This is a genomic window from Agromyces atrinae (assembly GCF_013407835.1).
Classification (GTDB): domain Bacteria; phylum Actinomycetota; class Actinomycetes; order Actinomycetales; family Microbacteriaceae; genus Agromyces; species Agromyces atrinae.
In genome coordinates this window covers 2,970,518-3,201,203 of sequence record NZ_JACCBI010000001.1, presented here as the reverse complement: position 1 = coordinate 3,201,203, position 230,686 = coordinate 2,970,518, and the positions used below count along the sequence as shown (strand labels likewise).

Below are 230,686 nucleotides of genomic sequence, written 5' to 3'. Positions count from 1 at the left end.
GGCGCGGCGGGTCGATGTCGACCGTGACCGCGTCGTCGGCGGCTGCGAGGTCGCAGGCCGCGTCCTCACCGACACCGCGGCCGATGATGCGGAGGCGCGCCTCGGGCACGTGCCGGGCGACGATCGGCCACGCGTCGAGCACGTCGACGAAGCCCTTGCGCTCCGACAGGTCGCCGAGGAACACGATGGTCGGTTCGGCGACGGCGGGCAGGGGTTCGTCGGCACGCACGGGGAGCGCGGGCACGAGGGTCGCCGTCGGTTGCGCACGGCTTCGGCCGAATCGCGCGCGGTAGAGCGAGCGGGCGAGCGACGTGCCGTAGGCGATCCGGTCGACGAACGACCAGACCGCGGGAACGAGCAGCTGGTGGAGGCGCCCCCGCCACCGTGCGCGCGCGGGGAGCACGTCGAACAGGTCGCGCGGGTCGAGGCTCGCGATCGCATAGGTGACGACGCGGGCGCGGGGCGAACGGGTCACGGCCGCCCGCAGACGAGCGCCGAGGATGACGGCGAGCGAACGCGGCGCCGCCCGCGCGATGAACGGCTCGTTGATCTCGATGACGTCGATGCGATGCCGGAGCCCGTAGACGAAGGCACCGACGACTCCCGCGCGGCGGAGGTCGACCCGCCCCGCGATCGACTCGTCGAAGTCGTAGCGTCGCGAGCGGTAGAGCACGACCGTTCCGGGCCGGTCGACGATCCTCTCGAGGTGAGCGGTGCGTACGACGTCGTACAACTGGACGAGGAGGGGTCCCCGGGGAGAGGAACCTGCCCCCTCGTCCAGTCGGTCTGATGTCGGCCCGAGGAGATACACCTACGGGGCCGCGGTCACGGTGATCGCATCGAACGACAGGGTGACGGGGGCCGCGGCTGCGCCGCTCGACGGCAGGTAGCCGAAGACGGTCGGGCTGCCGGCCGTCTGCAGGGCCGCGGCCGAGTTGGTGCCCGTCGCGAGCCAGCCGGGCTCGGCGTCGGTCGCCTTCCAGACCTTCGCCCGCATCGTCGTCGCCGACGTACCGGTCACCGATGCGCTCAGGATGTACTTCTCACCCGGCACGAGCGTGAGGCCCGGAACGACGATCGCGGGTGCGACGGCGGTGGCCGAGTTCACGAGCATGTGGAGTCGCACGGTGCCGTCGGCCGCGACGCGGAGCCTCGCGACGTACTGATCGGCTCCGACTCGACGCGGCACGACCGAGACGTAGGTGCCGTCGACGATCTTGTCGACGCTGAACTCGGCGGTCACCTGCACGTCGGTCGCGGTCACGCCGTTGAGGTCGGCGTAGAGCGTGGCGTTCGAGGGGATCTGCATTCGGCCCACGCCGTCGGCCACCGAGAAGCGGCTGTTGCCGCCGCGCAGCGTCCACGCTCCACCCTGATCGGCGGTGCCCCATCCGCTCGCGAGTGCGCGAGTGAAGGTGTCCTTCGCGAGCACCGTCGGCCCGGGCGGGGCGACGACCGAGACCGTCACCGAACTCGTGGTCGTCGCCGTCGCGCCGGCGTTATCCGTTACCGTGAGCGTCACCGTGTAGGTGCCGGCCGAGGCGTACGGGTGGGAAGCCGTCGGGCCGGTGGCCGTGGCCCCGTCACCGAAGTTCCACGCGTACGACGCGATCGTTCCGTCGGGGTCGGTCGACCCCGATCCGTCGACCGAGACCGTGAGGCCCGAGGTCGACGACTGGATGACGGCCGTCGGAGCGACGTTCGGAGTGGGAGCGACGGTCACCGACTTCGTCGTCGACGCCGCCGCCCCGTCATCGTCGGTGACCGTGAGGGTCACCGTGTAGGTGCCGCCCGTGGCGTACGGGTGGGAAGCCGTCGGGCCGGTGGCCGTGGCCCCGTCACCGAAGCTCCACGCGTACGACGCGACCGTTCCGTCGGAGTCGGTCGACCCCGATCCGTCGACCGAGACCGTGAGGCCCGAGGTCGACGACTGGATGACGGCCGTCGGAGCGACGTTCGGAGCGGTGACGACCACGGTGCCGGTCGTCGTACCCGTGGCGCCGTCGTCGTCGGTCACCGTGAGGGTGACCGTGTACGTTCCGGGTGCCGAGTAAGAGTGCGAGACCGTCTGGCCCGTGCCCGTCGCCGTGTCACCGAAGTTCCACGAGTAGGAGGCGATCGTGCCGTCGGAGTCGGTCGAGCCCGCGGCGTCGAAGCCGACCGTCAGATCGGTCACCGACGACTCGAACGACGCGGTCGGCGCCGTGTTGACGGGCGCTCCCGTGCTTCCGAGCGAGTGGTGCGCTGCGGCCTCGCTCGCGGTGAGCACTCGCGAGTACACGGCCGTCTCGTCGTAGGAACCGATGAGGAACGGCGAGGACGAACCCCACGTGGTGTCTCCACCGACTCGCCAGTACCCGGTGTAGGGCTGGGCGCCCGTCTGCGGGTTGGTGCCGATCGACGCACCGTCGAGGTAGAGGTGCATGCCGTCGGCGCCCTGCGTGGCCACGACGTGGTGCCACTGGCCGTCGTTGAACGCGCCGCTCGAGGTGATCGTGTTCGTCTGACCGGTCCAGGTGCCGAAGACCACGCGACCGTCATCCTGCATGTAGACGTGTCGGTCGTAGTTGTTCGACGTGCCGCCCTGCTGGTCTCCGAATCCGATGATCTTGCCGCCCTGGGTGCTCGACGTCTTGAACCACGTCTCGAGCGAGTACCGGCCGGGGCTCGTGAACGACGTGTTGCTGAAGACGTTGCCGCCGCCGTTCGTGAACCGGATGCTGTGACCGGTGCCGTTGTCGAGGGCGGACGCTTCGCCGCGGTCGAACGAGCCGTTCACGCCACCGCTCGTCCCCGTGATGCTCGAGTCGGCGACCGTGGAGCCGCTCGTCTCGTCGTAGCGCCAGTAGAACTCGGGGTCGGCGTTGTAGATGAGCTTGCCGTAGGCGTCGCTCGGCTCGGCCGCGCCGCTGAGGGTGCGACCCGACGCCGTGTAGTGCTCGCGCACCTGGGCTCGGGTGAGAGCCGTGCCGTAGATCGAGACCTCATCGATGGTGCCGCTGAAGTTCGTGTTCGACGGTCCGTTCGGCCATCCGCCGAGGTTGTCGCCGCCGATCCTCCAGTAGCCGCTGTAGCCCTGACCGAAGGTGACGTCGGCGCGCTGGTCGATCCGCTTGCCGTCGACGTAGAACACCATGCCCTCGGGGCTCAGCGTGCCGACAACCTGGTGCCAGTTGCCGTCGTTGTAACCGGGTGCCGACTGCAGGGTCGAGACGCGGTTGTCGTAGATGCCGTACGTCAGTCGACCGGAGTTGTCCATGTAGATGTGACGGTCGTACGAGCCGGAGTTGCCGGTCATCTGGTTGCCGAAGCCGACGATCTTGCCGCCCTGGTTCGACGTCGTGCGGAACCACGCCTCGACCGAGAACGTGTTCGGGCCGGTGACCTGGACGTTCGTGCTGCCCGTCCCGGTCGCGGTGCCGTTGAACGTCGACGCCTTGTCGGTGTCGGCGCCGATCGCGCCGGTGGCTCCGCGGGTCACTCCCGCGCCGAGCGTCTGGTCGGAGCTCCCGACCCAGTCGGCCGCGGTCGTGCCGCTCGGCTCTCCGAGGCGCCAGTAGTTGACGGCGCCGTCGTCGAGGACGTTCTCGGCGTAGGGGCTGAGCTCCTGGTCGGAGACCGTGACGGTCACCCAGTCGGACTTGGCCACGTTGCCGTAGGGGTCGGTCGCCGTCACGCGGTAGCGGTGCGTCGCGCCGGCCGTGCGGCCCGTGTCCTTGAACGTCTTCTGAACGGGGGTCCAGAACGGCGTCGCGATGTCCTCGACGACGAGCGGCGTGCTCGCCTCGCTGTCGCGGAAGATGCGGTACGTGAGGCTCAGGTCGTCACGGTCCCAGTTGGAGCGGTAGCCGATGCGCACCTCTCCGGCCGAGATCGACGTGACGCTCGGGCTCCAGTTGGTGCCCGACAGTCGCGGTCCCTGCTTGTTGGGTGCGATCGAGCGCACCGCGTAGCGGACGAGACCCTGCTGCACGGCGCCGTTCACCTTCGGGAACTCGCCGCCGTAGAGCACGTACTTGTCGTTGCCCGCGACGGTCCAGACCGCCTGCGACTTGCCGGTGAACGTTCCGACGTCGGTCTGCGGGAACCAGTTGAGGATCTGCGGCTTCGGCACACCGGGGTGGTCGGGGTAGCCGTAGATGTCGGGCTTGTTGACACCCTCGGGCGTCTTCGTCGTGACCGTCGAGTGGTAGAACGACCACGGGTCGGTCTGCGGGAAGCCGCCGCTGTTGCCGCAGTAGTGCTTGTGGCTCGCCGAGTAGACGAGGCTTCCGGCGGCGGCGATGTCGTAGGTGTCACCGTGGCAGTCCTCGATCCAGACGAGGCCGCCGTCGCTCCATCGTGCGGCGAACGATCCCTCGATGTTGCCGCCGGCTCCGTAGTGCCAGCCCGTGCCGTAGATGTTCGTGCCGTCGCTCGTGACGCTCAGGATTCCGGCGCTCGGGCCGGCGTTGCGCACCTGGCTGTTCGCGGGGAAGGGCAGGGATGCACCCGAGACCGCGTCGACGAGGGCCATGCCGTAACCGGGGTCGCTGACCCCGCCGACCGACGTGAAGCTGCCCGAGAGCACGAGCTTCGTGCCCTCGGGGTTCACCGTGAGCGACTGCACCTGGCCGTTGTCGACGAGGGGTCGGAACGGCAGCACGCGGTTGTTCGCGACGTTGATGGCGGCGATGCGCGCTCGCGACGTACCGTTGACGGCGCTGAAGTAGCCGCCGACGTAGACCGTAGAGTTCGTCGCGGCGACCGACTGGGTCACTCCGTTGATGTTGGGGATGAGCGTCGACGAGAGCTGACCGCTCGGCAGGTCGAAGACAGCGATGCGGTTGCGTGTCTCGCCGTTGACCTGGGTGAATGTGCCGACCGCGTAGAGCTTCGTGCCGTCGGGCGAGACCGCCATGTCGCTCACTCGGTTGTTGACGACGGGGTTGAACGAGTTGATGAGCTCGCCTGTCGTCAGGTTGTACGCGAGGATGTTCGATCGCGGCACCAAGTTGGTGCCCGGCGCCGCTCCGGCGGGCCGGGCATTGCTGAACTGACCGCCGACGTACACGACGTTGCCCGCGATGGCCTGCGTCCACACCACGCCGGAGTCGATCTGCACCGTCGGCAGCGCATCGGCGCTGACCGTTTCGGGGAAGCTCGCTGCGGCGAGAGGCGCTTCGGTCGGGATCTCCTCGGCGGCGGCTGCGGTGGGCAGAGCGAGAAGCCCTGCGAGCACGACGATGCTGCTGGTGAGAAGTCCGACGGCCTGACGGGAACGGTCGTTGAACGGCATGGTAAGCCCCTTGACGTTGCATGCTCGCGCTCGGGTAACGCTGAGTGACGACGGACTTTTCGGGTGACCGCCGCTTCCGCAACTTATCGCGCTAACAATACCGTCGGCGTCGAGAAGCACAGACCCCCAATGTGGGGGCAAAAAGTGAACCCGCTCGGCGAGCCGACCGATCAGCCGACGACGGGGCCCTCGAAGAGCACGATCGTCTGGTCGATGTCGACGTCGATCTCGACGCGCACCCGCTCGCGATCATCAGCCGGAACGCTGAAGACGTAGACGCCCGTCGCGCTCGCTCCGGCGGCGACCTCCTCGGGCAGCGGCGCGCCTCCGGGCTGCAGGATCGGGTTGCCCGCCGTGAGCGAATCGCCGTAGTACAGGTTCACGATCGTCTGACGGAGCGAGATCGTCTCGGCCGAGTCGTTCCGCAGGTCGACCGTGACACGGATCGCCGGACCGCTGACCTCACCGGGGATCTGGGCCTCACCCTCGACGGATTCGAGACCGGTGACGGCGATCGTGATCCCGTTCTCGATCGGCATGGGCTCCTCGAACGGCACGGGCACCGCCGTGGCGCGCCCGAACTCGTCGACGGAGGGCGTCTCCATCGGCGGCACGGCCGTCGGGGTCGCCGTCGCGGGGATCGGCGTGGGCGCGTCCGACACGGTGGTCGTCTCGCCGGCCTCCGCGCCGGGCTCGGCTACGCCGTTCGAGGCGACGAGGAACCAGACGAGTGCGCCGACGAGGATGACGGCGACGCCGCCGATCACCCAGAGCAGTGTCGTGCGCCGCGACGCAGGGGTCGCGGGTGCGGGAGTCTGTTCGTCCATGTCGATTCCGCCTCTTCGAACCGGGCCGCGGGGGTTCGGGCACCCGCGTGCTTTCTTGGATCGTAGGGGAGGATTCCTCGCCATCCCCCGTGAATCGGAGAATTACCTCCGCGCCGTCGCCGCGATCCGTCGCGCGTCGCGCACACCGCGCCATCCGGCCGACAGCGGCGCCCACGGCGACAGGAACTGGCGGCGGCCGCCGCGCAGCAGCACCGCTCGGGCCTGAGCGACGATGCCGCGCCGCCACCGACGCACGCCATCGGCGTCGAGGTGCCGCGTCGCGAAGAGCATGCGATTGCGGATGTTGTAGTAGTAATAACCGCTCGACTTCGCGCGCGACGGTGCAGCATCGGCGCGCTGCGTGCCGCCTTCGTCATGGATCGCCGTCGCCGCCTCGACGAGGGCCAGACGGCCTCCCGCATCGACGATCCTGAACGAGAAGTCGACGTCCTCCCAGTACAGGAAGTACTCCTCGTCGAATCCTCCCGACGCCTCCCACGCGACATCCGTCACGAGCACACACGCACCCGTGAGCCACTCGCGCCGAGGGGCGTCGGGGTGGAGGTCACGCCGAGATCGCCCGCGGGTCGTGCCATCGTCGAGATAGAGGTCGGCGCCCGCGAACCAGACCGCGCCGTCGGAGTCGACGATGCGCGGGGCCGCCGCGACGAGCCGACCGTCGTCGATCTCGGCTTCGAGCAGGGCGACGGATGCCGCATCGATCGTCGCATCGGGGTTCAGAAGCAGCACGGCGGTCGCGCCTGCGGCGAGCGCTTGGCGGACGCCGAGGTTCACTCCGCCGCCGAAGCCGAGGTTCGCGTCGGGCGTGAGGAGGGTCCAGGCGTGCTCGGCGCACACGGCGACGGCGCGCCGACGCTCGTCGTCGGTCGAGAAGTTGTCGACGACGACGATCGCGGCGTCCGGCAGCTCAGCGGCCGTCTGCGCGAGGTTCGTCGCGAGCAGGCCCGACGACGCGTAGTTGACGACGATCACTGCCAGTCGCTCGCTCATCGTTCTCCGAACCACCCGTCGACGTGGTCAGTAGTATAGGCCGAGCGTCGGCAGAGCCGACCGGAGGCGGACGGGGGCGTGAGCGACGTGGCTGCACGATTCCGCCGGGCCCGGAAGCCTCGCATTCTCGCGGTGCACCCGGGTGCCGAGCTCTACGGTTCCGATCGGGTGCTACTCGAGAGCGTCGCCGGCTTCGTCGCCGACGACATGGACGTGACGGTCGTCCTCCCCGCGGACGGCCCTCTCGTCGTGGCCCTGCGCGATGCCGGCGCACGCGTCGAGATCGCGCCGACCCTGGTGCTCAGGAAGAGCCTCGTGAGCCTCCGCGGCATCCCCGCGCTCATCGGCCAGAGCGTGCTCGGCGCGGTGCACGCGTGGCGCGCGATCAGCAGGTTCCGCCCCGATGCGATCTACGTCAGCACCGTCACGATCCCCCTCTGGCCCGTCATCGCCCGACTGCGGCGCACCCGGGTCATGAGCCACGTGCACGAGGCCGAATCGAGCGCGTCGGCGACGGTGCTGCGCTTGCTCTACCTGCCGCACCGCGCCGCACACGCGGTCGTCGTCAACAGCGAGTTCAGTCGCGGTGTCATCGCGAGCGTCGACCCCGACCTCGGCGAGCGGAGCGTCGTGGTCTACAACGGCGTCGCCGGCCCCGCGGCACCGTCGGCCGCGCGAGAGAGCCTCACGGGCGACATCCGCCTCGCCTATCTCGGCCGGTTGTCACCCCGCAAGGGCCCCGACCTCGTCGTCGACGCGGTCATCGCGTTGCGCGGCGACGGTCTGCCCGTCCGCGCAGACCTCATCGGCGCCGTGTTCAGCGGCTACGAGTGGTTCGAGGACGACCTGCGCGAGACGATCGCCGCCCACGGCCTGCGCGACACGGTCGCCCTCACGGGATTCCACTCCGACGTGTGGCCATTCCTCGACGCGGCCGACATCATCGTCATCCCCTCGCGCAGCGACGAGCCGTTCGGCAACACGGCCGTCGAGGGAGTGCTCGCTCGCCGGCCCGTCATCGTGAGCGACACGAGCGGTCTGCGCGAGGCGGCCGCGGGCTTCGACTCGGCCGTCACGGTGCCGGCCGACGACGCCGCCGCGATCGCGGCGGCCGTGAGGCGCATCGCCGACGAGTGGCCCGCGATGCGGGACGCCGCCGAGCGCTCGGCCGAGGATGCCGCGACGCGACTCTCACCGGAACGCTACCGACGCGAGCTCGTCGGACGGATGAACGCCCTCCTCGCCCCGCGCGGCTAGAGGCCGGAGCTCACCCGCGCCGGTACGGCGACGCCGCGTAGCCGACGACGGCCGCGAGCTCTCCGCGGCCGCGCATCGCGAAGCGTTCGCCGAAGGCGCGGTCGCGGAGGGAACCGCGGAGCCGTCCGCGCGTCGCCCGCGCGACGCCGATGACGATGCGCGCGAGGCCGCTGAGCGCGAGGCGGGCTCGCACGACGAGACGCTCGCCGAATGAATCGGCGAGCGCCAGATCGACGCGCGCACCCGCGTTCGAGAGCGAGAACACGCGGCGGAGGTTGTACGAACGGCTCATGCGATCGGCGGGGATGTGGTCGTGCACGACGGCCTCGGTGCACCACACGATGCGCCCGCCGAGCTTCACGAGTCGCCGGGTGAAGAGCGAGTCCTCGCCGCCCGTCAGGCCGAATCGCTCGTCGAAACGCAGCGCATGCCGCTCGACCCATGCGCGGTCGAGCAGCAGGTTGTTCGTCGCCGCCCGGTCGACGGCGTCGCCCGTGACGAGCCCCGCTCGATGCGTGCGCAGGTGCGACTCGCTCGCGACGACCCACGGGTCGACCGGCCCGTCGGGCGCCGCGACGACGGGGCCGGCGACGGCGGTCGCGGTGAACCGTTCGCGCGTCTCGATGAGGGCGACGAGCCAGCGCTCCTCGGGGCTCTCGTCATCGTCGATGAAGACGAGCAGGTCGGAGCCGGCCGACTCGTCGAGCGCCCGGTTCCGCACCGCCGTCACGCCCGGCGCGGCTTCGGTCGTGTAGCGCACACGATCATCGACGTGCTTGGCGACGGTCTCGCGTGCGCTCTCGTCGGGGTCGTTGTCGATGATCACGAGGCCGAGGGTCAGGTCGGGGCGCCAGGCCACGGCGGTCTCGAACTGGGCGAACAGTCGAGGGATGAGCGCGTGGAGGCGTTCGGGCCGGCGGAAGGTGGCCACGGCCACGGTCACCACACTCATTCGTCGTCCTCCGTCGGGCACCGGGTGAGGCCACCCGTACGGGGCAGTCGACGGGGGGCTCGGGGGGAGACTACACTCTCACCGAACGTCACGGCTCCCTAACCGTGGCGAACCCGATGAACGGACATACCCGAATGCCCGCCATACCGACGACCCCGAACGACCGCGCCCCGAACCGCCGTCGACGTGTCTTCCTCAGTGCCTACGCCTGCGGACCCGTCGAGGAACCTGAAGCGAGCGCCGGTTGGGCTTTCGCGACGGCCGCGGCCGAGCACGACGACGTCTGGGTGGTGACACGACGACGCTTCGAGCCCGCCGTGACGGCCGCCCTCGCGGCCGACCCCGAACTCGCGTCGCATCTCACCGTCATCCATATCGATCTCTCCGACCGCGTGCGTGCGTGGTGGAAGCACTCGTGGGATCTCTACTGGTACTACGCCCTGTGGCAGCGGAAGCTCCTCCGCACCGTCACGCGACTGCATGCCGAACTGCACTTCGACCTCGTCCACCACGTGACGTTCGCCAACGACTGGATGCCGTGCGGCCTCAGCCGACTGCCGGACGTGCCGTTCGTGTGGGGCCCGATCGGCGGGGCGACGAAGATGCCGTACTGGAAGCTGCGCCGCTGGCTCGGCACGCGGGGCCTCGTCTACGAACTCATCCGCGACCTCGTCACGCGCGTTCCCCGGCGTATCTTCGGCGACCCCGCGGCTCGTCGCGCGAGCCTCGTCATCGCGCAGAACCAGGACGTCGCCGATCGATTCCGGCGTGCCGAGCGCGTGATCGTCGAGCCGAACGCGGCGCTCGACCTCGCGGCGATGCCCGAACCCGAGCCCCGTTCGACGGGGCCGACGCCGACCAAGCGAGCCGTGTACGTCGGTCGCCTCATCCCACTCAAGGGCGTGCCGCTCGCGATCTCGGCGATCGCCCGCGAGACGAGCACCGAGTGGACTCTCGACATCTACGGATCGGGCCCGCAACGCGAACTGCTCGAGTCGCTCGCCGCCGAGCTCGGCGTCACCGCACGCATCCGGTTCCTCGGGCATCGTCCGCGCGCCGAGGTGCTGCGCGCCCTCGCCGAGGCCGACGCGATGCTCTTCCCGTCGATGCACGACCAGGCGGGGTGGGCGGCCGCCGAGGCGAGCACGCTCGGCTGCCCCGTCGTCTGCCTGCCCCTCGGCGGGCCGCCGCTGCTCGCCGAACCGAACGCCTTCGTCGCCTCGATCGACGGCGACATCGTCGGCAACCTCGCCGAGCAGTTGCGGCTCGCGGGCGAGCGCGGCGGCGTGCCCCACGACCGCTGGGGTGCGGGCCGGCTGACCCGCCTCGTCGACGAGTGGTACTCCGATGTGCTGCAGCTCGAGGTCGCGCGATGAGTGTGACCGCGCCGATCGTCGTGCTCGAGTCGTTGCGCGAGATCCGACCCACGACGAACCCCTACCTCGTGCAGCTCATCGCGGCGCTCGAGAGCGAGCCCGGCGCCGAGGTGCGCTTCTTCAGCTACCGCCGCGCGCTGTTCGGTCACTACGACGTCTTCCACGTGCACTGGCCCGAGATCATCTTCGGCGGGCATCGGCTCGCGGGCCGTGTGGTCCGCCGGCTCTTCGCCGCAGCCTTCCTCCTCCGCCTCCGGATGACGCGCACCCCCGTCATCCGCACCTGGCACAATCTCGAGCGACCCGACGGACTCGGCCGCATCGACGCACTCCTGCTCGACGGGTTCGACCGCGCGACGACCCTCCGCATCAGGCTCAACGACCTCACCGAGTTCCCCTCGGGCGAACTCGCGGCGACGATCCCGCACGGTCACTACCGCGACTGGTTCGAGCGTTTCCCGACGAGCGAGAGCGTCGCGGGGCGCGTCGCCTACGTCGGTCTGATCCGGCGGTACAAGGGTGTCGAGGGTCTCGTCGAGGCGTTCCGCTCCCTCGACGATCCGTCGCTCTCACTGCACGTCTCCGGGAAGCCGTCGACGCCCGAGCTCGCCGCGACCCTTCGTGGTCTCGCGGCGGGAGACGACAGGATCGCCCTGCACCTCGCCTTCCTCGACGAGCCCGACCTCGTGAGATCGATCGGCGAGGCCGAGCTCGTCGTGCTGCCGTACCGGCACATGCACAACTCCGGTACGGTGCTCGCCGCCCTCTCCCTCGACCGGCCCGTGCTCGTGCCCGCGAACGACGTCAACCGGCGTCTCGCGATCGAGGTGGGCGCCGGCTGGGTGCACCTCTTCGACGGCGACCTCGGCGCCGACGACATCGCGGCGGCCCTCGCCGCTCCCCGGCCCGAGACGGGCTCACCCGACCTCGGCGCACGCGAGTGGACTCTCGCCGGCGCCGCCCACGCGGATGCGTTTCGCACCGCGCTCGACGCACGAGCGGGACACCGCCGTCGCCGAGACCTGAACGTCGCACACTGAATCGCGCCCCGAACGCGCGAGAGGGGGAACCACCCATGGTCCTCAAGAGAATCGCCTTCGAAGTGAAGACCCGACTGGGAGCCCGATCGAGCCTCGCGCTCGAGCGGGAGTTCCGTCGGAACGATCACCTCGATCCCGCCGAGCTCGAGTCGCTCCGGGCGTCGCGCGCGATCGCGCACGCGCGGTTCGCGATGCAGAACAGCCCCTTCTACCGGGACTTCTACGGCGACGCCGGGTTCAGCCTCGATGACCTGCGCGACCCCGCCGCGTTCACCGCGCTCCCCCTCCTCGACAAGGAGACGGTGCGCGCGAACTTCGACACGATCCGCACACCCGAGGCGACGCCCGAGTCGAGTGCTCAGTCGGCGACGGGAGGCAGCACGGGCCAGCCGCTCCGCATCCTGCGCGACCTGCGCTTCCCCGCGCGGGCGATCGAGTGGCGGCTCTTCCGCTGGTGGGGCATCGACCCGTGGGACAACCGCGCGAACGTCTACCGGCACGTGCTCGTGGGGGACGCGCGCGTGAAGCACGACCGCCAGTGGTGGCCGTCGAAGCGCCTGCACCTCGATGCGTTCTCGATGACGGATGACGCGGTGCGCACGTTCGTCGACGAGTGGAACCGTGCTCGGCCGACCCTCCTGTTCGCCTACGTCGGGGCCGCTCTCGAACTCGCGCGCGCCCTCGGCCGTCTCGGTCTCGCGATGCACCCGCCGCGCGCGATCGCCGTGACCGCGGCGCCCCTGCCCGAGAGCCAGCGACTCGAGATCGAGGCCGGCCTCGGCGCACCCGTCTACGACCACTACCGCGCCTCGGAGATGCCGTGGCTCGCGGGCGAGTGCGCCGAGCAGCACGGCCTGCACCTCTTCAGCGACGTGCGCACCGTCGAGGTGCTCGACGACGACGGACACCCCGTCGAGGCCGGAACGACGGGCGAGGTCGTCGCGACCGACATGACGAATCGCGTCTTCCCGCTCATCCGCTACCGCATGGGCGACCGCACGACGCCCATCAACGGGAGGTGCGCGTGCGGCGTGACGCTGCCACGCATCGCACCCGTCTCGGGCCGACTCGTCGAGGCGCTCCGGCTGCCGGGCGGCGGCGTCGTCGCGGGCGAGGCGCTCGCTCAGCTCTTCAGCAAGACGCCCCGCGCCGTGCGACAGTTCCAGCTCGTGCAGGCGGCCGACTACTCGGTCATCGTGCGCGCCATCCCCGGCGACGATCCCGACGCACTCGCGATCATCGAGCGCGCGGCCCGACTCGTCCACGACAACGCCGCGGGCGCCGTTCCCGTGCGCCACGAGGTCGTCGACACGATTCCCCACGTAGGAGGCAAGACGCGATTCATCATCAGTGAAGCCCCGGTCTGACCCGATCCCCGACTCTGGCGCCCCGAACGCCTGAGCGCTACACTCTCCCCATCTCCCGACCCGAACGTCGACGCGGAACCCGAATCCCGCGGACGGCGTGAGAGAAAACCCGAGCTTACCCGCTATGACGCTTACCGAACCCGTTTCCCGACCCCGAACGACAGGCCGGATCGGCTATGCCGCCGGCGCCTACGATCTGTTCCACGTCGGCCACCTCAACATCCTCAAGCACGCGAAGAGCGCGTGCGACTACCTCATCGCGGGCGTCGTCTCCGATGAGATGCTCGAGCTCACGAAGGGCAGGGCACCGATCGTGCCGTTGTCGGAACGGCTCGAGATCGTCAGCCACATCTCCTACGTCGACGAGGCGCGGGCCGAGGTCGTGCCCGACAAGCTCGCCACGTGGAACGACGTGCACTTCGACGTCTTCTTCAAGGGCGACGACTGGCGCGGCACCGAACGGGGCATGCGTCTCGAGCGCGAGTTCGCGGCCGTCGGCGTCGAGGTCGTGTACTTCCCGTACACGATGCACACGTCGAGCACGAAGCTGCGCGCCGCCCTCGACGCCCTGCAGCGCCCCCGCGAGTTCGAGTCGGCCGCGCGCGAGTGACCGCAGCCCGAGACGGCCGGCCTGCGAAGAGTATGTGAACTCTTCTCCCCTGGCTTGCCACCGGCATCCCCGCTCACTAGCGTTTCGATCATCGACACGTTCTCAGCGACGATCATCGTCCCGACCTTTAACGAGAGCCCGAACGTCGGCGAACTCGTTCGTCGCATCGGCACCGCTCTCGTCGGTGACGAGCGCGCCGCGGGCGTCGAGATCCTCTTCGTCGACGACTCGACCGACGACACCCCCGCCGCCGTGCTCCTCGCGGCGGAGACGAGCGACATCCCCGTTCGGCTGCTGCACCGCGACGACCCCGTCGGCGGCCTCTCGGGTGCCGTGATCGCCGGCATGAATGCGTCGACGGGCACGTGGTGCGTCGTCATGGACGGCGACCTGCAGCACCCGCCCGAGATGATCCCGACGCTGCTCGATGCCGGTGAGGCGACCGAGGCCGACGTCGTCGTCGCCTCGCGTCACGTTCCCGGCGGCAGCGACGGCGGGCTGAGCGGCTGGGGCCGGCGCCTCGTCTCGACGGTCTCGATCGCCGCGACGCGTGCGATGTTCCCCAACAAGCTCCGCAACTGCACCGACCCGATGACCGGTTTCTTCGCGGTGCGCCGCGCCGCCGTCGACGTCGACGCGCTCCGCCCGCGCGGGTTCAAGATCCTCCTCGAGATCCTCGCGCGTCAGCCGCTGCGCGTCGTCGAAGAGCCGTTCGTCTTCGGCGAGCGCTTCGCCGGATCGTCGAAGGCGACGTTCACGCAGGGGCTCCGCTTCCTCACGCAGCTCTTCGCCCTGCGCTTCGGCCGCATGTCGGCGTTCGCGGTCGTCGGCGCCCTCGGCGCTGTCGCGAACCTCGCGATCATGGCCGGTCTCGTCGCGGTCGACGTGAACTACATCATCGCCGCGATCATCGCCGCCGTCGTCACGATCATCGGCAACTTCCTGCTGCTCGAGTTCTTCGTGTTCCGCGACCTGCGGAACGAGGGCAAGAGGTTCTGGACGCGCTTCGCCCAGTCGTTCGCGTTCAACGGCACCGAGGCACTCATCCGCCTGCCGCTCCTCGCGTTCCTCGTGCAGTTCCACCTCATGCCGAGCGTCGTCGCTCAGGGTCTCACCCTCGTGCTCGCGTTCATCGTGCGCTTCATCTTCCACTCGCGCGTCGTCTACCGCCCGCAGCGCACGACGCCGATCAGCCCGCTCTCGACGGGCACCGACGTCGCCCCCGCTCCCCTCGACGAGTCGGCGAAGCCCTAACCTGCGTCATCCGCACCCCTCTCCTCCCCTGCCTCCGCTCTCCTCTCCCCGCACCCGTTCACGGATGCTGCAGGATTACGTCCGTCCCGGCGTGTCACGCGCGACGCGCCGGGCGGATGACCGAACGGCAGCGTCCGTGAACGGAGATGGGGCGACGTGCTGAGGTCGCCGATCAGTGGGCGGGGCTCAGAGGAATGACGCGGCGAACGTGTCGCACGAGCCCGGGCCGCCGTCGTAGCCGGCCATGAACCAGCGCTGACGCTGCTCGCTCGTTCCGTGCGAGAACGTGTGGGGGTCAACGTAGCCCTGACTGGCCTGCTGGATGCGATCGTCGCCGACCGCTGCCGCGGCCGAGAGGGCTTCATCGATCTGCGCTTCGGTCACGGGTTCGAAGAAGGCCTGGCCCGCGTCATCCGTCGTCGTCGATGCATCGGCGACCCACGCACCCGCGAAGCAGTCGGCCTGCAGCTCGACGCGGACGGCGTTCGAGTCGGCGCCGGTCTGTCCGTCGCGCGTCGACTCGAGCGTGCCGAGGAGGTTCTGGATGTGGTGGCCCCACTCGTGCGCGACGACGTACATCTCGGCGAGCGGGCCTCCCGACGCCCCGAAGCGACTCGAGAGCTCGCCGTAGAAGTCGGTGTCGAGGTAGATCGTCTGGTCGGTCGGGCAGTAGAACGGGCCCGTCGCCGAGGTCGCATTGCCGCAGCCGGTCGCGGTGGCGTCGTCGAACATCACGAGGTCGGTCGGCGAGGTGTAGCCCTCGAGCGCGCGCGACCAGTAGTCGTCGAGCGACGCCGACGCGCCCTTCATGCGGCACTCGATGTCGGCGTTCGCGTCGGCGCCGGTCTGGCAGCGTTCGAGCGACTGCTCCTCGACCTGCTGCTGCGGCTGGCCTCCGACGAGACCCGTGAGGTCGACGCCGAGGAACTGCGAGAGCAGCACGAGGGCGAGTACGCCGAGACCGCCACCGCCGATCGCGAGGCCCGTCGTGCGGCCGCGCTTCGAGGCCTTGCCGCCGGAGATGTCCGCGTTCGGGTTGAACGTCATGCCGACACGCTACTCGCCCGCGTCGCGCGGCGTCTCGGCGAATCGGTCGGTCGCCGCGAGCAGTTCGGCGAGGATGCCGGGCTCGTCGAACGCGTGACCCGCATCGTCGACGATCGTGAGCGTCGCCTCGGGCCACGCGCGGTGCAGGTCCCACGCCGTCATGACAGGCGTGCAGATGTCGTAGCGCCCCTGGACGATCACGGCGGGGATGCCGGCGAGCTTCGACGACTCGCGGATCAGCTGCTCCTCGGTGAACCAGCCGCCGTGGCGGAAGTAGTGGTTCTCGATACGCGCGAACGCCGTCGCGTACTCGGGCTCGGTGAAGCGCGCGATCGTGTCGGCCTGCGGCAGGAGCGTGATGGTCGACGACTCCCAGCGCGACCACGCGATGGCCGCGGGGCCGTGGACGGCCGGGTCGGGGTCGTCGAGCAGGCGGCCGAACTCGGCGATGTAGCGGCCGGGCGAACCGTGCGGCGCCGCAGCGACGAACTGCTCCCACAGGTCGGGGAAGAGCACCGACGCACCTCCCTCGTAGAACCACTCGAGCTCGACGGGTCGCAGGGTGAAGATGCCGCGCAGCACGAGTTCGGTGACCCGGTCGGGGTGCGTCTCGGCGTACGCGAGCGCGAGCGTCGAACCCCACGATCCGCCGAAGACCTGCCAGCGATCGACCCGGAGGTGCTCGCGCAGCTTCTCGATGTCGCGCACGAGGTGCCACGTCGTGTTCACCGAGAGATCGGCTTCGGGAGCGCTCGCGTGCGGAATGCTGAGACCGCACCCGCGCTGGTCGAAGAGCACGATGCGGTACTTCTCGGGATCGAACAGCCGTCGGTGGGCGGGGCTCGTGCCGCCACCGGGCCCGCCATGCAGGAAGACGACGGGTTTACCCGTGAGGTTGCCCGAGATCTCCCAGTAGATGTGCTGTCCGTCGCCGACGTCGAGCATGCCCGTCTCGGACGGCTCGATCTCGGGATACATGTCTCGCATGCCTCACCGTACGTCCGGCAGCCCGGTGCAGACGGGCGCCACGCTCGCGGGTCGCGAAGCGGCGTAGGCTCTCCGCATGACGACGACCATCACGATCACCGGTGCCGGCGGACAGATCGGCTACGCCCTCCTCTTCCGCATCGCCGCGGGCGACCTGCTCGGTCCCGACGAGCGCGTCCGGTTGAAGCTGCTCGAGATCCCGCAGGGGCTCCGCGGCGCCGAGGGCGCGGCACTCGAACTGCAGGACGGCGCGTTCGGTCTGCTCGAATCGGTCGACGTGACGGATGACGCGGGCGTCGCGTTCGACGGAACCAACATCGCGTTCCTCGTCGGGTCTCGCCCTCGCACGGCGGGCATGGAACGCGGCGACCTCCTCGCCGCGAACGGCGGCATCTTCGGGCCGCAGGGTCAGGCACTCAATGCCGGAGCGGCCGATGACGTGCGCATCGTGGTCGTCGGCAACCCCGCCAACACGAACGCCTTGATCGCTGCGGCGCACGCCCCCGACATCCCCTCGGAACGCTTCACCGCGCTCACGCGCCTCGACCACAACCGTGCCGTCGGTCAGCTCTCGACTCTGCTCGGCGTGCCCGCGTCGGAGGTGCGCGACGTCACGATCTGGGGCAACCACTCGGCGACGCAGTTCCCCGATGTCGCGCACGCGACGGTCGGCGGGCGCGGTGTGCCCGAGCTGCTGGCCGAGCGTTTCGGCGGCGAGGTCGCCGCGCGGGCGTGGCTCGCCGACGAGTTCATCCCGCGCGTCGCGAAGCGCGGAGCCGAGATCATCGAGGTGCGCGGCTCGTCGTCGGTCGCCTCCGCGGCCAACGCCGCGATCGATCACGTGCGCGACTGGGTGCACGGCACGCAGAACGGCTGGACCTCGGTCGCGCTGCCGTCGGACGGCTCGTACGACGTGCCCGCGGGTCTCGTCTCGTCGTTCCCCGCGAGATCGGTCGACGGCGCGTGGCAGATCGTGCGTGACCTCGACCTCGACGACTTCGCGGCGCCCCGCATCGCGGCATCCGTCGCCGAGCTCGTCGAGGAGCGCGAGGCCGTCCGTACCCTCGGCCTCCTCTAGCCCCGCCCTCTCCCGCCCTCCCGTCGCGCCCCCTCCGTCTCGGCGTCACGAAATGTACGTTCAGGAGTCCTGAACGTACAGTTCGTGACGCCGAGACAGGGGGGGGTGTGCGGGGAGATTAGGCTGAGGGGATGGCCGATCAGCCCTCCCCCACCGCCCGTCGCAAGCAGATCATCCTCGGGATCATCATGGGTCTCGTAATGGGCGTCGTCATCGCACTGATCACCGGATTCTGGCCGTGGATCTTCGCCGGCATCGCCGTCGGTCTCGCCTCGGGCGCGATCCTCAAGCCGCCGGCATCCTGACCCGCCGCGATCGACCCGCCGCGATCGACCCGCCGCGATCGACCCGCGGCCATCGACCCGCGGCCACTGACGGGCCGCTCCCGCGACGCGGCCCGGATCAGCCCGCGAACTGCACGATCGTGGCGAGCGCGGCCGTGATGCCGTCGCGCACCTCGTCGCGCGGCATCGTCGAGACACCGTCGCCCGGCTGCGGGCCGTAGTCGCCGAAGTCGGCGTGGTTCGCGCCGTCGAGCTCGACCATGAACGCATCGGCGGGCAGCAGGGACCGCGCCGCCTCGATCTTCTCGGGCGTCGAGAGTCCGTCGTTCGGTCCCGAGATGCTCAGCACGGGGATGCCGCTCTCGGAAATGTCGTTCGCGCAGTAGCTGCCGAACAGCACGAGGCCGTCGACGGGCGGCGCCGAGACCGCATCGACGAGCTGGCACGCGCGCACGCCGCCGAGCGAGTGCCCGCCGACCATCCACGACGTGACGCTCGGCACCGGGTCGGTGAAGTCGTGCAGCGGGCGCGTATCGAAGAACGCGAGGTTGAGCGTCGGCTTCGTGATGACGACCGTGAGGCCTTCGTCGGCGACCGCGTCGCGGAAGTTCCGCATGTAGGCGTACGGGTCGACCTTCGCTCCGGGGATGAAGACGAGGCCGAGTCCCGTCGCCTCGTCGGTCGGCGTCATCACGATCGAGGCGTGGGTCGATGTGACCGTGACCGCGTCATCCCGCCACACCTCGAGCGCCGCCTCGCGATCGCCCGCGAAGACGATGTTCGCCCACACGAGGAACCCGACGGCGACGAGCGCGAGGACGGAAACGACGGCGATGACGATTCGGATGGCGCGGCGCATGCTTCTATTCTCGCTCACGGTCGCCTGGGAGATATCAGCGCGCCTTCTTCTCCGGGGTCGGCAGAGTGCCCGCCTCGCGCTGGGCCGCGTAGTGCGCCCGCGCCTCGTCCTGACGCTCCTTCTCGGCACCCGACGCGATCGACGCCCGGATGTGCCGCTCGTCGTATCCGAACGCGTCGACGAGGTCGAGCGCATAGGGGCGGAGCCGCGCGATGAGGCGGTCGATGTAGGCCGTCACGGCCTGGGCGCGCTGCGGCGAGAGCCGGCCCGAGATGAGGTACCACGCGAGGTGCTTCTCGATGAGGCCGAGCCCGAAGAGGTCGCGCAGCCACGTGAGCACCTGGCGCGTACCGGCATCGGGCGCCGCTTCGACGCCGCGCGTGAACGCCTCCCACTGCAGCAGTTCGGCGTGCGCGCGGGCCGCCTCGATGAGCTCGTTCTGGTTCTGGTTGAAGAGCGCCGCGGCATCCGCCTTCGAGAGCGACTTCGCGTCGCGGAGGCGCCCGGCGATACCCGCGATCATCGTCTCGACGCGGTCGGCGAGCAGTTCGTGCTGCGCCTCGGGCGTGCGGAGCTCGGTCACCGAACGGGCCGTCGAGCCGAGGTCGGCGACGTTCTGCGCGAGGCGGCGGAGGCCCGAGCCGTGGTAGGCCTTCTCGGCGAGGTGGGCGACGGCGAATCGCGCGAGCGTCGAGGCATCGGCACCGCGGAACTTCTTGGCGTAGTCGCCGAGCAGTCGCTTCGCGACGAGCTGCAGCAGCACGTTGTTGTCGCCCTCGAAGGTCACGTAGACGTCGAGATCCTGACGCAGGCCGACGAGGCGGTTCTCGGCGAGGAAGCCCGCGCCGCCGCACGCCTCACGCGCCTCCTGCAGAGTGTCGAGGGCGTGCCACGTCGAGAGCGACTTGAGCGCCGCGGCGAACGTCTCGAGGTCTTCGCGGTCGTCGTCGGTGTCGGCCTTGCCGCTGAACACGGCGTCGAACTTCACGAGGAACTCGTCGTGCGCGAACGTCTGCGCGTACGTCGTCGCGAGGCGCGGCAGCAGGCGGCGCTGGTGCCGCTGGTAGTCGAGCAGTACCTCTTCGTCGGTGTCGCTGCCCGCCGTGAACTGGCGACGCTGGGTGCCGTACGTGATCGCGATCTTCAGTGCGAGAGCGGATGCCGCAGTGGCGGCTCCATCGAGCGAGACGCGACCCTGCACGAGGGTGCCGAGCATCGTGAAGAAGCGTCGACCCGGGCTCGCGATGGGGCTCGAGTACGTGCCGTCCTCGGCGACGCTGCCATAGCGGTCGAGGAGGTTCGCCCGCGGTACGCGCACGTTCGAGAAGTGCAGGCGCCCGTTGTCGATTCCGTTGAGGCCGCCCTTCAGACCGTCATCCTCACCGCCGATGCCGCGCAAGAACTGGCCCTTCGCCCCGCGGATCGGCACGTAGAAGGCGTGCACGCCGTGGTTCACGCCCTTCGTGATGAGCTGCGCGAAGACGACGGCGGCCGTGCCGTGCACGGCGGCGTTGCCGAGGTAGTCCTTCCACGCTCCGCGGAACGGCGTGTTGATGACGAACTGCTTCTTCTTCTCGTCGTACGTCGCCGTCGTGCCGATCGAGGCGACGTCGGAGCCGTGCCCCGTCTCGGTCATCGCGAACGCGCCGGGAACCTCGAGGCTCATCGCGCCCGGAAGGAAGGTGTCGTGGTGGTACTCGGTGCCGAGGTGCAGAATGGCGGCGGCGAAGAGCCCCCACTGCACGCCCGACTTGATCTGCAGGCTCGGGTCGGCCGTGACGAGCTCCTCGAACGCGGCGATGTTGCCGCCGTGGTCGTCGAGACCGCCGAGTCGGCGCGGGAAGGCGCGGAGCACCTGGCCGTTCTCGACGAGGAGCTTCAGCTGACCGAAGACGCGGGCGCGGTGCTCGTTCATCGAGAGTCCGTCGATGCGCTGCATGTCGGGGTCGGCGGCGAGCTCGCGGGCACCGAGGCGCACATCGGCCCACGTGCCGAGCAGCTGTCGGCCGAGCGCCTCGACGTCGACGACGGGGTGCTCTCCCTCGTCGACGGAGGCTGCGGCGATCTCGTCGGCGGTGTTCTTGCGCTTCGCGGACTTCGTGACGGGAACGTTCGAGGCGACCTCGGCGCCGAGGTCGCTCGGGCTCTCGGTCGCGTCGTGCAGCGTCGCGTAGTCGTGCGGCATCGAGTCGTTCTGCAGGGCGGGGCGTGCGTGGGTGTCTACCATCGTCGGTCTTCCTTCGCGAGCCAATCAGGGATCTGGCTCCACGGTAGGACGACCGTCTCACACGGCGAAACAGTGCGTCGTGGCCCTACAAAAACCGGCCGAGACGGGTCGCGGCGCGTTGTGAGAACCCCACAAGGATGCCGCCGATGGGCGTGATGACTCAGACAAGCGTCATCCGTCGCCCGCGCGCTCTCGCGCGCCCTCTGCGCACCCACGCGTACTCGCTCTGCGCACCCACGCGCCCCCGCCTTCGGCCGAAAGGTCAATCCACCGGGGTGCATCGCGTGGGGAACCGCGACAGATTGACCTTTCGGCATCCAGATGGCGGGGCGAGAGGTCAATACGCCGGGGTGAGGCGGGCGGAGTACCCCCGCGGATTGACCTTTCGGCCATCGGAGAGGGAGAGAGCAGAGGGCAGAGCAGCTCGACGAGTTCGGGCAGGGCGAGGGCAGCGATGGGCGTGATGACTCAGACAAGCGTCATCCGCCCACCGCACCGCGTCAGAGGCGCAGACCGTGACCGAAACGGAAGAGCGGGTCGGCCGTGTCGAACGGCACGTCGGGGCGGCTCGCCTCGACGGCTGCGGTGCTCCGCGGGATCTCGAACGGCAGCGACCCTCGCCACGCCGACTCGCCCGTGAGCACGTCGAAGAGCGCCCGCGCGTTCGCGCCGAAGTCGGCGACGACCGCTGCGGCACTCGCGACGATCGGCTCGAGGATCGCGGGGCGGTCGAGATAGACGTCGACGACCGTGGGAACGACGGCGGCGACGGATGCCACGTGCTCGCGCACCTCGTCGGGGAAGTCGAGCGCGCCCGCGTGGAAGAAGTTCTCGAACGCCGTCGCGCGAACGTCGAAGGGAGCCGAGATTCGGAGGATCGCGACATCCGCTTCGTCCGGCGAATCGACGACGGTGCCGTACTCGGCGACGATGCTCGCGTCGAGGCCCTCGACATAGAGACGGAGGCCCCGGCGAAGCGGCAGCACGGCGTCGTCGTTCGAGAGCACCGTCATCGCCGCGCGCTGCGCGTCTTCACCAGCGGCGCGGAACTCGTCGGAGCCGACCGTCACGACGGCGTGATCGACGTCGACGAAGGGCGCATCGAAGAGTCCGAGCACGAACTTCTCGCGGAGGAGGCGCCGCAGCGAGACGTCGAGGCGCTCCTCGGGCACGTCGCCCGAGCGCACGAGGTCGATGAGGATCTCGGGGCATGCTTCGCCGCCGAACTGGTCGACACCGGCGTCGAGCGCCTTCTTCATGCGCTCACGCGGCGAGAGCTCTTCGATACCCCACGCGCGCGCCGGGTGCAGATCGCCGAGGATGACGTGGTCGGTGATGAGCCCCCAGTCGGTGCAGACGATGCCGTCGAAGCCGTAGCGCTCACGCAGGAGCCCCGTGATGACCTGCTTATTGAAGCCGAAACCGACCTCTTCGTAGTCGGTGCCGACGGGCATGCCGTAGTAGGGCATGATCTGGCTCGTGCCCGCGGCGAACGCGGCCTCGAACGGCTTGAGGTGGAGCTCGAACTGGTCGCCGGGGTAGACCTGTTCGCGGCCGTAGGAGAAGTGCGGGTCCTCGCCGTCCTTCTGCGGTCCGCCGCCGGGGAAGTGCTTCGTCATCGTCGAGACGGAGTCGGGGCCGAGTTCGGCACCCTGGAAGCCGCGGATGTACGCCGCTCCGAGTCGACCCGAGAGGTCGGCGTCTTCGCCGAACGTCGCCACCTGGCGCGACCAGCGCGGCTCGGTCGCGAGGTCGACCTGCGGGTGCAGGGCGACACGCAGGCCCACGGCCGTGTACTCACGACGAGCGATGTCGCCAAAGCGCTCGACCGTCTCTTCGTCGCCGATCGCGGCGAGACCGATCGCCTCGGGCCACTCCGAGAACGAACCGGCCTCGATCGAGGCGCCCGGGTTGTTGTTGAACGAGTGCCGCGGGTCGGTCGAGAGCGACACGGGGATGCCGAGGCGGGTCGACGCCGCGAGCTCCTGCAGCCGGTTGTGCCACTCGGCCATCGTCTTGGGGTCGGCCCCGCCGAGCACGTTGAAGTGCGTCATCCGTCGATCGAGCACGTAGTCGGCCGTCGACGGCAGGCTGAACGCCGGGTTCGCCTCGGCGAGCGCGCCGCCGTCGCCGATCGTGATCATCGTCTGGAAGAACTGGCCGGCCTTCTCGTCGAGGGTCATCTGACCGACGAGGTTCTCGACGCGGTCGGCGATGGGCAGCGACGCGTCGCGGAAGGTGGGATCGATCTCGGTCATTACTTCACTCCCTTGATGCGGTAGACGAGCACGGCGCCGGCGAGCGAGACGAGCGCGCCGAAGAGGTACCAGGTGGTGTAACCGCCGAGGGCGGTCGTCGCGCCGAGCGCGATGATGCCGGGTGCCATCGCGGGGGCGATCGACTGGGGCAGTGCGTTGGCGATGTTGAGCACGCCGAGGTCCTTCGCCGTGTCGGCGGGGTTCGGCAGCACCTGCGTCGCGAGGGCGAGGTCGACCGAGAGGAAGGCTCCGGCACCGAGGCCGATGATGCCCTGGGCGAGAACGACGAGCGGCACGGTCGGTGCGAAGGCGAGCAGCAGGAGGCCGATGACCATGATGAGGCCGGCGGCGGTCACGAACGGGCGGCGCTTGCCGAACCGGTCGGAGAGGATGCCGCCGATGGGGCTCGAGATCGCCATCATCGCGGTCGACGCGAGGTTTGCGAGCAGGATGATGCCGATGGTCTCCTGCTCGTCGAGGCCGAAGCGCTCACCGAGGTAGAACGGCAGGAACGTCGCGATGCCGGCGTAGCCGAACATGACGAGGAACTTCGTGAGCCACGTCCACCCGAAGTCGGGGTGCTTGACGGGGTTGAAGACGAACGATCCGAAGAACTGGCCGAGGGTGAAGCGCGTCGCGGGCTTCTCGGTGAGCACGCGGTCCTTCAGCACGACGACGAAGACGATGCCGAAGAGCAGCGCGACGAGGGCGGGAGCGACGAATCGCGTGACGTCGTCGCCGATGTAGTTGATGAGGAAGCTGCCGGCGAGGATCGCGAGCGGGGTCGTGATGCCCACGACGCCCGAAACCTTGCCGCGACGCGCGGGGGCGACCTGGTCGGGCAGGGTCGCGTTGGCGGCGGCGAGCACGGCGTTGAGGGATGCCTGTGCGAAGCACCATCCGATGAGCACGAGCCACACCGACGAGGCGACGCCGACGAGGGTGAGCGAGAGGAAGCCGACGATGACGCCGCCGAGGATCCACGGACGGCGGCGGCCGAAGCGCGAGGTGGTGCGGTCGGAGAGCCGGCCGACGAGCGGGTTCGCGACGAGGGCGAAGAGCGCGCCGACACCGAGCACGAGGCCAAGGGCGGCCGTCGCCTCCTCCTGCGTCTCGGTGATGCGCTGGAGCTTGAAGGCCATCGACACCATGACGGGCGTGAGCAGGGCGATCCAGACGCCGAAGTTCACGATGCCGAGAGCCGGCATGTACGAACGGGGTTCGCGCCCGCCCGGTGTGCCCTCCTGGGTGCTCTCGGCGAGGAGCGCAGCGGACTGCGCGCCGAGGCCGGCTGCCGGTGTCGACGACTCTGTCATGGGGTGTGTCCTTCCGCGGAGACCGGGGTCTATCGACCCGAGCAGCAGCATAACTCAATCCCGACCGATTGGTAACATTGCTGCGAGGCCAGCGCCGGTAGCCTCGAGTCAGAGCCGATGAGAGGAGGAGAGATGACCGATACCGCCACGCCGACGCGCTACGCGAACGGGCTCGCGCGCCGCGCACAGATCGTCGAGGCCGCTCGCGAGCTGTTCATCAGCGACGGCTTCCGAGCCGTGTCCCTCCGCGACATCGCCGCTCGGTCGGGCCTCTCCCACCCCGGGCTCCTCCGGCACTTCGCGTCGAAGGACGAGATCCTCGCCGAGATCGTGGCTGCGCTCGAGGCCCCCAACGAGGCCGAGATCGAGACCGTCGCCGACGATGCGGTGCCCCTCGAGGACATCGTGCAGGTCGCCCGTCGCAACCAGACGACGCCCGGCTACCTCGAACTGTTCATGACCCTCGCGGGCGAGGCGACGGTCGCCGGTCATCCCACCCACGCCGCGTTCCGCGACCGCTACCGGCGGCTCCTCGCCCTGTCGGCCGAGCGCATCGAGGCGGGGCGCGACGCCGGCCGGCTGCCGGGCGTCACCGACCCCCGCGGCGAGTCCATCCGCCTCGCCGCCGCGTGGGACGGCCTGCAGTTGCTGAGTCTCTACACGGGCGGTGCGATCGACCCCGCGACCCACCTCGCACGGCACGCCGCACAGTTGCGGGGCGATCGACTCCCTGCCGTCGATGCCGTCGCCACCGCTCCGCCGCTGCCCCCCGTGCCGGTCGACGCCGAGGCCGCGGGCTACCGTCCGGGCCGCGAGAACCGTCGCACGATCGTCGCGGCGGCGACGGCCCTCTTCGCGCGCGGCGGATTCCACGCGACGAGCCTCCGCGAGATCGGCGAGCAGGCGGGCGTGCCGAAGTCGACGCTGCTGCACCACTTCTCATCGAAGGACGACCTGCTCATCGCCGTGCTCGAAGCGCGCGACGCCGAGGTCAGCTCGGTGCCCCTCGACGACGGCTCCGATCCTCTCGAACGCGTGGGACTCATCATCGCCGAGGCACGGCGGAGCGCCCGCGAGTTCCCCGGACTCATCGAGTTCTACGTCGTGCTCTCGTGCGAGGCGGCGACACCGAGCCACCCGGCGCACGAGTACTTCCGGCACCGCTACGAGCTCGTGCGCGCCCACTTCGTCGGCCTCTTCCGGCAGCTCGCCGCGGCCGGCCACCTCGCGCCCGGGCGCGACCCGGAGCACGAGGGCGTCTGGCTCGTCGCCCTGTGGGACGGCCTGCAGATCCAGTGGCTCTACGACCCCGACGCCGTCGACGTCGCGGCCGAGCTGTCGGCCTACTTCGAGCAGGTGCTCGCCTGAGCCGACGGATGCCGCGAGCTCGCGTCATCCGTCAGCGTTCGACCGACGGCGGATGACCCGGGCGGGCGTCAGTTCTCGGCGACGACCCTGACGAGCGCCTCGCCGTAGACGTCGCGCTTCTTCTGGCCGATTCCCGTGATGCCGTCGAGCGCCTCGAGCGAGGCCGGTCGTTCGGCGGCGACCGCGCGAAGCGTCGCATCGCCGAAGACGATGTACGCGGGAACGCCCTGCTCCTTCGCCTCGCCGGCGCGCCACGCGCGGAGCGCCTGGAACAGCTCTTCGCCGGGCCCGTCGAGCTCGGTCTCGCCGGCCTTCGGCGCACGACGCGATGGGCGCGACGCCCGCTCGGGTTCGGTGCGGAGCTGGACGGCACGGCGGCCCGCGAGCACCTCGGCCGAGGCGTCGGTGAGCTCGAGCGTTCCGTACTCGCCGACCGAGGCGAGCAGCCCCTGCGCGAGGAGCTGGCGCACGACGCCCCGCCACTGCTGTTCGGAGAGGTCGTCGCCGATGCCCCACGTCGCGAGGGTGTCGTGACCGTACTGGTCGACGCGCGGCGTGCGCTTGCCGCGCACGATGTCGATGAGGTGACCGGCGCCGTAGCGCTGGCCGCGCTCGCGCTGCAGCCGCACGATCGTCGAGAGGAACTTCTGCGCGGGCACCGTGCCGTCCCACGCGGCGGGCGGAGTGATGCACGTGTCGCAGTTGCCGCACGGCTCGCTCGACTGCCCGAAGTAGGCGAGCAGGTTCTGGCGACGGCACTGCACCGTCTCGCAGAGCGCGAGCATCGCGTCGAGGTGCTGCTGCATGCGGCGCCGGTGGGCGAGGTCGCCCGGCGACTCGTCGATCATGCGGCGTTGCTGCACGACGTCTTGAAGGCCGTAGGCGAGCCACGTCGTCGACGGTGCGCCGTCGCGGCCGGCGCGACCGGTCTCTTGGTAGTAGCCCTCGACCGACTTCGGCAGGTCGACGTGCGCGACGAAGCGCACATCGGGCTTGTCGATGCCCATGCCGAACGCGATCGTCGCGACGACGATGATGCCCTCCTCGCGGAGGAATCGCGACTGCGTCTCGGCGCGCACGCGGGCGTCGAGTCCGGCGTGATACGGCAGCGCGCGGCATCCGTTCTGGGAGAGGAAGTCGGCGATCTTCTCGGTCGACGCGCGGGAGAGCGCGTAGACGATGCCCGCCTCGCCCGGGTGCTCGGTGCGGATGAAGTCGAGCAGTTGGCGCCGCGGATCGTTCTTCGAGACGATGCGGTACTGGATGTTCGGTCGGTCGAAGCTCGACACGAAGTGGCGGGCCTCGCAGAGGCTCAGCCGCTCGGTGAGTTCGCGGTGCGTCGCCTCGGTCGCCGTCGCCGTGAGCGCGATGCGCGGCACGTCGGGCCAGCGTTCGGCGAGCTCGGAGAGCGCGAGGTAGTCGGGGCGGAAGTCGTGACCCCACTGCGACACGCAGTGCGCCTCGTCGATGGCGAAGAGCGCGATGGTGCCGCGCTCAAGGAAGCGCTTGGTCGCCTCGTTGCTGAGACGCTCGGGGGCGACGTAGAGCAGGTCGATCTCGCCCGCGAGGTACGCGCGCTCAACCTCGGCACGCTCGTCGGCCTGCTGCGTCGAGTTGAGGAACTCGGCGCGCACACCCACGGCGCGGAGGGCCTGAACCTGGTCGTGCATGAGGGCGATGAGGGGCGATACGACGACGCCCGTGCCCTCGCGGAGGAGGGAGGGGATCTGGTAGCAGAGACTCTTACCGCCACCGGTCGGCATGAGCACGACGGCGTCGCCGCCGCCCACGACCTGCTCGATGATCTGCTGCTGCTCGCCGCGGAACGCGTCGTAGCCGAAGACGGTGTGCAGGGCCTCGCGGGCATCGGTGAAGCGCGGGGGTGCGGCAGCGCGGACCGCTGTCATGGGAGCAGCGGATGACGCGGGCGACGCCGCACGGAAGTCGGCCCCGTCATCGAACGGAGGCGCATCGTACGGCGGCGGCGGAGCGTCATACGGATCGGGCGGCGGAGCGAACTCGTCGAGGTTCCACGCGATGTCGTCGAAATCGTCGGCGCCGGGGTTCCCTGTCATCCGTCGATCCTAACGAGCACGGCTGACAGGGGGGGTTCGCGGCAGGACTTGACCCTTTCTAGGAACTGAGCAGCGCCGGAGATCATCGAATCCCGACAGCGAGCGGCTTCTTCGCCCCACTGACGTCATTGCGCAAGAATCGCCCGGGCGATCACTCGGTACGAATCGCGGCCATCGGCGAGCTCGACGGAATCCTCCCCGTACTCGCGGTAGGCAATGTCGACGAGTTCATCCGGGTCTGTGATGTCGAGGTGGCGCGCAAGAATCTTCAGGTCTGCAAGGTCTTGCTCTCGGGACGCAGCCAGCTTCATGGCGATGAGCTGCAACGGAGTGGCAATCGATATAGCTACGGCCGCATCGGCGGATGGCGGATCGACGCGCAACCAGGCTGCGCCCGAAGAGTTCAACCACCGTGGTGGCAAGCCGAACTCGGTGGCCATCTCGGCGATCAGCTCGTCGATCTCAGGTTTCGGCTCATACACGGCGTCAATGTCGCTCGTGACCCGGACCTCGGGGTCGTCCGGAAAGTTGAGCGCCATCGCAGCTCCACCCGCTACGCGAATCGTTCCGCTCACCCCTCGCGCTGTGAGCCGGCGGCTCAATTCATCGAGCAGCCAGCGCGTCTGTTCGGGATCGAGTTCGATCCTGAAGGGCTTCATGCTCGCGTCAGCGATCGCTCATCGATGAAGATATTGAGCTCGCGGAGGCGTTGGGGCGTGGACTCCTTCGCCCTCTCACGCAATGGCTCGAACTGGGATACATACCAGCGGCGATCAAGTCTCTCGGGGAGGGCCCACGTCGGCCGACGCTCCGCCGGAAGCGCATCACCGTAGAGCGCCCGGAAGAGTTGTTCCCATCGTCGGTCAGCAAGCTCGGAGGGTCGATACTCCAATTCGGCCTGCTCGAAGCTCTGCGCATTCTCCCGAACGACCGATGCCGCTCGCGTGAGCAGCCGCAGAGCGAACGCGGTGTCTCTGCTATCAAGCGCCTTGTTCAACTCTCTCGTGACGGATTCTGGTGCGTAGGCGTCGAGTGGCGACTGCGGTTTGGCGGCGAGCTGCAGTCGCTCGCCCATGGCATCGAGCGCTCGCTCGAGGGTGTGAATCTGAATGCGACCGTCGCGCTCCGACCTCTCCATCTGAGAGACGGCAGCGACGCTCACACCGAGGCGGTCAGCGAGCTCAGTGCCCGTGAGGCCAGCGCGTCGACGTGCGGAGCGGATCAGATCGGACATGCGTTGATTATAGCTGTAACTTGAATTTCTTACACATGGATTCGCGCCCATCGGGGCCGCAACGCCGGCTCGCGACCCCGACGCCACCGGCACTCGAACGGGGATGATGGCCGAACGAACACCGATCGCGGTACAGTCCGCTGTGGCAACGAATCGGTCGAAGCCCGCGCCGAAGGGAAACCCCGTGTCCAGACTTGTGAAATCGCTTGCGCTCGGGCCGGCCCTCGCCGTCGTGATCGCCCTCGTCGGAGGTTCGGCCGTCGCCGCCGAAGAGGTCGACTCCGGAGCGAGCGAGGCGAGCCTCGCCGTCTCCGGCCAGCTCCTCGTGCTGCCCGTCGAGACTCCGCACGCCGTCGTCTCAGCGGATGACGCGCTCGCCGCACTCGACACTCCCGCCGAGCACTCCTACGACTACTCGCTCGTGCTCGACGACGGCCGCGTCCTCGCGATCGAAGGCGACACCCTCGCCGACTCGAGCACGGGCGACCGCTTCGAGGGCGTCGTCGCGGTGCCCGACGAGGTCGCTGCCACCGTCGAGGGAGTCGAACTCGACGCCCTCATGACGCCCGACTCGATCGAGGGCACGACGACCATCGACACCGCCCTGCCTCTCGACGTCGCATTCGCGGTCGAGTCGGCGACTCTCGAGCCGGGCCCCGGCCTCGACGGCGCCCCGGCACCCATCGACCCGGCATCCGAGTTCGAGGCTCAGGCGCTCGTCGCGCCGCGCGCCCACCGACTCGACGTCGTCGTCGCCACGGGCGGTCAGACGGTGAGCGACTCGGACGTGAACCGCATCGTCGCGAACCTGCAGGAGTTCTGGGTCGCCGAGACCGCGGGCCAGATCTCGTCGATCTCGCGCACGACGTCGGTCAAGCGCATGGCATCGTCGTGCGACGCCCTCGACTCGTGGCAGCGCGGTGCGGCCCTCTTCGGCCGCGACTTCATGTCGTACCCGACGGGCGGATCGACGCCGACGCACCTTCTCGTGATCGACACCGGCTGCGGCGGCGGCGGAAGCGGACTCGGTTCGTTCACCCAGAACATCCACGCGGGCGGCGTCATGTGGGCGAGCGTGCAGCCCGGCATCGACCGCCAGGTGACCCTGCACGAGTTCGGCCACAACATCGGCCTCGACCACTCGAACTCGCAGGACTGCCGCACCTCGTCGGCCGTCGACGACCCCGCCGTCTGCACCCCGACCGAGTACGGCGACCTCTACGACGTCATGGGATACGGCTTCTACATCACCGATGGGGGCGGCGGCATCCTGACCTCGACCGAGGTCCCCGCGGCACTCAACGTGACGCACCGCACGACCCTCGGCACACTCGCTCCCGGGCGTGGTCTGCAGCGGATCGGCTTCCCCGCGGGAGCGACGGGCCCGGTCACGACGACCGTGAACCTCGAAGCGGCCTCGGCCACCGCGGGCACGCGAGGCCTGCAGGTGTTCGACCCGCTGACGGGAGCGGCGTACTACGTCGAGTACCGATCGGGCACCGGACGAGACGCGACGTCGTTCTACCGCACCGTGAACAACTACGTCTCCCTCCCCGAGTTCGGCACCGGCGTGCGCGTGCTGCGCATCCCCGCTGCGACGCCGTCTGGGCAGTCGAACGCCACGTCCCTCGCGCTCCGCACCCGCGGCACCGATGAGTCGAGCCGTCGGTTCTTCGTCGCCGCGGGCGAGCGCATCGTGCCCTCCCCCGGCATCCGCATCGACGTGAAGTCGACGGGCGCGACGGCCTCGGTCGCGGTCACGCTCTCGGGTCTCGTCGCGAAGACGCAGCGCCTCGCAGGTGCCGACCGGTACGCGACCGCGGTCACGATCTCGAAGCACGGCTTCCCGAGCACGGCGCCCGTCGTCTACCTCGCCACGGGCACCAACTACCCCGACGCGCTCGCGGCCGCACCCGCTGCAGCGGTCGAGGGCGGGCCCCTGCTGCTCACCGAGTCGAATCGCCTCACCCCCGTCATCCGTGCCGAGATCGAGCGCCTGAAGCCCTCGAAGGTCGTCATCGTCGGAGGTTCGGGCGCGGTCTCGGCGGCCGTCGAGAAGAGCGTGAAGCAGACTCTCGCGGCGCTCGGCGGCCCGCGCTCGGTCAAGCGCATCGCCGGCACCGACCGTTACGACACCGGCCGTCAGCTCGTGGACTACGCGTTCGGCTCCCGCGCGGTCGACAAGGCCTACGTCGCGACGGGCGCCAACTTCCCCGATGCGCTCTCCGCCGCGGCATCCGCCGGCGGTCGCGCCGCCCCCGTCGTGCTCGTGAACGGAGCCGCCGCCCTCGACGGCCCGACCCGCACCCTGCTCGCGGAGCTCGCACCGTCGAAGATCTCGATCGTCGGCGGCACGGGTGCCGTGTCGAAGCGGATCGAGACCGACCTCACGGGCCGCGGCTACGCCGTGCAGCGTCTCGAGGGCGCCGACCGGTACGCGACGAGCGCACGCATCAACGCCGTCGACTTCCCCGGCTCGGTGCCGCGCGTGTACTTCGCGACCGGCACCGGTTTCGCTGACGCCCTCGCGGGAGCCGCCGTCGCCGCAGCCTCGAAGTCGCCGCTCTACGTGGTACTGCCGACGTGCGTTCCGCAGTCGGTGCGCGGAGCGCTCGCGACGGGATCGACGCGCGACGTGTTCCTCATCGGCGGGCCGGGCGCACTCAGCCCCGCGGTGGAGAAGCTGACCCGCTGCTGACGCACGACACCCCACCCGCGAGCTGCCGAGCAACTCGCGGGTGGGGTGTCGGGTGATGCTGGTATTACGGGCGGCGGCGGACGAGCAGCCAGGTGATGAGAGCGGCGAGCGCGGCGAACAGCACCGCACCACCGATCCACAGCACACCCGAGTCGATGCCGGCGTCCGCTGCGGGCGCGTCGGTCTCGCCCTCGGCCTCGGCGGCGTCTCCGGCTTGCGGGTCGGTGCCGTCGGCGCACGTCGGCGCCGACTCGACGCCCTCGGCGAGAGTCTCGCCCTCTGCCGGCTGCCAGTCGAACGTGAACTCATCCGAGATCGGGTGTCCATCGGTCGAGACGACCTGCCACGCGACCGTGTACTCGCCGGCCGCGCCGAGCTCGGCGTCCATCGACACCGTCGGTCCGTCGATCGTCGCGCAGCCGTCACCGTAGTACAGGCCGTCGGGCCCGGTGACCTCCATGACCGTCACGCCGCCCTCGATGAGAGCGTCGTTGGTCGTGAGCGACACGAACCCCGGCTGCGTCGTGACGACCGCGCCCTGCTCGGGCGACGACCCGACGACGTAGTTGTGCGCTGATGCCGGCATCGCCGACAGGCCGATGAGCAGGGCGGATGCCGCGAACACACCGGCGACCCGGATGACGCGCATTACGCGTCCTTGCGGGAGCGGCGCGCCGTGATCGCGAGGATGATGCCGACGGCACCGACGACGAGACCACCCGCACCGAGGATGCGCGCGACGGTGTCGTCGCTCGACGCGGTCGTCGTGGCGGCGGCCTCTTCGGTCTCGGCGTGCTCGTCACCCTCGGCGTGCTCGTCGGTCGACGCGCTGTGGCCGTGGCCGTCACCCGTCGCCTCGGTCACCTCGATGATCGGGGCGGGAGCGTCGGCCGACTGGTCGGGGTCGCTCCAGTTGGTCTCGCCCGTCTCGCACGACTGCAGCACCGGGAAGGCGAGCGTCTCGCCCGCGGCATCTTCGGGCAGCTGCACCTGGATGTCGACGGTGTCGCGGAAGCCGTCGGCGATCGGCGTGACCGCGGTGTAGACGACCTGCGAGGTACGGTCGCCGTCGGCGATCTTCTCGATCGTGTAGTTCGAGTTGAGGCCCGGGGTGACACTGTTGATGCCCTCGGGGATGTCGATCGTCAGGGCCGTCGTCGGCGAGCCTTCGCAGCCGTGGCCGTAGGCGAACGTGAGCACGGCGTAGCTGCCGGCCGCCGTGCTGTTCGGCGTGACGGTGACATGAGCGCTCGCGGCGAGCGGCGCGGCGAGGGCGAGGAGGGCGCCGGCGCCGAGAGCGGAGACGGCGAGGGCGGGGGTACGGAGCTTCATATCAGGATCCTTCGGAGCAGGGGCGAGCGCCGGATTGGACTCGCCCGAATACAGGGGGAATGGCGGTGCGTTCAGACGAACGCGACAGCACCCTGCGGAGGACCCCGGCGACGGATGCCGGCGGCGACGTGAGCGGCGAGGGGAAGCGTGATCGGAGCTGCACTGACGCGAGCGGGGCGCGGAAGGATGACGGGAAGGACGAACTGCGGCCGCAGGGACCGCACGACGTGCGCGACGACCGACGAGACGGCGAGGGCCGCGCGGTCGGCGTAGCGGACGGCGAGGATCGTGACGACGGCGGCCGCGGCGTGGGCCGCGAGCATGGTCGCGTCGAGGTGCATCATCGACGATCCGCTCGCCGGAGCGATCGCGCCGACGAAGCCCGCGGAGTGGTCGTGCGCCGAGACGGTGCTCGATGCGCCGAGCCCGGCAGAGGGCGTGCCGATCGAGTAGAGCACGTGGAGCGCCGCCTGCGCGAGCACGATGGCGACGCTCGAGCGAGCGAGGGAGATACGGCGACCGACGAGCGGAATGCAGACGAAGGTCGAGAAGGCGAAGGCCAGAACGAGCGCGAGCGCGCCGGGAGCCGCGCCACCGCCGACGGTGTGCGACAGCGCGGCGACGAGAGTGGCGAACGCGGCGACGACCGCGCCCTGCGCTACCCGTCTCGCTCGTGCGTTCACGAAGACCAGACTACCCGCGGCATGTTACGACGATGAGACCGGCGGCCCGCTCACGCGGACCGCCGATCTGTTCCCGTCGGAGCGTCGGGTGGGCTACCAGGCGAGGACCGGAAGCGGGATCGACCGCGAGTCGGTGTAGGGCTCCGTGCCGACGTATCGTGCCGAGAGCAGGTGCAGGCCGCGGGAGAGTCCCGAGATCTTCACTGTCGCGCGGTTCGAGTCACCGGTGAGCTCGGCGGTGCCGACGGCCTTCGAGCCGTCGTAGACGGTGAGCGTGCCGACGGCGTTGCCCTCACCGAGTGCGATCACGTACGCCGTGTACGAGAGCGACGAACCCGACTTGACGAGGAACTTGCTCGGAGCACCGAGGGTCACCGTCGAGATGGGCTGCTGCGGCGGCTGCTCCTCGGCCACGACGATCGGCACCGAGACGGAGGTTCCCGTCGCAGCGACGGCGACCTCGAGCACCTGCGGGCCGCTGACTCCCGTCGGGATGGTGATCTCGACGCTCGCGCGACCTCCCTCATCGGTCGTCGGCACCGGAGTGCGATCGACCGGCGCCGTGCCGAGCACGGTGTCGCCGAGCGAGACCGTCACTTCGCCCGCGGCGGGTTCGGTCGTCGAGAAGTCGAGCGACGACAGGTCGAGGGTGACCGTCTCGCCTGCGGCGTACGCCTCACCGGAGGGCGGCGAGATGACGACGCCGACGGCACGCTGCGCGTAGTCGGGGCTCGCCGAGCCGTTCGCGGCGAAGTAGTCGACCATCGACTGCAGGTCGATCTTGCCCGAGTCGGCGCGGTTCGTGCCCTGGCCGAGCGTCGTGAAGTTGTCACCGCCGGCGGCGAGGAACGAGTTCGCGACGACGTCGTAGCTCGCCGCAGGGTCGAGGGGCTCGCCCGCGAGCGTGATGCTCGTGATGCGCGCTCCGGCCGCGGCCGTCGGGTCGTACGTGTACTCGAGCTCGGAGTTCACACCGAGCTTGAGGAACGGCCGCGACGCACCCGCGGGCTGCCACTGCTCTTCGAGCACCTTCTTGACCTGCTCGCCGGTGAGGGTGAGCGTGAAGAGGGTGTTGGCGAAGGGCTGCACGTTGGCCGCCTCGCGGTAGGTGACGTTGCCGTCGGGGTCATTGGCACCGCGCGACGCGAACGGCAGATCGGCGCGCAGGCCGCCCGGGTTCATGAAGGCGATGTCGACCTCGCGGTCCTGGTTCGCGGCCCACAGCTGGACGTCGGCGACGAAGTTGCCGAGCGTCGACTCCGCACCGCGGTTCTCGACGAGCGTCGGGTTGCCCTGCGAGTCGGTGCCGGGCTGCAGTGCACGGTTGAAGTCACCCGTGATGTCGCCGACCTTCTCGGCACCGAGCACGTCGGCCACGGCCTTCGCCTCGTCGACGATCGCCTGCACCTCGGGCACAGCCGGGTAGAGCGGTGTCGGCGGAGCCGGAGCCGGGTTGACCGTGACGAGCGGCTTCAGTTCGTTCGTGATGGAGAGGAGCTCCTTCGTCACGGGGTCGACCGAGAGCTTCATCTGACCGAAGTACTGACCGTACTGGCCCGCCGAGACGACGAGCGTGTCGCCGACGACGTGGTTGTAGGCCAGGTGGGTGTGCGCCGAGACGATCGCGGCGATGCCGGGGTCGACTCCCTGCACGATCTGACCGAACACCGAGTTGTCGGTGACGCTGCCGATGGCGGTCGTCGCCGCACCCTCGTGCACGAGGAGCACGAGCACGTCGGCCTCGCCGTTCGAGTCGTCACCGTCGGTGAGGTCGGCGGCGACGGCGTTGACCGAGTCGACGACGTCGCGCACCTCGAGGTCGGCGATACCCGCCGGGCTCACGAGCGACTCGAGCTCTTCGGTGACCGCACCGATGAATCCGACGGTCACGCCGTCGAGGGTCTCGGTGTAGTACGGCGCGAGGGCGTGCTCGTCACTGTCTTTCAGGAAGACGTTCGACGAGATGTACTCGAAGTCGGCGCGGTCCTGCACGCGATCGCGGAGATCGGCCCAGCCCTGGTCGAATTCGTGGTTTCCGGCGGCGCTCACGTCGAGGCCGGCGGCGTTGAGCGCGTCGATCGTGGGGTTGTCGTCTTGGATGAAGGACGTGAACGTCGAGGCTCCGATGAGGTCGCCCGCTGCGGCGAAGATCGTGTTCGGGTTCTCGGCGCGCACCTGCTGCACGGCACCGGCGAGCACGGCTGCTCCGGCCGATGCGCCGTCGGGTTCGATACGACCGTGGAAGTCGTTGATCGTGACGATGTCGATGTCGACGGGCACGACCTCGGAGGAGACGCCGACGAGCACGGGATCGTGGTCGCTCGAGCGGAACGGGTCACCCGGGTTGGTCGCACCGTAGGCGTAGCCCCGGTCGCTCCACTCGGGCGAGTTGATGTTCCAGACACCGACACCGGTCACGGTCGCCGCGGCCGAGGGGCTCGCGATGACGTGGTCGAGCGAACCGAGCTCGCCGTCGAACGTGTAGGTGTACTGGCCGGGAGCCTTCGCCGGCACGAGGTCGGTCCAGCCGGCCTCGGTGAAGACGTCGATCGGGTCTTCCTGGGCGTACGAGTTGAAGTCGCCGATGAGGTACACGTCGTCGCTGCCGGCGGCCGCGGTGACCTCGTCGGTGAAGGCGAGGAGGGCCTGCGCCTGCTCGACGCGCTCGGCGGTGAAGTGGCCCTGGCCGTCGGCCGGCTCACCGGGGTTCGGCGAGGGCGGGCTCTTCGACTTGAAGTGGTTGGCGACGACGCTCAGCACCTTGCCGGTCGACAGTTCGAAGGCCTGCGCGATGGGCTCGCGAGCGATGTCCCACACGGTCTCGTCGACCGTCGTCAGGCTGTCGCCGACGGGGGTCACGACGTCGTTGCGGTAGATGATGGCGTTCGTGATGAAGTCGGTGATCGCGGCGTCGTGGAGTGCGGCCGGGGTCGCGACGTAGCTCCAGACATCGGCGCCGGCGGCCTCGTTGAGACCCGCGACGAGGTCGGCGAGCGCGGTGTCGGGTGCGAGCCCGAGCTTCACCGAGTTCTCGATCTCCTGCAGTGCGACGATGTCGGCGTCGAGGCCCGTGATGGCGGCGACGATCTTCGACTTCTGGATCGCGAACTGCTCGGGCGTCGCTGCACCGCGCGCCTGCGAGTTGTCCTGCGTCAGGGTCGTGAAGTAGTTGAAGACGTTGAATGCGCCGATCTGCACGTCGCCGCCGACCTCGGGGGCCGTCTCGGGGCGCGGGTTCGTCGACTCGAACGTCGGCTTCAGTTCGGCGGGGCTCTCGCTGTCGATGGGCTCGGTGGGCTGGAGGCGCCACTCGTTGAAGCCCCAGCCGAGCACGTACGGCGTCTCGGGGAACACGACGGTGTCACCGTTCCGAACGACGGTGTCGGCCGTGAAGTACGGCTGGTCGTTGGGGTGTGCGGCGTTGTCGACGCGCGTCGACCAGCCGTCGTCGAGCAGGAGTCGCGCGGCGCGGTTGGCTGCGGCGATCGCCTGAGCCTCCTCGCCCGGCTGCACCTGCTCGGTGTTCTTCACGGGCAGGGTCTCGCCGGCGGTGAGCCACAGCTCGCCGAAGCTGAAGAGGGTGTGGCTCGAGACCACACGGTAGGTGCCCTCGGGCGAGACGAGCATCGACTCGAACTGCTCGCGGTCGGCACCGATGACCGAGTCGGGCAGCGGCGTCGCCTCGGGAAGACCGACGGCGGCCGTGATGAGTTCGACCGTGCCGCCCGTCGCACCGACGTTGATCTGGGTCTGGCCGTTGAACTCCTCGGCGCGACCGGTGACCCGCACGAGGTCACCCGTCTCACCGGGAGCCGCAGCGTTGCCGAGGAAGACGAAGACGCCGTCGGAAGCGCCGTCACCGGCATCCACCCCGCCCGATCCCTCGGTCTGGATCGTGATGCCGCGGTACCCGCCCGTTCGGTAGTCGCCCGTGAGCACGCCGTCGACGGTGACGGTCTGCCCGGCGAGCGGGGTCGCGGCGCCGGTGCCCTGCACTTCGGCGATCGTGTGCGTCACATCGGCGGCGTACGCCGGAACTGTGGCGAACAGCCCTCCGGCGAGCGCTCCCGCTGTGGCGAGGGCCATGAGTCTGAACGTCGTGCGACGGCGCATTCGTGTCTCCATCAGTCGAAAGTGCCCCCTCGATGAGGGGCACTCGATCGGGGGGTGCGTTCCGTAGCCTATGTATCCGCTCCGACACGCGGTACCCCCCGCACCGCTCTTTTACACAGCGTTCACCTGGTTCGCTCACATGAGCAGAAACGCTCGTCGAGGCCTCTCGATTGCGCGTCGAGCGGTGTCAGAGCCGCCCGGCACCCGTGATGCGCACGACCGCGGCGCCCTCATCGGTCGACGCGTCGAGGTCGATCTCGGCGTGGATGCGCCAGTCGAGATCACCCTCGGGGTCGCTGATGATCTGCGTCGCACGCCAGAGCCCGGGCCCCGCGTTCTCGTCGATCTCGATCATGCGCGGCGAGCGCGCGGCGGGCCCGGTGAGGATCTCGTCGTGCTCGCCGTAGTACGCGTCGAGCACCGCCGGCCAACCCACATCGGGGTCGAGTTCGGCGAGCTCCTCATCGCGCTCGAGGGCGGCGAGCTGCACGCGACGGAAGAGCTCGTTCCGCACGAGGACGGTGAAGGCGCGGCGGTTCGCGACGACGCTCGGCGGGGCAGGAGGCACGACGATCTCGCCCTCCGCCGTGGGGTTCACGAGTTCCGACCACTCGTCGACGAGGCTCGAGTCGACCTGGCGCACGACCTCACCGAGCCACTCGATGACATCTTTGAGTTCTTCGGTCTTCGCGTCATCCGGAACCGTCTGCCGAATCGCGCGGAAGGCGTCGCTCAGGTAGCGCAGCACGAGTCCTTCGCTGCGCGCCAGCTGGTAGAAGGAGACGTACTCACCGAACGACATCGCCCGCTCGAACATGTCGCGCACGACCGACTTCGGCGATAGCTCGAAGTCGCGCACCCACGGCTGCGACGACGCGAAGACCTCGAACGTCTGCCGCAGCAGGTCGTCGAGCGGCTTCGGGTGCGTGACGCCCTCGAGCGCCTCCATGCGCTCCTCGTACTCGACGCCGTCGCGCTTCATCGCCGCGACGGCCTCGCCGCGGGCCCGGTACTGCTGCTGCGAGAGGATCGGGCGCGGGTCGTCGAGGGTGGATTCGATGACGCTCACGACGTCGAGCGCGTAATGGCCGGTGGCGATGCCCGCGTCATCCGGCGTCGCCCCTCGGGGCGTCTCGTCGTCGGGGTCGAGGATCTCGATCGCCGCGAGCGCGAAGGGCGACAGGGGCTGGTTGAGCGCGAAGTTCGGCTGCAGGTCGACCGTGAGGCGGATCGTGGTGTCTGCCGAGAATCGCCATTCGCGTCGAGAATCGCCGTCAGAACGGTCGATCTCGACAGAATCGGCGACATTCGACGTCCAGATCTCGACGACGCCCGCGGCGACGAGCGTGCGGAAGATGCCGAGCGCACGACGCGCGAGCTCGTACTGACGCGCGCGGCTCTCGTGGTTGTCGAAGACGAGGGAGCGTACGTTGCCGAACACGTCTCCGCCGCGACCGATGACGTTGATCATCATCGCCGCGGTCAGCTGCATGCGCGGCTGCAGCGGCTCGGGCTCGGCCGCGATGAGCTTCTCGAACGACGCCGCGCTCCAGTTCACGAAGCCGTCGGGCGCCTTCTTGCGCACCACCTTCTTGAGCTTCTTCGGGTCGTCGCCGGCCTTCCGGACGGATGCCGCGTTCTCGATCTCGTGCTCGGGGGCGAGGGCCACGACCGTGCCGGCGGTGTCGTACCCTGCACGCCCCGCGCGACCCGCGATCTGGTGGAACTCGCGCGCCGAGAGCTGCCGCTGACGCTGACCGTCGTACTTCGAGAGCTGCGCGAGCAGCACCGAGCGGATCGGCACGTTGATGCCGACGCCGAGCGTGTCGGTGCCGCAGATGACGCGCAGGAGCCCGCGCTGCGCGAGCGTCTCGACGAGGCGCCGGTAGCGCGGCAGCATGCCCGCGTGGTGCACGCCGATGCCGGAGCGCACGAGCCGCGAGAGGGTCTTGCCGAAGGCCGTCGTGAAGCGGAAGCCCCCGATCGCCTCGGCGATCTCGTCGCGCTGCTCACGGCTGACGATGCGGATCGACGAGAGCGCCTGCGCCCGCTCCATCGCCTGAGCCTGCGAGAAGTGCACGACGTAGATGGGCGACTGCTTCGTCTCGAGCAGCTCCTCGACGGTCTCGTGCACGGGCGTCGTCGCGTACGAGAAGTGCAGGGGCACAGGGCGGTCGACTCCCGTGACGCGCGCGGTGTCGCGGCCCGTGCGACGCGTGAGGTCGTCGGCGATCGCTGTGACGTCGCCGAGCGTCGCCGACATGAGGATGAACTGCGCGCGGTTCAGCAGCAGGAGGGGGACCTGCCACGCCCACCCGCGATCCGGGTCGGCGTAGTAGTGGAACTCGTCCATGACGACCTGGTCAACATCCGCATCGGCGCCGTGTCGGAGGGCGAGATTCGCGAGGATCTCGGCCGTGCAGCAGATGATCGGGGCGTCGGGGTTGACCGACGAATCGCCCGTCACCATACCGACGGCTTCGGCGCCGAAGATGTCGGCGAGCGCGAAGAACTTCTCGCTCACGAGCGCCTTGATGGGGGCCGTGTAGTAGGTGCGGCCTCCCGAGCGGGCGACGGATGCCGCGTGCGCCGCGATCGCGACGAGCGACTTACCCGTTCCGGTGGGGGTCGAGAGGATGACGTTGTTGCCCGAGACGATCTCGATGATCGCTTCGTCCTGCGCGGGATAGAGGGTGAGACCGCGCGATGCGCTCCACTCGACGAAAGCGTCGTATGCGGCATCCGGGTCGTACGGGCGCGGCATCCGCTCGGTCAGGTTCACCCTCTCGAGTCTGCCCTACCCGCTCCCCCTCCCTCGCACCCGCCCCTCCCCCTCACGTCTCGGCGTCACGAATGTGCTGTTCGAGCCCCGCGAGCAGCACATTCGTGACGCCGAGACGGAAGAAAGAGGGGCGCAGGATGACGCGGGCGGGGGTCAGGCGAGGAGGAGGGAGACGACGAGGAGCACGGGGATCGAGCCGAGCGTCGTGAGGAAGACCGTGTCGCGCGCGAGGATCTCGGAGCGCTCGTACCGCTGCGCGTAGTTGAAGACGTTCTGCGCGGTCGGCAGCGCCGCGAGCACCGTGACGGCATAGAGCGCGTGCCCCTCGACGCCGAAGACGAAGCGGCCGATGAGCCACGCCGCGACGGGCATCACGAGGAGCTTGAGCGCCGAGGCGAGCAGCACGTCGCGTCGACCCGACCCCGCCTCGAGCATCTTCTGGCCGTGCAGCGACATCCCGAAGCTGATGAGCATGAGCGGGATCGCCGCGTGGCCGACGACGCTGAGCGGTTCGAGCACGATCTCGGGCAGCGTCGTTCCGGTCGCCGATGTGATGAGTGCCGTCGCGAGGCCCGCGAGCGACCCGAGGATGATCGGGTTCGTGAACGTCTGACCGACGATGCGCCCGACGGATGCCCGCCCCTGGGCTTCGGCGTCGAGGATCGCGAGCGCGACGGGCGTGAAGACGAGCAGCTGCAGCAGCACGACAGGGGCGGCGAGCGCCGCATCGCCGAGCATGTAGAGCGCGATCGGCAGGCCGATGTTGTTGGCGTTGACGTATCCCGAGGCGAGCGAGCCGACGACGACACTTCCCGCTCGACGACGCCACACGACGAGTGCGATGACCGCGAAGATCACGAACATCGAGACCGCCGCGAGCGCCGAGACCGGCAGCAAGGCCGAGAACAAGATGCGCACGTCGGCCGTCGCCAGCACGGTGAAGAGGAGGAACGGCGAGAGCACGAAGAAGACGAGTCGGCTGAGCACGTACCGGGCGTGCGGTCCGAGCACACCCGTGCGACCGGCGACGTACCCCGCGATGATCGCGACGGCGATGACGGCGAAGCCGGTCAGTGCGCCGATCACGCGTCGGTGCGCTGAGCGAGGGCTCGCTCAGCGCCCTCACGGTCAGCGCTCTCACGGCCAGCGCTCTCACGATCGGCGGCGGCCGAATCGACGACCCCGCGCTCGAGGATCGCGCGATCGACGACGGCCTGCGCGGCGAGGGTCACGGCTTCGACGATCGCGGCGCGACGTTCGGCGACCCGGTTCGAGGCGTCGCCCGCGAGCAGGGCGTCGAGTTGCGGCAACACGACCCAGGCGTCGCAGAGGCTCACGATCGTGAGCAGCAGATCGGCGGCCTCGCGTCGCGACGCGCACGGGAGCACCCGCGTGACGAGCGTCACCTTGAGCTCGTGGCGCTCGCGTCGTTCGGGCGACGAGTGAGCGTCTTCGCCGCGTTCGAGCCCCTCCCAGAACAGCAAGCGGGGAACGGTGCGATCGCGCACGTGGTGGTCGAAGAGTCGCCCGGCGTAGTCGCCCATCGCGGCGGCGCCCCGGCCCTCGATGGGCACCTCGTCCATGAGGCGGCGGAGCGCCGTCGCGACGACGGTGTCGAAGAGGTCGGTCTTCTTGCCGAAGTACTGGTAGATGCGTTCCTTGTTGACGCCCGCCGTCGCGGCGATGCGATCGACGCGTGCGCCGGCGAGCCCGTGGTCGCAGAACTCGCGGGTCGCGGCATCGAGCAGCAGTTGCTGCGTGCGCTCGATGTCCCAGGCCATGAGCCCATCCTACAGATTCCAACCAGATAGTTGCGGATGATGGCGAAGACGCACTACATTCACAACCGAACAGTTGGAGATTGGACGAGAACATGACCGCCACCACCCCCGAAGCATCGACCGCCGCGCCCGCAACCCTCGACTCGCCCGCGGTCGGCACGCCCGCGTCATCCGCCCCGCGACCGCCGTCGGTGCACGTGCGCGCCCTGCTCACCTGGCTCGCGATCTTCCCGCTCGTGACGATCGGCATGCTGTTGCTCGCCGACGTCTGGGCCGGGTGGCACCCCGTGCTGCGTTCGTTCGCGCTCACGCTCGTGGTCGTTCCGCTCGCCGTCTACCTCGTCGTGCCGAACCTCATGAAGGGATACGGTGCGCTCATTCGGCGCCGCGCGCGGTGATCTGATACACGAGGGGATGACGGCCGTACACCCCCTTCCGGATAACCGGTCGACCGATTAGGGTCGTGAGCGATGCCGCCGAGGGAGGCGGCCGAACGGGAGCTTCGATGAAGACGCGACGGATCGGTGACCGCACGGTGAGCGCGATCGGACTCGGCGGGATGCCGATGTCGATCGAAGGCCGCCCCGACGAGGAACGGTCGATCCGCACGATCCACGCCGCGCTCGACGCGGGCATCACCCTCATCGACACCGCGGACGCGTACCACCGCGACGCGGGCGAGGTCGGGCACAACGAGTCGCTCATCCGGAAGGCGCTCGATTCGTGGGGTGGCGATCGCGACGACATCCTCGTCGCGACGAAGGGCGGTCTCGAGCGCCCGGGCGACGGACGCTGGGTGCGCCACGGCGACCCCGAGTACCTGAAGCGCGCGGCGAAGGCCTCGCTCGAACGACTCGGCGGCGACGCACTCGACCTCTACCAGTTCCACCGCCACGACTCGACGGTGCTCTACGCCGACTCGATCGGCGCACTCCGCGAACTGGTCGACGAGGGCGTCGTGCGACAGGCCGGCATCTCGAACGCCGATGCGCAGCAGATCGACATCGCTCGCGGCATCCTCGGCGAGCACCTCGTCTCGGTGCAGAACCAGTTCTCGCCCTCGTACCGCTCGAGCCAGGGCGAACTCGACATCACGACGCGGCTCGGGCTCGCGTTCCTGCCGTGGAGCCCGCTCGGCGGCATCGCCGGCGCCGCACGCCTTGGCGCTCGCTTCGCCCCCTTCGCCGAGGTCGCCGCACGGCACGGCGTGAGCCCGCAGCGCGTGTGCCTCGCGTGGGAGCTCGCGCTCGCGCCGAACCTCATCCCGATTCCCGGCGCGTCGCGCCCCGAGAGCGTCATCGACTCAGCGCAGGCCCCCGACCTCGAACTCACCCCCGACGACATCGCCGCGCTCACCGCGGCCTGAAAGGCGACCATGACGAACGAGACCCCTCACCCCACGAACCCGCTCGGCACGACGGGCATGGACATCACGCGCGTCGGCTTCGGCGCATGGGCGATCGGCGGCAGCGACTGGGCATTCGGCTGGGGCGCGCAGGATGACGCCGACTCGGTCGCCGCCATTCGGCACGCCGTCGAGGCCGGTGTGAACTGGATCGACACGGCCGCCGTGTACGGCCTCGGCCACTCGGAAGAAGTCGTCGCGCGAGCCCTCGCCGACCTGCCCGAAGCAGACCGGCCGTACGTCTTCACGAAGGGCGGCATGGTCTGGGACCTGGAGAACCGTCGCGAGCGGGCGAAGCGCGTCGGCGACCCCGCGTCGATCCGGCGCGAGGCGGAGGCATCACTCCGCCGCCTCGGTGTCGAGCGCATCGACCTCTACCAGATGCACTGGCCCGCCGAAGATGGAACGCCGCTCGAGGAGTACTGGCAGACCTTCGTCGACCTGCGCGACGAGGGCAAGGTGCGTGCGATCGGACTCTCGAACCACTCGGTCGAACAGCTCGAGGCCGCCGAGGCGATCGGGCACGTCGACACGCTGCAGCCGCCGTTCTCGGCGATCCGCCGGGGCGTCGCCGACGAGATCCTGCCGTGGTGCGCCGCGAACGACACGGGCGTCATCGTCTACAGCCCCATGGGGTCGGGCCTCCTGACCGGCGCATTCTCGGCCGAGCGGGTCGCGAACCTACCGGATGACGATTGGCGACGCAACAGCGCCGACTTCACGACCAACCTCGACGCGAACCTGCGGATCGGCGACGCGCTCGCCCGCGTGGCCGCACGTCACAGGGTCTCGCAGGCGGCCGCGGCTGCCGCGTGGACGCTCGGCTTCGACGGCGTGACGGCTGCGATCGTGGGCGCGCGCTCCCCCGAGCAGATCGACGGCTGGATCGCCGCGGCCGACCTCGAACTCACCCCCGAGGACTACGCCGAGGTCGCCGCCGCCTTCTGACCGCCCCTCACCCGCGAGCTGCGCCCTCGGGCCGGCCCCGCTCAATCCGTCTCGGCGTCACGACACGCTGGCCACACTCGTTGTAGCCAGCGTGTCGTGACGCCGAGACTGTTTTTCGGTCGAGGTGAGTTAACGGGTTGACATTGAGGGTGTTAACGGGTTTACTCGGGGCATGCACCTCACCCCCGACGCCGACTCGCCGCTCGGCGACCGCATCACCGTCACGCTGCACGCCCTCGTCGAACGCATCGACGCGTTCGCCGACGGCATGCTGCGCGCTCAGTTCGGAATCACGTACAGCCAGTTCTTCTTCCTCGCCGTACTGTCGTCGATCGAGCGGCCCGGCCACCCCGACGTCACCGAGATGGCCGAGTGCCTCGGCGTCTCGAAGGCCGCGGTCTCGAAGCGCCTGACCTCGTTCGTCGACGCGGGCTGGATCACGCTGCCCGGCGACCCCGCCAACGCGCGCCGCGTCGTGCTCGCGCTCACACGCGCTGCTCGGGACCTCGTCGCGAACGCGGCCGCCGCACTCGACGCGAGCTTCACCGAGCACTTCAGTCGCGTCACGTCCGTCGACCTCGGCGCCCTGCACGACGACCTCAAGACCGTCATCCAGGTCCTTGATGAGCAGGGTCGTGATGAGCAGAGCCCCGAATCCCCCCTCCCCACCGAAAGGCCACAGTCATGAACACCCTCGTCATCGTCGGCCACCCGCTGACCGGCACGTTCACCCGCGCCCTCGCCGACTCGTACGCCGACGCCGCGCGCGACGGCGGAGCGGATGTCCGCGTCCTCGATCTCGCCGCGACACCCTTCCCGCACGACCCCGAGACGCGCGACGAGTTGCGTGCACGGGATTCTCGCGATCACCTCCCCGCCGTCATCCGTGAGCTCATCGCCGAGGTCGAGTGGGCCGATCACCTGGTCGTCGTCTACCCGCAGTGGTGGGGCACCTACCCGGCCGTGCTCAAGGCGTTCATCGACCGCGTCTTCCTCTCGGGGGTGTCGTTCCGGTACGGAAAGGGTCCGATCTCGGAGCGTCTGTGGGCCGGCAAGACCGCGCGCATCGTCATGGTCATGGACTCGCCGCGCTTCTGGAACCGTCTCGTGTACCGCAACGCGAGCGAGACGGCGCTCTCGCGCGCGACGTTCGGGTACTGCGGCGTGAAGACCGTCGGCATCACCCGGTTCACGCCCGTGCGCTTCTCGACGCTCGAGAAGCGGCAGGGGTGGTTGCGCACGGCCGCGGCGCTCGGACGAACGGATGCCGCGCGCGGCCGCTCTCGCACATCCCCCGCGCTCGTCGACGCCTGACCCGTTCGCAATTCAGGCCGCCGACCGTGTCGAGGTCGCGCGTGCCCTGTGGCGACCGCGACACACCGTGCGCGCACCTGAATTGCGAACAGGGAGAGCGCTGAGTGCGTCATCCCCTCGTCTCGGCGTCACGAATGTGCTGCTCGCGCTCGGCGGAGAGCACATTCGTGACGCCGAGACTGTGGGGAGGGATGTCAGTCGAAGAGTTCGCTCAACCAGTTGTCGCGCTTCTTCTTCTTGCCGTAGCCGTTGTTGTAACCGGAGTTGTTGTAACCGGAGTTGTTGTAGCCGGAGTCGTAGCGGTCATCGCGGTCGCGGTCTCGTGAACGGGAATCGCGGTAGCGGTCATCCTGCTGGCCGTAGGCGGGCGCGGGCGGTGCCATCGGCGGCGCCATCGGGGCCGCCTGGGGCAGGGTCGCGGCGGCCGGCCGGAACTCCTGCGCCGCACGGTCGAGGATCTTGTCGAGCTCGCCACGGTCGAGCCAGACTCCGCGGCACGTCGGGCAGTAGTCGATCTCGACTCCGCTGCGCTCGCTCATGACCAACACGGTTCCGTCACTGGGGCACTGCATGCTTCCTCCTGGGGTCTGGGAGAACTGAGCATAGAGCCACCAACTGAGGCGAAGCTGCGCGTGGCATCATGAGCCATGCCCTTCGGATTGCGGCGCGATGTTAGGCGCCCCGACGACTCTCCACGCACCGATCGTGTGAGCTTCATCGAGCTCTTCTTCGACCTCGTGTTCGTCTTCGCGCTGACGCAGTTGTCGGCGTACCTCTATGAGAATCAGACGCCTCTCGGCGCCTTCGAGGGCGCGATCATGGTGCTCGCACTCTGGTGGGCCTGGGTGTCGACGACGTGGGTGACGAACTATCTCGATCCGGTGAAGCTGCCCGTGCGCGGCGCCGTGATCGGTCTCGCGCTCATCGCACTGATGCTGAGCGTCTCGATCGCCGATTCGTTCGGTGAGCGCGCCTGGATCTTCGCGATCGCGTACGTCGCGCTGCAGCTCGGCCGGGTGGTCTTCGTCATCCTCGCCACGTGGCGGCACGACCGCACACTCGCTCGGCGATTCGTGCGCATCCTCGTGTGGACGATCGTCGCGAGCACGTTCTGGATCGGCGGCGCGCTCCTGCCGCTCGAGTGGCAACTGCCGTTCTGGGGCGTGGCGCTCACCGTCGAGTACCTGGGATCGAGCCTCGGCTTCCCCGTTCCCGGCGTCGCGAGCGACCGCGCCGACGACGAGTTGTCGGGCGCCCACATCGCCGAGCGCGCCGCGCTCTTCGTGCTCATCGCCATCGGCGAGGGGCTGCTCGTCACCGGTTTCACCTTCGTCGAGCTCGAGATCTCGGTCGAGGCGGTGCTCGCACTCTTCGGCGCCTTCGTCGCGGCGGCCGCGATGTGGTGGATCTACTTCGATCGCGGCGAACGCCTCGGCTCGGAGATCATCGAGAAGTCCGACTCCCCCGGCCGCCTCGCCCGACTCGCCTACACCTACGTGCACCTCCCGGTCATCGCGGGCATCGTGCTCACGAGCGTCGCCGACAAGGAACTGCTCTCGCACCCTCTCGAGCAGAGCCCCTCGACGGTCGTCGCGGTGCTCGGAGGGCCGGCGCTGTTCCTCATCGGCACCCTGCTCTTCCGCCGCGTGTTGCAGCACCGCTGGCTCGTGACGTACCTCGCCGGCATCCTGGCGCTCGGGATACTCGCCGCCGCCTCGCCCACGATGACGCCGATCGCGCTGGGGCTCTCGGCGACGGCCGTGCTCGTCGCGGTGGCTGCGGCCGAGACGATCGTGCGGGTGCGGTCGGGGCATCGATCGGGCGGATGACGCGGGCGGGGGTCTCTCCTCGCGCGGGCGGTTGCTCGAACGCGACTGGCGGCCGTGGGTGCTCGTTCTCCCAGCGCAGATGGTCTCTCGACCGCGTCTCCCGGCGCAGGTACTCCTCTTACCAGCGCGGGTGGATGGCCGCCCGGAAGTCGCGGTCGTAGAGATCGCGCACGGCGTCATCGATGCCGTCGGCGAGCTCGATCGAGCCGGCGGCTGCGTTGGCGGTCGCCTGATCGACGCTGCGGGCACCAGGGATGACGGTCGACACACCGGGCTGGCGCGCGATCCAGGCGAGGGCGACCTGCGACGTCGTTGCGCCGTCGGGGCCGAACTCTCGAGCGATCTCGGCGAACTGCTGCGCGGCGCGCACGCCGGTCTCGAAGTCGACGCCCGAGAACGTCTCGCCGACGTCGAACGCCTCGCCCGATCGGTTGTACGTGCGGTGGTCGTTGGCTGCGAAGGTCGTGTCGACCGAGTAGCGGCCGGAGAGCAGTCCGCTCGCGAGAGGCACACGCGCGATGATGCCGACACCCGCGTCGATCGCGGCGGGCAGCACGGCGTCGAGCGGCTTCAGCCGGAAGGCGTTGAGGATGATCTGCACGCTCGCGACTCCCGGACGAGCGATCGCCGTCAGGGCCTCGTCGACTGTCTCGACGCTCACGCCGTAGGCCGCGATCGACCCGTCGTCGACGAGGGCATCGAGGTCGTCGAAGACACGGTCGTTCGAGTAGACGGAGGTCGGCGGGCAGTGCAACTGCACGAGGTCGACGGTGTCGACGCCGAGGTTCGCGCGCGAGCGATCGATCCAGGCACGGAAGTTCGCCGCCGAGTAGTTCTCGGGAACCTGGTCGAGGCGGCGACCCAGTTTGGTCGCCACGGTCACGCCGGCACCGGGGTTCGACGCCAGCCAGCGACCGATCGTGGTCTCGCTGCGGCCGTCGCCATAGACATCCGCCGTGTCGAAGAAGGTGACGCCCGCTGCAGCGGCCGCGTCGAGCACCGCGAGTGCGTCGGAATCGGCGACGACGCCCCAATCGGCGCCGAGCTGCCACGTGCCGAGACCGATGACGGATACCGAGCGGCCGGTGCGGCCGAGAGTGCGTGTCTGCATGGGATGCAGCCTACGGGGAGCGTCTGACACGGTGCCTGATCGCGTCGCCTCTAAGCCCCGCTCCTGTTCTTCGCTGACGACGTTCGACGACTCACTTCTCCGCGGGTCCTCATACGACGTCGGCTTCGTCTCCCGCCGCGACCCTTTCTCCGACTCCTCTCTTCTGGCTCCTCTCTCCTCCTCCCCATCGTGTCGTTCGGGGGTGTTCTCCTCAGCGCTTTCGCTGGTGTCGGTGGTGTCGGGGTGAGTGTCGGTGGTCACTTCTATGTTGGGTGTTGTGGATGATGTACTCGATCTGACGGACTCGATCGCCGATGCGGTGACCGGGCTGCTGCGTGGGGTCGATTCGTCTGCGGCGATGGTGTCGGATGACGCCCTGCTCGGGTTGCTCGGTCGTGCCGAGACTCTCGGGCGCGCGGTCGATGCGTTGCGGGTGTTGGTGGCGGCCGAGGTCGGTGACCGGGCACGCCCTGAACTGGGCACGGAATCGCTCGCGCATCGCCGGGGGTGTGGGAGTGCGGCGGAGTTGGTCGAGCGGGTGACGCGGGTGTCGTCGGTGACGGCGCGGGCCCGGTTGCGGCTCGGAGCCCGGGTGCACCGCTGCACCGGGTTCACGGGGGCGCCGTTGCCGGCCGCGTTCGACGCGGTTCGTGAGGGACTGGTGTCGGGCCGGTTGGGGTGGGATGCGGCGCAGACGATCACGACCGCGTTGACGGTCGCGGGTCGGGGCACGCCGACGGACATGCTCGGCGGGTTGCGGGCGGCCGAGCACGAACTCGTCTGCGCGGCGACCGGAACGGCGCCCGCCCCGGATGTGGCGGCGTTGCCCCCGGTGATGCATGCGGAGACGAAACTGCAGGCCGCGACGTGGGTCGAGGTGTTGAACCCTGACGGGGCCGAACCGTCCGAGCGGGACTTCGAAGCCCGCCACGTCCGCCTGCTGCCGGCACGGGGCGGGTGGGTGCCGATCGCCGGGCTCCTCGCCCCCGAAGTCGCCGGACAGGTACAACGCGTGTTCGACGCACTCTGCAACCCCCGCCAAGCCGGAAACCTCCCCGAAGCCCTGCCCGGACGTGGCTCGGCGGACGCGGACGCGAACTCAGACGGTGGTGTTCACGCGGGCGGCGGTGCCGGTGCGAGTGCGGGTGATTCGGCGAGTGCGGGTGCGGGTGCAGACATGGATGCACGGTTCGGTGTCAGCGTCGATACCGACGGTATCCGTGACCCGCGTACCCGGGCGCAACGCCAACACGACGCCCTCGCCACCGTGTTCGACATCGCCGGGCGTGCCGACGAACTCCCCACGCTGGGCGGGGCGTCCGCGACGATCCTCGTCACAACCCTCACCGACGACTTCCTCACCGGTACCGGGGTCGGACACATCGACGGTGTGGACGTGCCGATCCCGATGTCTGCGATCCGGCAACACGCCTGCGCCAACGGTGCCCACACCCTGGAACTCACCCCGGCCGGCGGCATTCACCGGCTCGGCACCGAGCAACGCACCTTCACCCGTGCGCAACGCCGCGCCCTCGCCGCACGCGACGGCGGATGCATCATCCCCGGCTGCCCCATCCCCGCCGCCGCAACCGAAGCCCACCACGTCACCCCCTGGTGGGCCGGCGGCCCCACCCACGTCGACAACGGGGTGCTCCTGTGTTGGTTCCACCACCGCACCATCGACACCTCCGGATGGGAGATCCGCATGATCAGCGGAGCACCCCACGTGAAACCCCCACCCTGGCTCGGCGACCCCGTCTGGCGGGCCACCACACACTCACCCACCCGACGCACCGCACAACTCCGCCGACAACACGAATAACCCCGCGCCCTCTGAGACATCCGTCTCGGCGTCACGAAAGTGCCCTCCGCACCCGCCGAACAGCACATTCGTGACGCCGAAACGAGGTGGGCGCGACGGCGGCGGGGAAAAGCGGGCGTGAGATGGCAGATGCGAGAAGGCGGGGATTCCGCGAGGCATGTCAGTCGTGGGCGGCACACTGGGGCGCATGCAGATCGGAATCGTCTCCGCCCCGACGAACCTCGGGTTGCGTCCGCCCGCGCCCGGCACGGTTCCGGGCACCTCGAAGGCTCCCGAGGCACTCCGCGAGGTGGGTCTCCACAGCGTGCTCGCGTCGCGCGGCGCTCGCGAGTTCGGCGTCGTGCTGCCGGGCCGCTACGAACCCGACGTCCTGCCGAACGATGTGCTGCGCAACGAGGCGGCGATCCTGCGGCACACGCGTGCCCTTGCCGAACGCGTCGACCTCGTGCTCGACGCCGGCCACGCACCGCTCGTGCTCGGCGGCGACTGCTCGCTGCTCGTCGGTGCGGCACTCGCTCTCCGCCGCCACGGGCGATTCGGCCTCGTCTACCTCGACGGGCACGGCGACTTCCGTCACGCGGGCAACGACCCCGAGCCGACGACGCTCGGCGGCGAAGCGCTGGCCGCCGTCACCGGCCACCACGATCCGGTGATCAGCGACGTCGACGGGCTCGCGCCGCTCGTCGCGCCCGCCGATGCCGTTCAGGTGGGATGCCGCGACGACGACGTCTTCCTCGACGAGATGCGTCGCGAGATCGCCGCTGTCGTGCCCGCGAGCGACGTGATCTCCGGCGGCGCGGCGACCGTCGCCGAGCGCATCACCGCGATCGTCGACCGCGAGGAGCTCGACGGCTACTGGCTGCACCTCGACATCGACATCCTCGACGCTCGGTGGATGCCGGCCGTCGACAGTCCCGACCCGGGCGGACTCTCACCCGACCAGCTGATCGAACTCCTTGCACTGCTCGCGCCGTGCGCCATCGGGGCCGACGTGACGATCTTCGATCCCGACCTCGACCCCGACGGCGAGCACGCGCGCACCGTCGCGCGCGTCATCGCCGAGGGGTTCGCCCGTCTCGGTGCCGAACGGTGAGTCCCGCCGTGTCGCGTGCCGTGACCGGATGACTCGGCGGAGCGGCACCTGATCAGCGCACGAGTTCTTCGAGGCGGTCGTATCCCTCCGACATCCCGGTCTCCATGCCGGACTGCACCATGCCGTCGCGTGCCTCCTGCGTGGGGTAGACGGCGTGGCCGTGCAGGCGCGTACGACCATCGCCGAGGTCTTCGAAGGTCATCGATTCGATGCTGACGACGTCGGCGAAGCCCGCGTACTCGAAGGTCTGGATGATGAGGTCGTTCTCGCGCACGGAGTGGAAGACGCCGCGGAACGCGTAGGCCTCGTCGCCGACGCGGTGCACGTAGGAGTACCCCCCGCCGTCGACGAGGTTCCACTCCGCGATCTCCATCTCGTATCCGTTCGGCCCGAGCCACTTCTTCACGAGCTCGGGGTCGGCGTGTGCCTGGAAGACGGCGGCGACAGGTGCATCGAAGTCGCGCACGTAGTCGATGAACGGCACGCCTTCCGGTGCCGTGATGGTCAGTGCGTTGCTCATTTCTCTTCTTCTCTCGTGTCGTGATCGGCGCGGGGCCGGTCGGTGTCGTGACCGGCGAGGAGCCGATCGAGTGAGCGGAATTGCCGCTCGTGGATGAGGCGGTAGCGGTCGATCCATTCCGTGAGTCGCTCGAGCGCGACGGCGTCGAGGTGAACGGGGCGGCGTTGGGCGTCGCGCGTGCGAGTGACGAGACCGGCGAGCTCGAGCACCTGGATGTGCTTCGACACCGCCTGCTTGCTCATCTCGAAGGGCTCGGCGAGTTCGTTGACCGTCGCTTCGCCACGACTGAGACGTGCGACGATCGCGCGGCGCGTCGGGTCGGCCAGGGCGAGGAACGCCCGGTCGAGGTGCGCCTCGAGTTCGTCGCTCACCGCGTCACGTCCTTAATCAACCGACTGGTTGATTACAAGCTACGCCCGCCCGCGTCATCCGTCAAGGGTGCGCCCCGCCGCCCGCGGGAGTGCCGCTCGTGCGCCCGAGTGCCGCGCGAGACGCACTCCACCGCACGAACGGCACTCCCCCGGATGGAGCTGGTAAGTCAGCGACCCGACACCAGGCGGTGCACGTACTCGAGCTTCTCGACGACGGGGTCGGCGATCGTGAAGGGGTACAGGTCGCCCTTGCCGAGCGAGCGGTTCACGAGATTGAGCGCGAGGGCGAGGGGCTGCCATTCGGCGAGGATGTCGCGTACCGATGCCGCGCTCTGCGGCGTGAGCGTCGGGTGCGAGGTGAGCGAGCCGCGTGCTCCGAGCTCCTCGCCTGGCCCCGCCATCGACAGGCCGAAGGCCCCGGCCGACTGCAGCGTTCCGCAGATGTGCAGGTAGTGCGCGAAGGTCTCGGCGAAGTCCTCCCACGGGTGAGTCGTCGCATACTGCGAGATGTGGTCGTGCTGCCACGCCGCGACGCCGCCCGAGTAGTGGGCGGTGAGTGCCTGACCGTAGTCCTGCCGCTCGTCGCCGAACCGCTCGCGGAAAGCCTCGAGTCGCGCGGGATCGGAGGCGACGAGCGTCATCCAGTAGTAGTGACCGATCTCGTGGCGGAAGTGCCCGAGCATCGTGCGGTACGCCTCGCCGAGCAGCACGCGAAGCGCCTCGCGATGGGAGTCCTGCGCCTCCGAGAGGTCGATCGTGATGACCCCGTTCATGTGGCCGATCATGACGCGGTGGTCGTCGGTCGTCGCATCGAGGTCGAAGGCCAGGCCGCCGTTCGGCTTGTCGCGATGACTCACGATCGGAAGCCCCAGCTCGTCGAGCTGGAAGATGAGCCAGCGCTTGGCGTGCGATGTCTCCGCGAGCCAGTCGAAGATATTCTGCTCGCCCTCGACGGGGCGCGAGCGGGTGAGCAGGCACGAGAAGCACTCGGATGCCTCGTCGTCGGCGGTCAGCCAATTGCAACCGGCGATCGTGTTCATGCAGCGGCGCCGCACTCCGCCCGCCGCGCGGTAGCGCTCGCCCACGACGGCGACGAGTGCGACGTTCTCGCGGTCGTAGGCGAGTTCGGTTCCGCACGCGAGGCACGAGAGGTTGTCGTAGTAGACGACACGGGAACAGCCGGGACAAGCGAAGATGCGCACGCCTCAGGCTAGTGCGTGGGTCGCGTGTTTCAGCCGATCACGGCAAGATCGCGAGGATCGTCTCCGGGGAGTGCGTCGACCACGGCTCCGACCGAGATGCCGTCGAGCGTGAGCGCGCCGTGGAAGCTCGACAGGAACGCCGTGTCGGCGGCGTCGCGACCCGTCGAGATACGGAGCAGAGACGCACGCGGTGCGAGCAGCGTCGCATCGACGACGTGCCACGCGCCCTCGACGTACGCCTCGGCGACCGCGTGGAAGTCCATGGGGTCGAGCCCCGGCGCGTAGACCGCGACGAGTCGCGCGGGCACGTCGAGCGCACGCAGCAGCGCGATGACGAGGTGGGCGTAATCGCGGCACACGCCCTGTCGGGAGAGCAGCGTGCGCACCGCGCCATCCGTCGGCAGCGACGACCCGGGAACGTAGGCGAGCTTCTGACCGACCCAGGAACTCACGGCGGCGAGGACGTCGGCACCCTTCAGCCCGCCGAACTCGGCGCGCGCGGTCGGCGCGAGGGCGTCCGACTCGCAGTAACGGCTCGGGCGGAGGTACCGCAGCAACTCGACCTCGTCGACGACGGGAGCGGGCGCGCGGCCGGCGAACTCCGCCGAGTAGTCGAGGATGACGCGCCCCGCGGGTACGTCGAGGGTGTGCAGACGGTTGCCCGCGTCATCCCGCTCGATCGACTCGATCGGTGTGCCGTCGAACGTGATCAGCATCGACTCGCGCGCACCCGCCGGCGCGACGGCGACCGAGAACGCGAGGTGAGCGGGCTCGAAGACGGTGAGTTCGAGGTGGGCCGAGACGGTACGCAGCATGAAGTGACCTTCGTCCGGGTGACGTTCGCGAGCGGGGGATGCTCGGAACCTAGCACGCGGGTTCCCCGACCGACGACCGCCGCCCGCGTCATCCGCCCGCTCGCCCGTTCGTCGCGCCGCCGCGACCGCTCACCGCACGACGACTGCCGCGCTCGGCGGCCCGACCCTAGGCTCGGCCGCGCAACGATGCGAACCGGGAGTAGCCATGAGCTCATCACACACAGCGACCAGCCGACCAGGAGCGGGAGGCGACCTCCCACCGGTCGCCGTTCCCGAGGCCGAACTCGAACGCGAGAGGCGCTGGACGCCGCTCAAGGTCGTCATCTGGGTCGCGATCGCGCTGCTCGGCGGCGTCGCGTGGACGATGCTCGCGATCGTCCGCGGTGAGACCATCAACGCGATCTGGTTCGTGTTCGCCGCGGTCTGCACCTACCTCATCGGCTACCGCTTCTACTCGAAGTACATCGAGAAGCACCTCATCCGCCCCGACGACAAGCGGGCGACCCCCGCCGAGTCGAAGTCCGACGGCACCGACTTCGTGCCGACCGACCGTCGCGTCGCCTACGGCCACCACTTCGCCGCGATCGCCGGCGCCGGTCCGCTCGTCGGGCCCGTGCTCGCCGCCCAGATGGGCTACCTGCCGGGCACGATCTGGATCATCGTCGGCGTCATCTTCGCCGGAGCCGTGCAGGACTACCTCGTCCTGTTCTTCTCGATGCGCCGCGGCGGCCGCTCGATCGGCCAGATGGCGCGCGACGAGCTCGGGCGCATCGGCGGGACGGCGGCGATCATCGCGGCCCTCCTCATCATGATCATCATCGTCGCGATCCTCGCGCTCGTCGTGGTCAACGCCCTCGGCGAGAGCCCGTGGGGCGTCTTCAGCGTCTCGATGACGATCCCCATCGCGCTCTTCATGGGTGCGTACCTCCGCTGGATCCGGCCGGGCAAGATCACCGAGATCTCGATCATCGGGTTCATCCTGCTCATCGCGGCGATCGTCGGCGGCGGCATGGTCGCCGACACCGAGTGGGGCTACGCGGCCTTCCACCTCGACCGCACGACGATCGCGTGGGGCATCATCATCTACGGCTTCGTCGCCGCGGTGCTCCCCGTCTGGGTGCTGCTCGCCCCGCGCGACTACCTGTCGACGTTCATGAAGATCGGCGTCATCGCGATGCTCGCCGGTGCGATCGTCATCGTGCAGCCGCAGATCACGGTTCCCGCCTTCAGCGAGTTCGCCGGCGGTGAACTGGGGCCGGTGTTCTCGGGGCCGATCTTCCCCTTCCTCTTCGTCACGATCGCGTGCGGCGCCCTCTCGGGGTTCCATGCGCTCATCGCGTCAGGGACGACACCGAAGATGGTCATGAAGGAGCGCCAGACACGCTTCATCGGCTACGGCGGCATGCTCATGGAGTCGTTCGTCGCGATCATGGCACTCGTCGCCGCGATCTCGCTCGACCGCGGCATCTACTTCGCCATGAACTCGTCGGCCGCCGCGACCGGGGGCACGATCGAGGGCGCCGTCGCCTTCGTCAACGGGCTCGGCCTCGCGGGAGTGAACCTCACGCCCGACATGCTGTCGTCGACCGCGGCCGCCGTCGGCGAGGAGAGCATCATCTCGCGCACGGGCGGCGCGCCGACCCTGGCTCTCGGCCTCGCGAACATCATGCAGGGGCTCTTCGGCGGGGCCGCGATGATGGGCTTCTGGTACCACTTCGCGATCATGTTCGAGGCGCTCTTCATCCTCACCGCCGTCGACGCCGGAACGCGCGTCGCGCGCTTCATGCTGCAGGACTCGATCGGCAACATCGCCCCGAAGTTCAAGGACACGAGCTGGAAGCCCGGAGTGTGGATCTGCACGGCCGTGATGGTCGCGGGCTGGGGCGCGATCCTCATCCTCGGCGTCACCGATCCACTCGGCGGCATCAACACGTTCTTCCCGCTGTTCGGCATCGCGAACCAGCTGCTCGCGGCCATCGCCCTGTCGGTGTGTCTCGCGATCGTCGCGAAGAAGGGCTACTTCCGCTACATCTGGGTCGTCGCCCTGCCGCTCGGCTTCGCCGCCGTCGTCACGATCACCGCGTCGATGTACAAGATCCTCTCGCCGGTACCCGCCGTCGGCTACTGGGCCAACCACGTCGCCTTCCGCGATGCGCTCGCCGCGGGCGAGACGACGTTCGGCACAGCGACATCCGTCGAGGCGATGGAGGCGGTCGTCCGCAACACGATGGTGCAGGGCACTCTGTCGATCATCTTCGTGACGCTCTCGATCGTCGTCATCGTCATGGCCGTCGTCACGACGATCCAGGCGTACCGCGCGGGCGGCGGGAAGGATGCCGAGGAGGCGGCCGTCCCCTCGCGCATCTTCGCACCGTCGGGCATGTTCGCGACGCGCGCCGAGAAGGCGATCGAGAAGCAGTGGGCCGCCGTCCCCGCCGACCGGAAGCCCGCGGAGAGCGCGCTCGACTGATGACGAGGACCCCGATGACGGATGCCGGTGGTGGCGCGATTCGACGCGCCATCGCCGGCATCCGGTGGTACGTCACGAACCTCATGGGCGACACGGCGTACGCGACGTACGTCGCCCACCTCGCCTCGCGGCATCCCGATCGGGAGCCGCTCGGCGAGCGCGAGTTCTGGCGTGAGCGGTACGCGGCGGAGGATCGGAACCCGGGCTCGCGCTGCTGCTGAGCGGTGCCGTAGGCGACCGCGAATCGACTCTTGCGGAGGGCCTCCGACAGGGCACGTTGCCGGTCGAGAGGGCGATTCGTGGGGGTCGCGAGCGCGCCACACCGTGGTGGATTGACCTCTCGGCGAGAGAAGTGTGCGCGAGCGTGAGTGTGCGAGAGCATCTCCGTCGTCGAGCGAGCGATTCGCGGGGGTTGCGGGCGCCTCACACCCGGGTGGATTGACCTCTCGGCGGGAGCGCGAGCGCGCGACGGCTCAGCCCGCGCGAGCGCGGCGGGTCAGCCAGCGAGGGCCGTCGAGCCGCGCGTGACGAGGCGCGTCGCGACGCTGTGCGTGCCGACGCGGTAGTCGCCGTCGATCGCGGTGAAGAGGAGTTCGGCCGCGAGACGCCCGACCTCTTCGAGTCGCATGTCGATCGTCGAGAGCGGCGGGCGCGATTGCGCGGCGATCTGCTCCCAGTTGTCGTGGCCCATGACGGCGATGTCGCCCGGAACGTCGCGGCCCGCCTCGCGGAGCGCGTCGAGTGCGCCGCGAGCGATCTGGTCGCTTCCGCAGAGGATGCCATCGAGGTCGGGGTTCCGCGAGAGGAGCGTGCGCACGGCGCCGCGACCCCATCCCTCGGTCCATGCGCCGTAGAGGGCCTCGCCGCCGACGAGGTTCAGCCCGCGAGCGGCGAGCGCCGCCGTGGCCCCTTCGACGCGGTCGCGAGCGGCGTGATAGCTCACATCGCCCGAGATGTAGGCGATGCGGCTGCGTCCGCAGTCCAGCATGTGGTCGGCGGCGATGCGCCCCGCTCCCACGTTGTCGCTCACGACCGAGATGTCTTCGGGGTCGGTCGAGGGCGCGTACGCGTAGACGACGGGCACGGGCATGTCGCGGCCGAGCGTCTCGCGCGGGTTCGTCGTGTCGCCGACGACGATGAGACCGTCGATACGCCGGCTGAGCAGAGCTCGCAGGTGGTGCTGCTCACGGATGGAGTCGCCGCGCGCGTCGCACAGGAACACCGACGTGCTGCCCGCGCCGAACGCGTCTTCGGCGCCCATCATGACGGGGATCGAGAAACGACCGTCGAGGTCGCTCGCGAGAAGGCCCACGGTTCCCGTGCGCCCGGCGAGGAGCCCCTTGGCGAGCACGTTCGGCTGAAAGCTCAGCTTCTCGGCCGCGGCCTGCACGCGCGCCCGTGTCTCTGCACGCACGTGCTCGCGCCCGTTGAGCGCTTTCGAGACGGTGGCGATCGAGACGCCGGCGAGGGAGGCGACGTCTTTGAGGGTCGCGGGCCTCGCCCGTTCCGCTCCGTGTGAATCTCGCATTCCGCCTCCTGTCCCCCTCGGCATCACTTCGATAACTCGTCACCGATTTGGGCTTGACCCCGAGTGTACGACGGTTCTATGGTTTGTGAAAACCTTTTCGGAAAGTTTCGGCAACACGGACAAACAGCACCGGTTGCTGACCGAAAAGGTTGCAGTGCAGCATCCCGCCATGATACCCATGCGCGGTCGGAAGGGCGGAGAAACCGCCCGCGTCCCACACGTGGGGCGGCTCAAGGAAGAGCAGGAGGACATCCCAGTCATGTTCGCAAACACACAGCGCCGCGGGCGGATCGTCGGCGGACTCGCGATCGCCGCAGTTGCAGCCCTCGCACTCTCGGCATGCAGCGGCGGCGGCGACACCGGTGACGGAGGGGACTCCGGCGACGGAGCCTCGACGCTCACCATGTGGTCGCGTGCGGCCACCCAGATCCAGAGCCAGGCCTTCGTCGACACGTACAACGCCAAGGGCGGAGACCAGATCGAACTCACGATCATCCCGACCGACGACTACCAGGCCAAGGTGGGAGCGGCCGCGGGCTCGAAGAGCCTGCCCGACCTGTTCGCCTCCGACGTCGTCTTCGTCCCGAACTACACGTCGCAGGGCCTCTACCTCGACATCACCGACCGCATCGATGCTCTGCCCTTCGCGGCCGACCTCGCGCAGTCCCACATCGAGACCGGCACGTGGGAAGGCGCGAAGTACGTCGTGCCGCACACCATGGACCTCTCGGTGCTCTTCTACAACAAGGACCTCTACACCCAGGCGGGCCTCGACCCCGAGAAGCCGCCGACAACCCTCGCCGAGTTCGACGAACAGGCCCGCGCGGTCGACGCCCTCGGCGGCGACATCAGCGGCACCTACTTCGGCGGCAACTGCGGTGGATGCATGGTGTTCACCGGATTCCCCTGGATCTGGGGCGCCGGCGGAGAGGTCATGAACGACGAGGGCACCGAGTCGCTCCTCGCGAGCGACGACGCCAAGGAGTTCTACTCGGTCTACCGCGGCCTCGCGGCCGACGGCATCGCCGGCCCCGGCACGCCCGACGAGACCGGTGCGACGTGGGTCGCCCCGTTCCCCGAGGGCACCATCGGCGTCATGCCGATGCCGTCGACGATGCTCGGCTCCATGCCCGAGAACACCGGCGTCGCGCCCATCCCCGGAATCGACGGAGGCGAGTCGACGTTCGTCGGCGGTGACGCCATCGGCATCTCGGCGACGAGCAAGAACGCCGACGCCGCGTGGAAGTTCCTCGAGTGGACGCTCGGCGACGAGGCCCAGATCGACGTGCTCGCGAAGAACAACGACGTCGTCGCTCGTACCGACCTCGCCGTCAACGAGTACTCCGAGAAGGACCCCCGCGTCGTGACCATCAACGAAGTCGCCGGCAAGGGCAAGACGCCCTACTCGCTGAACTTCGGAGCCGCCTTCAACGACCCCAACGGGCCGTGGCTCGTGCTGTTCCGCAACGCCGTGCTCGGTGACGGATCGTCGATCGACGCCGACAACGAGGCACTCACCGCCGTCCTCGGCGGCTAGCACCTCCGGTCGGGCACGGGTCATCGCGACCCGTGCCCGACCACACCCCCTCCGCTGAACCGGCGCACGCCGCCACACCTCGAACTGCGAGCAGAACAATGACAACCGCTCCCGCGATCGACCGCGAGGTCGCCCGCACCCGGCAACGCCGAGCACCGAGCGCCTTCCAACGGCGTCGGAAGCTCGCCGGCTGGGCCTACGCCGCCCCGACCGCGATCTTCGCGCTCCTCCTCTTCGTCATCCCGCTCTTCACGGTCGGCCAGATGTCGCTCAGCGAGTGGAGCCTGCTCGGCGGCGACAAGGGCTTCAACGCCCCCGAGAACTACGTCGGCCTCGCCGACAACCCGCTCCTCTGGCCGAGCATCGTCTTCACCGTGAAGTACACGGTGATCGTGACGGTCATCATGCTCGCCCTCGCGCTCGGCATCGCCCTCATCGTGCAGGAGCAGTCGCGCTGGAACAGCATCGTGCGCACGGCCATCCTCGTTCCGAGTGCGCTCGGACTGGCATCCGCCTCTCTGCTCTTCTGGGGTCTGTACAGCCCCAACATCGGGCCGATCAGCCCCATCCTCGAATGGCTCGGCATCATCGACGAGCCGATCTCGTTCCTCGGCACCCCCGACGCCGCGCTCTGGTCGACGGTGTTCCTCATCATCTGGCGGTACACCGGCTTCTACATGCTCGTGCTCATGGTGGGCCTGCAGGGCATCCCGGGCGACGTCTACGAAGCGGCCCGCATCGACGGTGCGTCGCGGTGGCAGACGTTCCGGTCGATCACCCTGCCGCTCCTCCGCCCGAGCATCGCGCTCACGCTCATCCTCTGCGTCACCGGCTCGCTCCTCGCCTTCGACCAGTTCTTCATCCTCACGAAGGGTGGCCCCGACAACTCGACGATCACCATCGTGCAGCTCATCTACCGCGAGGCCTTCCAGCGCTTCGACCTCGGCGCGGCTGCGGCCCTCTCGGTCGTCGTGCTCCTCGCCCTCGTCGTCATCAACCTCGTGCAGTTCCGCGCTCTGCGAGACAAGGAATAGTCATGCTGAAGTCTCTCTCGCGGACTCCCCGCAACGTCATGCTCGGCGGACTGTCGATCATCTTCCTCTTCCCGCTCGTCTGGGCGGCCGTCGCCTCCGTCTCGCCGCAGGGCGGGACGAACCAGACCGACGGGTTCGGATTCGGCAACTACCTGACGCTCCTCAACTACGGTGCGGGCCTCGGGCAGTTCTTCCTCAACAGCCTCATCGTCTCGACGATCACGGTGCTCCTCACGCTCGTGCTCTCGCTCACCGCCGGATATGCGTTCGCGCGCTTCGACTTCCCGGGCAAGAACGTGCTGTTCCTCACCGTGCTCGCGATCCTCATGGTGCCGTTCGCGAGCGTGCTCGTACCGCTCTACGTGCTGCTCGGCAACCTCGGCCTGACGAACTCGCTCTTCGGCCTCGCTCTCGTGCTCACGATGTACCAGCTGCCGTTCTCGGTGTTCATGATGCGCATCTCGTTCGAGTCGATCCCCGCCGAGCTCGAGGAGTCGGCGCTCGTCGACGGCTGCAACTCGTTCACGGCGCTCCTGCGCATCCTGCTGCCCGGCGTCGTGCCCGGCCTCGTGACGGTCGGCCTCTACGCCTTCCTCGCCGCGTGGAACGACTTCATCGCACCGCTCATCCTCATCAACGACGCCAACCTCGCGCCGCTACCGCTCGCCGTCGCGAACCTCAGGCAGCAGGCCATGGGCGCCGTCGACTACGGCGTCACCGAGGCGGGCGTCGTCGTGCTCGCGGTGCCGTGCATCTTCCTGTTCCTCGTGCTGCAGCGGTACTACATCAAGGGGTTCATGTCGGGAGCGCTGAAGGGATGACGCTCGCACCGGCGCCGCGCGCGCGCACCTCGACCCACCTCTCGACCGACCACGATTTCCCGGGGGACTCCGTGCCGAACACCATCACCGCCGCGCGCGACATCCGCCCGGCCGCACCGAGCGCGGGAGTGCTCACTCCGCTCGGCCTCACCGAATCACGCCTCGCCGACACCGGCTTCTGGGGGCTGCGCGCCCGTGTCAACGCCGACGCGACCCTCACCCACTGCCTCGACTGGCAGGAGCGCGCGGGCTGGCTCGCGAACTTCGACGCCGTCGCCGCGGGCGAGGACGGCGCGACGCGGAACGGCCGCGAGTTCTCCGACTCCGAGGCGTACAAGCTGCTCGAGGCGTACTGCTGGGAGAACGCGACGCACCCGAGCGATGAGCTCGAGGCCGTCATCCGTTCTCTCACCGCCCGCATCGCGGCGGCGCAGGCGAGCGACGGCTACCTCAACACGAACTTCGACCGCCCCGGCGGCGCGGCGCGCTACACCGACCTCGAGTGGGGCCACGAGCTCTACAACTACGGGCACCTCCTGCAGGCGGCGGTCGCGCGCATCCGTACCCACGGGGATGACGATGAGCTCGTCACCCTCGCGCGCCGCGTCGCCGATCACGTGTGCGACACGTTCGGCGACGACGGCATCCGTTCGGTGTGCGGGCACCCCGAGATCGAGGTCGGACTCATGGAGTTCGCCCGCGCGACGGGTGAGGAGCGTTACCGCGAGCAGGCCCGCCTCTTCATCGAGCGGCGCGGGCACGGTGTGCTCGCCGACATCGAGTGGGGCCGTTCCTACTACCAGGACGACATCCCCGTGCGTGAGGCGACCGTGCTGCGCGGGCATGCCGTGCGGGCTCTCTACCTCGCGGCATCCGTCGTCGATCTCGCGGTCGAGACGGATGACGCCGAACTGCTCGCTATCGCCGAGACGCAGTGGGAGAACACCGTCGCACGCCGCACCTACGTCACGGGCGGCATGGGCTCGCACCACCAGGACGAGGCCTTCGGCGACGACTTCGTGCTGCCGAGCGACCGCGCCTACTGCGAGAGCTGCGCGGGCATCGCCTCGGTCATGTTCAGCTGGCGGCTGCTGCTCGCGACGGGCAAGGCTCGCTACGCCGACCTCATCGAGCGCACCCTCTTCAACATCGTCGCGACGGCGCCGTCGGAGGACGGCCGTTCCTTCTTCTACTCGAACACCCTGCACCGGCGCTCGCCGGGCGCCGCGACCGACCCCGACGTGCAGTCGAAGCGCGCCGACTCGAGCCAGCGCGCCGCGTGGTTCGACGTGTCGTGCTGCCCGAACAACCTCGCCCGCACGTTCGCGTCCCTCGGCGGGTACCTCGCCACGGCCGACGCGTCGGGTGTGCAGATCCATCAGTTCGCGGATGCCGTGATCGACGTTCCCCTCGAGGCCGGTCGTCTCGTGGTCGAGCTCGCGACGCGGTACCCGGATGACGGTGAGATCGCTCTCACGGTGCGCTCGGCGCCCGGAGCTGCCGCGACGATCGCCGTGCGCGTGCCCGAGTGGGCCGCCGGGGCGACGCTCGAGGTCGACGGTGTCGCCTCGCCCGTCGAACCGGGATACGCGAGTGTCACGCGCGACTTCGCCGAGGGCGACGTGATCGTGCTGCGCCTGCCCCTCGACGTGCGCATCGTGCGGGCCGACGCACGCATCGACGCCGTCAACGGTCAGGTCGCCGTCGAACGCGGACCCCTCGTCTACGCCCTCGAGTCGGTCGACCTTCCGGCCGGCGCGCACGTCGACGACGTCGTGGTCGACCCGAGCTCGGTGCCCCGGATCGAAGGCGACGTCATCGTGCTCGACGGAGCGCTCGAGACCGCGGCCGACGGCCACTGGCCCTACGGCTCCGACGTCGGCGCCGCCGAACGCGTACCGCTCGCCGTGCCGCTCGTGCCGTATCACCGCTGGGCGGAGCGCGGCCCCGCGACGATGCGCATCTGGTTGCGCACCGCGTAACCGCCGCACGCGTCATCCTGACCCCTCACCGCTCCCCTCCCGGGCAGCTGGTGAGGGGTCAGTTGTGTGGTGAATGGGGCACTCTTTCCCCCATCTACTGCCCCCTCACCGAACGCGGGAACCGTCGACGAGGGGGGATACTCACCCGAACTCGATTCATCCTGTTGACCGCGTGTTTCACGCACTGCTCTGCTCCCTCGAGAGGTCGATATATGGTCGGCTAAGTGCGCCGATGCGACCGGGGAATCCACGATCGATGCGGCACGTGAGTCGCGTGAGAGTGCGTTCTGGCTCTCACTACGGAAGGGAGCGCGATGACCATAGCCACGCTGATCGATCGGAGCATGCCCCATGTCACGTTCAGTGCCACGACGGGCGAATCCACGATCGACCTAGCCTCGAGAGAGCTTGGCGACTACGTGCTGTTCATCTACCCGCGCACGGGCCGGCCCGATCGCCCCGAACCAGCCGAGTGGAGCGCTGTACCTGGAGCAAAGGGATGCACCGCGGAGTCGTGTGAGTTCCGGGATCTCATCGGCGGGTTCCGCGCACTCAACTTTTCAGTCTTCGGCCTATCGAGCCAAGACACGGAGTACCAACGCGAAGCGGCTGCGCGTCTTCATCTGCCGTACCCCCTCCTCTCTGACCCTGATTTCACGCTGGCGGACGAGTTGGGGCTCGGTACGTTCGTCTTCCACGGCGTCAGGCTCTACTCACGAACCACACTCGTCGTACGCGGCGGTCGGATCGCTCAGGCTCATCTCGACATCGCAGATCCGAAGGAGCACCCGCACCAGCTGCTCGACCACCTGAAGCACGGCGCAGAGCACACAGTGGAGCGGTGACACAGTGAAGCGGTGACACAGAGAGGGCCGGTGCGTGTGCACCGGCCCTTCCGCGTTCACCCCCTCCAGGGGAACTACTCGTCGCGCGTGGCGGACTCCTGTCGTGTCGAGACCGTGGCGAGTGCGCGAATGCGGCGCTGCGCGAGCACGAGGCCCGCACCGAGCAGCAGGAGCATCAACGCCGCTCCGCCGAAGCCGGCGTCGAAGCCCGTTCCCGCGAGGCCCGGGGAACCCGGCGCACCCGGCGCACCCGGAGCGGCCGGCGAACCCGGCTGACCCGGTGCGACGGGCGGGGCCACCGCCGTGACGACGATCTCTCCGCGCACGCTCGTCTCGCTCGAGACTCCCGCGAGCTCGATGTGGTGCACGCCGGCGGCCGTGTCGGCGGGGATCCGCACGACCGTCTCGAATGCGCCCGCGCCGTCGGCCGTGACGGTCGCGAGCAGCACGGGCTCCGAGAAGAGCGTGACCGTGACCGACTCGCCGGGCGTGAAGCCCGAGCCGACGACCGCGAGCGAACCGCCCGCCGAGACGGTGCCCGAGCCGAGCACGACCGTCGGAACGGGGTCCACGGGATCGACGGGGTCTACAGGCTTCGCGACGACCGTCACCGTGACCTCGCCCGCCTGTTCGACGTTGCCCGCGACATCCGTCGACCGGAACCCGACAACCGTGTCGCCGACCGTCGACACGGTCAGAGCGCCGTCGACCGGCGTCCACGAGCCGTCGCCCACCCGATACTCGGTCGACGCGACGCCGGAGTGCGCATCGGTCGCGGAGAGTCCGACCGAGACGGGCCCGTACGCGACATCGGCGACCGTCGCCGTCGTCACGGGAGCCACGGTGTCGATCTTCACCGTCACGCTCTCGCGCGTCGACACGTTGCCCGCGGCATCCGTCGCCTCGACCTCGACGAGCGACTCGCCCGACTCCGCGAGCGTGACGGGGCCGGTGAGCGGCGTCCACTCGCCCGCGCCGATGCGGAAGCGCGCGGTCGGGGCCGGGTCGGTCTCGTCGGCGACCGTCGCGGTGACGCGTGCCTCGGCGACGTGCCATCCGCTCGTCGGAGCGACAGGATCGACCGAGAGCGCCACCGTCGGAGCCGTCGTGTCGGGCTCGGGGTCGACGATCGTCTCCGCCGCCCACGCCTCGAACTCAAGGATGCCGCTCGATCCGCCCGCCGACGCGGTGCCCCACGCCTGCATGACGGCGCGGATCTTCGTCGTCGTGATCGCCTCGAACGCGACCTCGTTGAGCACGTCGCGCTCACGCTCGAACGCGTCATCCGTCGATACCGCACGCCACTCCGAGCTCGCGAGGTCGAAGTACTCGAGAGCCCAGGTGCGCGGAGGGATCATGCCGGCGTTCGCCGAGTCGGGCGAGTCGGCGAAGAACTGCACGCCGACCTTCTCGAGCGGCACGCTGCGATCCCATTCGAGCTGCACCCACTGCTCTCCGACCTGCGGCCAGGTACCCCACGAGGCGCCCGTGACCGATCCGTCGTTGACGGCCGTGACCGAGTTCCACCCCGACGTGAACGACGCGGTCGGCGTCGCGATCGGCGCGATGTTGCCCTCGAGCGGGGCGTTCGACGAGCGCGGCACGGTGACCGACGCGAGCGCCGACACGTTGCCGGCGACGTCGAACGAGCGGAGGTACACGACGTGACGCTCGTCGTCGACGACGACCGGCTCGGTGTACTCGGCCCAGCCCGTCGCCGCGTTGATCGCGTACTCGACCCGCGCGACTCCCGAGAGAGCATCGGCGGCCTCGGCCGACACGGCGCGCGCGTCGACGTCGAGCGTTCCCGTCACCGTCGGCTTCGTCGCATCGATGCGCACCTCGATCGAGGATTCGGCGCCGACATTGCCCGCGGCATCCGTCGCCCGAGCGCGCACCGCGTGCGTTCCGTCGCCCGTCACCGTCGTCTCGGCGAAGCGCACGTTGGGGTGCGCCGCCCACTCGCCGTCGCCGACGGCGAGTTCGACGAGAGAACGGATGTCGCGGTCGTCGGCCGCGGTCGCCCGTACCGTCACCGGTGAGAGGAACCAGCCCTCGGCGCCGTCGACTCCGCTCGTGCTGAGCTCGACGGTCGGAGCGATTGTGTCGGGCGTCTCGCCGAACACCTCGAGCTCGCTGAGGCCCACGGCCGCGAACGTCGTGCCGTCGGTCTGGGCGGCCAGCACGGCTCGGATACCCGTCGCGAGCACGGGCTCGAACGAGACGCGGTTGGGCGCGAGGCGCTCGGTCGGGTAGGCGTCGGCACCGGTCACGGCGACCCACTCGCCGTCGACCTTCGCCTCGACGACCCACGACGACGGTACGGCCACGCCGTTGCCCGCTGCGGTGCTCGACTGATCGCTCCAGAAGTGCGCCCCGACGCCGTCGACCCGCACGGGCTCGGTCCACTCGTAGCCGACCCACTGGCTCGCGGGTCGGTCGCCCGACCACGTCGCCCAGACCTCGGTGTTCGCACCTCCCTCATAGAGGCGGGTGCCGTTGTTGATCGCGGCGAGCGAGTTCCACCCGGCCGTGAAGGATGCCGCGGGCGTGCCGCTCAGCGCGAGGTTCGCGCGCCACGGGTTCTCGCCGAGCACCGTCACGGTCGCGTCGACGCGGGCCGCGGCGTAGCCCTCGGCCATGCCGCTCACGGTGAACGTGCCCGCCGCAGCGAGATCGGCGGCGTCGACGGCATCCCAGTGCACGGGGGCCGCGACGATCTCGTCGCCGTACTCGAGAGCCACGGTCTCGGGCAGCTCGGGGTTCACGCCGATGAGGGTCGAGACCTCGACGGGGGTGTACCCCGACGCCTCGGCCTGATGCACTTCGAACTCCTCGACGGCGAGCGCCGAGTACTGGGGCGGGGTGGCCGAGTTCGGCGACGCCTGCAGCACAGCACGCAGGCGCGTCGTCGTCACGGCGTCGAACGACACGGTGTGCACGGCCGTGGTCGAGGTCGGGTATCCGCTCGCACCGCTCACGTCGACCCATGCGCCGTTGCTCCAGTACTGCAGCACCCACGACGCCGGGTCGGAGACACCGTTGCCGGTGCCGGGCGCGACGTCGCGCCAGAACTTGATGCGTGCCTCGTCGACGCGGACGGGCGTCTGCCAGTCGTACTGGAGCCACTGCTCGGCGGGGCGGGTGCCCGTCCAGCTGCCCCACATGTCCGGCGGAAGCGGGTTGGGGCGGATGATCTCGTCGTTGAGCGACTTCATCCAGTACTGCGTCGGGATGGGCTCGTTCGACGCCGAGGCCGTCGCCCACGGCGCGACGTTCGAGCGCGGCGTCAGGTCGAGGCCTCGCTCGGGAGTCGTCTGGACGGGCAGGATGCGCGCGGGGCTCACCGAGTCATCCCATTCGAGCGGGTCGATCGCGACCGAGCGCCGGAAGTGGTTGCCGCCCACGGCGTCGGCCGTGTGGTACGCCATGAACCACTCGCCGTCGAACTCGGTGATGGCGGGATGGCTCGTCGTCGACGAGACGGGAGCGAGGATGCGACCCTGGTACGTCCACGGCCCAAGGGGGCTGGATGCCGTCGAGTACGCGATGCACGCGTGGTAGTTCGCCGGGGTGCACGTACTCGTCGGGCCGGCGTTGTTCGCGGCGTACGCGAGGTAGTAGGTCTCATTGCGCTTGAAGAGCCACGCGGCCTCGAAGAAGCCGGTGACCCCGCTCGAGATCGTCGTCGGCGTGCCGAGGAGCGTCTTCATGTCGGCGTCGATCTCGGTCGCGAGGAGTCGGCTGAAGCTGCCCCAGTACATCCAGACGCGAGCGTCGTCGTCGACGTAGACGGTCGGATCGATGTTGTGGGCGTCGTTGCCGAGGATCGCCTGCGAGATGATCGGGCCGCCCGCGTGATCGGTCCACGGTCCGAGGGGCGAGTCGGAGACGGCGACGCCGATGCCGAACTTGTCGGGCGAGGTCGATGCGGCCTCGTGCACGGGCACGTACCAGTAGAACCGGCCGTCGCCGCCCTCGACGACCTGACCGGCGTACGCGCGGCCCGGCGTCGCCCAGTCGAACACGGCCTCGGGGCGCATGAGCGCGGGGTGGTGCTCCCACGATCCGCCGTCGACGTCGGTCGTCGAGAACGCCTGCCACTCGTTCATGATGAAGTCGTTCGTCGTCGCGCCCGCTTCGTCGCGCCCGGCGAAGATGTAGAGCGTGTCGTCGACGACGAGCGTCGCGGGGTCGGCCGAGTAGACCGAACCGTCGCCGAGGATGGGGTTCTGCGTCTGCGCGATCGCCGCGGTCTGCGCGCCTGCTGTCGCGGTGAAGCCCGTGAGGAGCAGGGCGAACGCGGCGGTGGCGGCGACGAGCGCGGCGGGTCTGCGCCGGGATGAAGCGATCAACGTGTCTCCTTCGACAGGGTGCTGATGCGGTGGTGTGTTGCCACTCGTGGTGGGTGCGAGGCGGGTAGCACCCACCACGGATGGCAACACGGCGGAGGGATGACGGGTGGGGCGGATGACGGGGGCCGGGGTGAGGGGCGGAGCCGTGAGGCCCCGCCCCCTCAGACGTCAGCCGAGGCGGCGACGTCGGGCGCGGTACGCCAGGAGTGACAGCGCCAGCCCGAGGAGCACGGCGAGCGCCGCAGCCCCCATGATCGGGCCGGTGAGCTCAGAGACTCCGGTCTTCGCCATCGAACCGGGGTTCGACGGGTCGGGCGTCGACGCTCCGGGCGTGACGACCGTCACCTGCGCGGTCACCTCGCCGTCGGGCACCACGAGTGCCACGGTGTGCACACCGGCGGTCGCCCAGGCGGGAACCGTGAAGGTGCCCGAGGCGTTTCCATCGGCATCCACCGTCAGGGTTCCGAGCGTCGTCGGCTCGGAGCGGAACTCCACCCGGAACACCGTTCCCGGAGCACCGCCCGTGAGCGACACCGGAAGGCTGCCGCCCGGCGCGACCTGCGTCACACCGATCGTGAGCACCTCGTCACCCGTGATCGAACCCGTGGGCTCGGGGTCGACGGGGTCCACCGGGTCGACGGGGCCCGTAGGCTTCGCCGGCACGGCGACCGATGCGAGCGCCGAGAGGTTGCCCGCGACATCCGTCACTCGAGCCTCCACCGTCGTCGCGGCGTCTCCCGCCGCGACCGCGGTCGCGTAGGCGGTCCAGGCGCCCGATCCGATGCGGTACTCGACGAGCGCGACACCGGATGTCGCGTCAGCCGAGCCGACCGAGACGGTGCGCGTGTCGGCGTCGAAGGCGACCGACGCGGTGGGCGGCGTCGCGTCGCGCTTGACCTCGACGCTCGTCACCTCCGAGACGTTGCCCGCGTCATCCGTGGCGCGCAGTTCGATCGTCGTGATGCCGTCGACCGCGACCTCGATGGGCGCCGTGTAGGCCGTCCACTCGCCGCCGGAGCGGTACTCGAGCGCCGGTTCGGCGTCGAGGTTGTCGAGCGCGGTCGCCGTGACGGTGACCGTTCCGAGGTGCCAGCCGCTCGCGGGCGTCGCCGGGGCGACGGTGTGCGCGACGACGGGTGCGTCGGTGTCGGGCGTCGGCGTCTCGGGAGCCTCGAAGACCTGCCACTCCTTGATGCCGAGGCTTCCGGCACCCGATTCGGTGCCCTGGGCCTCGAGCGCGAGACGCAGCTTCGTCGTCGTGACCTTCTCGAAGTCGACGACGTTGAAGGTGTCGACCTCGACGCCGTACTCGCCGACGGGGGTCACGGCGACCCACTCGCCCGCGTCGCCGGCCTCGGCGTCCCAGTACTCGGCCTTCCACTCCTTCGGCACCGCGATGCCGACACCGGCACCGTCGAGGTTCGAGACGAAGTAGACCCCGAGCTGACCGATCGTGACCGGTTCGCTCCAGTCGTACTGCACCCACTGCGAACCGATCTCGGGCCAGGCGCCCCACACATTGGCGTTGTCGTTCGGCGTGACGTCGCCCGACGAGGTCGGACGGACGTCGTCGTTCAGACCGTCGACCGAGTTCCAGCCGGCGGTGACCGATGCCGTGGGCGTCGCGAGGAGCGCGACGTTCCGACGCTGGTTGCCGTCGCTCGCCGGCACGACCTCACGAGTGATCTCGCTCGTGTTGCCCGCCTTGTCGCGTGCACGCACCTCGACGGTGACCTCCTCGAGCCCGACGAGGATCGAGCCCGTGTAGGCCGTCCACTCCGCGGCGTCGCCCAGGCGGTACTCGATCGCGTCGAGCCCCGAACCCTGGTCGGTCACGGTGAGCTGCACCGTGCGCGACACGGCGTCGGCGACGACGGTCACGGCGGGTGCGGTCGAGTCGATCGAGAAGGATGCCTCGGGGATGCTCGAGACGTTGCCCGCGTCATCCGTCGCCCGCGCCTGCACGGTGTGCACGCCCTCGGTGTCGACGACGACGGGCTCGGTGTACGCCGCCCACGCTCCGCTTCCGACGCGGATCTCGAGGGCGGGGCTCTCGTCACGGTTGTCCGTCGCGGTCGCGGTGACCGTCACGGCGCCCGTGTACCACCCCGATGCCGGAGCCTCGGGAGCGAGCGCGATGCGTGCGACCGGTGCCTGCGTGTCGGGCCCGCTGCCGTCGCCCGTGCCGACGGTGACGGTCGCCTGCGCGTCCTTCACGCCCGGGAGGGCGGACTGCACGAGACCGTCGACCGTGAAGACTCCGTCGGCCGCGTAGTCGGCGGCGTCGACCGCGTCCCACTCGACCGCGAGGTCTTCGCGGGAACCGTCGTTGTAGAGCACGCCGAGGGTCTGCGGCAGCGCCGGAGCGACACCGACCGTCGTCGTGACCGCGACCGGGTCGACCGCGTTGATCTGGCCGGGGGCCGTGGCGCGCACCCACACCGTCGCCTGAGCGGAGACGGGCGAGCCGGGCACGATGCCGGTCACGGTGAAGCTGCCCTCACCGGCGACCTGATCGGGCGAGACGGGTGCCCAGCTGACCGCCATGTCGGCGTGGCTGCCGTCGGCGAAGGTCGCGTCGACCGTCGCGGGGAGCGTCGGCAGCTCGCCGACCGTCGTGCGCACGTCGATCGGTTCGATCGAGGTGGGTGCGACGGCGAAGACCTTCCACTCGCTCACGGCGACGGCGGCGTGGTTCGTGCCACCGGTTCCGACGGCGCTCAGCACGAGGCGGAGGCGCGTCGTCGTCACGGCGTCGAACGTCGCCGTGTTGGGGGCGTTGCGCTCGACCGTGTAATCGCTCGCGCCGGTCACGTCGACCCACGCGGCGCCGTCCCAGTACTGCGCCTTCCAGCCCTTCGGGATGTTGACACCCGCGGTCGACGTCGGCGAGGTCTGGTCGGCCCAGAAACTCACCTCGGTGCTCGCGACACGAACCGGCTCGGCCCACGTGTACTGCAGCCAGCGTGTTGCCGGGTGCGAACCCGACCACGTGCCCCAGATCTCGGTCTGGGCGCCGCCGGAGTGCAGGATCGTGCCGTTGTTGACGGCGTTGACGTTGTTCCAGCCCGCCGTGAACTCGGCGGTCGGCGTGGCCGTCGGGGCAACGTTGACGCCACCCGTCGCGACCTCGCCCGTGACCGTGAGCTCGGCGGAGCTCTCCTCCTCGCCGTCGGACGCGGTGAGGCGCAGCACGTACTCGCCCTCGGCCGAGAAGCGTGCCGTCGTCGATGCCGCAGCGGCGTCGTCGAAGATCACGAGGCCGCCCTCGGGGGCGCTCACGACCGACCACGTCGACGTGATGTCACCACCGGGCAGACCGTCATCCTTCACCGTGCCGACGAGCTTCGCGAGCCCGGCGACCGAACCGGCGGCGTCGTGCCACGCGGTCACGAGCGGTGCCTGGTTGGTGCTCGGCGGTGCCTCGACTCCCGTCTGGAAGACCTGCACCTCCTTGATGCCCGTCTTGACACCGGCCGCGTGCGTCACCGAGACGCGCACGGCGTCGCCGCTCACCTCGGGGAACTGCACGTGGTTCTGGTTGCCGCGCGGGTAGACCGGCGTGCGCGCCTGACCCGGAACGGGCTGCCACTCGCCGCCCGAGCGGTACTCGACGCGGTAGACGGCGGGCTCGGAGTAGCCGGGCACCGTGGCGCTCGACGACGTGTTGTAGAAGAACACGCGCACATCGTCGAAGGCCTTCTCGCCGCCGAGTTCGACAGTGATCGCGTCGCTCGCGTTCGGCGAACCCGCGGTTCCCCAGAAGGGCTCGTTGATCGTCGTGCCGTTGACGGCGCCGGCGGGAGCACGGCCGGTGGCCGAGAACGTCGCGTCGACGGTCGCGCCGACCGCGAGGTTGGCGGAGCCGCCCGAGCTGTCGGAGACATCCGCTCCGGCCTTCGCGAACAGGTCGACGACGCGCGCGTCGTCGCCGAAGCGCACCTCCTCGGGGGCCTGCACCGACGAGGCGACGGATGACGTGACGGTCGCGTCACCCTCGACCTCGACCTCACCCGTGGCGGGGTCGTAGACGACCTTCGTGAGCTCGTCGACCGAGAAGGCGAGTTCGCCGTCGAGGAAGACCGAGTAGCCGTCGGGAACGCTCGGACCGTAGTGGTCGTCGCCGCCCGGCTTGTCCCACGTGACCGTGAGGTCGCGGTCGCGGTAGCGGATGTTGTTGGCGGTGAAGTGGTCCCACCCGATGTCGATCGGGTCGAGCTCGATCTTCGCGTCGTCGCGCGGGCGGAGGCCCATCGCGTCTTCGATCATCGTGAAGTTCGTCGTGCCGAGGATCGTGTGGTGGATCCACGAGCGGTAGCCGATCGACTGCGGGTCGGCCGAGCCGTTCGACCAGAACTCGTTCTGATCGGGCAGACGGTTGTCGCCGCCGTTCTGGTAGTGCGACCAGGCGTTCCAGTAGAGGAGCTTCTTGTACCACTCGTTGTCGATCGCGTCGGTCGGGTAGTCGCGCAGCACCTTCGAGAGCATGCGGAACGTCACGGTCGAGTTGATGATCGAGAAGTTGTTCGACCCCGGTCCGCCGTACTCGGCCTGGTCGGCCTGGTTCGCGGTGTAGAAGGGGAAGATCGGGTATTCCTTGTCGTCGGCGAACAGACGCAGGGCCTCGACGTAGTCGTCGTCGTAGTCGGCGTCGCCCGGCTTCGGCACGAGGCCGACCGAGAACGGGTAGTAGTTGTTGATCTCCTTCCACGGAACGTGCTCGCCACCCGTGTGGAGGTGCTCGAGCAGCTTGCGGTCGGGGTTCCAGAGCAGGTCCATGACCTGCTTCTTGATGTTCTCGGCGAACGCGTCCATCTCGTCGGCCTTCGCGTCCTCGCCCGCGACGCGGTAGGCGGATGCCGCGGCCTTCGCGTTCGAGTAGAGGTAGGCGTTCTCGGTGCGGTCCATGTTGCCGGGCTTCCAGTGGAACGACACCGCGTCGGCGTCGTTACCCGTCATCGCGCCCCAGCTGTACTCGATGAGGCCGTTGTCGTTGAAGTCGTAGGCGTCGACGAGGCCCTTGACGTCGTACTCGGCGTAGGTCGCGAGGTTCTTCGCGATCTCGGTCGGTCCGCCGTGCAGCTGGTAGGAGCGCCAGGCGGCCTCCGAGATGTACTGCGTGTAGCTGTTCGACCAGTTGGCCGGGTCGCCGGGGTTGTCGACGAACTTGTAGCTCTTCGACGTCTCGCCCGCCGACACCCAGGGGCCGTACGAGTAGATCGGGTCGCGGAAGTACTTGAGGTCGTCGATGAACATGCCGGTCGTCAGCACGATCGCGTTGTTGTACCCGAGCACGCCCTCCATGGAGGTGGGGAACTGGTAGTCGTTGCCGGGGATGTCGGCGTCGAGGAAGTTGTACCGCATGAGCCACCAGCGGTAGTACAACGTCTTGTCGATGTTGTCCTCGGGGGTGTCGAGGTAGGGGATGTTGTCGGCCCACCACTGGTTGTAGGCGGTCACGTGACCGCGGTACGCGTCGGCGGGGCCCTCGGCGCGGATGGCGTCGTAGTCGGTGCGCGACTCGGCGATCTCGTCGGTCACGAGGCCGAGCTGCACCTTCGTCGAGACGGTGCCGCCCGCGGGTACGGAGAGGTTCGCGACGAGGGCGCCGTCGGCGGGCGCGAAGCCGTCGCCCGAGAGGCGCGGGTGGATCGTCGTGAGGTTGTTGAGAGCGGTGACGGTTCCCGTGAGCTCGTCGCCGACGGGGGTGGGGGCGTACGGCGAGACGGCCCGGAGCGCGACGTCGAGCGCTCCGCCCGTCGAGCGCACGTCGAGGTTCGTCACGAGCACGTTCGCGTCGGTGATGAACTTCGTCTGCACGATCTCGAGACCGGCGCCCGCGTTGCGGTGCACGCTCCGCCAGTAGCTCGGGGTCTGCTTGCGCTCGCTCGTCGCCTCGGTGAGGGCGACGTCGGCGCCGCCGATGCGCGCGGTGATCGTGTAGCCGCCGCGGTTGTCGATCGACTCCCAGTAGGCGAGCTGGCCGCCGAAGCCGAGGGTGCCGGGCGTGTGCTCCTTCATGAAGGCCGCGCGGCCGCGGGTGAAGAGCCACTGGTTGTTGTCGCCGTGGCTGCCCGTCGTGCCGTAGCGCGCGAGCATCTCGTCGACCCAGAAGTCGTTCGTCGCCGTGCCGGCGCCCGCAGCGACATCCGCGTCGAAGATCGCCTGCAGTTGGTTGCCGGGGGTATACGTGACACCGGTCGCGGGGACCGGCTCACTGCTGCCCGTGAATGTCGGATATCCGATGTCGTCGTTGGCCGCGAATGCGGGGGTCGCCATGAGGGCGCTTCCCACCACGGCGACTGTTGCGACGGATGCTGCGATGCGTCGCGCTCGGCGACCGCTCCTTCTCGTTGCCCAGACCACTCTGTCCATTCCTCTTCCTCGACCCGCTCGACGTCGAACGGGACATGTTCTCGGCACGCTATCGAGGCGACAGAGCAGTCCGCAAGGCTTTTCGGAAAGTTTCGGAAAGTCTCCTCATTTTCGGCTGCGTGGCCATCGTGACTTGAATTTCCGGCCCTGGTGGGGTGCAAGCGTTTCCTCACCACTTTCCTGGCGCGCCTGGTGCCACCCTCGGATGAGTGACAGGATGTGTTCATGCGAATCGCGGTCACCGGCGGCAACGGAAAACTCGGAAGAACGGTCGTGCGCGAGCTCACGGCCGCAGGGCACTCGGTCGTGAACCTCGACCGCGACGGGCCCCGCGAGGCGCTCACGCGGGTCGACCTCACCGACTACGGGCAGGTCATCGACGCCCTCGGCGGCATCGACGACCGACACGACGGCGTCGACGCTCTCGTGCACCTCGCCGCGATCCCCGCACCCGGCATCATGAGCGACGTCGCGACGTTCCAGAACAACATCCTGTCGACGTTCAACGCCTTCCATGCCGCGATCCGCCTCGGCATCGACCGCATCGTCTACGCGTCGAGCGAGACCGTGCTGGGGCTGCCGTTCGACACCCCTCCTCCCTACATCCCCGTCGACGAGGAGTACGCGGCGCGCCCCGAGAGCGTCTACTCCCTCGTCAAGCACCTCGAGGAGCAGCTCGCGATCGAGCTCGTGCGCTGGCACCCCGAGCTCTCGATCACGGCGCTCCGCTTCTCGAACGTCATGAACCCCGAGGACTACGCGGAGTTCCCCTCGTTCGACGCCGACGCGACGGCCCGCAAGTGGAACCTGTGGGGCTACATCGACGGTCGCGACGGTGCCCAGGCGATCGAGCGCGCGCTCGAGCACGCCTCCCCCGGCTTCGACCGCTTCATCATCGCCGCGGCCGACACCGTCATGACGCGCCCGAACGCCGAACTCGTCGCGGAAGTCTTCCCCGGCGTTCCCGTGAACGGAGACCTCGGCGTCAACGACACCCTGCTCTCGATCGACAAGGCCCGCCGCGTGCTCGGCTTCGACCCGCAGCACTCCTGGCGCGACGCGTAGGCCCGCCCCCGGCATCCTCTAACCACCCTCGACTCTTCACTCGAAAGGTCAATCCCCCGGGGTGTTCGCGCGAGCACACCCCCACGAATCGACCTCTCGGCGCGAAAGCGGGCGTGTCGCGCGGGTAGAGCAACGCCCCCGGACACAGCGAATGCCGCGGACCTCTCGGTCCGCGGCATCCGCCGTTCTTCTCGGTGCGCCGTTTCGGGTACTAGCGTCCGAGGATTCCGCCCAGGCCGAGGCCCGAGGTCACGTCGTCGACGAGGTCGATGGTCGAGTCGACGACATCGTTCACGTCGGAGCTGACGTCGCCGCCGATGTCGGTGCCCACGTCGGTGCCGTTGCCGACATCACCCGTGCCCACGTCGTTGCCGTTGCCGCTGCCGTTACCCACGGGGGCTTCGACGGGCACGTCGATGCCCAGGTCGTTGCCGCTGCCGACGGGGGCGTCGATGTCGTTGCCCGATCCGACCTCGTTGCCGTTGCCGAGCTCGGTGCCGTTGCCGACCTCGTTGCCGGATCCGATGTCGCCGGTCTGGTTGCCCGATCCGATGTCACCGACGAGCGGTCCGTTGACGACGCCGCCGTTCAGGACGCCGCCCGCGAGCACGCCCTCGCCCACGCCGATCGGGATGTTGTTCTCGAGGTAGTCGAGGAAGTTGAAGGTGGTGGTGTCGGCCGACACCGAGTCGATGCTGCGGTCGTCCGTCGCCGCGCTCGCCGGCATGGCGATTCCTGCGACTGCGAGAGCTGCTGCTGCAACTCCGGCCGATCCGATGATTCCTGCTCGCTTCGTGAACGTGTTCATGAGCCGAAGCTCCTTCCGTCATTTCTGCATGCTCGGGTCGTTCCCTGCACGAGGGGTGGTTCGGGAGCACTCCGGAATCGGTTTGGACGGAATCCCCGAACACCCCCCGATCGAGGGCGGATGACGCGTGCGAATGCCGACGCGCCCCCGCGTTTCCGGGGCGGTTCGCCGAGACTGAGAGAAGTCTGGCAATGAGCCATCCAGCTCTCTCGACCGGTGTCGGTCGGCCGGAGTAGCGTGCGTGCATGCGCTTCGAATTCACGGCACCGCTCTGGGAATGGCCGTCGCGTGCCAGCTGGTACTTCGTGACCGTGCCTGACGAGGCCTCGGCCGATATCCGCGAGGTTCCGCGTCCGCCGCGTGGGTTCGGGTCGGCCCGGGTGCGCGTCACGGTCGGCGGGTCGCGGTGGACGACGTCGATCTTCCCCGACTCCAACGTCGGGTGCTACGTGCTGCCGATCAAGAAGAGCGTGCGCGACGCCGAGGGGCTCGGCGACGAGGGCGACGTGCGAGTCGCGCTCGAACTGCTCGACGTGTGACCGGCGGGTGCGGCCGATGACACGTGCGCGGGTGGGCAGCGTGCGCGTGGTGCGGCACGATGGAACGATGACCGACGAGCTCTCCCTGCCTCTCGACGACGGCGCCGTGACGGCGACCCTCACCCACGCGACCGACCCCGTCGCCTTCGTGATCGTCGCGCACGGCGCGGGTGCGGGCAAGGACCACCCGTTCCTCGTCGGGTTCACCGAGGCGCTCGCGACCGAGGGCATCTCGAGCCTCCGCTTCAACTTCCCCTACATGGATGCCGGCCGGAAGTTCCCCGACCGGGCACCGGCCGCCGTCGCGGTGTGGCACGCGGTGACCCGCGCGGGGCGCGAACTCGCCGATGGTCTGCCCGTCTGGGCGGCGGGCAAGTCGTTCGGCGGGCGCATGGCGTCGATGGCCGTCGCCGAGGGCATGGATGTCGCGGGCCTCGTCTTCCTCGGGTACCCGCTGCACGCTCCGGGCAAGCCCGAGAAGCTGCGCGACGAGCACCTCTACGGCATCGACGTGCCCATGCTCTTCGTCGAGGGAACGAACGACCCCTTCGCCGAGCGCCCGCTGCTCGAGGGCGTGCTCGCGAAGCTCCCGACCGCGACCGTCGACTGGATCGAAGGCGGCGGGCACTCGTTCGAGGTGAAGGGCAACAAGCGCACACCCGACGTGATCGGCGCCTCGCTCGCGTCATCCGTCGCCGCCGTCATCCGCCCCTGAGCCCTGCCCGCCCCCGCTCACCCCGCCCGGCGGGGACGCATGTTGCCGGTTTCGGCCGGTGCGGGGCGCCCCACACCGGCCGAAAGTGGCAACACACGAAGCCCTGCCCCAGTCAGTCGCCCTTGACGTTCACGATCTGGCGCAGCGTGTGCCGGATCGTGACGAGCTCGGCCGCGTCATCCATCACGCGATCGATCGGCTTGTACGCCTGCGGGATCTCGTCGATGAAGGCATCCGTGTCGCGGTACTCGATGCCCGCCATCGCCTCCCGCAACTGCTCGTGCGTGAACGTGCGCCGCGCGGCCGACCGCGAGTACTCGCGCCCCGCGCCGTGCGGCGAGGAGTTGAGCGAGACCGGGTTGCCCCGGCCCTCGACGACGTACGACGCGGTTCCCATCGAGCCCGGGATGAGGCCGAGTCGGCCGGCATCCGCCTGGATCGCACCCTTTCTCGACACCCACACCCGCTTGCCGAAGTGCATCTCGCTCTCGGTGAAGTTGTGATGGCAGTTGATCCGCTCGACCTCGTCGACCGGCTCGCCCACCCACTCGCTCACCTGACGGATGACGCGGTCCATCATCTCCTCGCGGTTGAGGAGGGCGAAGTGCTGGGCCCACCGCAACTCGGCGATGTACCGCGTGAACTCCGGCGTTCCCTCGACGAGGTAGGCGAGGTCGGGGTCGGGCAGCGCGATCCACCACTGCTTCGCGAGCCGCTGCGCGACACCGATGTGGTGCCCCGCGATGCGGTTGCCGACGCCGCGGCTGCCCGAGTGCAGGAACAGCCATACCGCGTCATCCTCGTCGAGCGAGATCTCGATGAAGTGGTTGCCGCTGCCGAGCGTGCCGAGCTGCTCGCGCCAGTTGCCCGCGTAGGTCGCCGGGTCGAAGCCCTTCTGCTCGGCGAGCTCCTCGAGCTCGGCGATGCGCGGCTCGGCCGTCTGCACGACCTTCCGGTTGTAGCGGCCGGCCGAGAGCGGGATGGCGCGCTCGATCTGCTCGCGGACGGCGCGGCGATCGCTCGGCAGGTCGGTCGCGGTGAACGCCGTCTTCACGGCGATCATGCCGCAGCCGATGTCGACGCCGACGGCCGCCGGGATGATTGCCCCGAGCGTCGGGATGACCGAGCCGACCGTCGCGCCCCGACCGAGGTGTGCGTCGGGCATGAGCGCGAGGTGCGGGTAGATGAACGGCATCGTCGATGCGGTGCGGGCCTGCTCGACGGTCTTCTCGTCGAGGATGCTCGCCCACGAGACGAGTCGTGAGGAGAGTTTCTCCATGATCCTTTCCTGTCTGGTGCGGTGATGACCGGCGGCCCGAGGGTCCGGTCTCGCGAAGACAGGAAGAACCCCGAGCCTCGACGGCACGGGGTGACGGATGTCAGTGTGCGGAGTCGAGTGGCGGAAGACGATTGAGCTGTTCACGCTCGATCAGGAACGACGGATCGGTCTGCAGATACATCACGTCGTCCTTCCTTCACTCCGGGGTGCCGCGCGGAAGTGCGCAGCCTGGCCACACTAGGGGCGGTCGCGTCGGGCCGTCAAGTACCGGTGTCGGCGCGAGCACATAGTCTCGACGAGGAGCGGAAGGGGCGGAATGTTCATCCTCGAGAACGGCGATGGGTCGGGCGATCGGGTCATCCTGAGTGCGAGCGACCTCACGAACGCCTCGAAGTGCGAGTTCGCGTTCCTGCGGAAGCTCGATGCGAGGCGTCGCCGCGGCGAGGCCGTTCCCGACCCCGTCGACGACATGCTCGCGCGCACCGCCGCCCTCGGCGACGAGCACGAGGCACGCGTCCTCGACCAGTACCGACGCGAGGCGAACGTCGTCGAGTTCGAGCGCGCGACGCTCACCGACGAGGGGCTGCGCGCGGCGGCCGAGACGACGCGTGAGGCGTTCGAGGCGCGCACGCCCGTCGTGTTCCAGGCGACGTTCTTCGACGGCGGCTTCCTCGGCTACGCCGACTTCATCGTGCTCGGCGACGACGGCCGCTACCTCGTGCAAGACACGAAGCTCGCCCGTCGCGCGCGCGTCACCGCGCTGCTGCAGCTCGCCGCGTACGTCGATCAGCTCGAGAAGCTCGGCATCCCCGTGGCCGACGAGGTCGAGCTGCTGCTCGGCGACGGCAGCGTGAGCCGGCACGCGGTGGATGACATCATGCCCGTCTTCCGCAAGCGGTGGCGTCGCTTGCGGGCGATCGTCGACGAGCGCGACGGCGAGGGTGGTGTGAGCGGCGCGGCGGTCGCGTGGGGTGACGATCGCTACACCGTGTGCGGCCAGTGTGCGACGTGCTCGAGCGAGATCGAAACGCACCGCGACGTGCTGCTCGTCGCCGGAATGCGTGTGCTGCAGCGCGAGCGACTGATCGCCGCCGGCATCCGTTCGATCGACGATCTCGCCGAGCTCGACGGCAGCGTCTCGGTCGCCGGAATCGGCGGCTCGACGCTCGCCGGTCTCGCGGCACAGGCGCGCCTGCAGGTCGAGGCCAGCGCGCTGCCCGCGGGTTCTCCCCCGCCCGTCGAGGTGTTCTCGCCGAGCGCCCTCGCCGTGCTTCCACAGCCCGACCCGGGCGACGTCTTCTTCGATTTCGAGGGCGATCCGCTCTACACCGAGGGCGACGGAATGCGGTGGGGTCTCGATTACCTCTTCGGCCTCATCGAATCCGATGGAACCTTCCGTGCGTGGTGGGCGCACGACTTCGCCGAGGAGCGCGTCGCGCTCGAGCAGTTCCTCGCTTACATCGCCGCGCGCCGGGCCATATTCCCCGGAATGCATATCTACCACTACGCGAGCTACGAACGCACTCACCTGCTGTCGATCGCCGCGCGTCATGGCGTCGGCGAGCACGAGGTCGATGAGCTCCTGCGCGAGCATGCACTCGTCGACCTCTACCCCCTCGTGCGTAAGGCGCTGCGCGTCGGCAGCGCCTCGTACTCGATCAAGAAGCTCGAGCCGCTCTACATGCCCGCCGCTCGCGCGGGCGAGGTGACGAACGCCGGCGACTCGATCACGGAGTACGTGCTCGCACGGTCGCTCACCGCGAGCGGCGACGCGGTCGGCGGCCAGCGCGTGCTCGACGAGATCGCCGACTACAACCGCTACGACTGCGAGTCGACGCTCGGCCTCCGCGACTGGTTGCTCGAGCAGGCGTCGTCGCGCGGAGTCGCTCTACGTGGGGCGCCCGACGACGATCCGCGTGACCCTGTCGAGCCGTCGCCGCTCGCCCGCGAACTCGCGCGCTACGCGGGCGACCCGCTCGACCCGGAGCGCACCGACGACCAGACGGCCGCAGCCCTCGCCGCCGCCGCGATCGACTACCACCAGCGCGAGCACAAGTCGTTCTGGTGGGGTCACTTCTCGCGACTCGTCGAACCCCTCGACGAGTGGACCGACACCCGTGACGTCTTCCGCGTCGAGTCGGCCCGGGTCATGCGCGATTGGTACCGCGAGGGCCGGCAGCGCACCGATCGCCGCGAGCTCCTCCTGACGGGTGAGTGGGCTCCCGGGTCGAAGCCTGCTCCGTCCGACCGCACCGGGCCGTTCCTCGTCTACGAGTTCCCCGGGCCGTACGCCGATCTCCGCGCTGACGCGGGCTCGCGATCGGCACGGGCCATCCGCATCGTGAGTGTCGGCGATGACGGCTCGGTCATCGTCGAAGAGACTCTGCCTTCCGATGCCGCGCCGCACCGGCTCGTTCCGAGTGCCATCACGCCGTCACCGCCTCCCCCGCCGGGCGAGCAGAAGCCCGCCATCGAGGCCTGGGCGCGCGCGATCGTCGACGGCTGGGTGGGCGAGGAGTTGCTTCTGCCCGATTCCGAGGGGCGACCCGCGCCGCGCTCGTGGCCCGCCGACCCGATGGTCGATCTGCTGCGGCGCCGACCGCCGCGCGGCACCGGTCTCGTGCCCGCTGTCGACGGCGACGTGCAGGCTGCTGTCGTCGAGAGCCTGCGCGGCCTCGACGGTTCGTACCTCGCCGTGCAAGGGCCTCCCGGCACCGGCAAGACCTATCTCGGATCGCATGTCATCGCGCGTCTCGTCACCGAATTCGGCTGGCGCATCGGCGTCGTCGCGCAGTCGCACGCCGTCGTCGAGAACCTGCTCTCCGCCGTCGTCTCCGCGGGTCTTCCCGCACGCCTCGTCGGCAAGGTGCCGAAAGACGCGGCAGCCGTCGAGACGCCGTTCACCCCGCTGCCGCGCAACGGTCACTTGGCCTTCGCGGCCGAGAATCCGTCGGGTTTCGTCATCGGCGGCACCGCGTGGGACTTCGCGAACCCCGCTCGCGTGCGACGGCGTTCGCTCGACCTGCTCGTGATCGATGAGGCGGGGCAGTTCTCGCTCGCGTCGACGATCGCCGCGAGCGTTTCGGCCCGCAATCTGCTCCTCCTCGGCGATCCGCAGCAGCTTCCGCAGGTCAGCCAGGGCACGCACCCCGAGCCCGTCGACACCTCGGCTCTCGGCTGGATCGCGCACGGCCACGACGTGCTGCCGCCCGAGCTCGGCTACTTCCTCGCCGAGAGCCGTCGCATGCACCCCGCCGTCGCGCAGGCCGTGTCGAAGCTGTCGTACGAGGGGCAGCTGCACTCGCACGCCACAGCGTCGGGTCGCTCACTCGACGGTGTCGCCGCGGGCGTGTACGCCGTGCCCGTCGAGCACGCCGGCAACGCGACCGAGTCGCCCGAGGAGGCGCACGCCGTGCTCGGGCTCGTCGAGTCGCTGCTCGGCCGAGAGTGGGTGAGCGCCGAAGGCGAAGCGCCGCGCCCGCTCGAAGCGAGCGACATCATCGTCGTCACGCCGTACAACGCGCAGCTCGCACTCGTGCGCGACGTCGTCGACTCGGCCGGCCACGACGGAGTACGCGTCGGCACGGTCGACAAGTTCCAGGGCCAGGAAGCGGCGATCGCGATCGTCTCGCTCGCGGCATCCTCGTCGTCCGACGTGCCCCGCGGCATGGAGTTCCTGCTCATGAAGAACCGCCTCAACGTCGCCGTCTCCCGCGCCAAGTGGGCGGCCTACCTCGTCTACTCGCCCGCTCTCACCGAGTACCTCCCGGCCACACCGCGCGGCGTCGCCGAACTGAGCGCCTTCATCCACCTCGTCGAGCGCGACTGACTCCGTCGCGCTCGACGCGTGTGCAGGATCAGTCGCAGGCGATCCCGTCGCCATCGCGGTCGAGGTCGTACTCGTCGTAGCCGACGACCCGCAGCGGGCCCGATACATACGACGGACCATTGCCGCTGCCGCCGGCGCAATCGACATCAGAGTCGATGGGCACGCAGACGTCGGCGTAGCTCGAGTGGCAGCCGGAGTCGGCGGGCGCGGCTTCGACAGGGGGCGGCGGGGGCGGCGGTACCCGCGAACCGTGAGCGATGACCTCGGCGACCGGCTGGACGGTGACCGTCGTCGTGACGATCTCCCGGGAGATCTCGGCACCGGCGCGGGTCGTGATCTTGTAGCGGTGCGTCTGCGATCCCGCAGCTCCGGCCGTGTGCACGAAGACGACTCCGACGTCGGAGTTCGGATCCTCGATCGTCGATGACGTGAACGGCAGGGCCTCGACGACGTCTTCGTAGGTGACCACATCGCGCGGCGTCGGACTCGGCTTCGGCGTCTTCGACGGCGTCGGCTTGGCTGAGCTCGTCGCCCGGGGTGACGAACTCGACCCGGCATCCACGAAGCCGACCACACCCGACGCCGCGTCGACGGGTGGCGGCGAGGGGATCACAGCCCCGACCGAGAAGACCACGACGCCGCCGGCGAGAGCCAACAGGGCGACCTTCTGAGTGACGGTTCCGATCAGCGGCATGCGCCCGCTGCGCGACAGGGCGATCGCGGAGAGAACCACAGCGGCTCCGCCGCCGAGAACGAGAAGTGACTTCCAGCTTCCCGACGCAGCAAGGATCACCGCGACGAGACCGATGACGGCGAGCACGATCGGTCGCAGGCCGGGGCGGAGCGGCCGAGCAGCCGGTGGCGCCTCGGCGGCGGTGCCGAGCGGGATCGATGCCGCTGACGGCTGACCGCTCGGCGGCTCCGGGAACGCACCGCTCGGAAGCCATTCAGAGCCGGTCCACCAGCGCCAGGCCAGAGGAACGTCGGGATCGGTGTACCAACCGGGTGGTGGCGTCGCCATGGAGTACTCCATTGTTCGGGTATGCCGATGAGATGGGCTCCCGACCGGCATCCACACGCTATGAGAGCGCTCTACCGGCCACCAGCCCGACTTCGGGGGTCGCAGACCCCGCACCGGAGTGCCGTCCGCGCGCACGAGTGCCGTTCGAGAGGCACTCCGCCACGCGAACGGCACTCCACCGGCGCGGGCCCACATGCGCACGCCGCGGTCAGGTGGGAGGCGTATGCTCGATTCGCCTCGTACCAGTGCACGAAATCATCCCGCCGATGCCGCCGGGCCTCACGATTTCGGCACGGAGTCCGCGCTCCACGCACGATCGCTGCTGTCAAGCCCCCTCGCGCGCTTGCCCCGCACCCCCGAGCGGCACACAATGAATCATCCCCTTCTCTCACCCCAGGAGCACCCGCTGAGCACAACCCCGTTCACCGCCCCCATCACCCCCGAGCTCGTCGTCGTCTCGGGAGGTCGCGCTCGGTTCGATCGCGACGACGTCGTTCTGCATGGAGGCGAGTACGCACTGCGTAGCGGGCATCTCATGCCGCAGGAGTCGATGGTCGCCGACCTGCTGGCGATTCGCGCGGTGCTCGATGCGGCGGAGATCGGTTACATCCTGGTTCGCTCGATGGACGACCGCCCGGTGCTCGCGGTCGATCGCGCAGATCGTAAGCGCCTCGCCGCGGCGTTCGCCGAAGCGTTCGCCGATGAGCCCTTCTACTCCGTGCCGATCGAGCCGACGAAGGCTCGTGCGACCGCTCCCGTGCTCCTCGCCGACGGCGAGCTCTCGGCTCACCGCAAGGCCACCGTCTTCCGTCTCTACCGTCCGCGACTCGAGCCGCTCGGGCGTCTGCGCTACGGCAAGCGCACGGGTGTGCAGCTCGAACTGTGGCGTTTCGGCGAGGAGAACATCACGACTCCGCTGCCGAATGCGCTCATGCGCACGACGCTGCCGCGGCACGAGGCCGTCGAAGACGAGATCGAGCTCTTCGGCACGACGTGGCGCACCCTCGTGCACATGTTCGAGCCGCACGCGAGCGACGTCGACTTCGACATCGACCTCGTCTTCTCGTGGGTCGACGGCTCGAGCGACGACTTCGTGCGCGAGCGCGCGAAGCGCATGCAGAGCTACGTCGTCGGCGACGGCGACGACTCCGAGGCGCGCTACCGCCAGATCGACGAGCTCAAGTACGCGCTGCGCAGCGTGTACCTCTTCGCCCCGTGGATCCGTCGCGTCTTCATCGCGACCGACTCGCCCGCACCGCACTGGCTCGCCGACCACCCGCGCGTCACGATCGTGAGGAGCGAGGAGTTCTTCGCCGACACGAGCACGCTGCCGACCCACAACTCGCACGCCGTCGAGAGCCAGCTGCACAACATCGAGGGCCTCAGCGAGCACTTCCTCTACTCGAACGACGACATGTTCTTCGGTCGTCCGGTGCGCCCCGAGCTGTTCTTCTCACCGGGCGGCATCACGCGCTTCATCGAGTCGCACACGCGCATCGGCCTCGGCGACTCGCACCCGGGCCGCAGCGGATTCGAGAACGCCGCTCGCGTCAACCGTGCACTGCTGCGCGAGCGCTTCGGCAAGGTGACGACGCGCAACCTCGAGCACTGCGCGACGCCGCTCCGCCGGTCGGTCATGAAGAAGCTCGAAGCCGAGTTCCCCGAGGAGTTCCGCCGCACGGCGGCGAGCCCGTTCCGCTCGGCGACCGACATCTCGGTGACGAACTCGCTGTACCACTACTACGGCCTCATGACCGGCTCGGCCGTCACCCAGACGGATGCCCGCGTGCAGTACGTCGAGACGACCCTGCGCCGCGCGCTCCCCGCGATGGACAAGCTCCTCAGCCGCCGCGACTACGACATGTTCTGTTTGAACGACGGCTCGGTTCCCGAGATCTCGGTCGAGCGGCGCACCGCCGCGGTCACCGACTTCCTCGAGCAGTACTTCCCCTTCCCCGCTCCGTGGGAGAAGGGGGCGGATGTCGGTGTCGACGCTCCCTCGACGGGCGAGGCGCAACCGGCCTCCTGAGTTCCGAGCCGGCCGCGAGCGAATGTCTCGGGAGGCGCGGTTCACGTCACGGGCGTGAGAAACGACCCGACGTACACCGCACCGACGCCGTAGGTCTCGTCGAGCCGCTGCTGCAGCTCACCACCCTCGTCGTAGACCACGCCCACGGTGACGTAGCCGTCACCCTGACCAGACATCGGCGGAGAGACGTCGACGGTGATCTCCTGCTGGATTCGCGCCAACTCAGCAGGCTCGAGCGGCCCCGCCGGGTACTCGACCACGTCGGCCGACGTGTACTCGGCGGGCGCCCCCGGCTGCTCGGTGAGCGAAATCCGCTCGCCGTCGAACGTACCCACCAGGGTGACCTCAGCCCAGCGCACGACTCCGCCCTCGGCGAGCGAGACTTCAGCGTCATCGACCTCGTCCCAGTGGAGGCCTGCAACTTCGACGCCACTGCCGCATTGAGGCGGGTAGGACTGCATAACGAACCAGCAGATCCGTGCCCCTGCAGGTCGATCGTCGAGCCCCGTCGCCGTTCGCGGATCGTCGATCAGGGTGCCGCTGACGGTGAAGAGCTGTTCGGCGGGAGCCGGGTCCGTCGGAGCAGGAGGTTGAGGAGACGGCCCGGCCGAGCACCCCGCAAGCACGAGTGACGCGGCGGCGACGGCGATGACGAGAGCTCGCTTCATCCCCTCATCGTCGCGGAGCCAGCGCACGCACTCAAGCCCCGCTTCGAGGCTCGCGCCCGACGATCGCCGGGCCGCGCCTCAGACGCTCGCGCCGGTGAGCGGTGCGAGCAGAGGCGTTTCGGGCACGCGAGGCCGGCGCGCGGCATCCGTGATGGTGAATCCGGCGTTCGCGAGGCGGCGGGCGCTCTCGGACGGGTCGATGTACTCGAGCGCGGGGAACTCGCCGAGCGGCACGACCGAGTGCAGCACCGTCGACGGGTACACGTGGATGAGGTTGAAGGCGCGGGCTCCGTCGCGACCACGCGTGCCTCCGACCGGCACGTTGAGGTCTTGCGTGTAGCACGTGGCGCTAGCGACCGACACGGGCACGCCCGCGAACGTCGCGGTCGACGAGTAGTGCAGGTGACCGGCGATGATCGAGCGGATGTCGCTGCCTTCGACGACCTCGGCGAGGCCGGCCTGGTCGCGCAGTTCGACGCTCACCGCGAGGTCGAGCACGCTCGGCACGGGTGGGTGGTGCATCGCGAGGATCGTGCCGTGCTCGGCATCCGTCGACAGCTCTTCGGCGAGCCAGTCGAGCTGGTCGCTCGAGATCTCGCCGTAGTGGTGGCCGGGAACGGTCGAGTCGAGGGTGATGACGCGGAGACCGGCGACGTCGTAGACGCGATCGACGGAGCGATCCGACGGAACGACCTCACCGAAGAGCTCGGTGCGGAACGACCGGCGGTCGTCGTGATTGCCCATGACCCAGATGACCTGCGCGCCGAGGTTCTCGGCGACGGGTTCGACGATGCGGCGGATTCGCGCGTAGGCGTCGGCCTCACCCTTGTCGGCGAGATCGCCCGTGAAGACGATCGCGTCGGGGCGAGCGCCCGAGGCCTCGAACTCATCGAAAAGCGTGCGCAGGTGGGTCTCGCTCGAGACCCGGTCGTAGAGTCCGCGGCCGCCGGCGAGCAGGTGGGTGTCACTGATGTGGAGCAGGAAGTGGCCGGGTCGCGGGTACTCGGCCGTGCGGCTGTTCACGATTCATCCCATCGTCATGGATGACGCGCTTCGTTGGGCGTCGCGGTGAATCTATCGCAGCACGCGTGTCTGAACGGTCGGTGAATACGGCGCTTCGCCAATGGATATCGAGCCGTGATCCACCCCTCCCCGAACGGGTGACACGGCGCCGGGGATCAGTAGTTGTACGACGGATTGGTCGCGGCGACGCCGAGGAGCACCGCGAAGATGCTTCCGCCGATGATGACGAAGAGGATGACGACGAAGAGCCAGCTGACGAGTGCGACGGCGTTCACGACGATGCCCGTGATGGAGAAGGCCTTGGCGGCCGGCTCTTTCTTCAGGCCGACGATCGAGAAGATGAGGCCGGCGATCGGCATCAGGAACGTGAATCCGAAGAAGAGCGACACGATGCCGAGCACGAAGCCCGTGATGCTGAGGCCCTTGGGCTCGACGGGCGGGGCCGGCTGAGCGTAGTAGTAGGGCTGTGGGTTGGTCATGGCGAGGCTCCCCCGTCTCGCGCGGGCCGGCGCACCGCGATCGATCGTTACGCTAGCAGCCGCTCCCAGCAAACCCACAGCCCCGAGGCGTTGTCTCACGGAACAGGCCGCCGCGCCGGGGCGTTCTCTCTCCTGTAGCCGCGAAACCCCCTCGAGAGGTTTCGGGCTCGGGCGTCGAAGCCGTCGGCGTCCGGAAGGAGGATCATCGTGGAGAAGCTCTACCGCACGACCCCCGAGGCGCTCAGCCGCCTCACCCCTCTGCAGCGCAAGGTCACGCAAGACGACGCGACCGAACCGGCGTTCCGTAACGCCTACTGGGACAACAAGGAGCCCGGCCTCTACGTCGACGTCGTCTCGGGCCAGCCGCTCTTCGCCTCGGTGCACAAGTACGACAGCCGCTCGGGCTGGCCGAGCTTCACGCGCCCCGTCGACGACGCGGCCGTGACGGAAAAGGTCGATCGCACCCTCTGGATGAAGCGCGTCGAGGTACGGTCGGCGGGAGCCGACAGCCACCTGGGTCACGTCTTCGACGACGGGCCGACGGATACCGGAGGCCTCCGCTACTGCATCAATTCCGCCGCCCTGCGGTTCGTACCCCTCGCCGACCTCGAAGATGCGGGTTACGGCGACTATCGTTCATTGTTCGAGAAGGAGACATCATGACGAATCAGACCGAGACCGCCATCCTCGCGGGCGGATGCTTCTGGGGCATGCAGGACCTGATCCGCAAGCGCCCGGGAGTGTTGTCGACCCGCGTGGGCTACACGGGCGGCGACGTGCCGAACGCGACGTACCGCAACCACGGCTCGCACGCCGAGGCGATCGAGATCGTCTTCGACCCGAGCCAGACGAGATACCGCGACGTGCTGGAGTTCTTCTTCCAGGTGCACGACCCGTCGACGAAGAACCGTCAGGGGAACGACATCGGCACGAGCTACCGCTCGGCGATCTTCCCGCAGTCGCCCGAGCAGGAGTCGATCGCACGCGACACCATCGCCGACGTCGACGCGTCGGGCATCTGGCCCGGCCCGGTCGCCACCGAGATCGAGCCCGCCGGTCCGTTCTGGGAGGCCGAGCCCGAGCACCAGGACTACCTCGAGAAGTACCCGAACGGCTACACGTGCCACTTCGTGCGTCCCGGCTGGGTGCTGCCGAAGCGCGCGGCGGCAACCGCCTAGTCTCACCCACGAACGCCCGGTCGATCCGTCGGCCGGGCGTTCGTCGTGCGGCGGGCACGGTGACGGATGACACCCGATCGCGTGTCGTGACATGCAAACGCTTACAGTTATGATCGTGCGCATGCCCCTGTTGCGCGATGACGTCGTCGAGCCACCGCCGCGCGTCGACGACCGCGGTCTCCGCCGCCGCGCGCTCCTCACCAACATCGTCGTGCGCACCGTGCCCGTCACGCTGCTCGGAGTCCTGGTCGGGCTGCTCCTCTTCGCCGTCGCTTCGCGATAGACGGGCATGAGCCGAGTGCCAGCCGCCCCGGCTAGCGTGGGATGAGCCGCGCACGAGCCGGCGGAGATGGGGAGATCATGACCGAGCGATTCACCTGGGACACCGCGAACGACGTCCACGCGCGTTCACTCGCACGCCTCGAGAGCGAGCAGATCATCTGGATCACGACGATCGGGCGCAACGGATTTCCGCACGCCGTGCCCGTCTGGTTCCTGTGGCACGACGGCGCCGTCGTGATCTTCTCCGAGCCGGCGACCGCGAAGGTCAAGAACCTGCGCGAGAACGAGCACGCGCTCGCCCACCTCGAGGCCGGCGACGACCACGAGCAGCTGACGGTGCTGCAGGGTGTGGCCCGCATCTCAGAGCGCTCGGCGAGCGAGTGGCTCGCCGAGATCGGCGACCGGTACGGCGCGAAGTACGAGCACGGTCTCGCCGAACTGAAGCTCACCGCCGAGACCATGTCGGAGAAGTACTCGAGCGTCATCGTGCTCGAGCCGACGCACCTCATCGCCTGGTGACTCCCCTGGTGAGTCGCCCGTGACCCGGCCGGTCGTGCTCGGTCGCACGGTCGACGACGAGACGCGGTGCGCCCACTACGCGACACCGCTCGACGTCGTCGCGATCAAGTTCGTGTGCTGCGACACGTACTACCCGTGCTTCGAGTGCCACGACGAGAGCGCCGGCCATGCCGTCATCGTGCGGCCGCGCGATCGCCGCGACGAGCCGGGCATCCTCTGCGGAGCGTGCGGTTCAGAGCTCAGCACCGACGTCTACCAGCGCGCCCTCGCCGACGACGCGGCCTGCCCGCGGTGCGGCGCGGGCTGGAATCCCGCGTGCTCCCTGCACGCGCACCTCTACTTCGCTGACTGACCCGACTGGCTAGACTCGCCACGAGTGACACGGGGTGCCGCACTGCGCGGCTGAGATCACACCCGTCGAACCTGATCTAGTTCGGACTAGCGAAGGGATGTCGCGTGCGCGCACGTCTATCGATCGACCCTGCCCACCATGCCGATGCACAGACGGATGCATCGCCGACAGCACCACCACCCGCCCGAGAACCCCGACGGGCGCTCGCCGCGGCGACGCTCGGCACGATGCTCGAGTGGTACGACTTCTTCCTCTACGGACTCGCCGCGGCGCTCGTCTTCCCGACGCTGTTCTTCCCCGGCGACGATCCGGTCGCGGGCATGCTCCTGTCGTTCGCAGTCTTCGCAACGGGCTTCATCGCGCGCCCGATCGGCGGACTGATCTGCGCCTACGTCGGCGATCGGTACGGTCGACAGCGCACCCTCGTGGCGACGCTCATCGTCATGGGTGGCGCGACAGCCCTCATCGGTCTGCTGCCGACGCACGATCAGGTCGGCCCCGTCGCCCCGGTCCTCCTCGTCATCCTCCGCCTCGCCCAGGGTGCGGCGACGGGCGGCGAGTGGAGCGGCGCGGTGATCCTGACGCTCGAGCATTCGCCCGACCGCCGCGGCTTCCGCGGCGCGTTCATCTCGAGTTCGGTCTACATCGGCCTGCTGCTCGGCAACCTCGCCTTCGTCGTACTCGCGGCGACGCTCGACGATGATGCGCTCCTCTCGTGGGGGTGGCGACTGCCGTTCCTCGCGAGCATCGCCCTCGTCGCCGTCGGGCTCTACCTCCGACGTCGGGTGAGCGAGTCGCCCGAGTTCCTCGCGGTGCGCGACCGCGACGAACGCGCACGGCAACCACTCACGACCGTGCTGCGTCGGCCGCGCAACGTCATCGCGGTCTTCCTCGTGCGCGTCGGCCAGAACACGAGCTTTTACGTCATCTCGGTGTTCTGCCTGAGCTACGCGGTCACGACGGTCGGTCTCGACTCGGGAGTCACGCTCACCGCACTCCTCGTCGGGTCGACGGTCGCCGCGGTGCTCTGCCCGGTGTGGGGTGCGATCGGCGACCGCATCGGTGCAATCCGGCTCGTCGTCGGCGGCCTCCTCGCTCTCGGTCTGCTCGCGGCCCCGCTCTTCCTCGTGCTCGACTCGGGCGACGCGGCGCTCATCGTCGGAGTCGTCGTGCTCGCGATCGGCGTCGCCAACACGGCCGCCGACGGCATCCAGCCGAGCTGGTTCGCCTCGCTCTTCCCGGCGCGCGTGCGCTACTCGGGCATCACGATCGGTCGCGAGGCCGGCGCGATCGTCGGCGGCGGACTCGCACCTCTTGCCGCGACGGCGCTGCTCGCGGCGACCGGGCACTGGTGGCCCATCGCCGCGCTCATGATCGTCGGGGCGGGGGCGGGCATCGTCGGTGCATTCCTCGCACGACCCGTCGGCGAGACCGCCGCCGATGAAACGCGCACCGGCGAGACGCCCGTCAGAGAGTCGAGGCCGGCCACCACCGCGGCATGAGTGCGCCGATGCGTTCGCTCGCGACATCCGTCTCGGTCTCGTCGCCGAGCGCCCACGCCTCGAGCGCGCCGACGAGCCCGCCCGCGATGAAGGCCGCCGCTTCCTCGCGGTCGGCGGATGACGCGGGCGCACCGGTCACGCCGAGTTCGTGCCACACCTCGAGCGCGAGTCGGGCGCGGTGGCGGAGGCGCTCGTCGAGAGCGAGCCGGAAGACGCCGCGGCTCGTCGAGGTGAACAGCGCCCGATAGCCCGCCCGCTCGGCGACGACGAGTTCGAGCAGGTCGACGAGCGACGCGGCGTAGCGGGAGGCGACACCCTCGACCGACTCGGCCGAGAGCTCGACGTCGACCGTGCTGGCCGCGTCGAGCTGTCGGCTGAACGTCGCGAGGGCGAACGCGTGCACTCCGCCCGCGTGGGCGTAGAACGTCGTGCGGTGCACGCCGGCTTCTCGGCAGAGCTCGGCGACCGAGATGGTGTCGAGCGGATGCCGCTCGAGGAGCGTCGCGAGGGCGGCCTCGAGAGCGTCGCGCGTACGGCGCACCCGCGGGTCGTCGCGACGCAGGATCCCGTCGGGCGCGGGGCGAGCGGCATCCGTCACCATCGGTCTCCTAGCTGTCGTAGTGCGAGAGTCCCGCGGTCTCGCCTCCGTCGGCGACGAACTCGGCGCCGGTCGAGAAGCTCGATTCGTCGCTCGCGAGGAAGAGGATGAGGTTCGACAGCTCGATCGGCTCACCCACGCGGTGCAGGGCGACGTGGTTCTGCGGGGTCTCGAGGCTATCGGTCATCGGGGTGCGGATGACACCCGGGTGCACGGAGTTGACGCGGATGTTGTACTTGCCGAGGTCGAGGGCCGCGTTCTTCGAGAGTCCGCGCACGCCGAACTTGGCCGCGTTGTAGCCGGGCAGCGCCTCATAGCCCTGGAGTCCCGCGGTCGACGAGATGTTGATGATCGAGCCGGCGCCCGACTCCTTGAGCGCGGGAACGGCCGACTTGATGCCGTAGAAGACGCCCGTGAGGTTGATCGCGATGATCTGGTCCCACGCCTCGAGCGTGTAGTCCTCGATCGGGGCGAAGTTCGCGATGCCCGCGTTGTTCACGACGATGTCGAGGCGACCGAAGGCGTCGACAGCCGTGGCGACCGCGGCCTCCCACTGCGCGTAGTCGGTCACGTCGAGGTGCACGTAACGCACGGCGTCGCCGAGTTCGGCGGCGAGCGCTTCACCGTCGGCGTCGAGGATGTCGCCGATGACGACCTTCGCGCCTTCCTCGACGAGGAGGCGTGCGTGCGAGGCGCCCATTCCGCGGGCTCCTCCGCTGATGAGAGCAACTTTTCCGCTGACTCGTGCCATGATTTCGACCCTTCCGTAGACGATTCCCGAAGGGGATGCGCTTCGGGGACGCGGAGGTCGGCATCTGATGAGGTGTCGACCCCGTCGTCGTTCTAAATCTACACCTGTCGATTAGTTCCGTGGGGGCTTTCTGAGGCGTTGCTCAGCTACCCGGAGCGACCGCCGCGCACGCGAGTAGCCTGGAGGACGTGCGCATCCCCCGCCGCCTTCCCACGATCGACCGCATCCAGGCCGCGCAGCGCGTGCCCCTCGTGCAGGTCGCCAAGACCGCCGTCGCGACCGTCGGCGCGTGGCTCGTCGCGGGCTGGCTGATCCCGGGCCCTCTCCCCGTCTTCGCGGCCATCGCCGCGCTCCTCGTCGTGCAGCCGAGCGTCAACCAGTCGTTCGGCAAGGCACTCGAGCGCAGCTTCGGCGTGACGATCGGCGTCATCATCGCGTCGATCATCGCGATCGTGTTCGGCGACTTCGCGTGGGTCATCCTCGTGACGATCGTCATCGCGATCTTCGCCGCGTGGGCGCTCAAGATGACGGCGACGACGAGCAACCAGGTCGCGATCAGCGCGATGCTCGTGCTCGCGCTCGGCGCCTCGTCACCCGAGTACGCCGTCGACCGCGTGCTCGAGACGCTCATCGGCGCCGCGATCGGCCTCATCATCAACGCCGCGATCGTTCCGCCCGTGCTCGTGAAGCCCGCCCGGCGCGACGTCGGGCTCCTCGGCGAAGAGATCGCGGCGTGCCTCGACCGGCTCGCCGACGCGCTCGTCACACCGCAGTCCGCGGCCGACCTCAACGCCCTCCTCATCGAGGCCCGGCTGCTACGGCCGATGGCGGATGCCGCGGGCCGATCGATCGACGAGGGCTACGACTCGCTCACGTTCAACCCGCGCCGGTCGGCGCACCGCTCCGAGCTCGACTCGTACCGCGCGTTGCTCGCCCGCTTCTACCCGATGCTCACGCAGATCGCCGGCATGACCCGAGCGGTCACCGACCACTGGAACGACTCGCTCATCGTCGAGCCCCAGGTGCACGCGATCGGCGAGCAGTTGCGGCGCGCGGCGCACGATACGCGCCTCCTCATCCGCCCGGCGGTCGACGAGCCCGAGCCGATGACGTCCGAGATCCCCGCGCTCACCTCGCCGCTCGTCGTGAGCGCACCGAAGGGCGGCAACTGGGTCGTCATCGGCGCGCTCATCGAAGACCTCCGCCGCATCCACGAGAACCTCACCGACGATCCGGCCATGTGACGACGGTTCACTCGGGTGACGCTCGCACCGTCATCCGCTCGCCGCCCTCGCACGCGCGGCTGGCAGACTGAGCGGATGACCGGCACCACCGCCATCCGTCGCCTCGGCGCACTCGCCGTGCTGCTCGCGCTCGGCCTCGCCGCATGCTCGACGCCGACCGAGCCCGCACCGGCGCCGATCGCGACGCCGACCGCCGATACCGACGGACCGAATGCGCCGTTCGTCGACGCGGGCGCGACAGGGGTGAACGTCGCCCCCGGCGACGACTGGACCCTGCCCGCGAGCGCACGCCCCGCCGCGAACTCGGGCTTCTTCTCCGAAGAGGCCGACCCCGACGAACGGGTGTTCACGCGCTCGATCGACCTGAGCTGGCGGCAGATCCAGCCGCAGCCGGGCGCCCTCGATCGCACGTCGACCGGAGCGGCTCAGGGCCTCGAGTTCGAGAGCCTCGACGACCAGCTCGCCGATCCCAGCCCCTACTGGGTGCGCCTGTTCGCGAGCGGTGAGACGTGGGCTCCCGAGTGGGTCGCCGACGACTGCGGCGTCGATTCGTACGGCCCCGACTACGACGGCGAGCGCCACCTGCCGATCTGGAACGACTGCGTCTGGGGCCACCTGCTCGACACCTACCGCGCCCTGCTCGTCGACTCCGGTCTGCTCGACGATCCGCGGCTGAGACTCGTCTTCGTCCCGGGCGCCTTCACGTGGGCCGAGTTCGACTACGACATCGTGAACGACGCGGTCGAGGCCGGCGACCTCACCGAGAGCGAGTACCTCGCGTGGTACTCGCACTCGTGGAGCGACCTCGCCGAGCTCGCGGGCGACCGGGCCGGGCTCCTCGTCTTCACGGGAGAGGACTACCCGTTCGGACCCTTCGGCGCGGCCGACGACCTGCTCGCGCAGGGCGCCGTCGATGCGGGGCTCGGCATCCGCAACGGCGTCACCGAGCTCTCGAACTTCCATCTGAGCGAGGCGCCCGCCTACGGCTCGTCGATCACGGATGACGGACACCTCGTCGTCGACGAGAGCCTGCCGATCCACGACGGATCGCGCATCGTCGCGGCCGAGAACGAGTGCTACACCGACTGCGGGTACGACACCGACGACCCGTACTACGCCGTGCGGCAGTCGAACCTCAAGGTGCTGCAGCTGCGCGTGAACTGGCTCTACGTCGTGCCCGAGCCCTCGTACATGACCGAGTACCCCGAGCACTGGGACTGGGTGCGCCTCTCGATCGGTCAGACCGCGGCGACGTCGCCCGACGCGTGGGCCGCACTGCGCGACGCGTCCGACGAGTTCTGGCGCGACACCCCTCCCCCGTCTCTCGCGAGCGATGCCTGGCCGACGCGGCCGTTCGTGCGCAACCTCGAGCGCTGGCTCGTGCAGGTCGACCGGCCCGGATCGGTCGCGCACCGGAGCGACGCCGACGTGCACGAAGCTCCGATCGAGCCCGACAACGGCACCGCCTACGAGGGACTGTCGACGGATGTCACGGGCGGCGACACCGGCTTCGTCTTCAGCGTCGACCCGGCGTGGGCGGCAGCGGCCGGTGACGAGTCGCTCGTCGTGAAGGTCACGTATCTCGACGAGGGTCAGGGCGCGTTCCACATCGACACGGCCGCGGGGCCGTCGGCGAGCGTCGAGCGCTCGGGCTCGGGCTCGGGCTCGGGCTCGGGCTCGGGCTCGGGCGAGTGGATGACGGCGACGATCGCTCTGCCCGTCGGCGCTCTCGGGTCTGACCTCAAGGCCGCGGAGTTCCGGCTCTCACTCGCCGAGGGCGCCTCCGACCTCGATGTGCGTTTCGTCCGCGTCATCCGTCTCGCCGACTGACATCCCTAGCCCCACCTGCCCGCCCGTCGGTGAGTGGTCAGTAGATGGCACTAACCCGACCCCATAAGCCGTACTGCTGCCCTCTCACGGCCAGTGGGAGGCGATGATTCAGGCGCCGGGCTGGGCGAGGTCGTCGTCGGCGGGGGTGCGACCGTCGTGACGGCGGGCGCCGAGGTCGAGCACCGCGACGAGGAGGGCGATGGCGACCATGCCCGCGACGGCGAGCATGCCGAAGCCGTAGGCGTGGTGGTACACCGTGAGGTTGTCGCCGCCCTTCTCGTTGTAGAGCGTCGAGTAGAAGAGCGAGAGCGCGATGGCCGTGCCGATCGCGGTGCCGATGCGCTGGCCGAGTTGGCCCACGGAGCCCGCGACGCCGCCGTCGCGCACGGGGATGTCGGCGAGCGTGAGCGTCTGGTTCGGCGAGATGACGATGCCGCCGCCGAACCCGGCGAACACCATCGCGGCGGCCATGGCCCACGGGGTCAGTTCGGGCGGAGTCAGCACGGCCGCGGCGACGAGCAGCCCGGCGCCCGCGAGCACGATCACGAGGCCGACGACGACGAGCGAGCGGCCGTACTTCGCCACGAGGATGCCGCCGCGCCACGAGGCCACGGCGCTCACGAGGGCGAACCCGATGCCCACCATGCCGGCGAACACGGGCTCGAGCCCGAGGCCCTGCTGTAGGTACAGGGTCGTCAGCAGGAACGTCGACGGCAGGGCCGCGAAGTAGACGGCGGCGAGCACGGTGCCGTTGCGGAACGACGAGATGCGGAACAGTTCGAGGGGCACGAGCGCTTGACGACCGGATGCCGCGTAGCGCCTCTCCCACAGGATGAAGCCCGCGACGCCGATGACGAACACGCCGAGGAGCCACCAGCGCGTGGGGTCGTCGGTCGGGGCGCCCGTCGTGAAGAGGAACGGCCACATGAGCGCGAGCACCGTCACACCGAAGATGAGCACGCCGACGCCGTCGAGGCTGACCTTCGCGGTCGAGCGCGTGCTCGTCTGCGGGAGCAGCCAGATGGCGAGGGCCAGGGCGATGAGCCCGAGCGGGATGTTGATCCAGAAGATGCCCCGCCACCCGTCATCCGGCCCGCCGATCGCGATGAGGAGACCGCCGAGGGTCGGGCCGAAGGCCGTCGAGATGCCGATCATCGCGCCGAAGAGACCGAACGCCTTGCCGCGCTCGGCACCCTGGAACAGCTGCTGGATGAGGCCGATGACCTGCGGCATCTGGATGCCGGCGGCGATGCCCTGCACGAGGCGGGCGATCAAGAGGAACGTGCCGCTCGGCGCGAGAGCACACGCGATGCTCGCGAGGGTGAAGAGGCTGAGGCCGACGATGAAGAACGTCTTGCGCGAGCGCTGGTCGCCGAGGCGGCCCGCCGGGACGAGGGTGAGCCCGAAGGTGAGCACGTAGCCCGACACGATGAGCTGGAGCTCGGTCGAACTCGCGCCGAACGCGGCCTCGATCGAGGGGAGCGCGACGTTGACCTTCGAGAGGTCGAGGATCGTGAGCGAGGCGACGGCGACGCAGACCCAGTACGCGCGCCACTTCTTCTGCGACGTGAGGGGAATGCTGCGTGTCGCCGGGGGCGGTGTGGTCGCGTCACTCATCGACGTCAGCATATGCCCGAACACCGACGCCGACCCCCGTCCGGGTTACGCTGGACGGGCAGCGCGCGACGAGGGGAGCACAGCATGGCAACGTCGAGAGGGTCCGACACGGCCCGCCAGATCACGGTCGCGGTCAGCGCCGTCCTCGCGATCATCGGATCGTTCATCGGTTCCGGTGCGGCAGGCGGTGAAGCCGTGCAGAACGCCTCGAACGGCGCACTCGCGGCCGATGCCACACTCATCGCCCCCGGCGGACCCGCGTTCTCGATCTGGTCGGTCATCTACCTGGGGCTCGTCGCGTACGCGGTCTGGCAGTTCTTCCCCGCGCAGCGGAGCGCGGAGCGACACCGGGCGCTCGGCTACTGGGTCGCGGCCTCGCTGCTGCTGAACGCGGCGTGGATCCTCAGCATCCAGGCCGATCTCCTGTGGCTCAGCGTGCCCATCATCGCCGTGCTGCTCTTCGTGCTCGTGCGCGCGTTCATGATCGCGCGCGCCAACCCGCCCTCGGGCATCGTCGACACGGTCATCACCGACGGCACGATCGGCCTCTACCTCGGGTGGGTCACCATCGCGACCGCCGCCAACATCACGGCCGTGCTCGTCGCCGCGGGCTTCGACGGCTTCGGCATCGCTCCCGAGGTGTGGTCGGTCATCGTCATCGCGGTCGCCGGACTCGTGGGCGTGCTGCTCGCGATCCGCTTCGGCGGGCGCATCGCCCCCACGCTGTCGCTCTGCTGGGGTCTCGCCTGGGTCGCGGTCGCCCGACTGACCGATGCGCCCGAGTCGATCGCGACCGCCGTCGCGGCCATCGTCGCCGTCGCCGCGATCGTCATCGTGACCATCGCCGCTCGCGTCGTCGCGGAGAAGCGCTCGGCGTGAGCCTCTACTCGGCCGGGCTCTCGGGGCTCGACTTCTCGAAGTAGCTGTCGAGCCGCCAGATGCCGTCGTAGTCCGCCGCTGCACCGTAGACGGCGACCACGGTTCCGAAGCCCTCATAGTCCTCTTCGACGGTGATCTCCGGCCACGGTCCGGTGCCGACGGCGATGATCGTCGCCCTGAACCCGGGGTCGGAGATGGCCCCGCCCGTCTGTTCGAGCAGGTCGTCGCACGTCTCGATCCAGCCGCCGCGGAACGCATCGCTCGACGCATCGAAGAGCGCGTCGCATTCGGCACCGTAGAGCGCCGAGTTGAAGCGGTCGTAGGCGTCGGCGACGAGGAGCGCGTCACCCGTGAGCTCGACCTCGCTCGCGTATCCGATGCGGGAGGAGGGCTGGACGGGATCCCCGGGCGACGTGATCGGCTCGCCCGTCGCGCTCGGCGCCGGATCGGCCGTCGCACTGGAGATCGGAGCGTCGCTCGGCAGCCCCAGCCCGTCGGCGACGACGGTGCCGCGCTCGACCACGGTCATGGCGACGACGACCGCGCCCACCATTCCGCCGCCGATGACGAGGACCGCGGCGACTCCGCCGACGACCCACGGCCAGACCCGTCGACGACGCGGTGCGGGCGGGGTGAGTCTCGTTGCGGCGTCGGGAGCCGGGTACACCGGCGTGGCGGGCGCGAGCGCGGGAGCGGGCGCGACGGGTTCGGAGATCGGAGCCCACCCCGACTCCGCCGGGGTCGTGGATGTCTCGGCGGCAACAGTCGCCTCGGCGGCCACGGTCGCCTCGGCGGGGCCGACGGATGTCTCGTCGGGCGCCACCTCGGGCGCGACAGGCTGCTCGGGAGCGACGTGCTCGGTCCAGGCATCCCCGTTCCAGTAGCGGACCGCCCCGTGTCCGTCGTCGTACCAGCCCGCGGCAATCCCGCTCATCACGCCCCCTGAGATCTCGGCGCCTGCTGCAACACCGTCGGTTCATTGTGCCGCACCGTCGAGCGGCCGATTCCGCGGTGGTGGCGGATGTCGGTGGCCGGTCGTACCCTCTCGGCATGGACATCATCCTCATTCCCGGCTTCTGGCTCGATGCGTCCTCGTGGAGCGCCGTCACTCCCCCTCTCGTCGCCGCCGGTCACCGTGTTCACCCGCTGACGCTTCCCGGGCTCGAATCGGTGGATGCCGATCGCTCGGGCATCACCCTGCGCGATCACATCGATGCGGTCGTCGCACTCATCGATACGTTCGACGAGCCCGTCGTACTCGTCGGCCACAGCGGCGGCGGCGCGATCGCGCACGGTGCCGTCGACGCTCGCCCCGACAGCGTCGCGCGGGTCGTCTACGTCGACAGCGGACCGCTCGCCGATGGCGGAGTCATCAACGACGAACTGCCCGTCGTCGACGGCGAGATCCCGCTGCCCGAGTGGTCGATCTTCCCCGATGAAGATCTCGTCGATCTCACCGACGAGCTGCGAGCCGAGCTGCGAGCCGCGTCGATCCCGCAGCCTGCCCGCGTCGCCTCCGACGCGCAGGCCCTCTCCGACGAGCGACGATTCGACGTTCCGGTCACGGTGATCGCGTGCGAGTTCCCGAGTTCCCTGCTCACCGAATGGATGGCGGGCGGACACCCGTACGTCGCCGAGCTCGCGCGCATCAGCGACGTCGAGTTGCTCGACCTGCCGACGGGCCACTGGCCGCAGTTCACCCGGCCGGCCGAGCTCGGCGACCTCATCCTGAGCATCGTCAGCCGCGACTGAGCACCGCTCACGGTCAGCGCGCGTACGCTGTGCGCATGGTCCGCCCCCGAACACGCAGCAGCCTGTGGGCAATGCTCGCCGGCATCGCCGCCGTCGCCTTCGCTGCGGGCGTCGGTGAGCTGGCTGCGGCGATCGTCGCACCGGGGTCGAGTCCGTTCGTCGTCGTCGGTTCCGCGCTCATCGATCTCGCCCCCGCCTGGGCGAAAGAGACCGCGATCGCCCTGTTCGGCACGGCCGACAAGATCGCCCTGCTCGTCGGAATCGGGCTCGTCCTGCTTCTCATCGCCGGGCTCGCCGGTGTGCTCGAGGTACGTCGCCCTCCCCTCGGCCGCGTCGTCATCGCCGTCATCGGTCTCGCGGGTGTCGCCGCGGCGATGACGCGGGCGAACGCCGGCACGCTGTCGCTCGTGCCCTCCGGGCTCGCGGCGATCGCCGGAATCACGGCGCTCCTGCTGCTCGTGCGGCGTCTTCCCGTCGAGCTTGCCCCGGAGCCGAGCGCGCCCGCGCGGGTCGAGGAGCCCGCGCTTCCGGCAGTGCCCGCGTCCGCGCCTGCGCAGGCCGCTCCCGCACCCGCAGCGAATGCCCCTGCCCCCACCTCTCCCGCCGCAGCGGGCCAACTCGACCGCCGCCGCTTCCTCGGGTGGGCCGGAGCCGCTACCGCGATCGGCGTGCTCGCCGCGCTCGGCGGGTCGGCCATGCAGGCCGGAGCCCGCGCCGCGACGGCGGTGCGCGATGCCCTGAAGCTCCCCGCTCCGCGATCGCGCGCCGTCGTTCCCGCCGGTGCCGACTTCGGCATCGACGGTGTCGCTCCCGTCATCACACCGAACGCCGACTTCTACCGCATCGACACGGCGCTCGCCGTTCCCGCGATCGACCCCGCCGACTGGAGCCTCCGCATCCACGGACTCGTCGAGCGCGAGGTCACGATCACGTGGGACGAGCTACTCGCCCTCCCCCTCGACGAGAGCATCACGACGCTCACGTGCGTGTCGAACGAGGTCGGCGGCAGTCTCATCGGCAACGCGGTGTGGCTCGGCTATCCGATCCGCGAACTGCTCGCTCGGGCAGCGCCGACGGCGGGAGCCGACATGGTGCTCTCGACGAGCATCGACGGATTCACGGCGAGCACGCCGATCGAAGCCCTCACCGACGATCGCAACTCCATCCTCGCGGTCGGCATGAACGGCGAGCCGCTGCCCGCCGAGCACGGCTTCCCCGTGCGGATGGTCGTTCCCGGTCTCTACGGCTACGTCTCGGCCACGAAGTGGGTCGTCGACCTCGAGGTCACCCGGTTCAGCGACACAACCGCGTACTGGACCGATCGCGGCTGGGGCGAGCTCGGCCCGGTGAAGATCTCGTCGCGCATCGACGTGCCGCGACGCGGTCAACCCGTCACCGCGGGCACCGTGACCGTCGCGGGCGTCGCGTGGCACCAGCACGTCGGCATCGCGGCGGTCGACGTACAGGTCGACGACGGCGAGTGGCAGCCCGCCGAGCTCGCGAACCCGATCTCGGCCGACACGTGGGTGCAGTGGCGCTTCGACTGGGCCGCCGACGCCGGCGAGCATCGCCTCCGGGTGCGGGCGACGGGCACCGATGGCGAGGTGCAGACCTCGAAGCGAGCGGCGGTCGTTCCCGACGGGGCGACCGGACTCGACGAGCGCTCGATCACCGTCGGATGACGCGAGCTCGCGACATCCGGCCATCACCCAGCGATACCCGCCTAGGGTATTCGTATGAGCACTGAGACCTCCTTCGACCGCATCACGATGTTCGGCGCCGACTGGTGCGGCGACTGCCGCCGCTCGAAGGCGCTGCTCGACGCCCGCGGCGTCGACTACGACTACATCGACCTCATCGAGGTCGAAGACGGAGCCGACCGTGCCAAGGCGATCAGCGGCCGCACGAACATCCCCGTCGTCGTGTTCCCCGATGGCACGCACTTCACCGAGCCCTCGAACGCCGAACTCACGGCGAAGCTCGACGCCGTCGGCGCCTGATCCGCGCCACCTGCTTCCCGCCGACCGGCGTCGCCTAGGCTGACCAGATGCTGGTCACGTCCGTACTGACGACGCTCGTCATCGTGTTCGCCGTCGTGCCCGCGATCGCACTCCTCGCGGGTGCGATCGCCGCCCGCCGGGCCTCGCACCAGCGCGTGCGCTCGCTCGTCGTGCAGTACCTGCCCGAGCGCGGAGCGACCGTGCTGCACGACGCACTCCTCGCCGACCGCCGTGCCGCCGCGATCCCCGCGGTGATCATCTCGCTCGCGGTGTCGCGCCGCATCCGCATCCTCGCCGAGCCGTCGAAGTCATCACCCGTCGCCGTCGAGGTCGAACCGGGCGCGACCTTCTCGGCCGCCGAGCTCGCCGTGCTCGAGGCGCTCTTCGGCCCGGATCACACTCCGAGCCGGGTGCGCCGCTTCTCAAGCGACCGCCGTGCGCTCGGCCGTCGCGTGCGTCACGTGCTCGACATCACCGACGACATCCTCGTCGACGACGGTTTCCTGGCGCGGCGTCCGACGGCGTGGCCCGTGCGACTCGTGGGCACCTTGGGCGTGCTCGGCATCATCGCGTGCGTGGTGTTCGCCATCATCAGTTGGGGCTCCTGGCTGGCTTTCGGCCTCTCGCTGGCATCCCTCGCGCTCGTCGTCGCGGCGCTCATCGTCAATCCGAAGCCGTGGCGGCGGTTCACCGAGGCCGCGAAACCCCACCGCGAGCACCTCGACGGTCTGCGTCAGTACATGACCCTCGCCGAGGCCGACCGTCTGAAGATGCTGCAGAGCCCGAGCGGAGCCGAACGGATCGCGCCGTCGACGGCGTCGACCACGTCGACCGGGTCGACCGCGGGGGATGCCGCCCTCGAACGCCTCGTGCTCACCGAGCGTTTACTGCCCTATGCCCTCATCTTCGGGCTGAGCGCCGAGTGGATGGCCGAACTGCGCGTGCGCCACGACGAGCTCGCCTCGCTCGATCTCGACATCCCTCTCGCCGCGCTCGACATCGCGGGCGATCTGATCGTGCTCACCGCCGCGGTGTCGAACCTCGCCGACCTCGCGGGCGCGCTCGGCGACCTCGTGGATGTCGGCGGAGGAGTCATCGAGGTCGTCGGCGACGCGCTCGGCGGCATCGGCGACCTGCTGCCCTGATCTCTTCCCCCGAGCCCGCTCCCTGTTCGCAATTCAGGTGCGCACACGGCGCGTCGCTCTCGCCATAGGGCGCGGGGCACCTCGACACGGTCGCCGACCTGAATTGCGAACAGGGTGGAGGGTCGCTGCGCAGCCCGACAGCGTCGAGATCAGGTGCGCTGGCGATCGACCTGCAGCCACAGCAGGTCGACCATGCGCACCTGACGCATGCGCTCGTCACGCTCGGCCTCGTAGTCGGGGTCACGGCGCGAGGCCGCGACCTCACGGTCGAGGGTCGATTCGATCTCGACGGCGACGTCGGCCCACGCCGCCGCGCGAGCGCGCTCGATGAGTTCGTCAAGCGCCTCGTCATCGCTGCACTTCTCTTCGAGTCGGCTCGCGACGAGGCGGCCGATCTCCTCACGCAGCTCGAGGTTCGTCGCGTCACCCGATCGGTAGTCGTGCTGGTGCGTGCCGCGACCGTGGAGCATCATCGCGGCTTCGCGCTCGGCGACGAGCCGGTCGGACGCACGACGTGATTCGTCGGCGAGCGCACGCAGCACCTCGCGCGCGTCCTCGCGGTGGGCATCGGGCGAGAAGTCGCCTCCCGCACCCAGGGTCGCGACGATGATGCGGTTCTTGAGCCTCATGACCCCGGCGTACTCGGCGAGCATCACACCCTCCGCGGCCGACTCGAGCGGGTCGATCTCCGGCTGTTTCAGGGCGCGGAGGAAGGCGGGGATACGCGGCGGACGCGACGCAGCGCGTCGGCGAAACCATGCCATCCGTGCTCCTTCATCGACCCCTGTACGAGCCTAACCGAGTGCTCGCGGGCGTTGCCCAGTCTCAGCCGAGATGCCTCAGAGGAATCGCATAGCGACCGCATAGCGGGCCTCGGCTGAATGGGGAACGTCATCATTCGGCCAGGAGGTCACCATGGATATCGCGCTCATCATCGGCGCCGATCTGCTCGCCATCGGCGTGCTCGTTTTCGGCATCTACTTTCCCCGTCACCGCCGACGAGACCTCGTCGTCGCGTTCCTCGGGGTCAACGTAGGCGTCCTCGCCGTGGCCCTCGTGCTCGGCTCCACCGCGGTCGGCGCGGGCCTCGGCCTCGGCCTCTTCGGCGTGCTCTCGATCATCCGTCTCCGGTCGCGCGAGATCGAGCAGGGCGAGGTCGCGTACTACTTCGCGGCCCTCGCGCTCGGGCTCATCGGCGGGCTCGGCGGCTTCACTTGGCTCGGTGCCGGACTCATGGCGCTCATCGTGGCGGTGCTCTTCGTCGCCGACCACCCCTCGCTCTTCCGCCGCTACCGCCAGCAGACGATCGTCGTCGATCACGCGGTGCTCGACGAAGAGGAGCTGCGCGGCCAGGTCGAGCGGCTCCTCGGCGCCCGCGTGCACGCCCTCACCGTCGTCTCGCTCGACCTCGTCAACGACACTACGACGGTCGATGCACGTTTCGAACTGACTCGCCCGGGCCGGCCCGGTGCGCGCGCGGCCGGCATCCGTTCGGCCCACACCGCCCCCGTGACCCTGGAGCCGGCGCGATGAGCGCGGCCGCGATGGAGAAGCGGATGACGGCGCCGGCCGCTCTTCTCGACCGGTTCGACGGTCTCTCGCTCGACGAGCTGAACGCCCGCGCCGAACTGCAGACCCGCGTCGACCGGAAGTACATCCTGCCGGCGGGCGATCTCGCGGCGGTGCTCGCGGAGCTCGGCGACGATGCCCTCGTGCTCGAGATCGACGGTGTGCGCGGAACCCCCTACGAGTCGGTGTACTTCGACACCCCCGAGCTCGCGAGCTACCACCTCGCGGCGCGCGGGCGTCGGCGCCGCTTCAAGATCCGCACGCGCCATTACCTCGACTCGGGAGCGAGCTTCCTCGAGGTGAAGACGCGCGGCGGGCGGAGCCTCACCGTCAAGGATCGCCTCCCTTACACGGTGGATGCCGCGGGCGAGGCGCTCCGGCCCGAGGGCGTCGCGTACGCCGACGACCTGCTGCGCGACTGCGGGGTGCTGCGAGACGGCGGGGCGCTCGATCCGGCCGTGACCGGACGGCTGTACCCGACGCTCATCACCCGCTACCGGCGCACGACGCTCCTGCTTCCCGCCGAGTCGGGTCGGGACGAGTCGCGCGCGACGATCGACGACCGGCTCGAATGGGTCGACGTCGGGGCGCAGGACTTCGCCCGCGACCTGCACCTGCCGCGCTCGGTCATCGTCGAGACGAAGTCGGGCAGTTCGGCCGGTGCCCTCGACCGGGCCCTGTGGCGCCACGGTCACCGACCGGCCACCCTCTCGAAGTTCGGCACGGGCCTCGCGGCGCTGCGCCCCGGACTTCCCTCGAACAAATGGCGTCGTGTCCTCGACCGCCACTTCAGCACCCGATAGGAGAACCACCATGAAGACACCCCGCCCCCTCTGGCTACTGCCGCTCGTGCTCGCCCTCGCGGGCTGCAGCACCACGGCCGCCGTCGCCGGCACGGCCACCACCACGACCGACACGAGCGCGACCGCCGAGGCCGCCGCGGTCGCCGCCGACCCGAGTGCGAGCGCCGCCGAGGTGCTCGCCGAGAACCAGGAGCCCCACACGACCGAGTCGACGTGGGACGACGCCGACGTGATCGACGTCGACCTCTCCGACCCCGCGGCATCGGGGCTCACGGTCGACGGCGACACCGTCACGATCACCGAGGCGGGCACCTACCGCCTGACCGGCGAGCTCGACGGCGGCGTCGTCGTCTCGAGCTCGGGCTTCGTGCGGCTCATCCTCGACGGCGCGACGATCTCGAACACCGACGGTGCGGCGATCGACATCGCGGAGGCCGACACGGCCGCCGTCGTGCTCGCCGACGGTTCGGAGAACGCCCTCTCGGATGCCTCGTCATATGCGGATGACGCGACGGCGAACGCCGCGCTCTACAGCGCCACCGACCTCACGATCCTCGGTTCGGGCTCGCTCACCGTGACGGGCAACGGCAACGACGGCATCGCGTCGAGCGACGGCCTCGTGATCGCCGCGGGCGACATCTCGGTGACGGCGGTCGACGACGGCATTCGTGGCAAGGACTACGTGTGGATCGCGGGCGGAGCCGTCGCGGTGACCGCGGGCGGCGACGGCATCAAGTCCGACAACGCCGAGGAGGCGGAGCGCGGCTACGTCGCGATCGAGGGCGGCGACGTCACAATCGAGGCGGGCGGCGACGGCATCGATGCGGCGACGGATGTCGTCGTCTTCGGCGGCACCCTCGACGTGACGACCGAGGCGGCGAGCGCCGACGCCTCGGCGAAGGGCATCAAGGGCGGAGTGATCGTCGTGGTCGACGGCGGCGACACGAACGTCGCGTCGAGCGATGACGCCCTGCATTCGAACGGCGTCGTGCACGTGGCATCCGGTGCACTCGAGCTCTCCTCGGGAGACGACGCCATCCACGCCGACAGCGCCCTCTCGATCTCGGGCGGAACCGTCGACATCACGGCGTCGTACGAGGGCCTCGAGTCGATGGCGATCGACATCTCGGGCGGCGAGACGACTCTCGTGTCGAGCGACGACGGCGTCAACGCGTCGGACGGCTCGGGCGAGACGATGGGCGGCGGAGGCGGCGGTGATTCCGCGACGGCCGGCGTGACGTTCACGATGTCGGGCGGAACCCTCGTGATGGATGCCGGCGGCGACGGCCTCGACTCGAACGGAACGGCGACCGTGACGGGCGGAACGATGGTCGTCAACGGTCCGACCAACGACGGCAACGGCGCGCTCGACGTCAACGGCGAGTTCACCGTCGACGGCGGAGTGGTGCTCGCCGCGGGCAGCGCGGGCATGGCCGTGGCCCCGTCGACCGGCTCGGCGCAGGGATTCGTCGCCTTCTCGGGCTCGGTCGCCGCGGGCGAGAGCGTGCAGATCGTGGCCTCCGACGGCACGGTGCTCGCGTCGTTCACCGCCGAGAAGGCGTTCGCGTCGCTCGTCTACTCGTCGGCGGACATCGCGAACGGGTCGACGTACACGCTCGTCTCGGGCGGGAGCGCCGGCGAGACGCTCGCAGGAACGCTCTCGACGGGCGGCACGGCGGGCTCGACGACGGTCGCGACGGCGACGGCGGGCGAAGCGCCGGCCGGCGGAATGGGCGGCATGGGCGGCGGCCCCGGCGGCGGTCGCTGACGTCGCACCTCGCTCACCTCGCAGGAGTGCCGTTTCCGCGCTGGAGTTCACCGATATCGGTACTCCCCCGCAGCAACGGCACTCCTGCGCGGGGTGAAGCGTGAGTGTGTACGCGGGGTGAGGGCGTGAGGTGCGTGCGGGGGGGGGGATGACGCGGGCGGGCGATCAGGGCGCGGGCGGCGCCGCGAGGTACGCCCACGCGAGGCGGCCCGAGGCGCGGATGACGCGCTCGCGGGCGTAGTCGTCGACCTCGTACGAGTCGGCGGCGAGGAGTTCGGCCTCGGTGAGTTCGAGCACTCCACCGGCGACGTGGTCGGCCGGGTCATCCGTTCGCTCGAGCATCGGGTGCTCGTCGGAACCGCTCAGGGCGATGACGTGCGGGTCGAGGATGCGCACGGTCGTCAGCCGGAAACCGGGCAGCGCGTCATCCGTCGTCTCGATGCGCCGACCGAACGTGCCGTGCTGCACGTCGGGCAGACGCAGCGTGCCGTAGGAGAAGAGCAGCTCGCTCACGACAGCTTCGCGATGATGCCCTCGACGCGTCGGGCTCGGGTCGCGGCGGGCGAGGCGGCGAGGGCCTCCGCGAGGTCGGCGGGCACCTCGATACCGGTGTTGTTGCCCTGCTGGAAGAGGGTCGTGGAGAAGCGCATGAGCACATTCTGCACCCGGCCGGTCGCGCGCGACCAGAGCGGGGTGCATCGCTAGCAGGGAACGGATGACGGCCGCCCGCCGAGCGGAATAGCCCGATCGCGGTCGACGTTGGCGCAAGGGATGTCCGACTCACTGCACCTCTCCGTCCTCGATCTCATTCCCGTGCGCACGAACCAGTCGAGCGCCGACGCCGTCGCCGGTGCTCTCGCGCTCGCGCAGCTCGCCGATCGACTGGGATACGAGCGCTACTGGTTCGCCGAGCACCACAACATGGCCTCGGTCGCATCGACGACGCCGCCGGTGCTCATCGCCGCCGTCGCCGCGACGACCGAGCGCATCCGGGTCGGATCGGGCGGCGTCATGCTGCCGAACCACTCGCCCCTCGTCGTCGCCGAGCAGTTCGCCGCACTCGAGGCGATCGCCCCGGGGCGCATCGACCTCGGCATCGGGCGCGCGCCGGGAAGCGACCCCGTCATCACCCAGCTCCTGCGGCTCTCGGGCACGACGAGCGACGTCGACCGGTTCCCCGACAACATCGCCGACATCCTGTCGCTCCTCAGCACCGACGGCGCGACGCTGCGCCTCACGAGCGGACGCGAGTACGACATCCGCGCGACGCCCGCCGCCGCGGCCGTGCCGACCCTCTGGCTGCTCGGATCGAGCGACTACTCGGCGAAGCTCGCGGCATCGCTCGGCCTTCCCTACGTCTTCGCGAACCACTTCTCGGGCGACGGCATCGAGGCGGCACTGCACCATTACCGCACGGGCTACCAGCCGAGCGAGGCGCACCCCGAACCGCGCACGTTCCTCACGGTCAACGCCTCCGTCGCGCCGACGAAGGAGGAGGCGTACGACCGCGCCCTCCCGCAGCTGCGCACGATGGCACGTCTGCGCCTCGGTCGCCCGATGCACGCTCTCGAAACGGTCGACGAAGCCCTCGCGGCCGAGCCCGACGCGATGAGCGACGAGGTCATCGCCGCCATGGCCGGCCGCTGGATCATCGGCGATGCCGCCCAGGCGATCGACGCAGTGCGCCGCCTCTCGAGCCAGTACGGCGTCGACGAGGTCATGATCTCCCCGATCGCCGGCGCCCGCACGGCCGAGCCCGCCGGAGCCGGTCGCACCCAGACGCTCGAGCTGTTGGCCGGCGCGCTGTAACGCTCCCCGCGGGGATGCCGCCCGCCCGCGTCATCCCCACCCCGCGCGGCGGCCGCGCCCCCGCGCGCCCGCCGCGCACGGCCCCGAGTTGCCGCAAATGGCCGGTGTGAATCGCTTCACACCGGCCATTAGTGGCAATTCATCGTCATCGGCGGGCGCTCGGCGGCGCGGCGGATGACGGTCGCTGCGTTCTACGCGGCGAGGTCGTGGGCGCGTCGGCCCGTGCCGAGCCCCGAGTCGACGATTCCGCCGGGCGGCACCGTGACGTCCTGTTCGACGCGAGCGCCGGGCGCGATGCGTGCGTCGACTCCGATCGCGGCGCGGATGCCGATGCGTGCGCCGCGCGAGACGATGGCTCCGCGGCCGACGTGCGCGTTGGCGTCGATGATCGCACCCTCGCCGATGATGGCGTCGCGGTCGATCCACGCTCCCGACTCGATGCGGGCTCCGCGGCCGACCTCCGCCCCCGGATCGACGTACGCCGAAGCGTGAACGAATGCGGTCGCATCGGCCTTGGCCTTCGCCGAGACCAGGCCGCGGCCGTTCGCGTGGCGACGATAGCGCTGCAGAACGCCGGCGTCGTCTTCGAACTCCACGTAACTGACTCCCATGGCTGGGTCCTCCTCTGTCGGGCTCGTAAACCCCGACATCGATACAACACACAGGGCCGCTGTCGCATTCCCCCGCTCAAGGTTAGGCTGTCCTAAGCCACTTCGTCGAAACGAACCCATGACCTCCCCCTCTCTCCTGCAGCTCGATCGCGTGAGCATTCGCCACGACGGCGCTGTTCGAGCGACCCCGAACGAGGTCTCGTTCGACGTCGCAGCGGGCGAGGTCGTGCTGCTCCTCGGGCCGAGCGGCTGCGGCAAGTCGACCCTGGCCCTCTCGATCAACGGGCTCGTGCCGCACGACGTGCCCGCCGAGCTCGACGGAACGGTGATCCTCGCCGGGCTCGACACGGCGAACGCGCGGGTCGGCGAGCTGAGCGCCCACGCCTCGATGGTCTTCCAAGACCCCGACGCCCAGATCGTCACCGGAACCCTCTTCGACGAGGTGTGCTTCGCCCCCGAGAACCAGCTGCAGCCGAAGGCCGTCGTGCTCGAGCGCGCCGAGCAGGCCCTCCGCGACGTCGGCCTCTGGGAGCGCCGCAGCGAGAACCCCGACAAGCTCTCGGGCGGTGGGCGTCAGCGCCTGGCGATCGCCTGCGCCCTCGCGATGAACGCCCCCTTGCTCGTCCTCGACGAACCGACCGCGAACCTCGACCCCGCCGGAATCGAGGAGGTCTACGCGGTGCTGCGTTCGCTCGCGGCCGAGGGCGGTCACGCGATCGTGCTCGTCGAGCACAACCTCGATGCGGCGATCGACATCGTCGACCGCGTCGTCGTGCTGGGTGCCGACGGGCGCCTCGTGCTCGACGGCCCGACCGACGAGATCATGCGCGGGCACGCGCGCGAGCTGCTCGCGCTCGGCGTCTGGCTCCCGGTCTCGACGCTCGCGGCCCTCGCACTGGCGGATGCCGGCATCGACCTCGACCCGCTGCCGCTGACCCCGCACGAGCTCGCGGTCGCCCTCGACGCCGTGGCCGAACTGCCCGAACCCACGGCACGCGTCGCTGCAGCGACCGAGGCCCGCCCCCCGATCGTGCGAGTCCGCGACCTCGCCGTGCGGCGCGGCGGCAAGCGCGGGCCGATCGTCGTCGACGGCGTCTCGCTCGACATCGCCGCGGGTGACTTCGTCGCGATCGTCGGCACGAACGGCGCGGGTAAGACCACGCTGCTGCAGGCGATCGCGGGTGTCATCCCCCCGCCCGTCGGCGCCGTCGAGATCGACGGCCTCGACCCGTCACGCACCGACCCGCGCACCCTCGCCCGCCACGTCGGCTTCGTCTTCCAGAACCCTGAGCACCAGTTCATCACCCACTCGGTCGCCGACGAGCTCGAGCACGGACTCCGCATCCAGGGGGTGGATGACGCCGAGCGCGCGCACCGGGTCGACGAGATGCTTCGCCGGTTCGGGCTCGACGAGCTGCGCGAGCAGCACCCCTTCCTGCTGTCGGGCGGGCAGAAGCGACGACTCTCGGTCGGCACGGCGCTCATCGCCGGGGCGCCCGTCCTCGCCCTCGACGAACCGACGTTCGGTCAGGATCGCGAGCGCGCGGCCGAACTGCTCGACATGCTCTCGACACTCAACCGATCGGGCACGACGGTGCTCGTCGTCACCCACGACCTGCAGCTCGTCGCCGAGCACGCGAGTCACATCGTCGTCATGCAGGACGGCGGGGTCGTCGCCGCGGGCGAGACCGAGGCGGTTCTCGCCGGCCCCGCGATCGAGGCCGCCGGGCTGCGGGTACCGCCCCTCGCTCGCGCGATGCGTTCGCTCGTGCGTCATCCGTCGTGGAACTCGCTGTCGCGACTCACGGACCTGCCCGTTCCCGTGCCGGTGCCGGTCGTCCCTGCTCCTGCTCCTGTCGAGGACGTCGCATGACGACCGCCGCCGTGCAGTCGCCCGCGGCCGCCCTCGACCCCTACGCGACGACCGCTCCGCGCAGTCGCGCCGCGTTCCTCTACGGCCTCAACCCGCTCGCCAAGGTGCTCGCGCCCGTGCCGATCATGGTGCTGCTCGTCTTCTCACGCGGCATCCCGATCCCCCTGGCGTTCTCGCTGTTCTCGCTGCTGCTCCTGCTCGTCGGCGCACGCCTGCGGCCGCGTACCCTCGCCATCCTGCTCCTCGGGCTGCCCCTCGCGGTCGCCGTGCTCGGCGTGAGCTTCGGCGTCTGGATCGATCCGTCGCGCCTCGACGCCGCCGCCGGGTCGGACACGGTTCTCCTCGCGATCGGCGACTGGCGCTTCACCGTCGCGGCCTACCTCGCGGGCCTCGCGACGGCGCTCCGCATCACGAGCCTGCTGCTGCTCTCGCTGCTCGCCGGCGCGACCTCGACCGGCCCCGACCTCGTGCGCGCGCTCGTGCAGAACCTGCGCGTGCCGTATCGCATCGGCTACACCGCCCTCGCCGCGTACCGCTTCGTGCCGCGTTTCGGCCACGAGCTCGAGGTGATCCGCGCGGCGCACCGCGTGCGCGGCACCGACTCCGGGCGCGGGCCGATCAACGCCGTGCGCCGCATCCTGGGGTATGCGATCCCGCTGCTCGCGAGCGCCATCCGCCACGCCGAGCGCGTCGCCCTCGCGATGGATGCCCGCGCGTTCGGCGCCCACGCCACCCGCACCGAGCGTCACCTCGTGCCGTGGCGCACGCGTGACACCGTGTTCGTCGTGCTCTTCTGGGCCGCGAGCGCGGGCCTCTACGTGTGGGCGCTCAGCGCGGGGCTCACAGCACTCACCCCCGACCGCACCGACATCGGAGCCTGAGCCTCGCGCTCGGCCGACCAAGGAGACGACATGGCGAAGACCCACAGCATGGCGAAGAAGGCCGAGCGCACGGCGCCCCTCGAGCTCGAAGTGCTGCGCACCGAGCGCGTGAGCCCCGGCTTCGCCCGCGTGACGCTCGGCGGCGGAGAGATCGCGGCGTTCGCGCACCGCGGCTTCGACCAGTGGTTCCGCCTCTTCCTTCCGCCCGAGGGGGTGGATGACGTGCGCCTGCCCCGCACGGATGGCTTGGCCGGATACGCGCAACTGCTCCGCACCCCCAAGGATGTGCGCCCGACGATGCGCAACTACACGGTGCGCGCGTTCCGCCCCGCGACGGCCGAACACGGTGCCGAGCTCGACATCGACTTCGTGCTGCACGAGGGCGCGAGCGGTGAACTCGAGGGCGTCGCGGCGCAGTGGTCGCTCTCGTGCACGCCCGGCGACCGTGTCGGCGTGCTCGACGAGGGCATCGGCTACGACCCCGCCGTCGGCACCGACTGGCATCTGCTCGTCGCCGACGAGACCGGGCTTCCCGCCGTCGCGGGCATCTGCGGCTCGCTCCCCTCGTACGCGCGCGGCCTCGCGATCGTCGAGATCACGGATGCCGCGGACGCCCAGGAGTTCGCGAGACCCGACGGAGTCGAGATCCGCTGGATCGTGCGCGGCCACGAGGAACGTGTCGGCTCGCTCGCCTACGCCGCGGCGCGTGAGGCGCTGCCGGCCGGCCCCGAGCGCGCGCACGCCTTCGCCGTCGGCGAGAGCGGCCTCGCCACAGGCATCCGTCGTCTGCTCGTGACCGAGAACGGATGGCCGAAGACGGCCGTCAGCTTCTGCGGATACTGGCGCCTGCCGAAGGGCGCACCCGCGATCGACGCGGCGCTCACGAGCGCCTGAGTTCTCGCCGCGCCGCAGCACCCGCACGACCGACCCCGCACGACCCTGCACGACCTCGCACGACCGACCCTCGGAGACGACATGAAGACCACGACACGGATGCTGCTCACGTGCGCCGCGATCGGCGCCGCCGGTGGCGTGCTGCTCATTCCGGCGAACAACATCGCCGCGGCGATCTCGGTCGTCATGCCGCTCGCGTACGCGGCGATGACCGGCATCTGGCTCATCCCGTTCGTGTTCGTGCTCGCGCTGCTGCGCCGCCCCGGCGTCGCGATCCTCGCCGCGCTCTTCGCGAGCGTCATCACGTCGTTCACGACCGTGTACGGGGCGAGCTCGCTGCTCACGAACCTCATGATCGCGATCGCGCTCGAGATTCCGTTTGCGATCAGCCTGTACCGGTACTGGCGCGCGTGGGTCTTCTACGTCGGCGCCGCGGTCTTCGGACTGCTCTACTCGTTCACCGCGATGGCAGCCCTCGGAGTCGACGCGTGGTCGGTGCCGATGCAGGCCACGTTCGTGCTCGTCATCATCGCGAGCGAGATCGCCGCGACGTGGCTCGGCCTGCTGCTCGCCCGCCGCGTCGAACGCACGGGCGTCGTGCGCGGCCTCGCGCGGCCGCGGGCGGCTCGACCCGCTCGGCCCGCGAAGGTTCCCGCGGCGTAGGGGCTGCTGCCGGTTCGCCGGAACTCCGCGGATGCGCCGGAACCATCCAGCGAACTGCACCGCCACATCGCAGAACCTCCGGCACACGCGATCCGCTCGCCGCGTCATCCGCTCGCCCGCGCCATCCGCCCGCACCCGCTCGCTTCGTAGGGGATCCGGCGCAACGTAGGGCCGGATCGCGCGCCCGCACCTACACACCGCGCGATCCCCTACATTCCGGGCGGCGAAGGGGTCGGCAGGAGCCGGGACCCGGGCCGGGGCCGGGGCCGGGGCCGGGGCCTGCAGGATGACGGTGCGCGACGCACCCCGGATACGACGAATCCCGCCCGCGCCAGCCGAAGCCGGTCGCGAGCGGGATTCAGGTCGATCAGCCGGCTGCGGGAGCCGTTTCGAGGATCTCGATGTAGAAGACGAGCGTCTGGCCGCCGAGGGCGTGACCGGATGCCTCGTCGCCGTAGGCCTCAGCGGGCGGCATCGTCGCGATGAGCTTCGAGCCGACCTTCTGGCCGACGAGCGCCTTGCCGAAGCCCGTGATGACCTGGTCGGTCGCGAAGGTCGCCGGCTGGCCCGACTTGAAGCTCGAGTCGAAGACGAGGCCCGAGTCCCAGCTGACGCCGAGGTAGTTGAGCGTGACCGAGTCACCCTCGGCGACGGCGGTGCCGGTGCCCTCTTCGAGCACGTCGAGAACGAACTCGGTCGGTGCGTCGGCGTCGGGGAGCGTCATCGTGGGCACGTCGCCCTCGAAGGTCACGGCCGGGGCGTCACCCGTGCGCTCGACGGGCTCGGCGACCGAGACGACGTCGGTGATGACGACGACCGCGTCATCCGCGCCGACCTTGTAGTCGGGGTTGCCCTCGGTGCCGAAGAGCTCGCCCGCGGGGCTGAGGGTCACGACGCGCGAGCCGACGGGCACGCACGAGAAGCCGCCGGCGAGAGCCTCGGGCAGCGTGGCGTCACCGACGGTGAGCTCGTTCGGCTGCGTGAGGATCTGCTCGCCGGTCGTGGCGTTGTAGAGGGTCCAGGAGACGGTGACCTGGTCGCCGTCGACGGTCTCGCGGCCATCGCCCTCGTCGACGATGGTGCGCTCGGGGCCGTCGATGTCGGCGAGCGGAGCGTCGAACGTCGCGGTGACCGCTTCGCCGAAGGTTCCGTCGGTCTTCACGGCGTCGCTCGCGGCGCCCGACTCGAGAGCGACGCACGCGTCACCCGAGGTTCCGGTGGCGTCGGTTGCTTCGGGCTCGGGGCTGCTGCCGGCGCATCCGGCGAGGAGGAGCGCGCTCGCGGCGAGCAGCGCGGCGGGCGCGAAACGGCGCACGGAGGAAGAGCGGTTCATCGTGTGGATTCTCGATTCGATCGGATCGGTGACGTCTCAGTCTGCCGCAGATCGCTATCAATCGCCTGAACGTCAACCGTCAGGCAGAGTTGACCCATGGCGATCGAACTCGAACGACGGCGATTCGCGGGGCCGGCGGAGTTTCGCACGTGGCTCGTCGAGCACCAGCATGACTCCCCCGGTCTCATCCTCGTGCTCGCGAAGAAGGGGTCGCCGGGGCTGACCTATGCCGAGGCGCTCGACGTCGCGCTCGCGTTCGGCTGGATCGACGGGCAGGTGTCGCGTCTCGACGACGAGGCGTTCCTGCAGCGGTTCACCCCGCGCCGCCCGAAGAGCCTGTGGTCGGCCCGCAACGTGCGCTTCGCCGAAGAGATGATCGCCGCCGGACGCATGGAGCCGCGCGGACTCGCCGAGGTCGAGAAGGCTCGGGCCGACGGTCGCTGGGAACGCGCCTACGAGGGATCGAAGAACGCCGAACCGCACCCCGACTTCCTCGCGGCCCTCGCCGCGAACGACCGGGCGCGCGCGTTCTACGACACCCTCACGAGTCAGAACCGGTACGCGATCTACTTCCGCATCCACGAAGCGAAGCGCGACGAGACCCGTGCGCGCCGCATCGCGCAGTTCATCGAGATGCTCGAGCGCGGCGAGAAGTTGTACTGATCGGGCGCGCCGGCCCGCCGGATGCCGCTCGAAAGGTCAATACATCGGGGTGTGGGGCATCCAACACCGGGGTGGATTGACCTCTCGGGGAGGGGCTGATTCGCGCGTGGGCGGGGCGACCCGCGCGGGCGGGGCAACGCACCGGATGACGGTCGAAAGGTCAATACATCGGGGTGCGGGCCACCGCACACCGGGGTGGATTGACCTCTCGGGGAGGGGGAATCGCGCGCGCGGGCGGGGCGACCCGCGCGGGCGGGGCAACGCGCCGGATGACGGTCGAAAGGTCAATACATCGGGGTGTGGGGCATCCAACACCGGGGTGGATTGACCTCTCGGGGAGGGTGAATCGCGCACGCGGGCGGAGCAACGCGCCGGATGACGGTCGAAAGGTCAATACACCGGGGTACGGGCCACCGCACACCGGGGTGGATTGACCTTTCGGCGTGAGGTTGCATCTCGAGAGGTCGATCGCTCGGGGTGCGGGGTGCCGTGCACCGGGGTGGATTGACCTCTCGCGGGAAGCGGGACGTGCGGGCGAAAAGTGAGAAGCGGGACGCGGGAAGCGGGAAGCGGGCCGTGGGAAGCGGGCCGTGCGCAACCCTCAGCGCCCGACAAAACGCGGCGGGCGCTTCTCTTGGAATGCGGCGAAACCGTCGCGATAGTCATCCGTCGCGGCGAGCGCGGCCTGCGCGCGGCTCTCGTGCTGCATCGAATCCCAGAGCCCGAGGCGGGCGTCGCGCAGCTCGGCGACGAGACGCTTCGACGCGAGGAACGCCTGCGTGGGTCCGGTCGCTGCGACCCGGGCGGCGTCGCGCGCGGCATCCGTCACCTCGTCGGCCGGGAACGCGCGGGAGAAGAGCCCCGCACGCACGGCCTCGGCTCCCGTGAGCATGCGCCCCGTGTAGATGAGGTCGAGGGTCGCGTGCGCGCCGAGTCGCTCGACGAAGAGCGCGTGACCGCCCGAGTCGAGGGTCGCGCCGAGAGCGCCGAACGGCGATCCGATGCGGGCGTCATCGGCGACGTAGACGACGTCGGTCGCGATGAGCAGGCCGAGCCCGACACCGAGGCACGCGCCGTGCGCGACGGCGAACGTCGGGGCCGGGAACGCGCTCATGCGTTCGAGCAGCGGCCTGACGCCCCCGTCGAGGTACCCGAGCACGTCATCGGTGCGCGGGTCGACGCCCGAGATGTCGCGTCCCGCGCAGAACGCCCGTCCCGAGCCGCGCAGCAGCAGCGCACGCACCCCGGCACGTTCGGCCTCTGCATAGGCGGCGTCGAGTTCGGCGAGGTCGGCGAGGCCCAGTGCGTTCCGCCGCTCGGGGGCGTCGAGCACGATCTCGGCGAGACCGTCGTCGATGGCGAGCTGGATCATCGCTCCTCCGTCATCCGTCGTAGTCGATCGTGACGACATCGCTCGTCGGTCGGCTCTGACACGTGAGCACGTAGCCGCGTTCGAGCTCGTCGGGTTCGAGGGCGTAGTTCTGGCTCATCTGCACGCTTCCCGCGACGACGCGTGCGCGGCACGTTCCGCACACGCCGCCCGCGCACGCGAACGGCACGTCGGGGCGCACGCGGAGCGCCGCGTTGAGGATCGATTCGTGTGCGGTGACGGGGCTCTCGATGACGGATGACTGCCCGTCGAGCGTGATCTCGATGCGTCGCACCTCGTCGCCCGCGCGCACGACGACCGGTCGCCCGGCGTCACCCGTCGCCGACCGCGGCTCGCCCGTCGTGAAGAGCTCGAAGCGCACGCGATCGGCCGGAACCCCGGCGTCGGCGAGCGCCGCGCGGCACAGTTCGACGAGGTCGAACGGTCCGCAGAGGAACCATTCGTCGACCCCGGCGGGCGCGATGAGCGAGTCGAAGATGCGACCGAGGCGTTCGGCGTCGAGCCGACCCGACAAGAGCGGCGCGGCACGCTGTTCGCGCGAGAGCACGTGGTGCAGCGCGAGCCGGGCGGGGTAGCGGTCCTTCAGCTCGGCGAGCTCCTCGAGGAACATCACGTCGGTCGTCGACCGGTTCGTATAGAGCAGGGTGAAGCGGGATGTCGGCGACGACGCCAGCACGGAGTGCGCGAGCGCCATGACGGGAGTGATGCCCGAGCCCGCGGCGATCGCGCACACGTGGGCGTGATCGAGGTCGGCGAGCGCGCTCGTGAACGAGCCCTGCGGCACCATGACGTCGATGCGGTCGCCGACGCGCAGGTCGCTGTGGGCCCACGTCGAGAACCGCCCGCCGAGGTCGCGCTTGATCGCGACGCTGATGCTGCCCGGCTGCGGGGCCCGGCAGAGCGAGTAGCTGCGGCGGTACTCGCGCCCGTCGAGGTGCGCCCGCATCGCGACGTGCTGACCGGGAACGTAGTCGTACTCGCCCGCGAGCTCGTCGGGCACCGCGAACGACACCTCGACGCTCTCGGGGGTCAGCGGCCGGATGCCCGACACCTCGAGCTCGTGGAATCGCGCGCGCCGCGTGCGCACCGGGGCCGTCATCACAGCACCTTGAAGTAGTCGAAGGGCTCGAGGCACGCGCGGCACTCGTAGAGGGCCTTGCACGACGTCGATCCGAAGCGCGTGACCTCGCGGGTGTCGAGCGAGTCGCAGCGCGGGCACTTGACGCCGAGCGACACCGAGACGGGGCCGGCCGCGCGACGCCCGCTCGGCGGTGCGATGCCGTACTCCGCGAGCTTCTCCCGCCCCGCGTCGCTCATCCAGTCGGTCGTCCACGCGGGCGAGAGCGTCACGCGCACGTCGACGGGCGCATACCCCGCTGCGGCGAGCGCGGTCGTCACGTCGGCGCGGATCGCATCGACGGCCGGGCATCCGCTGTAGGTCGGCGTGAGGATGACGCGCACTCCGCCATCCGGCAGGGCGGCGACACCGCGCAGCACGCCGAGATCCTCGATCGTCAGCACGGGAACCTCGGGATCGACGACCGTCGCCGCGACATCCCAGGCACGTCGGCTCGCGGCATCCGTCGGCATGGGGCGGGCGAGCGTCGCGGTCACCACGATGCCCCCGGGTGCGCGCGGGCGAGCACCTGCATCTCGGCGAGCAGCGGGCCGAGGGTGGGGAAGTGCCGGCCCTGGCGCCCGCCGCCCGCGGCGATCGGTCCGTTCGGAACCTCGAGCCCGGCCTCGCCGAGCGTCGCCGTGAGCTCGGCCATCGTCGCGGCGTAGAGCGTCGACGGCCGCACGGCGATGCCGTCGAGCCGGTCGATGAGCGGGTGATCGACGAACAGTTCGTCGAGGTACGGCCAGAGGTCCGTGACGGCCGTGACCGTACGCCGCCGCGACTCCTCGGTGCCGCCCGCGAGCCTCAGCACCCACTGGGTCGCGTGGTCGACGTGGTACTCGATCTCGCGTCGGCTCTTCTCCGCGATCGCCGCGAGGGTGGGGTCGGATGACTGACGGAGGCGGTCGTAGAGGTGGGCGAAGTAGACGGATGCCAGCAGCTGACGCACGATCGTGACCGCGAAGTCACCGTTCGGCTGCTCGACGAGCCAGACGGAACGAAACTCGGATTCGTCGCGGAAGTAGGCGAGGTCGTCCTCCGACCGGCCGGACGCCGTGCCCGCGTAGTGCAGCAGCGAGCGGGCGTGACCGAGCAGGTCGAGAGCGATGTTGCCGAGAGCGACGTCCTCTTCGAGTTCGGGGGCGCGGGAGATCCACCAGCCGAGCTGCTGCGCGAGGATGAGCGCGTCGTCGCCGAGGCCGAGGGCGTACTCCGCGACATCCGGGGTCGCGACGGCGTCGGCCGCCCCGCTCAGTTCGGCGGCGAGACGCAGTTCGTCGACGCTGACGCTGCCGTGCGACTCGGTCACAGGTGCTTCACCCCCTCCGATTGCGTGTAGTAGACGGCGTGCCGGTAGTTCTTGCCGACGGGGCTCTCGAAGTAGGCGCCCTTGGCGTCGGGATCGCTCGTCGTGATCGCCGCGGCGGGCACGACCCAGATCGAGACGCCTTCGCCGCGACGCGTGTAGAGGTCGCGGGCGTTGCGGACGGCCATCGGCGCATCGGGGGCATGCAGCGAGCCGACGTGCACGTGGCTGAGGCCACGCCCGGCTCGCACGAAGACCTCCCACAGGGGCCAGGTCTCGTTCGGGGACTCTCCGGGCGTCGACATCACGCGGCCTCCCGCGTCGCCGTCGCCTGCTTCGCGGCGTAGGCCGTGGCAGCCTCCCGCACCCACGCGCCGTTCTCGTGCGCCTCGCGGCGTCGACGCAGCCGTTCGGCGTTCATCGGGCCGCGGCCGGCGAGCACCTCGTGGAACTCGGTCCAGTCGATGGGGCTCATCGCGTAGCATCCGTTCGCCTCGTCGTATCGGAGCTCGGGGTCGGGCAGAGTGACGCCGAGCGCCTCGGCCTGCGGCACGAGCATGCCGACGAAGCGCTGTCGGAGTTCGTCGTTCGAGAAGCGCTTGATGTTCCAGGCCATCGACTGCGCCGAGTTCGGCGACTCGTCGTCGGGCGGCCCGAACATCTGGAGCGCGGGCCAGTACCAGCGGTCGACGGCGTCCTGCGCCATCCGTTGCTGGGCAGGGGTGCCGCGCATGAGCTCGAGCAGGATCTCGAAGCCCTGGCGCTGGTGGAACGACTCCTCCTTGCAGATGCGCACCATCGCGCGGGCGTATGGACCGTACGAGGCGCGGCAGAGCGGCACCTGGTTGCAGATCGCGGCGCCGTCGACGAGCCAGCCGATGGCCCCCATGTCGGCCCACGTCGGAGTCGGGTAGTTGAAGATCGACGAGTAGCGGGCACGCCCGGCGATGAGCGCCTCGGTCATGTCGTCGCGCGTCGCGCCGAGGGTCTGCGCGGCGCTGTAGAGGTAGAGGCCGTGGCCGGCTTCGTCCTGCACCTTGGCCATGAGGATCGCCTTGCGCTTGAGGCTCGGAGCACGCGTGATCCAGTTCGCCTCGGGCTGCATGCCGATGATCTCGGAGTGTGCGTGCTGCGAGATCTGGCGCACGAGGGTGCGGCGGTAGGCGTCGGGCATCCAGTCGCGCGGCTCGATGCGCTCGTCGCGGGCGATGAGGTCGTCGAACTGGGCCTCGTCGGGGGTGGTCTCGTTGTGCGCCACGCTGCGCCTCCTCTTTACTGACCGCTCGTTCAGTTATTCTATGACGATCGCGGGGTGGGCTCAACCCGGCAGGGGCGCGGGCTGGCGTGCCGACCCCACGTGTTCGGTATGTAGGGGATGTGCGCCTGTGTAGGCGGGGCGGGCCGCACGGCGCCTACGAAGAGCCCGATCCCCTACAAACCCGGCACGGCGCGGGGGCGGGGCGGCGCGGGTGCAAGGATGTGAGGGATGTCAGAGAGCGACGTACGACGCGGCCGACCGGGCTACGACCGGGGCGGCGTACTCGCTGTCGCCGTGGCCGCGTTCAACGAGTTCGGCTACGACGCGACATCCATGGGGGTCATCGCCGAGCGCCTCGGACTCGCGAAGTCGGCGGTCTACCACCACTTCGGGTCGAAGTCCGAGATCCTCGAGAGCGCGCTCCACGACGCCCTCAGCGGCCTCGAGGGCGTGCTCGCCACGGCGCCCGACGCTCCTGCGGCCGATCGGCTCGAGTTCGTCGTGCGCGGGGCCGTGCACGTGCTCGTCGAGCGCCTGCCCTCGGTCACGCTGCTGCTGCGCGTGCGCGGCAACACCGAGGTCGAACGGTCCGCGCTCGCCCGGCGTCGCGAGTTCGATCGCGCCGTCACCGAGCTCGTCGCCGAGGCCCAGACCTCCGGCACCCTGCGCGCCGACGTCGAGGCGCGGGTCGCCGAGCGACTCGTGTTCGGCATGATCAACTCCCTCGTCGAGTGGTACCGCCCGGGCGGCCCCGAAGACGCCGATCGGCTCGCCGACGACGTCGTCCGACTGACGCTCGACGGGCTCCGTACGCGACCCCGCGCCTAGGCGACCCCGAGCGGATGTCGGCGGCACGCACCAGACTGGTCGAATGACCTCCACACGAGCCGACGCCCTCACGATCCTGCGCCGACTCGTCGGCCGCGACGACGCCGACTTCCACGACGGGCAGTTCGAGGCGATCGAGACGCTCGTCGACGACCACCGCCGGGCCCTCGTCGTGCAGCGCACCGGGTGGGGCAAGTCGGCCGTCTACTTCGTCGCGACGCTGCTGCTGCGCGCTCGCGGCGCGGGCCCGACCGTGCTCGTCTCGCCGCTGCTCGCGCTCATGCGCGACCAGATCGCCGCCGCCGAACGTGCGGGGGTGCGCGCCGTCGCCATCAACTCGACGAACGCCCACGAGTGGGGCGACGTTCTCGGCGCCCTCGACCGCGACGAGGTCGACGTGCTGCTCGTGTCGCCCGAGCGACTCAACAACCCGTCGTTCCGCGAGAACCAGCTGCCGTCGCTCGTGGCCCGCATCGGCCTCCTCGTCGTCGACGAGGCGCACTGCATCAGCGACTGGGGCCACGACTTCCGACCCGACTACCGACGACTGCGCGAGCTCATCGAGCGCATGCCCGAGGGTGTGCCGATCCTCGCGACGACGGCGACGGCCAACAGCCGCGTCGTGGCCGACGTCGAGGAGCAACTCACCGGGTCGGGCGCCGAGGTCGTCACGATCCGCGGGCCGCTCGCTCGCGCGTCGCTCCGCCTCGGCGTGCTGCGACTGCCCGAGTCGAAAGACCGGCTCGCGTGGTTGCTCTCGCACCTCGACGAGCTCCCGGGCTCGGGCATCATCTACACGCTCACCGTCTCGGCGGCCGCCGACACGGCGCGACTCCTCCGCGAGGCGGGCCACGAGGTGCGCGCCTACACGGGGCAGACCGACCCCGACGAACGTCTCGAATCCGAGGCGCTTCTCAAGGCCAACGGCGTGAAGGCCCTCGTGGCGACGAGCGCCCTCGGCATGGGCTTCGACAAGCCCGACCTCGGCTTCGTGCTGCACCTCGGCGCACCGTCATCCCCCGTCGCCTACTACCAGCAGGTCGGCCGCGCGGGTCGAGCGACCGACAACGCCGACGTGCTCCTGCTGCCCGGCAGCGAAGATCGCGACATCTGGCGGTACTTCGCGACGGCGTCGATGCCCGACGCCGAGCGTGCGGCACGCGTCATCGATGCGCTCGAACGCGAGCGGCCGACGTCGACGCCGGCACTCGAGGCCCTCGTCGACATCCGCCGCACTCCCCTCGAACTCCTGCTCAAGGTGCTCGACGTCGACGGCGCGGTGCGACGCGTGCAGGGTGGCTGGGTGTCGACGGGCGAACCGTGGGTCTACGACGCCGAGCGCTACGAACGCATCGCCGCCGAACGCGTCGCCGAGCAGCAGCACATGATCGACTACGAGACGACGACCGGGTGCCGCATGGAGTTCCTGCAGCAGACCCTCGACGATCCGTCGGCTGCGCCCTGCGGACGGTGCGACTCGTGCGCCGGCGTGTGGTTCCCGACCGATCTCGACAGCTCTGCCGGGGCGACCGCGACGAAGGCCCTCGACCGCGTCGGTGTGCCGATCGAGCCGCGCGCCCAGTGGCCGACCGGCGCCGACCGGCTCGGCGTTCCCGCGAAGGGCCGCATCCCCGTCGAGGCGCGCGTCGACGAAGGCCGAGCACTCGCCCGGTTGAGCGATCTCGGTTGGGGCGGCCCCGTGCGCCGCGTGCTCGAGGGCGGTGCGCCTGACGCCGCGATCCCGCGCTCGTTGCTCGACGCGTGCGTGCGCGTGCTCGCCGAGTGGAACTGGAGCGAGCGCCCCGCAGCCGTCGTCGCGATGCCGTCGCGGTCGCACCCGCTGCTCGTCGACTCGCTCGCACGCGGGCTCGCCGAGATCGGGCGACTTCCCTACATCGGTGCTCTCGACCTCGTCGACGGCGGGCCGACCGGAGGGCCGGGCGGCAATAGCGCGTTCAGGCTCGCCGGTCTGTGGGGTCGCCTCTCGGCGTCATCCCTCGACGTGCCGAGCGGCCCTGTGCTGCTCGTCGACGACCTCATCGACAGCCGCTGGACGATGACCATCGCCGGACGCGAGCTGCGGTCAGCCGGCGCGACATCCGTGCTGCCCTTCGCGCTCGGCCTGCGCGGCTGAGCGGTTCCGGCTTCCGGACCCCCGGCCCCAACTTCCGACCCCGGCCCCAATTTGCGGCCCCCGGCCCCCGGCCCCACAGTCAGCGATCACGGATGCTGCCGATCGGCACTCGCCCTGGCGTGTCTCATGCCCGCGGCGGCGTGTCGGGTGCATCCGCAGCATCCGTGAACGCCCCGCGCGCGGTGAACGCCCGCAGCTTCCCCGAACGCAGGCCAGTTAGACGACCTGGCGGAGGGTACGGCGCCACGGCTGGAGACGCTCACTCCACGAGCTCGACGTGCGCACGATCGCATCGGCCTTCTCGGGCTTCGTCGAGTCGGGGTCGGAGCCTGCACCGAGCTCCCGCGATGGCGCGAGTTCGACGCCGCCCTCGCTCGCGCGGGCAGAAGCATCCGCCGTCACCTCAGCCGACGCGCCGAGCGCGACGTGACGCCCGCGGATGGCGGCGGCCGCCGCTCGCAACCGCGGCGCGATCTCTCGAGCAGACGGTCGATCAGCGGCATCCCGGGCCGTCATCGCGATGATGATCTCGCGCACGTCGGCGGGCAGGGTCGTCGGCACCTCGGGGTCGCGCGAGAGACGCGCGAGCGCGGATTCGAGGAGGGTCCCGCGGAACTCCCGCACCCCGGTGAGCGTCTCGAGCAGCACGAGTCCGAGCGCGTAGACATCGCTCGCGGCAACGGCGCCCGTGCCCGAGACCTGTTCGGGGGCGATATACGCGGCGGTTCCCATGATCCTCGAGGTCTGCGTGACCGACTTCTCGCCGGCCGACTGTGCGACACCGAAGTCGATGAGCTTCGCGATGAGCGGTCGACTCGGCGCCGTCGAGTCGCTCACGACGATGTTCTCCGGCTTGATGTCGCGGTGCACCACTCCACGCTCGTGCACGAAAGCGAGGGCGGAGGCGATGTGCGCGGCGACGACAAGCGACTCGCGCACGCGCGGCGTCTTGCCGCGCCGCACCTCGATCCGGTCGGCGAGGTTCGTGCCGCGGGCGAGTTCCATGACGACGAACCGGTAGCGAGTAGAACCACGCTCGACCCAGCCGGCGTCGAGGACGGCGATGACATGCGGATGACTCATCGAGGCGAGCACCGCGATCTCGCGTTCCTGCCGGACCGCCTCGATCTCGTCAGTGGTCGGCGCACGGTAGATCTTGACGGCGACGGGTCGATCGAGCTTGGTGTCGCGGGCCGAGAAGACCCGCGCCATGCCACCCTCTCCGATCTGCTCTCCGAGGACGTACCGGCCATGGGCCAGCGACACGAACGGAACAGGTGAGGTGGTGGGCGCCCCGGCGCTCACGCGCGCACCGCGTCGGTATGACGCGCGGCATCGCCGGCGTCATCCGCCTGCTCGGCGAGCTCGGCCATGACCTCGGCCTCACTCGCGTCGACGGCCTTCCGCATCTCGCGGAGGAAGCCGAGGATGACCGCGGCCTCCTGCTCGCCGAGCGATTCGACGACGCTCATCATGCGGCGGTGCATCGATCCGAGCGTGGCTCGCACCTCGCCGTCGGTGTGACCTGTGGGCACGACGATGATCGAGCGGCGATCGGAGGGATTCGGCTGGCGCTCGACATGGCCCGAAGCGACGAGTCGGTCGATGAGGACCGTCGTCGATGCGCTCGAGATGTCGAGTCGCGCCGCGAGCTCTTTAGGCGTGACGTCGTTGCCGCGCTTCTGCTCCTGGAGCAGGAAGCGGATGGCGAGGAGGTCGGTCTCGCCCATCTTCATCGACGACCGAGTGCGTCGACGCATGTCGGATTCCGCGTCGCGATAGTCGCGCAGGGCGTTCAGGATCTCGACTCCGCGCTGAACACGGTCGGGGTACCAGTATCCCGTCGACGAGTGTTCAGAAGTTGTCATGTGATAAGCCTAGACTATCTAACTAGTAGATGATCTAGTTATTCACGAAGTCATCGAGCAATCACCTCAGCACCGATTGGACAACACCATGGGCCACCTCGTTTACGGACCCGATGCACACAGCTACACGATCGACGACCGCACGATCGCGCACCTGAAGGCAGCCGTGTTCTCGAAGCTGCGTCGCGGCGAGACCTTCACCCTCACCCTCGGCTCGAGCGTCACGGGCCGTGGTCGCGAGACGATCTGGATCACCCAGTCGATCCCGCTGCGCTTCGTGAGCGACGAAGACGCTCCTGTCATGCTCAACCGCCAGTGGGTCGAAGACCTCGTCGCGGCCGCCAACACCAACAGCGGCATGCGCATCGTCGCCGAACCGGTGCTCGCACTCGCGAGCTGACATCACGGTGCGGGTGGCGCGCTCCGCGTCATCCGTTCACCGTCGCCGGACCGCGCCGGGCCCGCTCAGCCGACGAGCTGCGTGTTGATCGAACCCTCGGGTTCCGGCACGAGCTGTAGGCCCTCGGTGCTGTTCGCCGCGACCATGAGCAGCTCGATCCACGCCCGGTTGAGGACGGGCGGGCGGCTGCCGTCGAAGTCGAACCGCAGAGGAATCGACTGGTGCAACCAGATCGTCGAGCGGCCGCCGCCGCGGGCCTTGCCGTGATCCCACGACAGGGTGAAGCTCTCGGAGCGTCGAAGTTTGCTGATGATCGCGACCTTGAGGTGCGCGAGCGGTCGGTCGTCGATCTCGATCTCTCGAGGCGACGCGCCATAGATAAGTCGTCCCACCCGGTCAGAATATTCGATAGTTCGGGCGAACTGCTTCAGCGAACCCCCATTCGATGAACAATCGCGGGGGGCTTGACTTTGGGTCGGATGACACGTGTCGATCATCCGGGAATGCCCGCGTCGCGCGGAGCGCTGTACCCGACGTGAAGAAGATCGGTTTCCTGTCGTTCGGCCACTGGCATCCCTCGCCGCAATCCGGCACGAGATCGGGGCGCGACGCCCTCGTGCAGTCGATCGAACTCGCCGTCGCCGGCGAGGAGATCGGGCTCGACGGCGCCTACTTCCGCGTGCACCACTTCGCCCGTCAGCTCGCCTCGCCGTTCCCGCTGCTCGCGGCGATTGGCGCGCGTACGAGTCGCATCGAGATCGGCACGGGCGTCATCGACATGCGCTACGAGAACCCCCTGTACATGGCCGAGGATGCCGCGGCTGCCGACCTCATCAGTGCGCACGCCGGCGGTGAAGGCCGACTGCAGCTCGGCCTCAGCCGCGGGTCACCCGAGACGGCGCTGAACGGCGCGCACGCCTTCGGGTTCGTGCCGCCCGAGGGTCGCACCGACGCCGATATGGCCCGTGCGAAGACGCAGCTGTTCCGCAACGCGATCGCGGGAGCGGGAGCGGCGCCCGCCGACCCGAAGATGACGGGGTCGAGCGGCCTGCTGCCGATCCAGCCGCAGGCGCCCGGCCTCGCCGACCGCATCTGGTGGGGTGCGGGCACGCGCGCGACGGCCGTGTGGGCTGCCGAGCAGGGCATGAACCTCATGAGCTCGACGCTCCTGACCGAAGACACGGGCGTTCCCTTTGACGAGCTGCAGGCCGAGCAGATCGCGCTCTATCGCGAGGCGTGGGCGAAGGCCGGCTGGGAGCGCGAACCACGCGTCTCGGTCAGCCGCAGCGTGCTGCCCATCACGACCGACGAAGACCGCGGCTACTTCGGCGAGCGCTCGGAGGAGGACCAGGTCGGCATCCTCGACGGCGCGCGCTCGCGCTTCGGGCGCAGCTACGTCGGCGAACCCGACCGGATCGCCGCCGAGCTCGCGCAGGACGCCGCCGTGCAGGCCGCCGACACGGTGCTCGTCACCGTGCCGAACCAGCTCGGCGTCGCGTTCAACACGCGCATGCTGGAGACGATCGTGCGCGACATCCGCCCGGCGCTTTCCTAGCCAGGCAGCCCGCCCCGCGCCTCGTCTCGCCGCTCGTCTCGTCTCGTCTCGGCGTCACGACACGCTGGCCATCACGCCGATGACCAGCGTGTCGTGACGCCGAAAGCGGGCTGCGCGGTATGAGCGAGGTCGATTCCGAAGGACAGTCGGCTTCGCGTCGTCGTGTCCGGCTCCCCCGCTCGACCTGTCGTAGATTGGAAGCCTGCTCGAAGTCACACCATGGGGGGGACCATGTCTACGACGCCACCGGGAGCCGGTTGGTATCCCGACGCTTCAACGCCGGGTCAGTTGCGCTATTGGGACGGTTCGCAGTGGACCGAGAACGTCCATCGTGTCGCGCCGACGCCGGAACCTGCGGGGGCTCCTGAACCCGCGGGGGCTCCTGACGGTCCGCAACGCCCGCGCCGCACCGGTCTCATCGCGACCCTGATCTCGGTCGGAGTCGTCGTCGTTCTCGGCGTCGTGACCGCTGTCGCGTGGGGCCCGGTGTCGGCTCTGCTCTTCCCGAAGTACACGCTCGCCGAGACGAGCGACTACAAGCGGTCGGTCGAGTACCTGCGCGACACCTTCTCCGACCGCGCCGAGAGCCCGCTCGACTATCCGGGGAACGACATGTCCTGGCGTCAATCGGTCGCGTACACGACTGCCGCCCTGGAGTACATCGAGGAGTACATCGACGAGTACGGCGCCGAAGAGATGGTGTTCGACTCGAAGTCGGAGGCAGACACGTACGCCTACGAGAACACGACGTGGGAGTTCATGGATCTCACCTCTCGGCTCCGCGCGGGCGGCATCGGTACGCCGCTCGCGACCCAGTCGTTCCCTCTTGCGCCTGAACTCGTCGCGATCGAAGAGCAGATCGCCGCGATGCCCATCGAGCCCGGAGCGGATGGCACGTACTGGGATGCCGGACAGGCCATCGCCGATCTCGTCGGTGCCGAGCTGACGACCGATCTCTCGCTGAAGGAGTGCTTCGGACTCGACCGAGGAGCGGCGTACTTCTGTTCCATGGAACCGAACTGGGGGCAGATCTTCATCGACACCGCCATGGAGTACGTCGACCAGCCACGCTTCGTCCAGACGGTGAAACACGAGATCGCCCACAAGCTCATGCACACCCAGTGCCAGGGCTCGTGGAACTCGCCCTACAACGGCGCAGCATGGACGGTGGAGTATGGCGAGGGCGCGACGAACTCGTACGCCGTACTGTTCCTCGGGGCCGACCGGGAGGAGCTCTCGTCACGCGGCGAGTACGCGATGAGTGAGCGCACCGACGCGAAGGCGCAGGCGATTCACGACGGCGACCTGGCGTGCTTCGACGACGAGACGCCGCCTCCGCCGATCGAGAACTGACCCACTTCCACGCGGAGGCGAGCGAATCCCGTCGTGACGTCAGGCGGGATACAGCAGTCTCAGCCGTTCGCAGACGACGGGCATGTCAGGCGCGAAGCCCTTCGGGCTGTCGGAGTGCTCGCGCCAGTACCGCTCGTGCACCGCGCGCCAGTGTGCGAGGCTCTGGTCTCCCTCACCCTCGGCGAACGCGTGAGCGGCGGAGACCTCGTCGAAGGGCACGACCTCGACATGAGTCGTCTCGAGCAGGGCCCGGGGCACGCCGGCCCCGTCGAGGATGATGTTCAACCAGCCGACCTCGGGCATCGCCTCGCCGGTGTGCTCGAAGTCCCACAGCGACGACGACGTTCCCGTCTTCGTTCCGGCGAGCACGAGGGCGAGGAGACCGTCGGCGTGAGCCGGTGTCGCGCCGAACGCCCAGGCCTCGGGTGCATCCGCGGGCAGGTCGGGCAGGGCCTTTCGACACTCAGCCCAGAACTCGTCGATCGTCGTCTCTGCGCTCACCTCCCCAGCCTACGAGCAGCCCCACCAACCCCGTCTCGGCGTCACGACACGCTGGTCATCGGCGGTATGGCCAGCGTGTCGTGACGCCGAAACTCACGGGAGGCGCGGCCAGGCCGCCCAGCGCCCCGCGGGGAGGAGCGCCCGCGCCGACTCGAGACGCTCGGCGCTGACTCCGTCGGGCCGACCTCGACCCGACCTGCCGCTGCCGTCGGGCAGAGCGATGGCGTACTCCATCCACGGGTCGGGTCCGCTCTCGATGCTCTCGCTGTAGTACCCGTTCACCACCGCGAACACGTGCATTTCGAGGTCGCCGGCTTCGGCCTCCCAGTGCGAGTCGCACGCGTCGCAGCCGCACGTGGGGAAGAAGAACTCGTGCAGCTCGCCCGCGTGGATGACGATGCCGGGGTAGGCCGTGAAGACGACGGTGAGCGCGGCAGAGGTCGGATCGTTCGGGCGGATGCGCACCGCCCGAGCGACGTCTCCCGCCTGCCGGATGACGTCGCTCGCGACATCCGCCCCCTCATCGATCTCGACGTCGTAGGTCTCGCGCAGGTGCGCGACGATCGCGTCGGCGACGGTGTGCAGCGGAGCGAACCGCTCGGGGTGCGTGTCGACCGAGTACGTGTCGTCGGGCGGCGAGCCCGGCCAGCGGTTTCCGTAGTCGATGACCTGACCGTCGGCGTCGCGAAAGACGGGCGCATCGATCACCGGTCGCACGTAAGAAGTCACCCCTCCATCCTCCCCCGCCACCCGTCTCGGCGTCACAAATGTGCTCTTAAGACGTCCTGAACAGCACATTCGTGACGCCGAGACGGAAGGGCGGCGAGAGGGGCGCGCGGGTCAGGGGGCGGATGACGCGTGCTTCGCCACGAGGGTGAGCACGTCGTAGCTCGCGACGAGGTCGTCGTGCTGGTTGCGGATGACAGCATCCCAGCGCACCTCGCCGTAGTCGTCCGTCTCGCGCGGGGTGATCTGCTTCGCCGTGAGCTCGACGCGCACCGCGTCGCCCGGCGACACGGGCGTCACGAAGCGCAGGTTCTCGAGACCCGAGTTCGCGAGCACGGGGCCCGGCGCGGGATCGACGAAGAGCCCGGCGGCCCACGACACGAGCAGGTACCCGTGCGCGACGCGACCGGGGAAGAACGGGTTGGCCTCGGCTGCGGCCTCGTCCATGTGCGCGTAGAACGTGTCGCCCGTGAACGCGGCGAACGTCTCGATGTCGTCGAGGCCGACGGTGCGGGGCGGCGAGAGCACCTGATCGCCGATGCGCAGTTCGTCGAGGCTCTTCCGGAACGGGTGCGTGCCGCCGGGCCGCGACTCCGCACCCGCGTGCCAGATGCCCGTGATCGCCGTGAGCATCTCGGGCGAGCCCTGCACGGCGGTCCGCTGCATGTGGTGCAGCACGGCGCGGATGCCGCCGAGCTCTTCGCCTCCGCCCGCGCGCCCCGGGCCGCCGTGCACGAGGTTCGGCAACGGCGAGCCGTGGCCCGTCGACGAGCGCGCATCGTCGCGATCGAGGAGCAGCACGCGGCCGTTGAACGCCGAGATGCCCGTCATGAGCTCGACCGCGACGACCGGGTCGTGCGTCGCGATGCTCGTCACGAGCGAGCCACCGCCGCGCGCGACGAGGTCGACTGCGTCCTGCAGCGAGTCGTATCCGACGATGCTCGACACGGGTCCGAAGGCCTCGATGTCGTGGAGGGCGTCGCTCGCGGCATCCGCGAAGGAGAAGAGCAGCGGCTCGATGAAGGCGCCGTCGGGCACGACCCCGCGCGAGCCGTCGGCGAGTACGACCTCGGGGTCGGCGAGCGAACCGACGACGAGGTCGCCGCCGCCCGCCGCGAGCTCGGCGCAACGTCGACGCACCTCGTCACGCTGCGCGAGCGAGGCGAGCGGCCCCATCGTCACTCCGTCGGCACGCGGGTCGCCGAGGACGACGCGTTCGACCCGATCCTGCACGGCACGGATGACGGCATCGACCGCCGCGCTCGGCACGATCGCACGGCGGATGGCCGTGCACTTCTGACCCGCCTTCGACGTCATCTCGACGACGAGCTGGCGCACGTAGGCGTCGAACTCGGGCGTGCCCTCTGCGGCATCGGGGCCGAGGATCGACGCGTTGATCGAGTCGGTCTCGCTCGTGAAGCGCACTCCGCCCGTCTGCACGGCGGCGTGCGCTCGCAGCGTCTCGGCCGTCGACGCCGATCCGGTGAACGCGACGAGGTCACCCAGGCGAAGCCCGTCGAGCAGGCCGGGCACCGACCCGGAGACGAGCTGCAGGGAGCCCTCGGGCAGGTCGCCCGACTCGACGAGCATGCGCACGAAGGCTTCGGCGAGGTAACCCGTCGGCGTCGCGGGCTTCACGAGAGTCGGCACGCCTGCGAGAAAGGCAGGCGCGAACTTCTCGAGCGCGCCCCAGACGGGGAAGTTGAAGGCGTTGATCTGAACGGCGACGCCCGGCAGTCGAGTGAACACATGCCGGCCGAGGAATGTGCCGTCCTTCGAGAGCAGCTCGACGGGGCCGTCGACGTAGACGCGGGCGTTCGGCAGCTCACGCCGACCCTTCGACGAGTACGAGAAGAGCACGCCGATGCCGCCGTCGATGTCGACCCACGAGTCGCGCTGCGTCGCACCCGTCTGCGCCGAGATCTCGTACAGCTCGCTCTTCCGCTCGGTCAGGGTGAGCGCGAATCGCTTGAGCAGCACGGCGCGCTCATGGAATGTCAGCCCCCCGAGACTCGCCTGCCCCGTCGTGCGCGCGTACTCGAGCGCCGCGCCCAGATCGAGCCCGTCCGTCGAGACCCGCGCGACGATCTCGCCCGTCGACGCGTCGCGCACGTCGGTCGCTCCGGCGTCGGACTCCGGTTCCCACCATGCGCCCACGACGTAGCTCGGCAGCACCCCGGTCATGCGTTCTCCTCGGTCCAGTCGTAGAAGCCGGCGCCGCTCTTGCGGCCCAGCCGTCCCTCCGCGACGAGCTGGCGCAACAGCGCCGGCGGCTCGAACCGCGGCCCCAGCCGTTCGGCGAGGTACTCGGCGATGTCGAGGCGCACGTCGAGACCGATGAGATCGGTGAGGCGCAGAGGCCCGACGGGATGGCGGTAGCCGAGCGTCATCGCCGCGTCGATGTCGGCCGCGCTCGCGACGCCGTCCTCGAGCAGCCGGATCGCCTCGAGCCCGAGGGCGACCCCGAGCCGCGACGAGGCGAACCCGGGCGAATCGCGCACGAGGATCGGCACCTTGCCGAGCGCGCGCACCCACCCGGCGGCGGCTGCCGACACGAACGACCCCGTCGCCGCGCCCGACACGATCTCGACGAGTTGCGACACGGGCACCGGGTTGAAGAAATGCATGCCGAGGAAGCGGTCGGGGTGCTCGAGCGCATCCGCGAGCTCGGCGACCGAGATCGACGACGTGTTGGTCGCGATCGTCGCGTCGCGGGCGACGACGCTCTCGACGCGGCTCAGCGTCTCGCGCTTCAGCTCGGAGATCTCGGGCACCGCTTCGATGACGAGCGAGCATCCCGCGAGCGCGTCCACCCCGACGACGACGCTCACGCGCTCGAACACATCGGACGATCCGTTCGCTCCGGCCGCCGGGTCGAGCGCCGACCCGAACCGTGGCGCTGCGCCACCGGCCGCCCGCCGCGCCGACTCGTCGACGATCCGGCGGAGACGCTCGCTCGCGACATCCGCCGCCCGCGCGCTCTGCTCGACGATCGTGACGCGCGCGCCGGCGGTGAGGAACGCGTGGGCGATGCCCGCGCCCATGCGACCGCCGCCGACCACGCCGACCTCGTCGGGAACCTTCTCGGTCATCGTGATCTCCTCTCGAGGAAGGCCGTCATGCGTCGGTGCTTCTCGGCGCTCTCGAAGAGCACCGCCTGCTCGCGGATGTCGATCGCCGGGTGTTCCTGCCGCGGCGCGCGCAGCACGCGCTTCGTGGCCGCCGTCGCGGCAGAGTCGTTCCGCACGATCGAATCGACGATCTGGTGGGCCGCGGCCATCAGTTCGCCGACCGGGTGGAGCGACGTGACGAGACCGATGGCGAGCGCCTCATCGGCCTCGATGATGCGGCCGGTGAGGAGCAGTTCGGAGGCTCGCCCCCGCCCGACGATCTCGCCGAGTCTCCACGAAGCGCCCGCCCCCGCGATGATGCCGAGCGCCGGTTCGGGGTTGCCGAAGCGGGCGGTCGTCGATGCGAGACGGATGTCGGCGGCGTACGCCAACTCGGCTCCGCCGCCGAGCGCGACACCGTCGATCGCCGCGATGACCGGCTGCGGAAGCGCACTCATGCGCTCGAAGGCATACACGTTGATGCCCTCCTCGGCGTCGACCGCGCGTCGGTCGCGGAGCTCTCCGATGTCGGCGCCGGCCGCGAAGACTCCGCCCGCACCCGTGATGATGAGGGGCCGCGGCTCGGCTTCGAGCTCGGCGCAGAGCGCGTGCAGCGCATCGATCGTGGCTCGGTCGATCGCATTGCGTGACGCCGGGCGATCGAGGGTCGCGACGACCCGATCAGGGAGCCGTTCGATACGCAGGGCCTCGGTCATCACACACGCTCCACGATCAGGGCGACGCCCTGGCCGACGCCGACGCACATCGTCGCGAGGCCGATCGAGCCGCCCTCACGCTCGAGGCGGCCGAGCAGCGTGACGACGATGCGGGCTCCGCTCGATCCGAGCGGGTGACCGAGCGCGATCGCTCCGCCGTCGGCGTTCACCCGTGCCGGGTCGAGCCCCAGTCGGCGGATGCTCGCGAGCGACTGCGTCGCGAAGGCCTCGTTGAGCTCGACGGCGTCGAGGTCGGCGACCCTGAGGCCCGCACGAGCGAGTGCCTTCTCGGTCGCGGGCACGGGGCCGAGCCCCATGATCTCGGGGGCGAGAGCCGCGGTCGCACCGCCGATGACGCGCGCACGTGCAGAGAGGCCGTACCGCTCGATCGCCGCTCCACTCGCGACGACGACCGCCGCGGCCCCGTCGTTCAGCCCGCTCGAGTTGCCCGCCGTGACGACGGAACCGCCCGGCACGACGGGCCGCAGGTCGCGGAGCGACGCGAGCGACGTGTCGCGTCGGGGAGCCTCGTCTGCCGAGACGTCGCCGCGGTCGGTCGCGACGGCGATGATCTCGTCGTCGAAGCGCCCCGCGTCGATCGCAGCGATCGCGCGGCGGTGACTCTCGAGGGCGAAGGCATCGGCGTCGGCGCGGGTGATGCCGTCGATGCGCGCGACCTCCTCGGCGGTCTCGGGCATCGAGTACGTGGTCTTCTCACGCGCGGCGAGGCGCGGGTTCGTGAAGCGCCAGCCGATCGTCGAGTCGAACTGCGGCGCGGGCTTCGCGAAGGCCTTCACGGGTTTGCCCTGCACCCACGGGGCTCGGCTCATCGATTCGACGCCACCCGCGACGACGACGTCGGCGTCGCCCGCACGGATCATCTGAGCGGCGATCGCGATCGCCGAGAGGCCCGACGCGCAGAGCCTGTTGACGGTGATGCCGGGCACCGTGTCGGGCAGTCCCGCGAGCAGCACGGCGAGGCGCGCGACGTTGCGGTTGTCCTCGCCTGCCTGGTTCGCGGCGCCGAGCACGACCTCGTCGATCGCTTCGGGCGGCACTCCGGACCGCCGCACGGCCTCGCCGACGACGAGTGCCGCGAGGTCGTCAGGGCGCACGCGCGAGAGCGACCCGCCGTATCGCCCGATCGGGGTGCGCACACCGCCGACGAGGTACGCCTCGGCCATGCCGCCTCCCGACGTCGTCGTCTGGTGGGTGCGCACGAGTCATCCGCCGCACCCCGATCGGAATTAGTGAACGATCGTTCAGTAAGTATGGCAAACGGATGACTCTGCGGCAACGCCGCGCACGCAGACCTTTCCCACCCCACCCGTTTGTGACTCGTTCATGCCGCTATCGGCCGCTCAGAACGACATCAACGAGTCACAAACCGGGGTGGTGGGGGGAGGGAATGGCGAGAGGGCGATCCGCAGGGGTGCCGACGGGCGGCTACCGATGCGAATCGCCCTCTCGGCGACACAGGGTGTGACTAGGCGTTCTGGAGCTTCTGCAGAACCTCGTCACCGGGGGTGACGCGCTCGAACTCGGCCTCGATCTCGGCGCGCTCGAGCAGCTCGTCCATGCGGCGCTGACGGTTGCGCGGGATGAGCGTCACGACGGTACCGAGCTTGCCCGCGCGGCCCGTGCGGCCGGCGCGGTGCAGGTACGTCTTGTATTCGTCGGGCGCATCGGCCTGGATGACGAGGTCGATGTCATCCACGTGGATTCCGCGAGCCGCGACGTCGGTCGCGACGAGCACGTTGACCTTGCCGCTCGTGAGCTGGTGGAGGTTGCGCGTGCGGCGGGCCTGGTTGAGGTCGCCGTGCAGCGAGACAGCGCGGATGCCGCGGTCTTCGAGGAAGTCCGTGAGGTCTTCGGCGAAGGCACGGGTACGCGAGAACACGAGGGTCTTGCCCTCGCGGTCGGAGAGCTGGGCGACGATCTGGCGCTTGTCGGAGTTCTCGATGAGGAGCACGCGGTGCTCGATCGTCGACGACGCCTGGTCTTCGCCGGCGACCTCGTGCACGGCCGGGTTCACGAGGAACTCGTCGACGAGCGTCGCGACGCCCTTGTCGAGGGTCGCCGAGAAGAGCAGCTTCTGGCCCTGGTCGGCGGTGTGGCGCAGGATGCGCTGCACGGGCTCGAGGAAGCCGAGGTCGCACATGTGGTCGGCCTCGTCGAGCACGGTGATGACGACCTCGCTGAGGTCGAGCTTGCCCTGGTCGATGAGGTCTTCGATGCGACCCGGCGTGCCGATGATGATGTCGACGCCGCGCTGCAGCGCGCTCACCTGACGGAACTGGGGAACACCGCCGTAGATCTGCGTCGTGAAGAGTCCCACCGAGCGAGCGATGGGCTGCACCGTGCGGTCGATCTGCAGGGCGAGCTCACGCGTCGGCGCGAGGATGAGAGCGCGGGGCTTCCGGCCCATCTTGCGGTTCTTGCCGCCGTTGTTCTCCATGAGCCGCTCGACCGTCGGAGCACCGAAGGCGATCGTCTTACCGGAGCCCGTGCGTCCACGGCCGAGCACGTCGCGGCCCTCGAGCACGACGGGGATCGTCGCGGCCTGGATGGGGAAGGGGGATGCCGCGCCGAGTTCGCCGAGCGTGCGCACGATGTTGCCACCGAGGCCGAGGTCGCCGAAGGTCACACCGTCGACGTCCTGCGCCTGGATGGCCTGCGCTTCGAGACGCTCGAGCACGACGTCATCCTGCGGGGTGAAGTTCTTCTCTTCGCGCGTCGGGTAGAACTTCGACTCGCCACGGGCGGGGGCGCCGCCGTGAGCGGCACGGGGTGCACGCTCGTCGCGACGGGGGCCGCGGTCGTCGCGGTCGAAACGGGGGCGGTCGCTGCGGTCGTCGCGGCGGGGCGCACGGTCGAAGCGCGGGCGCTCGGCGCGGTCGTCACGGCGGGGCGCGCGGTCATCGCGGTCGAACGAGCGAGGAGCACGGTCGCTCCCACGGTCGTCGCGACGCGGGGCGCGATCGTTGCGATCGAACGAACGGGGCGCACGGTCATCACGACGGGGCGCGCGGTCGTCACGGTCGAACGACCGAGGAGCACGGTCGCTCCCACGGTCGTCACGACGCGGGGCGCGATCGTTGCGATCGAACGAACGGGGCGCACGGTCATCGCGACGGGGCGCACGGTCGTCACGGTCGAACGAACGCGGGGCACGGTCGCCGCCACGGTCATCACGACGAGGCGCGCGATCGTTGCGGTCGAACGAGCGCGGTGCACGGTCGTCACGACGCGGGGCACGGTCGCTCCGGTCGTCGCGGCGCGGTGCGCGGTCATCACGGTCGAATGAACGCGGGGCGCGGTCGCCGCCACGGTCATCGCGACGCGGTGCGCGGTCGTCACGGTCGTAGCGGGGGCGCTCGCCGGAACGCTCTTCGCGGCCCGGGCGCTCGGCACGGTGCGGCGAACGGCCCTGGGCGACGCGCTCGTCGCGGCTCCAGCGCTCCTTGCGGGGCGCTTCGGTCTCTTCCTTGTAGCCGCGGTGGCCGGGGCTCCGCGAGCCCGACTTGGGCGCAGCCTTCTTCGGGGCGAACTTACGGCTGCCCTTCGCGTAGGACGGGTCGAAGTTCGGGCGGTTGTCGCTCGAGGTGTTCTTGGGCATAACAGTGTCTTCCTGGGTTCATTCGTGCACATGGCAGACGAAACTCGCGCGTATTCGCGCAGCTCTCTCTGAGAACCCGGGCACTCATCGACCGGGGCCGTTCACATACGGTGACTATCCGTCGCTGACTGCGACGAAACCGGCCCTCAGACTCACAAACCCATCCGCGCACAACTGCGCGGTGCCTAAGACCGACTCGGCTACTGTACACGTCGACCCTGAGAATCGCCCGCTGATCGGCTCGCACGCGTCATCCGCTCACCCCCGACAAGCAATGTCGGCGAAACACGCGCACCGTAAACTCGCGCCGTGCCACCCCTCACCATCGCCATCGAACCGCCTCGTCAGGCGGAGATCGAACGCCTCCTCGACGGCAGCACCGCGTACGCCGAGAGCCTCTATCCGCCCGAGTCGAACTTCCTGCTCGACATCGCGACGCTCGAGGCGCCCGCCGTCTCGTTCTACGTCGTGCGCGACGAGGGTCGCGCCGTCGGCATCGCCGCATTGGTGAAGGATGCCGGCGAGGGCGAACTCAAGCGCATGTTCGTCGACCCCGCCTCGCGCGGTCTCGGCGTCGCCTCGCTCCTCCTCGAGACCATCGAATCGGATGCCGCGATCCGAGGCATCCGTCGCATCGTGCTCGAGACCGGTGATCTGCACGATGCCGCCCAAGCGCTCTACCGCCGGCACGGCTACGTCGAGATCCCGCAGTTCGGTCAGTACGTCGGTGAGGCGCATTCGGTCTGTTTCGCGAAATCTCTCGCCGCCTCCGCGCTAGCCTGATTCTGTGCAGAGCCCCCTCGACCTCGTGGCGATCATCGCCGAGTCGTTGTCGTGGCTCGGCCTCGGCACCGGACTCGTCTGCCTCGTGATCTGGGCGTCCATGCGCACGGTCGACGGACGCTGGCTTCCGACGCAGGCCGTCATCGTCGACGGCGTCGCCCGCTGGTTCGTGGGCGGCGACTTCCACGAACGCACCCTGTCGCACCACGAACGCGCCGAGGTCACCGACCCCGACGACCAGCGCGTGTACTACAGCGACCGCGACGCGTCGCGCATGATCCTCGAACCGGGGCGCCCGTCGACGCGGGTCCTGAAACTCCTGACCGTCATCCTTTTGAGCGTCGGAGCGGTCTCGCTCGTCGTCTCGATCGCGGCTCCGCTCGCCGCGGGATGACGCGCAGAGACGCGACCTCGTGAGAGCGCTTGCTCCCTGTCATTCGGCGGGTTAGCATCACTGCACCCCTGAATCCGGAGCGCACGTGACCCCGACCCGACACCGGGGCGGCCACGGCGCCCGCAGACTGCGAGCGGCGGGAATCGCCGCCGCCGCACTCACCGCGGCCCTTGGCGTGTTCGCGCTGTCGGCGTTCCACGTTCCGGTGAACGAGATCGACCCCGAACCGGCCCTCGCCGAGAGCGAGGTCGTGTCGCCCGAGATCATCGGAATCCGCACGTTCATCCCGCCGTCGACGATCGACGTCGAGGCCGACATCCCCTACGGAACGCGTGACGACGGCACCCTCCTGACGCTGGATGTCTGCTCGCCCGCCGCGGTCGACGGAGCCGATCCGACCGCCCTGCCCGCGGTCGTCTCGATCCACGGCGGAAGCTGGGCGCGCGGCGACAAGGCGAACGACGACTGGCGACGCGTGTGCCTCTGGCTCGCGAGCGAAGGCTTCGTCGCGGCATCCGTCAACTACCGGCTCGTTCCCGACGCGACGTTCCCCGCCGCGATCGACGACGTGTCGCTCGCGGTCGACTTCCTCCGCACGAACGCCGCCGACTACGGCATCGACCCGGCCCGCATCGGCGCGTTCGGCGGCTCGGCCGGCGGCAACCTCGCGGCGCTCCTCGGCGCACGCGGCGAAGGCCCGCTCGACACCGGGTCGCGCGTCGCGGCCGTCGTCGAGCTCTCGGGTCCCATCGAGCTCACGACCGAGGCCCTCGAGGCCGACGCGAGCAGCATGTGGCTCCACGGAATCGTCGGCGCCTACCTCGGCTGCGACGGCGGCGAGTGCCCCGCGGCATCCGAGGCCTCGGCGATCAGCCACCTCGACGCGAGCGATCCGCCGTTCTTCGTCGGTCACGCCGAGGCCGAGGTCGTGCCCGTGGGCCAGGCCGAGCGCTTCGCCGCAGCCCTGCTGACCGCCGGGGTGCCGCTCGACCTCGCGATCGTTCCGGGTGACGACCACTCGATCGGCATCCTCGACGACGCCCTCCGCACGCGCGTCTCGGCGTTCCTGCACACGCACCTCGCGGCCTCCTGAAACCTGCCCGCCATGCGCGGGTGCGACGCTGGATGCATGACAGATCAGACCGTGACGGTCGCCATCGAACGCCAGGTCGATCCCCGGCGCATCGGTGAAGCGACACGTTGGGTGCAAGCGGGAGTGAACCTCGCGAACACCTATCCGGGCTTCCTCGGTTCGGGGTGGGTGCGCGACGGCGCCACCTCGACGACGTGGCACATGCTCTACCGCTTCGAGGACGAGGAGCGACTCATCGAGTGGGAGCACTCCGACGACCGCACCTCGTGGCTCGCGCAGGCGAGCGACTTCGTGCGCGAATCGCGCGTGCAACGCCGCACCGGCATCGAGGGGTGGTTCGACGACCCCACACCGACGCGCGGCATCGAGGTCGTCACGTCGCCCCCGCGATGGAAGCAGGCGATCAGCATCTGGCTCATCTTCTTCCCCGCGAACCTCGTCGTGAGCGCGCTGCTCGGGCTGCTGCCGTTCTGGAACGAGACGCATCTCGCCCTGCGGCTGCTCGTCAGCACCGTCATCCTCACGCCGATCATGACGTACTGGGGGCTGCCGTTCATCACACGCCTGCTCGCGCCCTGGTTGCATCGGGCGCGGTAGGTTTCGCCGGAGTTCTGGCGCTGTGCCGGAGGGTCGCGGCCGAATCGCTCCGGCGCATCGGCGGAGTTCCGGCGGACGGTGGGCGGATGACGCGGGCGGATGTTTCGTTCGGGGGCGCGCGGCGGCCGGATGACGCGGGCCGCGGTTCCGGGCGGGCGGGCCTCAGCGGCCGATGCCTCGGATTCGACGAGAGAGCTCGCTCGCGGCATCCGTCGTCGATGAGGTGAGGGCGGCGAGACGCTCGTCGTCGATGTCGTTCGCGAAGGTCACGGCGATCGCGGCGGCGGGCCATCCGAGGTGGTCGAGGGCGGCGACGCCGACCGAGGAGAGCCCCGTCGAGACCTCGCCGTGCTCGCGCGCGAAGCCGTCGGCGCGCACGTCGGCGAGCAGGCGCTTGAGGCGGCCGTAAGTCCAGCCGTCGTCGCCCGCGAACGCCGCGGCGTCGGGGTAGAGCGCACGAAGCTGCGCGGGAGGCAGTGCCGCGAGCATCGCGCGACCCGTCGCGGTGAGGTGAGCGGGAAGGCGCACGCCGACATCGGTGATGAGCGAGGGGCGGCGGGGGGCGCGCTCCTCGACGAGATAGAGCACGTCGCGCCCGTGCAGCACGGCGAGGTGACCGCTCTCGCCGAGCCGGTCGACGAGGCTCGCGACGAGGGGGCGGCCGAGGCGCGCGAGGGGTTGCTGCCGCGAGAATCCGCTCGAGAGCTCGAACGCGGCGACGCCGAGTCCGTAGCGACGCTCTTCGGGAAGGTGCACGACGAACCCACGATGCTGCAGCGTCGCGAGCAGGTGGTAGACGGTCGAGCGGGGCAGGTCGAGGGCCGTCGCGATCGCCGTCGCGGGCTGCGGACCGCGCTGCGCGGCGAGGTGCGACAGGATGCGCAGGGCCTGATCGGCCGCCGGAACCTTCGGTTCGACCACGTGCACCTCCGGCGCCAGTCTAGGGTTCGGGGTTCGGCTGATCCCGTCCGCGATCGCGACCGGTACCGCCACCGCGGCCGCCTGCCGCCAACATCACCGCCACGACCGCCACCGCGACACCGGCCGCCCGCCACATCGGATTGTAGGCTTTCGCGCCCTTCGTAGGCGGACGCGAGGCGCCCGGGCCTACACACGCGCGTTTCCCCTACGCACCGCACCGTCATCCCGGCCAGCCGCCGTGCCGCCACGCCGTAGGACCGCCGTGCCGCAACGCCGTAGGCGCCGTGCCGCCGTGCCGCCACCGCCCCTCGGTTTGTAGGCTTTCGCGCCCTTCGTAGGCGGACGCGAGGCGCCCGGGCCTACACACGCGCGTCTCCCCTACACACCACACCGTCATCCGACCGACTGCGACAATGAGGCGACGATCGTCAGGAGGCCCGTGTTCCGCTTCGAACTCACGACGCACTCCACGGCACCGCGCGAGGCCCTCTTCGATCTCTCCCTCGACGTCGACGCCCACGTCGCCTCGATGCACGGCACGAACGAACGCGCCGTCGCCGGAGTCACCTCGGGCGCGATCGGACTCGGCGAGTCGGTGACGTGGCGCGCACGCCACTTCGGCATCGTCTGGAACATGACGTCGTCCGTGACCGCACTCGACCGCCCGTCGCGCTTCGTCGACGAGCAGACCCGCGGACCGTTCCGGAGCTTCCGCCACGAACATCTCTTCATCGAGCGCGGCACCGGCTCGACGATGATCGATCGCATCGAGGCATCCGCCCCGCTCGGCCCCCTCGGCACGCTCGCCGAACGCCTCGCGCTCGGGGGTCACCTCCGCCGCCTCATCGCCGAGCGCAACCGAGTGCTCGTCGCCCGCGCCGAGCGCCCCGGCGCCTGAACCACGCCGGCGAGTTGCCACTTTCGGCCCGTGCGGAGGGCCCGACACGGGCCGAAAGTGGCAACTCACGGCCGCCGCGGGGCGCGGCCGCGCTTCCCCGCGCGGCGCCGCGTCATGTTGCCACTCGTGGCGGGTTGCGGCCGCCTCGCACCCACCACGAGCGGCAACACACCCCGCGATGGGCGAGGTGAGCGGATGACGCACCGCGAGCGACACGAACGGCGGGGCGCATGACGGAGCGCGTTCATAGAGTGGATGCATGAACCGCCCGACGCACATCCGTCTCATGTGGGAGCACTCGGTCGACCTGCCGCTCTGGGATCGCTCTCCCGACGGCGAACCGGGGCCGATCGCGCGCGGAGCCCTCGGCATCACGGCCGACCTCGAGCAGCGGCTCTCCGAATGGAACGCTGCGATCGAGGCGTACCTCGGCGACGACTTCGAGTGGCCGTCTCCGGAGGCATCGCTCGAGTCATCCGTCGCCGAGTTCCTCCTCGCCGCCGAACTGCAGGCCGAGCTCGGCACCGGCACCACTGTGTTCGTCGGGGATGACGAGGACCGCGATGCCGTGACGCCGACCGGAGACGCTCACTTCGAGGCGGTCGGCCCCGAGGGAAGACGTTTCACGCCCCGGCGGCCGACCGTCGTCGAGCAGATGCAGGCGATGCCCGAGAGCGAGTTCTGCGCCATGACGCGCGGAGTCGACCTCGATGCGCTCGTGTGGACGCCCGGCCGGCGGCCCGAACGCGTGCTTCTCGCACCCACCGAGAGCGGGATGCCGCTCGCCGATCGCACTCCGCTCGTCGATCGCCCCGATGAACCCCTCGCCGCCGGCACCCTCCGGTTCGACGAAACACTCGTCGCGCGCCTCCGCGACTGGAACGATCGCTGGCTCGGCGCCGAACGCACGGTCGAGTATCTCGTGAGCGGCTTCCGGTTGGCGGCCGACCTCCAGCATGCGGTGGGTCCGCACACGAGTGTGCTCTTCCCTGCGTCATCCACGTGGCGTTCGACGCCCGCGCCCGAGACTGTCGCCCTCGTCGCACGGCTGCGCTCCCTGACCTAGGGCCCCGCCCCGGGGCATGTTGCCACTCGTGGCGGGTTGCGGCGTCCGCGCACCCACCACGAATGGCAACACACCCCTGCGAGTTGCCGCGAATGCACCGTGCGGGGCGCTGCGGACGGGGCGTTTGCGGCAACTCGCGGGGGCGGGAGGCCGGGCGTCTGGCATCCCGGACTGCAGGCGCGCACAGAGCGCACCGTAGCCGCCACTCGCGCGGTGGAATCGGAGCATGCGAGAAGATCAGCACGCGTCATCCGTCATCGTCGGCAGCGGAGCCCTGTCGATCGCCGAGGTCGTCGCCGTCGCGCGGCACGACGCGCGCGTCGAGCTCGATCCCGCGGCACTCGACTCCGTCGCCGCGAGCCGCCTCGTCGTCGAGGGCCTCGCGGCCGATCCCGAGCCGCACTACGGGATCTCGACGGGCTTCGGCGCCCTCGCGACGACGTTCATCGATCCGACCCGGCGCACCCAGCTGCAGGCGAGCCTCGTGCGGTCGCACGCCGCGGGCTCGGGCGACGAGGTCGAGCGCGAGGTGATCCGGGCCCTGCAGCTGCTGCGCCTCTCTACGCTCATGACGGCACGCACGGGCGCGCGCCGCGAGGTCGCCGAGACGTACGCCGCCATGCTCAACGCCGACATCACGCCGCGCGTCTTCGAGTACGGATCGCTCGGCTGCTCGGGCGATCTCGCCCCGCTCGCGCACGTCGCCCTCGCGGCGATGGGTGAGGGAGAGGTGCGCGTCGGCGGGTCGCTGACACCGGCATCCGCGGCCCTCGACGACGCCGGCATCGCGCCCCTCGTGCTCGCCGAGAAGGAGGGCCTCGCGCTCATCAACGGCACCGACGGCATGCTCGGCATGCTCGCCCTCGCGATCGACGACCTGCACGCGCTGCTCACGACGGCCGACATCGCGGCCGCGATGAGCGTCGAAGGGCTGCTCGGAACGGATGCCGTCTTCGCCGCAGACCTGCACCGACTGCGACCTCAGGCGGGTCAGGCCGTGTCGGCCGCGAACCTCCGCGCCCTGCTCGCCGGTTCGCCCGTCGTCGCGAGCCACCGCGGCCCGGAGTGCACCCGCGTGCAGGACGCCTACTCGCTGCGGTGCGCACCGCAGGTGCACGGTGCTGCCCGCGACACGCTCGCGCACGCGTCATCCGTCGCCGATGCCGAGCTCGCGAGCGCCGTCGACAACCCCGTGCTGACCCTCGACGGGCGCGTCGAATCGAACGGCAACTTCCACGGAGCGCCCGTCGGCTACGTGCTCGACTTCCTCGCGATCGCCGTCGCCGACGTCGCGAGCATGTCGGAGCGACGCACCGACCGGTTCCTCGACCGCGCGCGCAACCAGGGGCTGCCGCCGTTCCTCGCGCACGAGGTCGGCGTCGACTCGGGCCTCATGATCGCGCAGTACACGGCCGCGGGCATCGTGTCGGAGCTGAAGCGCCTCGCGGCTCCCGCGTCCGTCGACTCGATCCCGTCGTCGGCCATGCAGGAGGACCACGTGTCGATGGGCTGGGCCGCGGCACGGAAGCTCCGCCGCGCGATCGACGGCCTCACGCGCGTGCTCGCGATCGAGGTCATGACCGCGGCGCGCGGGTTGCAGCTGCGCGCTCCGCTCGCGCCGGCCGCGGCGACGGGTGCGGTCGTCGCGCTCGTCGCGGAGACGGGCGCGGTGCCCGGGCCCGACCGGTTCCTTGCGCCCGAGATCGAGGCCGTGACGGGTCTCGTGCGCTCGCGCGCGGTGCGGGATGTCGCGGAGCAGGCCGCGGGCGCGCTGGGGTGACGTCGCCGGAACCGTCCGTTGCCGGCCGAAAGGCGTCGGATTCGTGCCGAGACCTGCGCGGATCGTCAGCCGGCAACCGTTGTGCACCCCGAGGCCGGATGGCAGACTAAACGGGTCGGCCCTGGCCGACGGAACGGTCACAGATGACGCCCAACGACGGTAGCGACACTCGACGAGGCCGAGCCCCGAGTGCTCGGCGGATGCCCTCCGCCCTGACCGCCCTCACTCTCGCGGCGCTCCTGTCGACCGGACTCGGAGCCCCCGCGCACGCCGACGAGGTCGAGCCGACGCCGACCTCGTCCCCGATGACGAGCACGCCGACGCCCGACCCGGTGACGCCGTCGCCCAGCGAGCCGGCGCCTTCGCCATCACCCTCGCCCTCGCCCTCGCCCGAGACTCCGACGCCCACGCCGACCCCCGAGCCGCCCGTCGAGTGCCCCGAGCCGACGGATGCCGCGAGCGATGCGACGACGGATGCCGCGACTCCCCCACCGACCGTACCCGCCGAGGATGCGACACCCGACCCGTGCGCCGTCCCGGAGACACCCACGCCGACGCCCACGCCCACGCCGACGGCCCCGCCCGCGCCCCCGGCCCAGGTCGCACCGCCCGCCGCCGTGCCGCAGACGATCCGCCCGACGCGACCGTCGACGGTGAACGCCGCAGCGGTCGCCGCGCGCACCCGACTCACGACGGCCCTCGCGTCTCTCGACACCGCGAAGCGCGAGTACGAGATCGCCGTCGTCACGTCGAGCCGCGCGCAGCAGCTCCTCGACACGCTCGAAGGCCAGCGCGCCCGCGCACGAGCCGACGCCGATGACGCCGCCGCGGTCTACATCACCGCTCTGCGCGGCGGATCTCAGCTCGCCGGGCTCAGCGACATCGACGTCGTGTTCCGCACGGGCGGCGACCTGCTCGGCGGCCTCGGTTCACTCGATCGCCTGACAGGTCTCGCCGAAGACATCGACGTTCTCGCGGAACGCGCCGAGCGCACGGCCGCGCGAGCCGACGAACTCGACGACCGCGCGGCGGCCGCACAACGCACGGTCGACGAGGCCGGCCTCGCTGCAGCGACCCGGGCCGTCGATGCCGCCGAGAAGGCCGTCGAAGCCGCGCGATCGAGCCTCGCGCAAGCCGCGTCGACGGCAGCGGTCGAGGTCTCCGCTCTCATCGACCTGCCCCTCGATTCGGGTCAGCTGAGCGAACTCGGCTGGACGGCCCCTGTCGTCGGTCGCGTCACCGACGGATTCGGCTGGCGCCTCGACAAGCCGCTCGCGAACGTCAACGACTTCCACGCGGGCACCGACATCGCCGCCCCCTGCGGCACCCCGATCTTCGCGGCGACCGGCGGCACCGTCGTCGAGGCCCGCAGCTTCGGAACCTACGGCAACTGGGTGCTCATCGACCACGGCGCAGGCGTCTCGACGGGGTACGCGCACATCCTCGACGGCGGAACCCTCGTGAGCGTGGGCGACCGCGTCGCCGCGGGGCAGACCATCGCCGTCGTCGGCAACACGGGCGCCTCGACCGGATGCCACCTGCACCTCGAACTCCGCCTCGACGGCATCGCGATCGACGCCCTCCCCTTCTTCGCCGCCCGCGGCGTCACCCTCGGCTGACCCCGCGCCCGCGCCGCGCGCCCGCCCGCGCCGCTCTCGCGCGCGCCAACGCTCCCGCCGAAAGGTCAATCGCTCGGGGTGCAAGGCCCTCACCACCCCGACAAATCTCCCACTCGGCCAGGACTCAACGACGGATGACACACGCCCACGTCATCCGCTCGCCCAATGCTCACTCAACGACGGATGACACGCACGAGTCATCCGCTCGCCCAAGGCCCCCCCGCACCCCGCCCCTCGGTCTCCGACGCCCTTTCCCGAAAGGTCAATCGCTCACGGTGCGGGCCACCCACCATCCCCACAAATCGCCCACTCGGTCATCGCGCGCGCCAACGCTCCCGCCGAAAGGTCAATCGCTCGGGGTGCAAGGCCCTCACCACCCCGACAAATCGCCCACTCGGCGAGGACCGAACGACGGATGACACACGCCCGCGTCATCCGCTCGCCCAATGCCTCATCCCGCACCCCGACTTCCCACTCCGCTTCTCGAGAGGTCAATCGCTCACGGTGCGGGCCACCCACCACCCCGACAAATCGCTCACTCGGCCCACACCCCGGTCTGGGATACCGGACGGCGTGCGACCGGCATCCGTTGTCGGGGCGCGGGCGCTCCGCGAGCATCGACTCATGACCGGACCCCGACCCGTGCGTGCCGCCCGCGGCACGACCCTCACCGCGAAGAACTGGCAGACCGAAGCGGCCGTGCGCATGCTCATGAACAACCTCGATGCCGAGGTCGCCGAGCGCCCCGATGAGCTCGTCGTCTACGGCGGAACCGGCCGCGCGGCCCGCAGCTGGGAGGCTTTCGACGCGATCGTGCGCACCCTCAACGACCTCGAATCCGACGAGACCCTGCTCGTGCAGTCGGGCAAGCCGGTCGGCGTCTTCCGCACGCACGAGTGGGCGCCGCGCGTGCTCATCGCCAACTCGAACCTCGTCGGCGACTGGGCGACGTGGCCGGAGTTCCGCCGCCTCGAAGCGCTCGGCCTCACGATGTACGGCCAGATGACCGCCGGTTCGTGGATCTACATCGGCACGCAGGGCATCCTGCAGGGAACCTACGAGACCTTCGCCGCCGTCGCCACCGCGCTCGGCCGCGACTCGCTCGCGGGAACACTCACCCTCACCGGCGGATGCGGCGGCATGGGCGGCGCGCAGCCCCTCGCAGTCACGATGAACGGCGGCGCTGCACTCGTCGTCGACGTCGACGAAACCCGCCTCGCACGACGCGTCGACCACGGCTACCTCGACGAGTACACGACCGACCTCGACGCCGCCGTCGCCCGCGCCCTCGCCGCGAAGGACGCCGGCGAGGCTCGCAGCATCGGCATCGTCGGCAACGCCGCGACGGTCTTCGCCGACCTGCTCGAGCGCGGCATCGCGATCGACATCGTCACCGATCAGACGAGCGCCCACGATCCGCTCTCGTACTTGCCCGAAGGCGTCTCCGTCGACGAATGGCGCGAGCTCGCGGCATCCGACCCCGACGCGTTCACTGAGCGCGCCCGGGCGAGCATGGCGAAGCAGGTGCGGGCGATGGTGGGGTTCCAGGATGTCGGTGCGGAGGTCTTCGACTACGGAAACTCGATCCGTCGCGAGGCCGAGCTCGGCGGATTCGAGAACGCCTTCGCCTTTCCGGGGTTCGTGCCGGCGTACATCCGGCCGCTCTTCGCCGAGGGCAAGGGTCCGTTCCGGTGGGCGGCGCTCTCGGGCGATCCGGCCGACATCGTGGCGACCGACCGGGCGATCGTCGAGCTGTTCCCGCACGACGCGCACCTGCGCCGGTGGATCGAGCAGGCCGGCGAGAAGGTGCACTTCGAGGGTCTGCCCGCACGCATCTGCTGGCTCGGCTACCAGGAACGTCACCTCGCCGGCCTGAAGTTCAACGAGATGGTCGCCTCGGGCGAACTCTCGGCACCGATCGTGATCGGACGCGACCACCTCGACTCGGGGTCGGTCGCGAGCCCCTACCGCGAGACCGAATCGATGAAGGACGGCTCCGACGCGATCGCCGACTGGCCCCTGCTGAACGCACTGCTCAACACGGCGTCGGGCGCGACCTGGGTGTCGATCCACCACGGCGGCGGCGTCGGAATCGGGCGCTCGATCCACGCCGGGCAGGTCATCGTCGCCGACGGCACTCCGCTCGCGGCCGAGAAGATCGCGCGCGTGCTCGTCAACGACCCCGGCACGGGAGTCATGCGCCACGTCGACGCCGGCTACGAACGCGCGATCGACGTCGCCGCCGAGCGCGGCCTCCGCGTACCCATGCATGAGGCGCCGTGACCCGCACCCTCCTCACGAACATCGGCGAGCTCGTCACGAACGACCGCGCGCCCGGCCGCGAGCGCGGCGCCCTCGGCGTCATCCGCTCGGCTGCCGTGCTCGTCGAGGACGGCCGTATCGCGTGGGTCGGGTCGAGCGCCGAGCTCCCGGCCGACCTGCTCGCCGCGGCGACCGCGCCGACCCGCCCGCATGTTGCCGACTCTGGCGGGTCCGGAGGCCTCGACACCCACCAGAAGTGGCAACACACCGGCGGCGGGGCGGGGTCGGGCGGCGGTGCGGCGACGGATGACAGCAGCGAGGCCATCACCGTCGTGGATGCCGCCGGCCGGGCCGTCCTCCCCGGATTCGTCGACTCGCACACGCATCTCGTCTTCGCGGGCGATCGTTCGGCGGAGTTCGAGGCGCGCATGGCCGGGCGCCGCTACGAGGCCGGGGGCATCCGCTCGACAGTCGCTGCGACGCGTGCCGCGAGCGATGACGAGTTGCGCGCACGCCTCGCGGGCTTCGTCGACGAGTTGCTCGCGCAGGGCACGACGACGTTCGAGGTGAAGAGCGGGTACGGGCTGACCGTCGCCGACGAGGAGCGCGCCGTGCGGCTCGCGCGCGAGGTGACGCCCGAGGTGACGTTCCTCGGAGCGCACGTCGTGCCCGCGGAGTACGCCGAGGATCCCGATGCCTACGTCGACCTCGTCGTCGGACCGATGCTCGAGGCGTGCGCGCCGCACGCGCGCTGGATCGACGTGTTCTGCGAGACGGGCGCCTTCACTCCCGAGCAGTCGCGCCGCGTGCTCGAGGCGGGCGCGGCCCGAGGTCTCGGCGTCCGCGTGCACGGCAACCAGCTCGGGCCGGGTGGCGGTGTGCGCCTCGCGGTGGCTCTCGATGCGGCATCCGTCGACCACTGCACCCACCTCGACGACGCCGACGTCGCCGCCCTCGCAGGCTCGTCGACCGTCGCGACCCTGCTCCCCGGGGTCGAGTTCTCGACGCGCGAGCCCTACCCCGACGCGCGGCGACTGCTCGATGCGGGAGTCACCGTCGCCCTCGCGAGCGACTGCAACCCGGGCTCGAGCTTCACGAGTTCGCTGCCGTTATGCATCGCGGTCGCCGTGCGCGACATGGGCATGACGGTCGACGAGGCCGTGTGGGCGGCGACCGCGGGTGGCGCGGCGGCCCTGCGGAGAACGGATGTCGGCGTCATCCGCCCCGGAGCGCGCGCCGATCTCGTGCTGCTCGACGCCCCGAGCGTCACGCACCTCGCCTACCGCCCCGGAGTTCCGCTCATCGCGGGCGTCTGGAAGGACGGCACGCGCCGAGCCTGACCGGCCCGCCTCTGCGAGTTGCCGCGAATGCCCCGTCCGAGTCGCCTCAGACGGGGCATTCGCGGCAACTCACGTCGTTGTGTTGCCACTTTCGGCCGGTGCGGAGGGCACCCGACCGGCCGAAAGTGGCAACATGGGGCGCACGACGGGCCCCGCGACGCCTACGCGGCGGCGCGCACCCAGGCGGCCGATTCAGGCGCGAGGATGCCGGCGCCCTGCGCCACACTCGAGACGAGCACGTCTCCCGTAGGGAGCTCGAACGGCTCGGCGCCGAAGTTCAGCAGCACGTGCCATCCGTTCGGGCGCACGTAGTGCAGCACGTCGGCGCGGCCGGTCTCGACCCACTCGAGCGTCTCGGCGCCCTGCAGCTCGCGGCGCAGTGCGAACGCACGGCGGTAGAGCGAGAGCGTCGAGTCGGGGTCGCCCTCCTCGGCCTCGACCGATGAGGCGCCGAACCACGACGGCTGCGGCAGGTGGGCGTCGCCCGCACCGAACCCGAACGACGAGCCGGCTCGCGTCCAGGGGATCGGCACGCGGCATCCGTCACGACCGATGTCGACGCCGGGGTTGCGGAAGAACGACGGGTCCTGGCGCTCGGAGTCGGGGATGTCGGCGACCTCGTGCAGGCCGAGTTCTTCGCCCTGGTAGATGTACGCCGAGCCCGGCAGACCGAGCATGAAGAGCGACGCGGCGCGTGCGCGGCGGAGGCCCAGCTCGCGGTCGAGCTCGGGCTCGGTGCCGCCCGAGAGAAGCCACTCGGCGCCGTGCTTGATCGTCTTCGACGAGCGACGCGGCAGTCCGTAGCGCGAGGGATGACGCACGACGTCGTGGTTCGAGAGCACCCACGTCGTCGACGATCCCGAGGCCTCGGCGAGCGCGAGGTTGTCGGCGACGATCGTGCGGAACTCGTCGGCGTCGAACTCGGCCTCGAGGAGGTCGAAGTTGAACGCCTGACCGAGACCCTCGGGGCTCGCGTAACGCGGGCGGCGGGCGGCGTCGACCCAGGCCTCGGCGACGGCCGTGCGCGGCGGGTCGTAGCTGTTGAACACGGCACGCCACTCGGCGTAGATGTCGTGCACCTCGTCGCGGTCCCACAGCGGGTGACCGCCGTCCTTCGGCAGCGCGTCGAGCTCGGCCTGGCTCGGCAGCGTGTCGCCGAACTTCTTGGCGAGGCCGTGCGCGACATCGATGCGGAAGCCGTCGACGCCCCGGTCGGACCAGAAGCGCAGCGTCTTCACGAAGTCGGCGCGCACCTCGGGGTTGTCCCAGTTGAAGTCGGGCTGCTCGGTCGCGAAGTAGTGCATGTACCACTGGCCGTCGCCGACGGCCTGCCACGCGGGGCCGCCGAACGCGCTCGTCCAGTCGGCGGGTGCGATCTCGCCGTTCTCGCCGAGTCCGTCGCGGAAGATGTAGCGGTTGCGCGCCGCCGAGCCCTTCGGCGAGGCGAGCGCCTCGACGAACCACTCGTGGCGGTCGGAGCTGTGGTTCGGAACGATGTCGACGATGATCCGGATGCCGGCGGCGTGCAGCGCGGCGGCCATCTCGTCGAAGTCCTCGAGCGTGCCGAGGCGCGGGTCGACGTTGCGGTAGTCGTCGACGTCGTAGCCGCCGTCGGCGAGCGCGGAGGGGTAGAACGGGCTGAGCCAGACGGCGTCGATGCCGAGCTCGCGGAGGTAGGGAACACGCGAGGTGATGCCGGGCAGATCGCCGAGTCCGTCACCGTTGGCGTCGGCGAAGCTGCGCGGATAGATCTGATAGACGGCGGCCTGTCGCCACCACGTCGGATCGACGCCGAGCACCTCCGCCCGCTCGTCGGTGCCAGTCGTCCTGCCCTGCAGATCGGTCACGAGTCGCCATTCCTTTCTGTGCCGAGATACTCCCGCGCACACTTTATCTAGGGTATAAATCTATTCTGTCCCCACGATCGTGGAGCACCGAGCGCGAAAGGTCAAGACCGTGTCAGAGAACTCTGCGGCAACGTCGCCCCACGTGCTGCGGCGGCTCAACGCCGAGCTCGTGCTGCGCTTCGCCTGGTCGACGACGGGCACGATCACGGCCAACGACCTCATCGCCCACACGGGCCTCACCCGCTCGACCGTCATCGGGGTGTGCGATGAGCTCGTGCGCCGCGGCTGGTTGGCCGAGACGGATGACGCGGGCGCCGACGAACCCCGTCGCGGCCGCCCTGCTCGTCGCTACGCCGTGCGTGCCGAAGCGGCCGCAGTGGTCGGCGTCGACGCCGGACGTCACCGCGTCAGCGCAGCCCTCGCCGATCTGCGCGGCACCGTCGTCGCGCGCGTCGAACGCCTCACCGACGGGGATGACTCGGGCGACGAGCGCCGCCGCACAGTACGCGCCGTCATCGACGACGTCGTCGCGGCAGCGGGCGTCGACCCGTCGACCGTGCGCGCTCTCTGCATCGGCGTGCCCGCTCCGACAGATGCCCACGGACATTCCCCTCTCGCCGACCATGGATTCTGGGCGACATCGAACCCCGGCTTCGTCGACGATCTCGCTGCGCCCGGCCGGCTCGTCGTCGTCGACAACGACGCGAACCTCGCGGCGATCGCCGAGGGTTCCGAGCCCGGCGGCAGCGGGGCGGATGCCGCGTCGTCGATCACCCTGCTCTCGGGCGAACGGCTCGGAGCCGGCCTCGTCATCGACGGGCGGCTGCTGCGCGGCGTGCGCGGCGGTGCGGGCGAGCTGCGCGCGCTCGAACACGTCGAGGGCGTCGGGTCGACCGCGGGCTTCGCGGCGCTCATCCGCGAGTGGGCTCGGGAGGCGGTGGCTGGTGCCGCTCAACCGACGTCGCCCGTCGCGGCCGGGGTACCCGGCGACACCGTCGCGCCGTCGAGCGTGCTGCACCGCGTCGACCTCGACGCCTCCGACGTGCTGCTCGCCGACCCGGCGACCGACCCCGCGGCAGCGGTACTCGTCGAGCGTCTCGCCGCGCGTCTCGCACGCATCTGCATCGTGCTCGGCGACCTGCTCGACGTCGATCGCGTGATCATCGCGGGAGCTCTCGCCGCGTCATCCGCTCGCCTCGTCGACTTGACGCGCGCGGCGATCGCCGCCTATGACGACCCGACGGCACCCGTCATCCTCGCCTCGACGCTCGGAGCCGATGTCGTGACGACGGGCGCGGTCCATCACGCCCTCGCAGCCGTGCGCGAGAGCGCCCTCGACCTCGATGCGGCTAGATCGACCGGAGCTTGAGGTAGGCACCGCCCGGGTCGGTGATGCCCGCGAGCGTGCCGTACGGCGTGACCTCGGGAGCCTCGACGACCGTCGCCCCCTTCTCGAGCGCACGCGCGACGGTCGCATCGACATCGCTCGAACCGATGTAGAGCTGCCACGCCGAGGGCGTCGACTCGGTCAGCCACGCAGAGCCGTCCATGACTCCGGCGAGGAGCTGTTCGCCGTGCTGGAAGTTGCTGTAGCGGAACTCGTCGGTGTCGCCCGCGACCGTGAAGGTCCAATCGAACGCGCGCTGGTAGAAGTCGGTCGCCGCGCGGAAGTCGGTCGTGTGGAGTTCGTTCCAGGCGACCGCGTTGGGTACCGCATAGGCATCCCACCCCTCGTGCCCGCCAGGCTGCCAGTATCCGATCGCCGCGCCGCTCGGGTCGATCGCGAAGCCCATGACGCCCATCGACGGAACATCCATCGGCTCGAACACGACCGTGCCGCCCGCCTCGGCGATCGCGGCCGTCGTCGCCGCCGCGTTGAGGGTCAGCAGGTACGTCGTCCATGCGGAGGGGGTGACGTCGTCGGGCTGTCGCTGCATGACACCCGCGACCTTCTCGCCGTCGCGGAAGAACGTCGTGTAGCCGCCGTAGGTCGCTTCGTCGCCGCGCTCGGCCGTCCAGTCGAAGACCGAGGTGTAGAAGTCGATCGCCTGATCGATGTCAGGCGTCATGAGGTCGGCCCAGCACGGGGCACCGACGACGCGGTCGTCCATCGAGATCATGTGAAGCTCCCTTCGCGCGGCGACTGCCGCTCCTCGCGCAACGCTACGCCGGGCGTCCGACACGGGCAATGGCCGGGGGTTCAGCCGCCCGTGGTGACGCGCTCGACCGGCTGCCTGAGGATCGTCGTGAGCTTCTCGGGCGCCGTGCGGCGCGGATCGCTCAGATAGATCTCGTGGTGGATGCCGGCCATCGCGAGGCCCTCCGACGGGATGAACTCGTCGTGCATCGCCGCGAGCACGGGGGCCTCGTCGTCGTACGACCCGATGTGCAGGGTCTGCACGCAGAGCCCTTCGTCGAGCGTGTCGACGCGCAGCCGCTCGATCGCCGGAGCCTTGCCCGCCCGTGCGACACCGTCGCGCGCGTCATCCACCTGCTCGGCGCTCAACCACTCGGGGACGAGCAGCATGGCCGTCCACCGCCAGCGCGATTTGTCGCGGGCGCTCGTGAAGTCGGCGTAGTCGTCCGACCACCACAGCGCCTCGAGCGGCGGCACGACGTAGTCGCGGTCGAGCTCGCGCTTGCTGAAGAACTTGAGCGCGTAGGCGACGGGGTACAGCGTCGCGAGGGCATCGGCGTACTCGACCGAGGTGTTCGGGTCGCCCGCGCCGTCGACCATGAGGTAGGTGCGCGGCGGCACCGTGATGACCTCGAAGCGGCCGCGCGGGGCGGTGTAGCTCGGGAGTTCTCGCTTCAGGTCGGTTTTCATGCGTCATCCCTGAGGGCCAGGCCCGCCGCGAACTCGAGCACGGTGAGGGCGGCGAGGCGGACGGTGCGGCCGTCGGCGGCATCCGTCGTCGCATCGATCTCGACGATGTCGGCCGAGCGCACCCGCGGGTCGCGGGCGGCGGCGCGCACGAACGCGCGCAGCTCCCACGCCGCGATGCCGCCGGGCACCGAGGCCGGGCAAGCGGGCGCGATCGAGCGGTCGCACACGTCGACGTCGACATCGAGGTGGATGGGGCCGCCCGCCGCTCCCGCGATCGCGAGCGCGTCGGCCATCACCTCGGCGGGGCGCCGATCGTGCAATTCATCGCGGTGGATGACGGTGATGCCGAGGACGGCGGCGCGACGGGCGTAGGCCGCGGAGTTCGCGAAGTCGGCGATGCCGATCTGCACGATGCGCGTCGGGTCGAGCCCGGCCTCGATGAGGCGCCGCACGGGCGACCCGTTCGAGATGCCGTCGCGCAGGTCGTAGTGCGCATCGAGCGTGATCAGGCCGGCCGTCGAAAGGTCGTCGCCCCACGCGCCGAGCGCCGTCGCGACCGTGACGGAATTGTCGCCGCCGAGGGCGAGGAGGGCGGTCGCGCTCTGCAACGCTTCATTGACGGCGGCTCGGGTGCGCGCCTCGCCTTCCTCGCCGTCAGGGTCGCGGATGTCGCCGAGATCGATGATGCTCTCGCCGATCTCGGCGATCGGGTCGATCAGCGCCGGGCTGTAACGGCGCAGCGCCTCGCGCACGGCGGCCGGCGTCTCGTCCGCGCGCGTCGGCGAGAGCGAGGTGCGGAAGGCAGGTACGCCGAGGAGGGCGAGGGCGGCGTGGCCTGATCGCGCGGTGTCGGGCCAGTCGCCGGCGCGCGGCCAGAGGGGATCCTGCGACAACGTGGTCATGCGTCGAGGGTATGACGGCGGGCAGGGTGGGCGCAGTGGGTGGGGAAGGTGCGGGTGTCTGGGATGCCGGATCAGGTCGGCGCACGATCAGTGAGGGTCACGGGATACCCGAGCTCATCGTTACTCCGAGCAGCGCCTCTCGCTATGCTGCCGCTATCCCGAGAGGAACTCGATGGCAGACATAGCAGGTCGCACACCGCTCTCGAAACGCCCCGTCTTCTGGGTCGCTCTTGTCGCGGCGATCGTACTCGTAGCGATCGCGTCGGTTGCGGTGACATTATCGGTGACGTCGGGCGGCGGTGCGAGCGCGGAGGCGCCGATCTCCGATCAAGCTACGAGTCCCGCATCCCCCGCGCCTGCCGAACCGACCGCCACAGACAGCGCCGAGCCGACGGCATCCCGGGTCGATATCCCGAGCAGTTGTGACGAGATCTACACGCGCGACCTCACCCCAGAGTTCGACGGGCTCGTTCTAAACCCCGAGTGGACGAACGATCCTGAGAAAGGGACAGGCCGGTACTTCGACGACGACATCACTGGCGTGGCCACATCGCAAACTGCTCTCACTTGCAAGTGGGGCGCGACGGGCGGAGGATCTGACCGCGGCCTGTTGACGAACGTCGTGAACATTGAATCGGATCAGATGACCGACCTACCCGCTCGACTGCAGGAGCTGGGGCAAACCTGTTACGACGAGTTGGACGGCATCCGTTGCGTGTTCGAGACGCCGAAGACGGATGACGGCAATGCTGGTGAATCCCACTTCTTCCGGGAAAACATCTGGATCGCAACTCATTGGGTCAACACTGGCCCCGACGGATACACGCACGACATCGTTGCGGCCTTGTTCGGCTGAAGTCATCGCGGACTCGAGGCACGGTTCCGACGATCGCTCGAGCTCACGATGTTGAGTGGGCTTGGGCCGTCGTCAATCAGTCCTTGGTGAAGTGAGATCGGACTGATCGGCGACTGTTAGAAGAGATCCAAGTCGGCTGTCCCGGATCTCATGGCACATCTCAGGCACAGGATGGAGCCGAATGCTAGGCGCCAGCCCAGCGATTCGGGTCGAAGAGATCAAGACGGACGTAGTGCTGCGGAGGAGGACAACGGTAAGGAATCTGCGATCAGCTTGAAAGTCTCGCTGGACGGGATGAACGGCGACGACCTAGCAGCTTACGAACAGCGGAATCACCAACGGCCTCCTTCTGACGCACAACGACCTTCCAAGTGTGGAGCTTCGAACCGGCCTCGACGATCACATCGAGACTCGTATTAGGAGGGCCCTCTCACGGCAGTCGCGGACTTGTATTCCATCTGCCGGATCGGGATGGATCGGTTGATGGCGGCGTGCTGAACCTTTTATGCCACCCGAGAAACCACATCGACCTTTGCGAGCTTGACCCAGCCGATGGGCTTTACTTCGCGTTCCAATTGATGATCGGCATCCGGGCACGCGCTTGCCTGGCCCCATCTTCCGGCTTGTGGGCCAACGAGATCGCCAGTTTCAGTCGCGTGGCGGCTTCGGATTAATCTTGTCTGCGAGGTTTCGAAGGTCGGCGAGCGAGCCGTCGGAGTGGTTCGCAAGCATGGCCGCCATCAGATAGTCCTTGCCGCGTTCGTCCAGCCAGCCGTGCTCGTAGAGTTCATCGAGGTCACCCTTGACCGTGTAGCTACCGGGCGGGCTCGTGTAACCGTTGTAGCCGGAGAAGTCGAGGTGCTCGTGAATCTCTCGAACTTCGTCTGGACGTTCATCCTCGAGATACCGACCCTCCCGCAGGTCGTAGGCGCCATGTATTTCGGCCCACCCGCGCGACGGGTTGCCCGCCCAGTCAATGACCATGAACTGCAGATCGTCAGCGAAGAAGCGAGTCATATCGCGCACATCCGGATATAGCGCGGCTACGAACCGACCATGCAGTGGGCCACCGGACCGGGTGGTGACGACGTCGATGCCTTTGAAAATGGGCTCGAGGTGATTCTTGCTCGCTCGAATCACAGTGAGTTGTCGCTCGTGACGACCTGCGAGAGATTTCGCGAGCTTCAATCCCTCGTCGTGGTTGTGCTCGCCTTCGATCCAACTGAGGTAGTAGTAGCGAGGCAACGGCGACGGAAGGTCTGGCATACGCACGAATGTACCGGTCGCCTACGACACGCGTCCTCCGACCTTCGGGCGTCGGGCTCTGCGCGAGCGCACGCGGCACGGCCCTTCGGTCAAACGTCTGAGTCCGTCCGTCTCCCGGTCGGGCGAATAGGTCGTGCGTTCGCAAACACGTGAACAGGGTCATCGCATTGAGACCCTGGGGCCTCGTGCGTAAGTTCGGGACGTAGAAACGAGTCGAGGTTCACGGTAGCGTTCCACCATGAGTCCCGAAGCGGGTAACGACATCTCCGGCCCGTCGGACTCCGGCCCGGGCGAGGCGGGCCTGCGCGCCGGCGAAGAGCCAGAAGACCTAACGGCAGAAGCCGATGACATTCCCACGGACCTTGCCGCCATTGGCAACCTGCCGGGAACCGAAGATGTACTGCGCAAGTTTGCCACTCTCGGTGCGCAGCAGGCTTTCCAGATAGATCCAGCCATCCTCAAGCAGGTTCTGGTTCCGATGCGGGGCCTTGAGGTGGGCATCAATTCTCCCGCGCAGGAGGTGTTCAAGTGGCTCAGCCCCGCGCTGCTCGAATCCCTAAGACTGGCACCACTCGAAGGTCCCGATTCATTTTGGAAGTCGATCACCCTTACGAGTCGCTTCCTGCGGGATTCTGCGTCCGTCGAGTCGCTCTATTCGGCCGCGCAACTGGCAGCTGCCGCCGGATCGGAGCCGACATCCAAGCCGAGGGCATCGCGCACACCGGAGGTCTTCTTTAGCGAGCATGTTGTTGAAATTTGCGATGTCCGCTCACTACTGAAGGCTCTCAGCGCGGTGCAGACAAAGCATCATCTGCATCGACCTGTGTGGCGAGGACAACAAGATGCAGCATGGGCCGTCCATAGTTCCCTACACCGGCAATTAGAGCAGAGCGCGAAGGTGGACGAGGACCGCCTGATTGCCGCTGAGATCGCCACGTTAGATTCCGGACGAGAGTGGGGGAAACGCGTTCGCCGACCTGTCGAGTTCTTCGCAAAGCTTCAACATCATGGGGCACCCACGCGACTTCTGGATGCGACAGTCGACCCAGAGATCGCGACGTGGTTCGCAGTTGAAGCTCATCCCACGCTCGATGAAGTCGATGGATTAGTCCTTGGCTGGGGACGGGCACCGCGCAGACAATCGGGCATCTCCGAATCCGATGCCTCTGTGCCAGACGGAGATGGCGTGCCATTTTGGCACGCCTGGACGGACAATGAGCAACGACGGCGTGTCGATTGGGGCACAGGCACGAAGACGTGGGCTTGGTTCCCTCCGGCCTTAAGTGACCGAATGCGCGCTCAACGTGCTGGATTCCTCCTCGAAGCGGGGCCGATTCTCACGAAAGATGTCGAGTCCATATTCTCAAACGCGCTCTCCCAGGACTGGCGCGCTTCAGAGATCGTCAGAGCAACATCCATCGTTGGATTGCCATCGCGTCACGATGTCCTGACGAAGCCAAACGACGCGAACCTCGTGCCGCTGTTTGCGTTCCGGATTCTCGCCCGCGCGAAACGTGATATTCGCGAGTACCTCAAGCTCAAAGGGCTCACCTACTCCTCCGTCTATCCCGACATTGGCGGACTGGTACAGCACCTCCGCGGCCCCTATGGCCCGCGATAGTTCCAGTGCAAGAATTTGTAGGTGAACCTGAGCGGTTCTCGTTCAGCTCCAATCGAAGACAGACCCGCGTGCCAACACCCGATGCAGTTATCTGGTGTTGAGGATTCACAACCGGCTCGTTCAAGCTGCGGGCGTCAGCGCCCGACATCACCCACATTCCGCCCCCGCCCACGCCCCCGAACCAACCACGGCCCACACCCCACCAGCACAACCCCAGCCCCGACAACCGTCCACACCAGCGCCACACCCGGCCCGGTGGCATCCGTCAGCGCCCCGAACACGAGCGCACCGATCGCCGCGCCGAAGTTCACGGCGGTGTTGATCCAGCTGCTCGCCTCGGTGCGCGAACGCGGGTCGGTGCGCGCGTCGGCGGCGAGGTAGCCGACGATGAGCACAGGCGCGAGGAAGAGCCCCGCGAGCGCGAAGCCGATGAGTGCGGCGAGCGGGCCTCCGATCAGACCGGTCGCAGCCGATACGACGAGTAGCACCGCGACGATCACGAGCAGCTGACGCTCGAACGTCGCGCGCACGCGCAGCCGCCCGTAGACGAGCCCGCCGATCGCGCTGGCTCCCGCGAAGAGCGCGAGCAGCACTCCGGAGAGCACGGTCGACGAGGCACCGGCGGCGATGGCGGGCGCCGCGATCTCAATGCAGCCGAGGATGATGCCGGGCGCGATCATCGCGATGACGATGAGGGGGAAGCCGCGCGAGCGCATCGGCGTCACGGCCGCGGGCCCGTCATGCGACACGCGATGCGACCCGACCTGCTGCCGAGACAACCGGCTCGTCACGAACGCCGCGGTGCCGAGAGCGACGAACGCGGCCGATGCGAGCAGCGACGCGACGGGGTCGAGCACCGCGGCGAGCACGGCAGCGAGCAACGGGCCGACGGCGAACGTCACCTCCTCCGCGACGGCGTCGAGGCTGAACCCGCGTGTGCGCGAGCCACCGGCATCCAGCGCGGTCGCCCAGACGACGCGCATCGTCGCACCGAACGGCGGCGCACTCACGCCCGCGATGACGCCGAGTACGAGAAGTGCGGGCAGTGCGGCATCCGTCAGCACCGCGAACGCGACGAGCGACGCGGCGTGGACCGCGCCGAGCAGCGAGAGCACGAGGGCTTGGCCGCGACGATCGATGAGCCGCGCGCGCCACGGCGTCGCGACGACGTTGGCGATGCCGAGCGCGGCGGTGACGGCGCCCGCGACGGCGAACGATCCGGTCGAGCGTTCGAGCAGCAGCACGAGCGCGAGGCCGGATGTCGCGAGCGAGAGTCGCCCGATGATGCTGGGCACGAAAGCGCGGGCGATACCCGGCGCGCGTAGAACAGAGGAGTAGCTGGGGGTGGTCATGTCGGTCTCCGGTGCGGACCGGGAGTCGAGGTCATGCCGACAAAGAGCACGCCGAAATCGGCGCGCCACAACCCACCCAGGGTCGGCGCGAGGAGCTGCGAGGGGCGGGTCGCAGGACCGTCAGTTGAACGCGACGATGAAACCGAAGAACATCGTCCGCGAGTTTACGTGTCGTTACCGAGGCCGCGCGAGTCAACATCGTCGATTGACATCTTTCATCATATATCTTACGTTAACGCTCGGGCTCGACATCGAGTCCGCCATGAACTCAATGAGGAGTCCACGTGCCACAGAGAAGATCCGCGCTCGTGACCGCGACATCCGTCGCCGTCGCCATGCTCGCAGCCTTCATCACCACACCCGCCGCCCATGCAGCCGAGAGCGGAGCCACGTTCTACGTAGCCCCCGACGGCGACGACTCCGCCGCAGGCACATCGAGTTCGTCGGCATTCGGCACTCTCGCACGCGCGCAGGAAGCGGTGCGCGGTGCGAATACTGACGCCGACGTCACAGTCATCCTGGGCGATGGCACCTATCGACTCGACTCGCCTCTCGTTTTCGGCGTGGCGGACGGCGGCCAGGGCGACCACACCGTCACCTGGCGAGCAGCACCCGATGCGCAACCCGAGATCTCCGGCGGCCGCACCGTCGAGAACTGGACGAACCCGGGAACCGGGATCTGGCAGGCCGAACTCGACTCCGACTTCGACTTCCGTCAGCTCTATGTCGACGGAAAGCAGGCGACGAGATCGAACGCCGTCGTCGACGCGAACAAATTCACATGGAGCCGCACCGGCTTCTCGATCGACCCCGCGTACCTCTCCTCCTCACTCGGAAGCACCTGGTCGAAGCTCTCAGCACTCTCGTCGGCGGATCAGCGCCGGGTCGAATTGCGCAGCCGGGGCTCCTTCACCGACCGGGTGTCCCCCGTGCTCTCCTTCGGGAACAACTCGGCGTCGATGCAGCAGCCCGGCTGGGACAACAACACCTGGGGCTGGGACACGATCGACAAGCCCCTACCCGACAACAGCCACCGAACGCTGCGCATCCAGAACGCACTCGCCCTCGTCGACACGGCGGGCGAATGGTTCTACGACATTCACGCCGAGACCCTGCACTACAAGCCGGCCAACGGAGTGGATCCCAACACGCTCGACATCGTCGCGCCCACTCAGCACACACTCCTGAGCGTCAGCGGCGACGGCCCTGACAGCCCCGTCACCAACCTGGCATTCGAGGGCTTGTCGTTCCAGCACGCGAGCGACATTCGACCGAACTCGAACGAGGGGCTTGCCAACCAGCAGAACGGCACCTACATCTCGGGGCGCATCTACGCGCTCGTCGACCCGCAGACCCGAGATCTCCCCACGTCCGATCAGCGCACCTTCGACGGCGCGACGCAAGCTCCCTCCGTGCGCGTCATCCGCATGAATGACGACATGAGCTACGCCTATGCCGATACAGGTGAGCCCGTGGCCGCCGCCGATGTCTCGCGTTTGATCAACGTGCGCGACTACCCCAATCTACCGCTCAACTCCTCGCAGCTGGCCGCATGGAACTCGGCGAACCCGAACGCCAGGAAGACCAACTGCGCCGTGCCCACCTACCCGTCGGACTGCATCGCGTTCGAGGCCTACCGGAGCTTCTTCGACCAGACCCCCGCTGCCGTTCAGGTATCGGCTGCGCACCACATCTCGTTCACGGGCAACACGTTCGCTCACATCGGCTCGAACGCGGTCGGAATCGGGAACGACGCGGCCGCAAACCTCAGCGGCATCGGTCTCGCCACCCAGGACATCACGATGACCGACAACACCTTCACCGATATCGCGGGAACTGCGGTGACCGCCGGCGGAGTGAACGCCGAAGCCCACCACCCCTCCATCGAGGGCAACCGCAACGCGCGACTCACGCTAAGTGACAACCGCATCAGCAACATCGGACTGGACTACTTCGACCGATCGGCGATCCTCGTCACCTATTTCGACGGGGCAGAGATCGTGCACAACGAACTCTCCAACGGTGCGTACGACGCGATCGACACCGGCTGGGGCTGGGGAATTCCGGACGCCGGCGGAAACCCGGCGTACCAGGGAAGAGGCGCCTATCTGTTCAGTACGCGCTATGGCAACGATCTCCCGACCGCGAACCGCAACATCCGCATCGCCAACAACGTCATGTGGAACTTCAAGCAGCAGGGCTCCGACGGCGGAATCCTCTACAACCTCGGCTCCACCCCGGGCAGCTCATGGGATAGCAACTACGTCATGGGCTCGCAGGGATACAAGCTCTACTTCGACGAGGGGACGCGGTACATGACCGCGAAGAACAATGTGCTCTCCGCGGGCGGTACGTGGACGTTCGCGAACGCGTTCACCGATGGCTCCCCGACGCCGGCCAACGGACAACCGAACACGACGATGGACAACACAGTCGACGGCACATGGGTACTCGGACGGGGCTTCAACCAAGGTCCGTGGTGCTATGACTCAGGCGCCTGTGACCCGAACGGTGACGGTCGGTGGAAGAACCGCATCACGACCTCGAGCCAGATCGGCATCACCGAGTATCCGCTCGATGCCCAGCGCGTCATCGCCGCTGCCGGCATCCGCCCCGAACACCGCCGCTCGGGCGACTGGGTGGGACAGCCGCGCGGACTCGACCTGGGGATCTCACGCGACACCTCGGGCGCACAGATCATCACTGCCACGATGGTCAACCTCGGCACGGTACCGCTCGCATCCCTTGCGATCACGGCGACAGCATCGAACGGGATGACGCTCAGTCCGCTGACGACCGCGCCCACCACGCTCGCGCCGGGAGCCACCGGAACGGCGACATGGCGTGTCACCGGCGGGGCTGCGATCACCGATGGGACCGTGACCGCGTCCTCGGCCAGCCGCATCGGTACCGCCGCACTCGAGACCGTCAAGCGCACCTTGCCCGTCGTGCTCGGCGGCCCCGTCGACAGCGCGCTGCGGGTCGCAGGATTCGACACGTACCTCGCACCGCAGGCTGTCCAGAGCGGCAGCACTCTCGCTCTCCAGTCATCAGGCCGCGACATCGGCAATGCAGGAGACGAGTTCACCACGGTGTACTCGCCCGACGGGCTCGGCGTCAACGGCTCGGTGACCACGAAGCTCGATGCCGTCGAAGGCTCCTACTACCGCACCGGGCTCTCAGTGCGCAACGACCTCAGTCGCTTCGCCGACGCTGCCGTCACCGAGAAATCACTCGGCTATGCCACGCTCGTCGCCGAGCCCGGATGGATCGCTTTCCGCACGGACGAGAACGGTGATGGCGTCATCGACAAGCAGGTCGATCAGGCCGGAGTGCCGAACCGACCGCTCTGGCTGCGCATCGCGCGGAGTGGCAACATCCTCACCGCGTCCTACTCGGTGAACGGGACCGCGTTCACCGCCCTCGGCGGAACGGTCGAACTCACGGGCGCGGATGCAGGCGCACTCGACGCGGGCGTCGTGCACTCGAGCGCGAGCAGGACTTCGGTCGGCGCCACAGCGGAACTGACCGCGTCGACGGCGACCTTCTCTGACATGACGTTCGTCGACGATGCGCGCACGCCCGTCATCAGCAGCGGTCGTCAGCCGGCCGGAGCCGTCGGACAGCCATACACCTTCGCCATCACAGCCACCAACGATCCGACGTTCTCGGTCATCGATGGCGCACTCCCGGATGGGCTGGCGATCGACGCTGCAGGAACCATCAGCGGAACACCGACCCGGCCCGGAACATTTTCCGCGACCGTGGAGGCGCGAGGTGCAGCCGGCACAGCCACCGCGCCGGTGCGCATTACGATCCGTGAGAGCGCTCCGACGGCTCCGGAGATCTCGATCACCGGGACGGAGCCGACGGCACCCGGATTGACTACAGGTCGCGCAGAGATTCAGGTGAAGAACACGACACCCGATGCTGCGACCTACGCGGTCGCCGTGAGGGATGCGGCCGACACCGTCGTGCATTCGAGCGACATCACCGCGGAATCGGAGGCGATCGCCCTGACGACTGCAGAGCGGCTACCGGCCGGCGACTACACGGTATCCGTGACGGGCGATGACGGCTCTCCGTCGGCGATCGAGCAGTTCACGATCACCGATGGCGCCTTCGCCGGCGTTGCCGCCCCGTGGAAGTCGACGAGCCAGGGCGGTGCCGTGGCGGAGACGATGGGAGTCGAGGGAGATCAGCTCGCCATCCTGCGCCAGCGGAGCAGCGACGTGAGCGGCGAGAACGCCGTCAAGTCCGATTCGTACAGCAGCCTCTACCAGTCCGACGTCCTGGGCGCGAACGACTCGATCCAGGTCACCGTGACGGGGCAGCAGCGAGTCGGCGACTTCACGAAGTCCGGACTGATCATCCGCGATGACCTCGCCGTCTCGACGGGCGGATCGACGGGAGCCTCCAACGGGTCGGGAAGTTCGAGCGGTGAAGCGATCCTCGTCCTCACCCCCACCCGCGGCATCCGTTTCACCGTGGAGAACCAGAACGCCAACTGGTACCCGATCGAAGTCGCGGCGACCACCCCGTGGAACGTCACCCAGACGCTCGACGCTCCCGTCACGCTGAAGCTGACGCGCGAGAACGGCACGAAGCTCATCGCCTCGTACTCGCTCGACGGGGGTGCGACGTTCCAGACCCTCGCTACGCGGACTGGCTTCTTCGGCGCCAAGCCTGGCGCGGCACTCGACGCCGGTGTCACGCACTCGGCCAACGGCGGGGTCACCGGCGGCGCCTCGACGGCGACGTTCAGGGACTTCCTCTCGGCCGATCAGGTTGCAGATCCTCTGGTGCAGGCGACCGCGTCGAAGCCCGACGTTGACAATGCGGCAACCGGCGCGGCAGAGATCGTGGTGACGAACCCGACCGACCGCCGGATGACCGTCGATATCGCAACGACCAATCTGACGACGGGAGCGACGGTCTTCCAGTCCGGAGCTGCCGTCCCGGCTGGCGACGGCACGACCGTGACGGCACCGCGTCTCGCGGCAGGAGAGCATCTCGTGACAGTGCGAGATCGGGCGACCGGCCGCACCTCGTCGGCCTCGGTCTCGATAGAGGCGGCAGCCGGATTGCGGATCGAACCGACGGTAGCATCGCGCTGCGTCGCTCGAAAGGTCACGCTCACCGTGTCGCTGACGAACCCGTCGGAGGAGCCGCTGGCCGTCTCCGTCGAGACCGCGTACGGCACGAAGGCCATCGCCGCACTCCAGCCCGGTGCAACAGGCACACTCGCCCTGTCCACCCGCTCGGCATCGATGCCCGCGGGAACGGTGTCGGTGACCGCATCGGCTCCGTCGGGCGACAGCGCGACCGTCCCGGTCGACTACCCGTCCCTGTCGTGCCGATGACCCGCGACACACACGATCGAGACTTCGCGAGTCCCGACGACCGGATCGACCGGTCGCTCGCAGTTCGGACGGCAGAGACGCCGCCGAGGAATGGAGAGTCAGAATGAAGACGAAGGAACTTCTCGCCCGCACCGCCCTCGGCGCGCTGGGCGGGGCGATGCTCGTCGGGATGGCCGGCGTGGCCGTCGCCGCCGAGCTCGAAGCGGATGACGTCGCCGTCAACGTCACGATCGATCCGGTCGCGCCGGTCGGCGCGCTGACGATGACCGTCGACGCGGCGTCGACGACGCTCACTGAGGCCGAGTCGGATGACGCGGCATATCGGGTCTTCGCGGGAGCGCTTCCCACGGTGACGGTGTCGGATGACCGCGCGGAGGTTCCCGCTAGCGTGTACTGGTACGTGACCGGCCAGTCCTCGGCGTTTACGTCGGGGTCGACGAGCGACACCATCGGGGCCGATCGTCTGGGCTGGACCCCCGCGCTCATCACTCCCGGCAATGGCGAAGTCGCCGAGGGCGACCCGACGGTGCCATCGGTCGATGAGGCCACGCAGGGCGCGGGCACTCCCGGAGCGAACAACGTCGGCCTCGCCGGCGAGGAGCTGCTCGCCCTCGCCCTGGATTCCGCCGATGCGCGCCCCACCGGGTCATGGTCGGCGAATGCGGCGCTGACCCTCAAGGCCGATGCCGATGTCTCGCCGGGCGCCTATGCGGCGACGATCACCCTCACTCTGTGGGAGGACGAGCAGTAGGTCTCGCTCGAAGGCGACCTCGTGAATCGGGTCGGGGTCGCAACTCTGCGACCCCGACCCTCGACGTTGGGATACACATGTTCTTGCTCCATAGCCGCCGCGGGCACGCGTTCGCGGCCTTCCTCGGAGGGCTCGTGCTCACGGCGGCCCTGGCTTCTCCCGCGCTGGCCGCTGGTTCGGACGAACCGGCTGGTGTCCGCTGGTCGGTCACACCCGCTGACGCCTCGGCCTCTGACGCGAGGACGACGATCGAGCACACTCTCGATCCGGGCGAGAGTAGGGACGACTACATCGCCGTGCGCAACGTGAGCGACCAGCCCGTGGTCTTCGAGCTGACGGCTGCCGATGGCTTCTCCACTCGCACGGGACGCTTCGATATCCTTCCCGCAGGCGAGGAATCCGTCGATGCGGGAACGTGGATCACTCTTCCCGATACCGTCACCGTAGAGGGCGGCGCGACGGCAATCGTGCCTTTCACGATTGCGGTGCCCCGGCTCGCGCAGCCCGGTGATCATGCCGCCGGGATCACAGCGTCAGTGTTCTCGGTTCAGTCTGCAGAGGACGGCACTGCGATCGGTGTCGATAGCCGTGTAGGCGTTCGAGTGCTGACGCGCGTGTCGGGCGAGGTGCGCCCTGAGGTCGCCATCGAGGCTCTCCGCGGGGAGTACATCACGGCGTGGAACCCCCTCCGGCCGGGCACGGTGAACGTCACATTCGACGTCGTAAATCTCGGCAACACCATCGTTCGCGCGTCAGGCGCCGTCGACGTCGGCGGACAGAGCATGACGTACCCTCAGCCGGGCAGTGATGTTCCGGAGCTTCTTCCCGGCGAAACCCGCACGATGACTGTCGCTGTGAATGACGTCTGGCCGCTGTTCGTCGTCGCTGCGCATGCGACGGTCGGTGCGACCGCCGTCACCCTCGACGGAACCCGATCCGATCTCTCTCCGGTCACGGCCGAGGCGTCCGTCGCCGCGGTGCCGTGGCCGCAGCTGATCGTCCTTCTCGGTGCCGCGCTGCTTCTCGGTGCCGTCATCAGCGCTCGTCGGCGGTCTCGACGACGCGTCGCACAGCTCGTGGAGGAGGCGCGCGAGCACGGTCGCCAAGATGCGCTTTCTCTCCCTACGAACACGCATTGAGCATTAGGTACGATGTATGATGTACTAGCTTCACACCACCATGAGGTGGACCTTTCACGACAATGACGCCGATACACAAAGGGACGCACTATGACACAGCAACGACGCTCTCGCCGTCGCCTCACCCGAACTCTCACTATCACGACATCCGCACTGGCCGCTGTCGCACTGCTCACCGCCTGCAGCGCAGGATCGGCGGGCACGAGCGACGAGTTCGGCTTCGCATCGGTCGAACAAGACCCCGCAGCTCCCCTGACGATCTGGGTCGATGCAGCACGCGAACCGATCGCGAAGGCCTTCCAGGCCGACAACCCTGACCTCACGGTCAACATCGAGACCTACGACGGCAGCGCGGGAGGTAGCGACTCGTTCAAGACCAAGGTCGCCCTCTTCGACCAGTCGGGTGAAGGATGGCCTGACGCCGTCTTCTCGACGCAGCAGAACGACACCGCGTGGGCGAGCGTCGGCCAGAACGGCGCGGAACCCTTCGCCGCAGTCCTCAACGAGGGCCTGATGTCCGACGAGTTCCTCGACGGCTTCACTCCCGGCGCCCTAGACCCCATGACGGTCGACGGCAAGGTCTACGGCGTGCGGAATGACCTGGCTCCCGTCGTCTACTGGTACAACGAGCCGCTCATGTCCGAGTTCGGCTACGAGATCCCCACGACGTGGGAGGAGTACCAGGAGCTGAGCGACAAGGTGGCTGCCGAGCACCCGGGCTACATCCTCGGATCGGTCGGCGACTCGTTCGCTGGTCCGTACACGTACTACTGGAGCGGCGAAGCGCCGATCTTCCAGGTCGAGGGCGACACGTTCTCGAGCGACTTCGATGACGAGAACTCGAAGAAGGTCACCGAACTCATCGATCACATGCTCGCGAACGGCACGCTCGTTCAGGACAGCGTCTTCGGAGCGGACTTCGTCAGCACGTACGGCGACAAGCTGCTCGGAACCCCCGGCCCGGCGTGGTTCGCCGGTGCGATCTTCCAGAACCCCGACAGTGTGAACGCTCCGGCGGGTGCCATCGGCGCTTCCGCGCCGTTGCACTGGGAGGGCCAGAACGAAGTGACCGGCAATGTCGGCGGCGGCGTCTGGTACGGCTCCAGCCACTCCAAGAACCTCGACGGTGTGGCGAAGTTTCTCGAGTACGTGAGCAGCTCCGACACGGCGGCCGAGCTCGCCACAGGACTGCCCGCTTACGCCTCGACAGCAGACACATGGCTGGCGACCCAGGAAGCCTCCGGATACTTTGCCGGCGAGTTCCAGTCTGCGATCACGAAGGCCGCCGGAAGCGTGTGGAGCGGGTGGGGCTTCCCCTCGTTCAGCCCTGAGACGGCGTATTCCTCCGTCGTCATCCCCGGACTGGCAGCAGGCAAGACTCTGAGCGAACTCGTTCCGGACCTGCAGGCGGAGTACGAGAATTCAGCACAGGTCCAGGGCTACACCGTCAAGTAGTCGTCATCCACCGCGGCAGCATTGTCCGCGTGAGCAAAGGAGCTCTCATCTCCACACCATCGAACGTGTCCGTCGTCGCTCCCTCTGCGGAGCGGCGGCGGACACGCCGACCGCATTCGCGGAGGCCCGACCGCTCGCAAGCACGCGTCGGATACATCTTCGTCTCGGGCTACGCGATCCTGCTGCTGTTCTTCGGCATCGTGCCCACGCTCTACACGGTGTACCTGGCGTTCACTGAGGACGGCTCGTTCGCCGGCGTCGCCAACTTCGCCACTGTCTTCGGCGACTACCGCTTTCTGCCCGCTGTGGGTCACGTCGCGATCTATCTCCTGATCTACCTGGCGTGCCTGCTCGTTTTCGTCGTGCTTCTCGCACTCGTCGTTCACTCCATCGGGCGGCGCTGGCTCTCGAGCAGTTTCCGATTCGTCTACTACATCCCGGGCGCCCTCGCCGGAGCATCGAGCGTGATGCTGTGGCTCTTCCTCCTCGACCCCTCGGTCAGCCCCGTGGCCTTCATCCTCCGGTCGTTCGGCTTCGAGAACTTCGTGCAGACCGTCTCGATCGACAATCTGCCGATCATCTTCACGGTCATCGCATTCTGGACCGGCGCAGGCGGATGGATCGTCATCATGTACGGAGCGCTCAACAACATCTCTGGCGAGATCATGGAAGCGGCACGTATCGATGGCGCCGGCCCTGTGCAGACGGCCTGGCAGATCCAGATCCCGCTCCTTCGCAAGTGGATCTCCTACATGGCAGTGATGTCTCTCGCGGCGGGAACTCAGTTGTTCGTCGAGCCCCGCGTCCTCTCGCAGGCTTCGAAGGGCGTTGTCCCGCCTGATTACTCCATCAACCAACTCGCCTACCTGTACGCCTTCCGCCAGGGCGACTTCAACGGCTCCGCCGCAATCTCGCTCCTGCTGCTCATCGTGGCGGCGGCCCTGTCGGCGATGTTCGTCTTCCGAGGAGGACTCTTTGAGCGCGACTGATCTCGATTCCACACGGAGCGCGCAGAAGCGCACCCCTCGCCGAGACACCCCCCATTCGATGACACCCTCACGATGGGTGAGCCGAGCGCTCGTCATCGTCGTGCTCGGCTTCTTTGTCCTGTTCTTCGCCGTTCCGATCGTCTGGCTGCTCCTTGCTCCCACGAAGACTTCAGGAGAGCTGCTGCTCAGCGCACCGTTCAGCATGGGCACCGTCGACACGCTTGCCTCGAACTGGCAGGCATTGACGGCCTTCCAGGGCGGCATCATCTGGACGTGGCTCGGCAACTCAGTGCTCTACAGCGGCGCCGCGCTCGTAATCACGCTCGCGGTGAGCATCCCGGCAGGCTACGCGCTCGCACTCACCGAGTTCCGCTTCCGCAAAGCGCTCCTCATGCTGACGCTCGTCGTCATGCTCATCCCCAATACAGCACTCGTACTTCCGATCTTCCTCGAGCTATCGGCCGTACGACTGATCGGAAACCCGCTCGCCGTCATCCTCCCCTTCTCGTTCTTCCCCTTCGGCGTGTACCTCGCGTACATCTACTTCTCGACGAGCGTGTCGAAGGATCTCCTGAACGCGGCCAGGATCGACGGGGCTGGGGAGCTCCGGGTGTTCCTGAAGATAGCCATGCCGCTCGCGACACCCGTGATCGCTCTGGTCGGGTTCTTTAACCTCGTCGGCAACTGGAACAACTACTTCCTCCCCTTCGTCACGGCTCCCGGCCGCAAGTCTCCGATCCAAGTCGGTCTCGTCGAGCTGCTCTCCAACGTTCCGCTGTTCAACCCCACGAGTTCCGCGTCCGTGACGATCAGTCTGCCCGTGCTCGCTCTTGCGACGATCGTGTCCGTCGCGCCCGTTTTGGTGATTTTCCTCTTCTCGCAGCGCTTCCTGGTGAGCGGCATGACGGCGGGCGGTACCAAGGAGTGAGCGGCGACAGCGTGCGGCGTTTCGGCATGGCGGCACGCCTCGTGCCCGAGAAGCGTGACGAGTACCTCGCGCTGCACCGTATGGTCTGGCCACAAGTCGAGAAGACGATCAGCGAAAGCGGCATCCGTAACTTCACGATCTTCTCGCTCGATGACGTGATCATCGCCTACTACGAGTATGTCGGTGACGATTTCGACGCAGACCAGCAGAGGATGGCCTCCGATCCGATCACTCAGGAGTGGTGGACTCACACCGCCCCCTGCCAGCGGCCGCTCCGCGAGGATTCGACGGCACCGAACTGGGAGATCTTCGACGAAGTCTGGCACCTCGACTGACCATGCCGGCACCTCCGCGGGGATCTTCTCGATTCCCGAATACAGCCCATGTCTACCGACACCGCACTCGCTAGGAGGCGACCATGACGCCCACGCGCCCACTTCGAGGGGCCGTCGCCACCGGACTCGGATTCGGTGCCGCGCAGATCGGAAACCTCTACCGCGCCACTTCCGACGATGAAGCACGCAGCGCAGTCGATGAGGCATGGCGGAGCGGCATACGATACTTCGACACTGCGCCGCACTATGGCCTCGGGCTGTCGGAACGACGTCTCGGCGAAGCATTGAAGGGTCGAGTTCGCGACAAATTCGTCGTGTCCACCAAGGTCGGCCGGTTGCTCACCCCCACACCTGACCTCGCCGCGGCCGGACAGCAGGACTCGGACGGGTTCGCCGTTCCGGCGACGCACCGGCGCGAGTGGGACTTCAGCCGCGACGGTATCCTTCGCTCGATCGAAGAGAGTCTGAACCGACTGCAGCTGGATCGCCTCGACATCGTGTACCTCCACGATCCCGACGAGCACTGGCATGAGGCATCCACGACCGGGGTCGACACTCTCGTCGAGCTGCGCGACGAGAGCGTGATCGGTGCGATCGGGGCCGGCATGAACCAGACAGCGATGCTCACGCGCTTCGTTCGCGAGTGCGACGTCGATGTCGTGATGGTGGCGGGTCGATTCACGCTCCTCGACCGCACTGCGCTGGATGATCTGCTTCCCGCCGCTCTCGAGCGCGGAGTCGCGGTCGTCGCCGCAGCGGTCTATAACTCGGGCCTGCTTAGTTCATCGTCGATTTCCGACGACGCGGTCTTCGACTATGAGCAGGCCTCTCCCGACGTGATCGCCGCGGCTCGTTCGCTCGCGACGACCTGCAGGAGCGTGGGCGTCGATCTCCCCGCCGCCGCCGTGCAGTTCCCGCTTCGTCACCCTGCTGTCGAGTCGGTCGTCGTCGGTATGCGCTCCGCCGCCCAGGTTCGCAGCACGGCCGCGCGCTTCCGAAGCGCCATACAGGATGACGCCTGGCGTGCTCTGGAGTCGTCAGCATGACTGCCGGTGCAGCATTCTCTCGACACCTTTCATACGATGTATGCTCAATTCACGGATACGAAGCAGGTTCAGGATAGTCATGAAGATCACCGGCTACCGCACGATCAGGACCCACCGCGATTGGGGCCGCCCCGTCGGCGACGTCAACGGATTCATCGCCTCGGGCGTCACCGAAGTCGCAGTCCTCGTCCTGGAAACCGACGCGGGTATCGAAGGCATTGGTATCGGCTCGGATCATGATGTCGCGCAGTTCTTCCCCGCTCTGGAGGGCCGCGATCCTCGGGAGATCACGAGCCTCTACGAACTTCTGCTCGCTCACGCCTTCAAGGCCGGCCATGGGGGGGCGACGTTCGGAGGGATCGCGATTCTCGACTCCGCGCTCTGGGACCTCAAGTCGAAGGCAGCCGACGAACCCTTATGGCGGTACCTCGGGGGTGGGGACCGCTTCGTCGCAGGGTATGCCTCAGGGCTCGACATCGCCCTGACCGACGAACAGTTGGTCACGTTCTACGCGTCGATGGCCGAACGCGGCTTCACCGCCGGCAAGCTGAAGGGTGGGCGCGACGTCGACACCGACCTCCGGCGCCTGCGCCTCATCCGCGACGAGTTGAGCATCAACACCCCCCGTCCGGCGCTCATGCTCGATGCGAACGAGTCATGGCACCTCAAGCAAGCCGTCCGCTACGTGTGCGAGATCGAACAGCACATCGACCTCACATGGATTGAAGAACCGCTTCGCCGGTGGGACGCAGCGGGTCACCGCAGACTGTCACGCCGAGTGCGCGCCAGCGTCGCCACCGGTGAGAACCTGACCGGTCTCGAGCAGTTCCGACCCCTCTTCGACCAGGAGGGCGTCGACATCGTGCAGACGGGGGCCGTCTGGGGTGTCACCCATTTCCTACGACTCGCCTATGCAGCTCACTCGCGCGACCTACCGATCAGCCCTGTCGGCCTGACGAGCAACCCCGCAGTGGCTCATGCCGCCGCCGCTGTGCCGAATCACCTCTCAGCGGAGGTCCAAGACCTGAGCTCACCGTTCGGGGTGACGGTCGACCAGGAGTACGCCGACGGCGGTATTGTGCTCGGCGATCTCCCCGGAGCGGGGATAGAGGTCGACGAGGCACTCATCGCAGCCGCCGGCCAGGAGGGAAACTGGCGCGAAGCCGCCGGCCCTCACGTGCGACCGGCAAGAACGGGACTCACTCTGACGCCACCCGCCCCCCTCCGGACCGCGCCCGTCGCCTATACTTCACACGATGAGTGACCCAGCGCTGCAGCCGAGTTCCCGAGGGATCTTCTCGGGAACCGCGCGCGATCCGATCGGTAGGCTCGGTGTCGCCGTCGTGCACGACCTCATTACCGCGATCGTTACCGGTGAGATCGCAGAGAAGGCGACACTGCCGATCGAGGCTGAACTGAGCGCCCACTTCGGCGTGAGCCGCACCGTCATCCGCGAATCGATGAGAAGCCTCGAGGAGAAGGGCTTGATCAGCGTCGTACGCGGAAGCGGCACGACGGTCCGCCCGAGAGACGCATGGAACGTGCTCGACCCTGTCGTGCTCGAAGTCCTGCTCGAGAACGATGCTTCGCTCGGGGTGCTCGATGATCTCGCAATCGTTCGAAGCGCACTCGAAGGAGCGATGGCAGCAGCAACTGCGAATCGTCGCACGGCCGACGAGATCGCAGAACTCGACCGCACGATCCAGAAGATGGCCGAGAGCATCAACGATGTCGATGAGTTCGGCGACGCAGATATGAAGTTCCACATCGCGGTCATGTCGTTCTCGCACATCCCGCTCGCTGAGAGCATCACGAAGACGCTCTACTCACGCGCGAGAGAGAGTGCTCGATTCACACGGAACGGAACTCGCGAAGCCTTCAGCGAGGCCTACGAGGAACACCGTCTCGTCCTCGAGTCCATTCGTCAGGGCGATGCGGCCGGTGCCGAAGCCGCCATGCGACAGCACATCATGGGCTCGTGGCAACGACGACGCCCCCCTACGACGCGCGAACCCTGATTCACATCACACGTCGAGCGCTGCGATGAGCGCCTGCTCGCGGCGACGCGAGAGGCCGGCGGGGCGAGGCCGGTCGAGACCCGCGGTGCGCTCCCACGCGAGAACGCCCTCGAGCAGTTCGCGGCGCGGACGGTGCACGAGCCCCTCGGCCTCGGCGGCGGCCGACGAGTGCGACATGAATCCGGACCACGCGGGGTCGGGAAGCCACAGCGGCAACGACTCGTCACCCATGAACGGACGCACGCCCTGTTCGAGCAGCCACTCCGAGTCGGCGCGCTCGACGCAGCCGCGGTGCTCGCCGACCGCGCGCGACTCGCTGATCCACTCGCCGAATGGCACCTGCGGGCCGAAGGCGTTGAACACGCCCTCAAGGCCGCGCTCGATCGCGTCGAGGTGCCACGCGACGAGGTCGCGCACATCGATGACCTGCGTCGGCGACGCGGCGATGTCGGGGATGAGCATCGGTGCGTGCTGGTCGCGCTCCGAGCGGGCGACGTAGTACCCCGAGCGGCCGGACGCATCGCCCGGTCCGCCGATCACGCCGGGCCGAACGATGAGGGCGCGTGACCCGCGCACGGCGGTCGTGGCGGCCTCGCACGCGACCTTCGCCTCGCCGTAGTCGGCGCCGTCGGCGACATCCGCATCGAGGGGCGCGAGCAGTTCGGCGCTCTCATCGGCCCCGGGTGACTCGTGGTCGGCGTAGACGCTTCCCGACGAGACGTAGCTCCAGTGGTGCGCCCGGTCTCCGAGCGCAGCGACCGCATCGCGCACGAAGCCCGGCTGCCACGAGACGTCGATGACGGCATCCCACTCGTGCTCAGCGGCGGTGTCGTACGCGCCCGGCAACGAGCGGTCGGCCCGCAGCAGGACCGTCCCCTCGGCGACGTCTCCGCTCTCACCGCGGGCGAGTGCACTCACCCGGTGGTCGCGCTCGAGAGCCGTGCGTGCGAGCTCGCGGCCGAGCCACGCGGTTCCGCCGAGGATGAGGATGTCCATGACACCAGCCCATCACGTGGCGGCCCCGAACGCGAGTCGGGGGGCCGGCGACCGCTTGCTCAGACCGGTGCGACCTCATAGCCGGCCTCGGCGATGGCCGCGGCGATGTCGCCCTCGGAGATCACGTCGGCACTCGCGATCGTCACGGTCGACGTGCCGCCGACGACGAGCTCGATGTCGACCCCCTCGACGCCCGCGATGCCCTCGAGCTCTTCGGTCACGTGCTTGACGCAGTTCTCGCAGGTCATGCCGGTGACGCCGACGGTCGTCGCGACGGCCGCATCGGTCGTCGTTGCCGGGGTGCTCGCCGAGTCGGTCGCGCAGCAGGCGCATCCGCCACCGGATGCCATCGGAAGTGTGGGGCGCTCAGTCATGTCATCCACGATACCCCCTCCGGGTATGGTGCGCACCCGCCGTCGATAGGGTGAAGCGCATGGACGACAGTGTCAGCGACGCCTACGACACGGTCGCCGAGAGCTACGCGGCGCTGCTTCCCGACACCTCGGCCGAGAGCGCCGCCGACCTCGCCGCGATCGCCGAGTTCGCGGAGCTAGTGCGCTCCACGGGCGGCACGACGGTGATGGATGTCGGATGCGGAACCGGCCGCATGATCCCGACGCTCCTCGATCACGGCCTCGCTGTGCGCGGCTGCGACCCCTCCCCCGGAATGCTCGCGGTCGCGCGTCGCACGCACCCCGACATCCGTTTCGATCTCGGTTCGCTCACCGAGATTCCGGCGACGGATGACGCGCTCGACGGTGTCTTCGCGTGGTACTCCGTCATCCATACCGATCCCGATTCTCTCGGCGAGGTCGCCGCCGAGCTCGGCCGCGTGCTCGTGCCGGGCGGGGTCGTCGTGCTCGCGTTCCAGGTCGGCAACGAGTCGCGCCTCATCGAGAATGCCTACGGACACTCGGGCCTCGCGCTCACGGCGTGGACGCATCGCGCCGACCGTATCGCCCGCGCGCTCGAGGCCGCCGGATTCGAGACGCTGCGCAGCACCGAGCGCGCACCCGAGGGTCGCGAGCGCCTTCCCCAGGGCATCGTCATCGCCCGCCGCGCGGCCTGACCCGCCGAAAGGTCAATCCGCGGGGGTCCGCCTCTCGCCCACATCCCCGCCCCCACCTCGAGAGGTCAATCCCTGGGGGTGCACCATCGCCGAAAGGTCAATCCGACGGGGTGCGGGGCGTTCCGCACCCCGGTGAATTGACCTTTCGAGAAGAAACGAACGCGATGCACGCACACAGCACCCCGACGTATTGACCTTTCGAGGAGAGACGAACGCGCCACCCGCGCGAGCGCGCCCGCGAAATGACCTTTCGAGAGAGACCCGCGCGAACCCGCCCCTACGCCCCCTGCTCCGCGCGCTCCGCGCGACGCAGCTTCCGCTTCTCGCGCCCGCCCTCGACGAGCGAGTAGAGCACGGGCAGCACGATGAGCGTCAGCACGGTCGATGACACGAGTCCGCCGATCACGACGAGCGCGAGCGGCTGCGAGATGAACCCACCGTGACCCGTGAGGCCGAGCGCCATGGGCAGCAGCGCGAAAATCGTCGCGAGCGCCGTCATGAGGATCGGGCGGAGCCTGCGCGACGAACCGTGCACGAGCGCATCGCGCACGTTCATGCCGCGGTCGCGGTACTGGTTCACGAGGTCGACGAGCACGATCGCGTTCGTCACGACGATTCCGATGAGCATGAGCACGCCGATCAGCGACGGAACACCGAGCGGGATGCCCGTGATGACCTGCAGCGCGATCGCACCGGTCGCCGCGAACGGCACCGACACGAGCAGCAAGAGCGGCTGCAGCAGCGAACGGAACGTCGCCACCATGACGATGTAGACGATGAGGATCGCGGCGAGCAGCGCGAGGCCGAGCTGCGAGAACGCGTCCTCCTGGTCGGCCGTCACGCCGCCGATCGAGGCGGTCGTTCCCGAGGGGATGTCGGTGTTCTCGAGCACCTCGGAGACCGCGGCGTTCGCCGTCGCGAGGTCGTCGCCGTCGGGCGTCGCCGACACGGTCGCGCTGCGGAGCCCCTTGACGGTCGTGATCGAGGCCGGTCCGTCGACCTCGCCGACGGTCGCGAGCGAGTCGAGTCGCACGAGACCTGCGGGCGTGGGGACCTCGAGGGCGGCGAGTTCCTCGATCGTCGTGGGCGGGGCGTCGCTCGCGAGATAGATCGTGAGCGTCTTCTCGTCGATGACGATCGAGCCCGCGGCCTGGGGCTGCATGGCGTTCGCGACGATCGAGCCGAGGGCGACCTCGCTGTACCCGGCATCGGCAGCCGCCTCACGGTCGACGGTGATGCCGACGTAGGTGCGCGACTCCGAGAGGTTCGACGACACCTGCGAGATACCGTCGGCATCCTTCAGGCCGTCGGCGATCGCCGTGGTGGCCGCCTCGAGGTCGTCGGCGTTCGACGCCGTGATGTCGACGTCGATGTCGCTCGACGAACCGAACCCGCTCGAGGCCGCGATCGTGATGTCGCCGACATCCGACAGGTCGTTGAGCTCCTCACGCACCTCGACCTGCAGGTCGTCGGAGTTCGCGTCTTCGCTCGTCGTGATCGAGTACGTGATGGTGCTCGACGTGCCTCCGCCGAAGGCCGCCGCGAGACCGCTGCCGCCGCCGATCGACGCCTGCACGGTCTCGACGCCCTCGGTGTCGCGGATGGTCTGTTCGACCGTCGTCGAGGCGGCATCGAGCGCGTCGAGGCTCGTCCCGACGGGAAGCTCCTGCGTGACCTGGAACGTGTTCTGACCGCTCGATCCGAGGAAGTTCGTCTTCATGAGCGGGATGAGCGCGACGGTTCCGCCGAGCACGAGCCCCGAGACGACGAGAGTTGCGACCGAGTGCTTGAGCGTCCACCCGATGACCGGGAGGTATCCCTTCTGCAGGCGCGACGGGTGCTCGAGCTCGTCGGGCTCGGTAACGGTGCCGGCCTCGGGCGAACCGGTGCCCGCGGCATCCCTCGCCTCGTCGTCGACGAACGCCGCACCCACGGCCTCCTCCGAGTGCTTGTGCACCTTGGCGGGCTTGAGCAACCAGTACGCGAGCACGGGCACGATCGTGAGCGACACGAGCAGCGAGGCGAGGAGCGCGATCGTCACCGTCAGCGCGAACGGGCGGAACAGCTCGCCCGTCACACCCTCGACGAGCGCGATCGGCAGGAACACCGCGACGGTCGTGATCGTCGCCGCGGTGATCGCCGAGGCGACCTCGCGCACGGCGCGCACGATCGTCTTCGCCTTGTCGGCTCCCTCGACGAGGTGACGCTTGATGTTCTCGATGACGACGATCGAGTCATCCACGACGCGACCGATCGAGATCGTGAGCGCGCCGAGGGTGAGGATGTTGAGCGTGTAGTCCGCGTACTGCAGACCGATGAAGGTGATGAGCACCGACGTCGGGATCGAGATCGCCGTCACGAGGGTCGCCCGGAACGAGAGCAGGAAGATGAGGATGATGATGACCGCGAACGCGAGACCGAGCACACCCTCGACGGCGAGCGCCTCGATCGACTGCTCGATGTAGGGCGCCTGGTCAAAGACGACGGTGAAGGTCGCGCCGGGGTTCGTGGAGTCGAGGGATGACTCGAGCGCGGGCAACAGCGCGCGCACGGCGTTCGACACCTCGACGGTGTTCGCGGCCGGGAGCTTCGTGACGGCGATCGTGAGGGCCGGTTCACCGTTGACGCGCGAGATACTCGTGATCGGGTTCTCGGCGAGGGCGACGGTCGCGACGTCACCGATGGTCGCGGCGGCGGGAACCGTCTGCAGCGACGGCGGGAAGGTCGACTCGTCGACGGTCGACTGGGTCGCACCGATGAGAGGGAGCGCGGCGATGTCGTCGACGCTGCCGAGGCGCGTGCCCGTCTGCACCGCATAGGTCTTGCCGTCTTCGGTGATCGAGCCGGCGGGGAGGAGCACACCGTTCTGCTGCAGGGCCGTCGTGATCGCCTGCTGCGAGAGGCCGCGAGCCGCGAGCTCTTCGGTGTTCGGCGTGATCGTCACGCGCTGACCGACGTCACCGACGATCGACGCTTCACGCACGCCGTCGACATCCTGGATCTCACCGAGCGTCGTGCGCGTGATCTCGTCGGAGAGCGAGGCCGTGTCGTCGGCGCCGGTGACGGCGACCTGGATGACGGGGAAGTCGTCGAGACTCAGCGCCACGACCTGCGGGTCGACGTCGTCGGGCAGGGTGCTCGAGATGCGGTTGATGGATGACAGCAGCTTCTGCTCGGCGAAGGCGAGGTCGGTTCCGTAGGTGAAGCTCGCAGTTACGCGCGAGACGCCCGTCGAGCTCGTCGTCGAGGTCGACTCGAGGCCCGTGATGCCCTGGATCGCCGTCTCGATGGGCGTCGACACGTCGGTGTTGACGACATCGGGCGAGGCACCGGGGTACGCCGTGACGATCGAGAGCTGCGGGAACGCGATCGACGGCGCGAGCTCCTGCTTGAGGCTCGTGAGGGCGAGGCCTCCGAAGATCGCGACGACGACCGTGACGAGGGCGATGAGGGCGCGGTTCTTCATGCTGAGCGCAGCGAGCAGGTGCATGCTCTGATTCTGTCATTGCAGTGACTGCAATTCGGTCACGGTCGCCTGTGAATCGCGCGGCGCCTCACTCTCCCTGCGAGTTGCCGCCAATGCACCGTTGGAGGGCGCGCGCACGGGCCATTCGTGGCAACTCGCAGGGGGTGGAGGCAGCGGCGGATGACGCGTGCGACGCCCGCGTGAATGGCCCGTGACCCCCAAAGGGGTGGACTCTTCGCAAAACGGAGAGTACCCTCGAGAAGATGACACACCCGGGGAGGGGTGGTGATTTCAATGGTGAACGTCGTTGGGGAACGACAGCAGACCGCTCTGCGCCGAGTTCTACTCGGTGCCGGTCTCGCAGGCGCCTGGATCACACTGTCTCTTGTCACGGGCGCTTCGAGCGCTTCGGCGAATGACGACTCTCCGGGTCTTCTCGGCGGCCTCGGCGAGGCCGTGGGCGGTGCGGTCGGCGGCGTGACCGAGGTCGTCTCCGACGTGGTCGATGTCGTCGACACGGTCACTGATCCGGTCGTCGCGATCGTCACTCCGATCACCGAGCCCGTCGTCACCGAGGTCGTCACGCCGGTCATCAGCGAGGCTCCGGTCGTCGCCGAGATCGTCGAGAGCGTGCCGGATGTCGTTCCGGGCGTCATCGGCATCGTCGACGACACGGTCGGCGCGGTCGACACGATCGTCGGCGACGTCACGGGTGGCGCGCTCGGCGAAGCACCCGTCGGGTCGATCACCGGCCCCGTCCTCGGCCTCGTGGAAGACATCACGGGTGAGGTCACGGCGCCTCTCGGCCCGGCGCCCGTCACGGGGATCACCATCCCGAACCCGATCATCCCCGGCGACCCCACCGTTCCTGAGGGCCCGACGATCCCGCAGCCCGTCGGCCCCGCCGACGGTGCACCCGCCACGGTTCTCGCCGTCGCCACGGCCGATGCGGCCACCACGTCATCCGTCACGGCCGGCCCGCCGGCCCGCACCGCTCCGATCTCCCCCGCCGTACCCTTCAACGGCGCATCCCCATCGGGCGACACCTCGGCGACGCACGCGCCGTCTGCCCCGAAGCAGGCGCCCGGCGCTCCCCCGGGAACGACCACGCTCGGCAACGGATCGGCAGCGGCCTCGGGTGGTGCGCACGCGCCGTCATCCGCCGACGTCACGCACCGTGCCCACACGAACTCCGTCGGCGCCCTCTCGGGCCTCGCGACCGACGACGACGTACCGTCTTCACCTCTCTTCGAGACCGACTCCACCCCTGACTGACGGGGATCGGCCGCGCTTCGAGCGCGGACACGATCACTGCTCCCGCCCGGGAGCGGAACCTCAATCAGTCAAGGAGTAGAACCATGTCCAGAATGCTCACGAGGGCCCTGTACGGCGTCCTCTTCACGGGGGGCCTCACGCTCCTCGGCGCCGGCGTCGCCCACGCCGCCGACACCTCCGGAGACGACGGCGTCGCCTCGGGAACGCAAGCGATCATCGACATCGCGATCCCCGTCACCATCGGCGGGAACGGCATCTCGGTGCTCGGCGACTCGTCGTCGAACGGCGCGACGACCGAGGCTCCGGCCCCGGCTCCCGCGCCGGTCGACCCGGCTTCGACGTCGGGGGATGACGGTGTCGGATCGGGCTCGCAGGCTCTGATCGACATCGAGATCCCCGTCACGATCGGCGGCAACGGCATCTCGGTCATCGGAGACTCGACGAGCGAGGGTGCGGAGACGGCACCCGTCGCCGAGGCACCTGTCGCCGAGGCGCCTGCCCCGCCGGCCGCGGTCGAGAACCCCGCAGCCGGCCTGCCCGAGTTCGAGCGCCCCATCGCGGTGATCCCGAACCCGGGGATCGAGCAGCCCGAGGTCGAGCAGCCCGAGTTCGAGACGCCCGTTGCTGTCATCCCGAACCCGAACACCTCGGGTGACGACAGCATCCTCGGCGGCACGCAGGGCGTCATCGACGTCGCGGTGCCCGTGACCGTGGGTGGCAACGCCATCTCGGTCATCGGCGACTCGAACACCGAGGGCGCGACCACCGAGACGCCCGCGGCACCCACCACCGGCGACCCCGCCGCCCCCGTCACCAGCGGTGACGACGGCATCCTCGGCGGAAGCCAGATCGTCGGCGGAATCGGAGTCCCCGTGACCGTCGGCGGCAACGCCATCTCGGTCATCGGCGACTCGACGAGTGAGGGCGCGGCGACGACCGCTCCGACCGGTTCGGGCGTGTCCCTGCCGATCACCGGCGGGGATGACGGCATCCTCGGCGGCACGCAGGCGGTCATCGACGCCGTGGTCCCCGTGACCGTCGGCGGCAACGCCATCTCGGTCATCGGCGACTCGACGACGACCACACCCACGACCGGCATCCCGACCGAACCGGGCACGCCGACCGAGCCGACGGAGCCGACCGAACCGGGCACCCCCACCGAACCGGGAACCCCCACCGAACCGACCGAGCCGGGCACCCCGACGGAGCCCGGAACGCCGAGCGAGCCGGGCACGCCCGTCGCCCCGGAGAACCCCGCAACACCGGGTTCCCCGAACGATGGCCAGACGGCCGCGTCATCCACTACGGTTGCGATCGGATCGGCTCTCGCGACGACGGGCGCCCCTGCCGGGAACCTCGGAGCACTGTCGATCGGTGTACTCCTGATCGGAGCGCTGATGCTGCTGATCGGCCGACGTCGGGCGCTCACCAGTTGACCGCCTGACGGCGAAACGGGACAGGCCCTTCACCTCTCGTCTCGCTACGCGGTCGCCCCGTGTCGTCTCCCGAACTTCGGCGGCACGAGCCCCGCACTCTGACCGTCCCCTCGCGGGGGCGGTCAGAGGCGTGCGTCAGAGGCGTGCGTCGCGGTCGCCCGTGAGCGGTGCGTCGAAGAACGCCCGCTCGTGCGCGGCCGAGGCGCGGAACGCCGTGAACATCGCGCTCCGATCGGCATCGCTCGCTCGCGCCGCGGCGTTCGCGACGAAGCCGATCGCGCGCTCGTTCGAGATCGTGAACGCGGGGTCGGCGTACGTCTCGAGCCACGACCGATACGGATGACTGTCGTGCGCGTGATCCCTCAGGCGGAGTCCCGCGTCGTGATAGAGCCAGAAGCACGGGAGGAGGGCCGCGATGAGCACCCCGTAGTCGCCGCGGAAGGCCGAGGCCGCGAGGTGGTCGAGGTACGCCGTCGTGACGCGCGACGGCTCGGCGTCGAACACCGTCTCGGTGCCGAGCCAGCCCTCGTGCAGAGCGAGCTCACCCTCGATCGAGCCCGCCGCGCTCGTCGCCCAGAACGCCTGCTCCTCGGCGGTCGGCGCGAGGCGTGAGGCTTCGGCGAGCACGCGGGCGTAGGCGCGCAGGTAGATCGCATCCTGCGCGAGGTACCAGCGGAACGCCCCGTCATCGAGATCGCCCGCCGCGAGCCCGCGCACGAACGGCGAGTCGTCGATGTCGCGGCGGATATCGGCGATGTCGTTCCACCACGACGCCGCGAGATCAGCCGCCGTCGGTCGGGCCTCGAGCCCACCGCGCGCCCACAGCCCCGCGAAATGACTCACGGGCCCGTTGCCCGAACCCACGTGCAGGTCGGCCCCGTGCCGGATGCTCTCGGCGAGCCAGCACTTCGCCTGCGCGAGGGCCTCGGCGGTGTCGCCGACGCGGGGCAGCAGGGTCGCGAGGGCGGATGACAGCGAGCAGCCGGTTCCGTGGGTGTTGGTCGAGACGATGCGGGTGCCCGGCACCTCGCGGATGCGATCGTCATCCGATTCGGAGGCGTCGACGACGGCATCCGGAACCGCGTCGCCGTCGAGGTGTCCACCCTTCGCGACGACCGCGACACCGTGCCGCTCCGAGAGCCGCTCCGCCTGAGCGAGGGCGTCGGCCCACGTGAGCGCACGAGGCTCGTCAACGAGGATCGCGAGCTCGGGGATGTTCGGGGTCACGAGCGTCGCCCGCGAGAGCAGCTGACGCAGCGCGGCCTCGGCGTTCGCGTCGAGCAGCCGGTCGCCCGATGTCGCCACCATCACGGGATCGAGCACGACGATGGGCGGCTGCACGCGTTCGAGCCACGCCTCGACGACACCGATCACACCGGTGTCGGCGAGCATGCCGATCTTCACCGCATCGATCTCGACGTCGTCGCTCACGGCGTCGAGCTGCTCAGCGAGGAAGTCGAGCGGCGGCACATGCACGCTGCGCACACCGTGCGTGTTCTGCGCGACGAGTGCCGTCACGACGGCCATCCCGTACCCGCCGTTCGCGGCGATCGACTTGAGGTCGGCCTGGATTCCGGCGCCGCCCGTCGGGTCGGTGCCCGCGATGCTCAGAACGCGAGGGATGCCGGTCATGCTCGTCCTTCCCATGCGGCGCGCAGTATTCGCGCCGCCTCTCTCGGATCACTCGCAGCGCAGATCGCCGAGACGACGGCGGCGCCCGCGGCACCCGCCGCGCGCAGGGGTGCGAGGTCGATGCTCTGGATGCCGCCGATCGCGACGGCCGGAACCGGTGACAGTTCGGCGAGGTGCGCGAAGCCGTCGATGCCGAGCGCGGGCGGGGCGTCGGCCTTCGTGAGCGTGGGGTGCACCGCCCCGATCCCGACGTAGTCGACGACGGGAGCGGCACGCACGATGTCGAGTTCGGCGACGGTCGCGGCGCTCAGCCCGACGTACGCGTGCGCCCCGACGAGAGCACGCACGGCTCCCGCCGGTAGATCGGACTGGCCGACGTGCACGCCGGCGACGCGAGCGCCGCGGTCGCGCGCCGCGAGAAACACGTCGATGCGATCGTTGACGAACACGGCGACCTCGGGCGGGGTCACTGCCGCGATGCGCTCGACCGTCTCGAGGAACGCGCGCGCCGAGGCATCCTTCTCGCGGATCTGAACGGCGGTGACGCCTCCCGCGACGGCGGCCGTCACGACATCGACGACGTCGTGGCCGGCGGAGGCGGCGCTCGCGGCATCCGTCACGAGGTAGAGGCTGAGGTCGAGGGTCACGAGATGACCGCCCGGCTCGCGATCTCGGCGGGCGTGACGTTCGCGAGCGCATCGAGGAAGGCGACCGCGAAGCTGCCCGGGCCGCGCGCTTCGGCCGCGGCGATCTCGGCAGCGATCGTGTAGACCGCGACGGCCGCGACCGTCGTGTCGAGGCGGTCGGCGTCGACCGAGGCGAAGGCCGCGATGACCGCACCGAGGGCGCAGCCGCCGCCCGTGACCTTCGTGAGCAGTGCATCGCCATTCGCGATGCGCACGACGCGGTCACCGTCGGTGATGACGTCGACGGGGCCCGAGACGGCGACGACTCCACCGGTCGCGGCGGCGACGGCTCGTGCGGCCTCGAGCGCGTCATCCACGCTGTCGGAGGAATCGACCCCGCGCCCTCCCGCGCCCACTCCGGCGAGCGCGATGATCTCCGATGCGTTGCCGCGCACGACCGTCGGTCGAGCGTCACGCAGTTCGAACGCGAGCGGAGTGCGCACCGGCAGCGCGCCGATCGCGACGGGGTCGAGCACCCACGGTGTGCCCTCCGAGTTGGCGGCGGCGACCGCCTCGCGCATGGCGTCGCGCTGCTCGGCGTGCGGGGTGCCGAGGTTCACGAGCAGACCCGATGCGATCGAGGCGAACGGGCCCGCCTCATCGGGGATGTCGACCATCGCGGGCGCGGCGCCGAGGGCGAGCAGTGCATTGGCGGTGAAGTTCACGACGACGCTGTTGGTGATGCTGTGCACGAGCGGGGAGCTCCTGCGCACCTCCTCGAGCGCTTCGGCGGCGAACGTGGGCAGGTTCGATGGCGTACGCGTCACGCGCGACATCCCTTCGCTAGTACGAGCTAGATCAGGTTCGACGGGTGTGTTCTCAGCCCTCGCGGGCACCCCGTGTCACTGCCCACCACGCTACTGCACCCGCCCCGCAACCCCGTCTCGGCGTCACGTTTGTGCTCTTCGCGTGCGCTGAAGAGCACAAACGTGACGCCGAGACTTCAGGGAACGGGCGGATGACTCTCAGACGACGTCGGCGAGGAAGGAGGGGTCGACGACGGGCGTACGCGCGAGGGAACGCCAGGCGAGCGCGAGAGCGGCGAGTGCGGCATCCGTCTCCTCGGCGCTGTACCCGATAGGCAGCCGCAGGAACCGCTCGAACGCGCCGTCGATGCCGAAGCGGGGGCCGGCCGCGATGATGAGCCCGTGCGTGCGCGCGGCGAGCGCGAGCTGCGAGCTGACGGGCGAGCCGAGGTTGATCCACGTCGAGAGGCCGCCGTCGACGTGCGGCACGTCCCACTCGGGGAACCCGTCGGCGAGCGCCGCTTCGAGGTGCTCGCGCCCGGCGCGCAGTTGTTCGCGGCGCAGCTCGAGGATCTCCGGCATCTGCGGCATGAGCGCCGTCACCACGAGCTGCTCGAGGATCGGCGTGCCGAGATCGCCGGGATGACGCGCCGCGACGAGCTTCCGGATGAGCGGGCGCGGCGCGCGGATCCAGCCGACGCGCACTCCGCCCCACACCGTCTTTCCGACCGAGCCGATGAGCACCGCGTCGCCGTGCACCGCGAAGGGCGCGTGGGCGTCGAGGCGGTCGATGTCGAGTTCGGCGGTCGTCTCGTCGGCGATGAGGAGCGTGCCCGCGCGAGCGGCCGCGTCGACGACGCGCGCCCGGTCCTCCTCCGACATCGAGCGACCGGTCGGGTTGTGGAAGTCGGGCATGAGGTATCCGACGGCCGGGCTCGTGCGCTCGATGGCCTGCACCATCGAGTCGGCCTCGCCGCCGTCATCCCCCGCCACGACGCTCGCGGGGGCGAACCGTCCGCCGGCTGCGCGCAGGGCCTCGTAGGCGTGCGGGTAACTCGGTTGCTCGACGAGAACGCGGTCGCCGCGGCCGATGAGTGTGCGAGCCAGCAGCGCGATCGCGTGCTGCGCGCCGATCGTCACCATGATCTCGTCGGGCTCGGTCGGCAGGCCGCGATCGGCGTAGCGCTCAGCGATCGCCGCACGGAGTTCGGGGATGCCGACGGGGTCGTACCCGCTGTCGCCGAGGTGTCGCGGCAGTTCGTCGGCGGCCTGGCGCACGGTCTCGGCGAGCCAGGGCAGGGCGGGTAATGAGGCCTTCGAGAAGTCGAGGATGCCGGTGTCGGTGGGCAGCGGGATGCTGCGCGGCCCCTCGGGCAGGCGCGTGAGGCTGCCCGAGCCGCGGATCGAGTGCAGGAAGTCGGCATCACGCAGCTGCGCGTAGGCGGCGCTCACGGTCGTGCGGCTGAGGCCGAGCGCCTCGGCGAGTTCGCGTTCGGCGGGAAGGCGCGTGTCGACGGGGATGCGCCCGTCGAGCACGAGCAGGCGCACACGATCGGCGAGCGCGGCGTACTGGGCTCCGGCCCCCTGCCAGTCACCGAGCAGCGTCGAGAGCGAGCGAGCCGTGATCGATGCGGATGCCATAAAGCCACTTTAGGCAGATTGGCTACTTGATGAAAGGCCAATCTCGTAATTGGATTACGTCATGCTCTCCCGCGTCCCCGCCCTCCCCCGCCGCTCCGTACAGCTCCTCGTCGGACTGTTCTTCTACGGAATCGGCATCGCGCTCATCGTGCGCGGGGAGCTCGGCGTCGCCCCGTGGGACGTGCTCACCCAGGGCCTCGTGAAGCTCACGGGCCTGAACTTCGGCCTCATCACGATCCTCACGAGCGGTGTCGTGCTGCTGTTCTGGATTCCGCTCCGCCAGAAGCCGGGCGTCGGAACGATCGCGAACGCCCTGCTCGTCGGGCCCGCCGCCGACGTCGGCCTCTGGCTCATCCCCGCCGATCAGGACCTGTGGCTCCGCATCGTGTTCCTCGCGAGCGGCATTCTCGTGCTCGCCGCCGCGACCGGCCTCTACATCGGCGCCCACTTCGGTCCCGGCCCGCGCGATGGGCTCATGACCGGCATCCATCGCGTCTCGGGGTGGCCGATCTGGGTCGGTCGCACGGGCATCGAGCTCACGGTGCTCGTCATCGGCTGGCTGCTCGGCGGCAACGTCGGCATCGGCACGGTCGCCTTCGCGGTGCTCATCGGCCCGCTGTGCGGCTTCATGATCCCGATCTTCGCGGTGAAGATTCCGCCGAAGGATGTCGCGGAGCCGGCCATCGCCCGCATCGAGGCCGATCTCGAAGGAACCGTCGCCCCGTCATCCGTCGCCGGCGACTCCCCCGCCAACTGACCCGTCCCCCTCCCCCTCCCCACACACCCCGCCTTCTTCGACGTCTCGGCGGCGCGTTTGTGCTCTTCGCGACCCGTGAACAGCACAAACGTGACGCCGAGACGGGGGTGGAACACACTCTCTGAAGGGAGCGCCCATGTTCGTGCTGCTCGGAATCCTCGGTCTTCTCGCCCTCGTCGGCGTCGTCGCGACCATCCGCGCCGTCGCGCGCGACGGCTACCGCCGCACCCCCACCCGCTGACGCGCGCGTCCCGCTGCCGCCGCACCCCAATGTCTCGACCCCCGAGTCTCGGCGTCACGACACGCTGGCTAAAACAGGTTGAGCCAGCGTGTCGTGACGCCGAGACGGGGGCGACGGGCGGGGGAAGGGGGCGGGCGGGGGTCAGCTCGCGTAGGCGGAGTCGGGGGCGTCGCCCGCCTCGAGGCCGAAGGATGCCGCGGCCGAGCGGATCGCGCGCGCCCGTGCCAACCGGGGCAGGTCGCTGCCGTCGCGGATTCCGAAGCGCGCCGTCGTCTCGAGCACGTCGAGCGCCCAGGCGATCTCGGTCGGCGAGGGGCTGAGCGCTTCGGCGACCGCGGCGACCTGTTCTTCGCGGAGGCACAGCCGACCCGTCATGCCGAGGCTCGCGGCGTGACGCGACGCATCGACCAGGACAGACGCCTCGTGCCCGACGGTCGGTCCGTCGATCGGGCCGGGCAGCCCGGCCGCGCGGCTCGTGCTGACGAGTCGCGACCGGGCGTAGAGCAGAGCCATCGGGTCGTCGGCGGCGCCCGTATCGCGGCGGAAGTCGCCCGAGCCGAACGCGAGACGCACGGTTCCGGCGGCCTCGGCGATCTCGAGCGCCGCCTCGATGCCACGCGCACTCTCGACCAGGGCGACGACGGGAACGGCTCCGCCCACGGCATCGACCGTCGCCCGCACGTGCTCGGCCGACTCGACCTTCGCGAGCACGAGACCGGCGATCACTCCGGTGCGTGCGAGTGCGACATCCGCCGCCCAATCGGTCGTCGTCGCATCGCTGATGCGGGCCCAGGGGCGCACCGTTCGATCGGCGAGCCCCGCGAGCGCGTCGCGTGCTGCTGGCCGATCCGCCGCGGCCACCCCGTCTTCGAGGTCGACGACCACGACGTCGGCCTGCGATGCGGCGATGCGTGTCTCGAGTGCGGCGGCCGATCCCGGCACGAGCAGCCACGTGCGCGCAATGCCCGGGGGCACGGTGCGGGCGCCGATCACGGCACCCGCACCGCGGAGCTCAGCGGCCACGACCCGCTCCGGCCTTCTCGCTCTCGAGCTCGCCGACGATCGCGGCGATGGATGCCGTCGACGGGCGTTCCTCGAGGGCCACTTCGGCCTTCTCGTCGCTCGAGAGGTGGTCGTCGACGCTCATCGTCGACTCGTCGAAGGGGCGTTCGCCCGAGAGCACGGCGCCGAGTTGTTCGCGGTCGAGCTCCTTCGTCCAGGTGCCGACGAGCAGGGTCGCGACGGCGTTGCCCGTGAAGTTCGTGAGCGCGCGGGCCTCCGACATGAAGCGGTCGATGCCGACGATCACGCCGACGCCGTCGACGAGGTCGGGGCGGTGGGCCTGCAGCCCGCCGGCGAGGGTCGCGAGACCCGCACCCGTGACTCCGGCCGCACCCTTGGAGGCGACCATCATGAAGATGAGCAGCGAGATCTGCTCGGGGATCGAGAGCGGCGTTCCCATCGCGCTCGCGATGAAGAGCGACGCCATCGTGAGGTAGATCGCCGTGCCGTCGAGGTTGAAGGAGTACCCCGTCGGGATCGTGATGCCGGCGACCGGCTTCGAGACGCCCGCGTGCTCCATCTTGGCGATGAGGCGGGGCAGCACGACCTCGCTCGACGACGTCGAGACGATGAGCAGGTACTCGCGGCCGAGGTACTTCATCATGCGGAAGATATTGACGCGCGTGACCATCCAGAGCAGCGAGCCGAGCACGACGACGATGAACAGCGCGCACGTGATGTAGAACGCGATCATGAGGGTTCCGAGGCCGATGATCGCGGCGACGCCCGTGCTGCCGACGACGGCGGCGATGGCACCGAACGCGCCGATCGGGGCGACCCACATGATCATCGCGAGGATGCGGAAGACGAGCGCCTGGATCTGACGGATCGCACCGAGGATCGGCGCGCCCTTCGCCCCCATCTTCTGCAGCGCGAAGCCGACGAGCAGGGCGACGAACAGCACCTGCAGGATGTTGCCCGCCGTGAGCGACGAGAGGAGGGATGTCGGGATGATGCCGAGCAGGAACTCGGTCGTCGTCTTCGCCTCGACGTTGCCGGCGTCGTACTCGGCGCCCGCGATGTTCAGGCCCTCGCCGGGGTGGATGAGGTTGCCGACGACGACGCCGATTCCGAGGGCGAACGTCGACATGATCATGAAGTAGCCGAGGGCGAGGCCGCCGACCTTGCCGACGGTCGCGGCCTTCGCGATCGATCCGACGCCGAGCACGATCGTGCAGAAGATGATCGGCGCGATCATCATCTTGATGAGGGCGACGAACGCTTCGCCGATGGGCTTGAGGCCCTGCGCGAACTCGGGGGCCGTGAGGCCGACGGTGATACCGGCCGCCACCGCGACGATGACCGCGATGTAGAGGTAGTGAGACGGGTCGATACGTCGACGGGGCTTCGCGCCGCCGGTTCGAGAGCTGTCGCCGTGAGAGTGGAGCGCCATTGCCTTCCCTCTTCCTTGTTCGGGGGCGGCGCCGCTTCTCGACGCCGAGCTGGGTGATCGAGCAAGAATGCGCTCCCGTGTCGTCCGCCGTCGCGTTGTGTTCATAGTGTTCGCGGGCACGGCGTATCGGCCCCGGCCGAGCGTGCCTAGAGTGAGTGCAGCGAGGTGAACCGATGGTGCGGATGATTCGAGGCTGGAGCATTGCGGCGAAGCTCTTCGCCCTGCAGCTCATCGTCATCGTCGGCCTCGCGACGGTCGCCGTGGTCGCGATCTGGACCGACGCGCGGGCCGACGTCGAGAGGAATGCCGCGGCCCGATCCCTCGCGGTCGCACAGACGATCGCCCTCGACCCGTTCGTCGTCGACGCCGTCGGCGAGAGCGACCCGACGGCGCTCCTGCAGCCGTATGCGGTCGCCGTGATGGATGACACGGGCATCGACTTCATCACGATCATGACTCCCGATCGCACGCGCCTCACGCACCGCGACCCCGACGAGATCGGCAAGAAGTTCCTCGGCACGATCGACCGGGCGCTCGCGGGCGAGTCGTTCACCGAGACGTACACCGGAACGCTCGGGCCGTCGGTGCGCGCGGTCGTGCCGGTCGAGGATGACGGCGAGGTCGTCGCTCTCGTCTCGGCGGGCGTCACGGTGTCGAACACCGAGGTCGCCCTCGGCGCGCGCATCGCGACGGTCGTGATCGCAGCGCTCGCGATGGTCGGCGTCGGCGCCCTCGCGGCATGGCTGCTCAGCCGGTACCTGCGCCGCGTGACGTGGGGCCGCGGGGCCGACGAGATGAGCCGCATGTTCGCCTACTACGAGGGCGTGCTGCACTCGATCGGCGAGGGCATCGTGCTCCAGAACCCCGCGAACGACGTCGTGCTCTACAACGACCGCGCCGCCGAACTGCTCGGGCTGCCGAAGCGCCGCGAACCCGACCCGTCGCCCCTCGCGACGCTCGTCGTGCCCGAGGCGATGCGACCGGTGCTCGCGCGCCACGAGTCCGTCGTCGAAGAGATCGTCATCACCGAGACGCACGTGCTCGTCGTCGATCGCGATGTCGTGGTGACACGTGACCGCGCCCAGAAGCGCAGCCGGGTCGGCACGGTCACGACGCTCCGCGACCACACCGAGCTCCTCGCCGTCACGGGCGAGCTGCAGACGATGACGACCCTCTCCGACGCCCTGCGGTCGCAGACCCACGAGTTCGCGAACCGCCTGCACACGATCGTCGCCCTCATCGAGCTCGGCCGCCCCGACGAGGCCGCGCGCCTCGCGAGCTCCGAACTCGAGCTGAGCCAGCGGCTCGCCGACCGCCTGCTCTCGGCCGTCGAGGAACCCGTGCTGCTCGCGCTCCTGCTCGGCAAGTCAGCTCAGGCGAGCGAGCGCGGCATCGAACTCGACGTCGAGCTGCCCGACTGGCTACCGGCGACCGAGATCCCCCCGCGCGACCTCATCACGATCGTCGGCAACCTCATCGACAACGCCCTCGACGCGGCCGCCGCGACCCCCGAACCGCGCGTCGCGGTCGCGGTCGACGTCGACGGCGCGGCACTCACGATCGCCGTGTCGGATTCGGGCGCCGGGCCCGCCGACCCGACCGTGATCTTCGCGTTCGGCACGACGTCGAAGAGCGACGCCGGCCACGGCATCGGGCTCGCCCTCGTGCGCCAGTCCGTCGCGCGCCTCGGCGGCACGGTCGACGTGCGCGGCTCGCTATTCGAGGTCGTGCTGCCCCTGCCGGCGCTCGTCGCCTCGGCACCGGAGGCCGACGGATGACGGATGACACGTCGACCGACATCCGCGTGCTCGTCGTCGACGACGAGGTGCTCACCGCCGAAGCGCACGCCGCGTACGTCGAGCGCGTCGACGGTTTCGCGGTCGCGGCGGTCGCCCACTCGGGTTCCGAGGCGATCCGTGCGCTGCGCGCCGATGCCGCAATCGATCTCGTCCTGCTCGACATGAACCTGCCCGACACGAACGGCATCGACCTGTGCCGCAACCTCCGCACGGCGGGCCTCGAGATCGACGTCATCGCCGTGACGGCCGTGCGCGATGCGGCCGTCGTGCGATCGGCCGTGTCGCTCGGCATCGTGCAGTACCTCATCAAGCCGTTCGGCTTCGCGGCGTTCGCCGAGAAGCTCGGGGCGTACCGCGACTTCCACGCGCGCGTGGGCTCGGCCGTCGTGACCGACCAGCACGAGGTGGATGCCTCGTTCGCCGCCCTCCGCACGTCGACCGCGGCCGATCTGCCGAAGTCTCTGAGCGCCGACACGCTCGACCGGGTGCGTGCGGCCCTGCGGGCGGCCCCGGCCGAGGGTCTCTCGGCGGGCGAGGTCGCGACGATCGCGGCCGTGTCACGCGTCACCGCGCGCCGCTACCTCGAGCACCTCGCCGACTCGGGCGTCGCCGCGCGCGCCTCGCGCTACGGCACGCCCGGCCGCCCCGAGGTGCTCTACCGTCCGCGCTGAATCCGCTCCGACCCTGTTCGCAATTCAGGCGCACGGTCGTGTCGCGCCGCGCCGTGGCCAGTGCCCGGCACGACACGCCGTGCGCACACCTGAATTGCGAACAGGGCTCAGAGGGATTGCTCGACGTAGACGCGCAGCGCGTCGCGCACGAACGTCGCACCGGCCTCGCCGCCGTAGTTCGCGGCGAAGCGCTCGTCGGCGACGTACATCTCGCCGAGGCCGAGCACGTAGGCACCGACATCCCCTCCGGGAACCGATGTCGGTGTGCCCGGCACGCCCGTGAGCCACGCGACGTGTCGCGCCGCGAGCTCCTGGGCCTCGGCACTGTCGGGCGCGACGCCCGCGGCGGCCGCTGTGCTCCAGTCGCGGGCGAGGCCGGCGGTCGTCGCCTTCCACTCCGCGCGCTCGGTGTCGCTCATGCCACGCCACCACGCGTCGCTCGAGGCATACGTGTCGGCGCCCCAGCGCTTCTCGACCTCGTCCTTGTACTGCGTGTGGTCGAAGCCGTCGAACATGTTCTCTGCCATCAGCTCGCCACCTCCCTTCATCGTTTCGATCGTCGTCTCGACCGACACGATCTGTCGTGCCAGTCGTTCTCTCTCCTGCCGCAACCACTCGAGGTGCGAGGTGAGTGCGCCCGCGGCATCCGTCTCGTTCTCGAGCACCTCGCCGATGGCGGGCAGTCCGAGGCCGAGGTCGCGCAGCAGCAGGATGCGCTGCAGCCGCACGAGCGCACCGTCGTCGTAGTGGCGGTAGCCGTTGGCGGCGATGCGGCTCGGAGGCAGCAGCCCGATGTCGTCGTAGTGCCGGAGCGTGCGGCTCGTGGTTCCCGTGAGCCGCGCGATCTCCTGGATCGACCAGTCCGTCTGCGTCATGCTCCGACTCTAAAACTTGACGCCGCGTCAACGTCAAGCCCCGTTCCTTTTCCGTCTCGGCGTCACGAATGTGCTGTTCGCGCGCCTCGAACAGCACATTCGTGACGCCGAGACGGGGGTGAGGCTGGGAGATTGCTCGGGGCGGGTTGCGCGCGGGGGAGACGCGATATATCGTGACTTTCATCAACACGCGATATATCGCGACCGCACCGTCGGCGGCATCCGGCGGATGACAGGAAGAACGTCCATGGCAATCGAGAAGTGGGTCATCGAACCCGGCCAGACGCGCACGATCGACCTCGAGCTCGTGCGCACGCTCAAGGCCAGCCTCATCGGCGGCAAGGTCAATGTCATCGCCCACGACGAGCCCGGTGCCCGCATCGAGATCTCGCGCGTGACCGGCAAGGACCTCCGCGTCGAGATCGACGGAGACCGCCTCGAGATCGACCACCCGCAGCTACGCTGGGACAACTTCATCGAGGTGTTCCGCGGCTTCACCGGCAACGCGAAGGCGGACATCTCGATCCTCGTTCCGCGTGACGTGTCGCTCAAGCTCGGAGTCGTGAGCGCCGAGACCCTCGTCGCCGGCTTCACGAGCGACGCGAAGCTCAACACCGTCAACGGCGACCTCGTCGTCGACAGCGTCACGGGCGACATCGACGTGAACGGCGTCAACGCCGAGATCTCGATCGCGAACCACCACGGCCGCGTGCGCGCCCACACCATCTCGGGCGACGTCTCGGTGAGCGGCGAGGTGTCGACGTTCTCGTCCGACAGCGTCTCGGGCAACATGATCCTCGACCTCGTCGGCACGCCGTCGAAGATCGACACGAACACCGTCTCGGGCGACCTCACGGCGCGCATCGACGGCGGCTCCGGCGAGCGCTACCGCGTCAACACCGTGAGCGGAACCGTCTACCTCGACGACACGTCGATCACCGGCACGCTCGGCAAGGGCTTCGAGCGCGTCGTCGGCGTACTCGAGGGCAACTGGCTCGAACTCAACGCGAACTCCGTGTCGGGTGACATCTCGGTCATCAAGCGAGTGAAGACGGATGACGCGAGCGAGCCGACCACCGACGGCGAGGTGTTCGCGTGACTCCCCCCGTCTTCTCCCACGGCAGCCTGCGTCTCTACCTGCTGAGCCTCCTCGCCGAGCGCCCGCGCCACGGCTACGAGCTCATCCAGGCCCTGTCCGATCGCTTCGGCGGAACGTACAGCCCGAGCGCCGGCACCATCTATCCGCGCCTCGCGAAGCTCGAAGAAGAGGGCCTCGTGACGAAGGAGAGCGACGGCCGGAAGACGGTCTACGCGATCACCGAGGCCGGCCGCGCCGAACTCGCGTCGCGACAGCCCGACCTCGACGCGATCGAGGACGAGCTCACCGACTCGGTGCGTCGCCTCGCCGACGAGGTTCGCGCGGGCGTCAACGAGGCGATGCGCTCGATGCGCGCCGACCTCGCGAGCGCCGCCCGCGACGCGAAGCGCGAGTCGAAGCGTGAGGGTCGTCGCGAGAACGCCGGCGGGCAGCCGTCGAGCGGCGAATCGACTCGTACCGCTCATGAGCTCGAACTCGTGCTCAACGAGTTCCGCCAGCAGGTGCGCACCGACCTCCGCACGCAGGCCGCGCGCGGAACGCTCTCGCCCGATGCCGTCGCCGTACTGAAGGCCCGTCTCGCCCAGGTGCGCGCCGACACGCTCGCCGACCTCGCGGGCAACTGACTCGGGGGGATGCCGCGGTTCCCCCCTCCCCGGCATCCCCTCGTCCCCTCGCCGCATGCGAGAATCGTTTGTGCACGAATGAATCGTCACGAGCGGAGGCAGCATGAGCGACGAGCCCGACCTCCTCGCCCTCGAGAACCAGGTCTGCTTCGCCCTCGCGGTCGCAGCGCGCGGCGTCATCGGCGCTTACCGCCCGCTTCTCGAACCGCTCGGACTCACGCACCCGCAGTACCTCGTGATGCTCTCCCTGTGGGGCATCGAACCGCAGAGTCAGCGCGACCTCGCTCGCGCGCTGCAGCTCGACCCCGCGACCCTGTCGCCGTTGCTCAAGCGCCTCGAGTCGCAGGGCTACGTCGACCGCTCGCGCCGCGTCGGCGATGAGCGCACCCTCGACATCCGCCTGACGCCCGAGGGGCGCGCTCTGCGGGAGCAGGCGCTCGGCATCCCGCCGGCCGTCGTCGAACGGCTCGGCATGAGCATCGACGAGCTCACCGAGCTGCGGGAATCACTCGGCCGCGTCATCGAGGCCGTGCAGCCGACGTCATGATCCGCACCCTCGTGGCCGTCGCGCTCGGTGGAGCGATCGGCACGGCGCTGCGACTCGCCCTCGACCTCGCGCTTCCGCACGGCGGGGGCGACTTCCCCGTGTCGACCCTCCTCATCAACATCGTCGGCGCCTTCACGCTCGGCGCGCTCACGGGTTCGCTCTGGAAGCGCGAGACGACCCCCGCATGGCTCAAGGCCGGGCTCGGCCCGGGCCTCCTCGGGTCGTTCACGACGCTCTCGGCAGTCGCGGTGTCGGCGGTCGCGATGACGGATGCCGGTGCGGCACCTCTCGCGGCCATTTATGTCATAGTCACGGTCGTCGCCGGTTTCGCCGCAGCACTCATCGGACTGCGACTCGGCGGTCGCTCGGGAGCGACATCGTGATGGCGGGAGTCGTTCTCGCCGTCGTCCTCGGCGGTGTCGTCGGCGCCCTCGCGCGGTTCGGGCTCTCGCAGCGATTCCCCGCGAAGGCCGGTCGCCTCGCCCCCGGCATCCTCATCGCGAACGTCGTCGGCTCGGCGATCGGCGGCGCGGTCCTCGGTCTGGCCGAGCGCGCGGCCCTCTCCGACGAGTGGTCGCTCATCATCCTCACGGGTTTCTGCGGAGGGCTCACGACGTTCAGCACGTGGAGCGTCGACACCGTCGAACTCGCCCTCGGAAAGCACTGGCGCGCCGCCCTCGCGAACCTCGTCGTGACGCTCGCGCTCGCGGTCGGAACGGCGGCCGTCGCCTACCTGCTGACGCGCTGACCCGCCACCACTTGACTTCGGCCGCACTCGGAGTAGTGTCATCCGCCGTGACCACTGAGGGGCCGACCCCCGACAACCCGCCTGCCGAGATCAAGTCCCCCAAGAACTGGATCATCGGCGACCCGCTGCCGACCGAGAAGCTCGAGGGGCAGCTGCTGCCGAAGAAGCTTGCACTGCCGATCTTCGCGAGCGACCCGCTCTCGTCGGTCGCGTACGCGCCCCAAGAGCTGCTCATGATCCTCATGATCGGCGGGCTCGCGTTCCTGAGCCTCGCGCCGTGGGTCGCGCTCGCGGTCGTCGTGCTGCTCATCACCGTCGTCGTCAGCTACCGCCAGCTCATCAAGGCGTACCCCTCGGGCGGCGGCGACTATGAGGTCGCGCACAAGAACCTCGGCGAGAAGGCCGGGCTCGTCGTCGCAGCAGCCCTCCTCGTCGACTACGTGATGACGGTCGTCGTCTCGGTCGCGTCGGGTGTCGACAACATCATCTCGGCGTTCCCCGAGCTGAACCCGTTCCGCGTCGAGCTCGCCGTCGTCTTCGTCATCCTCCTCGCCGCCGTGAACCTCCGCGGAGTGAGCGAGTCGTCGAAGGCGTTCGCGATCCCGACGTATCTCTTCATCGGCAGCGTCGCGGTCATGATCGTGACGGGTCTCCTCCGCGCGTTCGTCGGCGACGCCCCCGTCGCCGAGTCGGCGCAGTACGCGGTGCAGGCCGAGAACCTCACGCACGCGGCGATCGTGCTGCTGCTGCTCCGCTCCTTCGCGAGCGGATGCTCGGCCCTCACCGGGGTCGAGGCCATCTCGAACGGTGTTCCCGCCTTCCGCGTTCCGAAGGTCAAGAACGCGCAGCAGACCCTCGTCATCATGGGCGTCACGGCGATCCTGCTGTTCGCCGGCCTCACCGCCCTCGCCCTCATCTCGAACGTGCACTACGCCGAGAACCCGTGCCACCTCATCGGCTGGGCCGAGTGCGCGACAGAACCGCAACGCAGCCTCATCGCCCAGGTCGCCGCGGCGACGTTCGGCGACAACACGATCTTCTTCTTCGTCATCCAAGCGGCGACGGCGCTCGTGCTCCTGCTCGCGGCCAATACCGCGTTCAACGGCTTCCCGCTGCTCGGATCGGTGCTCGCCCGCGACGGCTACGCACCGAAGGCGCTCTCGACCCGCGGCGACCGCCTCATCTTCTCGAACGGCGTGCTGATCCTCGCTCTCGCCGCGTGCGTCATCCTCGTCGTCTTCCAGGCGAACCTGACCGTGCTCATCCAGCTCTACATCATCGGCGTGTTCGTCTCGTTCACGCTCGGCCAGGCGGGCATGGTGAAGCACTGGCTGCGCGAGCTCACGTCGCCGAAGAAGCGCAAGGGCGACGAACGGATGACTCGCGCGGCCATCATGCGAGCACTCGTCATCAACTTCGTGGGCGCGCTCATGACGGCCTCGGTGCTCATCGTCGTGACGATCACGAAGTTCACGCACGGCGCGTGGATCGTCTTCGTGATGATGCCCATCCTCTTCGTGCTCATGCTCGGCGTGCACCGGTACTACCGCGACGTGGAGCGTGAGATCGCGGTCGATGCGACGACGACGTTCGGCGCACAGGGCGACCACGCGATCGTGCTCGTGGGGCGCATGCAGAAGCCCGTGCTGAAGGCCCTCGACTACGCGATCGCCGCGCAGCACGCCTCCATCGAGGCCGTGCACATCTCGCTCGACGACGAGGCGACGAAGCGGCTCAAGAAGGACTGGGTGAAGCAGAACATCCACGTTCACCTGCGGATCCTCAACTCGCCGTACCGCGACATGACGTACCCGCTCATCCAGTACCTCAAGGAGCGCCGGGCCGAGCACGGCTCGGAGGTCGTCACGATCTACATGCCGCAGTACATCGTCGGGCACTGGTGGGAAGCGCTGCTGCACAATCACAAGGCTCGTCGCGTGCGCCAGAAGCTCATGCTCGTGCACGGCGTGACGGTGACCCTCGTGCCGTGGCTGCTCGACTCGTCGGATGTGCTCTACGGACGCCGCTCGCGCCCCCTGCCCGGCCAGGACCGCCGCGGCGAGCCCGTGCGCCCCGTCGCGAGGCGCCCGCACGTGAAGGCCCCCGCGAAGCCGCGTCGCTGACGCCCGCGCCTCGTACCTCCCGCACTCGCCTCCTATCCCCGCTCTCGCCTCATAACCCCCCGCTCGCTCGCCTCGCGCCCTCGCCTCGTGCCTCCCGCCGAAAGGTCAATCGCTCGGGGTGCGCGAGCACACACACCCCGAGAAATCGCCCTCTCGGCCCGGGGCTAAACACTCGAAAGGTCAATTCGTGGGGGTGTGGGGCGTGCGCACCCCGAGGAATCGCCCACTCGATTGGCCGAGCGGCGAAAGGTCAATCGCTCGGGGTGCGCGAGCACATACACCCCGAGAAATCGACCTCTCGGCCCGGGGCGAAACATTCGAGAGGGCGATCCGTGGGGGTGCGGGGGCGTGCGCACCCCGCGCGATTGACCTTTCGAGCGGACGCGGCGGGCGCGGGATGACGCGCGGGAGGGATGACGCCGGCGCGGGATGACGCGCGCGCGCGTTAGAGCATGCCGACGATCTGACGGGCGATCATGCGGCCCGCGCGATTGGCGCCGATCGTCGAGGCCTGCGGCCCGTATCCCGCGAGGAACACGCGCGGGTCGGTCCACGACTCGCCGTTCGCGACGATGAGCCCGCCGTCGGCGCTCCGCAGTCGGAGCGGAGCGAGGTGTCGCACGTCGGGGCGGAACCCCGTCGCCCAGATGATCGCGTCGGCCGGCTCGAACGTTCCGTCGGCGAAGCGCACGCCGTCGGGCTCGATGCGCTCGAACATCGGGCGGGCGACGAGGAGCCCCCGCGCGATGCCCGCGGCGAAGCGGCGCGACATCGGCACGCCCGTGCCGCTCACGATGCTCGGCAGCGCCCGCCCCGCACGCGCGGCCTCGTCCTGCATGGCGACGGCCGCCGACGCCCCTTCGACGTCGAGGTCGGCGCGGTCGAGCCAGTCGATCGGTCGGCGCGCGACCCAGGTGAGGTGGGATGCCACGCGCTCGAGTTCGAGCATGAAGCCGATGGCCGATGTGCCCCCACCGACGACGATGACGCGTTGATCGCGGAACTCCTCGGCCGTCACGTAGTCGGCGGTGTGCACCTGACGCCCGGCGAACGATGCCGCACCGGGATAGTGCGGCCGGAACGGCGCTCCCCACGTGCCCGTCGCGTTTACGAGGATGCGCGCGGTGAGCGACGGCAGCTCGGGCTCACGGGCAGGTTCGGGCTCCGCGTCATCCGCTCGTCGTCGTCCGAACCGACCGAAGAAGCCGCGCGGTGCGGGCTCGGGCTCAGGTTCGGGAGCCGGCTCGGGCACCGCCTCAGGCTCGGCGAGATCGCGGTACTCGATGCGGAGGTCGGCGCCCGCGTTCCGCACCGCGCGCACGTCGATGGGGCGTCGGACCTGCAGGTCGTAGTGCTCCTCGTAGCGGGCGTAGTACTCGGTGACGACCTCGCTCGCGGGCCGGGTGCGATCGGCGTGGTCGAACGAGAGACCGAGGGCATCGAGCCCGGGGAGGTCGTTGACGCGGTGAGCCGACCCGAGGGTGAGCGCATCCCACCGGTACTGCCAGGCGCCGCCCGCGGTCGCGCCCCGGTCGAGCACGAGGAAATCCACTCCCGGAACGAGGTCGAAACGACGCAGGTAGTAGGCGACGGAGAGTCCGGCCTGCCCGGCACCGACGACCACGACGGGGAGGGGCGTGCGGCTCGCAGTCACTCCTCCATCTCAGCACGTCGAGCCTTGATCGCGCTCCCACGCGACCGGGGGGCGTCGCCTCCCGTTTGGGTCATACAGCGGTGCTAAACTACGATTCAGGATTCATATCATTCAGAAGTGCCGGTCGACCTCGTCTTGCCCGGCCTAAGTCGTAAGGGGGTCACGCATGGGGCGCGGCCGTCAGAAAGCAAAGCACACCAAGGTAGCTCGGGAGCTGAAGTACTTCAGCCCAAACACCGACTACAGTGCCCTCGAACGCGAGCTCTCGCATCCCGATGAGCCCGACTATTCGAAGTGGATCGACGCCGACGACGACGATGACACGTTCGTCTCGGAAGACGGCCAGAAGCGCGCTTAGCGCGACCTGACCTCGATCCTCGATCGCCCGGGCGCACTCGCGTGCCCGCGCTCGTCAGCGCGCCCGCGCGCAAGCACAGTCCCGCACGTGCACACGGTCGCGCACGCGCAGGCACAGTCCCGCGCGCAGGCACGCACACTCGCGCGCACGCACACCACCGAGTGTCGCCGTTTGCGTCGAGATGACCCGGTAGACCGGCGACTATCGACACAAACGGCGATTCTCAACGTGCGGTCAGCCGGCAACCGGCCGACAGGCCGGGTGCCCGCGGTTAGGTGCGCGGCGCGTCCGCGCGGGCGACCTCCGCGTCATCCGTCTCGTCGGGGCGGCCCGACGAGAGCCGGAGCGTCGCGAGGAAGCCGAGCGCCAGGAAGCCGGCGGCCGAGAACGCGGCGTAGCGGGTGCCGTCCGAGAAGGCGAGCTTCGCGTCGTCGACGTAGGGCGCCGTCGCGGGGTTCGTGTCGAGCCCGGCGATCGCCGCGCCCGCGCTGTCGACGACCGTCGAGACGAGTTGATCGCGCTCGGCGGCGGGTACACCCCGGTCGTCGAGCGTCGACGAGAGCACGGCGCCGGTCGAGGTGAAGAGGATCGTGCCGAGGATCGCGATGCCGAGTGCCGAGCCGACCTGCCGCGCGGTGCTCTGCGTGCCCGAGCCCTGCCCGCTCTGCTCGATCGGCACGTCCTTCAGCACGACGCCCGTGAGCTGCGCGGTCGCGAGTCCGACACCGAAGCCGTAGACGAAGAGGCACGGCAGGAGCAGCGGCCACGCGGCATCCGGCGAGATGACGAAGCCGAGCGCCGCGATGCCGACGATCTCGGCGCCGAGTCCGATGCGCACCATCGCGACGGTGCTGATGCGCTTCGTGAGCACCGTCGAGACGCCGCTCGCGAGGAACGACCCGATCGCGAGGGCGAGCAGCACGAAGCCGGTCTGCAGCGCATCGAAGCCGAGCACGTTCTGCAGCCAGAGCGGCAACGAGAGGATGACGCCGAACTCGCCGAGCGACACGATCATCGCCGCGAGGTTGCCGTTGCGGAACGACGGGATCGAGAAGAGCGCGAACGAGAGCATCGCGGGTTGGCCGAGTCGTTCGCGACGACGCCCCCAGACGACGAAGAGGATGCCTCCGATGAGCGCGATCGCGAACGAGATCGGGATCGGCGAGAGATCGAACGGCCAGGTCCATCCGCCGATCGTGAATGGTGACTCCACACCCCACCAGCCGAGGGTGCGCCCCTCGATGAGACCGAAGACGAGGGTCGCACTCGTGACGACCGAGAGCACGGCGCCGACGACGTCGATGCCGGCGCGACCCCGCTCTTCGCGCGACTCCTTCACGGCCCACAGCACGCCGACGATGATGATGATGCCGAGCGGCACGTTGATGCCGAACGCCCAGCGCCACGAGAACGCGGTCGTCAGCCATCCGCCGAGCAGCGGGCCGAGGGCCGCCATACCGCCGATCGTCGAGCCCCACACCGCGAAGGCGATGCCGCGCTCACGACCGCGGAACGTCGCGTTGATGAGCGAGAGCGTCGTCGGCAGCACCATCGCTCCGCCGACGCCCTGCACGAGGCGGGCCGCGATGAGGGCGTCGCCGCTCTGCGAGAGCGCGGCGACGACCGAGGATGCCGCGAAGATCGCGACACCGATGAGCATGAGCCTCCGCCGCCCGAAGCGGTCGGCGAGGGTGCCGAACACGAGCAGCAGGGCGGCGAAGACGAGCGTGTACGACTCCTGCACCCACTGCACCTGCGTCGACGAGATGCCGAGGTCGTCGATGATCGACGGAATCGCGACGTTGACGATGGTCGAGTCGACGATGATGAGCGACACGGCGATGCTGATGAAGACGAGGCCGATCCAGCGGCGTGAAGACGACATAATCACCTAACTCGGTTAGTAGTCAGTAGGCTTACTATTCGTCAGCGTAGCACTACGATGGAGTCATGCCCACCCCCGCCGCGCATCACGATCGACCGGTCGCCGAACACGACTGGTCGACGGGTCGACTGCTGTCGACGGCCGCGCGCATGGTCGAGCAGGCGTGGTCCGAGCGCCTCGATCGCGCGGGCCTCACGCACGCCGGCCTCATCGTGCTGCACCACCTCGAGCACGGCTCGGCGAGTCAGGCCGAACTCGCCCGTCTCGCGCGCGTCGAAGCGCAGACGATGTCGCGCACCGTCGATCGCCTCGTGCGCGAGGGGCTCGTCGAGCGGGGCTCAGACCCCGCCGATCGGCGTCGCCACGTCGTGTCGCGCACGGCCGCCGGCGAGCGCGCGTGGTCGACGATCGCGACGATCGAGTCGGACGTCTTCCCCGACATCCCGAACGAAGAGGGGTTCCGCACGACGCTCCTCGCGATCATCCACGCGCTGGAGCAGACCGACTAGCTCGCGTACGACCCGATGAGGCGCACGGCGCCGCCGTCGACGCCCTTGGCGCCCTGCTCGAAGCCGGCGAGGTCGCGCGCGCCGATCGAGACGGTTCCGGTGCGCCACGCGTCGAGGCCGAGGACGGCGAGCTCGTCGATGATCGCGGTGGCCTGGTCGGCTGCGACGACGGCGAACATGCCGACGCCGAGGTTCCACGTGCCTTCCGAGCTCTCGAGCGTCGAGCCCGCGAGGTCGCTCAGCACCCGGAAGACGGGCAGCGGCGACCACGTCGAGCGGTCGAGCTCGACCCACGAGCCGACGGGCAGCACGCGCGCGAGGTTCGCGGCGATTCCGCCGCCCGTGACGTGCGAGAGCGAGTGGACGGATGGCGCGAGCCGGTCGTTCTCGAGGAGCTTGACGAGCGGCCCGGTGTAGAGGCGCGTCGGCTCGAGGAGCGCTTCGCCCCAGCTCGCGCCGAGCTCGTCGGAGTGATCGGTGAAGCCGATCTTCTTCTCGGCGAGGATGTGGCGCACGAGCGAGTAGCCGTTCGAGTGCAGGCCGCTCGAGGCGATCGCGATGACGACGTCGCCGTCGGCCACGCGATCGGCGCCGAGCAGACGGTCGGCCTCGACGATGCCGACCGCGGCACCGGCGACGTCGTAGTCGTCGACTCCGAGAAGGCCGGGGTGCTCCGCGGTCTCGCCGCCGACGAGTGCGGTGCCCGTGTCGGCGCACGCGCGCGCGATGCCCGCGACGATCGACGCGATGCGCTCGGGAACGACCTTGCCGCACGCGATGTAGTCGGTCATGAAGAGCGGCTTCGCACCGACCACGACGATGTCGTCGACGACCATGCCGACGAGGTCCTGACCGATGGTGTCGTGCTTGTCGATCGCCTGGGCGATGGCGACCTTCGTGCCGACGCCGTCGGTGGATGTCGCGAGCAGCGGCCGCGCATAGTCCTTGGCGAACGAGAGGTCGAAGAGTCCGGCGAATCCGCCGACCCCGCCGAGCACGTTCGACGTGTGCGTGCGAGCGACGGCCTCCTTCATCAGTTCGACGGCCAGATCTCCCGCCGCAGTGTCGACTCCGGCAGCGGCATAGGAAGAGTTCGCGCTCACCCGCCCAGACTACCGCCCGAGTCATCCCCACCCCTCCCCGCCGCGTCGTGTGCGCAATTCAGGTAGCCACAGGCGTGTCGCGCGGCGACAGTGGGCAGTCGGGGGCGCGACACGTGCGCCGACCTGAATTGCGAACAGGGTGTTCTGCGGTGGGGACCACGCGTATTCTGTGGGCATGCACGCCGGTGCAGGGCCATCGTGGGTAGTTCGCGAGAACGCGAGCCGCCTCGTACTGCTCGCCCTCTACCTGCGCGACAGGCTCGGGATCGCCTCGCCGACCGACCTGCCGAGGCTCCGCGGCGTCGCACCCGCCCCACCCGGAGTGCGCGAGGTCGACGTGCAGGACCTCCTCGAACGGCAGTGGCGCTCGTGGTGGATGATGACCGTCGAGCCCGAGGCGCACCCGTCACCCACTCCGCTCGCGCTCCTCGAGAGCTACGGCACTGATGTCGCCCTGCCGATCGAGGGCGCCGAACTCCTCGCCCAGGCGATCACGCCCTTCGCGGCGGAGAGCCGCGCGTGGGCCGAGCGCGCCGCGCAGGGCTACCCGCGGGCCTCGGGCGCCCGGCACGGTGACAGCTACCGCGCGTACGCCGGAACGATCGCCGAGCACGAACGCGAGGTCGGTCGACGCGCGCACTCGTTCGAGCTGAACGTCGAGGTGCTGCCCTTCACCGAGCGCGGCGTCTGGTGGATCGGATCGCTCACGATCGCCGTGACCGATGCGCTCCGCGCCGATCCCGTCGCCTTCGACGCCGCCATCCACCCGATCATCGCGGAGCTCGCCTGAGCCGAGCGCCGCTGAGCGCCGCCCGCCCGGGAGGATCGCACGCGGCATCCGCTCAGCCGGAGTGTGGAAGAATCGACCTGCCCGGATCCGGGCGATCCCCCTGACACTCCGGAGCAAACGCCCAGTATGTGCGGCATCGTCGGCATCGTCTCTACAGACCCGGTCAACCAGCAGATCTACGACAGCCTGCTGCTCCTCCAGCACCGCGGCCAGGACTCCACAGGAATCGCGACCGCCGATTCGTCGAGCATCTTCCACATCGCCAAGGCGAAGGGCCAGGTCCGCGAGGCGTTCCGCACGCGCGACATGCGCGCCCTGCTCGGCAACATGGGCCTCGGTCACGTGCGCTACGCCACGAAGGGCGCGGCCGAGCGTGAAGAAGAGGCGCAGCCGTTCTACGTGAACGCTCCGTACGGCATCATCCTCGTGCACAACGGCAACCTCACGAACACCCGTGAGCTGTCGACCGACCTGTTCTCGATCGACCGCCGTCACGTCAACAGCGCGAGCGACACCGAGATGCTCCTCAACGTCCTCGCGACCGAGCTGCAGGGCCAGATCAAGGGTCTCGAGCTCGACCCCGACCAGGTCTTCGAGGCCGTCGCCCAGGTGCACGAGCGCGTCGAGGGTTCGTACGCCGTCATCGCGATGATCGCCGGCTACGGTCTGCTCGCGTTCCGCGACCCCTTCGGCATCCGCCCGCTCATCCTCGGCCGTCGCCTCACCGAGGCCGGCAAGGAAGAGTGGATCGTCGCCTCCGAGTCGCTCGTGCTCGAGAACGGCGACTACGAGATCGTGCGCGATGTCGCCCCGGGTGAGGCGATCTTCATCACGCTCGACGGCGAGATGATCTCACGCCAGTGCGCGAAGAGCCCCGTGCTCGTGCCGTGCTCGTTCGAGTACGTTTATCTCGCCCGCCCTGACTCGATCATGAACGGCATCTCGGTCTACGAGGCCCGCCTCCGCATGGGCGACCGCCTCGCCGGCACCGTCGAGCAGCACATGCCCCTCGGAGACATCGACGTCGTCATGCCGATCCCCGACTCGTCACGCCCTGCGGCCATGCAGGTCGCGCAGAAGCTCGGCATCGAGTACCGCGAGGGCTTCTTCAAGAACCGCTACGTCGGCCGTACGTTCATCATGCCGGGGCAGGCGCAGCGTCGGAAGTCGGTGCGTCAGAAGCTCAACGCCATGGGCACCGAGTTCGCGGGCAAGAACATTCTCATCGTCGACGACTCGATCGTGCGCGGAACGACCTCGAAGGAGATCGTCGAGATGGCCCGCGCCGCCGGTGCGAACAAGGTCACGTTCTCGTCGGCCGCGCCGCCCGTGCGCTTCCCGCACGTCTACGGCATCAACATGCCGTCGCGTTCCGAGCTCATCGCGCACGGCCGCAAGATCCCCGAGATCGCCGCCGAGCTCGGCGCCGACCACATGATTTTCCAGGAGGTCGACGACCTGCAGGCCGCGATCACCGAGGGCACCTCGATCGAACGCCTCGACATGTCATGCTTCACGGGCGAATACGTCACCGGCTCGGTCACGCCCGAATACCTCGAGTGGGTCGAGCGCACACAGCTTTCCTAGGCGGATGACGGTGAGGCCGCCATCCGTTCGTCGACCGCCGCGCGCTGCGGGGCGCCGTCAGTCGGTCGAGCGGTGCGTCGCCTCGTGCTCGGCGATCGCCGAGCGGGAGCGCTTCGAGAACACGCGGTCGAGCACGAGCGCGACGAGCGAGGCGAGGGCGATGCCTGCGGCGCCGAAGCCGAGCAGGAGGAAGCCGAAGACCTGGCCCCGATCGAAGTCGGGGTTGTCGGGGAAGGCGAACGTGAGGACGAGCGCCGTGATCGCGCCGAGCACGAAGCCGATGAGCATGAACCTGCCGTAGCGCGGAGCGCGCCGCACGACCACTTCGTCTTCGGTCACCTCGGTGACGTCGACGGGCTCCTGCGGGGTTTCGGGATCACTCACCCCTCTATTGTCTCTCACGCCGATCCGTACCGTTCACCGATCTGCGCTCATGCCGACGGGGCCGCACTCCGGGTGGAGTGCGGCGCAGTCGGATGGCGCTGGGTCAGCTCGTCGCGCGGCGGCGACGGGCGATGAGCACGATGGCGCCGATGACGAGGAGTGCGAGCACTGCCGCGCCGACCCACACGAGCCACGAGAGCGAGGCCGGCTCATCGGTGTCGCCCGCGGCGGACGTCTCGGCGGCGACGGGCGCCTCCTCCTCGTCGGCCTCGGCGACGGGAGCCACCTGGCATTCACCGAGCGGCAGGTCGAACACGACGGGGTCGAGCTCTTCCCCGGCCGGGTAGGTGCCGAACGCGGCGGCGCCCTCCTCGGTCAGGGTCGCACCCGCACCGGAGGAACGGATGCCGGTCGAGTCGCGCTCGATCGCCGAGCCGTCGAGTTCGGCGAAGCGCACGCCCTGCGCCGAGACGGGCTCACCCGACTGCGTCGTGCCGACGATGTCGAGCACGATGTACGCCGAGCCGTCGGCCGAGACCTCGACGCGGGGCGCCGACACGGTCGTGTCGAGCACACCCTCGTGGCCGGTGAAACGGATGCCTCCGGCGAAGGTCGCGAGTCCGGCGTTCGTCTCGGGGTCGAAGACGCCCGTGCCGTTCGCCCACGAGAAGGTTCCGTCGGCGAAGACGGTTCCGTCCTGCACCTCGATCGCGCCCCGGGCGATGCCGCCCTGGATGTAGTCGCGGAAGCTCGCCTTGAAGCCCCAGTCGAGCGTCGCGCCGGTGATGACGCAGCCTGCGTCGACCGCAGCGGGAACCGTGAAGACGATGCCCTTCGAGATCGAGCCCTGGAAAGTGAGCGTGTGCTCACCGGGCGCGAAGCCCGCGGGAAGCGAACCCGTCCAGGTGACGACACCGTTGGCATCGGCGACGAGGTCGCGCGCCAGCACGGTCGGCGTCGAGTAGACGACGACGGTGATGCCGGTCTCGTTCGACTGGAAGCCGTCGACCGAGATCGTCACGACCTTGCCGGTGGCGAGCTGTTCGACCGTCGTGGCGTCCAGCGTGATGCCGGTCGTCGCGGGCGGCGTCGACGGGATCGTCGTCGCGCTCGCGGTCACGACAGCGGGTGCCGACGCGACGGTGCCGGAATTGCCGCCGGGTGCCGCACCGGGCGAGCCGATCGTCGCGGTGACGCGGTCGAGCGCCTCGCCGGCCGGGTAGTAGCCCTGGAAGGCGTTCGCGCCGGCGGAGGTCAACGTCGCGGGGGCTCCCGAGAAGGTGACGGCCCCGCCGTTCACCGAACGGCTCGCCGAGCCCAGGTCGACGTTCGCGAGGTCGACGCGGCTGCCGTTGACGACGACCGAGAGGGTTCCCGTCGTCGGGCTCGTCACGACGAGCGTCGGCGAGGCGAAGGTGAGGTCGAGTAGACCGTTGTGCCCCGTGAAGCGCACACTTCCGGCGTAGTCGGCCGAACCGAGACCCGTGATGGGGCTGAAGGTTCCGCCCGACTGGCCGAAGTTGAAGCTCGAGCCCGATGACGTGGCTCCCCCGGCGACCGAGATGCTGCCCTGGGCGATCCTGCCGACGATGTAGTCACGGAAGCCCGTCGAGACACCCCACGAGAGCGAGCCCGACGCGGTCGGTGCCAGCACGGGAGGGGTCGTCGGCGGCGTCGTGGGAGGCGTCGTCGGAGGAGTGGTCGGCGGCGTCGTGGGCGGAGTGACTCCACCGGTCGAGAACGACAGGGGCGTGTAGGTCTCGAAGGGGGCGTACGTCGCACCGGAACCGGCGTAGGTGTAGATGCCGTAGTTGCCGTTCGCGATGGCGCCCGCGAAGCCCTTCTTCACAGCGATCTTCACGGAGAAGGTGCCGTCGGCAGCGATCGGGATGGCACCCGCCTTCGCGCCTCCGATGAGGTCGACGTCATCGGCGTGAACGCCCCAGAACGTCTCCGCGGCGGCAGCACGCGCGCTCGACGGCGCGTTCTTCGAGGGCTTCCACGAGTCGGCGAACGTGCCGAACACGATGTAGGCGCCGCCGAACTTTCCGGCGAGCGGGGGGCGCGAGCCGTTCGTTCCGTTGCCGGGCACGAAGCCGGAACCCGTGACGGTGATCGTCTCACCGGCGGGGTCGAGGCCCGTCGACTTCGAGACGGTCACCTTCGGGGCATCCGTCGGATCAGCGGGCTCGGTCGGCTCGGTGGGTTCGGTGGGTTCACCCGCAGAGAAGCTGATCGGCGTCGCGGTCTCGAACGACGCGGCCTTGGCGCCACTGCCCGAGTAGGTGTAGATGCCGTAGTGGCCGTCGGTGAGGGCACCATCGAAGCCCTTGACGACGGAGAGCGTCGTCTGGAAGGTTCCGTCGGGCTTGATCTCGATCGCACCGCTCGAGGCGCCGCCGAGAAGGGCGACGTCTTCGGCGTGAACGCCCCACTTGGTATCGTGCGCCTTGCGAGCGTTCGACGGAGCGTTCTCCGAGGGCTTCCACGTCTCGGCGAACGTGCCGAAGACGATATACGCACCGCCGAACTTGCCGGCGAGCGGCTGGCGGGTGCCCGTCGTGTCGGCGCCGGGCAGGAATCCGCTGCCCGAGACGATGACCGTCTCTCCCTTCGGGTCAAGGCCCGTCGTCTTCGAGACGGTCACCGTGGGGACCGTCGGCTCGGGGATGACGGCGGCGAACTCGACGGGAGTGAACGTCTCGAACGGGGCGTACGACGCACCACCACCCGGGTACGTGTACACGCCGAAGTTGCCGTCGGCGAGAGCGCCGTCGAACTCGGCGGCGGTCAGCGTCGTCACGAACGTGCCGTCCGGCTTGATCTCGATCGCACCACGAGCCGAACCGCCGATCGCGGCCATGTCCTCAGCGAGAACACCCCACTTCGTATCACCAGCCTTGCGCGCGGTCGACGGAGCCGACTCGCTGGGCTTCCAGGTGTCGAGGAACGATCCGAAGACGACGTAGGCGCCGGTGAACTTGCCGGCGAGCGGCGGACGAGTGCCACTCGTCGCCGGAGCCGAGGGAAGGAAGCCCGAGCCCGTGACAGTGATCGACTCACCCTTGGGGTCGAGTCCAGTCGTCTTCGACACCGTGACGGTCGGAACCGGAGTCGCCTGCGTGAACTCAACGGGAGTGAACGTCTCGAACGGGGCGTAGCTCGCGCCGCCACCGGGGTACGTGTAGACACCGAAGTTGCCGTCGGCGAGAGCGCCGTCGAACTCGGCAGCGGTCAGGGTCGTCACGAACGTGCCGTCCGGCTTGATCTCGATCGCGCCGCGAGCCGAGCCACCGATGGCGGCCATGTCCTCAGCGTGGACGCCCCACTTGGTGTCGCCGGCCTTGCGCGCGGTCGACGGTGCAGATTCGCTGGGCTTCCACGAGTCGAGGAACGATCCGAAGACGACGTAAGCGCCGGTGAACTTGCCGGCGAGCGGCGGACGAGTGCCACTCGTCGCCGGAGCCGACGGAAGGAAGCCCGAGCCCGTGACAGTGATCGACTCACCCTTGGGGTCGAGTCCAGTCGTCTTCGACACCGTGACGGTCGGAACCGGAGTCGCCTGCGTGAACTCAACGGGAGTGAACGTCTCGAACGGGGCGTAGCTCGCGCCGCCACCGGGGTACGTGTAGACACCGAAGTTGCCGTCGGCGAGAGCGCCGTCGAACTCGGCGGCCGTCAGCGTGGTTTCGAACGTGCCATCAGCGGTGATCTCGATCGCACCGCGAGCCGAACCGCCGATCGCGGCCATGTCCTCGGCGAGTACACCCCACTTGGTGTCGCCGGCCGTGCGCGCGGTCGACGGTGCCGACTCGGACGGCTTCCAGGTGTCGAGGAACGATCCGAAGACGACGTAGGCGCCGGTGAACTTGCCGGCCAGCGGCGGACGAGTGCCACTCGTCGCGGGAGCCGAGGGAAGGAAGCCCGAACCTGTCACGGTGATCGACTCACCGGCCGGGTCGAGACCGGTCGTCTTCGACACGACGACGGTCGGAACGACGGGCTCCGGCACGACGGCCGCGTACGCGACAGGAGTCGTGGTGTTCTGGCTCGCGTCGGTGAAGCCCTGACCGTGCGCCTTAGAGGTGTACAGCGCGTAGGCGGCGCCATCGGTGTACGCCGGAACGTTGACGGTGAGCGAGAAGGAACCATCAGCCTCGAGAGGCGCGGACTTGCCCTGCGCACCGTTGCCCGCGGTGTTTCCGACGGCGATCCAGACGGTCTCCGACGCGACGAGCGACCCCGAACCGAGGTAGAAGCCGGGCAGGCCGGCCGGGCCGAGGCCCAGGTAGATGCCCGTCGAGGTCGCGGCGAAGCCCGTGCCCTTCACCGTGACCGGCCCGCCGGCGCGCGGCGCCTCGGTGACCGTGATGGTGGGAGTCGCGACCTCGGCCCGAGCGCTCAGCGAGGGGGCCGGCGCGGGGTCGACAGCCGGAGCGGCAGGTTCGATCGGAGCAGCGGGTGCCTCCGTCTCGACCGGCGCGGGCTCCACGGGTGCAGGCTCAGCCGGAGCCTCCGTCTCGACAGGCTCAGCCTCGGGCGCGGGAACCTCATCGACGACGGGCGCCGACTCCTCGACGGGTGCGACCGGAGCTTCCGTCGCCTCGACGGCGACGATCTCCTCGGCGAACGCCGGGGCCGCCGTGACGACGGGAGCGCCGAAGGCGAGGAGCGCGACAGTCGCGGCAGCGATCCATCGACGCGGATGGCGGGCAAAAGCAGACGGTGTCTTCACGACGCGGTTCTCCAGGCTCGTTCTGAACGCACTAAGGCCGGAGACGGTCGCGCGGGCAGCGGCGACGACCCGAAAACTTAGGATAGGCTTAACTAACGCTACGACGGCTTCTGAAACCTGTCAATTCGCGGAGACCCCCTCTCCGAGGGCCTCAACGCTTAGGCTAGGCTTACCTGAGACTTCCAACACTATCGGGATCCCATGCGCCTCTCTTCTCGACGTCGGTGGCTCGGTGCCACCGTCGTCATCGCCCTCGCCGCAACGCTCACCGCGTGCTCGACAGGCCCGACCACGAACGCCGGTTCGAGCGCGTGCGACAACCCCACCTCCGGCATCCCTCTCGCTGATCTCGAACTCACCGCGCACCCGCGCGAACTCACCGGGCCAGCCACCGCGTGCATCGAGGACCCCGACATCGAACCGATCACCGACGACGCCGAGTCGCAGCTGCCGGTGACCGTCGTCGACAATCAGGGCACCGAGGTCACGATCACCGACACGAGCCGCATCCTCGCGCTCGACATGTACGGCTCGCTCGCGGCGACGGTCTTCGCGCTCGGCCTCGGCGACCAGGTCGTCGGCCGCGACACCTCGACGGGCTTCCCTGCCGCCGCCGACCTCCCGCTCGTGACGCAGAACGGCCACGAGCTCTCGGGCGAAGCGATCCTCGACCTCGCTCCGACCGTCATCCTCACCGACTCGACGATCGGCCCGTGGGACGTCATCCTGCAGATGCGCGATTCCGGCATCCCCGTCGTCGTGCTCTCCCCCGAGCGCAACCTCGACAACATCGACGATCTCGTCACCGGCGTCGCCGAGGCTCTCGGCGTGCCCGACGAAGGGGGCGCGCTCAACGAGAAGCTCGCGACCGACCTGTCGACGACGATCGCCGACATCGCCGCGATCACGCCGAGCGACCCCGCCGACAAGGTGCGGATCATGTTCCTCTACGTGCGCGGCAACGCGGGCATCTACTACCTGTTCGGCGAGGGATCGGGCGCCGATTCGCTCATCTCGAGCATCAACGCGATCGACGTGGCGACCGAGATCGGCTGGAAGGGCATGCGCCCGATGACGGCCGAAGCCCTCGTGGATGCCGCGCCCGACGTTCTCGTCATGATGACGAAGGGGCTCGAATCGGTCGACGGCATCGACGGCCTGCTCGAACGCATCCCGGCCGTCGCCGAGACGCCTGCCGGCGAGAACCGCCGCATCGTCGACATGAGCGACTACGAGATCATGAGCTTCGGACCGCGCACCGCCGACGTGCTCGACGCCCTCGCACGCGCCGTCTACGCCCCCGGCGACTCGACCGACTGACCCGCATCGTGTCCGACACCCTCACCCCTGTTCCCGCGCGCCCCGGCGGCGGTCGCACGACCCTCGTCGTCGCGATCCTCGCCGTGGCCCTCGTGGCGCTCGCGGTGATCTCGGCGGGAACGGGCCAGCTGCATGTGCCGCCCATGGAGGTGCTCGGCTCGATCGCGCGGCGCTTCGGTCTCGAGATCGGCCCGGCCCCGACGCATCCGAATGGCGATGACGCGCTCTGGAACATCCGCTTCCCCCGCGTCTTCATGGCGATCGTCATCGGAGCGGCCCTCGCCGTAGCCGGCCTCCTCATGCAGGCGATCTTCGGCAACCCGCTCGCCGAACCGGGCGTCGTCGGCGTCTCGGGCGGTGCCGCGCTCGGCGCTTCGGCCACGATCGTCTTCGGCTGGAGCTTCTTCGGCGAGTGGACGATCGCCGTCACGGCGTTCATCGCCGGTCTCGCCGCGACACTGCTCGTCTACTTCATGAGTCGCGCGGCCGGCCGAACCGAGGTCGTGACCCTCGTGCTCACGGGTATCGCCGTCAACGCGTTCACCGGCGCGGGCCTCGCGTTCCTCACCTTCCTCGGCGACACCGCCGCCCGCGAGCAGATCGTGTTCTGGCAGCTCGGAAGCCTCAACGGCTCACGCTGGCAGCAACTCGCGATCATCGCGCCGGTCATCGCCGTGTCGATCGTGTTCGCGTTCTTCGTCGCGCGCACCCTCGACCTGCTCTCGCTCGGCGAGAAGAGCGCACGCCACCTCGGCGTGAACGTCGAGCGCCTCCGCATCGTCGTCATCGTCGTCGTCGCCCTCCTCGTGGCCGCGGCCGTCGCGTTCGCGGGCATCATCGCGTTCGTCGGCCTCGTGATCCCGCACCTCATGCGCATGCTCATCGGCCCCGCGCATCTCCCGCTCATGCTCGCGTCGACGCTCGGCGGAGCGACGCTGCTTCTCGCCGCCGACCTCGTCGCCCGCACGGCGATCCCCATGGCCGACCTGCCGATCGGCATGCTCACGTCGCTCGTCGGCGGACCGTTCTTCTTCTGGCTCCTGCGGCGTGCACGCAAGCGCGCGGGCGGGTGGGGCTGATGACCCCGCGTTGGGAGCTGCCCGCCCCGATCGAGGTGGGCGATGTCGCCATCGCGGCGACGGATGTCTCGGTCGAGCTCTCGGGCACGCGGATCCTCGACGGTGTCGACCTCGAGGTCCGTGCGGGCGAGGTGCTCGCACTCATCGGCCCGAACGGCGCCGGCAAGTCGACCCTGCTCGCGGCTGTCACGGGCGATCAGGAGACGGTGTCGGGCTCGATCTCGATCGCCGGGCGCCCGCTCGAGGAGTGGCACGTGCGCGAGCTCGCGCAGCGCCGCGCCGTGCTCCTGCAGCACAACGACGTCTTCTTCCCGTTCACCGTGCGTCAGGTCGTCGAGATGGGTCGTGCACCCTGGCGCCGCACACCGCGGGAAGACGATGACGAGGTCGCCGTCGACGACGCCATCCGTTCGACCGACATCGGTCGCTTCGCGGAACGGCAGATCCCCTCGCTCTCGGGCGGTGAGCGCGCACGCGCGGCACTCGCTCGAATCCTCGCCCAGCGCACCGGCATCCTTCTGCTCGACGAGCCGACCGCGGCGCTCGACCTCCGCCACCAGGAGGACGTGCTGCGACTCGCGCGCGACTCGGCGCGAGCGGGCGACGCCGTCATCGTCGTGCTGCACGACCTCAACCTCGCGGGCGCCTACGCCGACCGCATCACGCTCTTGCGACGCGGACGCCACGTCGTCACGGGCACCCCCGCCGAGGTGCTCACCGCCGAGCGCCTGACCGAGGTGTACGAGTACCCCGTCGAGGTCATCGACCACCCGGCGACCGGCCGCCCGGTCATCCTGCCCATCCGCTGACGCCGCCCCGCGCGCGCCCGCCCGCCGCCCCTCGTCGCGCCGTACGCAATTCAGGTGGGCGCACGGCGTGTCGAGATCGGCATCGGGCTGATGCCGGTGCGACACGGTCGCGCACCTGAATTACGTACAGCGCCGGAGCGTGCTGAGCAGGCTGAAAGGGTGCAGAGCAGGCCGCAGACGCGGACGAGGCCCGGTGCTGTGCCGCACCGGGCCTCGTCGTACCTGCGACGGATCAGACGATCCGGCTCCGGCGGCGGCTCACGAAGATGAACCCGCCCACGAGGAGCAGCAGGAGGGCGGCGGCCACGCCGCCGCCGAGTTCGACCCCTGTGCTCGCAAGCACGCTGCCCGGGGTGACCTCGGTGATCTCACCGTCGGCCGCGATGTCGACCGAGACCCAGCCGATGGCGTCGCCGAGAGCATCGACGAGCACCACGCTGTGGGTACCGGCGTCGAGGTTCGCCGGCAGTGTCACGGTCGCGCGAGCATCGTTCGACGAGAGCTGCCACCCGAGCCACTGCGGCGTCGAGTGCACCCACGTGCCGACGTACTGCGCGGCGTAGTCGGCCCCGAGGTCGAGCACGAGCGTGTTGCCCACGTGCGACACGACGGAGACCTCGCCGCCGTCACCGAACTCGCCGTCGACGAGCGCGTCGGGTCGGCCCTCCGGTGCGGTCAGGCTGAGCCCGGCCGCGGCCGTCGTGATCGACTCGACCGCCGCGCCGGGAAGCGCGGGGATCGTGCCCGTGACGACCGCACGGTAGCTCTGACCGTGACGCGCGTCGGCGACACCGATCTCGATCGTCGTGCCGCTCGCACCGACGACCGGGGCGAAGTCGGTCGAGCCGGGGGCCGCGACCTCCCACTGCACGGCGACGTCGTCGCCGACGACTCCGATCGTGAAGGATGCCGTCGTGCCTGCCGTGACGGTCGTGGATGCCGGTGCGGAGGTCACCGCAGCGGGAACGCCGACTGTCAGAACGGCCTCGTCACTCGTCACGGCGTCGCCGAATCCGTTGCCGACGACCGCGCGAACGCGGGTGCCGTCATCCTCGGCGCCGTAGGCGAGCTCGAGCGTCGCCGCCGTCGCGCCTTCGATGTCGGCGAAGTCGCCGCCGACGGCCGCTCGCTGCCACTGCACGGACGGCGCGGGGTCACCTGCGACGCCCACCGTGAAGCGGGCGACGGGATCGCCGCTGGCCGGCACGACCGGAGCCGAGACATCGGCGGGCTGCGCCGTGATCGACGCGGCGTGCGCGACATCGAGCGTGACCTCGGCGCTCGTGACACTGCTGCCGCCGGCGAGAGCCGCGTCGCGGATGTCGGTTCCGATCGGCCCGCTCACGACGGCGCGGTACGCCGCACCGTCATTCGCGGCCGCTGCGGCGACGACGATCTCGTTCGACGTCGCACCGGGCACGGTGACCCACGCGGAGCTGCCCGCTGCGCGGCGCTCCCAGCGGATCGACGCATCGGTACCGGTCGCCGTGATCGAGAACGTCGCCGAAGCGCCGTCGAGCACGGTGGTCGATTCGGGCTGCGCCGTGATCGCGACGGGCTGACCGACGGTCAGGGTGGCGATGTGGCTCGTCGCGGTCTCGCCGAGGGCGTTCTCGACGACGGCACGGAAGCGCGCACCGTCATCCGTCGCCGTGTAGGCGAACCCGAACGATGCGTCGGTCGCGCCGTCGATGTCGACCCACGACGACCCGGTGGCACGCTGCCACTGGATGCCGGTGATGGCGGGGGTACCCGTCGCCGCGACCTCGAAGACGACCTCGGCCGAACCGTTCGCCGGCGCGACGGGAGCGATGAAGCTCGACGGCTGCTCGGTGAACGTGATCGCCGCGTACTGAACGGTGAGGACGGCGGGCGCGCTCGTGGCGACGCTCGGCGTGTCTCCACCGACGGTGGCGGGGATCGGCGAGGTCACGACGAGACGGTAGGCCGTTCCATCGTTCGTGCGCGTCGCGTCGACCTCGAGGATCGGTCCCGTCTCTCCGGCGACGTCGACCCACTCGGATGCACCGTTCGCGCGGCTCTGCCACTGCAGGGTCGCGTCGGTTCCGACTGCGGCGGCCGTGAAGGTCGCGGTCTCACCGACGACGACGCTCGCCGCCACCGGCTCTGCCGTGATCTCGGCGCGCTCGCCGACCGTCAGGGTCGCCACCTCGCTCGTCACGGCGTCACCGATGCCGTTGTCGACGACCGCGCGGAAGCGTGCTCCGTCGTCGGTCGCGGTGTAGGCGACGTCGAGCGTCGACGCGGTCGCGCCGTCGACGGCCACCCACTCGCCACCGACCTCGCGCTCCCACGCGATGCTCGGCGCCGGGCGGCCTTCGGTCTCGACGCTGAACGTCGCGACGGCGTCACCCGAGACAGGCTTCGTCGGGGCCACGACGTCGGCCGGCTGACCGGCGATCGAGGGGGCCTCGGCGAGCGTGATCGGAATGAACACGTCGTACTGCGGCAGGCGCGGGTTGCCCTCGTTCGGCACGAAGAACATCGCGAAGCCGTACTCGGTTCCGGCCTTCAGGAGGTCGGCACCGACGTAGAGGCCCTGCTGGAAGTACGTCCAACCGCCGGGGCTGACGTTCGAGCCCGAGACGAACTCCGACACGGCGACGGGAGCGTCGCCCGGCTGCCAGACATCCTTCTCGATGATTCCCCAGCGATAGAGACCCTTCCCCTGGGCAGCGCGCTCGTCGAACTCTCCGAAGACGAAGTTGATCGTGTGGGCGATCGACGGGTCGAGGTTCTCCGACGGCCACACGTGGATCGGTGGCGTCTGTGCGGGGAGGACCGTGAGGGTCGCGCTCTCGGAGGTGATCGGGTCGCCGAGTCCGTTCGAGATCGTCGCGCGGTACTGCGCGCCCGACTGGTCGAGGGTCAGAGCACTGAAGCTCAGCACGCCGCCCTCACCGCCCGTGACGGGCTCCCAGGTGATGCCGTCGGTGCTGCGCTCCCACGATGCCGTCGGTCGCGGAGCGCCCGAGACGCCCACCGAGAAGAAGGCATTGCCCCCGACGAACGAGAACGCGTCCTTCGGGCTCGACGTCAGCTTCGCAGCCTCGACGTATACGGTGTAGGTCGCCTCGTCAGAGGTCACGCTGCCCGCGCTGTTGGTCACGACGACGCGGAAGGTGGCGCCGTTGTCGGCGGGGTACGCGGCGCGACCGGCGTTGTAGTTCGCCGTCGTGGCGCCGGCGATCGCCGACCACGAACCGTCGGACTGCTTGCGCTCCCACTGGTACGTCGGTGCCGGGTAGCCGGTCGCCGTCGCACGCAGGCTCATCGAGCTGCCCGCGCCGATCGTGGCCGAGGTGGGCTGACGCGTGATCGTCGGTGCCGTGGGCGCGGTGACCGTGACAGTCGCCGCCGACGAGTAGACCGTCTCGCCCCGCGAGGTGGCCGAGGCGCGTACGGAGGCGCCGTTCCAGTCCGCGACGCTGAGGTCGGTGACCGCGAGGGTCTCACCGGTCTCGCCCGCGACATCGGTCCAGTCGCCGCCCGCGCGCTTGACCTGCCATTGCAGTTCGACGTCGTCGACCGAGATCGCGCGCGCCGTGAAGGTCGCGTCCGCGCCCTCCTGCAGGTTGACGGATGTCGGTGCGGCGACGAACACCGGGCCGTAGGCCGGCGCCGATCCCTCGAGCGAGATCTCGACGGGCAGCGGCGGCTTGTTCGGGTCGGCCGTCAGACCGCTCGTGTGCCAGTAGCTCGAGAGTCCGGTCTCGTACTGGAAGTCGGTGAACTCCGTCGGCCAGGAGCCCCATGCGGGGTTGGCCGCCTTCGCCTCGGCGGGGATCGCCGACGTCGTCGAGCGGGTGCCGTCGGCGTTGAGCGGGAAGTAGTCGACGCCCGCGTAGACGGGCTCGATCACGAGCTTGCCGTCGACAAGCTTCGCGCCGCGGACGGTAGCGATCTCGACGTCGACGCGCGGTTTGAGCGGGTGCGTCTCGTTCGGGTTCTCCATGGAGCTGCCGAATCCACCGATGTTCGCGGTGATCGCGCCGTTGCCGTCGGCATCGAGCGTGAGCGTGGGGTTCTCGAAGTACCAGCTGACGAGTCCGCCGTAGGCGTTGGTCGCTCCGGCACCGGTCCACTGGATCGAGATCGAACCGTCTGCGGCGATCTCGCCCTGGCCGTCGACGAGGAGGTAGCGCTGCTCGATCTTGTCGGAGCCCTCGGCTGCCGAGCACCGGGTGTCGAGTCCGACGACCTGGCGGCCGCCGTCGGCGAGCTTCTTGACGACGTACGTGTTGCCCGAGACGGGTGTGTAGTCGGCGCCGAGGCCCTGGATGGCTCCGGCGACGAAGTAGTTGCACCCGCCGAAGGGCGAAGCGCCCTGGTGCACGTTGTTGAAGCCGAGTTCGATCGTCGCGCCGTCGATGGGCTCCGACGGGTTCGTCGGCGTGGGGATGACGGTGAGCACGGCAGCGTCGGAGACGACCTCACCCGCCGGGTTCGACACGATTACGCGGAAGGAGGCTCCGGTGTCGGATGCCGTGGTCGACGTGATCGCGTACTCCGCGTCATCCGCTCCGTCGATGTCTGCCCACTCGGCGCCATCGACCGAGCGCTGCCAGCGGTAGGTCAGGGGCTCGTCGCCGGTGGCCGTGACCGCGAACGTCGCGGGCTCGCCCTCAGCGACACTCGTCGACTGCGGCGGCGCCGTGATCGACGGCGCGATCACCTCGGGTGCGCTGGCGTCGTAGGCCACCGTGATGGGCGTCGGCACCTTGCGTGCATCGGCCGCGCCGCCGGAGGAGAACCAGTACGAGTTCTGACCGGTGAGCTTCTGGAAGTCGACGAACGACTGCGGGAACGAGCCGTGGTTCGGCGAGCCCGGAGCGGTCTGGCCCTCGACATCGGTGACGACACCGAGGTAGTCGGGCTGGACCGTGATGCCCGATTCGTCGACGACGACATCGCTGAGCTGCGCGATGACCGTGCCGGGCGCCTCGTCGAGCGTCACGAAGAGCTCGGGGTCCTCCATCGAGCTGCCCCAGCCGCCGAGGGTCGCGGTCACGGTGCCCGTGCCGTCCTCAGCGACCTCGAGGTGCGGGTTCTTGACCCAGAACTGCGTCATGCCGCTGTAGTAGACGACCGAGAACGAACCGGTCCAGCTGATCGATGCTGTTCCCGCGTCGGGATCGATCGTGCCGGTTCCTCCCCCGATGACGACCTCGTGGCCCGAGTTCAGGCCATTGCCGGTCGTCGTCGTGGTGCCGTTCTTGTCGGTCCTGAGGCCCAACCACGTCGCGGCGGCGAACGTGTCGTCGGCCTGACGCTTCTCGATCGAGACGGCGCCGTCGCTCTGACGCCAGTCGCTCTCGACGACGAGGTCGGCGGCCGACTCCTTCGGCACGACTCCCGCCGAGAGGAAGTTCCAGGTGCCCGGCGCGAAGGCTCGCGCGTTCGATTCGGCATTCACCCCCCATCGGAAGACTGCGTCGTCGATCGAGGTCTCGGCCGCGAAGGCCGGAGCCGCGGCGAGGCCCGAGAGGCCGAGTGAGGCTGCTAGCGCGAGGGCAACGGAAGGCAGCAGTCGCTTTCCGCGTGAAGGCAGGGACACATCAACTCCTGGGTGCAGGCGAGTGGGAAATGCCGCGGTCCGTGACACGGCGGCGAGGTTAGCTTAGCCTTAACTTAGTAAGGTAAGGCAAACCTTTAACTGCTCGTGACGTTCAGCACCCTTCGTGGCGCAGACCCCCGTCAACGCGCAGCTCCCGCCGTCACGTGAAGGAAATCCAGCATGCGATCGCCCGCACACACCCCGTCTCGTCGCCGCTCGATCGGGTCGCGCTTCGGCGCCCTCGTGGCCACCCTCGCCCTCGGTGCGGGCATCGCCATCGCCGCGCCGACGGCAGCGTGGGCGGCGCCGAGCGTATCGGTCACGGTCGAGGGGCGGGCCGACCTGCAGAACGTCGCCGACCCCGAGTACCTCACCGAGCTGCGCCTCACCGGCAGCGGGTTCCAGTCGATCCAGGGCGGACACGGCGGCATCTACGTGGGGTTCGGGTGGGTCTCGGGTGACGGCTGGCGACCGTCATCCGGCGGCATCACCGGGCAGGACTACCGGTACGTGCCCGACGACGAATCGAACCCGGTCGGGTACCTGCTCTTCGTCACGTTCCCCGGAAGCGACACCGCTTACGCCGCGAACGGCGGCGAGGTCGCGGCCGACGGGTCGTGGTCGTCGACGATCTCGGTTCCCGGCGCGCGGTTCGAGAGCTACGACCGCGAGGGCAAGCCGACGGCCGTCGACTGCCTCGAGGTGCAGTGCGGCATCATCACGTTCGGCGCGCACGGCGTGAAGAACGCGAACAACGAGACGTTCACGCCGATCGACTTCCGCGGACTCTACGGCGAGGATGACGGTGCGGCCGCTGCTCCCGTCGAGGGCACCGACGCCGGTGCCGCCACGGCACCCGATGCCGCCGCGGCACCGGCCGCCACCGCAGCACCCACCGCGACGCCGACGCCCACCCCGACGACGCTGTCGCGCACGGTCTACGAGGAGGCGTCGGGCGACACCGAAGCCGCCGCGGCGCAGCAGCATCTCGTGCAGACGATGATGTGGGTCGTGATCGGCATCGGCGTCATCGCCGTCGCCGCCCTCGCCTTCCTCGTCTGGGCCGTCGTCTCGGGTCGACGGCGAGCGCGCGCAGTCGCTGTACCCGCGGGGCCGACCCCCGAGACGGATGACGCGGCATGACGTTCCTCCCGAGATCGAATGCAGCCGTGCGGCCGCTTGCCGCACTCCTCGCCGCGACCCTCGCGATCGGGGCGCTCACCGCGGGAGCGCTCGCGTCGAGCGCGGAGACCGACGCCGGGGTCGGGCGCCCGCCCGCTCTCACGGTGACATCGGTCGAGTCGACGCGCGTCGTCGTCACGTGGCCGGCCAATGCCGAGCTCAGCGCCGACACACGCATCGTCGTGACGACGAGCGGTGACGAGTCCGCCGTCGAACTCGCACTCGCCGAGTTGCCGGTCGCCGGGGTCGCGGCCGACGACGCGTGGGCCGCAGCCGCCCCGCTCGCGCTCGAGCGCGTCGACCTCGCCGCGGGTGCCGATGCTGCGGTCGCCGACATCGCCGATCTCGTCGCCATCGCGATCACCGGGCTCGAGGCCGAGCACGACTACCGTGTGCTGCTGCGCTCGGGCACCGCCGAGCGGGCCGTCGACTCCGACACGGTGGAGTTCTACACGACCATCGCCAGGAGCGAGACGCCGGAGACCACCGAACCCGGCGCCACAGAACCTGCACCGACGGAACACGCGCCGACGGAACCCGCGCCGAGCGAGCCCGCTCCCGTCGACGCCGACGCGGCGACGCCCGCTTCGGTCGAGGCCGAAACGCCCGCGTCATCCCCGCCCGCGGCATCCCCCCTTCGCGCCCCTGTCTCGCCGACCGTGCTCGACCTGCTCGGCTCGGCGAGCACGCCGCTCGGCACCGCGGCGAGCGCGCTGCCGCGCCCCGACCGCCCGACGGCACGCCCGACGTCCTCCAGCAGCATCGAGGTCTCGTGGCCGGCGCTGTCGACGGGTCCGACCGTCACGCACTACATCGTGACGACCTACCGGGCCGGTGCGCTGGTGTCGACGAGCCCCGCGCTCGATCCGCTGCTGTTCGGCACGACGCACACGGTCTCGGGCCTTACCGCCGCGACCGACTACACCGCTCGCGTCACGGCCTACGCGGGCGAACTCGCGAGCCCCGAATCACTGCCATCCGAGGTCGTGCGGACGGCGAACGGGGCCCCGGCGGCCCCCGCCTCGATCGCGCTGACGGCTACCGAGGGTCTCGCGCTCGACGCCACGTGGACGGCGCCGGCGAGCGACGGCGGCTCCGCGATCACGGCGTATCGGGTAGAGCTCTACTCGGGCACGGGCGTCGCCACGGGCAACCTCGTCGCGTCGGTGACGCTCGGAGCAGACATCCGCTCGCATCGTTTCGCGCCGGTTCCGATCGTCTCGGCGACCGGTCGACTCTTCGCGACGGTCACGGCTGTCAACGGCCTCGGCGCGAGCCCCCGCGCCACGAGCGCGGTCACCTCGATCGCTCCGACCGACTCGCCGACGACGGGCGTCACCGTCGGGTCGATCTCGGTCGGCGACGCCACGGCCGACGGGTTCGCCGTCTCGTGGAACGCCGTCGCGGGAGCGACCGCCTCGACCGGCTACCTGCTGCGGGTCAACGTCTTCCGCCCCGACAACGCCGCAGCGACGACGAACGCGATCGCGGCGGTCGTCGACACGGGCACGGGGCTGTCGACGAGCGGTGCGCTCCGCCACGTTGTGACCGGGTTGCCCGGCGCGAGCCGCTACACCGTGACGATCACTCCGTACACCGAGGTCGACGGCACGCGTCTCTACCGCACGAGTTCGGCGGCTCGGCCCGCCGGCGGCATCGCGACGACCGGCATCCGTGCGCCGTGGGCGCCGCCCGCGCCACCCGCCCCCGTCGCCGCGGGAACCGACCGTCTGACGTGGTCGGCTCCGGCCCTCGACGAGGCGCGCGCCGGCGGCTCGGCCGTCACGGCGTACGCCCTCGAACTGCGGAACGCCGCGACCGGCGAGGTCGTCGACGCCCGCGAGATCGCCGCGACCGAAACGGGCCCGAGCACGACGTTCGAGGGCCTCGAGCGCGCGACCGGCTACACCGTCGCGATCGCCGCCCGGAATGCGGCGGGCCTCGGCGACTTCTCCGACGCGAGCCCGATCGGACGCACGCTCGACCGCGCCGAGCCGGGCACCGTGCCGCCCGCCTTCGGCACGATCGCCGAGCTCGATGCCGCTGTCGCGTCGGGCGCCGCGCGCGCCGTCACCGCAGCCGAGCTCGGGCTCGAGAGCGCGACCGTCGAACCCGGCACGACTCTCACCCCGCGCATCACGTGGAGCGGCGCGGCCGTCGACGGCGAGATCTGGTTCTACGGTGCCCCCGACTTCCTCGGAACCTTCGACATCGTCGACGGCATCGCCACCGGTTCCGTCACGATCGGGGCGCCGGATGACGGCGAGTACCGCCTCGCACTGTTCGCCGAGGGTGACCTGCCCGTCGTCACGACGATCGAGGTGCGCCGCGCGGATGCCGGCCCGCTCGAACTCGATGACGCCGTGCTGCGCTGGGGCATCAGCAACGAGGCCAACAACGGAGCGTTCTTCGGCGGTTGCAACTTCCCCACCGCGGGCAAGATCCCCGACATCGGCCGCGGCGCCGTGCTGACCGAGAATCGATACTCGGCCGAGTCGGGCGACGTGCGCATCGAGAAGCCCGACGCGTCGGGGGCGTACGTGCTCGCCGACTTCGACACGCGCTGCCTCGACCGGCGCGGGCTGCCCGTGACCTCGAACGCCAACTCGTCGTTCACCGATGCGCAGGTCGTCATCAGCGGCGGCACCGGCTCGGTCGACCCCGCGGCGGGCGACGCCGAGATCCGGTGGACCGGGAGCTTCTCGGTCGCCTTCTACGGCGGACTGACGTTCTGGTACGCGACCGACCCGGTGCTCGTCGTCGAGGACGGCGTGGGCCGGCTTACGGCGACGGTGAGCGGCTTCGGCAGCGACATGGACGACCTGTCGAAGTGGGACGAGATCGCTCCGCGCGAGGTCACCCTCGCCGAGCTGCCTTCGGTTGCGCTGCGCTCCGACGGGTTCACGGTGCTGCCGGCCTACCGCGGCGAGACGATCCGGCAGGACGACCAGCTACGTGAGGGACCGCACTGGGGAGCGTTCCCGCAGGACTTCGTCGACTTCCAGCAGATCGCCGGACAGTTCTCGTACTGGTTCTCGAGCGGCGGACAGACCGACTCGGCGAAGCCCGCCCTGCCGATCACGGTCGGCTACGAGGCGTCGAGCTTCACGCCTCCGACCCCGACCGAACCCGGCGAGGAGCAGCCCGAGACGCCGACGATCGTCATCGAGGTGAAGAAGCCGCCGGGCGAGCCGCGCCGGGCGACGACCGCCGTGGCCGCCGCACCTCCCGTCGTGAAGCGTGCGTCGATCGCGGCGCTCGCTGCTACCACACCGGCTGCCGCGGCGCTCGCGGCTGCCGTGGCCGACGCGGGCACGATCATCGAGACGACGACCGTCGTGAGGTCGTCGGCGCCGCTCGACTCGACGCCTCTCGTCATGGCGCTCGCCCTCGTCGCGGGCATGCTCGGCCTCCTCACCCTCATCGCCGGTGCGGGAGCGGGGCTCGTCGCGACGGGTCTGCTGCCGGTCGCTCCGCGCGGCCGTTCCGGCGGATGACGCGTGCGACGCGCCGCGCTGCAGCGGGTCGCCGCGGCGCGTCGGCCCGGGCATCCGCCAGAACGGTCAGGCCGGGCCGGGCAGGTGCGTGCGACGCGTCAGACGACAGGAAGCAGGTCTCCGAGTTCGGCGCGCTGACCCGACGCGCTCGCGCGACCACTGGCGCGAGCCTCGGCCCACGTGATCGTGCCCGCCGCGAGGTCGAGCCACGTCGCGGCATCCGTCTCGATGACGTTGGGCGGGGTGCCGCGCGTGTGCCGCGGCCCCTCGACGCACTGCACCGCGGCGAAGGGCGGCACCCGCACCTCGAGGGTGTTGCCGGGGGCCTTCTCGGCGAGCAGCTGCAGGCTGTAGCGCACGGCCGTCGCGAGCGTGTTGCGGTCGACCTCGCCCGCGCGAGCAGCCTGAACCGCGACCGTTCCGGCGTCGTCTGAGATGCGTGCGCGTGCCATGACGACCACGGTACCTCTCGTGTCTCACGATCGAGCGGTCGGGTAGCCTGAACCGGTGAAGATCCTGGTACTCGGCTCCGGCGCGCGTGAGCACGCCATCATCACCGCACTGCTCGCCGAGGAGGCCGGCCACGAGATCGTCGCCGCCCCCGGTAACGCCGGCATCGCGGCCGACGTCACGACGCTCGCGCTCGACGCGAACGACCCCGTGCTCGTCACCGACTACGCCGTCTCGAGCGGCGTCGAGCTCGTCGTGATCGGCCCCGAGGCACCCCTCGTCGCGGGTGTCGCCGACGCCGTCCGCTCGCGCGGCATCCCTGTCTTCGGCCCCGGCCAGGCAGCCGCCGCCCTCGAGGGTTCGAAGACCTTCGCCAAGCGCATCATGGATGCCGCGGGCGTGCCCACCGGCCGCGCAGCGCGCACCGCGACCCTCGCCGAGGTCGAGTCGACGCTCGACGAGTTCGGCGCCCCCTACGTCGTCAAGGCCGACGGTCTCGCCGCGGGCAAGGGCGTGCTCGTCACGAGCGACCGCGACGCGGCGATCGCCCACGCGACCTACTGGCTGCAGCACGGCAGCGTGCTCATCGAGGAGTTCCTCGACGGCCAGGAGGTCTCGCTCTTCTTCTTCGCCGACGGTGAGAACGTGCTGCCCCTCTCCCCCGCGCAGGACTACAAGCGCCTCGCCGACGGCGACGCCGGGCCGAACACCGGAGGCATGGGCGCCTACTCGCCGCTGCCGTGGCTCGACGAACGGTTCGGCAGCGAGCAGGCGTTCGTCGACGAGGTCATCCAGACCGTCGCGCAGCCGACCGTGCGTCAGCTCGCCGCGGAGGGCACGCCCTTCATCGGCCTGCTCTACGCGGGGCTCATCCTCACCGAGAACGGCATCCGCGTCATCGAGTTCAACGCGCGATTCGGCGACCCCGAGACGCAGGTCGTGCTGCCGCGGCTCGTCACTCCTCTGTCGGGACTTCTGCTCGCGGCATCCACCGGCGGGCTCGGCTCGCTCGCGCGCCCCGATTTCTCGAGCGACGCGGCCGTGACCGTCGTGCTCGCGAGCGAGGGCTACCCCGAGCAGCCGGTGACCGGTCGCGTGATCGCCGGT

Annotated in this window: 187 protein-coding genes and 2 riboswitches (2 of these 189 cut by a window edge); of the genes, 102 read left to right on the top strand and 85 right to left on the bottom strand. The window is 69.5% G+C overall.

Annotated features, from left to right (window positions below):
• The 4 genes from BJ972_RS14750 to BJ972_RS14735 all read right to left on the bottom strand — a co-directional run.
• Positions 1-733, bottom strand: partial view of a glycosyltransferase family 4 protein gene (locus BJ972_RS14750; RefSeq protein ID WP_164989993.1) — the 5' portion only. It extends 344 nt beyond the left edge of the window; only the first 733 of its 1,077 coding nucleotides appear in the window; the start codon lies at positions 731-733; its stop codon lies off the left edge, out of view.
• A gap of 78 nt (positions 734-811) precedes the next feature.
• Entirely contained in the window at positions 812-5,278 is a 4,467-nt protein-coding gene (locus BJ972_RS17810) for a PKD domain-containing protein (RefSeq protein ID WP_129177048.1), read from the bottom strand.
• A gap of 170 nt (positions 5,279-5,448) precedes the next feature.
• Positions 5,449-6,105 (bottom strand): DUF4352 domain-containing protein, encoded by a 657-nt coding sequence (locus BJ972_RS14740; protein ID WP_129177046.1) that lies wholly within the window; start codon positions 6,103-6,105, stop codon positions 5,449-5,451.
• Between the two features lie 102 nt (positions 6,106-6,207).
• Positions 6,208-7,116 (bottom strand): glycosyltransferase, encoded by a 909-nt coding sequence (locus tag BJ972_RS14735; protein WP_129177044.1) that lies wholly within the window; start codon positions 7,114-7,116, stop codon positions 6,208-6,210.
• Between the two features lie 78 nt (positions 7,117-7,194).
• Here BJ972_RS14735 and BJ972_RS14730 point away from each other — a divergent pair, with 78 nt between their 5' ends.
• Positions 7,195-8,373 carry a glycosyltransferase gene (locus BJ972_RS14730; RefSeq protein ID WP_241830903.1) on the top strand — a complete coding sequence of 393 codons (1,179 nt, stop codon included), beginning with the start codon at positions 7,195-7,197 and terminating at the stop codon, positions 8,371-8,373.
• Between the two features lie 10 nt (positions 8,374-8,383).
• Here BJ972_RS14730 and BJ972_RS14725 read toward each other — a convergent pair whose 3' ends face one another.
• Positions 8,384-9,310, bottom strand: coding sequence for a glycosyltransferase family 2 protein (locus BJ972_RS14725; RefSeq protein ID WP_206736552.1), 927 nt, complete (start codon positions 9,308-9,310; stop codon positions 8,384-8,386).
• Between the two features lie 149 nt (positions 9,311-9,459).
• On the opposite strand from BJ972_RS14725, the gene BJ972_RS17440 reads away from it, so the two are divergent.
• The 5 genes from BJ972_RS17440 (at position 9,460) to BJ972_RS14705 (ending at position 14,972) form a co-directional block, all read left to right on the top strand.
• Positions 9,460-10,701 carry a glycosyltransferase family 4 protein gene (locus tag BJ972_RS17440; protein ID WP_241830902.1) on the top strand — a complete coding sequence of 414 codons (1,242 nt, stop codon included), beginning with the start codon at positions 9,460-9,462 and terminating at the stop codon, positions 10,699-10,701.
• On the top strand, positions 10,698-11,741 hold the full coding sequence (locus BJ972_RS17435; protein WP_241830901.1) for a glycosyltransferase: 1,044 nt from the start codon (positions 10,698-10,700) through the stop codon (positions 11,739-11,741). Before BJ972_RS17440 ends, BJ972_RS17435 begins: the two co-directional genes overlap by 4 nt.
• A gap of 35 nt (positions 11,742-11,776) precedes the next feature.
• Positions 11,777-13,108, top strand: coding sequence for a phenylacetate--CoA ligase family protein (locus BJ972_RS14715; RefSeq protein WP_129177040.1), 1,332 nt, complete (start codon positions 11,777-11,779; stop codon positions 13,106-13,108).
• 124 nt (positions 13,109-13,232) lie between these two features.
• Positions 13,233-13,718 carry an FAD synthase family protein gene (locus BJ972_RS14710; protein WP_129177038.1) on the top strand — a complete coding sequence of 162 codons (486 nt, stop codon included), beginning with the start codon at positions 13,233-13,235 and terminating at the stop codon, positions 13,716-13,718.
• Between the two features lie 54 nt (positions 13,719-13,772).
• Positions 13,773-14,972 carry a glycosyltransferase gene (locus BJ972_RS14705; protein ID WP_218851020.1) on the top strand — a complete coding sequence of 400 codons (1,200 nt, stop codon included), beginning with the start codon at positions 13,773-13,775 and terminating at the stop codon, positions 14,970-14,972.
• 186 nt (positions 14,973-15,158) lie between these two features.
• Here the strand turns inward: BJ972_RS14705 and ypfJ are convergent, their stop codons facing one another.
• Both ypfJ and pip read right to left on the bottom strand, forming a co-directional pair.
• On the bottom strand, positions 15,159-16,019 hold the full coding sequence (ypfJ, locus tag BJ972_RS14700) for a KPN_02809 family neutral zinc metallopeptidase (protein WP_129177037.1): 861 nt from the start codon (positions 16,017-16,019) through the stop codon (positions 15,159-15,161).
• Between the two features lie 9 nt (positions 16,020-16,028).
• A complete protein-coding gene (gene pip / locus BJ972_RS14695; RefSeq protein ID WP_129177036.1) occupies positions 16,029-17,006 on the bottom strand; it encodes a prolyl aminopeptidase in 978 nt (325 codons plus the stop codon).
• Between the two features lie 76 nt (positions 17,007-17,082).
• On the opposite strand from pip, the gene BJ972_RS14690 reads away from it, so the two are divergent.
• A complete protein-coding gene (locus tag BJ972_RS14690) occupies positions 17,083-18,084 on the top strand; it encodes a malate dehydrogenase (RefSeq protein WP_129177034.1) in 1,002 nt (333 codons plus the stop codon).
• A gap of 131 nt (positions 18,085-18,215) precedes the next feature.
• Positions 18,216-18,389: an HPP family protein gene (locus BJ972_RS14685; protein ID WP_129177032.1), complete on the top strand. Its 174-nt coding sequence runs from the start codon at positions 18,216-18,218 to the stop codon at positions 18,387-18,389.
• Positions 18,390-18,486: 97 nt separating this feature from the next.
• On the opposite strand, the gene BJ972_RS14680 is transcribed toward BJ972_RS14685, so the two are convergent.
• The 4 genes from BJ972_RS14680 to BJ972_RS14665 all read right to left on the bottom strand — a co-directional run bounded on the left by BJ972_RS14680 (position 18,487) and on the right by BJ972_RS14665 (position 25,028).
• Positions 18,487-19,227, bottom strand: coding sequence for an alpha/beta hydrolase (locus BJ972_RS14680; RefSeq protein WP_129177030.1), 741 nt, complete (start codon positions 19,225-19,227; stop codon positions 18,487-18,489).
• A 34-nt stretch (positions 19,228-19,261) separates the two neighbouring features.
• Positions 19,262-21,454: an acyl-CoA dehydrogenase family protein gene (locus BJ972_RS14675; RefSeq protein WP_241830900.1), complete on the bottom strand. Its 2,193-nt coding sequence runs from the start codon at positions 21,452-21,454 to the stop codon at positions 19,262-19,264.
• A 500-nt stretch (positions 21,455-21,954) separates the two neighbouring features.
• A complete protein-coding gene (locus BJ972_RS14670; protein WP_129177028.1) occupies positions 21,955-23,712 on the bottom strand; it encodes a glycoside hydrolase family 3 protein in 1,758 nt (585 codons plus the stop codon).
• A complete protein-coding gene (locus tag BJ972_RS14665; protein WP_129177026.1) occupies positions 23,712-25,028 on the bottom strand; it encodes an MFS transporter in 1,317 nt (438 codons plus the stop codon). Before BJ972_RS14665 ends, BJ972_RS14670 begins: the two co-directional genes overlap by 1 nt.
• A gap of 132 nt (positions 25,029-25,160) precedes the next feature.
• Between BJ972_RS14665 and BJ972_RS14660 the strand changes: the two genes are divergently transcribed.
• Positions 25,161-26,396 carry a TetR/AcrR family transcriptional regulator gene (locus BJ972_RS14660; protein ID WP_129177024.1) on the top strand — a complete coding sequence of 412 codons (1,236 nt, stop codon included), beginning with the start codon at positions 25,161-25,163 and terminating at the stop codon, positions 26,394-26,396.
• A 68-nt stretch (positions 26,397-26,464) separates the two neighbouring features.
• On the opposite strand, the gene recQ is transcribed toward BJ972_RS14660, so the two are convergent.
• The 3 genes from recQ to BJ972_RS14645 form a co-directional block, all read right to left on the bottom strand.
• On the bottom strand, positions 26,465-28,471 hold the full coding sequence (gene recQ, locus BJ972_RS14655; RefSeq protein WP_129177022.1) for a DNA helicase RecQ: 2,007 nt from the start codon (positions 28,469-28,471) through the stop codon (positions 26,465-26,467).
• A 125-nt stretch (positions 28,472-28,596) separates the two neighbouring features.
• Positions 28,597-29,130: a hypothetical protein gene (locus BJ972_RS14650; RefSeq protein ID WP_129177020.1), complete on the bottom strand. Its 534-nt coding sequence runs from the start codon at positions 29,128-29,130 to the stop codon at positions 28,597-28,599.
• The gene (locus BJ972_RS14645) at positions 29,127-29,705 is read right to left on the bottom strand and encodes a helix-turn-helix domain-containing protein (RefSeq protein ID WP_164989992.1); all 579 of its coding nucleotides are present in this window, start codon (positions 29,703-29,705) and stop codon (positions 29,127-29,129) included. Before BJ972_RS14645 ends, BJ972_RS14650 begins: the two co-directional genes overlap by 4 nt.
• A 184-nt stretch (positions 29,706-29,889) precedes the next feature.
• Between BJ972_RS14645 and BJ972_RS17595 the strand changes: the two genes are divergently transcribed.
• Positions 29,890-32,403: a cell wall-binding repeat-containing protein gene (locus BJ972_RS17595; protein ID WP_129177016.1), complete on the top strand. Its 2,514-nt coding sequence runs from the start codon at positions 29,890-29,892 to the stop codon at positions 32,401-32,403.
• Positions 32,404-32,467: 64 nt separating this feature from the next.
• On the opposite strand, the gene BJ972_RS14635 is transcribed toward BJ972_RS17595, so the two are convergent.
• The 7 genes from BJ972_RS14635 to BJ972_RS14605 all read right to left on the bottom strand — a co-directional run bounded on the left by BJ972_RS14635 (position 32,468) and on the right by BJ972_RS14605 (position 43,094).
• Positions 32,468-33,052 (bottom strand): copper resistance CopC family protein, encoded by a 585-nt coding sequence (locus tag BJ972_RS14635; protein WP_129177014.1) that lies wholly within the window; start codon positions 33,050-33,052, stop codon positions 32,468-32,470.
• Complete coding sequence (locus tag BJ972_RS14630) at positions 33,052-33,735, bottom strand: YcnI family copper-binding membrane protein (protein WP_129177012.1); 684 nt, start codon at positions 33,733-33,735, stop codon at positions 33,052-33,054. The genes BJ972_RS14635 and BJ972_RS14630 overlap by 1 nt, the downstream gene beginning before the upstream one ends.
• A gap of 71 nt (positions 33,736-33,806) precedes the next feature.
• Positions 33,807-34,418, bottom strand: coding sequence for a hypothetical protein (locus BJ972_RS14625; RefSeq protein WP_129177010.1), 612 nt, complete (start codon positions 34,416-34,418; stop codon positions 33,807-33,809).
• Positions 34,419-34,511: 93 nt separating this feature from the next.
• Positions 34,512-38,504, bottom strand: a complete 3,993-nt coding sequence (locus BJ972_RS14620; protein WP_241830899.1) for an ExeM/NucH family extracellular endonuclease — start codon at positions 38,502-38,504, stop codon at positions 34,512-34,514.
• A 214-nt stretch (positions 38,505-38,718) separates the two neighbouring features.
• Positions 38,719-41,295 (bottom strand): DEAD/DEAH box helicase, encoded by a 2,577-nt coding sequence (locus tag BJ972_RS14615; protein ID WP_129177132.1) that lies wholly within the window; start codon positions 41,293-41,295, stop codon positions 38,719-38,721.
• 171 nt (positions 41,296-41,466) lie between these two features.
• The gene (locus tag BJ972_RS14610) at positions 41,467-42,399 is read right to left on the bottom strand and encodes an AEC family transporter (RefSeq protein ID WP_129177005.1); all 933 of its coding nucleotides are present in this window, start codon (positions 42,397-42,399) and stop codon (positions 41,467-41,469) included.
• Positions 42,396-43,094 carry a TetR/AcrR family transcriptional regulator gene (locus BJ972_RS14605; RefSeq protein ID WP_129177003.1) on the bottom strand — a complete coding sequence of 233 codons (699 nt, stop codon included), beginning with the start codon at positions 43,092-43,094 and terminating at the stop codon, positions 42,396-42,398. The genes BJ972_RS14610 and BJ972_RS14605 overlap by 4 nt, the downstream gene beginning before the upstream one ends.
• Positions 43,095-43,186: 92 nt before the next feature.
• On the opposite strand from BJ972_RS14605, the gene BJ972_RS14600 reads away from it, so the two are divergent.
• The 5 genes from BJ972_RS14600 (at position 43,187) to BJ972_RS14580 (ending at position 46,761) form a co-directional block, all read left to right on the top strand.
• The gene (locus tag BJ972_RS14600; RefSeq protein WP_129177001.1) at positions 43,187-43,492 is read left to right on the top strand and encodes a putative antibiotic biosynthesis monooxygenase; all 306 of its coding nucleotides are present in this window, start codon (positions 43,187-43,189) and stop codon (positions 43,490-43,492) included.
• A gap of 107 nt (positions 43,493-43,599) precedes the next feature.
• Positions 43,600-44,460 (top strand): aldo/keto reductase, encoded by an 861-nt coding sequence (locus BJ972_RS14595; RefSeq protein WP_129176999.1) that lies wholly within the window; start codon positions 43,600-43,602, stop codon positions 44,458-44,460.
• Between the two features lie 9 nt (positions 44,461-44,469).
• Positions 44,470-45,447, top strand: coding sequence for an aldo/keto reductase (locus BJ972_RS14590; protein ID WP_129176997.1), 978 nt, complete (start codon positions 44,470-44,472; stop codon positions 45,445-45,447).
• A gap of 172 nt (positions 45,448-45,619) precedes the next feature.
• The gene (locus BJ972_RS14585) at positions 45,620-46,135 is read left to right on the top strand and encodes a MarR family winged helix-turn-helix transcriptional regulator (RefSeq protein WP_129176995.1); all 516 of its coding nucleotides are present in this window, start codon (positions 45,620-45,622) and stop codon (positions 46,133-46,135) included.
• The gene (locus tag BJ972_RS14580; RefSeq protein ID WP_129176992.1) at positions 46,132-46,761 is read left to right on the top strand and encodes an NAD(P)H-dependent oxidoreductase; all 630 of its coding nucleotides are present in this window, start codon (positions 46,132-46,134) and stop codon (positions 46,759-46,761) included. The genes BJ972_RS14585 and BJ972_RS14580 overlap by 4 nt, the downstream gene beginning before the upstream one ends.
• A 194-nt stretch (positions 46,762-46,955) precedes the next feature.
• Here the strand turns inward: BJ972_RS14580 and BJ972_RS14575 are convergent, their stop codons facing one another.
• Positions 46,956-47,333 carry a TFIIB-type zinc ribbon-containing protein gene (locus BJ972_RS14575; protein ID WP_129176990.1) on the bottom strand — a complete coding sequence of 126 codons (378 nt, stop codon included), beginning with the start codon at positions 47,331-47,333 and terminating at the stop codon, positions 46,956-46,958.
• A gap of 135 nt (positions 47,334-47,468) precedes the next feature.
• Between BJ972_RS14575 and BJ972_RS14570 the strand changes: the two genes are divergently transcribed.
• Complete coding sequence (locus BJ972_RS14570; protein WP_164989991.1) at positions 47,469-48,590, top strand: low temperature requirement protein A; 1,122 nt, start codon at positions 47,469-47,471, stop codon at positions 48,588-48,590.
• A 118-nt stretch (positions 48,591-48,708) separates the two neighbouring features.
• Here BJ972_RS14570 and BJ972_RS14565 read toward each other — a convergent pair whose 3' ends face one another.
• A complete protein-coding gene (locus tag BJ972_RS14565) occupies positions 48,709-49,701 on the bottom strand; it encodes an aldo/keto reductase (protein WP_129176986.1) in 993 nt (330 codons plus the stop codon).
• Between the two features lie 247 nt (positions 49,702-49,948).
• Here BJ972_RS14565 and BJ972_RS14560 point away from each other — a divergent pair, with 247 nt between their 5' ends.
• Both BJ972_RS14560 and BJ972_RS14555 read left to right on the top strand, forming a co-directional pair.
• Entirely contained in the window at positions 49,949-51,523 is a 1,575-nt protein-coding gene (locus BJ972_RS14560; RefSeq protein ID WP_179419957.1) for an HNH endonuclease signature motif containing protein, read from the top strand.
• Between the two features lie 187 nt (positions 51,524-51,710).
• The gene (locus tag BJ972_RS14555; RefSeq protein ID WP_129176199.1) at positions 51,711-52,616 is read left to right on the top strand and encodes an arginase family protein; all 906 of its coding nucleotides are present in this window, start codon (positions 51,711-51,713) and stop codon (positions 52,614-52,616) included.
• Positions 52,617-52,668: 52 nt separating this feature from the next.
• On the opposite strand, the gene BJ972_RS14550 is transcribed toward BJ972_RS14555, so the two are convergent.
• The 4 genes from BJ972_RS14550 to BJ972_RS14535 form a co-directional block, all read right to left on the bottom strand.
• On the bottom strand, positions 52,669-53,136 hold the full coding sequence (locus BJ972_RS14550) for an SRPBCC family protein (RefSeq protein WP_129176201.1): 468 nt from the start codon (positions 53,134-53,136) through the stop codon (positions 52,669-52,671).
• On the bottom strand, positions 53,133-53,507 hold the full coding sequence (locus BJ972_RS14545) for an ArsR/SmtB family transcription factor (protein ID WP_129176203.1): 375 nt from the start codon (positions 53,505-53,507) through the stop codon (positions 53,133-53,135). The genes BJ972_RS14550 and BJ972_RS14545 overlap by 4 nt, the downstream gene beginning before the upstream one ends.
• A gap of 167 nt (positions 53,508-53,674) precedes the next feature.
• Positions 53,675-54,709, bottom strand: a complete 1,035-nt coding sequence (locus BJ972_RS14540; RefSeq protein ID WP_129176205.1) for a zinc-binding metallopeptidase family protein — start codon at positions 54,707-54,709, stop codon at positions 53,675-53,677.
• A 29-nt stretch (positions 54,710-54,738) separates the two neighbouring features.
• Positions 54,739-55,524, bottom strand: coding sequence for a transglutaminase-like domain-containing protein (locus tag BJ972_RS14535; RefSeq protein ID WP_129176207.1), 786 nt, complete (start codon positions 55,522-55,524; stop codon positions 54,739-54,741).
• Between the two features lie 205 nt (positions 55,525-55,729).
• Here BJ972_RS14535 and BJ972_RS14530 point away from each other — a divergent pair, with 205 nt between their 5' ends.
• Positions 55,730-57,994, top strand: coding sequence for a carbon starvation CstA family protein (locus tag BJ972_RS14530; protein ID WP_129176209.1), 2,265 nt, complete (start codon positions 55,730-55,732; stop codon positions 57,992-57,994).
• Positions 57,994-58,215: a YbdD/YjiX family protein gene (locus BJ972_RS14525; RefSeq protein ID WP_129176211.1), complete on the top strand. Its 222-nt coding sequence runs from the start codon at positions 57,994-57,996 to the stop codon at positions 58,213-58,215. The genes BJ972_RS14530 and BJ972_RS14525 overlap by 1 nt, the downstream gene beginning before the upstream one ends.
• Before the next feature lie 275 nt (positions 58,216-58,490).
• Here BJ972_RS14525 and BJ972_RS14520 read toward each other — a convergent pair whose 3' ends face one another.
• A complete protein-coding gene (locus BJ972_RS14520; RefSeq protein ID WP_129176213.1) occupies positions 58,491-59,522 on the bottom strand; it encodes a LacI family DNA-binding transcriptional regulator in 1,032 nt (343 codons plus the stop codon).
• Positions 59,523-59,781: 259 nt separating this feature from the next.
• On the opposite strand from BJ972_RS14520, the gene BJ972_RS14515 reads away from it, so the two are divergent.
• The 5 genes from BJ972_RS14515 (at position 59,782) to BJ972_RS14495 (ending at position 65,741) form a co-directional block, all read left to right on the top strand.
• The gene (locus tag BJ972_RS14515) at positions 59,782-61,059 is read left to right on the top strand and encodes an ABC transporter substrate-binding protein (RefSeq protein ID WP_129176215.1); all 1,278 of its coding nucleotides are present in this window, start codon (positions 59,782-59,784) and stop codon (positions 61,057-61,059) included.
• 98 nt (positions 61,060-61,157) lie between these two features.
• On the top strand, positions 61,158-62,093 hold the full coding sequence (locus BJ972_RS14510) for a carbohydrate ABC transporter permease (RefSeq protein WP_129176218.1): 936 nt from the start codon (positions 61,158-61,160) through the stop codon (positions 62,091-62,093).
• Positions 62,094-62,095: 2 nt separating this feature from the next.
• Positions 62,096-62,914, top strand: coding sequence for a carbohydrate ABC transporter permease (locus BJ972_RS14505; RefSeq protein WP_129176220.1), 819 nt, complete (start codon positions 62,096-62,098; stop codon positions 62,912-62,914).
• Complete coding sequence (locus tag BJ972_RS14500) at positions 62,911-64,896, top strand: glycoside hydrolase family 127 protein (RefSeq protein WP_129176222.1); 1,986 nt, start codon at positions 62,911-62,913, stop codon at positions 64,894-64,896. The genes BJ972_RS14505 and BJ972_RS14500 overlap by 4 nt, the downstream gene beginning before the upstream one ends.
• A gap of 314 nt (positions 64,897-65,210) precedes the next feature.
• Positions 65,211-65,741, top strand: coding sequence for a peroxiredoxin (locus BJ972_RS14495; RefSeq protein ID WP_129176224.1), 531 nt, complete (start codon positions 65,211-65,213; stop codon positions 65,739-65,741).
• Positions 65,742-65,815: 74 nt separating this feature from the next.
• Here BJ972_RS14495 and BJ972_RS17000 read toward each other — a convergent pair whose 3' ends face one another.
• Together BJ972_RS17000 and BJ972_RS14485 are read right to left on the bottom strand one after the other, a co-directional pair.
• Entirely contained in the window at positions 65,816-70,096 is a 4,281-nt protein-coding gene (locus BJ972_RS17000) for an OmpL47-type beta-barrel domain-containing protein (RefSeq protein ID WP_206736537.1), read from the bottom strand.
• A 168-nt stretch (positions 70,097-70,264) separates the two neighbouring features.
• A complete protein-coding gene (locus tag BJ972_RS14485) occupies positions 70,265-76,471 on the bottom strand; it encodes an OmpL47-type beta-barrel domain-containing protein (protein WP_129176226.1) in 6,207 nt (2,068 codons plus the stop codon).
• 225 nt (positions 76,472-76,696) lie between these two features.
• Here BJ972_RS14485 and BJ972_RS14480 point away from each other — a divergent pair, with 225 nt between their 5' ends.
• Positions 76,697-77,536, top strand: a complete 840-nt coding sequence (locus BJ972_RS14480) for an NAD-dependent epimerase/dehydratase family protein (RefSeq protein WP_129176228.1) — start codon at positions 76,697-76,699, stop codon at positions 77,534-77,536.
• 211 nt (positions 77,537-77,747) lie between these two features.
• Here the strand turns inward: BJ972_RS14480 and BJ972_RS14475 are convergent, their stop codons facing one another.
• A complete protein-coding gene (locus BJ972_RS14475; protein ID WP_129176230.1) occupies positions 77,748-78,344 on the bottom strand; it encodes a hypothetical protein in 597 nt (198 codons plus the stop codon).
• A gap of 245 nt (positions 78,345-78,589) precedes the next feature.
• On the opposite strand from BJ972_RS14475, the gene BJ972_RS14470 reads away from it, so the two are divergent.
• Together BJ972_RS14470 and BJ972_RS14465 are read left to right on the top strand one after the other, a co-directional pair.
• Positions 78,590-78,883 (top strand): DUF1905 domain-containing protein, encoded by a 294-nt coding sequence (locus BJ972_RS14470; protein ID WP_129176232.1) that lies wholly within the window; start codon positions 78,590-78,592, stop codon positions 78,881-78,883.
• Positions 78,884-78,950: 67 nt separating this feature from the next.
• Positions 78,951-79,598 carry an alpha/beta hydrolase family protein gene (locus BJ972_RS14465; protein WP_241830863.1) on the top strand — a complete coding sequence of 216 codons (648 nt, stop codon included), beginning with the start codon at positions 78,951-78,953 and terminating at the stop codon, positions 79,596-79,598.
• A gap of 112 nt (positions 79,599-79,710) precedes the next feature.
• Here the strand turns inward: BJ972_RS14465 and BJ972_RS14460 are convergent, their stop codons facing one another.
• The gene (locus BJ972_RS14460; RefSeq protein ID WP_129176236.1) at positions 79,711-80,877 is read right to left on the bottom strand and encodes an RtcB family protein; all 1,167 of its coding nucleotides are present in this window, start codon (positions 80,875-80,877) and stop codon (positions 79,711-79,713) included.
• A 316-nt stretch (positions 80,878-81,193) separates the two neighbouring features.
• On the opposite strand from BJ972_RS14460, the gene BJ972_RS14455 reads away from it, so the two are divergent.
• Entirely contained in the window at positions 81,194-84,706 is a 3,513-nt protein-coding gene (locus tag BJ972_RS14455; RefSeq protein ID WP_129176238.1) for a TM0106 family RecB-like putative nuclease, read from the top strand.
• A 28-nt stretch (positions 84,707-84,734) separates the two neighbouring features.
• Here the strand turns inward: BJ972_RS14455 and BJ972_RS14450 are convergent, their stop codons facing one another.
• Complete coding sequence (locus BJ972_RS14450) at positions 84,735-85,727, bottom strand: G5 domain-containing protein (RefSeq protein ID WP_241830864.1); 993 nt, start codon at positions 85,725-85,727, stop codon at positions 84,735-84,737.
• 370 nt (positions 85,728-86,097) lie between these two features.
• Here BJ972_RS14450 and BJ972_RS14445 point away from each other — a divergent pair, with 370 nt between their 5' ends.
• Complete coding sequence (locus tag BJ972_RS14445; protein ID WP_129176239.1) at positions 86,098-87,756, top strand: stealth family protein; 1,659 nt, start codon at positions 86,098-86,100, stop codon at positions 87,754-87,756.
• A 41-nt stretch (positions 87,757-87,797) separates the two neighbouring features.
• On the opposite strand, the gene BJ972_RS14440 is transcribed toward BJ972_RS14445, so the two are convergent.
• The 3 genes from BJ972_RS14440 to BJ972_RS14430 form a co-directional block, all read right to left on the bottom strand.
• Positions 87,798-88,424, bottom strand: a complete 627-nt coding sequence (locus tag BJ972_RS14440; RefSeq protein ID WP_129176240.1) for a hypothetical protein — start codon at positions 88,422-88,424, stop codon at positions 87,798-87,800.
• Between the two features lie 78 nt (positions 88,425-88,502).
• On the bottom strand, positions 88,503-89,447 hold the full coding sequence (locus tag BJ972_RS14435; RefSeq protein WP_129176242.1) for a phosphodiesterase: 945 nt from the start codon (positions 89,445-89,447) through the stop codon (positions 88,503-88,505).
• A 155-nt stretch (positions 89,448-89,602) separates the two neighbouring features.
• Positions 89,603-89,926 carry a DUF4190 domain-containing protein gene (locus BJ972_RS14430; protein WP_129176244.1) on the bottom strand — a complete coding sequence of 108 codons (324 nt, stop codon included), beginning with the start codon at positions 89,924-89,926 and terminating at the stop codon, positions 89,603-89,605.
• 207 nt (positions 89,927-90,133) lie between these two features.
• Between BJ972_RS14430 and msrB the strand changes: the two genes are divergently transcribed.
• The 6 genes from msrB to BJ972_RS14400 all read left to right on the top strand — a co-directional run bounded on the left by msrB (position 90,134) and on the right by BJ972_RS14400 (position 93,759).
• Entirely contained in the window at positions 90,134-90,589 is a 456-nt protein-coding gene (gene msrB, locus BJ972_RS14425; RefSeq protein WP_129176246.1) for a peptide-methionine (R)-S-oxide reductase MsrB, read from the top strand.
• The gene (gene msrA / locus BJ972_RS14420) at positions 90,586-91,104 is read left to right on the top strand and encodes a peptide-methionine (S)-S-oxide reductase MsrA (protein ID WP_129176248.1); all 519 of its coding nucleotides are present in this window, start codon (positions 90,586-90,588) and stop codon (positions 91,102-91,104) included. The genes msrB and msrA overlap by 4 nt, the downstream gene beginning before the upstream one ends.
• A gap of 121 nt (positions 91,105-91,225) precedes the next feature.
• Complete coding sequence (locus BJ972_RS14415; RefSeq protein ID WP_164989967.1) at positions 91,226-91,387, top strand: hypothetical protein; 162 nt, start codon at positions 91,226-91,228, stop codon at positions 91,385-91,387.
• Between the two features lie 77 nt (positions 91,388-91,464).
• Positions 91,465-91,905, top strand: coding sequence for a pyridoxamine 5'-phosphate oxidase family protein (locus BJ972_RS14410; RefSeq protein WP_164989968.1), 441 nt, complete (start codon positions 91,465-91,467; stop codon positions 91,903-91,905).
• Positions 91,906-91,924: 19 nt separating this feature from the next.
• Positions 91,925-92,257 (top strand): CHY zinc finger protein, encoded by a 333-nt coding sequence (locus BJ972_RS14405; protein WP_241830865.1) that lies wholly within the window; start codon positions 91,925-91,927, stop codon positions 92,255-92,257.
• 20 nt (positions 92,258-92,277) lie between these two features.
• A riboswitch (TPP riboswitch) is annotated at positions 92,278-92,372 on the top strand.
• Positions 92,362-93,759 (top strand): MFS transporter, encoded by a 1,398-nt coding sequence (locus BJ972_RS14400; RefSeq protein WP_129176252.1) that lies wholly within the window; start codon positions 92,362-92,364, stop codon positions 93,757-93,759. It overlaps the preceding riboswitch by 11 nt.
• On the opposite strand, the gene BJ972_RS14395 is transcribed toward BJ972_RS14400, so the two are convergent.
• Together BJ972_RS14395 and BJ972_RS14390 are read right to left on the bottom strand one after the other, a co-directional pair.
• Positions 93,725-94,357, bottom strand: coding sequence for a TetR/AcrR family transcriptional regulator (locus BJ972_RS14395; protein ID WP_129176254.1), 633 nt, complete (start codon positions 94,355-94,357; stop codon positions 93,725-93,727). The genes BJ972_RS14400 and BJ972_RS14395 overlap by 35 nt on opposite strands.
• A 10-nt stretch (positions 94,358-94,367) precedes the next feature.
• Entirely contained in the window at positions 94,368-95,108 is a 741-nt protein-coding gene (locus BJ972_RS14390; RefSeq protein WP_206736538.1) for a glucose 1-dehydrogenase, read from the bottom strand.
• Between the two features lie 188 nt (positions 95,109-95,296).
• Here BJ972_RS14390 and BJ972_RS14385 point away from each other — a divergent pair, with 188 nt between their 5' ends.
• Together BJ972_RS14385 and BJ972_RS14380 are read left to right on the top strand one after the other, a co-directional pair.
• Positions 95,297-96,352, top strand: a complete 1,056-nt coding sequence (locus BJ972_RS14385; RefSeq protein WP_241830866.1) for an FUSC family protein — start codon at positions 95,297-95,299, stop codon at positions 96,350-96,352.
• 75 nt (positions 96,353-96,427) lie between these two features.
• Positions 96,428-98,182 (top strand): hypothetical protein, encoded by a 1,755-nt coding sequence (locus tag BJ972_RS14380; protein WP_129176257.1) that lies wholly within the window; start codon positions 96,428-96,430, stop codon positions 98,180-98,182.
• Between the two features lie 108 nt (positions 98,183-98,290).
• Here the strand turns inward: BJ972_RS14380 and BJ972_RS14375 are convergent, their stop codons facing one another.
• A complete protein-coding gene (locus BJ972_RS14375) occupies positions 98,291-99,799 on the bottom strand; it encodes an MFS transporter (RefSeq protein WP_129176259.1) in 1,509 nt (502 codons plus the stop codon).
• 84 nt (positions 99,800-99,883) lie between these two features.
• Here BJ972_RS14375 and BJ972_RS14370 point away from each other — a divergent pair, with 84 nt between their 5' ends.
• The gene (locus BJ972_RS14370; RefSeq protein ID WP_129176261.1) at positions 99,884-100,678 is read left to right on the top strand and encodes a TspO/MBR family protein; all 795 of its coding nucleotides are present in this window, start codon (positions 99,884-99,886) and stop codon (positions 100,676-100,678) included.
• A 4-nt stretch (positions 100,679-100,682) separates the two neighbouring features.
• Here the strand turns inward: BJ972_RS14370 and BJ972_RS16995 are convergent, their stop codons facing one another.
• Complete coding sequence (locus tag BJ972_RS16995) at positions 100,683-101,612, bottom strand: DUF2510 domain-containing protein (protein ID WP_206736539.1); 930 nt, start codon at positions 101,610-101,612, stop codon at positions 100,683-100,685.
• Positions 101,613-101,728: 116 nt separating this feature from the next.
• Between BJ972_RS16995 and BJ972_RS14360 the strand changes: the two genes are divergently transcribed.
• From BJ972_RS14360 to BJ972_RS14345, 4 genes are read left to right on the top strand one after another with little or no spacing between them, the layout of a single operon-like run.
• Positions 101,729-102,430 carry an alpha/beta fold hydrolase gene (locus BJ972_RS14360; protein WP_129176263.1) on the top strand — a complete coding sequence of 234 codons (702 nt, stop codon included), beginning with the start codon at positions 101,729-101,731 and terminating at the stop codon, positions 102,428-102,430.
• A 35-nt stretch (positions 102,431-102,465) separates the two neighbouring features.
• Complete coding sequence (locus BJ972_RS14355; RefSeq protein WP_179419956.1) at positions 102,466-104,112, top strand: molybdopterin-dependent oxidoreductase; 1,647 nt, start codon at positions 102,466-102,468, stop codon at positions 104,110-104,112.
• Between the two features lie 54 nt (positions 104,113-104,166).
• On the top strand, positions 104,167-104,430 hold the full coding sequence (locus BJ972_RS14350; RefSeq protein WP_129176265.1) for a glutaredoxin family protein: 264 nt from the start codon (positions 104,167-104,169) through the stop codon (positions 104,428-104,430).
• A gap of 47 nt (positions 104,431-104,477) precedes the next feature.
• Entirely contained in the window at positions 104,478-105,575 is a 1,098-nt protein-coding gene (locus tag BJ972_RS14345) for a DUF2207 domain-containing protein (protein ID WP_129176266.1), read from the top strand.
• 149 nt (positions 105,576-105,724) lie between these two features.
• Here BJ972_RS14345 and BJ972_RS14340 read toward each other — a convergent pair whose 3' ends face one another.
• A complete protein-coding gene (locus BJ972_RS14340) occupies positions 105,725-106,339 on the bottom strand; it encodes a hypothetical protein (protein ID WP_129176268.1) in 615 nt (204 codons plus the stop codon).
• Positions 106,340-106,490: 151 nt separating this feature from the next.
• Here BJ972_RS14340 and BJ972_RS14335 point away from each other — a divergent pair, with 151 nt between their 5' ends.
• The 3 genes from BJ972_RS14335 to BJ972_RS14325 are packed head-to-tail and all read left to right on the top strand — an operon-like array spanning position 106,491 to position 109,715.
• Complete coding sequence (locus BJ972_RS14335; RefSeq protein ID WP_129176270.1) at positions 106,491-107,108, top strand: DUF4956 domain-containing protein; 618 nt, start codon at positions 106,491-106,493, stop codon at positions 107,106-107,108.
• Positions 107,105-107,947 (top strand): polyphosphate polymerase domain-containing protein, encoded by an 843-nt coding sequence (locus tag BJ972_RS14330; protein ID WP_241830867.1) that lies wholly within the window; start codon positions 107,105-107,107, stop codon positions 107,945-107,947. The genes BJ972_RS14335 and BJ972_RS14330 overlap by 4 nt, the downstream gene beginning before the upstream one ends.
• A gap of 10 nt (positions 107,948-107,957) precedes the next feature.
• Positions 107,958-109,715: a carbohydrate-binding domain-containing protein gene (locus tag BJ972_RS14325; RefSeq protein WP_129176272.1), complete on the top strand. Its 1,758-nt coding sequence runs from the start codon at positions 107,958-107,960 to the stop codon at positions 109,713-109,715.
• Between the two features lie 165 nt (positions 109,716-109,880).
• On the opposite strand, the gene BJ972_RS17420 is transcribed toward BJ972_RS14325, so the two are convergent.
• Positions 109,881-110,228: a gamma-glutamylcyclotransferase family protein gene (locus tag BJ972_RS17420; protein ID WP_241830868.1), complete on the bottom strand. Its 348-nt coding sequence runs from the start codon at positions 110,226-110,228 to the stop codon at positions 109,881-109,883.
• A complete protein-coding gene (locus tag BJ972_RS17415; protein WP_241830869.1) occupies positions 110,225-110,365 on the bottom strand; it encodes a hypothetical protein in 141 nt (46 codons plus the stop codon). Before BJ972_RS17415 ends, BJ972_RS17420 begins: the two co-directional genes overlap by 4 nt.
• 121 nt (positions 110,366-110,486) lie before the next feature.
• On the opposite strand from BJ972_RS17415, the gene BJ972_RS14315 reads away from it, so the two are divergent.
• The gene (locus tag BJ972_RS14315) at positions 110,487-111,524 is read left to right on the top strand and encodes an MsnO8 family LLM class oxidoreductase (protein ID WP_129176276.1); all 1,038 of its coding nucleotides are present in this window, start codon (positions 110,487-110,489) and stop codon (positions 111,522-111,524) included.
• 191 nt (positions 111,525-111,715) lie between these two features.
• On the opposite strand, the gene BJ972_RS14310 is transcribed toward BJ972_RS14315, so the two are convergent.
• Positions 111,716-112,135: a transferase gene (locus BJ972_RS14310; RefSeq protein ID WP_129176278.1), complete on the bottom strand. Its 420-nt coding sequence runs from the start codon at positions 112,133-112,135 to the stop codon at positions 111,716-111,718.
• A 118-nt stretch (positions 112,136-112,253) separates the two neighbouring features.
• Between BJ972_RS14310 and BJ972_RS14305 the strand changes: the two genes are divergently transcribed.
• From BJ972_RS14305 to BJ972_RS14290, 4 genes are all read left to right on the top strand, one after another.
• Positions 112,254-114,008, top strand: coding sequence for an ABC transporter ATP-binding protein (locus tag BJ972_RS14305; RefSeq protein ID WP_129176280.1), 1,755 nt, complete (start codon positions 112,254-112,256; stop codon positions 114,006-114,008).
• Positions 114,005-114,889 (top strand): energy-coupling factor transporter transmembrane component T family protein, encoded by an 885-nt coding sequence (locus tag BJ972_RS14300; protein WP_129176282.1) that lies wholly within the window; start codon positions 114,005-114,007, stop codon positions 114,887-114,889. Before BJ972_RS14305 ends, BJ972_RS14300 begins: the two co-directional genes overlap by 4 nt.
• 30 nt (positions 114,890-114,919) lie before the next feature.
• The gene (locus tag BJ972_RS14295) at positions 114,920-115,783 is read left to right on the top strand and encodes a siderophore-interacting protein (RefSeq protein WP_129176284.1); all 864 of its coding nucleotides are present in this window, start codon (positions 114,920-114,922) and stop codon (positions 115,781-115,783) included.
• Positions 115,784-115,864: 81 nt separating this feature from the next.
• Positions 115,865-116,446: an ECF transporter S component gene (locus BJ972_RS14290; protein ID WP_129176286.1), complete on the top strand. Its 582-nt coding sequence runs from the start codon at positions 115,865-115,867 to the stop codon at positions 116,444-116,446.
• A 367-nt stretch (positions 116,447-116,813) separates the two neighbouring features.
• Here BJ972_RS14290 and BJ972_RS14285 read toward each other — a convergent pair whose 3' ends face one another.
• Positions 116,814-117,779, bottom strand: coding sequence for an FKBP-type peptidyl-prolyl cis-trans isomerase (locus BJ972_RS14285; protein ID WP_129176288.1), 966 nt, complete (start codon positions 117,777-117,779; stop codon positions 116,814-116,816).
• A 96-nt stretch (positions 117,780-117,875) separates the two neighbouring features.
• Between BJ972_RS14285 and BJ972_RS14280 the strand changes: the two genes are divergently transcribed.
• Complete coding sequence (locus BJ972_RS14280) at positions 117,876-118,442, top strand: YdeI/OmpD-associated family protein (RefSeq protein ID WP_129176290.1); 567 nt, start codon at positions 117,876-117,878, stop codon at positions 118,440-118,442.
• Between the two features lie 601 nt (positions 118,443-119,043).
• On the opposite strand, the gene BJ972_RS14275 is transcribed toward BJ972_RS14280, so the two are convergent.
• From BJ972_RS14275 to paaA, 6 genes are read right to left on the bottom strand one after another with little or no spacing between them, the layout of a single operon-like run.
• Positions 119,044-119,814: an enoyl-CoA hydratase/isomerase family protein gene (locus BJ972_RS14275; protein WP_129176292.1), complete on the bottom strand. Its 771-nt coding sequence runs from the start codon at positions 119,812-119,814 to the stop codon at positions 119,044-119,046.
• Positions 119,815-119,824: 10 nt separating this feature from the next.
• Positions 119,825-120,931, bottom strand: coding sequence for a 1,2-phenylacetyl-CoA epoxidase subunit PaaE (gene paaE / locus BJ972_RS14270; RefSeq protein ID WP_129176294.1), 1,107 nt, complete (start codon positions 120,929-120,931; stop codon positions 119,825-119,827).
• Positions 120,931-121,422: a 1,2-phenylacetyl-CoA epoxidase subunit PaaD gene (gene paaD / locus BJ972_RS14265; RefSeq protein WP_129176432.1), complete on the bottom strand. Its 492-nt coding sequence runs from the start codon at positions 121,420-121,422 to the stop codon at positions 120,931-120,933. The genes paaE and paaD overlap by 1 nt, the downstream gene beginning before the upstream one ends.
• A gap of 20 nt (positions 121,423-121,442) precedes the next feature.
• Positions 121,443-122,261, bottom strand: a complete 819-nt coding sequence (paaC, locus tag BJ972_RS14260) for a 1,2-phenylacetyl-CoA epoxidase subunit PaaC (RefSeq protein WP_206736540.1) — start codon at positions 122,259-122,261, stop codon at positions 121,443-121,445.
• Positions 122,258-122,563, bottom strand: coding sequence for a 1,2-phenylacetyl-CoA epoxidase subunit PaaB (paaB, locus tag BJ972_RS14255; RefSeq protein ID WP_129176434.1), 306 nt, complete (start codon positions 122,561-122,563; stop codon positions 122,258-122,260). Before paaB ends, paaC begins: the two co-directional genes overlap by 4 nt.
• Positions 122,563-123,516 carry a 1,2-phenylacetyl-CoA epoxidase subunit PaaA gene (paaA, locus tag BJ972_RS14250; protein WP_129176296.1) on the bottom strand — a complete coding sequence of 318 codons (954 nt, stop codon included), beginning with the start codon at positions 123,514-123,516 and terminating at the stop codon, positions 122,563-122,565. The genes paaB and paaA overlap by 1 nt, the downstream gene beginning before the upstream one ends.
• 228 nt (positions 123,517-123,744) lie before the next feature.
• Between paaA and BJ972_RS14245 the strand changes: the two genes are divergently transcribed.
• Both BJ972_RS14245 and BJ972_RS14240 read left to right on the top strand, forming a co-directional pair.
• A complete protein-coding gene (locus BJ972_RS14245; protein WP_129176298.1) occupies positions 123,745-124,344 on the top strand; it encodes a TetR/AcrR family transcriptional regulator in 600 nt (199 codons plus the stop codon).
• A 43-nt stretch (positions 124,345-124,387) separates the two neighbouring features.
• Positions 124,388-126,478 (top strand): RecQ family ATP-dependent DNA helicase, encoded by a 2,091-nt coding sequence (locus tag BJ972_RS14240; protein WP_129176300.1) that lies wholly within the window; start codon positions 124,388-124,390, stop codon positions 126,476-126,478.
• A 216-nt stretch (positions 126,479-126,694) separates the two neighbouring features.
• Here the strand turns inward: BJ972_RS14240 and BJ972_RS14235 are convergent, their stop codons facing one another.
• Both BJ972_RS14235 and BJ972_RS14230 read right to left on the bottom strand, forming a co-directional pair.
• Complete coding sequence (locus BJ972_RS14235) at positions 126,695-127,744, bottom strand: serine/threonine-protein kinase (RefSeq protein ID WP_277871236.1); 1,050 nt, start codon at positions 127,742-127,744, stop codon at positions 126,695-126,697.
• A 35-nt stretch (positions 127,745-127,779) separates the two neighbouring features.
• A complete protein-coding gene (locus tag BJ972_RS14230; protein WP_129176303.1) occupies positions 127,780-128,346 on the bottom strand; it encodes a MarR family winged helix-turn-helix transcriptional regulator in 567 nt (188 codons plus the stop codon).
• Between the two features lie 88 nt (positions 128,347-128,434).
• On the opposite strand from BJ972_RS14230, the gene BJ972_RS14225 reads away from it, so the two are divergent.
• Positions 128,435-128,746 (top strand): DUF7882 family protein, encoded by a 312-nt coding sequence (locus BJ972_RS14225; protein WP_129176305.1) that lies wholly within the window; start codon positions 128,435-128,437, stop codon positions 128,744-128,746.
• A gap of 65 nt (positions 128,747-128,811) precedes the next feature.
• Here the strand turns inward: BJ972_RS14225 and BJ972_RS14220 are convergent, their stop codons facing one another.
• Positions 128,812-129,138 carry a DUF7882 family protein gene (locus BJ972_RS14220; RefSeq protein WP_129176307.1) on the bottom strand — a complete coding sequence of 109 codons (327 nt, stop codon included), beginning with the start codon at positions 129,136-129,138 and terminating at the stop codon, positions 128,812-128,814.
• A gap of 143 nt (positions 129,139-129,281) precedes the next feature.
• Between BJ972_RS14220 and BJ972_RS14215 the strand changes: the two genes are divergently transcribed.
• Positions 129,282-130,301, top strand: a complete 1,020-nt coding sequence (locus tag BJ972_RS14215; RefSeq protein ID WP_241830870.1) for an LLM class flavin-dependent oxidoreductase — start codon at positions 129,282-129,284, stop codon at positions 130,299-130,301.
• Positions 130,302-130,532: 231 nt separating this feature from the next.
• The gene (locus BJ972_RS16990; RefSeq protein ID WP_206736541.1) at positions 130,533-131,654 is read left to right on the top strand and encodes a DUF2510 domain-containing protein; all 1,122 of its coding nucleotides are present in this window, start codon (positions 130,533-130,535) and stop codon (positions 131,652-131,654) included.
• Positions 131,655-131,693: 39 nt separating this feature from the next.
• On the opposite strand, the gene BJ972_RS14205 is transcribed toward BJ972_RS16990, so the two are convergent.
• From BJ972_RS14205 to BJ972_RS14175, 7 genes are all read right to left on the bottom strand, one after another.
• On the bottom strand, positions 131,694-132,155 hold the full coding sequence (locus tag BJ972_RS14205; RefSeq protein ID WP_129176311.1) for an ASCH domain-containing protein: 462 nt from the start codon (positions 132,153-132,155) through the stop codon (positions 131,694-131,696).
• A gap of 93 nt (positions 132,156-132,248) precedes the next feature.
• Complete coding sequence (locus BJ972_RS14200; protein ID WP_129176313.1) at positions 132,249-132,884, bottom strand: DUF6226 family protein; 636 nt, start codon at positions 132,882-132,884, stop codon at positions 132,249-132,251.
• Positions 132,885-132,995: 111 nt separating this feature from the next.
• Positions 132,996-135,065: a phenylacetic acid degradation bifunctional protein PaaZ gene (paaZ, locus tag BJ972_RS14195; RefSeq protein ID WP_129176315.1), complete on the bottom strand. Its 2,070-nt coding sequence runs from the start codon at positions 135,063-135,065 to the stop codon at positions 132,996-132,998.
• Positions 135,062-135,973 (bottom strand): 3-hydroxyacyl-CoA dehydrogenase family protein, encoded by a 912-nt coding sequence (locus BJ972_RS14190; RefSeq protein WP_129176317.1) that lies wholly within the window; start codon positions 135,971-135,973, stop codon positions 135,062-135,064. Before BJ972_RS14190 ends, paaZ begins: the two co-directional genes overlap by 4 nt.
• Positions 135,970-136,707: an enoyl-CoA hydratase/isomerase family protein gene (locus tag BJ972_RS14185; protein WP_129176319.1), complete on the bottom strand. Its 738-nt coding sequence runs from the start codon at positions 136,705-136,707 to the stop codon at positions 135,970-135,972. Before BJ972_RS14185 ends, BJ972_RS14190 begins: the two co-directional genes overlap by 4 nt.
• On the bottom strand, positions 136,707-137,891 hold the full coding sequence (locus BJ972_RS14180) for a thiolase family protein (RefSeq protein ID WP_129176439.1): 1,185 nt from the start codon (positions 137,889-137,891) through the stop codon (positions 136,707-136,709). The genes BJ972_RS14185 and BJ972_RS14180 overlap by 1 nt, the downstream gene beginning before the upstream one ends.
• A 302-nt stretch (positions 137,892-138,193) precedes the next feature.
• Positions 138,194-140,326 (bottom strand): DEAD/DEAH box helicase, encoded by a 2,133-nt coding sequence (locus tag BJ972_RS14175; protein WP_129176321.1) that lies wholly within the window; start codon positions 140,324-140,326, stop codon positions 138,194-138,196.
• A gap of 309 nt (positions 140,327-140,635) precedes the next feature.
• Between BJ972_RS14175 and BJ972_RS14170 the strand changes: the two genes are divergently transcribed.
• The 4 genes from BJ972_RS14170 (at position 140,636) to BJ972_RS14155 (ending at position 143,193) form a co-directional block, all read left to right on the top strand.
• The gene (locus BJ972_RS14170; protein ID WP_129176323.1) at positions 140,636-141,109 is read left to right on the top strand and encodes a GNAT family N-acetyltransferase; all 474 of its coding nucleotides are present in this window, start codon (positions 140,636-140,638) and stop codon (positions 141,107-141,109) included.
• A 4-nt stretch (positions 141,110-141,113) separates the two neighbouring features.
• The gene (locus tag BJ972_RS14165) at positions 141,114-141,503 is read left to right on the top strand and encodes a hypothetical protein (RefSeq protein ID WP_129176325.1); all 390 of its coding nucleotides are present in this window, start codon (positions 141,114-141,116) and stop codon (positions 141,501-141,503) included.
• A gap of 85 nt (positions 141,504-141,588) precedes the next feature.
• On the top strand, positions 141,589-142,596 hold the full coding sequence (locus BJ972_RS14160) for an alpha/beta hydrolase (RefSeq protein WP_129176327.1): 1,008 nt from the start codon (positions 141,589-141,591) through the stop codon (positions 142,594-142,596).
• Between the two features lie 36 nt (positions 142,597-142,632).
• Positions 142,633-143,193 carry an antibiotic biosynthesis monooxygenase gene (locus BJ972_RS14155; RefSeq protein WP_129176329.1) on the top strand — a complete coding sequence of 187 codons (561 nt, stop codon included), beginning with the start codon at positions 142,633-142,635 and terminating at the stop codon, positions 143,191-143,193.
• Between the two features lie 162 nt (positions 143,194-143,355).
• Here the strand turns inward: BJ972_RS14155 and BJ972_RS14150 are convergent, their stop codons facing one another.
• Positions 143,356-144,114 (bottom strand): IclR family transcriptional regulator, encoded by a 759-nt coding sequence (locus BJ972_RS14150; protein WP_129176331.1) that lies wholly within the window; start codon positions 144,112-144,114, stop codon positions 143,356-143,358.
• Positions 144,115-144,553: 439 nt separating this feature from the next.
• Here BJ972_RS14150 and BJ972_RS14145 point away from each other — a divergent pair, with 439 nt between their 5' ends.
• The 6 genes from BJ972_RS14145 (at position 144,554) to hutI (ending at position 153,079) form a co-directional block, all read left to right on the top strand.
• Positions 144,554-145,012: an SRPBCC family protein gene (locus BJ972_RS14145; protein ID WP_129176333.1), complete on the top strand. Its 459-nt coding sequence runs from the start codon at positions 144,554-144,556 to the stop codon at positions 145,010-145,012.
• A gap of 259 nt (positions 145,013-145,271) precedes the next feature.
• Entirely contained in the window at positions 145,272-146,078 is an 807-nt protein-coding gene (locus BJ972_RS14140) for an immunity protein CdiI family protein (RefSeq protein WP_129176335.1), read from the top strand.
• A 226-nt stretch (positions 146,079-146,304) separates the two neighbouring features.
• Positions 146,305-147,858, top strand: a complete 1,554-nt coding sequence (hutH, locus tag BJ972_RS14135; protein WP_129176337.1) for a histidine ammonia-lyase — start codon at positions 146,305-146,307, stop codon at positions 147,856-147,858.
• 200 nt (positions 147,859-148,058) lie between these two features.
• On the top strand, positions 148,059-149,477 hold the full coding sequence (locus BJ972_RS17410) for a M23 family metallopeptidase (protein WP_241830871.1): 1,419 nt from the start codon (positions 148,059-148,061) through the stop codon (positions 149,475-149,477).
• Between the two features lie 624 nt (positions 149,478-150,101).
• A complete protein-coding gene (gene hutU / locus BJ972_RS14125; RefSeq protein ID WP_129176339.1) occupies positions 150,102-151,760 on the top strand; it encodes a urocanate hydratase in 1,659 nt (552 codons plus the stop codon).
• Positions 151,757-153,079: an imidazolonepropionase gene (hutI, locus tag BJ972_RS14120; protein ID WP_241830872.1), complete on the top strand. Its 1,323-nt coding sequence runs from the start codon at positions 151,757-151,759 to the stop codon at positions 153,077-153,079. Before hutU ends, hutI begins: the two co-directional genes overlap by 4 nt.
• Before the next feature lie 161 nt (positions 153,080-153,240).
• Here the strand turns inward: hutI and BJ972_RS14115 are convergent, their stop codons facing one another.
• Positions 153,241-154,917, bottom strand: a complete 1,677-nt coding sequence (locus tag BJ972_RS14115; protein ID WP_129176448.1) for a glycoside hydrolase family 13 protein — start codon at positions 154,915-154,917, stop codon at positions 153,241-153,243.
• 118 nt (positions 154,918-155,035) lie between these two features.
• Between BJ972_RS14115 and BJ972_RS14110 the strand changes: the two genes are divergently transcribed.
• Positions 155,036-156,295, top strand: coding sequence for an ROK family protein (locus BJ972_RS14110; protein WP_129176341.1), 1,260 nt, complete (start codon positions 155,036-155,038; stop codon positions 156,293-156,295).
• Here BJ972_RS14110 and BJ972_RS14105 read toward each other — a convergent pair.
• From BJ972_RS14105 to BJ972_RS14095, 3 genes are all read right to left on the bottom strand, one after another.
• The gene (locus tag BJ972_RS14105) at positions 156,276-157,046 is read right to left on the bottom strand and encodes a VOC family protein (RefSeq protein ID WP_129176343.1); all 771 of its coding nucleotides are present in this window, start codon (positions 157,044-157,046) and stop codon (positions 156,276-156,278) included. The genes BJ972_RS14110 and BJ972_RS14105 overlap by 20 nt on opposite strands.
• A gap of 80 nt (positions 157,047-157,126) precedes the next feature.
• A complete protein-coding gene (locus BJ972_RS14100) occupies positions 157,127-157,753 on the bottom strand; it encodes a GyrI-like domain-containing protein (RefSeq protein ID WP_129176345.1) in 627 nt (208 codons plus the stop codon).
• On the bottom strand, positions 157,750-158,655 hold the full coding sequence (locus tag BJ972_RS14095; protein WP_129176347.1) for an arginase family protein: 906 nt from the start codon (positions 158,653-158,655) through the stop codon (positions 157,750-157,752). The genes BJ972_RS14100 and BJ972_RS14095 overlap by 4 nt, the downstream gene beginning before the upstream one ends.
• A 172-nt stretch (positions 158,656-158,827) precedes the next feature.
• Here BJ972_RS14095 and BJ972_RS14090 point away from each other — a divergent pair, with 172 nt between their 5' ends.
• Positions 158,828-159,511 carry a hypothetical protein gene (locus BJ972_RS14090; RefSeq protein WP_129176349.1) on the top strand — a complete coding sequence of 228 codons (684 nt, stop codon included), beginning with the start codon at positions 158,828-158,830 and terminating at the stop codon, positions 159,509-159,511.
• A gap of 648 nt (positions 159,512-160,159) precedes the next feature.
• Here BJ972_RS14090 and BJ972_RS14085 read toward each other — a convergent pair.
• On the bottom strand, positions 160,160-160,777 hold the full coding sequence (locus BJ972_RS14085; RefSeq protein ID WP_129176351.1) for a hypothetical protein: 618 nt from the start codon (positions 160,775-160,777) through the stop codon (positions 160,160-160,162).
• A gap of 238 nt (positions 160,778-161,015) precedes the next feature.
• On the opposite strand from BJ972_RS14085, the gene BJ972_RS14080 reads away from it, so the two are divergent.
• The gene (locus BJ972_RS14080) at positions 161,016-162,398 is read left to right on the top strand and encodes an FRG domain-containing protein (protein WP_129176353.1); all 1,383 of its coding nucleotides are present in this window, start codon (positions 161,016-161,018) and stop codon (positions 162,396-162,398) included.
• A gap of 134 nt (positions 162,399-162,532) precedes the next feature.
• Here the strand turns inward: BJ972_RS14080 and BJ972_RS14075 are convergent, their stop codons facing one another.
• Positions 162,533-163,750, bottom strand: a complete 1,218-nt coding sequence (locus BJ972_RS14075) for an MFS transporter (RefSeq protein ID WP_129176355.1) — start codon at positions 163,748-163,750, stop codon at positions 162,533-162,535.
• Positions 163,751-164,034: 284 nt separating this feature from the next.
• Here BJ972_RS14075 and BJ972_RS14070 point away from each other — a divergent pair, with 284 nt between their 5' ends.
• The 10 genes from BJ972_RS14070 to BJ972_RS14025 all read left to right on the top strand — a co-directional run bounded on the left by BJ972_RS14070 (position 164,035) and on the right by BJ972_RS14025 (position 177,774).
• Entirely contained in the window at positions 164,035-169,113 is a 5,079-nt protein-coding gene (locus tag BJ972_RS14070; RefSeq protein WP_129176357.1) for a hypothetical protein, read from the top strand.
• A 103-nt stretch (positions 169,114-169,216) separates the two neighbouring features.
• On the top strand, positions 169,217-169,864 hold the full coding sequence (locus BJ972_RS14065) for a hypothetical protein (protein ID WP_129176359.1): 648 nt from the start codon (positions 169,217-169,219) through the stop codon (positions 169,862-169,864).
• A 134-nt stretch (positions 169,865-169,998) separates the two neighbouring features.
• Positions 169,999-171,003, top strand: a complete 1,005-nt coding sequence (locus tag BJ972_RS14060) for a WxL protein peptidoglycan domain-containing protein (protein WP_179419954.1) — start codon at positions 169,999-170,001, stop codon at positions 171,001-171,003.
• A 90-nt stretch (positions 171,004-171,093) separates the two neighbouring features.
• Positions 171,094-172,458 carry an ABC transporter substrate-binding protein gene (locus BJ972_RS14055; RefSeq protein WP_129176362.1) on the top strand — a complete coding sequence of 455 codons (1,365 nt, stop codon included), beginning with the start codon at positions 171,094-171,096 and terminating at the stop codon, positions 172,456-172,458.
• A 29-nt stretch (positions 172,459-172,487) separates the two neighbouring features.
• On the top strand, positions 172,488-173,447 hold the full coding sequence (locus tag BJ972_RS14050) for a carbohydrate ABC transporter permease (RefSeq protein ID WP_241830873.1): 960 nt from the start codon (positions 172,488-172,490) through the stop codon (positions 173,445-173,447).
• A 76-nt stretch (positions 173,448-173,523) separates the two neighbouring features.
• A complete protein-coding gene (locus tag BJ972_RS14045) occupies positions 173,524-174,375 on the top strand; it encodes a carbohydrate ABC transporter permease (RefSeq protein WP_308790481.1) in 852 nt (283 codons plus the stop codon).
• A gap of 26 nt (positions 174,376-174,401) precedes the next feature.
• Positions 174,402-174,710 carry an L-rhamnose mutarotase gene (locus BJ972_RS14040; RefSeq protein ID WP_129176452.1) on the top strand — a complete coding sequence of 103 codons (309 nt, stop codon included), beginning with the start codon at positions 174,402-174,404 and terminating at the stop codon, positions 174,708-174,710.
• Positions 174,711-174,793: 83 nt separating this feature from the next.
• A complete protein-coding gene (locus tag BJ972_RS14035) occupies positions 174,794-175,756 on the top strand; it encodes an aldo/keto reductase (protein WP_129176366.1) in 963 nt (320 codons plus the stop codon).
• Between the two features lie 40 nt (positions 175,757-175,796).
• Positions 175,797-177,020 carry a mandelate racemase/muconate lactonizing enzyme family protein gene (locus BJ972_RS14030; protein WP_257022745.1) on the top strand — a complete coding sequence of 408 codons (1,224 nt, stop codon included), beginning with the start codon at positions 175,797-175,799 and terminating at the stop codon, positions 177,018-177,020.
• Complete coding sequence (locus BJ972_RS14025) at positions 177,013-177,774, top strand: FadR/GntR family transcriptional regulator (RefSeq protein ID WP_129176370.1); 762 nt, start codon at positions 177,013-177,015, stop codon at positions 177,772-177,774. Before BJ972_RS14030 ends, BJ972_RS14025 begins: the two co-directional genes overlap by 8 nt.
• Before the next feature lie 6 nt (positions 177,775-177,780).
• Here BJ972_RS14025 and BJ972_RS14020 read toward each other — a convergent pair whose 3' ends face one another.
• Both BJ972_RS14020 and BJ972_RS14015 read right to left on the bottom strand, forming a co-directional pair.
• A complete protein-coding gene (locus BJ972_RS14020; RefSeq protein WP_129176372.1) occupies positions 177,781-178,770 on the bottom strand; it encodes an NAD-dependent epimerase/dehydratase family protein in 990 nt (329 codons plus the stop codon).
• Between the two features lie 59 nt (positions 178,771-178,829).
• Complete coding sequence (locus tag BJ972_RS14015) at positions 178,830-179,144, bottom strand: heavy-metal-associated domain-containing protein (RefSeq protein ID WP_129176374.1); 315 nt, start codon at positions 179,142-179,144, stop codon at positions 178,830-178,832.
• A 59-nt stretch (positions 179,145-179,203) separates the two neighbouring features.
• Here BJ972_RS14015 and BJ972_RS14010 point away from each other — a divergent pair, with 59 nt between their 5' ends.
• Complete coding sequence (locus tag BJ972_RS14010) at positions 179,204-179,839, top strand: class I SAM-dependent DNA methyltransferase (protein ID WP_164989970.1); 636 nt, start codon at positions 179,204-179,206, stop codon at positions 179,837-179,839.
• A 277-nt stretch (positions 179,840-180,116) separates the two neighbouring features.
• On the opposite strand, the gene BJ972_RS14005 is transcribed toward BJ972_RS14010, so the two are convergent.
• Positions 180,117-183,329 (bottom strand): efflux RND transporter permease subunit, encoded by a 3,213-nt coding sequence (locus tag BJ972_RS14005; RefSeq protein WP_129176378.1) that lies wholly within the window; start codon positions 183,327-183,329, stop codon positions 180,117-180,119.
• Positions 183,330-183,599: 270 nt separating this feature from the next.
• Between BJ972_RS14005 and BJ972_RS14000 the strand changes: the two genes are divergently transcribed.
• Both BJ972_RS14000 and BJ972_RS16980 read left to right on the top strand, forming a co-directional pair.
• Complete coding sequence (locus BJ972_RS14000) at positions 183,600-184,580, top strand: hypothetical protein (RefSeq protein WP_129176380.1); 981 nt, start codon at positions 183,600-183,602, stop codon at positions 184,578-184,580.
• A gap of 83 nt (positions 184,581-184,663) precedes the next feature.
• Complete coding sequence (locus tag BJ972_RS16980) at positions 184,664-186,016, top strand: hypothetical protein (RefSeq protein ID WP_129176382.1); 1,353 nt, start codon at positions 184,664-184,666, stop codon at positions 186,014-186,016.
• Positions 186,017-186,151: 135 nt separating this feature from the next.
• On the opposite strand, the gene BJ972_RS13990 is transcribed toward BJ972_RS16980, so the two are convergent.
• The 4 genes from BJ972_RS13990 to yczR all read right to left on the bottom strand — a co-directional run bounded on the left by BJ972_RS13990 (position 186,152) and on the right by yczR (position 190,721).
• Complete coding sequence (locus BJ972_RS13990) at positions 186,152-187,648, bottom strand: bifunctional hydroxymethylpyrimidine kinase/phosphomethylpyrimidine kinase (protein ID WP_206736542.1); 1,497 nt, start codon at positions 187,646-187,648, stop codon at positions 186,152-186,154.
• Positions 187,645-188,295, bottom strand: a complete 651-nt coding sequence (gene thiE / locus BJ972_RS13985) for a thiamine phosphate synthase (protein ID WP_129176386.1) — start codon at positions 188,293-188,295, stop codon at positions 187,645-187,647. The genes BJ972_RS13990 and thiE overlap by 4 nt, the downstream gene beginning before the upstream one ends.
• Positions 188,292-189,110, bottom strand: coding sequence for a hydroxyethylthiazole kinase (thiM, locus tag BJ972_RS13980; RefSeq protein ID WP_164989971.1), 819 nt, complete (start codon positions 189,108-189,110; stop codon positions 188,292-188,294). The genes thiE and thiM overlap by 4 nt, the downstream gene beginning before the upstream one ends.
• A riboswitch (TPP riboswitch) is annotated at positions 189,093-189,184 on the bottom strand. It overlaps the preceding gene by 18 nt.
• 115 nt (positions 189,185-189,299) lie before the next feature.
• A complete protein-coding gene (gene yczR, locus BJ972_RS13975) occupies positions 189,300-190,721 on the bottom strand; it encodes a MocR-like transcription factor YczR (RefSeq protein ID WP_129176390.1) in 1,422 nt (473 codons plus the stop codon).
• Positions 190,722-190,782: 61 nt separating this feature from the next.
• Between yczR and yczE the strand changes: the two genes are divergently transcribed.
• Positions 190,783-191,478, top strand: coding sequence for a membrane protein YczE (gene yczE / locus BJ972_RS13970; RefSeq protein ID WP_179419953.1), 696 nt, complete (start codon positions 190,783-190,785; stop codon positions 191,476-191,478).
• A 382-nt stretch (positions 191,479-191,860) separates the two neighbouring features.
• Here yczE and BJ972_RS13965 read toward each other — a convergent pair whose 3' ends face one another.
• Both BJ972_RS13965 and BJ972_RS13960 read right to left on the bottom strand, forming a co-directional pair.
• A complete protein-coding gene (locus tag BJ972_RS13965) occupies positions 191,861-192,742 on the bottom strand; it encodes an HpcH/HpaI aldolase/citrate lyase family protein (RefSeq protein WP_206736543.1) in 882 nt (293 codons plus the stop codon).
• Positions 192,732-194,174: a cation:dicarboxylate symporter family transporter gene (locus tag BJ972_RS13960; RefSeq protein ID WP_129176392.1), complete on the bottom strand. Its 1,443-nt coding sequence runs from the start codon at positions 194,172-194,174 to the stop codon at positions 192,732-192,734. The genes BJ972_RS13965 and BJ972_RS13960 overlap by 11 nt, the downstream gene beginning before the upstream one ends.
• A 173-nt stretch (positions 194,175-194,347) precedes the next feature.
• Here BJ972_RS13960 and BJ972_RS13955 point away from each other — a divergent pair, with 173 nt between their 5' ends.
• Complete coding sequence (locus BJ972_RS13955) at positions 194,348-195,952, top strand: sensor histidine kinase (RefSeq protein WP_241830875.1); 1,605 nt, start codon at positions 194,348-194,350, stop codon at positions 195,950-195,952.
• The gene (locus BJ972_RS13950; protein WP_129176394.1) at positions 195,949-196,644 is read left to right on the top strand and encodes a response regulator; all 696 of its coding nucleotides are present in this window, start codon (positions 195,949-195,951) and stop codon (positions 196,642-196,644) included. Before BJ972_RS13955 ends, BJ972_RS13950 begins: the two co-directional genes overlap by 4 nt.
• 107 nt (positions 196,645-196,751) lie before the next feature.
• Here the strand turns inward: BJ972_RS13950 and BJ972_RS13945 are convergent, their stop codons facing one another.
• A complete protein-coding gene (locus BJ972_RS13945) occupies positions 196,752-197,519 on the bottom strand; it encodes a MerR family transcriptional regulator (protein WP_129176396.1) in 768 nt (255 codons plus the stop codon).
• Positions 197,520-197,766: 247 nt separating this feature from the next.
• Between BJ972_RS13945 and BJ972_RS13940 the strand changes: the two genes are divergently transcribed.
• From BJ972_RS13940 to BJ972_RS13915, 6 genes are all read left to right on the top strand, one after another.
• A complete protein-coding gene (locus BJ972_RS13940) occupies positions 197,767-198,618 on the top strand; it encodes a DUF4097 family beta strand repeat-containing protein (RefSeq protein ID WP_129176398.1) in 852 nt (283 codons plus the stop codon).
• Entirely contained in the window at positions 198,615-199,241 is a 627-nt protein-coding gene (locus tag BJ972_RS13935) for a PadR family transcriptional regulator (protein WP_129176400.1), read from the top strand. The genes BJ972_RS13940 and BJ972_RS13935 overlap by 4 nt, the downstream gene beginning before the upstream one ends.
• Positions 199,242-199,344: 103 nt before the next feature.
• Positions 199,345-199,788, top strand: a complete 444-nt coding sequence (locus BJ972_RS13930; protein ID WP_129176401.1) for a MarR family winged helix-turn-helix transcriptional regulator — start codon at positions 199,345-199,347, stop codon at positions 199,786-199,788.
• Positions 199,785-200,171, top strand: a complete 387-nt coding sequence (locus tag BJ972_RS13925; RefSeq protein ID WP_129176403.1) for a fluoride efflux transporter FluC — start codon at positions 199,785-199,787, stop codon at positions 200,169-200,171. Before BJ972_RS13930 ends, BJ972_RS13925 begins: the two co-directional genes overlap by 4 nt.
• A complete protein-coding gene (gene crcB, locus BJ972_RS13920) occupies positions 200,171-200,536 on the top strand; it encodes a fluoride efflux transporter CrcB (protein ID WP_129176405.1) in 366 nt (121 codons plus the stop codon). Before BJ972_RS13925 ends, crcB begins: the two co-directional genes overlap by 1 nt.
• Before the next feature lie 47 nt (positions 200,537-200,583).
• Positions 200,584-202,659 carry an APC family permease gene (locus tag BJ972_RS13915; protein ID WP_373366829.1) on the top strand — a complete coding sequence of 692 codons (2,076 nt, stop codon included), beginning with the start codon at positions 200,584-200,586 and terminating at the stop codon, positions 202,657-202,659.
• A 445-nt stretch (positions 202,660-203,104) separates the two neighbouring features.
• Here the strand turns inward: BJ972_RS13915 and BJ972_RS13910 are convergent, their stop codons facing one another.
• A complete protein-coding gene (locus BJ972_RS13910) occupies positions 203,105-204,313 on the bottom strand; it encodes an NAD(P)-binding domain-containing protein (protein WP_129176407.1) in 1,209 nt (402 codons plus the stop codon).
• Positions 204,314-204,479: 166 nt separating this feature from the next.
• Here BJ972_RS13910 and BJ972_RS13905 point away from each other — a divergent pair, with 166 nt between their 5' ends.
• A complete protein-coding gene (locus BJ972_RS13905) occupies positions 204,480-204,671 on the top strand; it encodes a DUF3073 domain-containing protein (RefSeq protein ID WP_129176409.1) in 192 nt (63 codons plus the stop codon).
• 271 nt (positions 204,672-204,942) lie between these two features.
• Here BJ972_RS13905 and BJ972_RS13900 read toward each other — a convergent pair whose 3' ends face one another.
• Positions 204,943-206,556, bottom strand: a complete 1,614-nt coding sequence (locus tag BJ972_RS13900; RefSeq protein WP_129176411.1) for a DHA2 family efflux MFS transporter permease subunit — start codon at positions 206,554-206,556, stop codon at positions 204,943-204,945.
• A 65-nt stretch (positions 206,557-206,621) separates the two neighbouring features.
• On the opposite strand from BJ972_RS13900, the gene BJ972_RS13895 reads away from it, so the two are divergent.
• Entirely contained in the window at positions 206,622-207,065 is a 444-nt protein-coding gene (locus tag BJ972_RS13895; RefSeq protein ID WP_129176413.1) for a MarR family winged helix-turn-helix transcriptional regulator, read from the top strand.
• Here BJ972_RS13895 and purM read toward each other — a convergent pair.
• Positions 207,062-208,168, bottom strand: coding sequence for a phosphoribosylformylglycinamidine cyclo-ligase (gene purM / locus BJ972_RS13890; RefSeq protein ID WP_129176415.1), 1,107 nt, complete (start codon positions 208,166-208,168; stop codon positions 207,062-207,064). The two genes, BJ972_RS13895 and purM, sit on opposite strands and share 4 nt — an antisense overlap.
• Positions 208,169-208,343: 175 nt before the next feature.
• Here purM and BJ972_RS13885 point away from each other — a divergent pair, with 175 nt between their 5' ends.
• Both BJ972_RS13885 and purF read left to right on the top strand, forming a co-directional pair.
• Positions 208,344-208,958, top strand: a complete 615-nt coding sequence (locus BJ972_RS13885) for a zinc-binding alcohol dehydrogenase (RefSeq protein WP_129176416.1) — start codon at positions 208,344-208,346, stop codon at positions 208,956-208,958.
• A gap of 126 nt (positions 208,959-209,084) precedes the next feature.
• On the top strand, positions 209,085-210,545 hold the full coding sequence (gene purF, locus BJ972_RS13880) for an amidophosphoribosyltransferase (protein WP_129176418.1): 1,461 nt from the start codon (positions 209,085-209,087) through the stop codon (positions 210,543-210,545).
• Positions 210,546-210,602: 57 nt separating this feature from the next.
• On the opposite strand, the gene BJ972_RS13875 is transcribed toward purF, so the two are convergent.
• Complete coding sequence (locus BJ972_RS13875; RefSeq protein ID WP_218851017.1) at positions 210,603-210,929, bottom strand: hypothetical protein; 327 nt, start codon at positions 210,927-210,929, stop codon at positions 210,603-210,605.
• Between the two features lie 103 nt (positions 210,930-211,032).
• The gene (locus BJ972_RS17745) at positions 211,033-215,664 is read right to left on the bottom strand and encodes an HtaA domain-containing protein (protein WP_179419952.1); all 4,632 of its coding nucleotides are present in this window, start codon (positions 215,662-215,664) and stop codon (positions 211,033-211,035) included.
• A 201-nt stretch (positions 215,665-215,865) separates the two neighbouring features.
• On the opposite strand from BJ972_RS17745, the gene BJ972_RS13865 reads away from it, so the two are divergent.
• Genes BJ972_RS13865 through BJ972_RS13855 form a run of 3 tightly spaced genes read left to right on the top strand, consistent with a single transcriptional unit; the run spans position 215,866 to position 218,872 of the window.
• A complete protein-coding gene (locus tag BJ972_RS13865; protein ID WP_129171864.1) occupies positions 215,866-216,984 on the top strand; it encodes a heme/hemin ABC transporter substrate-binding protein in 1,119 nt (372 codons plus the stop codon).
• Between the two features lie 5 nt (positions 216,985-216,989).
• Positions 216,990-218,063, top strand: coding sequence for a FecCD family ABC transporter permease (locus tag BJ972_RS13860; RefSeq protein ID WP_373366840.1), 1,074 nt, complete (start codon positions 216,990-216,992; stop codon positions 218,061-218,063).
• Entirely contained in the window at positions 218,063-218,872 is an 810-nt protein-coding gene (locus BJ972_RS13855) for a heme ABC transporter ATP-binding protein (protein ID WP_129171868.1), read from the top strand. Before BJ972_RS13860 ends, BJ972_RS13855 begins: the two co-directional genes overlap by 1 nt.
• A 232-nt stretch (positions 218,873-219,104) precedes the next feature.
• On the opposite strand, the gene BJ972_RS13850 is transcribed toward BJ972_RS13855, so the two are convergent.
• Positions 219,105-224,450, bottom strand: coding sequence for an immunoglobulin domain-containing protein (locus BJ972_RS13850; RefSeq protein WP_129171870.1), 5,346 nt, complete (start codon positions 224,448-224,450; stop codon positions 219,105-219,107).
• 180 nt (positions 224,451-224,630) lie between these two features.
• Here BJ972_RS13850 and BJ972_RS13845 point away from each other — a divergent pair, with 180 nt between their 5' ends.
• Together BJ972_RS13845 and BJ972_RS13840 are read left to right on the top strand one after the other, a co-directional pair.
• Positions 224,631-225,593 (top strand): hypothetical protein, encoded by a 963-nt coding sequence (locus BJ972_RS13845; RefSeq protein WP_129171871.1) that lies wholly within the window; start codon positions 224,631-224,633, stop codon positions 225,591-225,593.
• Positions 225,590-229,129: a fibronectin type III domain-containing protein gene (locus BJ972_RS13840; protein ID WP_129171873.1), complete on the top strand. Its 3,540-nt coding sequence runs from the start codon at positions 225,590-225,592 to the stop codon at positions 229,127-229,129. The genes BJ972_RS13845 and BJ972_RS13840 overlap by 4 nt, the downstream gene beginning before the upstream one ends.
• 98 nt (positions 229,130-229,227) lie before the next feature.
• On the opposite strand, the gene BJ972_RS13835 is transcribed toward BJ972_RS13840, so the two are convergent.
• Positions 229,228-229,581: a sterol carrier family protein gene (locus BJ972_RS13835; RefSeq protein ID WP_129171875.1), complete on the bottom strand. Its 354-nt coding sequence runs from the start codon at positions 229,579-229,581 to the stop codon at positions 229,228-229,230.
• 55 nt (positions 229,582-229,636) lie between these two features.
• Here BJ972_RS13835 and purD point away from each other — a divergent pair, with 55 nt between their 5' ends.
• Positions 229,637-230,686: the 5' portion of a phosphoribosylamine--glycine ligase gene (gene purD, locus BJ972_RS13830; RefSeq protein ID WP_129171877.1), read on the top strand. The gene runs 219 nt beyond the window's last position; 1,050 of the gene's 1,269 nt are visible here — the first part of the coding sequence; its start codon is at positions 229,637-229,639; the stop codon falls past the right edge of the window.

Coding starts and splice junctions, on each gene's coding strand:
- BJ972_RS14685 (WP_129177032.1), top strand. CDS start 18,216: ATGGCCGATCAGCCCTCCCCCACCGCCCGTCGCAAGCAGATCATCCTC.
- BJ972_RS14555 (WP_129176199.1), top strand. CDS start 51,711: ATGCAGATCGGAATCGTCTCCGCCCCGACGAACCTCGGGTTGCGTCCG.
- BJ972_RS14155 (WP_129176329.1), top strand. CDS start 142,633: ATGACAGATCAGACCGTGACGGTCGCCATCGAACGCCAGGTCGATCCC.
- BJ972_RS14245 (WP_129176298.1), top strand. CDS start 123,745: ATGTCAGAGAGCGACGTACGACGCGGCCGACCGGGCTACGACCGGGGC.
- BJ972_RS14000 (WP_129176380.1), top strand. CDS start 183,600: ATGGTGAACGTCGTTGGGGAACGACAGCAGACCGCTCTGCGCCGAGTT.
- BJ972_RS14465 (WP_241830863.1), top strand. CDS start 78,951: ATGACCGACGAGCTCTCCCTGCCTCTCGACGACGGCGCCGTGACGGCG.
- BJ972_RS14370 (WP_129176261.1), top strand. CDS start 99,884: ATGGCAACGTCGAGAGGGTCCGACACGGCCCGCCAGATCACGGTCGCG.
- BJ972_RS14225 (WP_129176305.1), top strand. CDS start 128,435: ATGGGCCACCTCGTTTACGGACCCGATGCACACAGCTACACGATCGAC.
- BJ972_RS14510 (WP_129176218.1), top strand. CDS start 61,158: ATGACAACCGCTCCCGCGATCGACCGCGAGGTCGCCCGCACCCGGCAA.
- BJ972_RS14375 (WP_129176259.1), bottom strand. CDS start 99,799: ATGAGTGACGCGACCACACCGCCCCCGGCGACACGCAGCATTCCCCTC.
- BJ972_RS13905 (WP_129176409.1), top strand. CDS start 204,480: ATGGGGCGCGGCCGTCAGAAAGCAAAGCACACCAAGGTAGCTCGGGAG.
- BJ972_RS14470 (WP_129176232.1), top strand. CDS start 78,590: ATGCGCTTCGAATTCACGGCACCGCTCTGGGAATGGCCGTCGCGTGCC.
- BJ972_RS14345 (WP_129176266.1), top strand. CDS start 104,478: ATGCTGGTCACGTCCGTACTGACGACGCTCGTCATCGTGTTCGCCGTC.
- BJ972_RS14190 (WP_129176317.1), bottom strand. CDS start 135,973: ATGACCGAGAAGGTTCCCGACGAGGTCGGCGTGGTCGGCGGCGGTCGC.
- BJ972_RS13930 (WP_129176401.1), top strand. CDS start 199,345: ATGAGCGACGAGCCCGACCTCCTCGCCCTCGAGAACCAGGTCTGCTTC.
- BJ972_RS14315 (WP_129176276.1), top strand. CDS start 110,487: ATGTCCGACTCACTGCACCTCTCCGTCCTCGATCTCATTCCCGTGCGC.
- BJ972_RS13955 (WP_241830875.1), top strand. CDS start 194,348: ATGGTGCGGATGATTCGAGGCTGGAGCATTGCGGCGAAGCTCTTCGCC.
- BJ972_RS17810 (WP_129177048.1), bottom strand. CDS start 5,278: ATGCCGTTCAACGACCGTTCCCGTCAGGCCGTCGGACTTCTCACCAGC.
- BJ972_RS13950 (WP_129176394.1), top strand. CDS start 195,949: ATGACGGATGACACGTCGACCGACATCCGCGTGCTCGTCGTCGACGAC.
- BJ972_RS14005 (WP_129176378.1), bottom strand. CDS start 183,329: ATGCACCTGCTCGCTGCGCTCAGCATGAAGAACCGCGCCCTCATCGCC.
- BJ972_RS14645 (WP_164989992.1), bottom strand. CDS start 29,705: ATGTCCGATCTGATCCGCTCCGCACGTCGACGCGCTGGCCTCACGGGC.
- BJ972_RS14690 (WP_129177034.1), top strand. CDS start 17,083: ATGACGACGACCATCACGATCACCGGTGCCGGCGGACAGATCGGCTAC.
- BJ972_RS14580 (WP_129176992.1), top strand. CDS start 46,132: ATGAACACCCTCGTCATCGTCGGCCACCCGCTGACCGGCACGTTCACC.
- BJ972_RS13840 (WP_129171873.1), top strand. CDS start 225,590: ATGACGTTCCTCCCGAGATCGAATGCAGCCGTGCGGCCGCTTGCCGCA.
- BJ972_RS14530 (WP_129176209.1), top strand. CDS start 55,730: ATGAGCTCATCACACACAGCGACCAGCCGACCAGGAGCGGGAGGCGAC.
- BJ972_RS14565 (WP_129176986.1), bottom strand. CDS start 49,701: ATGCAGACACGCACTCTCGGCCGCACCGGCCGCTCGGTATCCGTCATC.
- BJ972_RS14180 (WP_129176439.1), bottom strand. CDS start 137,891: ATGGCCGAGGCGTACCTCGTCGGCGGTGTGCGCACCCCGATCGGGCGA.
- BJ972_RS14430 (WP_129176244.1), bottom strand. CDS start 89,926: ATGACCAACCCACAGCCCTACTACTACGCTCAGCCGGCCCCGCCCGTC.
- BJ972_RS14500 (WP_129176222.1), top strand. CDS start 62,911: ATGACGCTCGCACCGGCGCCGCGCGCGCGCACCTCGACCCACCTCTCG.
- BJ972_RS14520 (WP_129176213.1), bottom strand. CDS start 59,522: ATGCGAGATTCACACGGAGCGGAACGGGCGAGGCCCGCGACCCTCAAA.
- BJ972_RS14015 (WP_129176374.1), bottom strand. CDS start 179,144: ATGACTGAGCGCCCCACACTTCCGATGGCATCCGGTGGCGGATGCGCC.
- paaB (WP_129176434.1), bottom strand. CDS start 122,563: ATGTCGACGCCCGGAGAGTCCCCGAACGAGACCTGGCCCCTGTGGGAG.
- BJ972_RS14455 (WP_129176238.1), top strand. CDS start 81,194: ATGTTCATCCTCGAGAACGGCGATGGGTCGGGCGATCGGGTCATCCTG.
- BJ972_RS14185 (WP_129176319.1), bottom strand. CDS start 136,707: ATGACCGAGGCCCTGCGTATCGAACGGCTCCCTGATCGGGTCGTCGCG.
- BJ972_RS14175 (WP_129176321.1), bottom strand. CDS start 140,326: ATGCCCAAGAACACCTCGAGCGACAACCGCCCGAACTTCGACCCGTCC.
- BJ972_RS16990 (WP_206736541.1), top strand. CDS start 130,533: ATGTCTACGACGCCACCGGGAGCCGGTTGGTATCCCGACGCTTCAACG.
- BJ972_RS14140 (WP_129176335.1), top strand. CDS start 145,272: ATGAACCGCCCGACGCACATCCGTCTCATGTGGGAGCACTCGGTCGAC.
- yczE (WP_179419953.1), top strand. CDS start 190,783: ATGCTCTCCCGCGTCCCCGCCCTCCCCCGCCGCTCCGTACAGCTCCTC.
- BJ972_RS14035 (WP_129176366.1), top strand. CDS start 174,794: ATGACGCCCACGCGCCCACTTCGAGGGGCCGTCGCCACCGGACTCGGA.
- BJ972_RS14240 (WP_129176300.1), top strand. CDS start 124,388: ATGACCTCCACACGAGCCGACGCCCTCACGATCCTGCGCCGACTCGTC.
- BJ972_RS14285 (WP_129176288.1), bottom strand. CDS start 117,779: ATGAACCGCTCTTCCTCCGTGCGCCGTTTCGCGCCCGCCGCGCTGCTC.
- BJ972_RS14055 (WP_129176362.1), top strand. CDS start 171,094: ATGACACAGCAACGACGCTCTCGCCGTCGCCTCACCCGAACTCTCACT.
- BJ972_RS14515 (WP_129176215.1), top strand. CDS start 59,782: ATGTTCGCAAACACACAGCGCCGCGGGCGGATCGTCGGCGGACTCGCG.
- BJ972_RS14445 (WP_129176239.1), top strand. CDS start 86,098: ATGAATCATCCCCTTCTCTCACCCCAGGAGCACCCGCTGAGCACAACC.
- BJ972_RS14300 (WP_129176282.1), top strand. CDS start 114,005: ATGACGACCGCCGCCGTGCAGTCGCCCGCGGCCGCCCTCGACCCCTAC.
- yczR (WP_129176390.1), bottom strand. CDS start 190,721: ATGGCATCCGCATCGATCACGGCTCGCTCGCTCTCGACGCTGCTCGGT.
- BJ972_RS13990 (WP_206736542.1), bottom strand. CDS start 187,648: ATGACCGGCATCCCTCGCGTTCTGAGCATCGCGGGCACCGACCCGACG.
- BJ972_RS14460 (WP_129176236.1), bottom strand. CDS start 80,877: ATGGAGAAACTCTCCTCACGACTCGTCTCGTGGGCGAGCATCCTCGAC.
- purF (WP_129176418.1), top strand. CDS start 209,085: ATGTGCGGCATCGTCGGCATCGTCTCTACAGACCCGGTCAACCAGCAG.
- BJ972_RS14620 (WP_241830899.1), bottom strand. CDS start 38,504: ATGGCCCTCGCCACAGCGGGAGCGCTCGCCGGAGGGCTGTTCGCCACA.
- BJ972_RS14085 (WP_129176351.1), bottom strand. CDS start 160,777: ATGCCAGACCTTCCGTCGCCGTTGCCTCGCTACTACTACCTCAGTTGG.
- BJ972_RS14735 (WP_129177044.1), bottom strand. CDS start 7,116: ATGAGCGAGCGACTGGCAGTGATCGTCGTCAACTACGCGTCGTCGGGC.
- BJ972_RS14410 (WP_164989968.1), top strand. CDS start 91,465: ATGACCGAGCGATTCACCTGGGACACCGCGAACGACGTCCACGCGCGT.
- BJ972_RS13865 (WP_129171864.1), top strand. CDS start 215,866: ATGCGCCTCTCTTCTCGACGTCGGTGGCTCGGTGCCACCGTCGTCATC.
- BJ972_RS14025 (WP_129176370.1), top strand. CDS start 177,013: ATGAGTGACCCAGCGCTGCAGCCGAGTTCCCGAGGGATCTTCTCGGGA.
- crcB (WP_129176405.1), top strand. CDS start 200,171: ATGGCGGGAGTCGTTCTCGCCGTCGTCCTCGGCGGTGTCGTCGGCGCC.
- BJ972_RS17440 (WP_241830902.1), top strand. CDS start 9,460: ATGCCCGCCATACCGACGACCCCGAACGACCGCGCCCCGAACCGCCGT.
- BJ972_RS14660 (WP_129177024.1), top strand. CDS start 25,161: ATGACCGATACCGCCACGCCGACGCGCTACGCGAACGGGCTCGCGCGC.
- BJ972_RS14095 (WP_129176347.1), bottom strand. CDS start 158,655: ATGACCACGTTGTCGCAGGATCCCCTCTGGCCGCGCGCCGGCGACTGG.
- BJ972_RS14680 (WP_129177030.1), bottom strand. CDS start 19,227: ATGCGCCGCGCCATCCGAATCGTCATCGCCGTCGTTTCCGTCCTCGCG.
- BJ972_RS13945 (WP_129176396.1), bottom strand. CDS start 197,519: ATGACGCAGACGGACTGGTCGATCCAGGAGATCGCGCGGCTCACGGGA.
- BJ972_RS13940 (WP_129176398.1), top strand. CDS start 197,767: ATGGCAATCGAGAAGTGGGTCATCGAACCCGGCCAGACGCGCACGATC.
- paaE (WP_129176294.1), bottom strand. CDS start 120,931: ATGACGGCCCCGGTGCGCACGCGGCGCGCGCGATTCCACGAGCTCGAG.
- BJ972_RS17415 (WP_241830869.1), bottom strand. CDS start 110,365: ATGCGCTTCTCCACGACCCTCTTCCAGCAGGGCAACAACACCGGTATC.
- BJ972_RS14020 (WP_129176372.1), bottom strand. CDS start 178,770: ATGGACATCCTCATCCTCGGCGGAACCGCGTGGCTCGGCCGCGAGCTC.
- BJ972_RS13925 (WP_129176403.1), top strand. CDS start 199,785: ATGATCCGCACCCTCGTGGCCGTCGCGCTCGGTGGAGCGATCGGCACG.
- BJ972_RS14105 (WP_129176343.1), bottom strand. CDS start 157,046: ATGATCTCGATGGACGACCGCGTCGTCGGTGCCCCGTGCTGGGCCGAC.
- hutU (WP_129176339.1), top strand. CDS start 150,102: ATGACCGGACCCCGACCCGTGCGTGCCGCCCGCGGCACGACCCTCACC.
- BJ972_RS13845 (WP_129171871.1), top strand. CDS start 224,631: ATGCGATCGCCCGCACACACCCCGTCTCGTCGCCGCTCGATCGGGTCG.
- BJ972_RS14485 (WP_129176226.1), bottom strand. CDS start 76,471: ATGGACAGAGTGGTCTGGGCAACGAGAAGGAGCGGTCGCCGAGCGCGA.
- BJ972_RS14380 (WP_129176257.1), top strand. CDS start 96,428: ATGACCGGCACCACCGCCATCCGTCGCCTCGGCGCACTCGCCGTGCTG.
- BJ972_RS14340 (WP_129176268.1), bottom strand. CDS start 106,339: ATGGCATGGTTTCGCCGACGCGCTGCGTCGCGTCCGCCGCGTATCCCC.
- ypfJ (WP_129177037.1), bottom strand. CDS start 16,019: ATGACGTTCAACCCGAACGCGGACATCTCCGGCGGCAAGGCCTCGAAG.
- BJ972_RS14230 (WP_129176303.1), bottom strand. CDS start 128,346: ATGACAACTTCTGAACACTCGTCGACGGGATACTGGTACCCCGACCGT.
- BJ972_RS14665 (WP_129177026.1), bottom strand. CDS start 25,028: ATGACAGAGTCGTCGACACCGGCAGCCGGCCTCGGCGCGCAGTCCGCT.
- BJ972_RS13835 (WP_129171875.1), bottom strand. CDS start 229,581: ATGGCACGCGCACGCATCTCAGACGACGCCGGAACGGTCGCGGTTCAG.
- BJ972_RS13855 (WP_129171868.1), top strand. CDS start 218,063: ATGACCCCGCGTTGGGAGCTGCCCGCCCCGATCGAGGTGGGCGATGTC.
- paaD (WP_129176432.1), bottom strand. CDS start 121,422: ATGCCGACGGATGCCGCGAGCCGACGTGCCTGGGATGTCGCGGCGACG.
- BJ972_RS14495 (WP_129176224.1), top strand. CDS start 65,211: ATGACCATAGCCACGCTGATCGATCGGAGCATGCCCCATGTCACGTTC.
- BJ972_RS14480 (WP_129176228.1), top strand. CDS start 76,697: ATGCGAATCGCGGTCACCGGCGGCAACGGAAAACTCGGAAGAACGGTC.
- BJ972_RS14065 (WP_129176359.1), top strand. CDS start 169,217: ATGAAGACGAAGGAACTTCTCGCCCGCACCGCCCTCGGCGCGCTGGGC.
- BJ972_RS14590 (WP_129176997.1), top strand. CDS start 44,470: ATGACGAACGAGACCCCTCACCCCACGAACCCGCTCGGCACGACGGGC.
- BJ972_RS14415 (WP_164989967.1), top strand. CDS start 91,226: ATGCCCCTGTTGCGCGATGACGTCGTCGAGCCACCGCCGCGCGTCGAC.
- BJ972_RS17410 (WP_241830871.1), top strand. CDS start 148,059: ATGCCCTCCGCCCTGACCGCCCTCACTCTCGCGGCGCTCCTGTCGACC.
- paaZ (WP_129176315.1), bottom strand. CDS start 135,065: ATGACCGGGGTGCTGCCGAGCTACGTCGTGGGCGCATGGTGGGAACCG.
- BJ972_RS14390 (WP_206736538.1), bottom strand. CDS start 95,108: ATGGCACGAGTCAGCGGAAAAGTTGCTCTCATCAGCGGAGGAGCCCGC.
- BJ972_RS14550 (WP_129176201.1), bottom strand. CDS start 53,136: ATGAGCAACGCACTGACCATCACGGCACCGGAAGGCGTGCCGTTCATC.
- BJ972_RS14675 (WP_241830900.1), bottom strand. CDS start 21,454: ATGGTAGACACCCACGCACGCCCCGCCCTGCAGAACGACTCGATGCCG.
- pip (WP_129177036.1), bottom strand. CDS start 17,006: ATGCGAGACATGTATCCCGAGATCGAGCCGTCCGAGACGGGCATGCTC.
- BJ972_RS14450 (WP_241830864.1), bottom strand. CDS start 85,727: ATGGCGACGCCACCACCCGGTTGGTACACCGATCCCGACGTTCCTCTG.
- BJ972_RS14310 (WP_129176278.1), bottom strand. CDS start 112,135: ATGGGAGTCAGTTACGTGGAGTTCGAAGACGACGCCGGCGTTCTGCAG.
- BJ972_RS14305 (WP_129176280.1), top strand. CDS start 112,254: ATGACCTCCCCCTCTCTCCTGCAGCTCGATCGCGTGAGCATTCGCCAC.
- BJ972_RS14525 (WP_129176211.1), top strand. CDS start 57,994: ATGACGAGGACCCCGATGACGGATGCCGGTGGTGGCGCGATTCGACGC.
- BJ972_RS14615 (WP_129177132.1), bottom strand. CDS start 41,295: ATGCCGCGCCCGTACGACCCGGATGCCGCATACGACGCTTTCGTCGAG.
- BJ972_RS14040 (WP_129176452.1), top strand. CDS start 174,402: ATGGCGGCACGCCTCGTGCCCGAGAAGCGTGACGAGTACCTCGCGCTG.
- BJ972_RS14075 (WP_129176355.1), bottom strand. CDS start 163,750: ATGACCACCCCCAGCTACTCCTCTGTTCTACGCGCGCCGGGTATCGCC.
- BJ972_RS14630 (WP_129177012.1), bottom strand. CDS start 33,735: ATGAAGCTCCGTACCCCCGCCCTCGCCGTCTCCGCTCTCGGCGCCGGC.
- BJ972_RS13895 (WP_129176413.1), top strand. CDS start 206,622: ATGCCCACCCCCGCCGCGCATCACGATCGACCGGTCGCCGAACACGAC.
- BJ972_RS14010 (WP_164989970.1), top strand. CDS start 179,204: ATGGACGACAGTGTCAGCGACGCCTACGACACGGTCGCCGAGAGCTAC.
- BJ972_RS14585 (WP_129176995.1), top strand. CDS start 45,620: ATGCACCTCACCCCCGACGCCGACTCGCCGCTCGGCGACCGCATCACC.
- BJ972_RS14330 (WP_241830867.1), top strand. CDS start 107,105: ATGAGCGCGGCCGCGATGGAGAAGCGGATGACGGCGCCGGCCGCTCTT.
- BJ972_RS14670 (WP_129177028.1), bottom strand. CDS start 23,712: ATGACCGAGATCGATCCCACCTTCCGCGACGCGTCGCTGCCCATCGCC.
- BJ972_RS16980 (WP_129176382.1), top strand. CDS start 184,664: ATGTCCAGAATGCTCACGAGGGCCCTGTACGGCGTCCTCTTCACGGGG.
- hutH (WP_129176337.1), top strand. CDS start 146,305: ATGCGAGAAGATCAGCACGCGTCATCCGTCATCGTCGGCAGCGGAGCC.
- BJ972_RS14740 (WP_129177046.1), bottom strand. CDS start 6,105: ATGGACGAACAGACTCCCGCACCCGCGACCCCTGCGTCGCGGCGCACG.
- BJ972_RS14350 (WP_129176265.1), top strand. CDS start 104,167: ATGAGCACTGAGACCTCCTTCGACCGCATCACGATGTTCGGCGCCGAC.
- BJ972_RS14360 (WP_129176263.1), top strand. CDS start 101,729: ATGGACATCATCCTCATTCCCGGCTTCTGGCTCGATGCGTCCTCGTGG.
- BJ972_RS17435 (WP_241830901.1), top strand. CDS start 10,698: ATGAGTGTGACCGCGCCGATCGTCGTGCTCGAGTCGTTGCGCGAGATC.
- BJ972_RS14280 (WP_129176290.1), top strand. CDS start 117,876: ATGGCGATCGAACTCGAACGACGGCGATTCGCGGGGCCGGCGGAGTTT.
- BJ972_RS13900 (WP_129176411.1), bottom strand. CDS start 206,556: ATGTCGTCTTCACGCCGCTGGATCGGCCTCGTCTTCATCAGCATCGCC.
- BJ972_RS14505 (WP_129176220.1), top strand. CDS start 62,096: ATGCTGAAGTCTCTCTCGCGGACTCCCCGCAACGTCATGCTCGGCGGA.
- BJ972_RS14335 (WP_129176270.1), top strand. CDS start 106,491: ATGGATATCGCGCTCATCATCGGCGCCGATCTGCTCGCCATCGGCGTG.
- BJ972_RS14295 (WP_129176284.1), top strand. CDS start 114,920: ATGGCGAAGACCCACAGCATGGCGAAGAAGGCCGAGCGCACGGCGCCC.
- BJ972_RS14325 (WP_129176272.1), top strand. CDS start 107,958: ATGAAGACACCCCGCCCCCTCTGGCTACTGCCGCTCGTGCTCGCCCTC.
- msrA (WP_129176248.1), top strand. CDS start 90,586: ATGACGAATCAGACCGAGACCGCCATCCTCGCGGGCGGATGCTTCTGG.
- BJ972_RS14080 (WP_129176353.1), top strand. CDS start 161,016: ATGAGTCCCGAAGCGGGTAACGACATCTCCGGCCCGTCGGACTCCGGC.
- BJ972_RS14575 (WP_129176990.1), bottom strand. CDS start 47,333: ATGCAGTGCCCCAGTGACGGAACCGTGTTGGTCATGAGCGAGCGCAGC.
- BJ972_RS14030 (WP_257022745.1), top strand. CDS start 175,797: ATGCTCAATTCACGGATACGAAGCAGGTTCAGGATAGTCATGAAGATC.
- BJ972_RS14595 (WP_129176999.1), top strand. CDS start 43,600: ATGAAGACGCGACGGATCGGTGACCGCACGGTGAGCGCGATCGGACTC.
- thiM (WP_164989971.1), bottom strand. CDS start 189,110: ATGTCGCGCGTGACGCGTACGCCATCGAACCTGCCCACGTTCGCCGCC.
- BJ972_RS14710 (WP_129177038.1), top strand. CDS start 13,233: ATGACGCTTACCGAACCCGTTTCCCGACCCCGAACGACAGGCCGGATC.
- BJ972_RS14475 (WP_129176230.1), bottom strand. CDS start 78,344: ATGAACACGTTCACGAAGCGAGCAGGAATCATCGGATCGGCCGGAGTT.
- BJ972_RS14290 (WP_129176286.1), top strand. CDS start 115,865: ATGAAGACCACGACACGGATGCTGCTCACGTGCGCCGCGATCGGCGCC.
- BJ972_RS14535 (WP_129176207.1), bottom strand. CDS start 55,524: ATGCTGCGTACCGTCTCGGCCCACCTCGAACTCACCGTCTTCGAGCCC.
- BJ972_RS14605 (WP_129177003.1), bottom strand. CDS start 43,094: ATGGCCTGGGACATCGAGCGCACGCAGCAACTGCTGCTCGATGCCGCG.
- BJ972_RS14100 (WP_129176345.1), bottom strand. CDS start 157,753: ATGAAAACCGACCTGAAGCGAGAACTCCCGAGCTACACCGCCCCGCGC.
- BJ972_RS14275 (WP_129176292.1), bottom strand. CDS start 119,814: ATGATCCAGCTCGCCATCGACGACGGTCTCGCCGAGATCGTGCTCGAC.
- BJ972_RS14440 (WP_129176240.1), bottom strand. CDS start 88,424: ATGAAGCGAGCTCTCGTCATCGCCGTCGCCGCCGCGTCACTCGTGCTT.
- BJ972_RS13885 (WP_129176416.1), top strand. CDS start 208,344: ATGCACGCCGGTGCAGGGCCATCGTGGGTAGTTCGCGAGAACGCGAGC.
- BJ972_RS13960 (WP_129176392.1), bottom strand. CDS start 194,174: ATGGCGCTCCACTCTCACGGCGACAGCTCTCGAACCGGCGGCGCGAAG.
- BJ972_RS14650 (WP_129177020.1), bottom strand. CDS start 29,130: ATGAAGCCCTTCAGGATCGAACTCGATCCCGAACAGACGCGCTGGCTG.
- BJ972_RS14355 (WP_179419956.1), top strand. CDS start 102,466: ATGGTCCGCCCCCGAACACGCAGCAGCCTGTGGGCAATGCTCGCCGGC.
- BJ972_RS14715 (WP_129177040.1), top strand. CDS start 11,777: ATGGTCCTCAAGAGAATCGCCTTCGAAGTGAAGACCCGACTGGGAGCC.
- BJ972_RS14635 (WP_129177014.1), bottom strand. CDS start 33,052: ATGCGCGTCATCCGGGTCGCCGGTGTGTTCGCGGCATCCGCCCTGCTC.
- BJ972_RS14600 (WP_129177001.1), top strand. CDS start 43,187: ATGACCGCCACCACCCCCGAAGCATCGACCGCCGCGCCCGCAACCCTC.
- BJ972_RS16995 (WP_206736539.1), bottom strand. CDS start 101,612: ATGAGCGGGATTGCCGCGGGCTGGTACGACGACGGACACGGGGCGGTC.
- BJ972_RS14090 (WP_129176349.1), top strand. CDS start 158,828: ATGGCAGACATAGCAGGTCGCACACCGCTCTCGAAACGCCCCGTCTTC.
- recQ (WP_129177022.1), bottom strand. CDS start 28,471: ATGACAGGGAACCCCGGCGCCGACGATTTCGACGACATCGCGTGGAAC.